General features: G+C 68.4%; 210 protein-coding genes, 2 tRNA genes and 1 riboswitch (1 of these 213 running past the window's edge). Of the genes, 126 read left to right on the top strand and 86 right to left on the bottom strand.

All coding sequences use genetic code 11. The annotated features are described in order from the left end of the window. From ILP86_RS06155 to ILP86_RS06195, 9 genes are all read left to right on the top strand, one after another. Positions 1 to 777, top strand: the 3' portion of a protein-coding gene (locus tag ILP86_RS06155) for a CPBP family intramembrane glutamic endopeptidase (protein ID WP_193761613.1). Its footprint begins 174 nt before the window's first position; the window shows 777 of its 951 coding nt (coding positions 175-951); its start codon lies beyond the left edge, outside the window; it ends in the stop codon at positions 775 to 777. Between the two features lie 31 nt (positions 778 to 808). Beyond that, positions 809 to 1,468 (top strand): O-methyltransferase, encoded by a 660-nt coding sequence (locus ILP86_RS06160; protein WP_193761614.1) that lies wholly within the window; start codon positions 809 to 811, stop codon positions 1,466 to 1,468. Positions 1,469 to 1,565: 97 nt separating this feature from the next. Next, entirely contained in the window at positions 1,566 to 2,846 is a 1,281-nt protein-coding gene (eno, locus tag ILP86_RS06165) for a phosphopyruvate hydratase (RefSeq protein WP_046749639.1), read from the top strand. Between the two features lie 73 nt (positions 2,847 to 2,919). Next, a complete protein-coding gene (locus tag ILP86_RS19905) occupies positions 2,920 to 3,501 on the top strand; it encodes a septum formation initiator family protein (RefSeq protein ID WP_308431892.1) in 582 nt (193 codons plus the stop codon). 47 nt (positions 3,502 to 3,548) lie between these two features. Next, positions 3,549 to 4,091, top strand: coding sequence for a DUF501 domain-containing protein (locus ILP86_RS06175; RefSeq protein WP_058632524.1), 543 nt, complete (start codon positions 3,549 to 3,551; stop codon positions 4,089 to 4,091). Further along, positions 4,088 to 5,152: a S8 family serine peptidase gene (locus ILP86_RS06180; RefSeq protein WP_374706390.1), complete on the top strand. Its 1,065-nt coding sequence runs from the start codon at positions 4,088 to 4,090 to the stop codon at positions 5,150 to 5,152. The genes ILP86_RS06175 and ILP86_RS06180 overlap by 4 nt, the downstream gene beginning before the upstream one ends. A gap of 268 nt (positions 5,153 to 5,420) precedes the next feature. Further along, positions 5,421 to 6,947: an FAD-dependent oxidoreductase gene (locus ILP86_RS06185; protein WP_193762000.1), complete on the top strand. Its 1,527-nt coding sequence runs from the start codon at positions 5,421 to 5,423 to the stop codon at positions 6,945 to 6,947. A gap of 291 nt (positions 6,948 to 7,238) precedes the next feature. Beyond that, a complete protein-coding gene (locus ILP86_RS06190; RefSeq protein ID WP_193761616.1) occupies positions 7,239 to 8,093 on the top strand; it encodes a cation-transporting ATPase in 855 nt (284 codons plus the stop codon). A 6-nt stretch (positions 8,094 to 8,099) separates the two neighbouring features. Then, entirely contained in the window at positions 8,100 to 8,765 is a 666-nt protein-coding gene (locus ILP86_RS06195) for a DedA family protein (RefSeq protein ID WP_046749635.1), read from the top strand. Positions 8,766 to 8,775: 10 nt separating this feature from the next. Here the strand turns inward: ILP86_RS06195 and ILP86_RS06200 are convergent. Further along, a tRNA-Leu gene (locus tag ILP86_RS06200) sits at positions 8,776 to 8,848 on the bottom strand. Positions 8,849 to 8,933: 85 nt separating this feature from the next. On the opposite strand from ILP86_RS06200, the gene ILP86_RS06205 reads away from it, so the two are divergent. The 3 genes from ILP86_RS06205 (at position 8,934) to ILP86_RS06215 (ending at position 12,146) form a co-directional block, all read left to right on the top strand. Next, positions 8,934 to 10,181, top strand: coding sequence for an alanine racemase (locus ILP86_RS06205; RefSeq protein ID WP_193761617.1), 1,248 nt, complete (start codon positions 8,934 to 8,936; stop codon positions 10,179 to 10,181). Then, positions 10,178 to 11,491 (top strand): D-arabinono-1,4-lactone oxidase, encoded by a 1,314-nt coding sequence (locus ILP86_RS06210; RefSeq protein WP_193761618.1) that lies wholly within the window; start codon positions 10,178 to 10,180, stop codon positions 11,489 to 11,491. Before ILP86_RS06205 ends, ILP86_RS06210 begins: the two co-directional genes overlap by 4 nt. 88 nt (positions 11,492 to 11,579) lie before the next feature. Then, on the top strand, positions 11,580 to 12,146 hold the full coding sequence (locus ILP86_RS06215) for a LemA family protein (RefSeq protein WP_046749632.1): 567 nt from the start codon (positions 11,580 to 11,582) through the stop codon (positions 12,144 to 12,146). 39 nt (positions 12,147 to 12,185) lie between these two features. On the opposite strand, the gene ILP86_RS06220 is transcribed toward ILP86_RS06215, so the two are convergent. Together ILP86_RS06220 and ILP86_RS06225 are read right to left on the bottom strand one after the other, a co-directional pair. Beyond that, positions 12,186 to 13,115: a hypothetical protein gene (locus ILP86_RS06220; protein WP_193761619.1), complete on the bottom strand. Its 930-nt coding sequence runs from the start codon at positions 13,113 to 13,115 to the stop codon at positions 12,186 to 12,188. Then, a complete protein-coding gene (locus ILP86_RS06225) occupies positions 13,112 to 14,377 on the bottom strand; it encodes a winged helix-turn-helix domain-containing protein (RefSeq protein WP_046749630.1) in 1,266 nt (421 codons plus the stop codon). The genes ILP86_RS06220 and ILP86_RS06225 overlap by 4 nt, the downstream gene beginning before the upstream one ends. 87 nt (positions 14,378 to 14,464) lie before the next feature. Between ILP86_RS06225 and ILP86_RS06230 the strand changes: the two genes are divergently transcribed. Continuing rightward, entirely contained in the window at positions 14,465 to 15,661 is a 1,197-nt protein-coding gene (locus ILP86_RS06230; protein ID WP_046749629.1) for an AI-2E family transporter, read from the top strand. Further along, a complete protein-coding gene (gene ilvA, locus ILP86_RS06235; protein WP_046749628.1) occupies positions 15,658 to 16,887 on the top strand; it encodes a threonine ammonia-lyase in 1,230 nt (409 codons plus the stop codon). The genes ILP86_RS06230 and ilvA overlap by 4 nt, the downstream gene beginning before the upstream one ends. A 70-nt stretch (positions 16,888 to 16,957) precedes the next feature. Here the strand turns inward: ilvA and greA are convergent, their stop codons facing one another. After that, positions 16,958 to 17,446 carry a transcription elongation factor GreA gene (gene greA, locus ILP86_RS06240; RefSeq protein ID WP_045262727.1) on the bottom strand — a complete coding sequence of 163 codons (489 nt, stop codon included), beginning with the start codon at positions 17,444 to 17,446 and terminating at the stop codon, positions 16,958 to 16,960. A gap of 97 nt (positions 17,447 to 17,543) precedes the next feature. Next, on the bottom strand, positions 17,544 to 17,930 hold the full coding sequence (locus tag ILP86_RS06245) for a DUF4307 domain-containing protein (RefSeq protein ID WP_046749627.1): 387 nt from the start codon (positions 17,928 to 17,930) through the stop codon (positions 17,544 to 17,546). Between the two features lie 67 nt (positions 17,931 to 17,997). On the opposite strand from ILP86_RS06245, the gene ILP86_RS06250 reads away from it, so the two are divergent. After that, positions 17,998 to 18,291 (top strand): hypothetical protein, encoded by a 294-nt coding sequence (locus tag ILP86_RS06250; RefSeq protein ID WP_193761620.1) that lies wholly within the window; start codon positions 17,998 to 18,000, stop codon positions 18,289 to 18,291. 7 nt (positions 18,292 to 18,298) lie between these two features. Here the strand turns inward: ILP86_RS06250 and ILP86_RS06255 are convergent, their stop codons facing one another. Continuing rightward, positions 18,299 to 19,030: a hemolysin III family protein gene (locus ILP86_RS06255; protein WP_113681659.1), complete on the bottom strand. Its 732-nt coding sequence runs from the start codon at positions 19,028 to 19,030 to the stop codon at positions 18,299 to 18,301. 97 nt (positions 19,031 to 19,127) lie between these two features. On the opposite strand from ILP86_RS06255, the gene ILP86_RS06260 reads away from it, so the two are divergent. The 4 genes from ILP86_RS06260 (at position 19,128) to ILP86_RS06275 (ending at position 23,732) form a co-directional block, all read left to right on the top strand. Continuing rightward, on the top strand, positions 19,128 to 19,907 hold the full coding sequence (locus ILP86_RS06260; RefSeq protein ID WP_046749846.1) for an isoprenyl transferase: 780 nt from the start codon (positions 19,128 to 19,130) through the stop codon (positions 19,905 to 19,907). 41 nt (positions 19,908 to 19,948) lie between these two features. Further along, positions 19,949 to 21,079, top strand: a complete 1,131-nt coding sequence (locus ILP86_RS06265) for an aminotransferase class V-fold PLP-dependent enzyme (protein WP_193761621.1) — start codon at positions 19,949 to 19,951, stop codon at positions 21,077 to 21,079. Positions 21,080 to 21,237: 158 nt separating this feature from the next. Continuing rightward, positions 21,238 to 22,620: a PhoH family protein gene (locus ILP86_RS06270; RefSeq protein ID WP_046749845.1), complete on the top strand. Its 1,383-nt coding sequence runs from the start codon at positions 21,238 to 21,240 to the stop codon at positions 22,618 to 22,620. Positions 22,621 to 23,129: 509 nt separating this feature from the next. Further along, entirely contained in the window at positions 23,130 to 23,732 is a 603-nt protein-coding gene (locus ILP86_RS06275) for an endonuclease domain-containing protein (protein WP_052748833.1), read from the top strand. 169 nt (positions 23,733 to 23,901) lie between these two features. On the opposite strand, the gene ILP86_RS06280 is transcribed toward ILP86_RS06275, so the two are convergent. From ILP86_RS06280 to xseA, 5 genes are read right to left on the bottom strand one after another with little or no spacing between them, the layout of a single operon-like run. Further along, a complete protein-coding gene (locus ILP86_RS06280) occupies positions 23,902 to 25,296 on the bottom strand; it encodes an aspartate ammonia-lyase (RefSeq protein WP_046749623.1) in 1,395 nt (464 codons plus the stop codon). Next, positions 25,293 to 25,979, bottom strand: coding sequence for a carbonic anhydrase (locus ILP86_RS06285; RefSeq protein WP_141369185.1), 687 nt, complete (start codon positions 25,977 to 25,979; stop codon positions 25,293 to 25,295). The genes ILP86_RS06280 and ILP86_RS06285 overlap by 4 nt, the downstream gene beginning before the upstream one ends. Further along, a complete protein-coding gene (locus tag ILP86_RS06290) occupies positions 25,976 to 26,620 on the bottom strand; it encodes a DUF4245 family protein (RefSeq protein WP_193761622.1) in 645 nt (214 codons plus the stop codon). The genes ILP86_RS06285 and ILP86_RS06290 overlap by 4 nt, the downstream gene beginning before the upstream one ends. Next, a complete protein-coding gene (locus ILP86_RS06295) occupies positions 26,617 to 26,856 on the bottom strand; it encodes an exodeoxyribonuclease VII small subunit (protein WP_046749620.1) in 240 nt (79 codons plus the stop codon). Before ILP86_RS06295 ends, ILP86_RS06290 begins: the two co-directional genes overlap by 4 nt. A 36-nt stretch (positions 26,857 to 26,892) precedes the next feature. Next, positions 26,893 to 28,170: an exodeoxyribonuclease VII large subunit gene (gene xseA / locus ILP86_RS06300; RefSeq protein WP_193761623.1), complete on the bottom strand. Its 1,278-nt coding sequence runs from the start codon at positions 28,168 to 28,170 to the stop codon at positions 26,893 to 26,895. A gap of 93 nt (positions 28,171 to 28,263) precedes the next feature. Between xseA and ILP86_RS06305 the strand changes: the two genes are divergently transcribed. The 3 genes from ILP86_RS06305 (at position 28,264) to ILP86_RS06315 (ending at position 30,900) form a co-directional block, all read left to right on the top strand. Further along, on the top strand, positions 28,264 to 29,316 hold the full coding sequence (locus ILP86_RS06305) for a 4-hydroxy-3-methylbut-2-enyl diphosphate reductase (RefSeq protein ID WP_374168981.1): 1,053 nt from the start codon (positions 28,264 to 28,266) through the stop codon (positions 29,314 to 29,316). A 2-nt stretch (positions 29,317 to 29,318) separates the two neighbouring features. Further along, complete coding sequence (locus ILP86_RS06310; protein ID WP_046749617.1) at positions 29,319 to 30,110, top strand: IclR family transcriptional regulator; 792 nt, start codon at positions 29,319 to 29,321, stop codon at positions 30,108 to 30,110. A 235-nt stretch (positions 30,111 to 30,345) separates the two neighbouring features. After that, positions 30,346 to 30,900 (top strand): DUF6264 family protein, encoded by a 555-nt coding sequence (locus tag ILP86_RS06315; RefSeq protein WP_061015435.1) that lies wholly within the window; start codon positions 30,346 to 30,348, stop codon positions 30,898 to 30,900. A gap of 93 nt (positions 30,901 to 30,993) precedes the next feature. Here the strand turns inward: ILP86_RS06315 and fbaA are convergent, their stop codons facing one another. Next, the gene (gene fbaA, locus ILP86_RS06320) at positions 30,994 to 32,022 is read right to left on the bottom strand and encodes a class II fructose-bisphosphate aldolase (RefSeq protein ID WP_046749615.1); all 1,029 of its coding nucleotides are present in this window, start codon (positions 32,020 to 32,022) and stop codon (positions 30,994 to 30,996) included. Between the two features lie 185 nt (positions 32,023 to 32,207). On the opposite strand from fbaA, the gene glpX reads away from it, so the two are divergent. Next, complete coding sequence (gene glpX / locus ILP86_RS06325) at positions 32,208 to 33,194, top strand: class II fructose-bisphosphatase (protein WP_045262743.1); 987 nt, start codon at positions 32,208 to 32,210, stop codon at positions 33,192 to 33,194. Between the two features lie 180 nt (positions 33,195 to 33,374). Then, positions 33,375 to 33,659 (top strand): hypothetical protein, encoded by a 285-nt coding sequence (locus ILP86_RS06330; protein ID WP_046749613.1) that lies wholly within the window; start codon positions 33,375 to 33,377, stop codon positions 33,657 to 33,659. 32 nt (positions 33,660 to 33,691) lie between these two features. On the opposite strand, the gene ILP86_RS06335 is transcribed toward ILP86_RS06330, so the two are convergent. Together ILP86_RS06335 and ILP86_RS06340 are read right to left on the bottom strand one after the other, a co-directional pair. Beyond that, on the bottom strand, positions 33,692 to 34,981 hold the full coding sequence (locus ILP86_RS06335) for a DNA recombination protein RmuC (protein ID WP_193761624.1): 1,290 nt from the start codon (positions 34,979 to 34,981) through the stop codon (positions 33,692 to 33,694). Positions 34,982 to 35,047: 66 nt separating this feature from the next. Continuing rightward, on the bottom strand, positions 35,048 to 35,650 hold the full coding sequence (locus ILP86_RS06340) for a 3'-5' exonuclease (RefSeq protein ID WP_193761625.1): 603 nt from the start codon (positions 35,648 to 35,650) through the stop codon (positions 35,048 to 35,050). A 59-nt stretch (positions 35,651 to 35,709) separates the two neighbouring features. Here ILP86_RS06340 and ILP86_RS06345 point away from each other — a divergent pair, with 59 nt between their 5' ends. From ILP86_RS06345 to ILP86_RS06370, 6 genes are all read left to right on the top strand, one after another. Beyond that, a complete protein-coding gene (locus ILP86_RS06345; RefSeq protein WP_193761626.1) occupies positions 35,710 to 36,450 on the top strand; it encodes a class I SAM-dependent methyltransferase in 741 nt (246 codons plus the stop codon). A gap of 172 nt (positions 36,451 to 36,622) precedes the next feature. Then, positions 36,623 to 37,696 (top strand): redox-regulated ATPase YchF, encoded by a 1,074-nt coding sequence (gene ychF / locus ILP86_RS06350; RefSeq protein ID WP_058631893.1) that lies wholly within the window; start codon positions 36,623 to 36,625, stop codon positions 37,694 to 37,696. A 100-nt stretch (positions 37,697 to 37,796) separates the two neighbouring features. Further along, entirely contained in the window at positions 37,797 to 38,816 is a 1,020-nt protein-coding gene (locus ILP86_RS06355) for a hypothetical protein (RefSeq protein WP_193761627.1), read from the top strand. A 40-nt stretch (positions 38,817 to 38,856) separates the two neighbouring features. Continuing rightward, positions 38,857 to 40,518, top strand: a complete 1,662-nt coding sequence (locus ILP86_RS06360) for an ABC-F family ATP-binding cassette domain-containing protein (RefSeq protein ID WP_193761628.1) — start codon at positions 38,857 to 38,859, stop codon at positions 40,516 to 40,518. After that, on the top strand, positions 40,515 to 41,069 hold the full coding sequence (locus ILP86_RS06365; protein ID WP_193761629.1) for a GNAT family N-acetyltransferase: 555 nt from the start codon (positions 40,515 to 40,517) through the stop codon (positions 41,067 to 41,069). The genes ILP86_RS06360 and ILP86_RS06365 overlap by 4 nt, the downstream gene beginning before the upstream one ends. 158 nt (positions 41,070 to 41,227) lie before the next feature. After that, entirely contained in the window at positions 41,228 to 41,803 is a 576-nt protein-coding gene (locus ILP86_RS06370; RefSeq protein WP_193761630.1) for an alpha/beta fold hydrolase, read from the top strand. A 13-nt stretch (positions 41,804 to 41,816) separates the two neighbouring features. On the opposite strand, the gene ILP86_RS06375 is transcribed toward ILP86_RS06370, so the two are convergent. The 4 genes from ILP86_RS06375 to ILP86_RS06390 all read right to left on the bottom strand — a co-directional run bounded on the left by ILP86_RS06375 (position 41,817) and on the right by ILP86_RS06390 (position 43,874). Next, positions 41,817 to 42,161 carry a LysR family transcriptional regulator gene (locus ILP86_RS06375; RefSeq protein ID WP_046749603.1) on the bottom strand — a complete coding sequence of 115 codons (345 nt, stop codon included), beginning with the start codon at positions 42,159 to 42,161 and terminating at the stop codon, positions 41,817 to 41,819. A gap of 59 nt (positions 42,162 to 42,220) precedes the next feature. After that, a complete protein-coding gene (locus tag ILP86_RS06380) occupies positions 42,221 to 42,886 on the bottom strand; it encodes a hypothetical protein (protein ID WP_193761631.1) in 666 nt (221 codons plus the stop codon). A gap of 122 nt (positions 42,887 to 43,008) precedes the next feature. After that, the gene (locus tag ILP86_RS06385) at positions 43,009 to 43,308 is read right to left on the bottom strand and encodes a Fe-S cluster assembly protein HesB (RefSeq protein WP_045262755.1); all 300 of its coding nucleotides are present in this window, start codon (positions 43,306 to 43,308) and stop codon (positions 43,009 to 43,011) included. 107 nt (positions 43,309 to 43,415) lie between these two features. Further along, complete coding sequence (locus ILP86_RS06390) at positions 43,416 to 43,874, bottom strand: GNAT family N-acetyltransferase (protein WP_061015145.1); 459 nt, start codon at positions 43,872 to 43,874, stop codon at positions 43,416 to 43,418. Between the two features lie 154 nt (positions 43,875 to 44,028). On the opposite strand from ILP86_RS06390, the gene ILP86_RS06395 reads away from it, so the two are divergent. Then, on the top strand, positions 44,029 to 44,574 hold the full coding sequence (locus ILP86_RS06395) for a Dps family protein (RefSeq protein WP_046749600.1): 546 nt from the start codon (positions 44,029 to 44,031) through the stop codon (positions 44,572 to 44,574). 30 nt (positions 44,575 to 44,604) lie between these two features. On the opposite strand, the gene ILP86_RS06400 is transcribed toward ILP86_RS06395, so the two are convergent. Continuing rightward, positions 44,605 to 45,132, bottom strand: coding sequence for a DUF6328 family protein (locus ILP86_RS06400; protein WP_046749599.1), 528 nt, complete (start codon positions 45,130 to 45,132; stop codon positions 44,605 to 44,607). A 69-nt stretch (positions 45,133 to 45,201) separates the two neighbouring features. On the opposite strand from ILP86_RS06400, the gene ILP86_RS06405 reads away from it, so the two are divergent. Further along, on the top strand, positions 45,202 to 45,405 hold the full coding sequence (locus tag ILP86_RS06405) for a hypothetical protein (protein WP_193761632.1): 204 nt from the start codon (positions 45,202 to 45,204) through the stop codon (positions 45,403 to 45,405). Positions 45,406 to 45,407: 2 nt separating this feature from the next. Here ILP86_RS06405 and ILP86_RS06410 read toward each other — a convergent pair whose 3' ends face one another. Beyond that, positions 45,408 to 46,019, bottom strand: a complete 612-nt coding sequence (locus tag ILP86_RS06410) for a 1-acyl-sn-glycerol-3-phosphate acyltransferase (RefSeq protein WP_058631898.1) — start codon at positions 46,017 to 46,019, stop codon at positions 45,408 to 45,410. A gap of 95 nt (positions 46,020 to 46,114) precedes the next feature. On the opposite strand from ILP86_RS06410, the gene ILP86_RS06415 reads away from it, so the two are divergent. Further along, positions 46,115 to 46,261, top strand: a complete 147-nt coding sequence (locus ILP86_RS06415; RefSeq protein ID WP_170224175.1) for a hypothetical protein — start codon at positions 46,115 to 46,117, stop codon at positions 46,259 to 46,261. A gap of 34 nt (positions 46,262 to 46,295) precedes the next feature. Here the strand turns inward: ILP86_RS06415 and ILP86_RS06420 are convergent, their stop codons facing one another. Further along, entirely contained in the window at positions 46,296 to 47,774 is a 1,479-nt protein-coding gene (locus ILP86_RS06420; protein WP_193761633.1) for an MDR family MFS transporter, read from the bottom strand. A gap of 164 nt (positions 47,775 to 47,938) precedes the next feature. Here ILP86_RS06420 and ILP86_RS06425 point away from each other — a divergent pair, with 164 nt between their 5' ends. Next, entirely contained in the window at positions 47,939 to 49,996 is a 2,058-nt protein-coding gene (locus ILP86_RS06425; protein WP_193762001.1) for an ABC transporter ATP-binding protein, read from the top strand. Positions 49,997 to 50,023: 27 nt separating this feature from the next. Here the strand turns inward: ILP86_RS06425 and ILP86_RS06430 are convergent, their stop codons facing one another. From ILP86_RS06430 to ILP86_RS06460, 7 genes are read right to left on the bottom strand one after another with little or no spacing between them, the layout of a single operon-like run. Next, positions 50,024 to 50,797: an SDR family NAD(P)-dependent oxidoreductase gene (locus ILP86_RS06430; RefSeq protein WP_179515904.1), complete on the bottom strand. Its 774-nt coding sequence runs from the start codon at positions 50,795 to 50,797 to the stop codon at positions 50,024 to 50,026. A 25-nt stretch (positions 50,798 to 50,822) separates the two neighbouring features. Then, on the bottom strand, positions 50,823 to 51,770 hold the full coding sequence (locus tag ILP86_RS06435; RefSeq protein ID WP_193761634.1) for a glycosyltransferase family 2 protein: 948 nt from the start codon (positions 51,768 to 51,770) through the stop codon (positions 50,823 to 50,825). A 22-nt stretch (positions 51,771 to 51,792) separates the two neighbouring features. Beyond that, positions 51,793 to 52,929: a cysteine desulfurase family protein gene (locus ILP86_RS06440; RefSeq protein WP_193761635.1), complete on the bottom strand. Its 1,137-nt coding sequence runs from the start codon at positions 52,927 to 52,929 to the stop codon at positions 51,793 to 51,795. Between the two features lie 5 nt (positions 52,930 to 52,934). Beyond that, entirely contained in the window at positions 52,935 to 53,786 is an 852-nt protein-coding gene (gene nadC, locus ILP86_RS06445) for a carboxylating nicotinate-nucleotide diphosphorylase (RefSeq protein WP_193761636.1), read from the bottom strand. Then, positions 53,786 to 55,309, bottom strand: coding sequence for an L-aspartate oxidase (nadB, locus tag ILP86_RS06450; protein ID WP_193761637.1), 1,524 nt, complete (start codon positions 55,307 to 55,309; stop codon positions 53,786 to 53,788). The genes nadC and nadB overlap by 1 nt, the downstream gene beginning before the upstream one ends. Then, positions 55,306 to 56,643: a quinolinate synthase NadA gene (nadA, locus tag ILP86_RS06455; protein ID WP_193761638.1), complete on the bottom strand. Its 1,338-nt coding sequence runs from the start codon at positions 56,641 to 56,643 to the stop codon at positions 55,306 to 55,308. The genes nadB and nadA overlap by 4 nt, the downstream gene beginning before the upstream one ends. Continuing rightward, positions 56,640 to 57,356 (bottom strand): NUDIX domain-containing protein, encoded by a 717-nt coding sequence (locus tag ILP86_RS06460; protein WP_193761639.1) that lies wholly within the window; start codon positions 57,354 to 57,356, stop codon positions 56,640 to 56,642. The genes nadA and ILP86_RS06460 overlap by 4 nt, the downstream gene beginning before the upstream one ends. A gap of 268 nt (positions 57,357 to 57,624) precedes the next feature. Between ILP86_RS06460 and ILP86_RS06465 the strand changes: the two genes are divergently transcribed. The 13 genes from ILP86_RS06465 (at position 57,625) to ILP86_RS06525 (ending at position 74,026) form a co-directional block, all read left to right on the top strand. After that, positions 57,625 to 59,313, top strand: a complete 1,689-nt coding sequence (locus tag ILP86_RS06465) for an ABC transporter substrate-binding protein (protein ID WP_046749589.1) — start codon at positions 57,625 to 57,627, stop codon at positions 59,311 to 59,313. Positions 59,314 to 59,355: 42 nt separating this feature from the next. Continuing rightward, entirely contained in the window at positions 59,356 to 60,351 is a 996-nt protein-coding gene (locus ILP86_RS06470; protein WP_058631908.1) for an ABC transporter permease, read from the top strand. Beyond that, complete coding sequence (locus ILP86_RS06475; RefSeq protein ID WP_058631909.1) at positions 60,344 to 61,324, top strand: ABC transporter permease; 981 nt, start codon at positions 60,344 to 60,346, stop codon at positions 61,322 to 61,324. Before ILP86_RS06470 ends, ILP86_RS06475 begins: the two co-directional genes overlap by 8 nt. Further along, positions 61,321 to 62,172 carry an ABC transporter ATP-binding protein gene (locus ILP86_RS06480; RefSeq protein WP_193761640.1) on the top strand — a complete coding sequence of 284 codons (852 nt, stop codon included), beginning with the start codon at positions 61,321 to 61,323 and terminating at the stop codon, positions 62,170 to 62,172. The genes ILP86_RS06475 and ILP86_RS06480 overlap by 4 nt, the downstream gene beginning before the upstream one ends. Next, positions 62,169 to 63,041 (top strand): ABC transporter ATP-binding protein, encoded by an 873-nt coding sequence (locus ILP86_RS06485; protein WP_193761641.1) that lies wholly within the window; start codon positions 62,169 to 62,171, stop codon positions 63,039 to 63,041. Before ILP86_RS06480 ends, ILP86_RS06485 begins: the two co-directional genes overlap by 4 nt. 188 nt (positions 63,042 to 63,229) lie before the next feature. Beyond that, positions 63,230 to 63,324: riboswitch (glycine riboswitch) on the top strand. A gap of 154 nt (positions 63,325 to 63,478) precedes the next feature. Further along, positions 63,479 to 64,681, top strand: coding sequence for a glycine cleavage system aminomethyltransferase GcvT (locus tag ILP86_RS06490; protein WP_193761642.1), 1,203 nt, complete (start codon positions 63,479 to 63,481; stop codon positions 64,679 to 64,681). Then, positions 64,678 to 65,055: a glycine cleavage system protein GcvH gene (gcvH, locus tag ILP86_RS06495; RefSeq protein WP_046749583.1), complete on the top strand. Its 378-nt coding sequence runs from the start codon at positions 64,678 to 64,680 to the stop codon at positions 65,053 to 65,055. The genes ILP86_RS06490 and gcvH overlap by 4 nt, the downstream gene beginning before the upstream one ends. 61 nt (positions 65,056 to 65,116) lie before the next feature. Further along, complete coding sequence (gene gcvP, locus ILP86_RS06500) at positions 65,117 to 67,969, top strand: aminomethyl-transferring glycine dehydrogenase (RefSeq protein ID WP_227751087.1); 2,853 nt, start codon at positions 65,117 to 65,119, stop codon at positions 67,967 to 67,969. 228 nt (positions 67,970 to 68,197) lie between these two features. Next, the gene (locus tag ILP86_RS06505) at positions 68,198 to 69,841 is read left to right on the top strand and encodes an ABC transporter substrate-binding protein (protein WP_046749582.1); all 1,644 of its coding nucleotides are present in this window, start codon (positions 68,198 to 68,200) and stop codon (positions 69,839 to 69,841) included. A gap of 94 nt (positions 69,842 to 69,935) precedes the next feature. Further along, positions 69,936 to 70,865, top strand: a complete 930-nt coding sequence (locus ILP86_RS06510) for an ABC transporter permease (protein WP_193761644.1) — start codon at positions 69,936 to 69,938, stop codon at positions 70,863 to 70,865. Then, the gene (locus ILP86_RS06515; protein ID WP_046749580.1) at positions 70,855 to 71,796 is read left to right on the top strand and encodes an ABC transporter permease; all 942 of its coding nucleotides are present in this window, start codon (positions 70,855 to 70,857) and stop codon (positions 71,794 to 71,796) included. Before ILP86_RS06510 ends, ILP86_RS06515 begins: the two co-directional genes overlap by 11 nt. Continuing rightward, complete coding sequence (locus tag ILP86_RS06520) at positions 71,793 to 73,457, top strand: ABC transporter ATP-binding protein (RefSeq protein WP_046749579.1); 1,665 nt, start codon at positions 71,793 to 71,795, stop codon at positions 73,455 to 73,457. Before ILP86_RS06515 ends, ILP86_RS06520 begins: the two co-directional genes overlap by 4 nt. Positions 73,458 to 73,465: 8 nt before the next feature. After that, positions 73,466 to 74,026 (top strand): PH domain-containing protein, encoded by a 561-nt coding sequence (locus ILP86_RS06525; protein WP_193761645.1) that lies wholly within the window; start codon positions 73,466 to 73,468, stop codon positions 74,024 to 74,026. Between the two features lie 82 nt (positions 74,027 to 74,108). Here ILP86_RS06525 and ILP86_RS06530 read toward each other — a convergent pair whose 3' ends face one another. The 3 genes from ILP86_RS06530 to ILP86_RS06540 form a co-directional block, all read right to left on the bottom strand. Further along, a complete protein-coding gene (locus ILP86_RS06530; RefSeq protein WP_046749578.1) occupies positions 74,109 to 74,327 on the bottom strand; it encodes a hypothetical protein in 219 nt (72 codons plus the stop codon). Positions 74,328 to 74,452: 125 nt separating this feature from the next. After that, positions 74,453 to 74,665 carry a hypothetical protein gene (locus ILP86_RS06535; protein WP_046749577.1) on the bottom strand — a complete coding sequence of 71 codons (213 nt, stop codon included), beginning with the start codon at positions 74,663 to 74,665 and terminating at the stop codon, positions 74,453 to 74,455. 88 nt (positions 74,666 to 74,753) lie between these two features. Beyond that, positions 74,754 to 75,560 (bottom strand): CPBP family intramembrane glutamic endopeptidase, encoded by an 807-nt coding sequence (locus ILP86_RS06540; protein ID WP_193761646.1) that lies wholly within the window; start codon positions 75,558 to 75,560, stop codon positions 74,754 to 74,756. Between the two features lie 102 nt (positions 75,561 to 75,662). On the opposite strand from ILP86_RS06540, the gene typA reads away from it, so the two are divergent. The 4 genes from typA to ILP86_RS06560 all read left to right on the top strand — a co-directional run bounded on the left by typA (position 75,663) and on the right by ILP86_RS06560 (position 81,442). Then, complete coding sequence (typA, locus tag ILP86_RS06545) at positions 75,663 to 77,576, top strand: translational GTPase TypA (RefSeq protein WP_046749575.1); 1,914 nt, start codon at positions 75,663 to 75,665, stop codon at positions 77,574 to 77,576. A 196-nt stretch (positions 77,577 to 77,772) separates the two neighbouring features. Beyond that, positions 77,773 to 78,669 carry a hypothetical protein gene (locus tag ILP86_RS06550; protein ID WP_052748831.1) on the top strand — a complete coding sequence of 299 codons (897 nt, stop codon included), beginning with the start codon at positions 77,773 to 77,775 and terminating at the stop codon, positions 78,667 to 78,669. A gap of 98 nt (positions 78,670 to 78,767) precedes the next feature. Continuing rightward, positions 78,768 to 79,814 carry a glutaminase A gene (glsA, locus tag ILP86_RS06555; RefSeq protein WP_193761647.1) on the top strand — a complete coding sequence of 349 codons (1,047 nt, stop codon included), beginning with the start codon at positions 78,768 to 78,770 and terminating at the stop codon, positions 79,812 to 79,814. Continuing rightward, positions 79,811 to 81,442, top strand: coding sequence for an MFS transporter (locus ILP86_RS06560; RefSeq protein ID WP_058633177.1), 1,632 nt, complete (start codon positions 79,811 to 79,813; stop codon positions 81,440 to 81,442). The genes glsA and ILP86_RS06560 overlap by 4 nt, the downstream gene beginning before the upstream one ends. 3 nt (positions 81,443 to 81,445) lie before the next feature. On the opposite strand, the gene ILP86_RS06565 is transcribed toward ILP86_RS06560, so the two are convergent. Beyond that, positions 81,446 to 81,994 carry a helix-turn-helix domain-containing protein gene (locus ILP86_RS06565; protein WP_046749572.1) on the bottom strand — a complete coding sequence of 183 codons (549 nt, stop codon included), beginning with the start codon at positions 81,992 to 81,994 and terminating at the stop codon, positions 81,446 to 81,448. Positions 81,995 to 82,098: 104 nt separating this feature from the next. Here ILP86_RS06565 and ILP86_RS06570 point away from each other — a divergent pair, with 104 nt between their 5' ends. From ILP86_RS06570 to ILP86_RS06595, 6 genes are all read left to right on the top strand, one after another. Continuing rightward, positions 82,099 to 82,821, top strand: a complete 723-nt coding sequence (locus ILP86_RS06570; RefSeq protein ID WP_179515911.1) for an AzlC family ABC transporter permease — start codon at positions 82,099 to 82,101, stop codon at positions 82,819 to 82,821. Next, entirely contained in the window at positions 82,818 to 83,132 is a 315-nt protein-coding gene (locus tag ILP86_RS06575; RefSeq protein WP_046749570.1) for an AzlD domain-containing protein, read from the top strand. Before ILP86_RS06570 ends, ILP86_RS06575 begins: the two co-directional genes overlap by 4 nt. 49 nt (positions 83,133 to 83,181) lie before the next feature. Further along, positions 83,182 to 83,592, top strand: a complete 411-nt coding sequence (locus tag ILP86_RS06580; RefSeq protein ID WP_046749569.1) for a hypothetical protein — start codon at positions 83,182 to 83,184, stop codon at positions 83,590 to 83,592. Positions 83,593 to 83,601: 9 nt separating this feature from the next. Continuing rightward, on the top strand, positions 83,602 to 83,922 hold the full coding sequence (fdxA, locus tag ILP86_RS06585) for a ferredoxin (protein ID WP_045263079.1): 321 nt from the start codon (positions 83,602 to 83,604) through the stop codon (positions 83,920 to 83,922). Positions 83,923 to 83,933: 11 nt separating this feature from the next. Next, positions 83,934 to 85,046 (top strand): succinyldiaminopimelate transaminase, encoded by a 1,113-nt coding sequence (gene dapC / locus ILP86_RS06590; protein WP_193761648.1) that lies wholly within the window; start codon positions 83,934 to 83,936, stop codon positions 85,044 to 85,046. 191 nt (positions 85,047 to 85,237) lie between these two features. Then, on the top strand, positions 85,238 to 86,527 hold the full coding sequence (locus tag ILP86_RS06595) for a citrate synthase (RefSeq protein ID WP_179515913.1): 1,290 nt from the start codon (positions 85,238 to 85,240) through the stop codon (positions 86,525 to 86,527). 69 nt (positions 86,528 to 86,596) lie between these two features. On the opposite strand, the gene ILP86_RS06600 is transcribed toward ILP86_RS06595, so the two are convergent. Both ILP86_RS06600 and dapD read right to left on the bottom strand, forming a co-directional pair. Further along, the gene (locus ILP86_RS06600) at positions 86,597 to 87,973 is read right to left on the bottom strand and encodes a DEAD/DEAH box helicase (protein WP_179515914.1); all 1,377 of its coding nucleotides are present in this window, start codon (positions 87,971 to 87,973) and stop codon (positions 86,597 to 86,599) included. 288 nt (positions 87,974 to 88,261) lie between these two features. Next, on the bottom strand, positions 88,262 to 89,209 hold the full coding sequence (gene dapD / locus ILP86_RS06605) for a 2,3,4,5-tetrahydropyridine-2,6-dicarboxylate N-succinyltransferase (protein ID WP_058633172.1): 948 nt from the start codon (positions 89,207 to 89,209) through the stop codon (positions 88,262 to 88,264). 64 nt (positions 89,210 to 89,273) lie between these two features. Here dapD and dapE point away from each other — a divergent pair, with 64 nt between their 5' ends. The 3 genes from dapE (at position 89,274) to ILP86_RS06620 (ending at position 91,814) form a co-directional block, all read left to right on the top strand. After that, positions 89,274 to 90,347: a succinyl-diaminopimelate desuccinylase gene (dapE, locus tag ILP86_RS06610; protein ID WP_046749565.1), complete on the top strand. Its 1,074-nt coding sequence runs from the start codon at positions 89,274 to 89,276 to the stop codon at positions 90,345 to 90,347. Further along, positions 90,329 to 91,546, top strand: coding sequence for a hypothetical protein (locus ILP86_RS06615; protein ID WP_193761649.1), 1,218 nt, complete (start codon positions 90,329 to 90,331; stop codon positions 91,544 to 91,546). The genes dapE and ILP86_RS06615 overlap by 19 nt, the downstream gene beginning before the upstream one ends. Before the next feature lie 94 nt (positions 91,547 to 91,640). After that, complete coding sequence (locus ILP86_RS06620) at positions 91,641 to 91,814, top strand: DUF3117 domain-containing protein (RefSeq protein ID WP_071328210.1); 174 nt, start codon at positions 91,641 to 91,643, stop codon at positions 91,812 to 91,814. A gap of 117 nt (positions 91,815 to 91,931) precedes the next feature. Here ILP86_RS06620 and ILP86_RS06625 read toward each other — a convergent pair whose 3' ends face one another. Beyond that, on the bottom strand, positions 91,932 to 92,570 hold the full coding sequence (locus tag ILP86_RS06625; RefSeq protein ID WP_046749563.1) for an O-methyltransferase: 639 nt from the start codon (positions 92,568 to 92,570) through the stop codon (positions 91,932 to 91,934). An 89-nt stretch (positions 92,571 to 92,659) separates the two neighbouring features. Between ILP86_RS06625 and ILP86_RS06630 the strand changes: the two genes are divergently transcribed. Beyond that, positions 92,660 to 93,049: a twin-arginine translocase TatA/TatE family subunit gene (locus ILP86_RS06630; protein ID WP_193761650.1), complete on the top strand. Its 390-nt coding sequence runs from the start codon at positions 92,660 to 92,662 to the stop codon at positions 93,047 to 93,049. 34 nt (positions 93,050 to 93,083) lie between these two features. Here ILP86_RS06630 and ILP86_RS06635 read toward each other — a convergent pair whose 3' ends face one another. From ILP86_RS06635 to ILP86_RS06650, 4 genes are read right to left on the bottom strand one after another with little or no spacing between them, the layout of a single operon-like run. Continuing rightward, positions 93,084 to 93,578 carry a YcxB family protein gene (locus ILP86_RS06635; RefSeq protein ID WP_046749561.1) on the bottom strand — a complete coding sequence of 165 codons (495 nt, stop codon included), beginning with the start codon at positions 93,576 to 93,578 and terminating at the stop codon, positions 93,084 to 93,086. A 19-nt stretch (positions 93,579 to 93,597) separates the two neighbouring features. After that, positions 93,598 to 94,719 carry an Mrp/NBP35 family ATP-binding protein gene (locus ILP86_RS06640; RefSeq protein ID WP_193761651.1) on the bottom strand — a complete coding sequence of 374 codons (1,122 nt, stop codon included), beginning with the start codon at positions 94,717 to 94,719 and terminating at the stop codon, positions 93,598 to 93,600. Further along, on the bottom strand, positions 94,716 to 95,228 hold the full coding sequence (locus tag ILP86_RS06645; protein WP_045263089.1) for a DUF1003 domain-containing protein: 513 nt from the start codon (positions 95,226 to 95,228) through the stop codon (positions 94,716 to 94,718). Before ILP86_RS06645 ends, ILP86_RS06640 begins: the two co-directional genes overlap by 4 nt. Continuing rightward, the gene (locus ILP86_RS06650) at positions 95,228 to 96,496 is read right to left on the bottom strand and encodes a magnesium transporter MgtE N-terminal domain-containing protein (RefSeq protein ID WP_046749559.1); all 1,269 of its coding nucleotides are present in this window, start codon (positions 96,494 to 96,496) and stop codon (positions 95,228 to 95,230) included. The genes ILP86_RS06645 and ILP86_RS06650 overlap by 1 nt, the downstream gene beginning before the upstream one ends. 85 nt (positions 96,497 to 96,581) lie before the next feature. On the opposite strand from ILP86_RS06650, the gene ILP86_RS06655 reads away from it, so the two are divergent. Beyond that, positions 96,582 to 97,289 carry a general stress protein gene (locus ILP86_RS06655; protein WP_193761652.1) on the top strand — a complete coding sequence of 236 codons (708 nt, stop codon included), beginning with the start codon at positions 96,582 to 96,584 and terminating at the stop codon, positions 97,287 to 97,289. Between the two features lie 25 nt (positions 97,290 to 97,314). Continuing rightward, entirely contained in the window at positions 97,315 to 97,977 is a 663-nt protein-coding gene (locus ILP86_RS06660) for an alpha/beta family hydrolase (protein WP_058631851.1), read from the top strand. A 6-nt stretch (positions 97,978 to 97,983) separates the two neighbouring features. Here the strand turns inward: ILP86_RS06660 and ILP86_RS06665 are convergent, their stop codons facing one another. Genes ILP86_RS06665 through ILP86_RS06675 form a run of 3 tightly spaced genes read right to left on the bottom strand, consistent with a single transcriptional unit; the run spans position 97,984 to position 101,382 of the window. Further along, positions 97,984 to 98,892, bottom strand: a complete 909-nt coding sequence (locus tag ILP86_RS06665) for a phosphotransferase (RefSeq protein WP_061018130.1) — start codon at positions 98,890 to 98,892, stop codon at positions 97,984 to 97,986. A gap of 9 nt (positions 98,893 to 98,901) precedes the next feature. Next, the gene (locus tag ILP86_RS06670) at positions 98,902 to 100,323 is read right to left on the bottom strand and encodes an aminopeptidase P family protein (RefSeq protein ID WP_193761653.1); all 1,422 of its coding nucleotides are present in this window, start codon (positions 100,321 to 100,323) and stop codon (positions 98,902 to 98,904) included. Positions 100,324 to 100,359: 36 nt separating this feature from the next. Then, a complete protein-coding gene (locus ILP86_RS06675) occupies positions 100,360 to 101,382 on the bottom strand; it encodes an endonuclease/exonuclease/phosphatase family protein (protein ID WP_046749554.1) in 1,023 nt (340 codons plus the stop codon). A 119-nt stretch (positions 101,383 to 101,501) separates the two neighbouring features. Here ILP86_RS06675 and ILP86_RS06680 point away from each other — a divergent pair, with 119 nt between their 5' ends. Continuing rightward, positions 101,502 to 102,374, top strand: coding sequence for a PHP domain-containing protein (locus ILP86_RS06680; protein ID WP_113680308.1), 873 nt, complete (start codon positions 101,502 to 101,504; stop codon positions 102,372 to 102,374). A gap of 63 nt (positions 102,375 to 102,437) precedes the next feature. Further along, complete coding sequence (locus tag ILP86_RS06685) at positions 102,438 to 103,352, top strand: DUF817 domain-containing protein (RefSeq protein WP_193761654.1); 915 nt, start codon at positions 102,438 to 102,440, stop codon at positions 103,350 to 103,352. Positions 103,353 to 103,428: 76 nt separating this feature from the next. Here the strand turns inward: ILP86_RS06685 and ILP86_RS06690 are convergent, their stop codons facing one another. Further along, a complete protein-coding gene (locus ILP86_RS06690) occupies positions 103,429 to 104,949 on the bottom strand; it encodes a DEAD/DEAH box helicase (RefSeq protein ID WP_058631852.1) in 1,521 nt (506 codons plus the stop codon). Positions 104,950 to 105,145: 196 nt separating this feature from the next. Between ILP86_RS06690 and ILP86_RS06695 the strand changes: the two genes are divergently transcribed. Beyond that, a complete protein-coding gene (locus ILP86_RS06695) occupies positions 105,146 to 105,859 on the top strand; it encodes a ferritin-like fold-containing protein (protein WP_058631835.1) in 714 nt (237 codons plus the stop codon). A gap of 36 nt (positions 105,860 to 105,895) precedes the next feature. Here the strand turns inward: ILP86_RS06695 and ILP86_RS06700 are convergent, their stop codons facing one another. Further along, a complete protein-coding gene (locus ILP86_RS06700; RefSeq protein ID WP_046749550.1) occupies positions 105,896 to 106,183 on the bottom strand; it encodes a hypothetical protein in 288 nt (95 codons plus the stop codon). Between the two features lie 7 nt (positions 106,184 to 106,190). Then, positions 106,191 to 106,415: a DUF3107 domain-containing protein gene (locus ILP86_RS06705; protein WP_045263100.1), complete on the bottom strand. Its 225-nt coding sequence runs from the start codon at positions 106,413 to 106,415 to the stop codon at positions 106,191 to 106,193. A 172-nt stretch (positions 106,416 to 106,587) separates the two neighbouring features. On the opposite strand from ILP86_RS06705, the gene ILP86_RS06710 reads away from it, so the two are divergent. Then, the gene (locus ILP86_RS06710; protein ID WP_193761655.1) at positions 106,588 to 109,815 is read left to right on the top strand and encodes an ATP-dependent DNA helicase; all 3,228 of its coding nucleotides are present in this window, start codon (positions 106,588 to 106,590) and stop codon (positions 109,813 to 109,815) included. Continuing rightward, the gene (locus tag ILP86_RS06715; RefSeq protein ID WP_308431894.1) at positions 109,812 to 113,336 is read left to right on the top strand and encodes an ATP-dependent DNA helicase; all 3,525 of its coding nucleotides are present in this window, start codon (positions 109,812 to 109,814) and stop codon (positions 113,334 to 113,336) included. Before ILP86_RS06710 ends, ILP86_RS06715 begins: the two co-directional genes overlap by 4 nt. Here the strand turns inward: ILP86_RS06715 and ILP86_RS06720 are convergent. Beyond that, positions 113,282 to 114,658 carry a hypothetical protein gene (locus ILP86_RS06720; RefSeq protein WP_227750924.1) on the bottom strand — a complete coding sequence of 459 codons (1,377 nt, stop codon included), beginning with the start codon at positions 114,656 to 114,658 and terminating at the stop codon, positions 113,282 to 113,284. The two genes, ILP86_RS06715 and ILP86_RS06720, sit on opposite strands and share 55 nt — an antisense overlap. Before the next feature lie 64 nt (positions 114,659 to 114,722). Between ILP86_RS06720 and nudC the strand changes: the two genes are divergently transcribed. Both nudC and ILP86_RS06730 read left to right on the top strand, forming a co-directional pair. Beyond that, the gene (gene nudC / locus ILP86_RS06725; protein WP_061016601.1) at positions 114,723 to 115,604 is read left to right on the top strand and encodes an NAD(+) diphosphatase; all 882 of its coding nucleotides are present in this window, start codon (positions 114,723 to 114,725) and stop codon (positions 115,602 to 115,604) included. Further along, on the top strand, positions 115,601 to 117,322 hold the full coding sequence (locus tag ILP86_RS06730) for an ATP-dependent helicase (RefSeq protein ID WP_046749546.1): 1,722 nt from the start codon (positions 115,601 to 115,603) through the stop codon (positions 117,320 to 117,322). The genes nudC and ILP86_RS06730 overlap by 4 nt, the downstream gene beginning before the upstream one ends. Before the next feature lie 834 nt (positions 117,323 to 118,156). Here the strand turns inward: ILP86_RS06730 and ILP86_RS06735 are convergent. Then, positions 118,157 to 119,566, bottom strand: coding sequence for a zinc-dependent metalloprotease (locus tag ILP86_RS06735; RefSeq protein WP_193761656.1), 1,410 nt, complete (start codon positions 119,564 to 119,566; stop codon positions 118,157 to 118,159). A 118-nt stretch (positions 119,567 to 119,684) separates the two neighbouring features. Between ILP86_RS06735 and ILP86_RS06740 the strand changes: the two genes are divergently transcribed. From ILP86_RS06740 to ILP86_RS06750, 3 genes are all read left to right on the top strand, one after another. After that, on the top strand, positions 119,685 to 120,776 hold the full coding sequence (locus tag ILP86_RS06740) for a PDZ domain-containing protein (protein ID WP_082108744.1): 1,092 nt from the start codon (positions 119,685 to 119,687) through the stop codon (positions 120,774 to 120,776). 86 nt (positions 120,777 to 120,862) lie between these two features. Further along, positions 120,863 to 123,769 (top strand): UPF0182 family protein, encoded by a 2,907-nt coding sequence (locus ILP86_RS06745; RefSeq protein WP_046749543.1) that lies wholly within the window; start codon positions 120,863 to 120,865, stop codon positions 123,767 to 123,769. Position 123,770: 1 nt separating this feature from the next. Next, entirely contained in the window at positions 123,771 to 124,115 is a 345-nt protein-coding gene (locus ILP86_RS06750; RefSeq protein ID WP_193762003.1) for a heat-shock protein HtpX, read from the top strand. A gap of 647 nt (positions 124,116 to 124,762) precedes the next feature. Here the strand turns inward: ILP86_RS06750 and ILP86_RS06755 are convergent. The 3 genes from ILP86_RS06755 to ILP86_RS06765 form a co-directional block, all read right to left on the bottom strand. Then, on the bottom strand, positions 124,763 to 125,857 hold the full coding sequence (locus ILP86_RS06755; protein WP_061015794.1) for an acyl-CoA desaturase: 1,095 nt from the start codon (positions 125,855 to 125,857) through the stop codon (positions 124,763 to 124,765). Between the two features lie 25 nt (positions 125,858 to 125,882). Further along, positions 125,883 to 126,314 (bottom strand): hypothetical protein, encoded by a 432-nt coding sequence (locus tag ILP86_RS06760; protein WP_227750925.1) that lies wholly within the window; start codon positions 126,312 to 126,314, stop codon positions 125,883 to 125,885. A 728-nt stretch (positions 126,315 to 127,042) separates the two neighbouring features. Then, a tRNA-Met gene (locus ILP86_RS06765) sits at positions 127,043 to 127,116 on the bottom strand. Positions 127,117 to 127,211: 95 nt separating this feature from the next. Between ILP86_RS06765 and ILP86_RS06770 the strand changes: the two genes are divergently transcribed. Then, positions 127,212 to 128,027, top strand: coding sequence for a carbon-nitrogen hydrolase family protein (locus tag ILP86_RS06770; RefSeq protein WP_193761657.1), 816 nt, complete (start codon positions 127,212 to 127,214; stop codon positions 128,025 to 128,027). Here the strand turns inward: ILP86_RS06770 and ILP86_RS06775 are convergent. Then, a complete protein-coding gene (locus ILP86_RS06775) occupies positions 128,024 to 129,229 on the bottom strand; it encodes an aminotransferase class I/II-fold pyridoxal phosphate-dependent enzyme (RefSeq protein WP_193761658.1) in 1,206 nt (401 codons plus the stop codon). The two genes, ILP86_RS06770 and ILP86_RS06775, sit on opposite strands and share 4 nt — an antisense overlap. A 98-nt stretch (positions 129,230 to 129,327) precedes the next feature. On the opposite strand from ILP86_RS06775, the gene ILP86_RS06780 reads away from it, so the two are divergent. Genes ILP86_RS06780 through ILP86_RS06790 form a run of 3 tightly spaced genes read left to right on the top strand, consistent with a single transcriptional unit; the run spans position 129,328 to position 133,680 of the window. Next, positions 129,328 to 130,944, top strand: a complete 1,617-nt coding sequence (locus ILP86_RS06780) for a S1C family serine protease (RefSeq protein WP_227750926.1) — start codon at positions 129,328 to 129,330, stop codon at positions 130,942 to 130,944. 49 nt (positions 130,945 to 130,993) lie between these two features. Next, positions 130,994 to 132,247, top strand: a complete 1,254-nt coding sequence (locus tag ILP86_RS06785; RefSeq protein ID WP_061015802.1) for a CDP-glycerol glycerophosphotransferase family protein — start codon at positions 130,994 to 130,996, stop codon at positions 132,245 to 132,247. Then, positions 132,244 to 133,680 (top strand): CDP-glycerol glycerophosphotransferase family protein, encoded by a 1,437-nt coding sequence (locus ILP86_RS06790; RefSeq protein ID WP_058631843.1) that lies wholly within the window; start codon positions 132,244 to 132,246, stop codon positions 133,678 to 133,680. The genes ILP86_RS06785 and ILP86_RS06790 overlap by 4 nt, the downstream gene beginning before the upstream one ends. A 36-nt stretch (positions 133,681 to 133,716) precedes the next feature. Here the strand turns inward: ILP86_RS06790 and ILP86_RS06795 are convergent, their stop codons facing one another. After that, a complete protein-coding gene (locus ILP86_RS06795) occupies positions 133,717 to 134,790 on the bottom strand; it encodes a glycosyltransferase family 2 protein (protein WP_258546206.1) in 1,074 nt (357 codons plus the stop codon). Positions 134,791 to 134,912: 122 nt separating this feature from the next. Between ILP86_RS06795 and ILP86_RS06800 the strand changes: the two genes are divergently transcribed. From ILP86_RS06800 to ILP86_RS06825, 6 genes are all read left to right on the top strand, one after another. Then, a complete protein-coding gene (locus tag ILP86_RS06800; RefSeq protein ID WP_058631844.1) occupies positions 134,913 to 136,196 on the top strand; it encodes a CDP-glycerol glycerophosphotransferase family protein in 1,284 nt (427 codons plus the stop codon). A 2-nt stretch (positions 136,197 to 136,198) separates the two neighbouring features. After that, positions 136,199 to 136,969 carry a biotin--[acetyl-CoA-carboxylase] ligase gene (locus ILP86_RS06805; RefSeq protein WP_113680204.1) on the top strand — a complete coding sequence of 257 codons (771 nt, stop codon included), beginning with the start codon at positions 136,199 to 136,201 and terminating at the stop codon, positions 136,967 to 136,969. 86 nt (positions 136,970 to 137,055) lie between these two features. Continuing rightward, positions 137,056 to 137,559: a PH domain-containing protein gene (locus ILP86_RS06810; RefSeq protein ID WP_046749535.1), complete on the top strand. Its 504-nt coding sequence runs from the start codon at positions 137,056 to 137,058 to the stop codon at positions 137,557 to 137,559. 133 nt (positions 137,560 to 137,692) lie between these two features. Beyond that, positions 137,693 to 138,817: a 5-(carboxyamino)imidazole ribonucleotide synthase gene (locus ILP86_RS06815; RefSeq protein WP_113680203.1), complete on the top strand. Its 1,125-nt coding sequence runs from the start codon at positions 137,693 to 137,695 to the stop codon at positions 138,815 to 138,817. A 140-nt stretch (positions 138,818 to 138,957) separates the two neighbouring features. Next, on the top strand, positions 138,958 to 139,425 hold the full coding sequence (gene purE, locus ILP86_RS06820) for a 5-(carboxyamino)imidazole ribonucleotide mutase (protein ID WP_046749831.1): 468 nt from the start codon (positions 138,958 to 138,960) through the stop codon (positions 139,423 to 139,425). After that, on the top strand, positions 139,422 to 140,876 hold the full coding sequence (locus ILP86_RS06825) for an LCP family protein (RefSeq protein WP_061018856.1): 1,455 nt from the start codon (positions 139,422 to 139,424) through the stop codon (positions 140,874 to 140,876). The genes purE and ILP86_RS06825 overlap by 4 nt, the downstream gene beginning before the upstream one ends. Positions 140,877 to 141,115: 239 nt before the next feature. Here ILP86_RS06825 and ILP86_RS06830 read toward each other — a convergent pair whose 3' ends face one another. After that, complete coding sequence (locus ILP86_RS06830) at positions 141,116 to 141,700, bottom strand: hypothetical protein (RefSeq protein WP_193761660.1); 585 nt, start codon at positions 141,698 to 141,700, stop codon at positions 141,116 to 141,118. A gap of 143 nt (positions 141,701 to 141,843) precedes the next feature. Further along, a complete protein-coding gene (locus ILP86_RS06835; protein WP_193761661.1) occupies positions 141,844 to 143,607 on the bottom strand; it encodes a DUF4012 domain-containing protein in 1,764 nt (587 codons plus the stop codon). A gap of 122 nt (positions 143,608 to 143,729) precedes the next feature. Between ILP86_RS06835 and ILP86_RS06840 the strand changes: the two genes are divergently transcribed. Next, entirely contained in the window at positions 143,730 to 144,803 is a 1,074-nt protein-coding gene (locus tag ILP86_RS06840; RefSeq protein WP_193761662.1) for a glycosyltransferase, read from the top strand. Position 144,804: 1 nt separating this feature from the next. Here ILP86_RS06840 and ILP86_RS06845 read toward each other — a convergent pair whose 3' ends face one another. Further along, on the bottom strand, positions 144,805 to 145,554 hold the full coding sequence (locus ILP86_RS06845; protein ID WP_193761663.1) for an ABC transporter ATP-binding protein: 750 nt from the start codon (positions 145,552 to 145,554) through the stop codon (positions 144,805 to 144,807). Next, positions 145,538 to 146,407, bottom strand: coding sequence for an ABC transporter permease (locus ILP86_RS06850; RefSeq protein WP_113680200.1), 870 nt, complete (start codon positions 146,405 to 146,407; stop codon positions 145,538 to 145,540). The genes ILP86_RS06845 and ILP86_RS06850 overlap by 17 nt, the downstream gene beginning before the upstream one ends. A gap of 275 nt (positions 146,408 to 146,682) precedes the next feature. On the opposite strand from ILP86_RS06850, the gene ILP86_RS06855 reads away from it, so the two are divergent. From ILP86_RS06855 to ILP86_RS06865, 3 genes are read left to right on the top strand one after another with little or no spacing between them, the layout of a single operon-like run. Further along, entirely contained in the window at positions 146,683 to 148,293 is a 1,611-nt protein-coding gene (locus tag ILP86_RS06855) for a glycosyltransferase (protein WP_193761664.1), read from the top strand. Further along, on the top strand, positions 148,290 to 149,189 hold the full coding sequence (locus ILP86_RS06860; RefSeq protein ID WP_230977845.1) for a glycosyltransferase family 2 protein: 900 nt from the start codon (positions 148,290 to 148,292) through the stop codon (positions 149,187 to 149,189). The genes ILP86_RS06855 and ILP86_RS06860 overlap by 4 nt, the downstream gene beginning before the upstream one ends. Beyond that, positions 149,186 to 151,111 carry a DUF6541 family protein gene (locus ILP86_RS06865; protein WP_179515923.1) on the top strand — a complete coding sequence of 642 codons (1,926 nt, stop codon included), beginning with the start codon at positions 149,186 to 149,188 and terminating at the stop codon, positions 151,109 to 151,111. The genes ILP86_RS06860 and ILP86_RS06865 overlap by 4 nt, the downstream gene beginning before the upstream one ends. Here the strand turns inward: ILP86_RS06865 and ILP86_RS06870 are convergent. Next, positions 151,095 to 152,345: a glycosyltransferase gene (locus ILP86_RS06870; protein ID WP_113680197.1), complete on the bottom strand. Its 1,251-nt coding sequence runs from the start codon at positions 152,343 to 152,345 to the stop codon at positions 151,095 to 151,097. The genes ILP86_RS06865 and ILP86_RS06870 overlap by 17 nt on opposite strands. Positions 152,346 to 152,399: 54 nt before the next feature. On the opposite strand from ILP86_RS06870, the gene ILP86_RS06875 reads away from it, so the two are divergent. Together ILP86_RS06875 and ILP86_RS06880 are read left to right on the top strand one after the other, a co-directional pair. After that, positions 152,400 to 153,248: a glycosyltransferase family 2 protein gene (locus tag ILP86_RS06875; protein WP_193761665.1), complete on the top strand. Its 849-nt coding sequence runs from the start codon at positions 152,400 to 152,402 to the stop codon at positions 153,246 to 153,248. After that, positions 153,241 to 154,164, top strand: a complete 924-nt coding sequence (locus ILP86_RS06880; RefSeq protein ID WP_218867326.1) for a glycosyltransferase family 2 protein — start codon at positions 153,241 to 153,243, stop codon at positions 154,162 to 154,164. Before ILP86_RS06875 ends, ILP86_RS06880 begins: the two co-directional genes overlap by 8 nt. A 3-nt stretch (positions 154,165 to 154,167) precedes the next feature. Here ILP86_RS06880 and ILP86_RS06885 read toward each other — a convergent pair whose 3' ends face one another. From ILP86_RS06885 to ILP86_RS06895, 3 genes are read right to left on the bottom strand one after another with little or no spacing between them, the layout of a single operon-like run. Continuing rightward, entirely contained in the window at positions 154,168 to 154,560 is a 393-nt protein-coding gene (locus tag ILP86_RS06885) for a DUF2304 domain-containing protein (RefSeq protein WP_061015322.1), read from the bottom strand. A gap of 11 nt (positions 154,561 to 154,571) precedes the next feature. Further along, complete coding sequence (locus ILP86_RS06890) at positions 154,572 to 155,309, bottom strand: glycosyltransferase family 2 protein (protein WP_058632609.1); 738 nt, start codon at positions 155,307 to 155,309, stop codon at positions 154,572 to 154,574. Positions 155,310 to 155,346: 37 nt separating this feature from the next. After that, the gene (locus ILP86_RS06895; protein WP_179515924.1) at positions 155,347 to 157,416 is read right to left on the bottom strand and encodes a hypothetical protein; all 2,070 of its coding nucleotides are present in this window, start codon (positions 157,414 to 157,416) and stop codon (positions 155,347 to 155,349) included. A gap of 103 nt (positions 157,417 to 157,519) precedes the next feature. Between ILP86_RS06895 and rfbA the strand changes: the two genes are divergently transcribed. The 10 genes from rfbA to ILP86_RS06945 all read left to right on the top strand — a co-directional run bounded on the left by rfbA (position 157,520) and on the right by ILP86_RS06945 (position 170,222). Then, positions 157,520 to 158,389 (top strand): glucose-1-phosphate thymidylyltransferase RfbA, encoded by an 870-nt coding sequence (gene rfbA / locus ILP86_RS06900; RefSeq protein WP_058632643.1) that lies wholly within the window; start codon positions 157,520 to 157,522, stop codon positions 158,387 to 158,389. Further along, the gene (rfbB, locus tag ILP86_RS06905; RefSeq protein WP_141370958.1) at positions 158,389 to 159,387 is read left to right on the top strand and encodes a dTDP-glucose 4,6-dehydratase; all 999 of its coding nucleotides are present in this window, start codon (positions 158,389 to 158,391) and stop codon (positions 159,385 to 159,387) included. Before rfbA ends, rfbB begins: the two co-directional genes overlap by 1 nt. A gap of 5 nt (positions 159,388 to 159,392) precedes the next feature. Then, positions 159,393 to 160,808 (top strand): bifunctional dTDP-4-dehydrorhamnose 3,5-epimerase family protein/NAD(P)-dependent oxidoreductase, encoded by a 1,416-nt coding sequence (locus tag ILP86_RS06910; protein ID WP_230977849.1) that lies wholly within the window; start codon positions 159,393 to 159,395, stop codon positions 160,806 to 160,808. Beyond that, positions 160,805 to 162,949, top strand: a complete 2,145-nt coding sequence (locus tag ILP86_RS06915; RefSeq protein WP_193761666.1) for an acyltransferase family protein — start codon at positions 160,805 to 160,807, stop codon at positions 162,947 to 162,949. The genes ILP86_RS06910 and ILP86_RS06915 overlap by 4 nt, the downstream gene beginning before the upstream one ends. 134 nt (positions 162,950 to 163,083) lie before the next feature. Beyond that, complete coding sequence (locus ILP86_RS06920) at positions 163,084 to 163,977, top strand: glycosyltransferase (RefSeq protein ID WP_170224315.1); 894 nt, start codon at positions 163,084 to 163,086, stop codon at positions 163,975 to 163,977. Continuing rightward, positions 163,974 to 165,239 (top strand): lipopolysaccharide biosynthesis protein, encoded by a 1,266-nt coding sequence (locus tag ILP86_RS06925; protein WP_179515926.1) that lies wholly within the window; start codon positions 163,974 to 163,976, stop codon positions 165,237 to 165,239. Before ILP86_RS06920 ends, ILP86_RS06925 begins: the two co-directional genes overlap by 4 nt. 102 nt (positions 165,240 to 165,341) lie before the next feature. Further along, a complete protein-coding gene (locus ILP86_RS06930; protein ID WP_193761667.1) occupies positions 165,342 to 167,426 on the top strand; it encodes an acyltransferase family protein in 2,085 nt (694 codons plus the stop codon). Positions 167,427 to 167,519: 93 nt separating this feature from the next. After that, the gene (gene glf, locus ILP86_RS06935; protein ID WP_193761668.1) at positions 167,520 to 168,656 is read left to right on the top strand and encodes a UDP-galactopyranose mutase; all 1,137 of its coding nucleotides are present in this window, start codon (positions 167,520 to 167,522) and stop codon (positions 168,654 to 168,656) included. A gap of 10 nt (positions 168,657 to 168,666) precedes the next feature. Beyond that, positions 168,667 to 169,485, top strand: coding sequence for an ABC transporter permease (locus ILP86_RS06940; protein WP_046749515.1), 819 nt, complete (start codon positions 168,667 to 168,669; stop codon positions 169,483 to 169,485). Then, a complete protein-coding gene (locus tag ILP86_RS06945; protein WP_046749514.1) occupies positions 169,485 to 170,222 on the top strand; it encodes an ABC transporter ATP-binding protein in 738 nt (245 codons plus the stop codon). The genes ILP86_RS06940 and ILP86_RS06945 overlap by 1 nt, the downstream gene beginning before the upstream one ends. Before the next feature lie 19 nt (positions 170,223 to 170,241). Here the strand turns inward: ILP86_RS06945 and ILP86_RS06950 are convergent, their stop codons facing one another. From ILP86_RS06950 to pseB, 3 genes are read right to left on the bottom strand one after another with little or no spacing between them, the layout of a single operon-like run. Further along, positions 170,242 to 170,973 carry a cytidylyltransferase domain-containing protein gene (locus ILP86_RS06950; RefSeq protein WP_193761669.1) on the bottom strand — a complete coding sequence of 244 codons (732 nt, stop codon included), beginning with the start codon at positions 170,971 to 170,973 and terminating at the stop codon, positions 170,242 to 170,244. Further along, positions 170,970 to 172,094, bottom strand: coding sequence for a UDP-4-amino-4,6-dideoxy-N-acetyl-beta-L-altrosamine transaminase (pseC, locus tag ILP86_RS06955; protein ID WP_193761670.1), 1,125 nt, complete (start codon positions 172,092 to 172,094; stop codon positions 170,970 to 170,972). Before pseC ends, ILP86_RS06950 begins: the two co-directional genes overlap by 4 nt. Before the next feature lie 2 nt (positions 172,095 to 172,096). Then, positions 172,097 to 173,086 (bottom strand): UDP-N-acetylglucosamine 4,6-dehydratase (inverting), encoded by a 990-nt coding sequence (gene pseB, locus ILP86_RS06960; RefSeq protein ID WP_193761671.1) that lies wholly within the window; start codon positions 173,084 to 173,086, stop codon positions 172,097 to 172,099. 111 nt (positions 173,087 to 173,197) lie between these two features. Here pseB and ILP86_RS06965 point away from each other — a divergent pair, with 111 nt between their 5' ends. Beyond that, positions 173,198 to 174,691 (top strand): bifunctional UDP-2,4-diacetamido-2,4,6-trideoxy-beta-L-altropyranose hydrolase/GNAT family N-acetyltransferase, encoded by a 1,494-nt coding sequence (locus ILP86_RS06965; RefSeq protein WP_193761672.1) that lies wholly within the window; start codon positions 173,198 to 173,200, stop codon positions 174,689 to 174,691. Here ILP86_RS06965 and pseI read toward each other — a convergent pair whose 3' ends face one another. Further along, complete coding sequence (gene pseI, locus ILP86_RS06970) at positions 174,692 to 175,753, bottom strand: pseudaminic acid synthase (protein WP_061015098.1); 1,062 nt, start codon at positions 175,751 to 175,753, stop codon at positions 174,692 to 174,694. It lies immediately after the preceding gene. 130 nt (positions 175,754 to 175,883) lie between these two features. Here pseI and ILP86_RS06975 point away from each other — a divergent pair, with 130 nt between their 5' ends. Then, positions 175,884 to 176,582, top strand: coding sequence for a hypothetical protein (locus ILP86_RS06975; RefSeq protein ID WP_197429132.1), 699 nt, complete (start codon positions 175,884 to 175,886; stop codon positions 176,580 to 176,582). A gap of 46 nt (positions 176,583 to 176,628) precedes the next feature. Then, on the top strand, positions 176,629 to 176,994 hold the full coding sequence (locus tag ILP86_RS06980) for a hypothetical protein (RefSeq protein WP_058632624.1): 366 nt from the start codon (positions 176,629 to 176,631) through the stop codon (positions 176,992 to 176,994). An 18-nt stretch (positions 176,995 to 177,012) separates the two neighbouring features. Here ILP86_RS06980 and ILP86_RS06985 read toward each other — a convergent pair whose 3' ends face one another. The 3 genes from ILP86_RS06985 to ILP86_RS06995 are packed head-to-tail and all read right to left on the bottom strand — an operon-like array spanning position 177,013 to position 180,465. After that, a complete protein-coding gene (locus ILP86_RS06985; RefSeq protein WP_058632625.1) occupies positions 177,013 to 177,603 on the bottom strand; it encodes a hypothetical protein in 591 nt (196 codons plus the stop codon). 4 nt (positions 177,604 to 177,607) lie between these two features. After that, positions 177,608 to 178,570 (bottom strand): glycosyltransferase family 2 protein, encoded by a 963-nt coding sequence (locus ILP86_RS06990; protein WP_193761673.1) that lies wholly within the window; start codon positions 178,568 to 178,570, stop codon positions 177,608 to 177,610. Further along, positions 178,567 to 180,465, bottom strand: a complete 1,899-nt coding sequence (locus tag ILP86_RS06995) for a glycosyltransferase (protein WP_193761674.1) — start codon at positions 180,463 to 180,465, stop codon at positions 178,567 to 178,569. The genes ILP86_RS06990 and ILP86_RS06995 overlap by 4 nt, the downstream gene beginning before the upstream one ends. A 151-nt stretch (positions 180,466 to 180,616) precedes the next feature. On the opposite strand from ILP86_RS06995, the gene galE reads away from it, so the two are divergent. Beyond that, complete coding sequence (galE, locus tag ILP86_RS07000; protein WP_058632628.1) at positions 180,617 to 181,606, top strand: UDP-glucose 4-epimerase GalE; 990 nt, start codon at positions 180,617 to 180,619, stop codon at positions 181,604 to 181,606. A 13-nt stretch (positions 181,607 to 181,619) separates the two neighbouring features. On the opposite strand, the gene ILP86_RS07005 is transcribed toward galE, so the two are convergent. Together ILP86_RS07005 and ILP86_RS07010 are read right to left on the bottom strand one after the other, a co-directional pair. Further along, the gene (locus ILP86_RS07005; RefSeq protein WP_061015095.1) at positions 181,620 to 182,918 is read right to left on the bottom strand and encodes an O-antigen ligase; all 1,299 of its coding nucleotides are present in this window, start codon (positions 182,916 to 182,918) and stop codon (positions 181,620 to 181,622) included. Next, positions 182,915 to 184,330, bottom strand: a complete 1,416-nt coding sequence (locus ILP86_RS07010; RefSeq protein WP_193761675.1) for an O-antigen ligase — start codon at positions 184,328 to 184,330, stop codon at positions 182,915 to 182,917. Before ILP86_RS07010 ends, ILP86_RS07005 begins: the two co-directional genes overlap by 4 nt. A 69-nt stretch (positions 184,331 to 184,399) precedes the next feature. On the opposite strand from ILP86_RS07010, the gene manA reads away from it, so the two are divergent. The 4 genes from manA (at position 184,400) to ILP86_RS07030 (ending at position 190,516) form a co-directional block, all read left to right on the top strand. After that, positions 184,400 to 185,530, top strand: a complete 1,131-nt coding sequence (gene manA, locus ILP86_RS07015; RefSeq protein WP_113680186.1) for a mannose-6-phosphate isomerase, class I — start codon at positions 184,400 to 184,402, stop codon at positions 185,528 to 185,530. A gap of 162 nt (positions 185,531 to 185,692) precedes the next feature. Beyond that, the gene (locus ILP86_RS07020) at positions 185,693 to 186,013 is read left to right on the top strand and encodes a WhiB family transcriptional regulator (RefSeq protein WP_082682698.1); all 321 of its coding nucleotides are present in this window, start codon (positions 185,693 to 185,695) and stop codon (positions 186,011 to 186,013) included. A gap of 106 nt (positions 186,014 to 186,119) precedes the next feature. Then, positions 186,120 to 189,134, top strand: a complete 3,015-nt coding sequence (locus ILP86_RS07025) for a glycosyltransferase (RefSeq protein WP_193761676.1) — start codon at positions 186,120 to 186,122, stop codon at positions 189,132 to 189,134. Continuing rightward, a complete protein-coding gene (locus tag ILP86_RS07030; RefSeq protein WP_193761677.1) occupies positions 189,131 to 190,516 on the top strand; it encodes a DUF5719 family protein in 1,386 nt (461 codons plus the stop codon). The genes ILP86_RS07025 and ILP86_RS07030 overlap by 4 nt, the downstream gene beginning before the upstream one ends. A gap of 60 nt (positions 190,517 to 190,576) precedes the next feature. Here the strand turns inward: ILP86_RS07030 and ILP86_RS07035 are convergent, their stop codons facing one another. Then, positions 190,577 to 191,005 (bottom strand): hypothetical protein, encoded by a 429-nt coding sequence (locus tag ILP86_RS07035; RefSeq protein ID WP_227750927.1) that lies wholly within the window; start codon positions 191,003 to 191,005, stop codon positions 190,577 to 190,579. 77 nt (positions 191,006 to 191,082) lie between these two features. On the opposite strand from ILP86_RS07035, the gene ILP86_RS07040 reads away from it, so the two are divergent. From ILP86_RS07040 to ILP86_RS07055, 4 genes are all read left to right on the top strand, one after another. Beyond that, on the top strand, positions 191,083 to 191,289 hold the full coding sequence (locus tag ILP86_RS07040; protein WP_021199833.1) for a DUF3499 family protein: 207 nt from the start codon (positions 191,083 to 191,085) through the stop codon (positions 191,287 to 191,289). Between the two features lie 100 nt (positions 191,290 to 191,389). After that, complete coding sequence (locus ILP86_RS07045) at positions 191,390 to 192,316, top strand: efflux RND transporter periplasmic adaptor subunit (RefSeq protein ID WP_061017858.1); 927 nt, start codon at positions 191,390 to 191,392, stop codon at positions 192,314 to 192,316. Then, the gene (locus tag ILP86_RS07050; RefSeq protein ID WP_197077719.1) at positions 192,292 to 193,065 is read left to right on the top strand and encodes an ABC transporter ATP-binding protein; all 774 of its coding nucleotides are present in this window, start codon (positions 192,292 to 192,294) and stop codon (positions 193,063 to 193,065) included. Before ILP86_RS07045 ends, ILP86_RS07050 begins: the two co-directional genes overlap by 25 nt. Beyond that, a complete protein-coding gene (locus ILP86_RS07055; protein WP_046749498.1) occupies positions 193,062 to 194,276 on the top strand; it encodes an ABC transporter permease in 1,215 nt (404 codons plus the stop codon). The genes ILP86_RS07050 and ILP86_RS07055 overlap by 4 nt, the downstream gene beginning before the upstream one ends. Positions 194,277 to 194,320: 44 nt before the next feature. On the opposite strand, the gene ILP86_RS07060 is transcribed toward ILP86_RS07055, so the two are convergent. Continuing rightward, positions 194,321 to 195,130, bottom strand: a complete 810-nt coding sequence (locus ILP86_RS07060) for an RDD family protein (RefSeq protein ID WP_193761678.1) — start codon at positions 195,128 to 195,130, stop codon at positions 194,321 to 194,323. Positions 195,131 to 195,146: 16 nt separating this feature from the next. Between ILP86_RS07060 and ILP86_RS07065 the strand changes: the two genes are divergently transcribed. Then, complete coding sequence (locus ILP86_RS07065; RefSeq protein WP_046749496.1) at positions 195,147 to 196,139, top strand: stage II sporulation protein M; 993 nt, start codon at positions 195,147 to 195,149, stop codon at positions 196,137 to 196,139. 38 nt (positions 196,140 to 196,177) lie between these two features. Here ILP86_RS07065 and ILP86_RS07070 read toward each other — a convergent pair whose 3' ends face one another. Genes ILP86_RS07070 through ILP86_RS07090 form a run of 5 tightly spaced genes read right to left on the bottom strand, consistent with a single transcriptional unit; the run spans position 196,178 to position 201,673 of the window. Next, on the bottom strand, positions 196,178 to 197,485 hold the full coding sequence (locus tag ILP86_RS07070) for a DUF58 domain-containing protein (protein WP_141370920.1): 1,308 nt from the start codon (positions 197,483 to 197,485) through the stop codon (positions 196,178 to 196,180). After that, positions 197,486 to 198,409, bottom strand: a complete 924-nt coding sequence (locus tag ILP86_RS07075) for a MoxR family ATPase (protein ID WP_218867656.1) — start codon at positions 198,407 to 198,409, stop codon at positions 197,486 to 197,488. A 44-nt stretch (positions 198,410 to 198,453) separates the two neighbouring features. After that, complete coding sequence (locus ILP86_RS07080; protein WP_193761679.1) at positions 198,454 to 199,695, bottom strand: DUF4350 domain-containing protein; 1,242 nt, start codon at positions 199,693 to 199,695, stop codon at positions 198,454 to 198,456. Next, positions 199,692 to 200,333 (bottom strand): DUF4129 domain-containing protein, encoded by a 642-nt coding sequence (locus tag ILP86_RS07085; RefSeq protein WP_058632639.1) that lies wholly within the window; start codon positions 200,331 to 200,333, stop codon positions 199,692 to 199,694. Before ILP86_RS07085 ends, ILP86_RS07080 begins: the two co-directional genes overlap by 4 nt. Further along, entirely contained in the window at positions 200,330 to 201,673 is a 1,344-nt protein-coding gene (locus ILP86_RS07090) for a glycerophosphoryl diester phosphodiesterase membrane domain-containing protein (RefSeq protein WP_193761680.1), read from the bottom strand. The genes ILP86_RS07085 and ILP86_RS07090 overlap by 4 nt, the downstream gene beginning before the upstream one ends. Positions 201,674 to 201,771: 98 nt before the next feature. Here ILP86_RS07090 and mtrA point away from each other — a divergent pair, with 98 nt between their 5' ends. From mtrA to hpf, 5 genes are all read left to right on the top strand, one after another. Next, positions 201,772 to 202,452, top strand: a complete 681-nt coding sequence (mtrA, locus tag ILP86_RS07095; protein ID WP_046749491.1) for an MtrAB system response regulator MtrA — start codon at positions 201,772 to 201,774, stop codon at positions 202,450 to 202,452. A 7-nt stretch (positions 202,453 to 202,459) separates the two neighbouring features. Then, positions 202,460 to 204,139, top strand: coding sequence for an MtrAB system histidine kinase MtrB (gene mtrB / locus ILP86_RS07100; RefSeq protein WP_058632640.1), 1,680 nt, complete (start codon positions 202,460 to 202,462; stop codon positions 204,137 to 204,139). Next, entirely contained in the window at positions 204,136 to 205,854 is a 1,719-nt protein-coding gene (locus ILP86_RS07105) for an LpqB family beta-propeller domain-containing protein (RefSeq protein ID WP_230977853.1), read from the top strand. The genes mtrB and ILP86_RS07105 overlap by 4 nt, the downstream gene beginning before the upstream one ends. A 91-nt stretch (positions 205,855 to 205,945) precedes the next feature. Further along, positions 205,946 to 206,593 (top strand): ComF family protein, encoded by a 648-nt coding sequence (locus tag ILP86_RS07110; protein ID WP_193761681.1) that lies wholly within the window; start codon positions 205,946 to 205,948, stop codon positions 206,591 to 206,593. A 132-nt stretch (positions 206,594 to 206,725) separates the two neighbouring features. After that, positions 206,726 to 207,382, top strand: a complete 657-nt coding sequence (gene hpf, locus ILP86_RS07115) for a ribosome hibernation-promoting factor, HPF/YfiA family (protein ID WP_046749488.1) — start codon at positions 206,726 to 206,728, stop codon at positions 207,380 to 207,382. 81 nt (positions 207,383 to 207,463) lie between these two features. Here hpf and ILP86_RS07120 read toward each other — a convergent pair whose 3' ends face one another. Beyond that, complete coding sequence (locus tag ILP86_RS07120) at positions 207,464 to 208,789, bottom strand: hypothetical protein (RefSeq protein WP_046749487.1); 1,326 nt, start codon at positions 208,787 to 208,789, stop codon at positions 207,464 to 207,466. Positions 208,790 to 208,890: 101 nt separating this feature from the next. Then, the gene (locus ILP86_RS07125) at positions 208,891 to 209,511 is read right to left on the bottom strand and encodes a PadR family transcriptional regulator (RefSeq protein WP_058633164.1); all 621 of its coding nucleotides are present in this window, start codon (positions 209,509 to 209,511) and stop codon (positions 208,891 to 208,893) included. A gap of 188 nt (positions 209,512 to 209,699) precedes the next feature. On the opposite strand from ILP86_RS07125, the gene secA reads away from it, so the two are divergent. Further along, a complete protein-coding gene (gene secA / locus ILP86_RS07130; RefSeq protein WP_113680691.1) occupies positions 209,700 to 212,501 on the top strand; it encodes a preprotein translocase subunit SecA in 2,802 nt (933 codons plus the stop codon). Positions 212,502 to 212,566: 65 nt separating this feature from the next. Further along, positions 212,567 to 213,793 carry a pyridoxal phosphate-dependent aminotransferase gene (locus tag ILP86_RS07135; RefSeq protein WP_061015948.1) on the top strand — a complete coding sequence of 409 codons (1,227 nt, stop codon included), beginning with the start codon at positions 212,567 to 212,569 and terminating at the stop codon, positions 213,791 to 213,793. Here ILP86_RS07135 and ILP86_RS07140 read toward each other — a convergent pair. Together ILP86_RS07140 and ILP86_RS07145 are read right to left on the bottom strand one after the other, a co-directional pair. Further along, positions 213,717 to 214,952: a P-loop NTPase gene (locus ILP86_RS07140; protein ID WP_181800679.1), complete on the bottom strand. Its 1,236-nt coding sequence runs from the start codon at positions 214,950 to 214,952 to the stop codon at positions 213,717 to 213,719. The genes ILP86_RS07135 and ILP86_RS07140 overlap by 77 nt on opposite strands. Then, positions 214,949 to 215,569 carry an SAF domain-containing protein gene (locus tag ILP86_RS07145; RefSeq protein ID WP_127012345.1) on the bottom strand — a complete coding sequence of 207 codons (621 nt, stop codon included), beginning with the start codon at positions 215,567 to 215,569 and terminating at the stop codon, positions 214,949 to 214,951. Before ILP86_RS07145 ends, ILP86_RS07140 begins: the two co-directional genes overlap by 4 nt. A 97-nt stretch (positions 215,570 to 215,666) precedes the next feature. Between ILP86_RS07145 and ILP86_RS07150 the strand changes: the two genes are divergently transcribed. Further along, positions 215,667 to 215,945: a helix-turn-helix domain-containing protein gene (locus tag ILP86_RS07150; protein ID WP_046749818.1), complete on the top strand. Its 279-nt coding sequence runs from the start codon at positions 215,667 to 215,669 to the stop codon at positions 215,943 to 215,945. Here the strand turns inward: ILP86_RS07150 and ILP86_RS07155 are convergent. Next, the gene (locus ILP86_RS07155) at positions 215,933 to 216,544 is read right to left on the bottom strand and encodes a hypothetical protein (protein WP_193761682.1); all 612 of its coding nucleotides are present in this window, start codon (positions 216,542 to 216,544) and stop codon (positions 215,933 to 215,935) included. The genes ILP86_RS07150 and ILP86_RS07155 overlap by 13 nt on opposite strands. A gap of 130 nt (positions 216,545 to 216,674) precedes the next feature. Here ILP86_RS07155 and ILP86_RS07160 point away from each other — a divergent pair, with 130 nt between their 5' ends. After that, positions 216,675 to 217,061, top strand: a complete 387-nt coding sequence (locus ILP86_RS07160) for an Rv3235 family protein (protein WP_045262053.1) — start codon at positions 216,675 to 216,677, stop codon at positions 217,059 to 217,061. A gap of 24 nt (positions 217,062 to 217,085) precedes the next feature. After that, a complete protein-coding gene (locus ILP86_RS07165) occupies positions 217,086 to 218,570 on the top strand; it encodes a sensor histidine kinase (RefSeq protein ID WP_046749481.1) in 1,485 nt (494 codons plus the stop codon). 63 nt (positions 218,571 to 218,633) lie between these two features. Here ILP86_RS07165 and ILP86_RS07170 read toward each other — a convergent pair whose 3' ends face one another. Then, positions 218,634 to 218,882, bottom strand: a complete 249-nt coding sequence (locus ILP86_RS07170) for a WhiB family transcriptional regulator (RefSeq protein WP_017203224.1) — start codon at positions 218,880 to 218,882, stop codon at positions 218,634 to 218,636. A 230-nt stretch (positions 218,883 to 219,112) separates the two neighbouring features. On the opposite strand from ILP86_RS07170, the gene ILP86_RS07175 reads away from it, so the two are divergent. Further along, the gene (locus ILP86_RS07175; RefSeq protein ID WP_231589744.1) at positions 219,113 to 219,499 is read left to right on the top strand and encodes a hypothetical protein; all 387 of its coding nucleotides are present in this window, start codon (positions 219,113 to 219,115) and stop codon (positions 219,497 to 219,499) included. Between the two features lie 48 nt (positions 219,500 to 219,547). On the opposite strand, the gene bcp is transcribed toward ILP86_RS07175, so the two are convergent. The 3 genes from bcp to aroA are packed head-to-tail and all read right to left on the bottom strand — an operon-like array spanning position 219,548 to position 222,420. Beyond that, positions 219,548 to 220,021: a thioredoxin-dependent thiol peroxidase gene (gene bcp / locus ILP86_RS07180; RefSeq protein ID WP_058633158.1), complete on the bottom strand. Its 474-nt coding sequence runs from the start codon at positions 220,019 to 220,021 to the stop codon at positions 219,548 to 219,550. 9 nt (positions 220,022 to 220,030) lie between these two features. After that, complete coding sequence (rsgA, locus tag ILP86_RS07185) at positions 220,031 to 221,101, bottom strand: ribosome small subunit-dependent GTPase A (RefSeq protein WP_046749478.1); 1,071 nt, start codon at positions 221,099 to 221,101, stop codon at positions 220,031 to 220,033. Positions 221,102 to 221,103: 2 nt separating this feature from the next. After that, positions 221,104 to 222,420: a 3-phosphoshikimate 1-carboxyvinyltransferase gene (gene aroA, locus ILP86_RS07190; protein WP_058633157.1), complete on the bottom strand. Its 1,317-nt coding sequence runs from the start codon at positions 222,418 to 222,420 to the stop codon at positions 221,104 to 221,106. Between the two features lie 72 nt (positions 222,421 to 222,492). Here aroA and ILP86_RS07195 point away from each other — a divergent pair, with 72 nt between their 5' ends. The 3 genes from ILP86_RS07195 to ILP86_RS07205 are packed head-to-tail and all read left to right on the top strand — an operon-like array spanning position 222,493 to position 224,738. Beyond that, on the top strand, positions 222,493 to 223,155 hold the full coding sequence (locus ILP86_RS07195; RefSeq protein WP_046749476.1) for a sigma-70 family RNA polymerase sigma factor: 663 nt from the start codon (positions 222,493 to 222,495) through the stop codon (positions 223,153 to 223,155). Then, entirely contained in the window at positions 223,152 to 223,397 is a 246-nt protein-coding gene (locus ILP86_RS07200; RefSeq protein WP_046749475.1) for a zf-HC2 domain-containing protein, read from the top strand. Before ILP86_RS07195 ends, ILP86_RS07200 begins: the two co-directional genes overlap by 4 nt. A 33-nt stretch (positions 223,398 to 223,430) precedes the next feature. Beyond that, positions 223,431 to 224,738, top strand: a complete 1,308-nt coding sequence (locus ILP86_RS07205; protein WP_058633156.1) for a GNAT family N-acetyltransferase — start codon at positions 223,431 to 223,433, stop codon at positions 224,736 to 224,738. 57 nt (positions 224,739 to 224,795) lie between these two features. On the opposite strand, the gene ILP86_RS07210 is transcribed toward ILP86_RS07205, so the two are convergent. Beyond that, on the bottom strand, positions 224,796 to 228,482 hold the full coding sequence (locus tag ILP86_RS07210) for a multifunctional oxoglutarate decarboxylase/oxoglutarate dehydrogenase thiamine pyrophosphate-binding subunit/dihydrolipoyllysine-residue succinyltransferase subunit (protein WP_046749473.1): 3,687 nt from the start codon (positions 228,480 to 228,482) through the stop codon (positions 224,796 to 224,798). Positions 228,483 to 228,618: the final 136 nt, after the last annotated feature.

Here is a 228,618-nt window from a genome sequence, read left to right on the forward strand (position 1 = left end):
GCCGCGCTGGTGGTGACGTTCCTGATGCGCGTCCCCGAGCCAGGGCGGCGCGCCCGCTTCCTCGGACTGTGGCCATTGCGCCCCGCGAAACGCGTGATCTGGCTCATGGTGGCTGGCTGGCTCGCGCCGCCGCTCCTGGTGGCACTGGGCATCCTGTTGTCCGCGGCTCTCGGCTTCGTGCAGCTCGACCTGACGTTCGCGGCCTTCGCCGCAGAGCTGGAGAAGGCCGTCCCGGCCGGTACGCCGCTTCCTCCCGTCCAGGTCATCGTGTTCGCGCAGCTGGCGATGATCCCGGTCGGCGGGCTGTTCAACAGTCTCTTCGCATTCGGAGAGGAGCTCGGGTGGCGGGGCTGGCTGCTGCCGGCACTGCGCCCGCTCGGGACCTGGCCTGCGCTGATCCTCAGTGGCGTGATCTGGGGCGTCTGGCACAGTCCGATCATCCTGCTCGGCTACAACTTCGGGCGCACTGACATCACCGGGGTGCTGTTCATGGTCGGCGGATGCGTGGCCTGGGGCATCCTGCTCGGCTGGCTGCGTCTGCGGTCGGCCTCCGTCTGGCCGGCCGTGATCGCGCACGGCTCGTTGAACGCGGCTGCGGGGATGGTCATGATCTTCGCCGCTGCGCAGCCGGACCTCGCTCTCGCAGGTCCCCTGGGGGTCGCCAGCTGGGTGGTGATCGCCGCGGTCGTGCTCGTGCTCGTGTCGACCGGCCAGTTCCGACGGCAGCCCGAGCTCGCTGACGCGCCCGGTCGTCTGCTCTCCACGCCGCGCCCTTGACGGAGGGCAGCGGCGGGGGTTGGCTGAGGCCATGGAATCCACCCCCGCCGCCTGGTCCGATGCCGACTCCTACCTCGCCGATCTGCTCGTCGGTCCCGACCCCGACCTGGAGTCGGCGCTCGCCGCCCAGCGTGACGCGGGCATGCCCGAGATCGAGGTCGCTCCGGTGGCAGGCAAGCTCCTGCATCTGCTGGCCCGGATCAGCGGCGCGCGCAGGGTGCTCGAGATCGGCACCCTCGGCGGGTACTCCACGATCTGGCTCGCCCGTGCCGTCGGCTCCGATGGACGCGTCGTGACGGTCGAGGCGGAGGCGGCCAACGCGGCGGTCGCACGCGCCAGCATCGACGCCGCGGGCGTCGGAGACCGCGTTGACATCCGGGTGGGCAGGGGAGCGGACGTGCTTCCGACCCTGGTCGGCGGATTCGACCTGGTGTTCATCGACGCCGACAAGGAGTCCAACACGATCTACCTCGACTGGGCGGCGAAGCTCGGTCATCCCGGCACCGTCATCGTTCTCGACAACATCGGGCGCGAGGGCGAGATCGTCCGTGACGACTCCGACGACCCCAAGGTCGTCGGCACGCGCGAAGGTCTGCGCATGCTGGGGGAGGACCCGCGCTTCGATGCCACGGCACTGCAGACCGTGGGAGCCAAGGGATGGGACGGCTTCGCGATCGCGGTCGTCGTCTGACGGGCGGGTCCTCGGAGCCGTCGGGAGGCCGGGCTAGACTGGGCGCGGATCGACGACGCTCCACACAACGTTTTCCCCCTGAGCAAGGAGCACATCAGTGGCACTGATCGAGGCTGTAGGCGCACGCGAGATTCTCGACTCGCGCGGAAACCCGACCGTCGAGGTGGAGGTCCTCCTCGACGACGGCATCGTGCAGCGGGCGGCCGTGCCGTCCGGTGCATCCACCGGCGCGTTCGAGGCGTACGAGCTCCGCGACGGCGACAAGAGCCGCTACGGCGGCAAGGGCGTGCTCAAGGCCGTCGAGGCCATCATCGACGAGCTCGGACCGGCGATCGAAGGCGTCGAGGCCAGCGAGCAGCGCATCGTCGACGAGATCCTCATCGAGGTCGACGGCACCGAGAACAAGAAGCGCGTCGGCGCCAACGCCATCCTCGGCGTGAGCCTCGCGGTCGCGAAGGCCGCGGCCGACTCGGCCGACCTTCCGCTGTTCCGCTACCTGGGCGGTCCGAACGCCCACGTGCTCCCCGTTCCGCTGTTCAACGTCATCAACGGTGGCGAGCATGCAGACAACGGCATCGACATGCAGGAGTTCTTCCTCGCGCCGATCGGTGCCGAGACATACTCCGAGGCACTGCGCTGGGGCGTGGAGACCTACCACGTGCTGCGCGCCGAGCTGAAGGCCGCGGGCTACGCGACCGGCCTCGGCGACGAGGGCGGCTTCGCCCCCGACCTGCCCAGCAACCGCGAGGGTCTCGACTTCCTGGTGAAGGCGATCGAGAAGGCCGGCTTCACGCCGGGCACCGACATCGCGCTCGGCCTCGACGTCGCCGCCACCGAGTTCTTCAAGGACGGCGTCTACCGCCTCGACAACAAGGACTGGGACGCCGCCGCTCTCACCGAGTACTACGTCGGACTCGTCAACGACTTCCCGATCGTCACGATCGAAGACGCTCTGGCAGAGGACGACTGGGACAACTGGAAGCACCTGACCGAGGCGCTCGGCTCGAAGGTGCAGCTGGTCGGCGACGACCTGTTCGTCACCAACCCGCAGCGTCTCGCCGACGGCATCAAGCGCGGTGTCGCTAACTCGCTGCTCGTGAAGGTCAACCAGATCGGCACGCTCACCGAGACGTTCGACGCGGTCAGCCTCGCACAGCGCTCGGGCTACACCGCGATGCTGTCGCACCGTTCGGGTGAGACCGAGGACACCACGATCGCCGACCTGGTCGTCGCGACCAACGCCGGTCAGATCAAGGCCGGCGCGCCCGCTCGCAGCGAGCGCGTCGCGAAGTACAACCAGCTGCTGCGCATCGAGGAGGAGCTGGGCGACGCCGCGGTCTTCGCCGGCCGTTCCGCGTTCCCGCGCTACCAGGCCTGAGCGCACACACGCACGCAGAGCCGCCCGCGGGCGGTGAACACCGCCGCTGATGCGGCACGACGAAGGAGGAGCCGTGGCACGACGACCGGCTCCTCCTTCGCCGTCTCCGGGAGCGCACACGCCGAAACCCGCGGCGAAAGGCAAGGGCAGGGCGACGCCGAAGGCCCGCGCGGCGGCGCCGTCGACCGCGCGCGCGGCGGCGGGGAACCGAGGCGGAGCCCCCCGCGTCGATGTGCGCGAGTGGGCTTCCGGCATCCGCCTCTCCGCCTTCTCCGTCATCATGCTCTCGCTGGTGGTGCTCGGTGCGTGGGTGCTGGTGCCGACGCTCGGGACCTTCATCGACCAGCGCCAGAAGATCGCAGCCCTCGAGGCCTCCGTGCAGGTGAGCGAAGATCAGATCGCGGCGCTCGAAGCCGAACGCGAGCGCTGGAACGACCCCGCGTACATCACGACGCAGGCCCGCGAGCGCCTCTATTACGTGAAACCAGGCGAGGTCGTCTACCTGATCGACAACGACCTCGATCCTGCTGCACTCCCGCGGGAGCAGGAGCCGGTGAGCGACACGCTCGTCGAGAAGCCGACGGACTGGATGCCGCAGCTGCTGCGCACCCTCGTGTCGTCCGGGCTCAGCGACACCGCCGCCGTCACTCGCTGAGCATCCGCTCCGAGCATCTTCCCCGCAGCCTCCCCTACGCTGGTGGGGTGACCACGCCGCCCTTCCCCGCCCCCACGCCCGCCGAACTCGCCGTCGTATCGGCCCAGCTCGGCCGTTCCGCCCGGGGCGTGGTGGGTATCGCGGCCCGTTGCGTCTGCGGCAACCCGACGGTGGTCGCCACGACGCCGCGCCTGCCGGACGGCACACCGTTCCCCACGTTCTACTACCTCACGCACCCCGCGGCGACGGCGGCGATGTCGACGCTGGAAGCCACCCAGGTGATGCCCGAGCTCGCCGCACTCATCGCCGAGGACGAGGACATGGCTGCGGCTTATCTCGCAGCCCACGAGGCCTACCTGGCGGATCGGGCCGAGTTCGGCGAGGTCCCCGAGATCGACGGCATCTCCGCGGGTGGCATGCCCACGCGCGTCAAGTGCCTGCACGCCCTGGCCGGGCATGCCCTGGCCGCCGGTCCTGGAGTGAACCCGATCGGCGACGCGGCGCTCGCGCGTTCCTCCTGGTCGCCCGCCGTCTGCCGCTGCGAAGACCCCGGCGCTGCCACCCGTGACGCGGCGGCCTCCACGGCATGACCGTGCGCCGGACGCTGCGCAGCGCTGCCGCCATCGTGGTGGTCGCAGCGTCCGTGCTGCTCATCGGGGCCACGGCCACTCCGCCACCGGTCCCGGACGACCCAGCCGACCCGGTCCGGGCCTCGGAGTACTGGCTCGACGGCGCGCGTATCCGCGAAGCCTGGCAGACCACACGTGGCGAGGGCGTGACGATCGCCGTGATCGACACGGGTATCGCCAAGGTGCCCTCCGTCTTCGGCGACGCCGTGGTCGGCGGAACCGACGTATCGGGAACCGGAACGCCGGATGGCCGCACCCCTCTGGGTGCCGTCGACGGCAATCACGGATCCTGGGTGGCGTCGCTCGCGGCCGGACGAGGCGCTCCCGACGGCACTGGGATGATCGGCGTCGCTCCGGAGGCGAACCTGCTCTCGATCTCCGTCGGATTCGGCGCCGCCGCGGCCGTGCCGTTCACGGAGCAGGTCGCGAAGGGCATGAAGTGGGCTGTCGACAACGGCGCCGACATCATCAACCTCTCCTTCACCACGAACACGCTCGATTGGGATGAGAGCTGGGATGAGGCATTCCTCTACGCGTTCCAGCACGACGTCGTGGTGGTCGTCGCGGCGGGGAACAGGGGAAGCGGCACGAACATCATCGGTGCTCCCGCGACCATCCCCGGGGTGCTGACGGTCGGCGGCGTCGACCAGACCGGCACGGCCAGCATCGAGGCCTCGACACAGGGCATCACGATCGGCATCTCCGCGCCCAGCGAAGGACTCATCGGAGTCTCCGCCGACGGGACCGTCACGCCGTGGCGCGGCACGAGCGGCGCAGCCCCGATCGTCGCAGGGGTCGCTGCCCTGATCCGCTCGGCGCACCCCGAGATCAAGGCGATCGACGTGATCAACCGCATCATCAAGACCGCCATCCCCGTCCCCGACGCGGTCAAACCGCAGGACCCGCTGTACGGGTATGGGCTGGTCGACGCCGCTGCGGCGATCTCCGCGAACCTTCCGGCGGTGAGCGAGAACCCGATGGGGGATCTCGCCGAGTGGATCCGCGTCTTCCGCCGTGCATAGACGGAGCCCGAGACGGCCGCGCCCGTCACGCCGGTAGACATCCCGCCTCTGCCGGCGGCCGACGCACCCACCGATCCCGGCTCACCGCTGCTTCCCAGCGCGGATTCATTGCGCTACGGTACCCTGCCGCTCATTGCGCTCACAGTCCCTGGTATCCTGATAGCGCTTGGCGTCACCGCTGCTGCCCGGCGCATCCGATCGGCGCGCATTTCCGTACGCCACACCCCCGACTCCGAGGAGTAGTTCTTCTGTGCCTCAGAACAGCACTGTGCCCAAGATCCTGATCGTCGGCGGAGGGTACGCGGGTTTCTACACCGCGTGGAAGCTCGAGAAGCACCTGCGCAAGGGCGAAGCCGACGTGACCATGGTCGACCCGCTGCCGTACATGACGTACCAGCCGTTCCTCCCCGAGGTCGCCGCGGGCTCCATCGAGGCCCGTCACTCGGTGGTCGCGCACCGCCGTCACCTCAAGCGCACCAACGTGCTCACCGCCAAGGTGACCAACATCAACCACGCCCAGAAGGTCGCGACCATCACGCCGCCGCTGGGAGAGCCGTACGAGTTCGCATACGACCAGATCGTCGTCACGGCGGGCGCCGTCTCGCGCACCTTCCCGATCCCCGGCATCGCCGACAACGCGATCGGACTGAAGACGATCGAAGAGGCCGTCGCGATCCGCGACAAGGTCATGTCGAACTTCGACAAGGCCGCCTCGCTCCCCGCCGGTCCCGAGCGCGACCGTCTGTTGACCGTCGTGGTCGTCGGTGGTGGCTTCGCCGGCATCGAGGTGTTCGCCGAACTCCGTTCGCTGGCGTCCGCGCTGGTCGGCAAGTACCCGCAGATCAGCTTCGAGGACACGCACTTCCACCTCATCGAGGCGATGGGCCGCATCATGCCCGAGGTCTCGCTGCAGACGAGCGAGTGGGTGCTCAAGGACCTGGCCAAGCGCGGCGCGAACGTGCACCTCGACACGCAGCTCACCAGTGCGGTCGACGGTAACGTCGAGCTCTCCACCGGCGAGGTCATCCCGACCGACGTCATCGTGTGGACAGCCGGCGTCATGGCCAACCCGACCGTCGTGCGCGGCGGAGATCTGCCGGTCGAGGAGCGCGGTCGCATCCAGACCCGCGCCGATCTGCGCGTCGGCACACCCGAGGCCTTCGTCGAGGGTGCATGGGCAGCCGGAGACGTCTCCGCTGTCCCCGATCTCTCGGGTGGTGGCGTCGGAGGCTTCTGCGTGCCGAACGCCCAGCACGCGGTCCGCCAGGCGAAGCTCCTCGCGAAGAACCTCGTGGCCGTGCTCCGGGGCGAGAAGCCCAAGGACTACTTCCACAAGAACCTCGGCGCTGTCGCAGGTCTCGGCCTGTACAACGGCGTCTTCCAGTCCGGCAAGATCGCGCTCAAGGGCTTCATCGCCTGGCTCGCGCACCGCGGTTACCACGGTCTCGCGATGCCGACGTGGGAGCGCAAGTGGCGCGTGCTGTGGGGCTGGTGGAACAACCTCTGGCTCGGCCGCGATCTCGTGAACCTCGAGACGGTGCAGAACCCGCGCTACGTCTTCGAGGAGTTCGCCGCGCGTCCGCGCCCGGCCGCTCCCGCTGCGCCCGTGGCTGATGCTCCGGCGAAGGCCGCCCCGGCGGAGAAGGCCGCCCCGGCGGAGAAGGCCGCTCCGGCGGAGAAGGCCGCTCCGGCGGAAAAGAAGCCCGCCGCGAAGAAGCCTGCTGCCAAGAAGCCGGCTGCGAAGAAGCCCGTCGCGGAGAAGACTCCCGAGACGGCGGAAGCAGCGGCGAAGTAACACCTTCCGCACGACGACGATCGGCCCCGAGCGCACTGCGCCGGGGTCGATCGTCGTCGTGGCGGGTCGTTCCGAGGCGACGCATAGGTGCGGTCGGTATCGTCTCGCGGGCAAGGGGAGTACTCCCGAATGCGGCGAAGTCGTCATTACGAGCACGAGATCGTGCTCCGGCCCGCCGGCCCGTGAGGGTGGAGGAGACCTTGGCACCCGCATCGCGGGCTGCTGAGTGAACCCTGCCGTCGTCCCGACGTCGTGGATCCCCGGTGGTCCGCACCACGAAAGGGACCACTCATGGGAAAGCTCTCCCGATTGATCGGAATGGCCTCCGAAGCGCTGGAGAAGAATGCCTCCTCAGGGCGCAACGGCCACTCGGCCGGCGGATCGCGCTCGCACGACGAATCCCGGTCGACGGATTGGAGCGGGATGCTGCGCGGCGCCGTCGACGCCGTGCGCGGGCAGGGGGATGCCGGACGGACTTCGCTGCCCGGTCCCGCAGCCGGTGCCCCGTACACGCCGCCGGCTGCCGGTGACCCGTACACGCCGCCCGCGGCTGGTGCCTCGCGCGCGTCGCAGTCCGTGACCGATGCCGATCGGGCGGCCATCGCCCGCTACGACTACCTTCTGCAGACGGCCGATCCGCAGCGTGTCGAGCAGATCCACCGCGAGGCGTTCGCGCGACTTTCGCCGGAGCAGCGTGCGCTCGTCGAGGCTCGAATGCGACAGGAACTTGCGCCAGGAGAGCGCCCGCGCTCCTCATCAGCCGACGACCTCGCCAGAGCGGCGGGTCGTGCAGAGGCCATGAACCCCGGACGGATGCGCGGACTGCTCTCGCGCGTGCGGGGCGCAGGCGTCGGTGGCGCTGCCGTCGCCGCAGGGGGCGCGGCCGTCGGTCTTCTCGGCGTCGTGGCCGGAGGTGCGGTGGTCAGCACCGTGGCCGGGCCTCTGTTGGAGCAGGCGGCGAACATCGGCGTCGACTTCGGAGCGCTCGCAGAGGGCGTCGACATCGAGTCGCTCGCCGGCGGCGCAGGCGAGCTGCTGGGGGCCGCCGGCGAGACGGTATCCGGGGTCGGAGAGGCAGCGAGTGGATGGGGCGAGCAGCTCGGCGATCTCGGCCTCCCCGGCATCGGCGACATCTTCGGGCGCTGACCCCGCATGGTTCCCACTGCTGCCGCCGAACACGGCTTCACCGGCCTCACCGGATTCGCCGCCGACGTCCTCACAGCCCTCGGAGACGTCGGCGTCGGCGTGCTCGTCTTTCTCGAGGTGCTCGTGCCGCCGATCCCGAGCGAGGTCATCCTGCCATTTGCGGGATACCTGAGCCAGAGCGGCTCCCTGAATCTCGGGTGGCTGATCTTCTGGAGCACCTTGGCGTCGTGGCTGGGGGCGCTGCTGCTGTACTGGCTCGGTGCGGCGATCGGCATGGACCGGGCGGTGCGGATGCTCGCTGCCACGAAACTGGTGAGTCGCTCCGACCTCGAACGTGGATCCGAGTGGTTCGTGCGCAGTGGCGGCTGGACCGTCCTGGTCGGACGGATGGTTCCCGGTGTCCGCAGCCTCATCTCGATCCCCGCCGGCGCGTCGCGGATGAACCTCGTGACCTTCAGCGTCTACACGATCATCGGGAGCGGACTGTGGAACGCTCTTCTCCTCGGGGTCGGAGCGGCGTTGGGCACCCAGCACGAGCAGCTGGAGCAGTACCTCGGCTATCTCGACTACGCCGTCTACTCCGCCATCGCGATAGCTCTCGTCGTCCTGATCGTGCGCCGGATACGGGAGGCAGCGGGTGAGCGGAAGGCGGTCGCGCAGGGGGAGGACTGAGCGTCGGCGGTGCCCCCGCTGGGACTCGAACCCAGACTGAAGCGATTTTAAGTCGCCTGCCTCTGCCATTGGGCTACGGGGGCCTCCCGGTCAGCCTATCGCCGCGCTCGACTGCGACGCCGTGCCGTCAGGGGTGAACCGGAGTCCGCGAGGCCTTAGGGTGGGGGAGTGCTCGACCTCATCGATGAACTGAGCCCCGTCCACGGTGCCTCCGCGGTCGCCCCTGAGTGGGAGGACCCGGCCCGTTACTGGCCGCGCCTGTCCGCGGCGACAGGACACCTCCCGGCACCGGTGGCGATGATCGACCGCGAGGCGCTCCGCTACAACGCGATGGACCTTCTGGTGCGGGCCGGTGGACTCCCGATCCGCGTCGCCTCGAAGTCCGTGCGGGTGCGCTCCGTGCTCGACGCCGTGCTGAAGCTGCCGGGGTTCCGCGGCATCCTCGCCTTCACGCTCGAAGAGGCGCTCTGGCTCGCCGAGACCCACGACGACATCATGCTGGGCTACCCGACCGTGGACCGCGCGGGACTGGCGCGGCTCTTCGCCGACGAGCAGGCCGCGCGGCGTATCACGCTGATGGTCGACGACCTCGTGCACCTCGATCTGATCGACAGCGTCGCGGGTCCCCGGTCGCGCCCCGAGCTCCGCGTCGCCATCGACGTGGATGCCTCCTGGCGGTCCTCGATCCTCGGCCACATCGGAGTGCGCCGCTCTGCTCTGTTCAGCGCGGGCGAGGTCGCCGCCTTCGCCCGAAAGGTGGTCGCCCGCCCCGGGTTCCGCCTCGTCGGATTGCAGATGTACGACGCGCAGATCGCCGGTCAGGGCGACGACGCCGGTCCCGATGCGCCGCTCATCCGCATGGTGCAGGCGCGCTCGCGCAACGAGCTGCGTGAGCGTCGAGCCGAGATCGTCGCCGCAGTCGGGTCCGTGGCACCCCTGGAGATCCTCAACGGCGGGGGAACGGGCTCGCTCGAGTTCACGGGCAGCGACGAGTCCCTCACCGAGGCGAGCGCGGGCAGCGGGCTGCTCGGCGGACACCTCTTCGACGGCTACCGGTCGTTCCGTCCCGCGCCCGCCTCCGCATTCGCGTTCGATGTGGTGCGCCGCCCCGCCGCCGACATCGCTACGGTGCTCGGAGGCGGGTGGATCGCCTCCGGCCCCGCTGTGGCTTCCCGGCAGCCGCGTGCTGTGTGGCCCGAGGGGCTCCACACCCTCTCCCGCGAAGCCGCCGGTGAGGTGCAGACGCCGCTGCAGGGGCCGGCGGCCGCGTCGCTCGGCGTGGGAGACCGTGTCTGGTTCCGCCATGCCAAGAGCGGTGAACCGGCAGAGCGCATCGAGAGCTATCACCTGATCTCGGGCGACGAGATCGTCGACGAGCTGCCGACATACCGCGGCGAGGGAAAGGCCTTCCTGTGACGAGAATCGGCGGCACCTGGCAGAACTGGGGTCGCTCGGCATCCGTGCGTCCGGTGCGCGTGGAGCGGCCGCGCAGCCCGGAGGGCGTCCAGCGCGCGGTGATCGCCGCGGTCAAGCACGGACTGCCCGTGAAGGCGGTGGGGGCCGGTCACAGCTTCACCGGCATCGCCATCGCTCCTGGTGTGCTGCTCGAGCTCGACGACCTGCAGGGCCTCGTCTCCGCCGACGCCGAGACCGGCCGGGTGACTCTGCTCGCCGGAACGCGGCTGCACCGCATCCCCGGGCTCCTGGCGCCGCACGGGCTCGCGATGGAGAACCTCGGCGACATCGATCGCCAGTCCATCGCCGGAGCGATCTCCACAGGCACCCACGGCACGGGGGCCGGATACGGCGGCCTCGCCACCCAGGTCGTCGGCGTCACGATGGTCACGGCCGCTGGCGAGTTCCTGCGGATCGACGAGGAGCACGAGAGCGAGCTCCTGCCTGCGGTGGCACTGGGACTCGGCGCCCTCGGCATCATCGTCGAGGTGACGCTGCAATGCGTACCCGCGTTCGTGATGCACGCCATCGACGAGCCGGTCGCCCTGGACGAAGTGCTCGCCACCCTCGACGAGCGCGTCGCCTCATCCGACCACTTCGAGTTCTACTGGTTCCCGCACACCGACGTCGCCCTGACGAAGCGCCAGGCGCGTCTCCCGGAAGCGACGGTCCGCAAGCCGCTCCCTGTGGTCGGGCGATGGATCGACGAGACGGTGCTCTCGAACGGCGTCTACCGCGTCGTGTGCGCAGCCGGCCAGGTCGTCCCGGCGATCACGCCATCGTTCAGCCGGCTCGCGGTCAAGCTCACCGGCGATCGCGAGTACACCGAGCTGTCGCACCGCGTGCTCATCCAGAGCCGGACCGTGCGCTTCCGGGAGATGGAGTATGCGATCCCGGCCGAGAACGTCGTGGCGGCGTTCCAGGCAGTCAGGGCTCTCATCGACCGGCGCGGGTGGCGGATCGAGTTCCCGATCGAAGTGCGTTTCGCCGCAGCCGACGATCGCTGGCTCTCCACCGCTCACGGGCGCGACAGTGCGTACATCGCCGTGCATCGATACTGGCGAGCCGACCCCACGGAGTACTTCGGAGCGGTGGAGGAGATCATGCACGGGTTCGGCGGACGTCCGCACTGGGGCAAGCTCCACACGCTGACCGCGGAGACGCTCCGGGAGCGGTATCCGCGCTTCGACGACTTCATCGCACTGCGCGACCGGCTCGACCCGGAACGTCGGTTCGGCAACCGCTATCTCGAACGGGTGCTCGGCAGCTGAACCGACGGCGGCGGACGCCGCGTACGCCCAGTCCACGTGCAGGCTGCGCGTCTAGGATGAGAGAAACACGAGGAAGGGTGGGCCTCTGATGGAATGGCTCGTGCCGGTACTGATCGTTGTCGGAGTGATCCTGCTCGTCGGCATCTATCTGTGGGCCACGTACAACTCGCTGGTGCAGCTGAATGTGCGCGTCGACGAGGCGTGGAGCGGCATCACCGTGCAGCTCAAGCGACGAGCCGACCTCATCCCCAACCTCATCGAGACGGTGAAGGGCTACGCCTCGCACGAGAAGGCGGTCTTCGAGAACGTCACCCGTGCGCGTGCCGAGACGCTGTCGGCGGGAGGGCCCGGAGAAGCCGGTATCGCCGAGGGGCACCTGCAGCAGGCTCTGCGCAGCCTGTTCGCGGTCGCTGAGGCGTATCCGCAGCTGCAGGCGAGCACCAACTTCCTCCAGGTGCAGCAGGCCCTGGTCGACACCGAGGACAAGATCCAGGCGGCGCGCCGGTTCTACAACGGCGGCGTGCGCGAGCTCAACACCAAGATCAAGGTCTTCCCCAACAACCTGTTCGCCAAGGGGCTGGGGTTCACCGAGCGCGAGTTCTTCGAGGTCGCCGACAGCAGCGCCATCTCGGAGCCTCCGCGCGTGCAGTTCTGACGCGTGCACTTCTGACGCACGGTTCGGCGACGGCGTTCGTCACCACGGTGAGAGCACGAGGTCGTCGGCGGTGAAGGACACGTCGCCGCGAAGCGTCCAGGAGTCCGTGCGGTACGTCGTCGTCAGTCCGGCGCCGTCTGCGCCGGTCCCCGTCACGGTGACGACCAGCACCCCGCCGTCCGCGGTGAAGCCTGCCGGGGTGAGAGTGACGGCGGGAGCCTCCTCGACCCGGTAGCGGAACCCGTCGACATCACGGAACTCCGTTCCCCAGGGGATGCGCAGTCCGCAACCGTCCGGCGTGTCGGTCCCGGGGACGGTGCACGCTTCGACGATGTCGTCCACGTGGTCTTGGGCGACCGCCGTCGCCTCCGGGCGCAGCGTGGCATCGACCACGGTCGTGACCTCGACGGCAGGCATGACCGTCACAGCGCTCTCGCCTTCGAGCAGCGTCGCCGGCATCGCAGAGACCGTGTACAGCGCGGGGAGGAGAGCGACCGCTTCGCCCGTGGGGACAGCGGTGGTGCCGATCGCGACGGAAGCACCGATGGTCGAGTCGAGGGTCACCCTGCCGAGCCCCGAGGAGTCGACACGCCAGCGGCCGTCGACCATGTCGAGCGCGAGCACTGCGTCGTGGGCATCTCCATCGAGCTCGAACGACACCTCCACCGCCGCCGACGTGCTGCCGTTGCTGTGTCGCACGCGCGTGACCTCGGCGTCTCGCACCAGCGCGCTCGCGGCGTCGAAGGCGTCGAGTGCGGCCTCCGTGACCACGATCCCGGTGGCCCGCACGGTATCGGCATCGCCGGACTCCAGGGCTTGCAGGTACTCGAGTGCCGCTTCCTCCGGGGTGGTCGACCGCGCGGAGGATTGCCAGTTCCACACCCCTGCGGCGAGGAGGACGACGACGACCGCGGCGCCGCTGATCACCCAGCGCCGCCGCACTCTGCTCCGGCGGGACTCCTTGTTCATGCGGGACTCTCTCGGGGATGCAGATGGCGGCGCACGGCCGGACCTGTTCCCGTGCCCGCGGCCAGGGCGGTGTGAAGCGCCGCCGTGGCGTCACCCCAACCGGACACCGAGATGTGCTCCAGGCCCTGCCAGGCGGCGGCGAGTGCGAGTTCCCGGGCGATCGGCTCCGCGTCGCCGGGACGCGCCTGCGGCTCCCACCACGCGGATTGCACCTGCAGAGTCGATGTGGTCCGATCGGCCTTGAGGTCCACCCGTGCGACGATGCGGTCGCCGACGAGCACAGGCAGGGAGTAGTAGCCGAATCGCCGCTTCTCGGCCGGCACGTAGATCTCGATGCGATAGTCGAGGTCGAATGCACGGAGGGCCCGGTCCCGGAACCACACCACAGGGTCGAACGGCGTCAGGATCGCCGCCGTATCCACTCTGCGCGGCAGCACCGCATCCTGATGCCGCCAGGCGGGGAGCGGGCGCCCGCCACGTTCCCAACCCCGCACCTTCACCGGGATCAGCTCGCCCGAATCCACGAGCTGGGCGATCGAGCGGGCGACTGCGGCGCGGTCGCGAATGCGGTAGTAGTCGGCGAGATCCGACTGTGTGGCGACGCCACTCGATCGCGCCGCGCGCCGGCTCAGCTCGAGGATGGCCTCGGCGCGGGACACCTCCCGTGAGCGGATGGTGTCGGGAATGACATGCTCCGCCAGCGCGTACGTGCGCTCGAATCCGCGACGCCCGCTGATCGCGACGTCACCGGTGCGCCACAGGTGCTCGAGCGCGAGTTTCACATCGTCCCAGTCCCACCAGGTGCCGCGCTCCCGCGGTGCGTCTTCGCGGAGGTCGGCCGGTCGCAGCGGGCCGCGCGCACGCAGCTCGTCCGTCACCCACTGCACGGTGCGGGCGTTGCTGCTCATCCACGAGTCCTCGCCCGCCCAGCGTCGGCGGAAGTCGTCCATGCGGAAGCGCCACAACGGCCAGTCCTCGACAGGGATGAAAGTGGCCTCGTGGGCGAGGTACTCGACGTAGTGCGTCGTGCGGGAGAGGAAGATGCGGTCGAGCAGCGCGGGGTCGTACGCGCCGAGCCGTGAGAACAGCGGGAGGTAGTGCGATCGCGCGAACACGTTCACGGAGTCGATCTGCAGGACTCCGAGCCGGTCCATGACCCGGTGCACGTGCCGCCCCGCGACCGTCGCCGGTCGTGCTCGGGTGAATCCCTGAGCGGCCAGCGCGATGCGACGTGCCTGGGTCGAGCTGAGGGTGTCTGTCACCTCGCCAGGGTAGCGCCGCGCGCCGACATCGCTCCGCGCTCGGAAAGATGCGTTCGAGGGCATACGGCATGACCTTAGACTTGGGCGATGAGCGACGACCAGCGACCCCGGCTGCGTGATCTCTTCCGTCCGCGCCCGGTCTCCACCGACCGCACCGTGACGACCGAGGCCGACGAGACCGTGCCCCTGCCGTTGCGGATCACCGCGAGCTACGCCTGGCGGCTGCTGATCATCGCCGCTGCGATCGGCGTCTTCATCTGGCTCGTGATGCTGCTCAAGCTCCTGGTCATCCCCCTCATGGTCGGCATCCTCATCACGGCGCTGCTGTGGCCCGCGTTCTCGTGGATGCTGCGACGCGGCCTCCCGCGATGGCTGGCGATCGCCATCTCGCTCATCGGGACGGCCGCCATCGTGACCGGGCTGATGTGGCTCGTCGTCTGGCAGGTGCGCGCACAGCTTCCCGACGTGCAGGAGCGGTCGACCGAGGCGTTCGATCAGTTCCAGGTGTGGCTGCACGACGGGCCGCTGAATCTCTCGGACACCCAGATCGCCGACTACCTCCAGCAGGGTCTCGACCTCATCAGCGAACAGGCACAGGTGCTCTGGACGGGCGCACTCGCGATCGGCACCACCGTCGGTCACGTCGCCACGGGCGCCCTGCTCGCACTCTTCATCCTCATCTGCCTGCTGGCCGATGGAGCCGGGATCTGGCGCTGGACCCTCAAGATCTTCCCGCGTCGCGCCCGTCCGGCCGTCGACGGCGCCGCCCGCAACGGTTGGACGACGATCGTCAACTACGCGCGCACGCAGCTTTTCGTGGCCACCATCGATGCGATCGGCATCGGCCTCGGCGCCTTCCTGCTGCAGGTTCCGCTCGCGCTCCCTGTGGCGGTTCTCGTGTTCCTGGGCTCCTTCATCCCGATCGTCGGTGCCGTGGTGACCGGCGCGGTCGCCGTCTTCCTCGCCCTCGTCTACAACGGGCCGTGGATCGCTCTGTGGATGCTCGTCGTGGTGCTGGCGGTCCAGCAGATCGAGGGACACATCCTGCAGCCGATCATGATGGGTTCCGCGGTCAAGGTGCACCCGCTCGCCGTCGTGCTCGTCGTGGCCGGAGGAGCGATGATCGCCGGAATCCCCGGCGCCCTGTTCGCGGTCCCGTTGGCGGCGTTCGTCAACGTCGCCGCCGTGACCATCAGCTCGGGTTCCTGGCGCACCGGCGTCGGACCGAGCGGAGATCTGATCTGGAGCACAGTTCCGCGCGAGCGGAGACGGAGGAATCGATGAGCGCAGTCCCCAGCCTGACCGAGTTCGAGCACGCCGCTCAGAGTCTGGCTGAGGTGATCTCGCACACGCCATCGCTGCCGTCGCGGGCCCTCTCCGACATCCTCGGGGCACCCGTCCTGCTCAAGATGGAGAATCTCCAGCGCACGGGCTCGTTCAAGATCCGCGGGGCGGCCTACCGGCTGTCCAAGCTGAGCGCCGAGGAGCGCGCCAGGGGAGTGGTCGCGGCCTCCGCCGGCAACCATGCCCAGGGGGTTGCCCTCGCCGCCCAAGCGCTCGGGATCCCCGCGACGATCTTCATGCCCCTGGGTGTGCCGGTGCCGAAGCTGCTCGCCACTCGCGGCTACGGAGCGGAAGTGGTGCTGGAGGGGGAGACGGTGGCGACATCGCTGCGTCTCGCCGCCGAGTTCTCCGAGCGCACCGGCGCGGTGCTGATCCACCCGTTCGATCACCGCGACGTCGTGATCGGGCAGGGCACGCTCGGGCTCGAGCTCCTGGAGGATGCGCCCGAGGTCGACACCGTCGTGCTCGGCATCGGCGGTGGAGGTCTCATCGCCGGGGTCGCCGCAGCTGTCAAGGCCCGTGCCGCCGAGCTCGGACGCTCGGTCAGGATCATCGGCGTGCAGGCGGAGAACGCCGCCGCCGTGCCGCCATCGCTCGAGGCGGGAGAGCCCGTCGACATCGTGACGAGGCCGACCATCGCCGACGGCATCCTGGTCGCGCGCCCCGGTGCGATCCCGTTCGACATCATCAAGGACCTCGTCGACGAGGTGGTCACGGTCTCCGACGATGATCTGGCGCGAGCCATCCTCATCCTCCTCGAGCAGGCGAAGGTCGTGGTCGAGCCCGCGGGCGCCGCGGGCGTCGCAGCCATCCTCGCCGGCAAGGTCACCGCGACGGGGACCACCATGGCCGTGCTGTCAGGTGGGAACATCGACCCGCTCCTGCTGCAGCGGGTCGTCTCGCACGGACTCGCCGCGTCCGGTCGATACCTCACGATCCGCATCCCGCTGCCCGACCGGCCCGGCCAGCTCGCCCGCGTGTCCGAGCTGATCGCGGAGGCCGGAGCGAACGTGATCGAGGCCATGCACACACGTCACGGACACGGGCTGCAGATCAGCGAGGTGATCCTCGAACTCAGCGTCGAGACCCGCGGTCCCGAGCACTCCGAGCACACGCTCGACACTCTGCGTCTGGCCGGCTTCGAGCCGATCCTCGTCCCGGATTGAGCACGACCGATCGCGCATACGGAAGCGCCCCCTCGTCCGAGCGGAGGAGGGGGCGCTTCCGTATGGCGTCTCAGCCGGTGTAGGTCTCGACGTTCACGATCTCGACGCTGATGTCGCGACCGTTGGGAGCCTCGTAGGACGACTTCTCGCCGACCTTGAGGCCGAGGATGGCCTGGCCGAGGGGGCTGGCCTCGCTGTACACGTCGAGGTCGCTGCCTGCGGCGATCTCGCGGCTGCCGAGGAGGAAGACCTCTTCGCCGCCGGCGACGAGGGCCGTGACGACGGTTCCGGGCTCGACGATCCCGCGGCTGGCGGGAGCCTCGCCCACCTTGGCGGTCTTGAGCAGACCCTCCAGAGTGCGGATGCGGGCCTCCTGCTTGCCCTGCTCGTCCTTCGCGGCGTGGTACCCGCCGTTCTCCTTGAGGTCGCCCTCTTCGCGGGCCGCCTCGATGCGCTTGGCGATCTCGTCGCGGCCGACAGTGGACAGGTGCTCCAGCTCGGCGACGAGCCGGTCGTACGCTTCCTGCGTGAGGAAGGGAACCTGAGCATCGGTGGACATGACGAAGCTCCTTCTTTCGGGATCCCTCCGGCATGCTGCGGGGGATATGCCAAGACGCCCCGGCACGGTGCCGGGGCGTCGTCTGTCTGGCACGAGTCTAGGCGACCCAGCAGGCGTTCACCAAACCTGTCGTGGCTTCCGCGACGGTCGGGATGGTGACCGAACGCGCCTGCGAGTGGCTGTCTCCTGCCTCGATCTCGACGATCTTCCAGCCGACGACGCCGAACTCCTCGTCCAGCGCTTCGACGGCGCACACGACGTTCTTGCCCTGCACTCCGGTGACCTGGAAGGTGATGTTCACCGAGTGCTCGTCGACGAGTTCGAAGCCCAGATCGTCGGCGTCGACGGACGCCATCGACTGAGCGACGGTCATCCAGCCGAACGCGCCGAGCAGGATCACGGCGACCGCGCCGCCGACGATCCAGGGCGTGCGCCGCCGTCGGGTTCGGCCATAGCGTTCGTCGAGGTCTCGTGCGGTCGTCACAGGGGAGTCTTCCGGTCGTTAGGCTGGTGTTACCAGGTTATGCGACCTGCGTACGAAAGGCCGATTCATGTTCTCTCTGTCCGAGACCCCGATGCCGACGCCGAGCATGACCGTCGATCCGGTGTCGGTCACCCCGGGGTTCGTGGGCTTCGCCGCGATCGTCGTGGTCGTGATCGCGGTCATCCTCTTGATCTGGGACATGAACCGTCGCATCCGCCGTGTCCGCTACCGCGAAGAGGTGCGCGACGAGCTGGATGCCGAAGAGGCGGCGCGTCACGCCGACGGCAAGGCCGCCCCCGGTGCGGAGCCGTCGACCTCGGACCGGCCCGACGCTCCCGAAGACGACTCGCCCACGCGCTGACCGTGCGTCACGGCGCACCCAGCGAGGGAGAAAGCGGCGCCAGCGCGATCAGCAGGCACGCCGTCCAGTGGCACAGGAACGCGAGAACCGTGCACACGTGGAAGATCTCGTGGAACCCGAAATGGCCCGGCCAGGGGTTCGGCTTCTTGAGCGCGTAGACGATCGCGCCGCCCGTGTAGAGCAGACCGCCGACGATCACCAGCACCATCATCGCGGCGTTCGCGTTCATCAGATCGACGATGTACATCACGGCGGCCCAGCCCAGCAGCAGGTAGAGGGCCACGTAGAGCCAACGCGGCGCATTGATCCAGAAGACGCGGAAGAGGATGCCGACGAGGGTGCCGCCCCACACCAGGCAGAGCAGCAGGATGCCCTTCTGCGGTGGCAGCGCCAGCACGGCCAGAGGCGTATAGGTACCGGCGATGAGCAGCAGGATGTTGGCGTGGTCGATGCGCTTGAGCATCACCTTCACCTTCGGACTCCAGTCGATGCGGTGGTAGAGCGCGGAGTTGCCGAAGAGGAGCAGCGACGTGAGCATGAACACAGCGGAGGCCCACTTCGCCGCGGCTCCCTCGGCCACGACGATCAGGACGATTCCGGCGACCACGGCGACCGGGAAGGTGCCGGCGTGGATCCACCCTCGCCAGGTCGGTTTCACGTCGGTGGCCGCATCCGCGGCGGCTGCGTCCAGAAGGGGCAGCTGAGGGACGTCGGGACCGGAGTGCTCGGGAGTGCTCACGTGCTCACTCTAGGCGGCCCCGCATACCGCTCACGGCACATATATCCAGCGTTCCCACACGGTGCGGACGGCCGCGGCACGGTAGCGTAGGTGGGTGATTCCACGCGAGAGCCCGGTGCGCGGGCCGCTGTACCGGCTCTACACGAGTCGGCTGCGTCGTCACCTCGATCCGGCTCGTGTGCCGCACCACGTCGCGATGATGATCGACGGCAATCGCCGTTGGGCCCGTCAGCTCGGGTTGGACACGCCCGCGGAGGGACACCGGGCGGGTGCGGCGAAGATGCGCGAGTTCCTGGAGTGGTGCGACGAGCTCGGTGTGCGGGTCGTCTCGCTCTACCTCCTCTCGAGCGACAATCTGAGGAAGCGGGATTCCGCGGAGCTCGCCGACCTCATCGAGATCATCGCGGAGCTGGCGGAGGCGCTGTCCCTGGAGGGGAACTGGCGGGTGAAGCACGTCGGCCGCTCCGACATCCTCCCCGCCGAGCTCGCGCGAGTGCTCTCCGACGCGGAGCAGCGCACGAAGGATCACACCGGGCTGCACGTGAACCTCGCGGTCGGGTACGGCGGGCGCAACGAGATCGTCGATGCGGTACGGAGCATCATCGCGAAGCACGAGGCGTCAGGCGGCACGCTCGAAGACCTCGCAGCCCACCTCACGCCCGAGATGATCGGCGAGCACCTGTACACCGGGGGACAGCCCGACCCCGATCTCGTGATCCGCACCAGTGGAGAGCAGCGGCTGAGCGATTTCCTCCTCTGGCAGAGTGCGCACAGCGAGTTCTACTTCGTGGAGGCGCTGGGGCCGGACCTCCGCCAGGTCGACTTCCTGCGTGCGATCCGGGACTATGCCGATCGGGACAGGCGCTTCGGGCGCTGACGCGGCGACGGGTCCGAGCGGAGCCGTGCCACAATGACGCAGTGAGCACTTTCCAGGACTATGTCGACTCCTTCGACAACGAGTCCGGCTACTTGAACTGGGCCGCCTTCGGGCCGCTGTCGCCGTCCGTCCGGGAAGAGGTCTTCGCCGATGCCGACCTGCTGGCAAGCGGACGGCCCTCCTCACTCGCTCTCGTCGGAGAGCGCATCGGCCAGGCACAGGAACTCGTCGCCGAGCTGCTGGACGCCGATGCGGCCGACGTCACGCTGCAGCCGTCTTCGACGCACGGGCTCATGCACGCGCTGTTCGGTCTCACCGGGGGAGTGATCGCGAGCACCGCCGAGTTCCCGAGCGTGAGCCTGACGGTGGAGCGCGCGTCGACGGCATCGCAGTGCGCCGTCACGCCGCGCTGGATCACGCCCGGTGACGGCCGCGTGACCCCTGATGCGGTGACCGATGCCCTCGACGACGATGTCGTCGCACTCGCTGTGAGCCACGTCGACTTCCGCACCGGCTTCCGCACCGATCTCGCCGCTCTCCGCGAGGCGATCGGTCCCGATCGGCTGCTCATCGTCGATGCCGTCCAGTCGTTCGGGGTGATCGACGTCGACTACTCTGCGGCGGATGTGGTGGTAGGGCACGGCTACAAGTGGTTGCGCGCCGGCCGCGGCAGTGCGTTCGGGTGGTTCTCCCCGCGCGCACGGGAGCGCATCGCCCCGGTGCTGTCCGGGATCACCGGTACGACGTCTCCCGGTCTGTTCGTCGACGAGCTGCCGGCACCCGCTCCGTCCGCGCGCGCCTTCACCGTCAGTCAGCCGGACACGCTCGCGGCAGGGCGACTCGCCATCGGGGTGCGGGACGTGCGCGACGCCGGCGTCGCCGCCATCGAGGCACGGTTGGTCGAGAACGTCGACACCGTGATCGAGATCGCTGACCGTCACGGCATCGAGGTGAGGTCCCCGCGTGAGCGCCATCAGCGTGCCGGCATCGTGTCTCTCGCTCCGGCGGAACCCGGGCGCCTGGCCGCCGCGCTCGCGAACGCCGGGATCGTCGTGACGGCGCGGGGTGCGGCGGTGCGCATCGCTCCCCACGCAGGTACGGATGCCGCGAGCTTCGAGCTCCTCGACGACACCCTGCGTGCGTTCGGCAACGAGACGTTCATCAGCGCGTAACGAATCGCTGGCGTGTCGAGTTCGGGTTAATCGTCCGCACAGTCGTACGTTCTAGGCATCGGGCAAGGCGCCCGGTCGGGTCGGCCTCAGGTTGACGACTCGTGACCCCCTGGTCGACTCGTTCGAACTACCGGGATTCCCCGGGTCGGGAGTGGGTCGTGACCACACGTACAGCGCAGCAGGCCACCAGCACCGCGCAGCAGTCCACCCGTAAGACGACGAGACGAGCATCCTCCGCCGATCCGGATCAGGATCTGCGCACGTATGTCCTCGACACGTCCGTGCTGCTGAGCGATCCGCAGGCGTTCTTCCGGTTCGCCGAGCACTCGGTCGTCCTCCCCGTCGTCGTGATCACGGAGCTGGAGGGCAAACGCCACGACCCGGAGATCGGCTACTTCGCGCGACAGGCCCTTCGCCACCTCGACGATCTGCGCATCGAGCACGGGCGTCTCGACTTCCCCGTCGAGGTCGGCGAGGGCGGGACCCTCCGGGTCGAACTCGCGAACACCGACTCCTCGGTGCTTCCCGCGGGCATCCGCCTCAGCGACAACGACACCCGGATCCTCTCCGTCGCCATGCATCTCGCACAGGACGGCCAGGACGTCACGATCGTGTCGAAGGACCTGCCGATGCGCGTCAAGGCCGCCTCCCTCGGTCTGCGCGCCGAGGAGTACCTCGCCGAGCAGGCGGTGGACTCGGGGTGGACCGGGATCTCGACGCTCGACCTCTCCGGTGACGACATCAGCGACCTGTACGAGAGCGAGGTCGGCATCAGCGAGCAGGCTCGGGGGCTCCCGGTGAACACCGGCCTGATCATCCACTCCGAGCGCGGGTCGGCGCTCGGTCGCGTCACGGGAGACGGCGAGTACCGGCTCGTGCGCGGCGACCGCGACATCTTCGGCATGCACGGCCGCTCCGCGGAGCAGCGCATAGCGATCGATCTGCTCCTCGACCAGGAGGTGGGCATCGTCTCGCTCGGCGGGCGTGCGGGCACCGGCAAGTCGGCGCTCGCGCTGTGCGCAGGACTCGAAGCGGTGCTCGAGCGGCAGCAGCAGAAGAAGATCATCGTGTTCCGGCCCCTGTTCGCAGTCGGTGGGCAGGAGCTCGGCTACCTCCCGGGCGACCAGGGCGAGAAGATGGGGCCCTGGGGTCAGGCGGTGTTCGACACGCTGGGTTCGGTGGTGTCGGGCAACGTCATCGAGGAGGTCGTCGAGCGCGGACTGCTCGAGGTGCTCCCGCTCACCCACATTCGCGGAAGGTCCCTGCACGACGCGTTCGTGATCGTCGACGAGGCCCAGTCGCTCGAGAGGAACGTGCTCCTGACGGTGCTGAGCCGCATGGGACAGAACTCGCGCGTCATCCTCACCCATGACGTCGGTCAGCGTGACAACCTCCGCGTGGGTCGTCATGACGGCATCGCCAGCGTGATCGAGACCCTGAAGGGACATGATCTCTTCGGACACGTGACCCTGACGCGGTCGGAGCGTTCGGCCATCGCAGCCCTCGTCACCGAGCTCCTGGAGGGTGGAGAGCTCAGCTGACGACGGAAACAGCGGATGCCGCGAGGGCTCGGTCCTCGCGGCATCCGCTTCTTGGTCTCGGTGCAGCCCCCGATCGCATAAACCCCGTCCGCGTGCATGAACCCCGTCCGCTTGCATGATGATTCGCCGTTCTTGGTCATGCGATCGTCGGATGGTCATGCGCGTGAGAGGGGGGGGGGGAGCAGGTCAGTCGGACTGCACAGCGGCCTGTTCTGCGCTCGTGTTCACCGATGGCGTGAAGGTGGGCCGGCCGAGCGGGCGTGGGCCCCCAGAATCGAACGATGATCGACGTCAATATGCTCCTCGGACGCTTGGGAGGGGTCGCACGCGGCACCCGGCTTCAGGGCTTCGGATGCTCACGCTCACGGCTGGGAGCGGAGTGCAGGGCCGGTCGTATCGTCCGAGTGCGTTCTGGTGTGTTCGCATCTCGAGGAGCCGCGACCGAAGTGGTCACAGCAGCGGCCCACGGGGGAGCCCTCACTTGCGGGAGCGCCTTGAGGATTCGAGAGGTGTGGACGCTGGAGGTTCCCGCTGAGGTGCATGTCTGGATGGGGCTCGGCGGGCGACGGCATCATCCGAAGCAGTGCGGCTGCGTCGCTCACTTCACCCGCGGACGCATGGATGTCGGCATCGCGCCGATAGAGGTCGCGCTGACACACGCATACGCCTGTTACGGGGAGGAGTTCTTCTTCGCCGCGTACGAGTCGGCCTGGAACAAGCGGATGCTGACTGCTGCGGCGCGTGCGCACGTCCGCTCCGCCCTTCCTGCGACGGCGCGCTGGCTCGTCGACCTCGCACGTCCGGACGCGGAGAGCGGCTTGGAATCCCTGGTGCGGCTGCGGCTCCATCTGATCGGAGTGGCTGTGCGCACCCAGGTGACCGTCGGCGGGGTCGGGCGGGTCGACTTCGTGATCGAGGGCCGCGTCATCCTCGAGGCCGACGGTCGCGACAACCACGAGGATGCTGCGAAACGGCATCGCGATCTCATGCGAGACGCAGTCGCATCCGACCTCGGCTTCGAGACGCTCCGTTTCGACTACTCGATGATCGTGTACTCGTGGGACGTGGTCGCAGCAGCGATTCTGGCTGCGCTCGCTCGGGCTCGTGCGTGAACTGGTGCACCTGCATGAGGCGATGCCGGATGCAGGTGCCGTCCCGCCGAACGCTCATGCAATCGTCGGCTGGTCATGCGTCTGTGCTGGGAACCCGAGACGCGGCGCCCGGAGACAGAGGATGCCGCGAGGATCGAGTCCTCGCGGCATCCGCTTCGACGTGGGCGGGTCAGCCCGCGTGCGTCATCGACAGCAGGTCGAGCTTCTCGTCCAGCTGCTCGAGGGTGAGCTCGCCGCGCTCGACGTAGCCGAGGTCGATCACGGCGTCGCGCACCGTGATGCCCTTGGCGACCGAGTGCTTGGCGATCTTCGCCGCCGCCTCGTAGCCGATCAGCTTGTTCAGCGGCGTCACGATCGACGGGCTCATGCCCGCGAAGGCCGCCGCCCGCTCGACGTTCGCCTGCAGACCGTCGATCGTCTTGTCGGCGAGCACGCGCGAGGCGTTCGACAGCAGACGGATCGACTCGAGCACCGCGGTGCCCATGACCGGGATGGCGACGTTCAGCTCGAAGGAACCGGATGCGCCGGCCCACGCGACGGTGGCGTCGTTGCCGATCACGCGCGCGCACACCATGAGCACGGCCTCGGGCACGACGGGGTTGACCTTGCCCGGCATGATCGAGGATCCGGGCTGCAGGTCGGGGATGTGCAGCTCGCCGAGGCCCGTGTTGGGGCCCGACCCCATCCAGCGCAGGTCGTTGTTGATCTTGGTCAGCGACACCGCGATGGTGCGGAGAGCGCCGGAGGCCTCGACCAGACCGTCGCGGTTCGCCTGTGCCTCGAAATGGTCCTTGGCTTCGGTGATGGGCAGCTCGGTCTCGGCCGCGAGCAGCGCGATGACCTTCTGCGGGAAGCCCAGCGGCGTGTTGATGCCCGTGCCGACGGCGGTGCCGCCCAGGGGGACCTCGGCCACGCGGGGGAGAGCCGACTGCACGCGCTCGATGCCCAGACGGATCTGACGCGCGTAGCCGCCGAACTCCTGTCCAAGGGTGACGGGCGTCGCGTCCATGAGGTGCGTGCGGCCGGACTTGACCGCGTCCTTCCACAGCTCCGCCTTCGCCTCGAGAGCGACGGCGAGGTGGTCGAGTGCGGGGATGAGCGTGTCGATGAGTGCCTGGGTGACCGCGATGTGCACCGAGGTCGGGAACACGTCGTTCGACGACTGCGAGGCGTTGACGTGGTCGTTGGGGTGCACGGTCGAACCGAGGATGCGCGTGGCGAGCGTTGCCAGCACCTCGTTCATGTTCATGTTCGACGAGGTGCCGGAGCCGGTCTGGTAGGTGTCGACCGGGAACTCACCGTCGTGCGCGCCGGAAGCGACCTGGTCGGCGGCCTGGGCGATGGCGTCGGCGATGGCGCCGTCGAGGGTGCCGAGCTCCTTGTTGGCGAGTGCGGCGGCCTTCTTGATGCGAGCGAGGGCGGCGATCTGCGTCGACTCCAGCCCCTTGCCCGAGATCGGGAAGTTCTCCACGGCGCGCTGCGTCTGAGCGCCGTAGAGCGCATTCACGGGCACCCGCACCTCGCCCATGGTGTCGTGCTCGATGCGGTAGTCCTGCTCGGTCATTCCGAACCCTCCTTGGTTGCGGGGTCGATCCCCTGGATGTCGTCGTCGGTGTCGATGCCGACCGTGATCACGGGCACGGCGGTGCCCTCGGCCAGACGGTAGTTGGCGCCGACGATGCCGAGGCGACCAGCCGCGACGGCATCGCTGATGATCTCGGACGACTGCAGCAGATCGTTCACCGTGTTGCGCAGGTGCTCGATGCCGACCAGTTCCGAGTCGATCTCGGCGACGGTGGTGCCCCCGCTCTCCGCCAGCACCTTGCGCGCGGCCGGCACGATCGGGGCGATCAGCTTCCAGATGTGCGGCGGCAGCGGAGCGGCATCGATCGCCGTGCCGTCGATGGCGGCGCGCACCGCACCGCACGAGTCGTGCGCCAGCACCACGATCAGAGGAACCTCGAGAACGGCGACGGCGTATTCCAGGCTCGCGACGATCGATTCTCCGATGACCTGCCCGGCGTTGCGCACCACGAACAGGTCGCCGAGTCCGAGGTCGAAGATGATCTCGGCGGCCAGGCGGGAGTCGGAGCATCCGAAGAGCGTGGCGACCGGGTGCTGCGCCGCGGTCAGGTCCTTGCGGCGAGCGACGTCCTGATTCGGGTGGCGAGGCTCGTCCTGCACGAAACGGCGGTTGCCGTCCTGCATCTGCGTCCAGGCGGCGGCGGGGGTGAGGGGGTGGGTCATCGGGTCTCCGAGATGGTGCGGATCTGCGGGATGAGGCTCTCGGCGAGTTCGGCCGTGGAATCGGCCGACCGTGAGCCGTAGAGCAGGATGTAGTCGGCGCCGGCCTGCGTGCCGATGGCGTAGGTGACGTTGGCGTTCGACTCCGCGCTACCCGGCTTGTAGACGTCCCAGTCGAGCCCGCCGATGCGCACCGTGTCGGTCGGCGCGATGCCGTTCAAGCGCTGCGGAGCCCAGGACGAATCCGCGTCGAAGGCCTGGTCCACCTTGATGAACCCGCGCTCCTTGTCCGACTTGGGGGCGAGCGTGACCTCCCAGACGACGGTCGCGCCACCCTGCATCTCGGCCCCGTTCGCGCGCCAGAAGTCGCCGAGTTCCGGGATGAGGACGGGGCGGTCCATCGAGGACTCCACCCCCTCGGCCACCGCGGCGACGTCGAGGGGCTTCTGCTCGACGGGTGCGCCGCGGGGAACCGCGAAGATGATGACGGCGACCACGGCGAGTGTCACGAGAAGCGCTGCGACCAGGTTCCGCACCGTCTGGCTCGATCGGTACGCCTTGCTCGACGCCGCCTTCCTGGCGGCGGTCTCGTCGGGTGTCTCCGGACGGCCGAGCTCGGCGATGATGGGGGGCTGCTTGCTCATGACTCTCCGGCGTCGTCGGCATCGGAAGCCGCGGCACGAGCAGCGTCAAGACGCCGCTTCGCTCCCAGCAGCCACTCCTCGCAGCGTGCGGCCAGCGCCTCTCCGCGCTCCCACAGCGCGAGCGAATGCTCGAGTGTGGGGGAGCCCTGCTCGAGCTCTGCGACCACCTTGACGAGTTCGTCACGGGCCGCCTCGAACGACAGCGTGTCCACGGGGGTGTCGTTCAGGGCGCTCACTCCTCCATCTTACGTCGATCGATGCCGACGCTCTGCTCAGTCCCCTTCGGGGATCTCGCCCTCGGAGCGGGCTGCCAGCGATCCACGATCCAGCGTGATCGTGAGGCCGCTCCCGGCGGGAGCGTCGGTGGCATCGCGGAGGATCACACCACCGTCGAGGCGGGCGATCGCGTAGCCGCGAGCCAGGGTCGCCGCGGGGGAGAGGGCTCGCAGGGATGCGCGGAGTTCTCCCGTGCGGCGCCCGGCGTCGTCGAGCTGTCGGTTCACGGCGTCCCGTCCACGCCCGAGCAGCAGCCACGTCTCCTGGGCGCGGGCATCGATGATCGGTGCGGGCGAGCGCAGCACCGGTCGCGAGCGCAGCTGCTCCAGCTGGGCGATGTCGTGCGTGAGGCGCTGGGTGAGCCGTGAGGTCGCTCGCGACCGCAGCTGCGCGATGAGGGCTCGCTGCTCTCCCACGTCGGGCACGACGCGCTTCGCGGCATCGGTCGGCGTCGAGGCGCGGAGATCGGCGACGTCATCGAGAAGCGGGTGGTCGTTCTCGTGCCCGATCGCGCTCACCACGGGCGTCGATGCCGCGGCGACCGCACGCACGAGTCTCTCGTCGCTGAAGCCCAACAGCGTCTGCGGGTCGCCGCCGCCGCGGGCGATGATGATCACGTCGACCTCGGGATCAGCGTCGAGCCGAGCGAGCGCGGCGAGGGTGTCCGGGACACAGCGGTCCCCCTGCACGGCGGCGTACTCGGTGCGGAAGCGCACCTGCGGCCAGCGCAGCTCGGCGTTGCGATGCACATCCTTCTCGGCGTCCGAGCGCTCGCCCGTGATGAGGCCGATCACGTGCGGGAGGAAGGGGAGGCGCTTCTTGCGCGAAGGATCGAAGAGCCCCTCCTGCCGCAACTGCACGCGGAGCTTCTCGAGGCGTTCCAGCTGATCGCCGAGCCCGACGTGCTTCATCGCGGAGACGGCGAAGCTGAAGTCGCCCGCCTTGACGAAGTAGTCGGCCTTGACCGCGGCGACCACATGGTCGCCGACGCCGATGTCGGACGGGATGCGCGCACGCACGCTCGACCACACGCGGATGGAGATCTGCGCGTCGGACCTGGTGTCCTTCAGGCGCGCGAACACGTTGCCGGCTCGCACGTTCCACGAGGTGATCTCGCCTTCGACCCAGACCGTGTTCCACCGCGCGATGAAGTCGCGGATCGTCGCGTTGAGGCGGGTGACGGAGGTGGGGGCGTCTGCGGTGGAATCGCGGGGTGCGACCGAGTCGGCCGGCGGCGTCTCGCCCTGGCCCGTCGTCGCTTCGAAGACTGTCATCCGCTCCCGTTCCCTGCCCTCGAACCTCCCCGGCCGTGCACAGCTGCGCGACGGTAGAATTCAAGGGTGACTTCGACTGCCGTTCATCTCCCCGTGCCCCGCCTCCCACGAGTGCGTGCGGCGGCCGGGCGGCTTCAGGATAACCCGGTGGCCGGACACAAGCGTGTTCTGCTCGCCGCCCCGCGCGGTTACTGTGCGGGTGTCGACCGCGCGGTCGTCGCGGTGGAGAAGGCTCTCGAACGCTACGGCGCCCCCGTCTACGTGCGCAAGCAGATCGTGCACAACATCCACGTCGTCACCGAGCTCGAGGAGAAGGGTGCGATCTTCGTCGAAGAGGTCGACGAGGTCCCCGAGGGTGCGCACATCGTCTTCAGCGCCCATGGCGTCTCACCCGCGGTCGTGAACGCGGCCTCCGATCGGGGACTCCACGCGATCGATGCCACCTGTCCTCTGGTCACCAAGGTGCACCGCGAGGCCGTGCGCTTCGCGCGCGACGACTTCGAGATCCTGCTCATCGGTCACGACGGGCACGAAGAGGTGGAGGGCACGGCTGGAGAGGCGCCGGACCACGTGACCGTCGTGAACTCTCCCGAAGAAGCCGACACCGTCGTGGTGAAGGATCCGAACAAGGTCGTCTGGCTGTCGCAGACCACGCTGTCGGTGGACGAGACGATGGAGACGGTCAACCGGTTGCGCACGCGATTCCCCGAACTGCAGAATCCGCCGTCGGACGACATCTGCTACGCAACGCAGAACCGTCAGGTCGCGATCAAGAAGGTCGCCGCCGGGGCAGACCTCGTGATCGTGGTCGGCTCGTCGAACTCGTCCAACAGCGTGCGTCTGGTCGAGGTCGCCCTCGAGTACGGAGCGAAGGCCGCTTACCGCGTCGACTATGCCGAGGAAATCCAGCAGGAGTGGCTCGACGGCGTCGAGACGGTCGGTGTGACCAGCGGCGCATCCGTGCCCGAGGTTCTGGTCCGCGAGGTGCTCGATGCGATCGGCGACGCCGGCTACCGCGATGTCGAAGAGGTGAAGACCGCTGAGGAGGATCTGATGTTCTCCCTGCCCAAGGAACTGCGTCAGGACGCTGCCGGTCAGCGGGACGCCCGGGCTCTCGGCGGTCGTGCATCCGGAGGAGGCGCGTAGCGTTGAGCGCCGCGGAGGCGGAGCCCACCCTCATCGGGTCGGTGCAACGCGCTCTGCGACTGGTCGACATCGTCGCGAACTCCCCGCGCCCGCTTCCGCCGAAGATGCTCGCGGCGATCACCGGACTGACGCCGGGGACGACCTACAACCTGGTGCGCACGCTCGTGCATGAGGGGTATCTGTCGTCGGAGCCGGACGGCGTGGTGCTCGGCAGTCGGTTTCCGTCGTTCCAGCAGCAGATCGGCTCCAGGGGCGTGTTCCTCGCTCGAGTGCGCGCGGCGCTGCGCGAGGTGACCGAGGAGGTGGGAGCCACGGCCTACCTGTCGCGCTTCGACGACGGGGAGATGCATCTGGTCGACATCGTCGACGCGGTCCGGAACCCTCGGATCGAGCTCTGGGTGGGGCTGCAGTCCAGCGCCCACGCGACTGCGCTGGGCAAGCAGATCCTCGCCGACCTCTCGGAGGAGGATCGCCTCGACTACCTGTCCCGCCATCGGCTGCCCGAGCTCACCCCGCGCACGATCACCGATCGCAGGACATTGCTCACACAGCTGGAGCGCTCGCCGGGGTGGGCTGTCGACCACGAGGAGTACGCCATCGGTGCGACCTGCCTCGCTGTGCCCGTCATCGCCCCTGGCGTCACCGCGTCGCTCGCGATCTCGCTGAACGCCGAGCGCGATGTGGTCGACAGGGAGCTGGTGTCGAAGCTGCAGGTCGCCGCGAGGCGCCTCTCGCTGCAACTCGGCGCGGATGCTCTGGACAGCGGGTCATCCGACGAGGATTTCACTATCTGAAGTCAGACCCCTGGCGCGGCGGCATGCGTTTTCCTACTATGGGGGGAGTAGCGGCATACAAGAGCGCTACCGACCGCCTCGAGCGTCCCCAGCGCTGGCGGTCGACCTGGATGAGAAGCGTCCCCAGCGCTTCACGTCCGCGGCCCCGAGAAGTCCCCACTTCTCCGGGGCCGCTATCGTTTTCGGCACGCAGTTGCTGGGAGGCGGCATGAGGCTATGCCGTTAGCATGGCGAGATGAGCGATCAGCGGCCCCAGTACGGAGAACTCGCGACCCCGGAGGAGCAGCGACGGGCCGCGGGTCTGCCTCCGATCGATGAGCCTGTGATCGCTCCAGCCGCTGCAGCGTCACCACCGCCGGCCGTGCCGGGAGCGGTCGCGGCGTCGAGCCCCTCGGGCGGTTCCCCCGCGAAGCGGGCGCACCCGCTCGATCGTTTCGCCACGATCGCCATGCTGGCGTACGGACTGATCAATGTCGTCGTCACCGGGCTGTCGTACCTGGACCTGCCGAGCGTCATGAACCAGACGATGAAGATCATCGGCATCGAAGGCGAGTTCACGAACTTCGCGTCCGCGAGGACCTGGGGCACGATCGCCGCGATCCTGCTCGCCGTCGGGTGGTCGGTCACCGCCGCGCTCTCGATCCGTCGCCTCCGCCGTGGACGTGTGACGTGGTGGGTTCCGATCGTCGGGGCCATCGTGACCATGGGTGTGGTGTCGGTTTGCATCGCCGTGCCGATGATGGGCGATCCGGCGTTCATCGCGCACCTCGAGCAGATGACGCGTCCCTGAGGACGTTCCGTGAGGTCTGCGCGGGCGCAGCTCCCACGGAGAACGAGAAGGGGCCCGGCAGGATGCCGGGCCCCTTCTGTGTCTCGCGACCGATCAGCTCTTGGACTGGCCGTACGAGCCGAGCTGGCGGGTCGACTCGACCACCCGGGCGGCCATGGCCGACTCGGCGATCTTGCCCCAGGCACGCGGGTCGTACTGCTTCTTGTTGCCGACCTCGCCGTCGACCTTCAGCACGCCGTCGTAGTTCTTGAACATGTAGTCGGCGATGGCACGCGTGTAGGCGTACTGGGTGTCGGTGTCGATGTTCATCTTGATGACGCCGTTGGCGACCGCGAGGGCGATCTCCTCATCGGTCGAGCCCGAGCCACCGTGGAACACGAGGTCGAGCGGCTTGGGGCCGGTGTTGTACTTCGCGGCGACCTCCGCCTGGATCTCGCCGAGCAGCTCGGGACGCAGCTTCACTCCACCGGGCTTGTAGACACCGTGGACGTTGCCGAAGGTGAGGGCCGCGATGTAACGCCCCTGCTCACCGAGACCCAGCGCCTGCACGGCCTGGTCGACGTCGGCGAAGGTCGTGTAGAGAGCTTCGTTCGACCCCTCATGCTGTACGCCGTCCTCCTCGCCGCCGACGACGCCGATCTCGACCTCGAGGATGGCGTTGATGGCCTTCATGCGGGGGAGCAGATCCTTCGCGATCTCGATGTTCTCCGCGAGGGGAACAGCGGAGCCGTCCCACATGTGGGACTGGAAGATCGGGTTGCGACCGGCCTTGACCTCTTCCTCCGAAGCGGCGATCAGCGGCTCGACGAAGCCCGCGAGTGCGTCCTTGGGGCAGTGGTCGGTGTGCAGGGCGACGGTGATCGGGTAGTTCTTGGCGACCTCGGTGGCGAAGCGCGCGAATGCGAGAGCGCCCGTGGCGCGAGCCTTCACCGTGTGGCCGGCGAAGTAGTCGGCGCCACCGGTGGTGACCTGGATGATGCCGTCGGAGCCGGCCTCGGTCAGGCCCTGAAGGACGGAGTTGATCGTCTGCGAGCTGGAGACGTTGAATGCGGGGTACGCGAAGCCGCCGGCCTTCGCGCGGTCGAGCATTTCGGCGTACTGATCCGGGGTGGCGACGGGCATGAGAACTCCTGCGATAGGGGAAGCCGGGACAGCTGCCACTCTATCGGGGCGCACGCGCCGATAGAGCAGTCGCGGCCGGGGGCGAGCACGTCCGCTTCTGCGTAGCTGTTAAGAACAGCGATTCCTTCGGCGGATCGTGCCCGAAAAGCGGCGGATTCGGAGCGCACGATGGCTAGGCTGACCGCATGGTGAGTCTTACTGCTGATCTGAGCCCGCTTCGTCCCGACCGCAACCTGGCGATGGAGTTGGTGCGATCGACGGAGGCTGCGGCCATCCGCGCTGTGCCGTTCATCGGTCGCGGTGCGAAGGAAGCTGCGGACGGCGCGGCTGTCGACGCCATGCGGGCCTTCCTCGGCACGGTCGACTTCCAGGGACGGGTCGTCATCGGTGAGGGCGAGAAGGACAACGCCCCGATGCTCTTCAACGGCGAGATCGTCGGAACCGGCCGAGGGCCGCTGTGCGACATCGCTGTCGACCCCATCGACGGGACCTCACTGACCGCTGCCGGTCGACAGAACGCCCTGTCGGTGATCGCCGTCTCGGACCGCGGCACCATGCTCGACGCCTCGAGCGTCTTCTATATGGACAAGCTCGTGACGGGCCCCGCCGGCGTCGGTGTCGTCGACATCCGTCTGCCCATCGGGGAGAACATCCGCAAGCTCGCCGGCGCTCTCGACAAGCCCGTCGACGAGATCGTCGTCTCGGTGCTGAACCGTCCGCGTCATGAGCAGCTCATCCAGGAGATCCGCGATGCCGGCGCCGGCACCCGTCTGATGAGTGACGGAGACGTCGCCGGCGGCATCAATGCGGCACGCCACGACGCCCGCACCGACATGTGCGTCGGCATCGGAGGCAGCCCCGAGGGCATAGTCACGGCTTGTGCGATCAAGGCGCTCGGCGGCCACATCCAGGGTCGGCTCTGGCCGCGTGACGACGACGAGCGCCAGCGCGGCATCGACGCGGGGCTCGACATGGACAAGGTGTACGAGGCCGACGATCTGGTGCAGGGCAACAACACGATCTTCGTCGCGACCGGTGTCACCGATGGCCAGCTCGTCGCGGGTGTCCGGCGCGAGCGCGGTTATGTGTACACCGAGAGCGTCGTGCTCAGAGGCGCCTCGGGGACGCTCCGTCGCATCGCGTCCGAGCACCTCGTCTCGAAGTGGCTCTGACGCTTCTCGTGTTCGCCGTCGTGTGATCGTCGGCGCTGAGGCCGTCGGCATCGTTATCGAGCCGGTATCGCCTCACACCCCGACGATCCACGGTTCGCCGGGCCCCCGTGTCACAATTGTCACTGGGTTTGTCGCCGTCGACGGAGCCGCCAGGCACCGCAGGCACAGGAGGGCGAACAGATGACAACGCAGCACACGAGCGGCTCGAAAGCCGCCGCGACCAGGATCGTCACGACGAACACAGGGCGCATCCTCCGGGTGAGCGCGGACGCGGAATCCGCTCCGAAGCCCCCGACCGTGGCCCCCGTCGCACCGGCAGTAGACCCGGCCCGACGTGCGGATGTTCTCTTCCGCGTCCGGCGCGATGAGGGGCACGAGCTCAGCGCATGGTGGATGATCGGCGCGTTCCTGGCAACCAGCGGTCTGGTGATCCTGCTGCTCAGCGGCGTTCCCGGTATCGCCTGATCACGGCGCCCTCTTGCTCGGTGAGCGCTGGATCAGCGTTCTTCTTCGAGTCTGATCCGCACGTCGCCCACGTCTGCGCGGAGCCCCGACTCGTCGCGCGCCGCGTCAGCCACCGCGTCGCCTGACTCCGGTTCGTGGGTGCTCTCCTCAGAGGCGATCAGCTCCGGTGCCGTGAATCGTCTGGCCGCCCCTGTCGTCACCGCGGGGGCTGTCGAGAGCGCCGACGCGTCGACCCCGGGGAATTGGCGAGCGGTCACGAGCACGCGTGTCTCGAGCGAACCGGCGAACCGGTTGTAGCTGTCGACGGTGCGCTCCAGGGCGCGGCGCAGATCGTCGGCGTGTCCGGCCAGGGTTCCCAGCCGGTCGTACAGCTGAGTGCCGAGCGCGAGCAATGTGCGAGCCTCGGTCGAGACCTCCTGCTGTGTCCAGGTGAACGCCACGGTCTTGAGCACGGCCCAGAGGTTGACGGGGGAGGCGAGCGCGACTCGTCGGCCGAATGCGTAGTCGAGCAGCGTCGGGTCTTCGTCGATCGCGGCGGCCAGCAGCGATTCGCTCGGCAGGAAGCAGATCACGAACTCCGGGCTCGCATCGAGCCCCGCCCAATAGGCCTTCTTCGCCAGGGCGTCGATGTGTGCTCGGACTGCTTTCACGTGCTTCTGCATCAATGCTCGACGCCGAGGCTCCTGGGCGTCGCCGCCCGGAAGCGCAGATGCCTCGAGGTACGCGTCGAGCGGCACTTTGGCGTCGACCGCGATCGAGCTCCCACCCGCGAGCCGGATCACCATGTCGGGACGGCCCTGGCCCCGGTCGCTGGAGATCGTCGCCTGCAGGTCGAAGTCGATGTGTCGGGTGAGGCCTGCGGCTTCGACGACACGGCGGAGCTGCGTCTCGCCCCACACGCCTCTCGTGGCGCTGGAGCGCAGAGCTCCCGCGAGGGACTCGGTGGTCGCCCGGAGCGCTTCATCGGACTCCTGTGCTCGGCGCAGCTGCTCCTCGAGCGTGCCGAATTGAGCGTGCCTCTCCCGCTCGATCGCGGTGACCTTGGTCTGCATCTGCTGCAGACTCTCACGCACGGGGGCGAGCGCGGTGAGCACCGCATTCTGCTGCTGCACCCGCTGCGCCTCGGCGCGCTGCTCGTTTCGCGCGTGCTCGACGGCATCGCGGTACAGGTCGTATTGACGGTCTCGGTCGTCGCGCGCAGCGGCCAGCTCGGCCTGAGCGCGCGCGAGATCGGCGGCGCCTCGGCCGGCGCGCAGGAACCAGCCGACGGCGATGCCCGCAGCGAGTGCGACGAGCAGGAGAACGACAGCCAGAGCATCCATGTGTTCATGATGGGGCCGGCCTCCGACATTCGGAGGTCGCCGCGCACGGAGCGGTCGAGGTGCGGGTCAGGCGACCGCGCGCTCCAGTGCGGGTGCGACAGGAGCAACCGGAGCGGTGACCCGCAGACTCAGCGCGTCGGCGAGAGCGAAGACGTCGCCTGCACCGGCTCTGTAGGCGGCGTCGATCACGATCTGGGCACACGCACGGGCATCGGCCAGGGCATCGTGGTGCGAGAACTCCTCGAACCCCGCGGCAGCAGCGGCGACCGGCAGCCGGTACGAGTCGAGCGTGTAGGTCTTGCGGGCGACCTGCAGGCTGCACAGCGACCGGTAGGGCGGGCACAGCTGGCCCGTGGCCTCAGACGCGCGGCGCAGCACATTGAGGTCGAAGCCGGCGTTGTGCGCGACCAGCACATCGGCACCCGCGAAGGTGCACAGGCGGTCGAACTGGTCGACCCAGGTCGCGGCCGACAGCACGTCCTCCGGCTGGATGCCATGGATGCGCACGTTCCACTCCTGGAACTCGTCATGGCCAGGCGGCGGCTGGATCAGCCAACCGGTGGTGGCGACGACCTGGCCGTCGCGGACGCGGACCAGTCCGACCGAGCACGCAGAGGCCGGGCTGGAGTTCGCGGTCTCGAAGTCGATCGCAGTGAAGTCCAGTGGCACATCCCCACCTTCCCCCGGTCCCTCGAAGACGTCTCGGAGACTCGCCGTATGCTGGCGACATGGCTGAGGACATGGCGACGTCGTTCGGAGCGCAGGCGGGAAACTACGAGGTCGGTCGACCTGATTATCCTTTCGAGGCCGTGGCATGGATGCTGGAGCGCATGCCGCACGGCTCACGTCGGATCGCCGATGTCGGTGCCGGCACAGGAAAGCTCACCAGGGTTCTCGCGGAGGCGCCGGACGCCGAGGTCGTCGCCGTCGATCCCGACCCCGTGATGCTCGCGACGCTCCGCGGTGCGGTGCCCGGCGTGCCGACGTTCCAGGGATCGGCCGAGCAGCTGCCGCTTCCGGACGCGAGTGTCGATGCCGTCGTGCTGGGGCAGGCATGGCACTGGGTCGATCCGGTGGCCGGCTCAACCGAGATCGGGCGCGCCGTGCGCGGCGGGGGAGTGCTCGGCCTCATCTGGAACATCCGCGACGACCGTGTCGACTGGGTGCGCAGGCTCACCGAGATCATGCACGGCAGCCACGCCGAGAACATGCTCGCCGAGGGGGACCCGACTGTCTCCGCGCCGTTCAGCGGACTCGAGCGGGAGCGCTGGGAATGGGCCCGCCCCGTGACGCGCGACGTGCTGCACCGGATGGCGGCGTCACGCAGCTACATCATCACCGCTTCGGACGAGGAGAAGGCACGCATCGCGCGCGAGCTCGACGCGCTCTTCGACGAGCTCGACCTGCACGGGGACGCCACGATCGACCTTCCGTACGTCACACGGGCGTATCGGGCCGTTCGCGACTGAGGTCCGTTGCGCGGCTCTGCGGCTCGGGCCGCTGCGCCGCGTCAGGCGTTCGCGCCGGATCAGGCCGAACGGCCCGGCGTCTGCCTGATCTCGCGCGTTCGCCTGATCTCGCGCCTCGCTCGCACAGCATCCCGCAGGATCGTGCGTCTTCAGCCAGGTAGACTCGTGCCCCGTGGCTCTCACTATCGGTATCGTCGGCCTGCCCAACGTCGGCAAGTCCACCCTCTTCAACGCACTCACCAAGAACGACGTGCTCGCGGCGAACTACCCGTTCGCGACGATCGAGCCGAACGTCGGCGTGGTGAACCTGCCCGATCCTCGCCTCGACAAGCTCGCGGAGATCTTCGGCAGCGAGCGCATCCTGCCCGCAGCGGTGTCGTTCGTCGACATCGCCGGCATCGTGCGCGGGGCGAGCGAGGGTGAGGGTCTGGGCAACAAGTTCCTCGCGAACATCCGTGAGGCCGACGCCATCGCTCAGGTCGTGCGCGGTTTCGCCGACGACGATGTCGTCCACGTCGACGGCACGGTTAACCCTGCATCCGACATGGAGACCATCAACGCGGAACTCATGCTCGCCGACCTCGAGACCGTCGACAAGGCGATCGCGCGGTACGAGAAGGAAGTGCGCGGCAAGAAGATCGAGCCCATCGTGCTCGAGACCGCGAACGCGGCGAAGGATGCTCTCGAGCGGGGTGTGCTGCTCTCGGTCGCCGGCATCGACCTGACGCCGATCCGGGAGCTGGGTCTGCTCACCGCGAAGCCCGTCATCTTCGTCTTCAACGTCGACGAGTCCGTGCTGACCGACGACGCGCGCAAGGCGGAGCTCGCCGCCCTCGTCGCCCCGGCGAAGGCCATCTTCCTCGACGCGAAGATCGAGTCCGAGCTCATCGACCTCGACCCGGAAGACGCAGCCGAGCTCCTCGCCTCGACCGGCCAGGACGAGTCCGGTCTCGACCAGCTCGCCCGCATCGGCTTCGACACGCTCGGCCTGCAGACGTACCTGACCGCCGGTCCGAAGGAAGCCCGCGCCTGGACCATCCCCAAGGGATCGAAGGCGCCACAGGCTGCGGGCGTCATCCACACCGACTTCGAGAAGGGCTTCATCAAGGCCGAGATCGTCTCGTTCGACGATCTGGTCGAGACGGGCTCCGTCGTCGAGGCCCGCGCCAAGGGCAAGGCCCGCCTCGAGGGCAAGGACTACGTCATGCAGGACGGCGACGTCGTGGAGTTCCGCTTCAACAACTGAGTTCGGCGGGGAAGCTCCGGACACCTGTCACTGCGCACGCGAATCCGTGCTCGTCCGCACCGTCACGATAGCGTCGTGGACGAGGACGAGAGGACGACAGATGCCCACGTACCAGTACTTTCCCGCCCGATACGAGGGCCCCATCAGGATCCTCCTCCTGGATGCGAACGTGACGGCGCACCTGGATACCATCGCGCGTAAGGGCACGGAGTACGCCGACGGAGTGGTGAATCGACGCATGGCGGATCTTGTCCGCCGTCTCGATGCTGACGCACGGGTCCTGCCCGGCCTCGGTGCAGGCGAGGGGGTCATGCGGCGGGCGGGACTGCAAGACGTGTCGAACTACCGGCGCCGGAGCGAGAACGCGCAGGAGCTGCTCGCCGGTGACCGCTCGCGGATCACAGCGTGGCTCGAAGGTGAGGCTCTACCCGACCCTCGTGTTCCCGGGGACGCTGAACATCCGAGCGAGATAGGCACAGAGGAGTTCGAGATCGTTCGAGAGAACCTCCTCATTCCGTCCTACGCCGTGATGCTGAAGGCATATCAGTTGTACTTGCAGGGGAGGAGTCCCGAGTCCGGGTTCCGTGTCCTCGCCGGGTTCGCCGAGGAGCTGTTCGCCCGTGGCTCACGCGAGGTGTTGCTGGGCGCGCTGCTGCTGGCAGGCAATCACACGGGGCGTGAGATGGCGTTGAACATCATGAAGCTGCGCGAGCAGAAGGACCTCGCCTCAACGCTCGACGCACTGTGGAACACGAGCTTTGACCTGACGCATTCGCGAGTCGCGACGATGCCCTCTCTCCCCGAGTTCCGCGGCGCGTTCGAGGTTCCATGCGTCTTCGTCACTGATGACCGGCACCTGGGAAGGTTCCTGCAGATCCTCCAGCCGGCGGGGGCGATGTCCATGAAACGTGGCGGTGGCATCACCGGCGATCACGCCTATCTCAAGCGTGTCCTGCAGGACGGCATGCTTGCGAAGGTCGTCGAGATCGTCGAAGCAGGCAACGATCGGGCGTTGAACGAGACGACCGACGTCGAGGATATGGCGCACATTCGCCGCTACCGAGCGCGCGCGTATGCCGATCAGTTGGAGGAATGGCTCGCCGAGCGTCTCGACGGCTGACGCGTCCGTGCACCACCCGCACGAGTGACAGGATTGACGGATGACCGCAACTCTCGTGGCACAAGGGGTGGCCGGCGGCTACGGCCACCGCACCCTCTTCGACTCGCTCGATCTGACCGTCGCGGCAGGCGACGTGGTCGGCCTCGTCGGGGTCAACGGGGCAGGGAAATCGACCCTCCTGAAGCTGCTGGCCGGCGTCGATGAACCGCAGGCCGGGACGATCCGTCTCTCACCTTCAGATGCCTTCGTCGGCTGGCTTCCGCAGGAGCACGAGCGCGTCCCCGGCGAGAGTGTCGCCGAGTACATCGGTCGCCGTACGGGATGCGCAGCGGCGACCAGGGACATGGATGCCGCTGCCGCCGCTCTCGGCGACCCGAACCTCGCGCCTCCGGGCACGGACCCCGCTGACACCTACTCGGTCGCGCTGGATCGCTGGCTGGCGAGCGGTGCCGCCGACCTCGACGAGCGGCTTCCGGCGGTGCTCGCCGAGCTCGGACTCGACCTCGGCGATGATCGCGCCGACACGATGATGACGTCGCTGTCGGGTGGGCAGGCTGCGAGGGTCGGACTCGCCGCACTGCTGCTCTCGCGCTTCGACATCGCGCTGTTGGACGAGCCGACGAACGACCTCGACCTCGACGGCATCGAGCGACTCGAAGCGTTCGTGCAGGGGCTCCGTGGCGGTGCCGTGGTGGTCAGCCATGACCGCGAGTTCCTGGCGCGGTGTGTGACCCGTGTGCTGGAACTCGACCTGGCGCAGGGCAGCAACAGGGTCTTCGGGGGCGGGTATGACTCGTACCTGGAGGAGCGGGCCACGCTCCGTCGACACGCGCGCGAGAAGTACGACGAGTTCGCCGACAAGAAGGCCGACCTCGTCTCCCGTGCGCGGACTCAACGCGAGTGGTCGAGCCAAGGTGTGCGCAATGCGATGAAGAAGGCGCCGGACAACGACAAGATCAAGCGCAAAGCCTCGGCCGAGTCGAGCGAGAAGCAGGCGCAGAAGGTGCGCCAGATGGAGAGCCGGATCGCCAGGCTCGAAGAAGTCGACGAGCCGCGCAAGGAGTGGCAGCTCGAGTTCACGATCGGCTCGGCGCCGCGCTCCAGCTCCGTCGTCGCGACGCTGAGTTCCGCAGTGTTCCGACAGGGGACGTTCCAACTCGGCCCGGTGTCGCTGCAGGTCAACGCGGAGGAGCGGATCGGCATCACCGGCCCCAACGGTGCGGGCAAGTCGACGCTTCTTCGCGGGCTGCTCGGACGTCAGCTTCCCGACGAGGGGACGGCGAGCCTCGGCGCGAGCGTGCAGATCGGTGAGATCGACCAAGCCCGTGCGCAACTGACCGGCTCGCAACCGCTCGCGACGGCGTTCGAGGCTCTGGTCCCCGAGATGGCTTCGGGCGAGATCCGCACCCTCCTTGCGAAGTTCGGGCTCAAGGCCGACCACGTCACCCGTGCGGTCGACGAACTCTCGCCCGGAGAGCGCACCCGCGCAGGACTCGCGCTGCTCCAGGCCCGTGGCATCAACCTCCTCGTCCTGGATGAGCCGACGAACCACCTCGACCTGCCCGCGATCGAGCAGCTCGAACAGGCCCTCGAGTCGTATGAAGGAACCCTGCTGCTCGTGACCCACGACCGGCGGATGCTCGCGACCGTGAAGACCGACCGCCACTGGAGAGTGGAGGCGGGGCAGGTGGTCGAGGCGTGACGACCTTCGTCATCGAGACCGTCCCCCATGAGCGTCTGACCGAGGATGACGTGGCGCGGCTGCGGGAACTGTTCGACGTGGAATATCTCGCGCAGTTCGGCGAGTGGGACCCCGATCAGCCCTACGGCTACGCGCCCCATGACCTGCACGTCATCGCTCGACTCGGGCACGACGTGGTGGGCCACGTCGGCTGGGCGCGGCGGACGATCGGCGTCGGCACCGCAGAGGTCGTGATCGCGGGTGTCGGCGGAGTCCTCATCTCTCCGCGTGCGCGGGGCGAAGGGGCGGGTGCGAGACTCATGGCGGCCGCGACCGCGTCGATGATCGAGGCCGGTGGTATCGAGTTCGGCTACCTGGGGTGCCGTGAGGACGTCGTCCCCTTCTACGCGTCGTGCGGGTGGCAGCGGGTCACGGCAGCCGAGAAATCGATCGATCGCGCCGGGTGCCCGGTCACGCAGCCGCCGGGTCCGCCGATTCTGCTGCTCCCGGTCGAGGCTCCGCTGGATTCGTGGCCGGCAGGTGCCATCGATCTCCGCGGGCGCGCCTGGTGATCATCTGACCGAGTGCGCTCGAAGGTGTCGTCGTCTCGCTGACCGCCAGGTCGGGATACGCTGGAGCACGGCGGCTCCGGTCGCGGTCCGGTCGCTGGTGTCCGCCGTGGCGTTCCGCCTGAGTACCTGACCCTGACGGCACGAGGAGATTGACGCCGATGACCGAGACCCAGATCTTCGAGCCCGACGGCCGCGCCATCCCCTTCGTCGACGAGGGAGACGGACCCGTCAAGCTGGTCCTGATCCAGGAGCGCGACGTGGCGGCGGATGTGCTCGGCGTCGTCGCGCACTACCTCGCTGAGGAGGCGGGCTTCCACGTGCTGCGGATCGGCCACCGTGCCGAGGGCAAGCACGACGAGGTGACGCTGGCTGCGCGGGTTGACGACGCGCTCGCCGTGATCGACCACGTGGGCCTCGGCGACACCTGGATCGGCGGACACGGCTTCGGCGGGACGGTGGCGCGTGCTTTCGCCGTCGCCCACGCCGACCGCGTGAACGGACTGGCCCTGTTGGCCGTCGAAGACGACGCGACGCCGCTCGCGCCGGTGATGCCCGTCCTCATCATCCAGGGCAGCAAGGACATCGAGACGCCTCCGGCGAACGGCGAGCAGCTGCAGTCCACGGCGCCCGAGCGCGCGAGCGTGAAGACCATCGAAGGCGGCGACCACATGTTCCCGATGACCTTCCCCATCGAGACGGCCGTCGTGATCGAGGAGTACCTCGACTGGGACTGAGCGACCCGTTCGCCTACCGGCCCTGCCGCTTCTTGTAGGGCTTCGGCTGGCCCTTCACCGCGGGAGCACGCCCCTTGCCCTTCGACGCCTTGGCCTTGCCTCCGGCAGGGGCAGGGGCGCTGCGAACGGGCTCCGGCGCAGCCGCGACCTCGGCACGCGCCTCCACGAGGAGCAGCTCACCCACGGAAGTGAGCCGCGTCGGACCTTCGCGGTGCACGATGGGGTGGCCCACCTCGGCTTCGAGCTTGTCGATCGAGGTGTAGAGCGAAGCCAGCGGAATCCCGAGTTTGTCCGCCGCGCGCGGAAAATGGAGTTCATCCGCCAGGACGACGAAGCGGCGGAGCAGGGAGATCTTCACGGGAGCCTTTCGATGATCCGCACGGGCTTGCGGACTGCTTCCAGCGTACGTGGTGTCTTTCAGAGGTCGCTGTAGTCGTTCGCGGGAACCTGGATCTGATTCACCGTGTCGCCGTCGAACCAGAAGAGCGTGTAGACGATGCCGGTGGAGCCAGGGTGGCTGAGCGACTCGGTCCCTGGCGCTTCGCGTCCTCCCAGGCCGAGGAACTCGGCGGTGGCGGGGTCCTCGGCATCGTCGAGCGCCCAGGCGCCCGCATCGAGCAGCTCGGCACGCGTGGATCCGACGGAGAGGCCCTCTTCGGTGGTGATCGGAACACCGCCGACCGATGCTCCGGTGATCGCCACAGAGGCCGGACCTTCGTGCTCAGTGTCGGTGAACACCCGCAAGCCGTCCCATATGTAGTTCACGAACGAGAAGTCGTAACCCGGGAAGGTCTCCACTTTCTCCGGCTCCGGGAGCTCTCTCGTCGTCTCTTCCAACAGGTCGAGCACCGCCTCGGTGTCGTCGAGCGCGGCGTCGCGGGTGCCCGTCTCGTCGGTGACGGCGATGCCGTCGAGGGACACGACGATCCGTGGCTCCACCGTGGGGGTCGGACTAGGGGTCGGCGACGAGGGTGCAGAACTGGGCACGGTGGTGGGCTCGGCTGCGGGGCGAGCTGATGTGCAGCCGGCGAGAAGGAGAGCCGCGCCGGCGAGAGCCAGTGCAGGCAGAAGAGAACGTCGCATGGTCTCACGGTATCGATGCGGGGCCACGACGCAGCAGCGGGCAGGCCGACGGGGTCGAATCGTGATATTCCGGACAGACGGATGCCGCGACCGATTCGGCCGCGGCATCCGGAATCCTTCGGTCAGGCGACCTGTGGGGTGACGGCGAAGGACACGGAGCCTTCGTCGTCCACGCCGGCATCGAGGATCTTGTCGTCGAGAGCGGCGACTGCCGACTCATCGAGGAAGAGCCGGGTGCCGGCCACTTCCACGACCTGGTCCTGCGGCTCCGGGTCGGCGGCGACGAGCACGGCGAGGCGCGCACCGCCCTCGGCGTTCTGAGGCTCTGTCGAGTGGATGCGGAGCCCGGCATCCGGGGCGTCGGTCTGACGGCTCACCAGAGTCGTCACGATGGCGGAGGCGTTGTCGGTGAGGGTGAGCACGAGACTCTCCTTCCGGTTGGGGCATGTCACGGTCGCGACATGTCCGGGCTACGATGCCGAACCTCGGTGAGTGTCTCAACCCCCTTGCGGGGATTCGGAGGAGGCTCTTACCCTGCTCGCAGGTTCTTGCGCAGAAACACCTGCGCGGTGCCGTCGCCGTCAGGTACACGCTCGTGCTCCTCATACCCGCACGACTCGTAGAGGCGGATGTTCGCTTCGCTCAGACTGCCCGTGAACAGCTCGGCCACATCCGCGTTCGACGCCTTCTCGGCGCTCTCGAGAAGGAGGCGGCCGATTCCCTCGCCCTGCATGTCCGGTGCGATCGCGATCCTGCCGATCAGCAACAGCCCGTCCTGCTCCACGTACCGGATCGCGCCGACGAGCCGCCCGTCGATGCGTGCTGTCAGCCCGGATTCGGAGCGGAGTTCCGCTTCCAGCTCGGTGAGCGTCTGCGTCAGCGGTGGCATGTCGACGCTCCCGTAGATCGCCGCTTCCGACACGAAGGCCGCCCTCTGCACGGTCAGCACCTCGCCGGCGTCGCGGTCGCTGATGGGAGATATGACCACCTCACCCGGTGCGGCGTGCTGGTCGGGGCGGTGCTCTTCGTTCACGATGTCTGCGTCACTCACCCGAATCACATTCCGGGGTGGGCGCCCGCGGTGTCAACCCCCTCGCCGTGGAGGATCGCCAAGGCTAGCGTCGCGATCAGGAGGTCACACCATGGCTGAAACCACAACCACCAAGAAGACCGGCGGCTCGACGAAGGGCGCGGTCAAGACGACCAGGCAGCAGAACGCGGAGAAAGGCTTCACCGCCTCGACCACGCTCGCGAAGAACCTGCAGGCGGTGCTGGTCGACCTGCTCGATCTCGCGATCCAGGGCAAGCAGGCCCACTGGAACGTCGTGGGACGCAACTTCCGCGATACGCACCGGCAGCTCGACGAGATCATCGACGACGCTCGCACCTTCAGCGACACGATCGCCGAGCGCATGCGTGCCCTGCACGCTGTGCCGGACGGGCGCAGTGCCACCATCGCGAAGACCTCTTCGCTTCCCGAGTTCCCGGCGGGAGAGGTGTCCACCACCGAGACGATCGACCTGGTCACCGAGCGCCTGGAGGCGGCCGTGGCCACCGCTCGCGACGTGCACGATGCCGTCGACGAGGAGGATCCGACCTCGGCGGACCTGCTGCACGCGATCATCGAGCGGCTCGAGCAGTTCGCCTGGATGGTCAGCGCGGAGAACCGCAGCCCCGCGGGACGCTGAACGTCCTCTCACCCGCGGACCACGCCCTCTTCATTCGGGTCCTGCTCCGCGGGTGAGAGGCCTTCCGCGCATGACTCGGGGCAGAGCGAGCCATAGGGCTCCGATCAGGACGAGCGCCGCGAAGAGAGCGATGACACCCGCCGTCCGATTCACCGTGAAGTCGACGATCAGCGTGGTCACCCCGACGGTCAACGCACCGATCACGACCAGATCGATACGCACGATCCGGGCGGCGATGCGGACGAGATCGGGCTTGCGACGACGTCCGAACAGCGCCCTGTGCATTCCGACCGGCGCGAGGGCCAAGATGGTCGCCACAGCTGCGAGAGCGACGAGGACGACATACAGGTCACGCTGGAGCTCGTCCATGTCGGTGAACCGCGGCTGGAAGGCGACAGCCAAAAGGAAGCCGGTGAGGATCTGGGTGCCGGTCTGCATGACCCGCAACTCCTGCAGCAACTCGTCCCAGTTGCGATCCGCCCGCTCGTTGGCGGTCTCGTCGCGTCCGTCGACACGGTCGTCGCGCTCGTGTTCTCCACGCGATGGGTCTGATGTCATGGTCTCAGTGTGGATTTCCCGACCTGGCGCTGTCCAGCCGCTTGCGTCCCCCGAACGAAGGAGTGCAAGATGACGCTCCCACCGATCCGCGACTGGTGGCCTGAGCTCTCGCAGGACGGGCGCCGCGCCGTGCTGAACAGCGACACCTCTCATCTGGACGATGCCGTGCGCGAGGAGATCCGGGTGATCACCGGCGCCGTGGTCGGGATGGTGGAGTCCCTCAGCGAATCAGACCTCGCCTACGCGCGAAAGCACAGCGAGGCCGAGGAGTGAGGTCACGGCGCCGGCGCGTCCTGAGGAGACTCGGGTTCGGTGGTCGTGGGGAGTTCCTCGCGCAGCCGCGGCTCGGTACGTCGGTCGGGCCGCACGCCCGCCTTGTCGGCGTAGAACGCGCGGATCCGGTCCATGTCGGCTGCGACGTCTCCGGTGAGATCGATCGTCGGTCCGAGGCCGGTGGTCATGGTCGTCCGATCCACGAAACCGAGAGTGACCGGCATGCCCGTCTCTCGTGCGATCCGGTAGAAACCCGACTTCCAGTACTCGTTGCCCCCGCGTGTTCCGTCGGGGGTGACCACCAGTCCGAAGACGGTGCCGTCGTGCACCTGGCCCACGACATCCTTCACCACGCGCGCCGGGTCGGTGCGGTCGACGGGGATACCGCCGAGACGCCGCATAATCGGACCCCGCCAACCACGGAAGAGGCTCTTCTTCCCGAGCCAGTGCACGCTGATGTCGAGCTTCCACGCGATGGCGAGCATCAGCACGAAGTCCCAGTTCGAGGTGTGGGGTGCTCCCACGAGCACCGTCGGACGCGTCGGCGCCGACTCGCTCACGAGCTTCCATCTGCTGAACGCCCAGAACACGCGGGCGAGGAGTCGTTTGAGCATGGCTCAACCGTAGGGGAGAACGGCTGTCGATCTGCTGTCGACGTGCTACGGGCGCCTTCGGTGCCACTCCCTCCAGGCAGGCGTACGATCGAGGGATGAAGAAAACGCAGCAGGACTCCGTGCAGCAGGACGCGCCCGTCGGGCTGCAGCCGCTCCTGGATTCCCTGAACCTGCTCGAGGGGGAAGCGGCCGGCTATTGCAGCAATGGCGTCTGCCACTTCCCCGCCCCGAAGAGCGAGTAAGCAGCAGACGCCATCTCAGGCCGTCCCGGCGCGGTCAGTGCCCGCCGTGGAACCCTTCGCCCGCATCGTCTGCAGGCTTGCGGACGAACGGGCTGAGCGCCACAGTCGCCAGCGAGATGATCGCCGCGATCAGGAATGCCATGCGTGCGCCGGGAGCGCCGGCGACCGCAGTCGTCAGGCCCTCCTGCTCGCCCGCGTGCAGGATCGACGAGTAGGTCACGAGGAGCAGTGCGACACCTGCCGCGCCACCGACCTGCTGCAGTGTGTTCAGCACGGCCGAACCGTGCGAGTACAGCGACCGCGGGAGCGAACCCAGCGATGCCGAGAACAGCGGTGTGAACGACATCGCGAGACCGACGGACATGACAGCCTGCACGATGATGAGCACCCACCACACGGTGTGCTCACCGACGGTCGAGTAGAAGAACAGCGACGCCGACACCATGATCGTGCCGGGGATGAGCAGCGGGCGGGTGCCGCGCGCATCGTAGACACGGCCCATGATCGGTCCGAGCAGGCCCATCAGCAGCGAACCGGGGAGCAGGATCAGGCCGGACTGGAGCGGGTTGAGCCCCGCCACGTTCTGCAGGTACTGCGGGAGCAGGGTCAGCGTGCCGAACATCGACAGCGCCAGGATGGACATGATGATCACGGACAGCGTGAAGTTGCTCGAGCGGAACACGCGCAGGTCGAGCAGTGCGTCGTCGATGCGCTGCAGCACGAGCTGACGCCACACGAAGAGCCCCAGTGAGACGGCGCCGACCACCAGGGAGATGATCCCTGCGGTCTCGCCGGATCCGCCCTCGCCGCCGAACTGGCTGAGACCGAACACGATCCCGCCGAACCCGAGAGCCGCGAGCGGGATCGAGAGCACGTCGAGCGGCACGGACCGCGTCTCACCCAGGTTCGTCATCCACTTCACACCCATGAAGAGGGCGACGAGCGAGATGGGGAGGATGATGCCGAAGAGCGCGCGCCAGCTGGCGAGCTCGAGCACGGCTCCGGCGAGGGTCGGGCCGATCGCGGGAGCGAGCGAGATGACGAGACCGACGCGACCCATCATGCGACCGCGGGACTGCGGCGGCACGACGTTCATGATCGTGGTCATCAGCAGCGGCATCATGATGCCGGTACCTGCGGCCTGGATGACACGGCCGACGAGCAGCACGGCGAAGCCGGGGGCGACGAGAGCGACGAGCGTGCCGAGGGAGAACGCGATCATCGCGGCGATGAAGACCTGGCGCGTCGTGAACCGCTGCAGGATGAACCCGGTCGTGGGGATGACCACGGCCATGGTGAGCATGAAGGCGCTCGTGAGCCACTGGCCGAGCTCGGGCGGGATGCCGAGATCGGTGTTCAGATGGGGGATCGCGATCCCCATCGTGGTCTCGTTGAGGATGGCGACGAAGGCGGCGACGAGCAGCAGCCAGATCACCCGCATGTCCTTGCGGGGGATCTCGCCCCCTGCCGCGGCGGGAGTCGTCGAGATGGAGCCGGTATCGACGGCAGACATGGGCGGCCTCCAGGGCGAAGAAGAAATGGATATCGCGAGAGTTCGCAAGAGTCATTCAGCGTAACGGCAGCCGCGGACATTTCATTCCGTATTCACAGATATCCGCTGAAGGCGGATCCACGCGGCCCGATGTCCGCGCGCGTGGGTACGCTGGCGCAATGAGCATGGGCGGCGGCATGGGCGGTGGCCCGCGGGGAGGTGGCTTCCGCGGAGTCGATGAAGACGCGCAGCGGAAGTTGAACGCCGAGGCGCCGCGGATCAACGGTCTCGGGGCGCGGGTGGTCTCCCTGTTCCGCCCCTATCGCTGGCGCATCCTCTTCACGGGCATCCTGGTCGTGCTGGGCGCCGCGATCGCGGTCATCCCGCCGCTGATCGTGCAGCGCATCTTCGACGACGCGCTGTTCCCGGTGGACGGCGGAAGCCCGCACCTCGAACTGCTGGCCTGGCTCGTCACCGCTATGGTCGCGCTGTTCCTGGTCTCCGCGGGGCTGGGGGTGGCGCAGACCTGGCTCACCTCGACCGTCGGCAACAGCGTCACCGGCGATCTGCGCGTGAAGCTCTTCGAGCATCTGCAGGCGATGGAGCTCGGATTCTTCACGCGCACCAAGACGGGCGTCATCCAGTCGAGGCTGCAGAACGACGTGGGTGGCGTGTCCGGCGTGCTGACCAACACCGTCACCAGCATCCTCGGCAACGTCGTGACCGTGATCGCCTCGCTCGTCGCGATGATCCTGATCGACTGGCGGCTGACGCTCATCGCCGTCGTCATGATGCCGTTCCTGATCGTCGTGCAGCGCAAGGTGGGGCAGGTGCGCGCCAGGATCGCGGGGGAGACGCAGGAGTCGCTGTCCGAGCTCACCTCGATCACCCAGGAGACCCTGAGCGTGTCGGGCATGCTGCTGTCGAAGGCGTTCAACCGGCAGCGCACCGAGTCGGAGCGGTACCAGGCGGAGAACCGCAACCAGGTCGTGCTCCAGGTGCGGCGTGCGATGAGCGGCCAGGGGTTCTTCGCCGTCGTGCAGGTGATCATGGCGAGTGTGCCCGCCGTGATCTATCTCGTCTCCGGCTATCTGATCGCCGGCGGGACCGGAGCCATCACCGCGGGAACCGTCGTCGCCTTCACCACCGTGCAGGCGCGGCTGCTCATGCCGTTGATGGGCCTCATGAGGGTCTCGCTCGATCTGCAGACCTCGTCCGCGCTGTTCGCGCGCATCTTCGAGTACCTCGACCTCGTGCCGGAGATCCAGGACGCCCCCGACGCGATCACCGTCGATCAGGCTCCTGGACCCCGCGGGCGCATCGAGTTCGACGAGGTCGTGTTCCGCTACCCCGATGCCTCGGCTGACGCCAGGCCGACTCTCGACGGTGTGTCGTTCACGGCGGAACCGGGTCAGCACGTCGCGTTCGTCGGCCCGTCGGGCGCGGGCAAGACCACGATCCTGTACCTGGCGCCGCGGTTGTACGAGGCGAAGGGAGGGGCCGTGATGTTCGCGGGCGCCGACGTGCGCACCCTCACGCAGGAGTCGATCACCGACAACGTGGGCATCGTGTCCCAGGAGACCTACCTGTTCCACGCGACCATCCGTGACAACCTCCGCTATGCGAAGCCCGATGCCACCGAGGAAGAGCTGATCGCGGCGTGCACGGCCGCCAACATCCACCACATCATCGCCGGCTTCGAGCAGGGGTACGACACCGTGGTGGGCGAGCGCGGGTATCGGCTCTCCGGCGGGGAGAAGCAGCGCATCGCGATCGCCCGCGTGCTGTTGAAGGACCCGCCGGTGCTACTCCTCGACGAGGCGACCTCGGCGCTCGACACGGTGTCGGAGCGCGTGGTGCAGGAAGCGCTCGACGAGGCCGCGAAGGGGCGCACGACGCTCTCCATCGCCCACCGGCTCTCGACCGTGATGGGCGCGGACGTGATCCACGTGCTCGAAGCGGGGCGCATCATCGAGTCCGGCACTCACTCCGAGCTGCTGGCGCTCGGTGGACTCTATGCCGAACTCGCGGCTGAGCAGGTGGCGGCGTCGCGGGTGCTCGACACCGAGGCAGCGGTCGAGGAGGCGGTGACGGGCGGCGCTTCGGCTCCTCTCGCTGAGCGCCGCGCCGACAGAGCACCTGCCGATTCCGCTGGCGAAGACGCCGTCGCGACCATCACCGCCGCTGTGCCGCTGCTGGCCGAGCCGAGACCCGACGAGCGGGTCTACCCGCCGGGGCCCTGAGCAGTCTCAGGTCAGTGCAGTCTCAGGTCAGTGCACCGACAGCCCGCCGTCGACGAACAGCGAGTGACCGGTGACGTAGCCCGATCCTGCCCCGGCCAGGAACACCGCCGCACCCGCGAAGTCGCTCGGCAGACCGTTGCGTCCGATCATCGTGCGGGCCGCGAGCTCGGCGACCTTCTCTGGGTCCTGTTGCAGGCGGGCGTTCAACGGCGTGAGCACGAACCCCGGCACCAGCGTGTTGCTCGTGACGCCCGTCCCGCCCCAGGCCTCGGCCTCCGAGCGCATGAGCGACTCCACGGCACCCTTCGACGCACCGTACACACCGCTGCCCACGAAGGCCCGGTGCGCCTGCTGGGAGCTGATGTGGATGAGGCGGCCGTATCCGCGTGCGGCCATGCCCTTCGCGAACTGCTGGCCGAGCAGGAACGGTGCGAGCGCGTTGACCGTCATCGTGGCGTCCCAGTCTTCTTCGGTGATGTCGGGGAAGGGCGGCCGGATGTTGATGCCTGCCGAGTTGACGAGGATGTCCGGTTCCCCGAAGGGCTCGACAGCCGCTGCGGCGACGGCGTGGATTCCGTGCCTCGTGCTGAGATCGCCGACGACACCGGTCGCCCGGCAGCCGAGCGCACGCAGCTCATCGACGGTCTCGCGGATGCGTTCCTCACCGCGGGCGACCACGACCGTGGCCGCGCCGGCACGAGCGAGCGCGGTGGCGATCCCTCGACCGATGCCGGAGCTGCCGCCCGTCACGACAGCGGTGCGTCCCTCGAGGGAGAACAGCGAAGAGAGGTAGTCGTTCATGTGTCCGCCGATCGGTGGTCCGCCCTCACCAGGCGAGAGCCGCGGCGAGGGAGGGGTCTGGAGTGGCATCGGCGAACTCGGGGAGTGCCCGGAGCTCGGCGATGAAGGCGTCGACCTCGGCGGCGTATGCCGGGTCGGTGTGCTGCTCCGCGATGTCGAGGAGGGAGGGGATGTCCATGGCGAGGATCAGCTCGATCCGCGCTACGACCGAGGCACGTGCGCCGGCGTCGTGCAGCACGCGGATGCCGCCGCGCAGAGCTGCCAGGTAGTCGCGCACTACGGGGAGCCGACCTTTGCCCTGGGTGATCGAGGTGCCGTCGGCGCGGAGACGCCAGTGCACGACCACATCCGGGATGACGTCGAACGCCCGTGCGCGGGTGTACATCTGCTGGGCGACGATCTGGTCCTCGTAGGCGACGCCCTCCGGGAAGCGGAGATCCTGCCAGAAAGGAGTGCGACTCAGCTTCGACCAGGCGACGATGTTCGACACCGCCCGGGGATGTGCGGTGAGCGTGGTGCCCAGCCTCTCCGGGGAGGTGGCCGCGGATACCCAGGGCTGCACGCGACCGGCGAGGTACGCATCTCCCTGAGGGCGTGCGCGCACGTAGGCTCCGGCGACGAAATCGCTTCCGGTCCGTTCGAGTGTGTGCGTCATCCGGGCGAGGGCGTCCGGCCGCAGTTCGTCGTCGCCGTCGAGGAAGCCGAGGTAGGGGGTGTCCACCAGGGCGAGACCGGCATTGCGGGCGGCGCCGAGGCCACGGGAGGCGTCATGGCGGATCGTCGTGAAACGTCGGTCAGCGGAGGCCGCGTCATCGAAGATCGCGCCCGTCTCGTCGGTCGAACCGTCGTCGATCAGGATCGCCCGCCAGCGGGGTTCGGTCTGTGCGCGGAGCGAGTCGAGCGCAGCGGGGGCGAAGGCGGCGATGTCGCGTCCGGGGACGATCAGCGTCACGATCGGGGCGGAGGCAGTCACGTGCCGAGTCTATGGCCGGGCATCAGCCCCGGGCCGCGCGCACGGATTCCGCGACGAGCGCCGCCAGGCGCTCGGGAGCGTCCGTGGCCAGCTCCTCGCGACCGAACGTGAAGCGCACCGACGTCTGTGCGACCTCGGGGGCGATTCCGCAGGCGAGCAGCACGTGCGAGGGGTCGTCGCTGCCCGCCGCGCACGCCGATCCGCTCGAGGAGATCACTCCGCGGCGCTCGAGCTCGAGCAGCACGGCCTCCCCGCTGGTGCCGGCGAACGTGAAGCTCGCGGTGCCGGGCAGACGATGTACCGGGTCGCCGGTGAGTGCTGCTGCAGGCACGGCGGCGAGTACCAGGGCGGCGAAGCGTAGGCTCGTGGCGGCGACCCGCGCCGCCACGAGTTCTCGCTCCCGCTCGGCGAGTTCCAGGGCCGTCGCCAACGCCACCGCTCCCGCGACGTTCTCGGTGCCGGATCGTCGACCGCGTTCCTGACCGCCGCCGTGCAGCAGGGGCTCCACGGGAACGCGTCCGCGGACCGCGAGCGCACCGATACCCTTGGGGGCACCCAGCTTGTGACCAGCGATCGACAACGCATCGGCACCGAGATCCCGCAGGGGAAGCCACCCGGCCGACTGCACGGCATCGAGGTGCAGGGGGACCTTCACCGCGCTCGTGACGGCTGCCAGGGCTGTGACGTCCTGCACCGTCCCGATCTCGTTGTTCGCGTGACCGAACGACACCAGCGACGTGTCTTCCCTGATGGCCGCGGTCAGCGCATCCGGGGCGATACGCCCTCGGGAGTCCACCGGGATCATCGTCACCTCGACGCCGTGGAAGCGTCGGAGATACCCGGCGGACTCGAGGATCGACTCGTGTTCGATGGGGGAGATGACCAGGTGGCGCCGTCCCGCCTCCAGAGCGGCGAGCGCGATGCCCTTGACCGCGAGGTTGTTCGCCTCTGTTCCTCCTGCGGTGAACACGACGTCGTTCGTCCGCATCCCCAGCACGCGCGCCACCCGTGCCCTGGCGCCGTCGAGGGCGCTCTGCGCGGCCTCGCCCGCCGTATGGTGACTCGACGGATTGCCGAACACCCCGGCGAGGAAGGGACGCATCGCTTCGAGCACTTCCGGACGCACCGGTGAGGTCGCCGCGTGATCGAGGTAGAGCATGACCGTCAGTCGATCCGCAGATCCAGGCCGAGATCGAGGGCGCGGGCGGAATGCGTCAGAGCTCCGACCGAGATCACGTCGACGCCGGTGAGTGCGATCTCGCCGACCGTGTCGAGGGTGACACCGCCCGAGGCTTCGACGATGGCTCGACCGCCGATGAGGGCCACGCCCCGCTCCAGGTCGTCCAGCGAGAAGTTGTCGAGCAGCACGGTGTCCGCTCCACCGTCCAGGACGGCGTCGATCTGGTCGAGACGGTCGACCTCGACGACGACGTGGGTCGTATGGGGGAGCCGGGACAGGGCCGCGCGCAGGGCGGCCGCGAGGTCGAGGCCCGAGCGTTTCAGCACCGCGAGGTGGTTGTCCTTCGCCATCACCGCGTCGGACAGGGAGTGCCGGTGATTGCGGCCGCCGCCCGACTCGACGGCGTGACGCTCGAAGGCGCGCAGACCGGGAGTGGTCTTGCGGGTGTCGGCGATCCGCGTCTCGGTGCTGTCGACGGCCGCCACGTAGGCGGCGGTGAGCGTGGCGATGCCGCTCATCCGCTGCGTGAAGTTCAAGGCGACGCGCTCCGCGGTCAGTACGCTGCGCGCCGCACCGGATACCGAGGCGAGGACGTCTCCTGCAACGAACTCGTCACCGTCGCCGACGTGCAGATCCACCTGGACGGACGGATCAGTGAGACGGAAGGCGGCGGCGAAGACCTCGCCTCCGCTGAAGACCCCGGCTTCTCGTGCGACGAGATCGGCCGTGGCCGTGGCCTCGGCGGGCAGCAGCGTCGTGCTCGTGAGGTCGCCCCACGGAGCGTCTTCCTCCAGTGCGGCGCCGACGACGCGGTGCAGAGTGGCGGGGGTCAGCATCAGACGGTCTCCAGGATCGATGAGGATGTGGGGGATGAAGGAGGGGCACCTGTCGCATCCGTGTCGACACGATGATGTGCTCCGACGGAAACGGTGCGCTTCAGAGCCGCCGCCGTCGTCGCCTGCGCGAGGAGCAGCAGGTTCGCATCCTCGTGCTCCGTCACGGTCGTGGGCGTGGTGGGGACGCCGGCCCATCCCTGCAGCACTCCGAGCGCCCGGGTGAGGCCCTCGCCCGTGCGCAGCAGGCCCACTTCGTCCCACATCAGCCGCTGCAGTGCGGAGCGGGTGAACCCCGGTTCGGGGTCAGCGAGGTTCGCGTCGAGGCTCACCTCGGGAGGGGTGTGCTCCTGTTCCGGAAGAGGCCAGGGCACCGTGAGCGCTGCCGCCGCGCGAGCCCCGAAGACCGCGCCCTCGAGCAGGGAGTTCGATGCCAGCCGGTTGGCCCCGTGCACGCCAGTGCGGGCGACCTCTCCTACGGCGAAGAGCCCTGGCACCGTGGTGCGTCCGTCGAGGTCGGTGACCACGCCGCCCATCAGGTAATGCGCCGCCGGGGTCACGGGTAGGGGGCTCTTCGCCCAGTCGAAGCCACGCTCTCTCGTGACACGGTCGATGGTCGGGAAGCGGAGCGCGAGCGTGCGGGCTCCGAGCATCGTGGCGTCGAGCCTGACGGGCGCAGCCTGAGCCGCGGCACGCCGTGCGATCGCTCGCGACACCACGTCCCGCGGCGCGAGCTCACCGTCGGGGTGGCTGTCGAACACGAACCGGCGGCCACGGTCGTCCACCAGAACCGCGCCCTCACCGCGCACCGCCTCGGAGATCAGGAACGCCGGGCCGGAGGCGAGGACGGTGGGATGGAACTGGACGAATTCCAGATCGGCGACCGCTGCACCTGCGCGAAGCGCGGCGGCGATGCCGTCACCCGTCGTTCCTCCGGGGTTGGTGGTGTGGGCGTAGAGCTGGCCGGCACCGCCGGTGGCGAGGATCACGGCGTCGGCCTGGAGGGTCGAGAGCACACCGTCGCGACGGATTCGGATACCCCGAACGACACCGTCGCGCTTCACGAGGTCGACCAGGAAAGCGCCGGTGAGAACAGGGATGCGCGCGCGACGTGCGCATTCGACGAGGGCCGCGGAGATCGCCGCCCCGGTGGCATCGCCGCCCGCATGCGCGATGCGGGCGTGGCTGTGCGCCGCCTCGCGTCCGAGTCGCAGTGAACCGTCGTCGTCGCGGTCGAAGCCGACACCCCGTGCGATCAGCTCGGCGATCCGCTCCGCGCCGTCGGCGACCAGCACACTCACCGCGTCCGGATCGGACAGCCCGGCGCCGGCGATCTGCGTGTCGGCGGCATGCGACGACGGGGAGTCGCCCGGGCCGTACGCTCCGGCGACACCCCCCTGAGCGAACCCGGTGCAGCCGTCGCCGAGGTCACCCTTGGTGACGATCGTCACGTCGTGACCCGACTCGTGCGCGTGCAGCGCCGCGGTGAGCCCCGCGATGCCCGACCCGACGATGATGACCTTCATCGTGTGCCCGCGACCGCCGGGGGCTTCGCCGCGAGCATCCGTTCCAGCGCCACCCGAGCGGGGGCGGCGACGTCGTCGGACACGGTGATGCGGTTCGGCGTGCGACCGGCCACCAGCTCCTCCAGCACCCACGCGAGGTAGCCGGGGTGGATGCGGTACATCGTCGAGCACGGGCACACCACGGGGTCGAGGCAGAAGATCTCGTGCTGCGGATACTGCGCAGCAAGTCGACGGACGAGGTTGATCTCGGTGCCGATCGCGAAGGTGGTCGGTTCGGTCGCCGTGTCGATCGCCCGGCGGATGTACTCGGTCGACCCTGCTTCGTCGGCGGCGTCGACGACCTCCATCGGACATTCGGGGTGCACGATCACGCGGACACCGGGGTGATCGGTGCGCGCTTGGTCGATCTGGTCGACCGTGAAGCGTCGGTGCACGGAGCAGAACCCGTGCCACAGGATGACACGCGAGTCGAGCAACTGCTCGGCGGACGAGCCGCCCAGCGCTCGCCGCGGGTTCCACATGGGCATCTGATCGAGCGGCACTCCCATGGCCTTGGCGGTGTTGCGGCCCAGGTGCTGGTCGGGGAAGAACAGGACCCGCCGCCCCCGCTCGAATGCCCACTCCAGCACGGTCCGCGCATTCGACGACGTGCACACGATCCCGCCGTGTCGCCCGACGAAGCCTTTGATCGCCGCCGAGGAGTTCATGTACGTCACGGGGATCACGGGCACGCGGCCGTCGGCGTCTGCGGCCGCGAGGTCTCCGAAGACGTCCTCGAGCTGCTCCCAGCACTCCTCGACCTGGTCGATGTCGGCCATGTCGGCCATCGAGCACCCCGCGGCGAGATTGGGGAGGATCACCGCCTGATCGGGTTGCGAGAGCAGATCGGCGGTCTCGGCCATGAAGTGCACGCCGCAGAACACGATCGCCTCGGCATCGGCTCTGCCCTTCGCCGCCGTCGCCAGCTGGAACGAGTCCCCGACGTAGTCCGCGTGCTGCACGACCTCTTCGCGCTGATAGAAGTGCCCGAGGATCAGCACCCGGTCGCCGAGCGTGGCCTTCGCCGCCCGGATCCTCCCGTCGAGTTCCTCTTCCGAAGCCTCGCGGTACTCGGAAGGCAGCTCGCCCTGTCGCGGGGCTCCGGTCGGAATGACATCGCCCATCGAGGAGCCGGGGCCGTACCCCGGTCGTGCGTCGAAGTCCCACGGGCCGGCGGCGAGGTCGGTGGCGCACGTGGCGTCCGTGGACGCGCCGGTGACGATCGCCTGGATCGCATGGTCGACGGAGGGATCCAGCGGCGGTACGGCGGGAGCGGGGACGAAGGTGATGCTCATCGGATGCTCGTTTCCTCGGGTCGGAGCGGGCCGCGATCGGCGAGCTCGATGTCGGTGTTGTCGCGATACAGACGTGCGGGCCGGTGGCTTCCGGTGCGGAACCGGTCGGTCGGGAGCAGATTGCCCGCCGCCTCCACCTGGCGACGGAAGTTGGCGGGGTCGAGGGCGCGTCCGAGGATCGATTCATAGGCTTCGCGCAACTCGGCGAGCGTGAACTCGGCGGGGAGGAACCCCTGTGCGACTCGGCTGTACCCCACCTTGTTGCGCAGTCGCCACAGCGCGTACTCGACGATCCGGTCATGGTCGAACGCGAGGTCCGGCAGCTCCTCGACGTCGAACCAGCGGACGTTCTCGGGATAGTGCCCGGCTGCGCGATGTGCGGCGCTCTGCGCGGTCACGTCGTCCTGCCGCAACAGGGCCCAGTACACGATGGAGACGACCCGCGTGGGGGAGCGGTCGACCGCTCCGAAGGCATACAGCTGCTCGAGGTAGCTGGGGGCGAGTCCCGTTGTCTCGGCGAGGGTGCGGGCCGCGGCATCGACGGGAGACTCCGTCGAGGTGAGCCAACCTCCGGGGAGTGCCCACTGGCCGGCGAAGGGCTCGCGCGTGCGCAGCACGAGGGGCAGGGAGAGCACCGCCCGTCCGTCGTCGGTCCTCCGCAGCGTCAGGATCACCGTCGAGACGGCGACTCGGATGGCACCGCTTTGAGTCATTCGCACCTTAACCTCCGATGTCGATCTTAGTGTCATCGAGACTCTTAGTGGTCCTCTGTGACGAGGATTCGGGCTGAGTCCGAAACGTTATCTGGGGAGCGCGAGGAGGCTTGTCCACGAGGACGGGGTTTGTTAGGTTACTGTCCTAACAAACCCCTTCGGGAGCGGCCGCCGGTCGTCTCCCCGGGCCCGCGAACCCCACCTCCGGGGTTCTGCTCCATCCGGAGCGATCCCTCCTGCAGTGCAGCACCGAGAGGAAACAAGAGAAATGATCCGTAACGGAAGGCGCAAGATCGCGCTCACCGCGATTGCCGGTGCATCCGTCCTCGCCCTGGGCCTCACCGCCTGTGGCGGCGGCAGCGACAGTGGCAACGCCGATGGCGACAAGGCCCTGCGTGTCTGGGCCGGCAGCCAGACCCCCATCGCCGCGAACTACAACCCGTTCGCTCCGACCGTGCTCCACGGCGCGCTCGGGCCGATCTACGAGCCGCTGTTCTTCTACAACAAGACCGCGGACTCCGAGCCGGTCGGCCTGATCGGCGACTCGTTCGAGTACAACGAGGACGGCACGGTGATCACGGTCACCATCAAGCCCGACCTCAAGTGGAGCGACGGTGAGCCCCTGACCGCCAAGGACGTCGCGTTCTCGTTCAATTACGAGGCCAACAACCCCGAGGGCAACGGTCTGATCTCCGCCGAGGCCACGGACGACACCACCGCCGTGCTGACGTACTCGTCTGCCCAGTACACGACCGAGTTCCAGCGGATGGGGTCGAGCTACATCCTCCCCGAGCACGTCTGGAAGGACGTCAAAGACTTCGCCAACTTCACGAACGAAGAGCCCGTCGGATCCGGCCCCTACGTGGTCGACAAGACCACGAGCGAGTCCTACACCCTCGTCGCGAACAAGAACTACCGCGATGCCGACAAGCTCGGCGTCAAGAAGGTCCAGTACATCGCGGTCGACAACAACCAGACGGCACAGGACCTGCTCGCCGCCGGCAAGCTCGACTGGACCGGCATGTTCATCCCCAACCCGGATGACGTGACCGGCAACGGCAAGATCGACTGGATCAACACCCCGCAGGACCCGACGGTGCTCTACACCTGCTCGAACGCCGAGCTCGGCTGCACCGGCCCGCAGACGGACGTCGCGGTGCGTCAGGCACTCAACGTGGCGATCGACCGCGGCATCATCAAGGACAAGGCATTCGTCGGCCTCACGGGCGACATCTCGCCGGCTTTCACGCTGCTGCCGCGCGACGAGAAGTGGCTCGCCGACCCGGCCAACGAGGTCAGCCCGCAGGAGGCCAACGCCGCCGAGGCCGGTTCGATCCTCGAGGCCGCCGGTTACACCAAGGGTTCGAGCGGCATCTACGAGAAGGGCGGGGTTCCGCTCGAGCTCACGCTCACCTCGGTCGACGGCTGGACCGACTACAACGACGCCGCGAAGCTGATCGCCGAGCAGGCCGAGGCCGCAGGCATCAAGATCACGGCATCGACGGTGCAGTGGCAGGAGTTCTCCGATTCCCGTCAGGGTGGCGAGTTCCAGCTCATCATGGGTGGTGTGATCGGCACGTCCGTCGCCGACCCGTTCCAGATCTACCGCGACTGGTTCGGCGGCACGGCCGTCGAGTCGACGACCCCGGTCGGCACCGAGATCCCCGCAGGACGCTGGAACTTCAGCCGCTACAGCAACCCGGTCGTCGACACGGCGATCCAGTCGGCGATCAGCACGAACGACGAGGCGACGAAGAAGGAGCTGTACGCCACGATCCAGACCGAGATCGTGCGTGACCTGCCCTACATCCCGCTCGTCATCAACGCGACGCAGACCTTCTACAACACGAAGGACTACACGGGCTGGCCGACGGAGGAAGACCTCTACGCCTTCCCGCCGTCCTGGGGTGCGATTGCGGCAGGCTACGTCCTGACGCAGCTGCAGCCGGTCAAGTAACACGAGAGGAGTCGGGGAAGAAGGAAGTCAGGAAACAGTGACATGAAGTTCTATGCACGAAGAATCGGGTTCTACGCGTTCACGCTCTGGGCCGCGATATCCATCAACTTCTTTCTTCCCCGGCTCATGCCGGGAAACCCCGCCGACATCATGATCGCCAAGATGCAGCGGGCGGGCGGCGACGTCTCAGAGACGACCATCCGCAATATCAGGCTCCTGCTCGGCGGCGACGACTCGTCGCTGTGGGATCAGTACCTCGCGTACTGGGGGCGGATGTTCCAGGGCGACCTCGGCGTCTCGGTGACGAAGTTCCCCACCCCGGTGACGGAGCTCATCGCCGGTGCTCTTCCCTGGACGCTCATCCTCGTCGGCACCGCGACGGTCATCTCCTTCGTCCTCGGCGTCGTGCTCGGGGCCTGGGCCGGCTGGAAGCGCGGCACCTGGGTCGACCACCTGATCCCGGCAACGACCGTGCTGCAGTCGATCCCGTACTTCTGGATGGCGCTGATCCTGGTGGCGGTGTTCGCGGTCGGCCTCGGCTGGTTCCCCATCTTCGGCGGCTACGACGTGTTCGACTTCCCCGACGGCCCCGAGCCGACGTGGGCCTTCTTCAGCGACGCCGTCGCCCACGCCATCCTTCCCGCCGTCACCATCGTGATCAGCTCGGTCGGCGGCTGGATGTTCGGCATGCGCAACATGATGGTCTCGACGCTCGCCGAGGACTATGTGCTCACGGCCGAGGCCAAGGGCCTGCGCCCGCGCCGGGTGCTCACCACCTACGCTGCCCGCAACGCCGCGATCCCCTCGATCGCCGGCTTCTCGATCACGCTCGGTTTCGTCGTGGCCGGCTCCATCGTCATGGAGCAGGTGTTCACCTACCCCGGCATCGGCAAGCTGATGTTCCAGGCCGTGACCAACAACGACTACGCGCTGATGCAGGGGCTGTTCCTCGTCATCACGCTCACGGTGCTCGCCGCCAACTTCATCATGGACCTCGTCTATGGCTTCATCGACCCGAGGGCTCGCCAGAATGTCTGACACGAAGAACCCGCTCCTCACGGAGGAGCCACCCACCGTCGCCCCTGAGGGCACCGTCGCTCTCGCCACACAGCGTCAGGAACGAAAGCGTCGCCGCATCCTGCCCAGCACCTCGCCGAAGTTCATCGTGGGCGTGTGCATCGTGCTGGCGATCGTGCTGTTCGCGATCATCGCGCCGATCTTCTCCCAGAACCCGCGGAGCACGGCCAACCCAGCGCTTCAGCCGCCGTCGGCCGAGCACTGGCTCGGCACGACCAAGCTCGGCAACGACATGTTCGCCCAGCTCGCGACCGGTGCCCAGGGCTCGCTGCTCATCGGCGTGACGGCCGGCAGCATCGCGATCGTCCTCTCCCTCCTGTTCGGTGTGCTCGCCGGCTACCTGGGTGGGTGGCGTGAAGACGGCCTCGCCCTGCTCACGAACGTCATGATCGTGATCCCCGGACTGCCGCTGGTGATGGTCATCGCCTCGTTCGTCCCGCAGCGCAGCTGGCAGCTCGTCGCCTTCGTGCTCGGCATCACCTCCTGGGCCGGGGCGGCGTACGTGCTCCGGCTGCAGACGCGCTCGCTCCGCACACGCGACTACGTCTACGCCTCGAAGGTCGCGGGCGAGCGGTCGTTCCGCGTCATCCTCGTCGAGATCATGCCGAACCTGCTGCCGCTGCTGGCGGCCCAGTTCCTCTTCGCGATCATCTTCGCGATCCTCGGCGAGGCCGGCCTGTCGTACCTCGGCCTCGGACCCAACTCGTCGATCACCTGGGGATCGATCCTCAACGACGCCCAGTCGGGGCAGGCGCTCGGACGTGGGGCCTGGTGGTGGTTCGTCCCGCCGGGACTCATGATCGCGCTCCTCGGCGCCGGCCTGTCGCTGATCAACTTCGCCATCGACGAGGTCATCAACCCGAAGCTGCGCAATGCACCCGAAGCCGCGCGCCGCGTGCGCAAGGCCGCCAAGACCAAGGGGGTCACCGCATGAGCGAGCCTGTGCTGACGGCGCGGAATGTGTCGATCGAGTATGAGGTGGATCCGCCGGTGAAGGCCGTGCGAAACGTCTCGCTGACGTTGAACCGTGGGGAGATCCTGGGCCTGGCCGGGGAGTCGGGGTGTGGGAAGACGACTCTCGCGTACGGCATGAACCGGTTGTTGAAGGCGCCGGCGTTGATGACGGGCGGAGAGATCGTGTTCCATGACCGGGACGGTCATGACATCGACATCGTGGGTTTGGATGGGGAGGGTCTTCGGGCGTTCCGGTGGGACAAGATCTCGATGGTGTTCCAGGGCGCGATGAACTCGTTGAATCCGGTGATCAGTGTGAGGGCGCAGATCTTCGACATCTTCGACACGCATCGTCCTGGGATGAGTAAGAAGGCGAAGACGGCGCGGGCGGAGGAGCTGCTCACGTTGGTGGGGGTGGATCCGTCCCGGTTGTCGAGTTTCCCGCATGAGTTGTCCGGGGGTATGCGTCAGCGGATGATGATCGCGATGGCTCTGGCGTTGGATCCGCAGGTGATGATCATGGATGAGCCGACGACGGCGTTGGATGTGGTCGTGCAGCGCGGCATCATCCGGGAGATCATGCGGTTGCGGGAGAAGCTCGGGTTCGCGGTGATCTTCATCACGCATGATCTGCCGATGTTGATCGAGATCAGCGACCGGATCGCGATCATGTTGCAGGGGCAGATCGTGGAGGAGGGGACGGCGGAGGAGATCTACCGTTCCCCGCAGCATGAGTACACGCGACGGTTGTTGTCGAGTTTCCCGTCGTTGAAGGGTGAGCGGGGCGATTTCGTGCGTACCGGTGTGAGCCAGAAGGGCGTCCGATGACCACCCATACGAATAGCACCGGGACGACGGTGCCGGGGACGGCGACGTTGGAGGCGCGGAACCTCGTCAAGGACTTCCACCTGCGTTCCGGGTTCAGGACGAGCATCCTGCATGCGGTGAAGGATGTGTCGTTCACGATCGAGGCCGGGAAGACGCTCGCTCTGGTGGGGGAGTCGGGGTCGGGGAAGTCGACGATCGCGCGGATGCTGATGAAGTTGGAGACCCCCACCAGTGGGGAGATCCTCCTCGACGGGAAACCGTCCGGGACTCGGGGGCGGGCGTTGGAGGCGTATCGCGCGGATGTGCAGATGGTGTTCCAGGACCCGTTCGCGTCGTTGAACCCGTTCCACACGATCGTGCATCACTTGGAGCGGCCGATCCGCCTGCATCACCCGCAGCTCTCCAGTGCGCAGGTGCGTGCCAGGGCGGTGGAGTTGTTGGAGCGGGTGCGGCTCAGCCCGGGGGAGAGCTTTGCGGAGCGTCGCCCGCATGAGCTGTCGGGTGGGCAGCGGCAGCGCGTCGCGATCGCACGGACACTGGCCCCGGGGGCGCGGTTCATCGTCGCCGACGAACCGGTGAGCATGTTGGACGTGTCGATCCGGCTGGGCGTGTTGAACCTGCTCGCGGATCTGCAGCGGGAGGAGAACCTCGGGGTGCTGTACATCACGCACGACCTCGCGACCGCCCGGCATTTCTCCGATGAGATCATGGTGCTCTACAAGGGCGATGTCGTCGAGCGGGGCCCCGCGGACGAAGTCATCCTCAACCCGCAGCACGAGTACACCAAGACTCTCCTCGGAGCCGCGCCCGAGCCCGACAACCTCGGCCGCCTCCGCGACGAGGTCCGAACCGAACTCGGCATCAGCTGATAGCCGCACAGCACCCCGCTTCCGAATCGCGCTTTCGAATCGCGCTTTCGAATCGCGCTTTCGAATCGCGCGAATGGTCCCTTCCGAGTCCAGGATGGGACCATTCGCGCGATTCGAACGCGCGTCGAGCGAATCCGGCACCGACGGGCCGACCGGCTAGACTGAACCCACAACTGAAGACAGGCCGAATGACCCACGCGGGAGAGCCCCGGCGAACGCAGCCGGGCACCGAAGGAGCAAGCCTCCCCGCCAATCTCTCAGGTACGCGTACCGCGCGGTTCCGGCCACTCTGAAAAGCGATCCGTCTCATGTGCGGATCCGCCGACGGTGAAAACCCCGCCTCCGTGCACGGGTGAAGCTCTCAGGCCCATGACAGAGGGGGAGTTCCGAGGAACGGCGATGCCGCCGTTCCGCCCGACACAGCCCGGGAGAACTCCATGTCCGACCCCCGCTACACCCCGCTGCGCGAACGCCATGAGGCACTCGGCGCGTCTTTCACCGACTTCGGTGGCTGGCAGATGCCGGTGCGTTACACCTCCGACCTCGCCGAGCACCACGCCGTGCGCCAGAACGCGGGGATCTTCGACATCTCGCACATGGCCGAGTTCCTCGTCACGGGCGAGAAGGCGGCCGAGTTCCTCGACTTCGCGCTCGCAGGTCGCATCTCCGCCATGACGGTCGGCAAGGCGAAGTACTCGCTGATGCTGAATGAGAACGGCGGAATCGTCGACGATGTCATCGCGTATCGGCTCGCGGAGGACCGCTACCTCGTCATCGCCAACGCCGGCAACCGTGGCTTCGTGGACTCGGGATTCGCCAAGCGCGTGCGGGACTTTCCGTCGCTCGTCGAGCGGGCGCTTCCGCCGCTGGCTCCGGGGGAGGACCGCACCTTCGCCGGATTCCTGGGCGACCGCGGTGTCGATGTGGAGGATGTGTCCGACCTGTTCGCGCTGCTCGCCGTGCAGGGACCGGCCGCCGAGGCGATTCTCGCTGCGACGCCGGGCATCGACGGGCTGAGCACGCCCTGGGCGGAGCAGAAGTACTACGCCTGGGCGGACGCGCGCTTCCGCGGGGAGCCTCTGCTCATCGCACGCACGGGCTACACCGGGGAGGACGGCTTCGAGCTGCTGGTTCCTGCCGGCGACGCCGCAGCCCTGTGGGACGCTCTGCTGGCTGCCGGCGAACCGCATAATCTCGTTCCTGCGGGCCTCGCCGCCCGGGACACGTTGCGTCTGGAGGCCGGGATGCCTCTCTACGGCCACGAGCTCAGCACCGACACCCGCCCCTCGCAGGCCGGACTCGGCCGTGTCGTCGTGATGGCGAAGGAGCACTTCGTCGGCAAGGAGGCGCTCTCGTCCTTCGAGGACTCGACAGAGGCATCGGAAGCGCCGGTCCTGGTCGGCCTCGTCGCCGAGGGCAAGCGGGCAGGACGCGCCGGATACGCCGTCGTCGACGAAGACGGATCCGTGCTCGGAGAGATCACGAGTGGCGCTCTCAGCCCGACTCTCGGCCACCCGATCGCGATGGCCTACGTGACCCCATCTTCCGCGGAAGAGGGAACCGCAGTATTCCTTGACGTGCGGGGAACCAAGATCCCCGCGACCGTGACCGCCCTGCCTTTCTATCGGAGGACCAAATGACCGACCTCGCCGCACTCCACTACACCGAAGAGCACGAGTGGATCGCCGCCGACGGCGACACCGTGACCATCGGCATCACCGACTACGCCGCCGAGAAGCTGGGAGACGTCGTGTTCGTCGAGCTCCCCGCCGTCGGCACCGAGGTGACCGCAGGTGCGGTCGTCGGCGAGATCGAGTCGACGAAGTCGGTCGGCGAACTCTACGCGCCGGTCTCGGGAACCGTCGTCGAGATCAACGACGCGGCCGTCGACGATCCGTCGCTGGTGAACGCCGCGCCCTTCGAGGGCGGCTGGTTGCTCAAGGTCTCCGTCGCAGCCGGTGCGCTGGACGGACTGCTCGACCGCGACGCGTACGTCGCACTCACGGAGGGCTGATTCACCAGTGGTCACTTTCGCCGATCGTCACATCGGACCCACGGATGCCGCGCAGCGCACGATGCTCGCGGCCCTGGGTCTCGACACCCCAGGGGCCGATGGCGCGCTGAGCCCGGTCGATGCGCTCATGCGCCAGGCCGTGCCCGCGTCGATCTACACCGGGCCGTCGTCCGACTCCTCGGACGCGCCTTCGCGCATCCCCTCTGCCGCGAGCGAGACCGAGGCTCTCGCCGAGCTGCGGGTGCTCGCCTCGCGCAACACCGTGAACCGACCGATGATCGGCCTGGGGTACTACGGCACCATCACGCCGCAGGTGATCCAGCGGAACGTGCTGGAGAACCCGTCGTGGTACACGGCCTACACGCCGTACCAGCCGGAGATCTCCCAGGGGCGTCTGGAAGCGCTCATCAACTTCCAGACCATGGTCGCCGAACTCACCGGGCTCACGACGGCCAATGCGTCCATGCTCGACGAGTCGACCGCGGTGGTCGAGGCGATGCTGCTCTCGCGGCGCGCATCGAAGTCGGCGTCGACCGTGTTCGCGGTCGACGCGGATGCGCTCCCGCAGACCAAGGCGATGCTCGCCACGCGCGCGGAGGCTCTCGGTATCGACATCGTCACGGTCGATTTCGCCGCGGGCGAGGAGCTGCCCGCCGACCTGTTCGGTGTCTTCGTGCAGTACCCCGGCGCATCCGGTCGCGTCTGGGATCCGTCGGCCGTGTTCGACGCCGCGCACCTCTCCGGCGCTCTCGCGGTCGCGGCCGCCGATCTGCTCGCTCTCACCCTCATCGCCTCTCCCGGCTCACTAGGCGCCGACGTGGCAGTCGGCACGACCCAGCGCTTCGGCGTGCCGATGGGCTTCGGCGGTCCGCACGCCGGCTACATGGCCGTCCGCTCCGGCCTCGAGCGTCAGCTCCCCGGTCGCCTCGTCGGAGTGTCGGTCGATGCCGACGGCAAGCCCGCGTATCGTCTCTCGCTGCAGACGCGCGAGCAGCACATCCGCCGCGAGAAGGCCACGTCGAACATCTGCACCGCCCAGGTGCTGCTCGCCGTCATGGCGTCGATGTACGCCGTGTACCACGGTCCGGACGGGCTGCGGGAGATCGCGACCCAGACCACGGCGAAGGCGGCGCTGCTGCGTGACTGGCTGACCGAGGCAGGGGTGGAGGTCGTGCACGCGGACTTCTTCGACACCCTGCAGGTGCGCGTGCCCGGTCGTGCGGCGGAGTTCGCCGCTCGGGCCCATGACGATCACGGGATCCTGCTGCACGTCGCCGACGCCGACACGGTCGGCATCGCCGTCGACGAGACCACGACCCTCGGCGAGCTGCACCACGTCACGGCTGTCTTCGGCGGCAAGAACGACCGCGCGTTCGGCATGTTCGGCGGGGACAAGCTGCGGGGGCTCCCGGAAGACCTGCTCCGTCAGGACGAGTACCTCACGCACCCGGTGTTCCACTCGCACCGCTCGGAGACCGCCATGATGCGGTACCTGAAGAGTCTCTCCGACCGAGACTACGCACTCGATCGCGGCATGATCCCGCTGGGCTCGTGCACCATGAAGCTCAACGCCGCCACCGAGATGGCTGCCATCACCTGGCCCGAGTTCGCCGGCATCCACCCGTTCGCCCCGGCGTCCGATGTGCAGGGCTACCTCGAGCTCATCGACCAGCTCGAGGGCTGGCTCGCCGAGGTCACCGGTTATGACGCGGTCTCGCTGCAGCCGAACGCCGGTTCGCAGGGTGAGCTCGCGGGTCTCCTGGCCATCCGCGGGTACCACCACGCGAACGGCGACACCCACCGCACCGTGTGCCTCATCCCCTCGTCGGCCCATGGCACGAATGCGGCATCGGCCGTGCTCGCGGGCATGAAGGTCGTCGTGGTCGCGACGGACGAGCTCGGCAACGTCGACCTCGACGACCTGCGCGCGAAGATCGCCCAGCACGCCGACGACCTCTCGGCCCTGATGATCACCTATCCCTCGACGCACGGTGTGTACGAGGAGCAGGTCGTCGAGATCACGGCCGCCGTGCACGACGCAGGCGGACAGGTGTACGTCGACGGGGCCAACCTCAACGCGCTGCTCGGTTACGCGCGCTTCGGTGACCTCGGCGGCGACGTCTCGCACCTCAACCTGCACAAGACCTTCGCCATCCCGCATGGTGGGGGAGGTCCTGGCATCGGTCCGGTGGCGGCGAAGTCGCACCTCGCCCCGTACCTTCCCTCGCACCCGCTCGCGCAGCGCGCCGAGCACTTCGGCGGCTACACGTTCGATGGCGGTGTGATCTCGGCCGCTCCTTACGGTTCCGCGGGGATCCTGCCGATCTCGTGGGCGTACGTCCGCATGATGGGTGCCGACGGTCTTCGTCGTGCCACGGCGGCAGCCGTGCTCTCCGCCAACTACATGGCCGAGCGTCTGGGCGGCCACTTCCCGGTGCTCTACACGGGGGAGAACGGTCGCGTCGCGCACGAGTGCATCCTCGATCTGCGTCCGCTCAAGGAGGCGACCGGAATCACCGTCGACGACGTGGCCAAGCGCCTCATCGACTACGGCTTCCACGCTCCGACCATGTCGTTCCCCGTCGCGGGCACGCTCATGGTCGAGCCGACGGAGTCGGAGGACCTCGATGAGATCGAGCGCTTCATCGAGGCCATGATCATGATCAAGGCCGAGGCGGAAGCCGTGGCGGCGGGGCGCTGGCCCGCGGACGACAATCCGCTGGTGCATGCACCGCACACCGCGGTATCCCTCATCGCGGGGGAGTGGGAGCACCCCTACACGCGGGAGGAAGCCGCCTACCCCGTCCATGCGCTCGTCGCCGGCAAGTACTGGCCGCCCGTGCGTCGCATCGACCAGGCGTACGGCGACCGGAACCTCGTGTGCGCCTGCCCGCCGGTGGAGGCCTTCGCCTGAGCCGGTGCGCATCTGAGCAGACGGTGTCGCGCTTCCGTGCGGAAGCGCGACACCGTCCTGTGTTTCCCGGTGTTTCCAGGTGTTTCGCGGGTGTTACGGATGGTCACCACTCAGTAACAGTTCGTTAGCTGAAGGCGGCGGGGGGCCAAGCGGCGGGTTACGCTCAGGTATCCCTGCGTGCTCGATGGTGAGCGCGCAGACTCAGCACTGTCCACAGGAGGACGAAAAGTGAAACGAAACAGGATTGCCCTCGCGGGCAGCGCTCTGCTCGTGGTCGGCGCCCTGGCGCTGGCCGGTTGCGCAGGCGGGAACGACTCCGGCGATGAGGGCTCCAAGGGCTCGGCGTCGGCGATCATCTCGGCGAACGGAGGCGAGCCGGAGAACGCGCTGATCCCGACCAACACCAACGAGGTCAACGGCGGCAAGATTCTCGACTCCGTCTTCGCAGGTCTCGCCTTCTACGACGGCGACGGTGCTCTCGTCAACGACATGGCCGAGTCGATCACGGTCGACGCGCCGAACAAGGTCACGGTCAAGCTGAAGGAGGGCAACAAGTTCACCAACGGTGAAGACGTCGTCGCCCACAACTTCATCGACGCGTGGAACTACGGTGCGCAGCTCTCCAACGCGCAACTGAACCAGTCCTGGTTCGCCGACATCGTCGGCTTCAACCCCGACGCAGACTCCGAGCTCACCGGTCTCACCGAGGTCGATGACCAGACCTTCACGATCGACCTGAGCAGTGACGTCGCCTCCGACTTCGTGACCCGCCTCGGCTACTCGGCGTTCTACCCGCTGCCCGATGTCGCCTTCGAGGACATGGACGCCTTCGGCGAGAACCCGATCGGCAACGGCCCGTACATGCTCGCCAAGGAGGGAGCATGGCAGCACGACGTCCAGATCGACCTCGTCAAGAACGATGACTACAAGGGTGAGCGCGTCGCTCAGAACGGCGGCCTGACGCTGAAGTTCTACACGGCTCCCGAGGGCGCGTACGCCGACCTGCTCGGCGGCAACATCGACGTCATCGACCAGATCCCCGAGGCTTCCCTCGCGGTCTTCGAGGACGAGCTCGGCGAGCGGGCGACCAACCAGCCCGCGGCCATCTTCCAGTCGTTCACCATCGGTGGGCAGCTCCCGCACTTCTCGGGCGAAGAGGGCACCCTGCGCCGCCAGGCCATCTCGCTGGCGATCAACCGCGACGAGATCACGAGCAAGATCTTCGCCGACACCCGCACCCCGGCGAGCGACTTCACGACGCCCGTCATCGACGGCTGGAGCGACAGCGTTCCCGGTTCCGACGTCCTGAAGTACGACCCGGAGAAGGCCAAGGAGCTGTGGGCGAAGGCTGACGCCATCTCCCCGTGGTCCGGCACCTTCCAGATCGCGTACAACTCCGATGGTGGACACCAGGTGTGGGTCGATGCGGTCTCGAACTCGCTGAAGAACACGCTCGGCATCGAGGCGTCGGGCGCACCGTACGTCGACCTCGCCACGCTCCGCGCAGCGGTCAACGCGCGTGACGACGCGGGCAAGCGCACGATCCAGACGGCGAACCGTTCCGGATGGCAGGGCGACTACCCCGCCGTCTACAACTTCCTGCAGCCGCTCTACGGCACGGGTGCATCGTCGAACGACGGTGACTACTCGAACCCCGAGGTGGACTCTCTGCTCGCAGAGGGTGCAGCGGCCACGAGCGCGGACGACGCGAACGCGGCTTACGAGAAGGTCCAGGAGATCCTCTTCAACGACCTCCCGGTCATCCCGCTCTGGTACCAGAACTCGATCGGTGGCTTCGGCGACTCGGTCGACAACGTCACCGTCGGCTGGAACTCGGTTCCGCTCTACTACGAGATCACCAAGGCCGAGTAGGCCCTTGGAGTGAACGGCAGCGAGGCGGTGGCGGCGACGTCACCGCCTCGCGTCGTGCACTCCGGCTGACTCCGACTCCACGAAAGGAGCAAGGATGCTCGCCTACACCCTGCGGCGACTTCTTCAGCTGATCCCGGTCTTCTTCGGTGCGACGCTTCTCATCTACGCGCTCGTCTTCCTGATGCCGGGTGACCCGATCGCGGCGCTCTTCGGTGACAAACCGCCGAGCCCGCAGCTGCTCGCCACGATCCGAGCGCAGTACCACCTGGACGACCCGTTCCTCGTCCAGTACTTCTACTACATCACCGGCGTCTTCAAGGGCGACATGGGAACGACGTTCTCCGGTGAGTCCGTGAGCACCGTGCTGGCACGCACGCTCCCCATCACGGGGCGTCTGGCCATCATGGCGATCGCGATCGAGTTCACGCTCGCGATCATCATCGGAACGCTCTCCGCGCTCCGCAAGGGCAAGCTGTTCGACCACGCCTCGCTGATCGTCTCGCTCATCTTCCTGTCGATGCCGATCTTCGTCGTCGCCTTCCTCGCGCAGTACTTTCTCGCGATCAAACTGGGCTGGTTCCGTCCGACCGTCGGTGGCCAGAACGACTGGGGTGATCTGTGGCTTCCCGCCATCGTGCTGGGGCTGAGCCTGTATGCGACCAGCATGCGGCTGATGCGCGGCTCTGTGCTCGACACCCTCAACCAGGACTGGGTGCGCACGGCGTACGGCAAGGGGCTGTCGCGTAATCGCGTGATCCCCGTGCACGTGCTGCGCAACTCCCTGATCCCGGTGATCACCAACTCGGCGACGAACTTCGGTGTGCTCCTCGTCGGAGCGACCGTGACGGAGTACATCTTCAACATTCCCGGCGTGGGGCAGACCCTGTTCCAGGCGACGTTGAGGCACGAAGGACCGACGATCGTCTCCTTCGTGACGGTGTTCGTCATCATCTACGTTCTCGTCAACCTGCTCGTGGACCTGCTCTACGGGCTGCTCGACCCGAGGATCCGCTATGTCAAGTGACCGTCCCTCCCATTACGTCGCACCGGTGGTGGCCGAACAGCCGCCGACGGATGCCATCAACGTCAAAGGCAAGCCTGCGAGTCTCTGGCGGGACGCGTGGACCGATCTACGCCGTCGCCCGTCGTTCTGGATCTCGCTCGGCATCGTCGCGCTCATCCTGCTGATGGCCCTGTGGCCGACGCTCTTCACGCAGACGCCTCCGAACAACCAGTGTGAGCTCGGGAACTCCAATGCGGGACCGGCCGCCGGCCACCCCCTGGGCTACACGTTCCAGGGCTGCGACATCTGGTCGCGCATCGTCTGGGGCTCGCGCACATCGATCAGCGTCGGCCTGCTGGCGACGATCATCAGCTCGACTCTCGGTCTGATCATGGGTGCCTTCGCCGGCTACTACGGAGGATGGCTCGATGCCGTGCTCTCCCGCGTCGGCGACATCTTCTTCTCGATCCCCTACATCCTCGCGGCGGTCGTCGTGATGACGGTGTTCGCGCAGTACCGCAACGTCTTCACCCTCGCCCTCGCGATCGGTGGGTTCGCCTGGGCCGCGACGGCGCGTGTCGTCAGGGCGGAAGTGCTCAGAGTGAAACAAGCGGACTTCGTGATGGCGTCGGCCGCGCTGGGGAAGGGGCGTTTCGGCACCCTGCTGTCCCACGTGATCCCGAACGCGTTCGCTCCGCTGCTCGTGCTGGCGACCCTGGCACTGGCCGGCGGTATCGTCGCGGAGGCGACCCTGAGCTTCCTCGGTGTCGGTCTCGGAAGCGACGTCATGTCCTGGGGCAACGACATCAGCCAGGCACAGCGCTCGCTGCGTGTCGCGCCGATGGCACTGATCTATCCGTCGATCGCGCTCACCATCACGGTGCTCGCGTTCATCCTCCTGGGCGAGCTCATCCGAGACGCCCTCGACCCGAGGGCGAGGGCACGCCGATGAGTGAAGCAACGACTCCGCTGCTGAGCGTCCGCGATCTCACGGTCGCGTTCGACACGCAGAACGGCACACGACAGGTCCTGCATGGCATCAGCTTCGATGTCATGGCAGGGGAGACGGTCGCGATCGTCGGCGAGTCCGGTTCGGGCAAGTCGACGGCGGCGACGTCCATCATCAAACTGCTGGCCGGCACCGGAAAGGTCACCGGCGGGAGCATCACCCTGGACGGCGAGGAGCTCACGCACCTCTCCGAGCGGGAGATGGAGCGCATCCGCGGCAAGGCGATCGGCTACGTGCCGCAGGACCCGATGTCGAACCTCAACCCCGTCTGGAGCATCGGCTTCCAGGTCGAGGAGGCGGTCCGTGCCAACGGCCTCGCCCAGGGACGCGCGGCGGTCCGGGCTCGGGCGATCGAGGTGCTCCAGCAGGCGGGGCTCGCTGACGCGGCCAAGCGACTGCGTCAGTTCCCTCACCAGTTCTCGGGCGGTATGCGCCAGCGAGCGCTCATCGGGATCGGATTGGCCGCGGACCCCCGGCTTCTGATCGCGGACGAGCCCACCTCGGCCCTCGACGTCACGGTGCAGCGCGTCATCCTCGACCACATGGCGAGCCTGACCCGCGACCGCGGAACCTCGATGCTGCTGATCACGCACGACCTCGGTCTCGCTGCCGAGCGCGCGGAGCGCCTGATCGTGATGCAGAACGGGACGATCGTGGAGTCGGGACCGAGCCGGGAGATCCTGCAGAACCCGCAGCATCCGTACACCAAGCGCCTTGTCGCCGCCGCGCCCAGCGTGGCATCCCAGCGCATCCAGGCTGTGGTCGAGGACCGCGGTGTGGAGACGCTCGAGGATCTCGCCGCCATCCCTCCCACGGTGCGCGTGGCCGGCCTCACCAAGGACTACCGCATCCGACAGGGCGGTTTCCGCAGCGAGATGTTCCGCGCCGTAGACGACGTGTCGTTCGAGATCCCGCGCGGGAAGACGCTGGCTCTCGTCGGCGAGTCGGGCTCGGGCAAGTCGACCGTCGCCAAGATGGTCCTCAAGCTGGAGGACCCGACGTCGGGGACGATCGAGATCGACGGCATGGACGTGTCCGGGTTCTCCCGCGCACAGTCCTTCGGTCTGCGTCGGCGCATGCAGCCGGTGTTCCAGGACCCGTACGGTTCTCTGGATCCATTGCGCAATCTCGAGAACACCATCGCCGAACCGCTCGAGATCCACGGTGTGGGCGACCGCACTTCGCGTCGCGAGCGCGTGCGTGAGCTTCTGGATCAGGTGTCTTTGCCGCAGGATCTGGCGACCCGCTACCCGAGCGAGCTGTCGGGTGGACAGCGCCAGCGGGTCGCGATCGCGCGTGCTCTGGCGCTCAAGCCGGACATCGTGGTGCTCGACGAGGCGGTCTCCGCTCTGGACGTGCTCGTCCAGGCGCAGATCCTCAGGCTGCTGGCCGACCTGCAGACGGAGCTGGGCCTCACCTACCTGTTCATCACGCACGACCTCGCGGTGGTGCGTGTCTCGAGCGATCTGGTCTGCGTCATGGAGCGCGGCCGGATCGTCGAGCAGGGCACGGTCGATGAGACCTTCGCGAACCCGAAGCAGGAGTACACGAGCCGTCTGCTCGAAGCGATCCCCGGTGCGTCCATCCCTCTGGGTGGCCTCTGATCGTGGCGATGCCGAACTCTCCCGAGGACGGGCGGACCTTCCGCTCGTCCTCGGGCACGGTCGTCATGGTCGTGAGCCTCGCTCTGGCGGTGTTCCTGCTCGGCGACGCCGTCGTGCGCGGAGGCTGGGGGCAGACGCTGCTCCTCGCACCGTGGGTGCTTCTCGGCCTGTGGATCATCTACGAGATCAGCTTCGTGTCGATGGTCCGCATCAGCGACGACGGGGCACTCGTCCAGAACATGCTGCGGCGCACCGAGTTCGGTTGGCACCGGGTCCGTGAAATCGACCTGCAGTGGCAGCTGCGGTTCTCGCTCGACGATGACACGGAGCTCACCTGTTGGGGTGGACCGGCGCACGCGCGTCCGAGACGAAGCAAGATGCGCGACGAGGAAGTGCAGGTCTCCGCGTCGTTGCGCGGCCTGACGGACATCCGCGACCGCTGGCAGGCTGCTGCGGGTCACGCGGCGAGTGCGCCGATCCGTCGCTCCTGGGACGCCAGGGCGCTGTCAGCGCTCGGGATCATCATCGTGTGGGCGGTCGTCGCCGTGATGATCGCCTCCGCAGGCTGAGATACTTCCCACTTCCCCGCACACGTGCCCCCTGCCGTCTCACGAGGACAGGGGGCACGTTGCAATACGGTTCGGGGCCGGTTCAGGAGTAGGAGAACCAGTACCCCGGCTGGCCGCTGCGGTGCACGCAGGAGCCGACGCTGTAGCCCTCCTGCATGAAGATCCGTCGTTCGGCCTGGCAATAGGACAGATCGGTGAACGGGCCGAACCAGCTGGCGGCCTGCGCTGCAGCGGCCCCGCCGAACACCATTCCCGTGACGAGGACGATGCCTGCGGCCGTTGCGGACAGTTTCTTCTTCATTCGAATCCCCCCGGATTGTCGTACCCACGTCGTCGTGGGTGCCCCGAGCCTAGGGGCGAGGTCCGACGGGTGTCAACGGATCGAGGCGACGGGCTGATGCCCGCCGCCTCGATCCTCGATGATGCTCAGTACGTCTGGAAGTACCAGCCTCCGGTGCCGGGGATGCAGGGGGCGGCCTTCCCCCCGCCCCTGACATAGTCGGTGCGATCGGCGTTACACTGCGCCGCCGACGAGTAGGGCCCGAAAACACTTGCCGATGCGGGCGCGACGCTGAGCAGCGTGATCCCTGCTGCGATGGCGATCGCGGCCCCCGCCTTGGTCATCCTGTTCATCTTCATGAGACTTCCCTCCGTTTTCCGTCGTTGGAAGCCTTCAGGCTAGAGCACTCCGTCAGCGAAGGGGGAGAGCCATCCCACCCGTCGTCACTCAGCCGGGGAGACCGAACAGCTCAGGCCACATCGCCGCGGCCCAGGGATACCCCACGAAGGCGGCCGCGTCGATCAGGAAGTGCGCGACGAGGAAGGGCATCAGCCGCCCGCTGCGGTGATAGAGCCAGCCGAAGAGCAGCCCCATCGCGAGGTTGCCGACGAACGCCGGGTATCCCTGGTACAGGTGGTAGCTCGCCCGCAGGACCGACGTGGAGATGATGATCGTCCACGGACTCCACCCGAGTTGTCGCAGCCGTGTGAAGAGGTATCCGAGCACCACGAACTCCTCCTGCAGGGAAGCGCGGGCCGCCGCGAGCAGGAGAACCGGGACGGTCCACCAATACGCGTCTATCCCGGCAGGATCGATGGCCACGGTCAGTCCGAGCGCCCGGCCGGCGAGATAGAGACCGAGGCCGGGGATGCCGATCGCGAGCACGAGCAGGATGCCGCGGCCTGCATCCTTCGCGACACCGGTGCCATCCAGCCCCAGTCGCGCCAGATGCGGGCGTCGCGACTGCCACAGCAGGAAGCACACCAGCACGACGGGGACGAGCGAGAACCCGATCGCGAGCACCTGGTAGATGAGGTCGAAGATCTCCCTGTCGCTCCGAGACGGGTTGAGCTTCGCCACTTGATCGGCGATCGGCACGTCGTCCGTGAGGCGGTATGCGAGCTGGACTACCGCGTAGACCGCCGACTGGCCGAGACCCAGCGCCAGGACGATCGCGATCTCCCACCACAGTCGAGCACGGGAGGGGGCGGGGGAGAGGTCGGGGAGGTCCCACGGAGCCTGCGGTCGGGTCACGATCTCGATGCTACGACCTGCTTTTCAGGAACCGGCCGCGAGCTTGCGTTATCCTGGAACGTCGGCTTCCCGGCGAAACCCCACATCTTTTAGGACACCTGCATGGCGCACGCCCTCCGTTCTGACCTCCGCAACGTCGCAATCGTGGCGCACGTCGACCACGGCAAGACCACTCTCGTCGACGCCATGCTGCGTCAGACGGGTTCCTTCGGCGAACACGCTCACGTCGATGAGCGCGCCATGGACTCGAACGACCTGGAACGTGAGAAGGGCATCACGATCCTCGCCAAGAACACGGCGATCACCTACAAGGGCAAGCACGCCGGCGGCAAGGAGATCACGATCAACGTGATCGACACCCCCGGCCACGCCGACTTCGGTGGCGAGGTCGAGCGCGGCCTGTCGATGGTCGACGGCGTCGTGCTGCTCGTCGACGCCAGCGAGGGTCCGCTGCCGCAGACCCGCTTCGTGCTGCGCAAGGCTCTCGAGGCCAAGCTGCCCGTCATCCTCCTGGTCAACAAGACCGACCGTCCTGACGCGCGCATCGCCGAGGTCGAGGAAGAGGCGCACGACCTGCTGCTGGGTCTCGCCTCCGACCTGGTCGACGACGTGCCCGACCTCGACGTCGACGCTCTTCTCGACGTGCCGGTGGTCTACGCCTCCGGTCGTGCCGGCGCCGCCTCGCAGAACCGTCCCGCCGACGGCACGCTTCCGGACAACGACGACCTCGAGCCGCTCTTCGAAGCCATCCTCGAGCACGTGCCGGCGCCGGAGTACGACGACGAGCACCCGCTGCAGGCCTGGGTCACGAACCTCGACTCCAGCCCGTTCCTCGGCCGTCTCGCCCTGCTCCGCATCTTCAACGGCACCCTCAAGAAGGGGCAGACCGTCGCCTGGGTGCGCGCTGACGGCACGCACCAGAACGCGCGTGTCACCGAGCTCCTGAAGACGCGTGCACTCGAGCGCTACCCTGCCGAGTCCGCAGGCCCCGGTGACATCGTCGCTATCGCCGGCTTCGAGAACATCACGATCGGCGAGACCATCGCCGACCCCGAGGACGTCCGTCCGCTTCCGGCCATCACGGTCGACGACCCCGCCATCTCCATGACGATCGGCACCAACACCTCGCCGCTCATGGGCAAGGTCAAGGGGCACAAGCTCACGGCTCGCATGGTCAAGGACCGTCTCGACAAGGAGCTCATCGGCAACGTCTCGCTCAAGGTCGTCGACATCGGCCGTCCGGACGCGTGGGAGGTGCAGGGCCGAGGCGAGCTCGCTCTCGCCATCCTCGTCGAGAACATGCGTCGCGAGGGCTTCGAGCTCACCGTCGGCAAGCCGCAGGTGGTCACGAAGAAGATCGACGGCAAGACCTACGAGCCGTTCGAGCACCTCACGATCGACACTCCGGAAGAGCACCTCGGCGCGATCACTCAGCTGCTCGCGAACCGCAAGGGTCGCATGGAGAACATGACCAACCACGGCACCGGCTGGGTGCGCATGGAGTTCATCGTCCCGTCGCGCGGCCTCATCGGCTTCCGCAGCGAGTTCCTGACCACGACCCGCGGCACCGGTATCGCGAATGCGATCTCGCACGGCTACGAGCCGTGGGCCGGCTCCATCACGACGCGTCAGAACGGCTCGATCGTCGCTGACCGTCAGGGTGTCGTCACCCCGTTCGCGATGATCGCTCTGCAGGAGCGCATGTCGTTCTTCGTGCAGCCCACGCAGGAGGTCTACGAGGGCATGGTCATCGGCGAGAACTCGCGCGCTGACGACATGGACGTGAACATCACCAAGGAGAAGAAGCTCACCAACATGCGTGCAGCGAGCTCCGACACCTTCGAGTCGATGACGCCTCCGCGCCAGCTGACGCTGGAGGAGAGCCTCGAGTTCGCCCGCGACGACGAGTGCGTCGAGGTGACCCCCGAGGTCGTGCGCATCCGCAAGGTGAACCTCGACGCGAACACGCGTGCACGCGAGACCGCGCGCCTGAAGCGCCAGGACGCGAGCGTCTGAGAACAGCCTCGGACACGCTCCGAGTGAGAGGGCCCCGTGCCGCCGAAAGGCGTGCACGGGGCCCTCTTCTCATGTAAATCCCAGGTGAGGGATTGTTTTCGTTCAGGTTCATCGTTCAGAGTGGTTCACTTGCGCCTGGGACGAGCTCCCGATGAGTCTCCTTAAAGGGCGTACGACAACCCGAAAGTCGAACCCAATGCTTCAGAAGACCCGTGCGCTTCGGCGCGCCTCCGCGGCGGCATCAGCCCGTAACGCGGCCCACCGTCCCATGACCATCCTCGGCGTCGCATCGGCGACGCTGGTCGGCATCACGCTGAGCGTCGGTCTGGCCTCCACCCCCGCGGTGGGAGCCATGAGCCCTGCTGCGGCCGTCACCGCACCCGCACTGGCGGGCGCTCAGCCGCTGGCAGAGATCGCGGAGGACGCCTCCGCCACTCTGGCACAGGCGAAGGACGCGGTCACCGCAGCCGAGACCCTGAGCGCTGAGGTCGCCGCCGCCGGCCTCGATGTGGGAGCAGTGACTTCCGTCGACACCTCCGATCTCGAAAGCGACATCGAGAAGCTCGATGACACCGAGGTGACGCCGGTGCTGCTCGTAGGCGTCCTCGCCGACAAGGCGCAGGATGAGACCGCGAGCGTGGTCGCCGACACCGCGGAGCTGCGCGGGGCGCTGACCGCCGCCCAGCAGAAGCAGGCCGAGGAGGAGGCAGCGCGGGTCGCAGCGGAGCAGGCGGCGGCCCAGGCCGCCGCGGAACAGCAGGCCGCAGCCGCGCTGGCTGCAGCGAACACTCCCGAGGGGGCGAAGGCGGCCGCACAGCAGATCATGTCGAGCACGTACGGATGGGGCGGTGACCAGTTCTCCTGCCTGAACTCCCTGTGGAACAAGGAGTCCGGCTGGAACTACAAGGCGTACAACCCCAGCGGTGCCACCGGCATCCCGCAGGCGCTCCCCGGAAGCAAGATGGCCTCCGCCGGCTCCGACTGGCAGACGAACGCGGCCACGCAGGTCGCGTGGGGTCTCGGGTACATCTCGTCGGTGTACGGCACTCCCTGCAGCGCATGGTCGCACTCCCAGGCGATGAACTGGTACTGATCCGCTCCGCAACGCTGCACATGCTCTAGGTGAAGGCGGTCGTCGAGCGCTACGGTGACTCTGACGGCTGGGGGACGTCACGGATCCGAGGAGGAGATGTGCTCGACCCCGCAGCATGGCACGGCGTCCCGCAGGAGGCGTCCACCGGCGCGCTGCCGGGGTGGGACCGCGTCGAGGAGGTGGTGCGCGATGCTCACGCCCGCTACGCCGACGAGCGCCGCGGGAGCGTCGCGGACTACATCCCGGTGCTCGCGGAGGTCGATCCGGAGCTGTTCGGTCTGGCGGTGATCGAGGTCGGCGGCGGACTGCACGACGCCGGAGATGCGTTGCATCCGTTCTCGATCCAGTCCATCTCGAAGATGTTCGTGTACGCCCTGGCCATCCAGGAGCACGGCCATGAGCGCGTGCGCGAAGTCGTCGGGGTGAACAACACCGGCCTGGCCTTCAACTCCGTGATGGCGCTGGAGCTCAACGACGGCCACCCGATGAACCCCATGGTCAACGCGGGGGCGATCGCCACGACAGCGCTCATGCCCGGTGCGACACCCGTGGAGCAGTGGGAGCGGATGCGGGAGGGGCTCTCGGCGTTCGCCGGCCGCCCGCTGAGCCTCGACGGCGTCGTGTACGCCTCGGAGGCCGCGACCAACGACCGCAACCGTGCTCTCGGACGCCTGCTGCGCAGCTACGGGCGACTCGCGGGTGACCCGGACGAGGTGGTCGATGTGTACACGCGCCAGTGCGCGCTCGGGGTCACGGCTCACGACCTCGCGGTCATGGGCGCCACACTCGCCGACGGGGGAGTGAACCCCGTCACGGGCGAGCGGATCGTCTCGGCGGACGTGTGCCGCGACACGCTCGCGGTCGTCGCATCGACGGGCCTCTACGAACGCTCCGGCGACTGGCTGTTCGAGATCGGACTCCCCGCGAAGTCCGGAGTCGCGGGAGGCATCGTCGCCATCGCGCCGGGAAAGGGCGCTGTCGCGGGGTTCTCTCCTCGACTCGACGAGGCGGGCAACTCCGTCCGCTCGCAGATGGCCATCGGCTACCTGTCGCGGGCGCTCGGGCTGAACCTGTTCGCCTCGTCGGCCGTCCCCCATCCTGCGTCTTCTCCCGCCTCGCCCTCCGCACCCCTGGAGCTGTCATGACCCAGATCCCCGCACCGCAGACTCCGATCAAGACCTCGTGGCTGCCGATGGTCAGCCTCTTCCTCGCGCAGGTGCTGATGTCGTTCAACGTCGCCGCGCTGCCGATCTCGCTCGGGGGCATGGTGAGCGAGTTCGGAGTGCCGCCGACGGTCGCGAGCACGACCATCGTCATGTACGGCCTCGCCGTCGCGGCGCTCGTGATGACCGGCGCGAAGCTCGGGCAGCGGATCGGCTGGGTCGTGATCTTCCGGATCGTGATCGCGTTGTTCGCCGGTTCGTCGATCATGATGATCCTCGCTCCCACCGTGTGGTGGGCCATCGCGGGGCAGGCCGTGGCCGGGGCGGCTGCCGCGATCATCGTGCCGTCGATCGTCGCTCTCATCGCCGAGAACTACCGGGGGCCTCAGCAGGCGACCGCCATCGGCGCCATCGGTTCGGCGCGCGCGATCTCGGGCGTCAGCGCCTTCCTGATCGGAGGGACGCTGGGCACGTTGGTGGGCTGGCGACCGATGTTCTTCATCGTGCTCGGCATCGCCGTGGTGGTGTTCGCCCTGAGCTTCACCCTGCGGGGGGATCGCGGCGACGCGTCGATCCGCATCGACCTCGTCGCCTCGTTGCTCATCGGCGCGGCGATCGTGCTGCTGACCCTCGGGTTCAACAACCTGAACTCGTGGGGTGCCGTGGCGGCGACGGCCGATGCCCCCTTCGCGGTGCTCGGCCTCTCGCCGGCCCCCGTGTTCATCGTGGTCGGCCTCGTGCTCGGCCAGGCGTTCTTCCTGTGGACGAGGAAGCGGATGGCGGAGGGAAAGGTGCCCCTGATCGACCTGAGCGTCCTCGGATCCTCTCGCGAGCGCGCCGCCGTGTACGCGATGTTCATCGTGGTGGCGCTGGAAGCGTGCGTGAACTTCACGATCCCGCTCTACATCCAGATCGTGCAGGGGAGGACGCCGTTCGACACCTCGATGGCCATGATGCCGTTCAACTTGACGGTCTTCGTCACCGCCACCCTCGTGGTGCGGCTGTACAAGCGGTTCCCACCGCGCACGATCGGCGTCGTCGGGTTCATCCTCACCACGGCGGCCCTGGTGTGGCTGTCGTTCGTGGTCAACAACAACTGGGAGACGATCCCGACGATCCTGGGCCTGATCGTCTTCGGCATCGGGCAGGGGGCGCTGGTGACCCTGGTGTTCAACGTGTTGGTGACGGCGGCTCCGGCCGAGCTCGCGGGGGATGTGGGGTCGCTGCGAGGCACCACGCAGAACCTCGCTTCGGCGGTGGGCACCGCGCTGGCCGGAGCGCTGCTGGTGTCCCTCCTCGGCCTCAGCGTCGGTCGTGCGGTCGTCGAGCATCCCGAGCTGCCGCCGTCCCTCGTCGCCCAGGTCGACATGGACAACATCAACTTCATCAGCAACGACGATCTGCGCGCCGCGCTCGAGGCGACGGACGCGACGCCCGAGCAGATCGACGCCGCGGTGGTGGTGAACGAGGAGTCGCGCCTGGGCACTCTCAAGCTCGGACTCCTTCTGCTGGCGGGGATCAGCGCGCTCGCGATCCTTCCGGCTTCCCGGCTACCGCAGTATCGGCCGCACGAAATCCCCGATCCGTCGCCGGTCTCGGGAGGGGAGTGAGGCTCAGCGCAGCTCCGAGATGAGCACGGCTCTGGTGCCCGCCACGGTCGCCTCGAAGACATGGGGCGCATCGCCGGCGTAGGTCAGGTAGTCGCCGGGGTCTAGGAGGACGGGATTCTCCGCCGGGCCGATGCGCGCCTGGCCGGCCATCAGGACCACGTGCTCGATCGTCCCGGGGTGATGGGGATCCGACCGGCGTGCGTCGCCCGGCTCGGCCTGGATCAGGTAGACGTCGCGGCGTGCGCCGGGCGGGCTCGCAGACAGCAGGGTCGCGCTGTAGGCGGCAGCGGAGGACGGCACCCCGGACAAATCGTCTGCGCGGATCAGCTTCGGTGCGTTGGACTGCTGGTCGACGAGCACGGCGAACGGCACCCCCAGTGCGACGCCGAGGGCCCACAGCGTCTCGACGCTGGGGTTGCCCGAGCCGCTCTCGAGCTGGGACACCGTCGCCTTGGAGACCCCGGCCCGTCGAGCGAGTTCGGACACCGACAGGCTCGCCGCCTCACGTTCCCGGCGCAGGGTGCGGGCGATGCGCGTACGAAGTTCCTCCATACGTTCATCATGTCAAACGATCGTTCGCTTGACTATGCCGCAGAACGTGTTCAGAATTATGACCATGTGTTCACTGAAGCGAACGGCAGCTCTTGGGCGGCGCGATGACCGCGGAGCGTGAGGTCTGGCGTGAGGCACTCGGCGTGGTGCTGGCGACCAGTGCGTACGGGGTCTCTTTCGGCGCGCTCGCCGTGGCGTCGGGGCTCGACGTCTGGCAGACCTGTGTGCTGAGTCTGCTGATGTTCACCGGGGGGTCCCAGTTCGCCTTCGTCGGCGTCTTCACCGCTGGGGGATTGTCGGCACTGCCTTCCGCGATCGCCTCGGCTGCGCTCCTCGGTGTCCGCAACGTCGCCTACGCCATGCGGATGTCACCCATCATCGGGGGCGGACCGGCTCGCAAGGCCGCAGCTGCGCACTTCACGATCGACGAGTCGACGGCCGTGGCGATCTCGCAGGGTGATCCTCGGCTGCGGCGGGTCGGCTTCTGGGTGACCGGGATCGGCATCTTCGTCGGGTGGAACATCACCACCCTCGTCGGGGCGCTCGTGGGCGACGTGCTCGGCGACCCCAGGACATGGGGACTGGATGCGGCCGCAGCCGCGGCGTTCCTCGCTCTCCTCTGGCCTCGGCTCCGGCAGCGGCAGGCCGTCGCGGTCGGCGTCGCAGCGGCTGTCGTCGCCGCGGCCTTCACGCCGTTCCTGATGCCGGGCCTTCCGGTTCTGGTGGCTGCGGTCGTCGCGATCGCCGTCGGCTGGTTCGACTGGTGGGGTCGTCCCGCGGCCTCGACCGACGGTGGAGCGGACCGGGGTGCGGGGGCGGCCTCGTGACCGTGTGGAGTGCGATCCTCCTCGCCGCCCTGATCTGCCTCGCCCTCAAGGCGGCCGGATACCTGGTGCCCCCTCGGGTGCTGGAGGCGCCGCGCACCGCCCGCATCTCCGATCTGCTGACAGTGGGTCTGCTCGCGGCTCTCGTGGCCGTGCAGACCCTCGGCGACGGTCAGGCGATCACGGTCGATGCTCGCGTGCCCGCGCTGCTGGTCGCCGGCGGCCTCCTGTGGCTGCGGCAGTCCTTCCTCGTGGTCGTCGTCGCGGCGGCGGCGGTCGCAGCCCTGTTGCGTCTGTTCGGGATCGCCGCATGACCCACCTCCCCGATCCCGTCCGGCGGGGGCTCGTCGGTAAGATCGACAGGTGCGCGTGAGCTGGGTGTCGAGAGTGTTGTCGTGGATCGCTGCCGCCCTCGTCGGCGGTGTCTACGGCGTCGCCGGCACTATCAGTCACAGTGTGATGTGGGGCCCCATCCCCATCGGCATGATCATCGCGGCCATCGCGTGCGCTGCCATCCTCATCGCCGTCCGAACCCTCACGCATGACAGGGGCGCCGCTGTCGCGGCCGGACTCGGGATGATCGGCATGCTGGTGCTGATCTCCGGGGAGGGGCCGGGCGGATCCGTCGTCGTGCCCGCCTCGTTCCTCGGGCAGATCTGGACCTATCTGGTCGCCGGAATCGTCCTGCTCGTCGTCGCCTGGCCCTCCGTCCGACGCCTCCCGGTGCGCACAGAGGCGCCTGCCGCGCAGGAACCCGAGCCGCGCGAGTCGTAGACTGAGGGGGTGACGTATGTGATCGCCCTCCCGTGCGTCGATGTCAAGGATCGCGCCTGCATCGACGAGTGCCCCGTTGACTGCATCTACGAGGGCGAACGCTCGCTCTACATCCACCCGGACGAATGCGTGGACTGCGGCGCCTGCGAGCCCGTGTGTCCCGTCGAGGCGATCTACTACGAAGACGACCTGCCCGATGAGTGGCAGGACTACTACAAGGCCAACGTCGAGTTCTTCGACGAGATCGGGTCGCCCGGTGGCGCCGCCAAGGTGGGTGTCTACTCGTTCGATCACCCGATCGTCGCGGCTCTGCCGCCTCAGGGCGAGTAGGCGCTGGCTCCGTGAGCGTCCGCGATCTCGCCGACTATCCGTGGGATGCCGTCGTCCCGTTCCGTGAGCGCGCGCAGCAGCACCCGGACAGACTGATCGACCTCTCGGTCGGTTCTCCGGTCGACCCCACCCCCGACATCATCCGCCGCGCCCTGGCCGAGGCCACGGATGCGCATGCCTATCCGCAGACGGTGGGCACGCCCACCCTGCGGGAGGCGATCGTCGAGTGGTACGCCCGGCGCAGGGGAGTGCCCGACCTCCGGGTCGACAACGTGCTCCCGACGATCGGATCCAAGGAACTCGTCGCGCTGCTGCCCACACTGCTCGGCCTGGGGGCCGGAGACATCGTCGTCCACCCGCGCGTGGCCTACCCGACCTATGAGGTCGGCGCCCGCGTCGCTGGAGCGACGCCCCTTCCCGCGGACGATCCCGCCGACTGGCCGGAGGGCACCAAGCTCATCTGGATCAACACCCCGGGCAACCCGGACGGACGCACCTGGACCGTCGATGAGCTCGCCGCTGCCGTGCGTCGTGCTCGTGAGCTCGGTGCCGTGCTCGCGAGCGACGAGTGCTATGCCGAGCTGGGCTGGGACGGCGTCTGGGCGACCGAGTCGATCCCGTCGGTCCTCGACCCGCGGGTGACGGGCGGAAGTCGTGCGAACCTGCTCAGTGTCTACTCGCTGAGCAAGCAGTCGAACCTCGCCGGCTACCGTGCGGCGTTCGTGGCCGGGTGCGCTCGTGTCGTCGGCGAGCTTCTCACTGCCCGCAAGCATCTCGGGCTGATGCCCCCGGCACCGGTGCAGCACGCGATGGCGGTGGCGCTCGCGGACGACGAGCACGTCGCCGTCCAGAAGGCTCTCTACCGCACCCGCCGCGATGCCCTGCGTCCCGCGCTGGAGGTCGCAGGCTTCCGCATCGACGGTTCGGAGGCCGGGCTGTACCTCTGGGCGACCGAGGGGCGGGACTCCTGGGAATCGATGGGACGGCTGGCCGATCTGGGCATCCTCGCCGGTCCGGGTCCGTTCTACGGCGGTGAATCCGGGCAGCATGTCCGCCTGGCCCTCACCGCATCGACGGCTCATGTGGCCGAGGCCGCGCGCCGTCTCACTGTGGCCGATATGTAGATTCCCTCCTCGGAGGGGGCGTCCCTTTGGCGGATGTCACAGTAGGCCTGTGCGACTACTAGGCTGTAAAGGCGATTCGGTCGTGACCCGACCTGGCGCCTGAGCGCCGTGAGATCGCCAGTTCAGGCTTGATCAAGATCTTGTTCGAACCCACCGCGACGAGCGGGGGCGGACACTACGAGGAGGTCCGCGTGAGTGCAGCGGCAGACCAGACGGCGAAGCTGACGATCGGCGACACGACCGCTGAATTCCCGGTGCTGCGCGGCACGGCGGGGCACGACAGCATCGATTTCTCGACGTTGACGCGGCAGACGGGCTACACCGGCCTGGACTACGGTTTCGTCAACACGGCGTCGACGAAGTCGGAGATCACGTACATCGACGGCGACAAGGGCATCCTGCGGTACCGCGGATATCCGATCGAGCAGCTCGCGGGTTCGACGAGCTACCTCGAGGTCGCATGGCTCCTCATCTACGGCGACCTGCCCTCCGCCTCCGAGCTGGCGGAGTTCGACGAGAAGATCCGCCGGCACACCCTCCTGCACGAAGACCTCAAGCGCTTCTTCTCGGCGCTTCCGCACACGGCGCACCCGATGTCGGTGCTGTCCTCGGCGGTCGCGGCGCTCTCGACCTACTACGAGGGTCAGACCGACCCGCACAACCCGGAGCACGTCGAGCTGAACATGGTGCGCATGCTCGCGAAGCTCCCCGTGATCGCGGCCTACGCGCACAAGAAGAGCGTCGGCCAGGCCTTCCTGTACCCCGACAACTCCCTGAGCTTCGTGGACAACTTCCTGAAGCTCAACTTCGGCGTTCACAGCGAGGAGTACGAGGTCAACCCGGTGATGTCGAAGGCTCTCGAGCTGCTCCTCATCCTGCACGAAGACCACGAGCAGAACGCGTCGACGTCCACGGTCCGCCTGGTCGGTTCGACCGGAGCCAACCAGTTCGCATCCGTGTCCGCCGGTATCCAGGCTCTCTCCGGTCCGCTCCACGGCGGGGCGAACGAGGCCGTGCTGACCATGCTCGGTCAGATCCGCGACTCCGGGCAGAGCGTCTCGCGCTTCGTCGAGCGGGTGAAGAACAAGGAAGAGGGCGTGAAGCTGATGGGCTTCGGGCACCGGGTCTACAAGAACTACGACCCCCGTGCCAAGCTCGTCAAGGACGCGGCCGACGAGGTGCTCTCGTCGCTGGGCGTCACCGATCCGCTCCTCGACCTCGCCAAGGAGCTCGAAGAGCTGGCGCTGGCCGACGACTACTTCCGGGAGCGTCGCCTGTACCCGAACGTCGACTTCTACACCGGCGTCATCTACAAGGCGATGGGCTTCCCCACGCGCATGTTCACCGTTCTGTTCGCGATCGGTCGTCTGCCCGGTTGGTTGGCCCAGTGGCGCGAGCTGCAGCTCGACCCCCAGACGAAGATCGGTCGTCCGCAGCAGCTGTACACAGGATCGCCGGAACGTCAGTTCCCCACGCGCTGAGCGCGTGACGAGAAAGCGCCCCTCCCGCCGTAGCGGAAGGGGCGCTTTCTTCTTCGCCGTGCAGCGGGGTCAGCGACCCTGCGAGCCGCGACCGCCCTGGCGGGACTGACCGCTCTGCGTGGAGTACCCGCCACCCTGGCCTGCGCCGGGACGGGGGCGACGACGGCGACGCGACGGCGGGTTGGCCGCGCTGTTCCTCTCGCCGCCGGCCGGACGCTGCTTCGAGGACTGACGCTGCTGCTGCTGCGGTGCCTGCACCGGTGCCGGGCGCACGTGCGGCGCGCGCTCGGGGACGAGCTCGGCGACCGCAGCGGCGGTGACGTCCTCGAGCGGCGCCGTGATGGCGGCCTTGCGCAGAAGATCCTTGACGTCGCGGCGCTGCTCAGGGAGCACGACCGTGACGACGGTTCCGGCAGCACCGGCGCGGGCTGTGCGGCCGGAACGGTGCAGGTATGCCTTGTGCTCGACCGGCGGGTCGACGTGGACGACGAGGTCGACGTTGTCGACGTGGACGCCGCGCGCGGCGACGTCGGTCGCGACGAGCACCCGCACGCCGCCGTCCTCAGGGGCGGTCGAGAACGCACCGAGGTTGCGCTCGCGCGCGTTCTGCGAGAGGTTGCCGTGCAGGTCGACGGCGGGGATCCCCGCGGCGGTGAGCTGCTTCGCCAGCTTCTTCGCCTGGTGCTTGGTGCGCGTGAAGAGGATGCGCCGACCGGTGCCGGAGGCGAGCTCGCGCACGAGAACGGTCTTGTTGTCGGTGGAGTCGACGACCAGCACGCGGTGCGTCATCTCGCCGACGGGAACGCTCTCCTCATCGACCTCGTGGCTGACCGCGTTCGAGAGGAAGCGGCGCGCCAGGGTGTCGATACCGCGGTCCAGCGTCGCGCTGAACAGCAGGCGCTGTCCGCCGGCAGGCGTGGCCGTGAGGATGCGGGTGACGCCGGGGAGGAAGCCGAGGTCGGCCATGTGGTCGGCTTCGTCGAGCACGGTGACCTCGATCGCGCTGAGACGGAGGACCTGCTGCTTCATGAGGTCTTCCAGGCGGCCGGGGCAGGCCACGACGATGTCGACACCGCCGCGCAGTGCCTGCTCCTGCGGGCGCTGGCTGACGCCGCCGAAGACGGTCGTGACGCGAAGGCCGGCGGCCTCGGCGAGAGGAGTGATCGTCGCGGCGATCTGAGTCGCGAGCTCACGGGTGGGGGCGAGGACGAGACCACGCGGCAGGCCGGCGCGGCGCTGACCGCCGGAGGCGGCGAGGCGGGCGACGAGGGGGAGCGCGAAGGCGATGGTTTTGCCGCTGCCGGTGCGTCCGCGACCCAGGAGGTCGCGTCCGGCGAGAGAGTCGGGCAGCGTGTCGCGCTGGATGGCGAACGCCTCGGTCTTACCCGAGTCGGCGAGAACGGCGGCGAGCTCGGCGGGAACGCCGAGTTCAAGGAAAGTAGACATGCAGAAACTCCGTCAGCGCACGAATGAACGGCGCGAGATAGGGGGTGAGGTGGGCGACGGCGCGGAATCGCGCATCGGTTCGCCGTTCGAAAGGCCAGCTCGTGCTGGTGGTGGGAGCGGTTCCGCTCGCTTCGGTCCTCGGAGACCCCGTGACGACGACGATGTTGGGTACCGGCGGTACACGCAACGGAGTCAGTCTACCAGTGCATGCATGAGCTCGGCTGCATGTCGGCTCCTGCGCGGGTCGCCGAGGCCACCTGCGCGCACTGACACCCGCCGCCCGGGGTCTCAGGCGTGCAGGGCCTCGTTCAGCGTCACCCCGACGCCGGCGCGGCGGACGGCCTCGACGGCACCGCTGAGCGAGTTGCGGCGGAACAGCAGTCCGTCCTGACCGGAGAGCTCTCCGCCCTTCACCGTCCTCCGCCCGCCATCGGCGGTCACGGGGCCGTCGACCAGGACGATCTTCGTGCCGGCCGTCACATAGAGGCCTGCTTCGACGACGCAGTCGTCACCGAGGGAGATGCCGATGCCGGCGTTGGCGCCCAGCAGCGTGCGCGCGCCGATCGCGACGCGGTGCGTCCCTCCGCCCGAGAGCGTGCCCATGATGGAGGCGCCCCCGCCGATGTCGCTGCCGTCGCCGACGACGACCCCCTGGGAGATGCGGCCCTCCACCATCGACGCGCCGAGCGTTCCGGCGTTGAAGTTGACGAAACCCTCGTGCATGACAGTGGTGCCGGGGGAGAGGTATGCGCCGAGGCGCACGCGGGAAGCATCCGCGATGCGGACACCGGTCGGCTGCACGTAGTCCGTGAGACGGGGGAACTTGTCCAGACCCTGGACCTGGATGCCCGACCGCTGGAGGAGCGGACGCAGGCGGGCGGCGTCCGAGGGCAGGACGGGTCCCGCGTTGGTCCAGGCGACGTTCGGGAGATGAGCGAAGACGCCGTCGAGGTTCACATCGTTGGGGCGCACCACCAGGTGGGAGAGCGCGTGCAGACGAAGATAGGCGTCCGCGGTCGAAGCCGGTGCGGCGTCGAGGTCGATCTGCAGCTGCACGACTTCCACCGTGACGTTGCGTCGCTGGTCGGCTCCGGTGAGATCCGCGAGCGCGGTGACGGCGGCCTCATCCGCCTCCGCGGTTCCGGTCCGCACCTCGGGGTACCACGCATCCAGGACGGTGCCGTCTCCGGCGATCGTGGTCAGTCCGATACCCCATACCGTGCGCGCGTCGCTCATCCCTCCACGCTATCGCGCCCGCAGCGCGGTGACTGCACGCATGACGGGTAAGTAGTCTTGACCCATGGTGCTCGATCTGACCGCGTCCTCCGTCGACCTCACCCGTGCGATCTGCGATATCCCCAGCGTCTCCGGAGACGAGAAGACGCTCGCCGACGCCATCGAGGCGGCCGTCACGCCGCTGGGGCACCTGCAGGTCTTCCGCCACGGCAACACCGTCATCGCGCGCACGGATCTCGGTCGCGCGCAGCGCGTCGCGATCGCCGGGCACATCGACACGGTGCCCATCAATGCCAACCTCCCCACCCGCGACATCGAGATCGACGGTGTGCCGTACCTCTGGGGTCGTGGGACCGTCGACATGAAGGCAGGGACCGCGGTGCAGCTGAAGCTCGCTGCGGAGCTGGTCGAACCCGCGATCGACATCACCTGGATGTGGTACGACAACGAGGAGGTCGAGGCGTCGAAGAACGGCCTCGGGCTGCTCGCCGCCGTCCGCCCCGACCTGTTCGAGGCCGACTTCGCGATCCTCGGTGAGCCCTCCAACGGCGAGGTCGAGGGCGGATGCAACGGCACGATGCGGGCGATCGTGCGCACGTCGGGCGTCCGGGCGCACAGCGCGAGGGCATGGATCGGGGAGAACGCGATCCATCGTGCCGCGCCGATCCTCACCCGGCTCGCCGAGTACCGGGCCAGGGAGGTGCCGGTCGAGGGGCTGCTGTACCGCGAGAGTCTGAGCGCCGTGCGCATCGCCGGTGGCGTCGCGGGGAACGTCATCCCCGATGCCTGCGAGGTCGAGGTCAACTACCGCTTCGCGCCGAGCAAGTCCGCCGCGGAGGCCGAGACACATCTGCGCGGAGTCCTCGCGGGGTTCGACGTCGAGATCACCGACGCCGCCGAGGGTGCGCGTCCCGGCCTCGACGCGGAGATCGCGAAGCAGTTCGTCGCCGCCGTCGGCGCGGAGCCGCGGCCGAAGTACGGCTGGACGGATGTCGCCCGCTTCTCCGCTCTGGGGATCCCCGCCGTCAACTACGGTCCCGGCGACCCACACCTGGCCCACCACGATGAGGAGCGCGTGCCGCTCGCGCAGATCGACGCCGTGGAGCGGGGCCTGCGCGCATGGCTCACCTCGCACTGAGCGCAGCGCGCCGTTGGGCGAAGGCGCCGATCGCGCTGCGCGTCGCGCTGATCTACCTCGGGGCGCGGGTCGTGACGACGGTGCTCCTCATCATCGCCGCATCGCTGTCGACCTCCTCCTCGCGCTTCGGCGCCGGGGCGGGCCTGATCGATTTCGTGCTCGGCTGGGACGCGCAGTGGTACTGGCTCGTCGCCGAGAACGGGTACCCGACAGAGCTGCCGCTCACGGATGCGGGCGACGTCGCCGAGAATGCCTGGGCCTTCATGCCGGTGTTCGCATATGCGGCCAAGGGGATCGGTCTCGTGCTCGGTTCCTGGGGAGCAGGCGCCCTCCTCCTCTCTCTCGGGGCCGGATACCTGGCGTGCCTCGTGCTGCACCGGCTGCTGCGCGAGCGCATCGGTGATTCCGCTGCGCTGTGGGCAGTGGTGTTCTTCGCGGTCGGCCCGATCGCGGCGATGTTCCAGGTGGGATACGCCGAGACGCTGTTCCTCCTGCTGCTCTTCCTCGCCCTCGACATGACGGCGCGGCGGAAGTACGCCTGGCTGTATCTGCTCATCCCGGCGATGGCCTTCACCCGCCCCGGCGTCCTCGCCTTCGCGCTCTATCTCGGATTACACGGGGTGGTGCGCTGGGTCCGTCGCCGCGACGATCCGTTGGCGGGGAGGGAAATCGCACACATCCTCGCGCTCGGGACGCTCGCGACCGTCTGCGGATTCGCCTGGCAGGTGATCGCCGGCATCGCGACAGGGGACGCGGGGGCGTATCTCGCGACCGAGCTCGCCTGGCGTCAGCACTGGATCACCGGCGGCGTCGAAGGGTTCATCCCTTTCGAGGGGTGGATCCAGGCGTCGCAGTTCTGGTTCGGTCTCTGGGGCTTGCCGCAGTGGTGGGGGCCCATCGCCCTGGTGCTCATCGTGGCAGGTGCCGCCGCAGTGCTCCTGCTCTCACCGCAGGTACGGGCGCTCGGCGTCGATCTTCGCCTCTGGAGCGCGAGCTATCTGCTCTACCTGCTCGCCGTCTTCTTCCCCCAGTCGAGCACCTTCCGCCTGCTGCTCCCGCTCAGTCCGTTGTGGGGCGCGGTCGCCGTGCCGCGGTCTCGGCTCTGGCGTCTCGGCGTCCTGGCGGCATGTCTGGTCGGTCAATGGGTCTGGATATATCACGTGTATGGGCTCGGGAACACGTTCTGGCAGGTCCCGTGACCGTGGAGCTCGACCCAATTGTTGCTCCGTGACCTCCAGGTCCCGGTGACACCCGATAAACTCATCCCATACCACCGGAGGAAAGGGAGCCACGATGGCAGCGATGAAGCCGAGGACCGGAGACGGGCCTATGGAAGCCGTGAAGGAAGGACGACTCATCATCGTGCGCGTTCCACTCGAAGGCGGCGGCCGCCTGGTCGTCTCCGTGAACGACGCCGAGGCCAAGGAGCTTCACGACGTGCTTGGCGCCGTCGTGGCACCGGCCTGATCGACCAGGGATCCGCGTCAGCGGATCCGAAAGGGCGGTGGTTCCTCGGAACCACCGCCCTTCTTCCTGGGTCGGCACCTGCGTGGTCGGCGCCGCCTCCATCGGGAATCCGTGCGATCAGCCGCGCTCTGCGAGGCTGATCAGCTGCAGCAGGCCTTCGCCCGCGGGGGAGAGCGTCGCGAGCACGGCCGAAGACTCCTGCGTCTCCTGCACGAGGGATCGGTAGGCGGCCGTGACCTCGTCGCGCTGCACCGGGTCGGCGACGCGGCCGCCCGCCAGGACACGCGGCACGAGCACGAGGCCACCGGTGCGTGCGAGACGCAGACCGTGCTCGACGTACTCGATGACGTGCTCGGGGTCGGCGTCGACCAGCACGATGTCGTAGGAGTTCTCGTTCATGCGCGGGAGCACGTCGATCGCACGCCCCGTGATAAAACGTGCTCTCGTGGAGGGGATCTTCGCGTCGGAGAAGGCCTGCCGCGCGGCGGCGAGGTGCTCCGGTTCGTTGTCGATCGAGGTGAGCACGGCCTGGGGCGCGCCGCGGAGCAGCCAGAGTCCGGAGACACCGGCACCCGTGCCGATCTCGACGATCGACCTGGCGCCGGTCGCGGCGGCGAGCACAGCGATCTGAGAGCCGACGGACGCGCTGACGGGCATGGCCCCGAGCTCGAGCGCGTGCGCACGGGCGCGAGCGATGGCGTCGGGTTCCACGATGGACTCGCGCAGAAAACGCGCGTTCGCGTCATGCTCGCTCATGGCCTGTATCTCCCTGCCTGCCTGTGATCTTCTCCAGCGTATTCGGTCCGCGAGTGCGGGGACCGCAGGCGCGGCGGTAGCCTGTAGAGATGACGTTCGGGCTCACCTTCGAGAAGCTGTTGCTGATCGGCCTCATCGCGGTTCTGATCATCGGCCCCGAGCGTCTCCCGCGCGCAGCGGAGAGCTTCTCCCGCATGGTCCGCAAGGCCGGCGAGTACCTTCGTGCGACCAAGTCGAGGGTGCGCGAGGAGATGGGCCCCGAGATCGACGACGTCGACTGGCGCAAGCTCGATCCCCGCCAGTACGACCCGCGTCGGATCATCCGCGATGCCCTCATGGAAGAGCCGCAGCCGGCGACCCCGATGCAGGCCACAGCGACGATCGTGGAGCCGGTCGCAGGCTCCATCGCCCCCACGCGCGCGGTCCCGCAGGAGTTCAGCGCGACCAACCGCCCGCCGTTCGATCCCGAGGCGACCTGACCAGGTCGCGACGTCAGGGGTCCGCGGGAGAGGGCTAGGAGATCCGGGAGCGGAGAGCGGCGATGTCGTCGTCCGTCAGCAGCTCGCGGGGTATCGCGGTCGCGGCCGAGGTGTCGCGCAGCTTCAACAGCACCGCGTCCCTTCCCACGTGCATCCTCTGGAACGTGCGGTACGCGATGTCGGAGCGACGTCGCCCGCTTCCCATCTGCAGACCCTCGTCTTCCAGTGACACCCACACGCGTGTCCCGACGGGCATCGCGATCCGCACGGCGGTGCGCGCCCCCGACACCGACATGAACACGGCGAAACCTGCGAGCGCGACGATGAGCACGGGCATCCAGCCTGCCCCGTAAGGTCCCTCTTCCCCCGGAGCCACCGGCGCGGTGAGGTTGACGACGCTGAAGACGAGCGCCGCCGCGAGTGCGACCCACATGACGATGGCCGCAGGACGGGTCAGCGAGTAGATCGCGGCGTCGCGTGCCATCCGTCGCAGCAGGCTCTCGTCGACGGTCAGGGAACGTGCAGGCATCCGAGCATCCTCCCAATCCCTAGCGGATCGACATGGGCAGGGATCGGCCGGAGAGACCCCTGCCCCGGTGCGCGAGCGCGCTCGCGAGGCCGCGGATGGTCACGGCTGCGGCATCGTCCGTGTCGTCGGAGACGATCGGCCGTCCGGTGTCTCCGCCTTCGCGCAGGGCGGGGCTCAGCGGGATGGATGCCAGCAGCGGGACCGCGGCTTCCGGTTCGGAGAGTGCTTCGGCGACGGCCGCGCCGCCTCCGGAGCCGAACAGGTCGACGACAGTGCCGTCGGGGAGGGTGTACGCCGCCATGTTCTCGATGACGCCGATGACGCGCTGGCCCGTCTGCCGGGCGACGAGTCCGCTGCGGATGGCGACGTCGGCGGCGGCGGTCTGCGGCGTCGTGACCACGAGCACCTCCGCATGGGGGAGGAGCTGGCCGATCGAGATGGCGATGTCGCCCGTTCCCGGTGGCATGTCGATCAGCAGCACATCGAGGTCGCCGAAGAACACGTCGGTGAGGAACTGCGACACCGTGCGGTGCAGCATCGGACCGCGCCACGCGACGACGGATTCGCCGTCGCGGAGGAACATCCCGATGGAGATCGTCTTCACGCCGTGTGCGACAGGGGGGAGCATGAGGTCGTCGATGCGCGTCGGCTGCGTGCCTGCCGGGATGCCGAGCAGGCCAGGGATCGAGAAGCCGTGCACATCGGCGTCGACGAGCCCGACGGAGAGACCCTGCGCGGCGAGGGCGACCGCGAGGTTGGCCGTGACCGTCGACTTGCCCACGCCGCCCTTGCCGCTGGAGACGAGGATCACGCGGGTGAGGGAGTCGGGGCCGAACGGCATGTGCCGTGCCGGCCTGCCCGCGCGGAGCTTCTCCGTGAGCGCCTTCCGCTCGGTCGGAGTCATCACGCCGACCTCGACCTCGACCTCGGCGACACCGGGAACGGACGCTGCAGCCTCGCGCACATCCGTCTCGATCCTGGCAGCGGCGGGGCAGCCCACGATCGTCAGGACGATGCCGACGTGTGCGCGATCACCCTCCACCGAGATGTCGCGGACCATGTCGAGATCGCCGATGGGACGACGCAGCTCGGGATCCGTCACAGCGGCGACGGCGGATCGGACGCGCTCCACCGCCGTCACGATGCGGAGCCGGATCGGGTCTTCTCAGGAGACTCTTCGAGCTCGGCGAGAAGAGCCTTGAGCTCCTGACGGAGCACGTCGCGCGTCACGACCTGCGAATTGCGCTCCTCGAGCGACATCCGTAACGCCACGATCTCGCGGGCGAGGTACTCGGTGTCGGCGAGGTTGCGCTCTGCACGCTGGCGGTCCTGTTCGATCTGCACCCTGTCGCGGTCGTCCTGACGGTTCTGCGCGAGCAGGATGAGGGGTGCCGCATAGGAGGCCTGCAGCGAGAGCATGAGCGTCAGAGCCGTGAACCCGAGCGCGGCGTCGTCGAAGCGCAACTCGTCCGGCATCAGGGTGTTCCACACGATCCACAGCACGCAGAACAGGGTGAGGATCAGGAGGAACGCCGGCGTCCCCATCGCCCGCGCGACCCACTCCGTGAAACGGCCGAAGCGGTCGCGTGAGGTCGCCCTGGGGCGTGTGGTCGTGCGCCCTGGCGCGTCGAGGCGGGGGGAGCGGGGCATCAGCGCACCTCCTTCGCCGGAGCGGCGGCGTCGTCATTGTCGTGCGAGCGCCAGTCGTCGGGCAGCAGGTAGTCGAGCACGTCGTCGATGCTGATCGCTCCGACCAGGCGGTGCGCCGCGTCGATCACCGGGAGCGACACCAGGTCGTAGCTGGCCAGGAGGCGTGCCACCTCGGCGGCGGAGGCGGTGACGGGCACGGGTTCGAGACTGTCGTCGAGGATCGCGCCGAGCCGTTCATGCGGCGGGTAGCGCAGCATCCGCTGGAAGTGCACGAGCCCCAGCAGGCGCCCCGTCGGCGTCTCGAACGGGGGGAGCGTCACGAACACCGCGGCGGCCAGGGCCGGATGCAGCTCGTGGCGGCGGATCAGCGCGAGCGCTTCGGCCACGGTGGCATCGGCGGACAGGATGATCGGTTCCGGGGTCATCAGACCGCCGGCCGTGTCCGGGCCGTAGCGCAGCAGCATCCTGACGTCTTCGGCCTCCTCCGGCTCCATGAGCTCGAGGAGCTGCTCCAGACGGTCCGGTGCCAGCTGCGCGAGGAGGTCGGCCGCGTCGTCCGGCTCCATCTGGTCGAGGATGTCGGCCGCGCGCTCGTCTCCCAGGCGATCGAGGATGTGCACCTGCTCGTCTTCGGGCATCTCCTCGAGGGCATCCGCGAGGCGGTCGTCGGAGAGCTCCTCCGCGACCTCGATCATGCGCTGCTGCGGGAGATCGAGGAGGGTGTTGGCGAGGTCGGCCGCATGCAGCTCGGAGTACGAGGCGACGAGCTGCTCCGCCGACTGCGACTCGCCGGGAGCGCGCTGCTCCGTCACCTCGCTCCAGGCGGCGAAGGTCGTCGGGCCCTTCGCGAAGGGAGAAGCGCTGGTCTTGGGTCGGCGGAGGAACAGCTGGCTGATCGCCCACTCGCCGAGCCGGTTGGGCTCGATCGCGATGTCCTCGATCACGGCGGTGCCGCTGCCGTCGACGAAGCTCACCCGTCGCCCGAGCATCTCCGCCAGCACGCGGACCTCACCGGCGCGGGGGGAGAAGCGGCGCACGTTGATCAGGCCCGTGGTGATCACCTGGCCGGAGCGGATCGAGGTGACGCGTCCGATCGAGAGGAACACGTGTCGTCGCCCCGGGATCTCCACGACCAGGCCGATGACGCGGGGTGCCGCGGTACTTCGATACACGACGACGACATCCCGGACCTTGCCGAGCCGGTCGCCGACGGGATCGAAGACGGCGCACCCGGCGAGGCGCGCGGCGAATACCCGTTGTGTGCTCACCTCTCCAGAGTAGTCGGCGGCTCAGGTCTCCGGCGGGATGGCCGCGCCTCGGGCCGTCCATCGGTGCGCGTGGAAGAATAGCCGGATGAGCATGCTGAACCGGCCCGCGAGCGGCACAGACACCGGCGAGATCGTCGCGTCGATGCGCGACTACGAGAGCGCGCAGAAGACGGTCTCGAAGCTGATCGCAGGGGAGGTGCCCGCGCGCGACATCGCCATCGTCGGACAGAGCGTGCGCACGGTCGAGCGCGTGACCGGCAAGCTCGGCTATGCCGCCGCAGCGCGCTCCGGCGCGATCAACGGCGTGCTGATCGGTCTCTTCCTCGCCGCGATCCTCGTGCTGGGCAACCCCGAGGTGCCGATCCAGCTCTTCCTGGGCTTCGTGCTCATCGGCGTCGCGGTCGGAATGCTCCTGAGCCTCATCACCTATGCGATCGTGCGTCGTCGCCGAGACTTCGCCAGTGTCACGCAGTTCGCCGCCGATCACTACGAGGTCACGGTGCTCTCCTCCTCGCTGGGCAAGGCCCGTCAGGTGCTCGGGGCCAACAAGGTCGCACCGGTGCGTCCCCCCGTCAACCTCGATGAACCGCCCCGCTACGGCGAGCGGATCACTCCTGGGGCGACGGTGCCGGAAGCCACGCCGGCGCCCGAGCCCGCCCCTGCGCCCGAGGAACCCGTCATCCCGCCGCGCCCGGCAGATCCGGTGGCGGAGCCGGTGGAGCCGGAGCACACTCCCGATCCCGCTCCCGATCCCCGCCCGGACTCCGACGGAGTCCAGGGCGAGCGGGCATGACGTCGGTGCCGGTTTCCGCCGCCTGATGGTCGAGATCCAGGTCGAGCTGCCGACCGGACCCGCGGCGGTGTCCGCCGACTGGGCCCCCGGCGACAACGGCGCGACGGTGATCGTCGCGCACGGCGCCGGGACGGGCAAGGACCATCCGTTCTTGACGGGCTACGTCGATGCGCTGAGCGAGAGCGGCTTCTCGACTCTGCGGTTCAACTTCCCCTACGTCGAGCAGGGACGACGCATGCCCGGTCCCGCCCCGCATGCGATCGCCACCTGGAACGCCGTCGTGGCCTTCGCCCGCTCGGCCGACCCCGCGGCGACCGTCTGGGCGACGGGGAAGTCGTACGGCGGGCGGATGGCGTCGATGGCAGTCGCAGAAGGGCTGCGTGTCGACGGGCTCGCCTACCTCGGCTACCCGCTTCATCCGCCGGGGCGGCCCGAGAAGCCACGCATCGAGCATCTGCCGGACATCACGGTGCCGCAGCTCTTCGTCGAGGGGACCAACGATCCGTTCATCCAGCCCCTCTCGCAGTTCGAGGAAGCGGTCGCGAGCTGTCGGGATGCGCGCGTCGTCTGGGTCGATGGCGGCGGGCACACCTTCGAGGTCAAGGGGCGGAAGCGCCCGGCGGAGCAGATCGGAGCGTCACTCGCGCCGATCGTCGCGGAGTTCGTCCGCGCTCGCCGGTCCGGCTGAGAGCGGTCAGTCGATGAGCGCGGAGAGACCTGCATCGGCCAGCAGACGTCGCACCGTCGAGATGCCCAGTGCGCTCATGATCGGGTTCGAGGCCTCGTAGTACCAGCCGAGCCCGAGCGCCTGCTGGAGCGCCCATGCCGCGCCCCGGTGCCATTCGACGTCGTCCGCGCCGACGTCGTCACGGAGGATGCGCCGTGTCGGCGCGTCGAAGAGATGCCAGGCCGCGACGAGGTCGAGGGCAGGATCGGCGGGTCCGAAGCTTCCGCCGTCGAGCACGCCGGCCAGTCGCGTCTCATCCGCACGCTCGGCGACCAGGAGATTGAACGGGGTGAGGTCTCTGTGGCTCATCACCTCCGCGATGGGAGACGGGAGCTCCCGCAGCACGGCCCAGAGCCTCTCGGCGCGTGGCGCATCGAACAGGTGCGCGCTCCTGGCGAGGCAGTGCGCGACCCACTCGTCGTGATCGCCGAGGCGACCGCCGCGACCGTTGCCGTCGAAGGTGCGTCCGCGGAGGTCGACGGCGCGCAGTGCCAGGATCAGCGAGGCCAGGTCGCGCGCCAACGCCGGGGCGGCGGCGGAGCGCGCAGGGTCCGCCGTCTCGCCCTCGACCCAGGTCTGCATCGCCCAGGCCGAGGGGAACTCCGGCGACGGCGCGGCGATCCCGTACGGTCGCGGCGCGGGGTAGGGACTGGCGGCGGCGAACTCGTCGAGAGCGGCGGCCTCGCCCGCGAGCTCGGTCTCCGTGGCCCCGAGTAGCGGGAACCGGGCGACGTGTTCCCCGCCCACGCGGATGATCCTGTTCACGGTCCCCGTGAGAGGCACGGGTCGCACCGGCTCTCCGCGCAGTTCGGGGAACCGCCGGGCGATCAGGCGTGCCGCCGCCGCCGCGTCGAGCGCGAGTTCCCCTTCATGCATCCGCCGAGGTCAGCTCTGCAGGCGTGCGATCCACGCCTCGACCTCGTCGGCCGTGCGCGGGATGCCGGCCGAGAGGTTCACCGGACCGTCCTCGGTCATCACGATGTCGTCCTCGATGCGCACGCCGATGCCGCGGAGCTCGGCGGGCACGGTGAGATCGTCGATCTGGAAGTACAGCCCCGGCTCGATCGTGAACACCATGCCCGGTGCGAGGATGCCGTCGTAGTACATCTCGCGGCGGGCCTGCGCGCAATCGTGCACGTCGATTCCGAGGTGGTGCGAGGTGCCGTGCACCATGTAGCGCCGGTGCTGACCGCCCTTGTCGTCGTCCAGAGCCTCTTCCGCTGTGACGGGGAGCAGACCCCACTCGGCCGTGCGCTCGGCGATGACCTTCATCGCGGCACCGTGCACATCGCGGAAGCGCACCCCGACCTTGGCAGCGGCGAACGCGGCATCCGCTGCTTCGCGGACCGTCTCGTAGACGCGGCGCTGCACCTCGGTGAACGTGCCGGAGACCGGCAGGGTGCGGGTGATGTCGGCGGTATACAGGCTGTCCGCCTCGACGCCGGCGTCCACCAGGATCAGATCACCGGGAACCACGGTCCCGTCGTTGCGGGTCCAGTGGAGGTAGCAGGCGTGCGGCCCCGATGCGGCGATCGTGTCGTACCCCTCGCCGTTCCCGTCCTCGCGTGCGCGGCGGTGGAAGACACCCTCCACGACGCGTTCGCCGCGGGCGTGCGCCGTCGCAGCGGGGAGCTCACGGATGATGTCGTCGAAGCCGTTCGCCGTGATCTCGACCGCGCGGCGCATCTCTGCGATCTCGAACTCGTCCTTGATGAGACGCAGCTCGGAGACGAAACGGGTGAGCGCCTCGTCCTCGTCGAGCACGAGCTCGCCCTCGACCGCCTCGAGCTCGTCGAGGTGCGCCGTCGTGATCTGGAGGTCGGCGGCGACGCCGGCGAGGGAGGGTCGCGGTCCGATCCAGAACTCGCCGACCGTCGCGTCGGCGTAGAACTCCGTGGTGGTGCGGTCGGCACGCTCGCGGAAGAAGAGCGTGATGTCGTGACCGTTCTCGGTCGGCGCGAAGACGAGGACGGAGTCGGGCTCGGCGTCGGAAGCCCACCCCGTCAGGTGCGCGAAGGCGGAATGCGCCCGGAAGACGTAGTCGGTGTCGTTGCTGCGCTGCTTGAGCGAGCCTGCCGGGATCACCAGACGCTTGCCGGGGAACGCGGCGGAGACGGCGGCGCGGCGGATGGCTGCGTATGAGGCCTGCGCACGCGGGGCAGGGAGCGTCTCCGGACGCTCGGCCCAGCCGGTGGAGATGGTGTCGAGGAAGCCCTGCGGGAACGGCTGCTTGCGGTTCGTCGTGCCGTTCTCGGCAGACGCTTCGACGGTGGGCTCTGCGATCGTGTCGCGCTCTCCTGTGCTCATCCCTCCAGTCTGTCACCTGGTGGGCCGGCGTGGGACTCAGCCGGCGGGCTCGAGCTGCACGACGAGGGCGCGGTGGTCGCTTCCGCCGGCATCGTCGAGCACGACGGAACCGCTCGGCGACCAGTTCTGCGACGCCATCACATGATCGATGGGTGCACCGGCGAGGGCGGGCAGCGAGCTCGGCCACGTGCCCGTGAGTCCGTTCCCGGTGCGGGCGGCCACATCGCGGCAGTATCCGATGTCTCCGCCCTCAACTCCGAGCGGAGCCATGTGATCGACGGTGGCGTTGAAGTCGCCGGCGAGGATGAAGTCACCCTGCGGGCACTGATCGGCGATCCACTGCAGATCGCTCCGCCACTGCTGCATCTCCTCCATACGCGGGGCCACCGCGTGCACCGCGACGATCGTGGGGCCGGTCCCATCGGTCGGCATGAGCACGACGCTGGGAACGGAGCCGGTGTTGCTCGTGCCGTCCTTGGCCGATTCGATCACGGAATACTCGCCGAGGTCCGGAGCGACGAGCACGGTGGTGTGCCAGGACTGCGGGCCGTCCTGCACATCCGGCCGGAACTGCACGTGATGCACCCACATCGGATGTCCCTGCTCGCGCAGCATGATGGCGATGCGCTCGCCGACGGCCTCGGTCGTCTCAGGGAGCGCGACGATGTCGGCTCCCTGATCGAGGATCCGCTGCGCGATCACCTCCGCGGAGACGGCCTCGCCCGCGGTGTTCCAGGTGAGCACGCGCACACTGCCGTCGGTCTTCTCCGGGAGCGCGGATGATCCGAAGCCGCGCACGGCTCCGATGGCCGCGGTCGCACCCGCGCCGAGCAGCGCCACGATGAGGATCGATGCGGCGAACCCCCTCAGTGGGCGGGCGAACAGGAGGAGGAGCGCCAGGGCCGCGACGACGAGGAATCCGCCGAGTACGAGACCGCGCGCCGATACCAGCTGCGCGAACGGGTACGTCTGTTCGAGACGGAAGAACTGCGGCCACACCACGATCGCCGTCGCGATCGCGAGAAGCACGGTGAAGAGGATCCCCAGGAGACGAAACATCCCCTCCAGCCTAGGAGCGCCGCCTGGGAAGTCCCTGCCTCGACATCCGTGCCGAGCCTGAGCGGGATGGGGCGCGCCTGAGCGGGCCTGGGGCCGCGGATGCTCGGTACGCTCGGAGGATGGCCACTTCGTCCCCCGGGTTCGCCGGTCCCGCCGACCTGCACCTGCACTCCAACCATTCCGATGGCACGGAGTCGCCGGCCCAGGTGGTGGCCCAGGCGCATGCGCACGGGGTGCGTACTCTGGCGCTGACCGATCACGACCGCACCACGGGGTGGAGCGAGGCCGGAGATGCGGCTGTCGAGCTCGGTATGACGTTCATCCCGGGGATGGAGCTCTCCGCGAAGCACGAGTGGCGGAGCGTCCACGTGCTCGGGTACCTCTTCGACCCGGAGGACGAGGCGCTGCGTGCGGAGACCGATCGCATCCGCGGCGATCGGATCGGCCGGGCCGAGCGCATCGTGCGCAACATCGGGCGGGACTACGACCTGCAGTGGGACGACGTGGTCGCGCAGACAACGCGGGATGCCACCGTGGGCCGCCCGCACATCGCCGACGCCCTCATCGCGCGCGGCATCGTGCGGGACCGGACGGAGGCCTTCGACGGCATCCTGCACCCTCGCGAGGGCTACTACGAGCCGCACTACGCGCCCGATCCGCTGACGGCGGTGCGTCTGATCACGGACGCGGGGGGAGTGGCGATCATCGCCCACCCCGTGACGGCGGGTCGCGACCGCATGATGCCCGTGCCGTTCATCGAGCGACTCATCGCCGCGGGGCTCGGCGGATTCGAGGTCGAGCATCGGGAGAACACGGAGTCGGGCAAGCGGGTGCTGCGTGAGATCGCCGCGAAGCACGACCTCATCGTCACCGGATCGAGCGACTATCACGGCACCGGCAAACCGAACCGCCCTGGCGAGAACACGACCTCCGAGGAGATGGTGTCCAGGCTCATAGCACGAGGCACCGGCATCGCCCCGCGTTTTCCCTGACCCTCGGCGTTCTGTCGGCGACTTCCCTGCGGGCTGTCGAACCGGACCGATACCGTCCGAGGCATGCAGCGAGCGACTTCCCTGGAGCGGCGCGTCGACGCGTGGGCTCACCGGCTCCTCCGTGACGCCCCGTCGAACGGTGTCCGCGCCGGCCTCATCGAGTTCTCGGTGTTCGTGGTCAAGCAGGCGTGGGCGTGCATCTTCGGTGGAGCGCTCCTGGTCCTCATCGTCGCCGCGCGCCTGTGGTATCCCGACGACGCGGCGCTGGCCCGCAACGACGCGCTGACGATCGCTGCGGTGCTGATCCAGATCGCGATGCTCGTCTTCCGCTTGGAGAGCGGCCGTGAGCTGTGGGTCATCGTCCTGTTCCACATCATCGGCACCGTGATGGAGCTGTTCAAGACCGATGTGGGTTCGTGGGCGTATGCCGCGGACGGGATCCTCCGAATAGGCGGGGTCCCGCTGTTCAGCGGCTTCATGTACGCGGCGGTCGGGTCGTACATGGTCCGCGTCTACCGGCTGTTCGATCTCGGGTTCACGCGGTATCCGCGACGCTGGATGACGGCGATCCTCGCCGGGGCGATCTACGTCAACTTCTTCACGCACCACTGGTGGTGGGATGCGCGGTGGGTGCTGCTCGTCGGAGTGGTGCTGCTGTGGCTGCCGACCGTGATGCACGCGCGCGTCTGGCGGCGTACGATCCGCCTTCCCCTGCTGGCCGTCTTCGCGGGTGTGGCGGTGTTCATCTATCTCGCCGAGAACATCGGCACCTGGGCGGGCGCGTGGGCCTATCCGGATCAGGCCGGAGGGTGGCAACCGGTCTCGCTGAGCAAGCTGAGCTCGTGGTTCCTGCTGATGATCATCTCGGTCGTCCTGGTGGCCTGGGTGTATCCGCCGCAGGTTCCCGGAGCGCTGTTGCGTACGACGGGGAGCGGAACCGCCAGGAGAGTGCAAGGGGGCGGCGAGGGTCGCGCCTGACGTCGTCGCCCGTGCATGCGAGAGGGCGCATGGTTCGGGGGACTTCCCGACCCATGCGCCCTCTCGGTGTGACGACTCAGGCTCCCGCGACGGGAGCGGCCCCTGCTCCGGAGCCCCCGCGGCGACGGCGGCGACGGCGTGCGGGGGCCGGCTTGCCGTCGTGGTGCTCCTTACCAGCGCCATCGTGGGTCCCTGCGCCCTCGGCTCCGCGATCGGACGATGGCGCGGTCTCTCCCTCGCCGCTGGACGACGACGCGGCGCCCTCGGCGAACGTCGAGCCCACGGGCGTCGAGCTGTTGCGGCGACGCCGGCGACGACGGGTACCGCTCTCGTCGGTGCCCTCCGCCGCGGCATCGGTCGCCCGCTCGGGGCGACGGCTGCGCTCGGTCTTGACGGACTCCGTCTTGGGTGCCGACACCAGGCGGCCCTTCGTGCCCTGGGGGATGTCGAGGTCCTCGTACAGGTGCGGGCTCGACGAGTAGGTCTCGATGGGCTCGGGCTGACCGAACTCGAGGGCCCGGTTGATGAGCGCCCACTTGTGCAGGTCTTCCCAGTCGACGAAGGTGACCGCGATCCCGGTCTTGCCCGCGCGGCCGGTACGGCCGGCGCGGTGCAGGTACGTCTTGTCCTCGTCCGGAATGGTGTGGTTGATCACATGGGTGACGTCGTCGACGTCGATGCCTCGAGCAGCGACATCGGTCGCGACGAGCACGTCCTTCTTCCCCGCCTTGAAGGCGGCCATCGAACGCTCACGCTGGTCCTGGCCCATGTCTCCGTGCACGCCGCCGACGTTGAAACCGCGGTCGCTCAGCTCGTCGACGAGCCGCTGCGCCGCACGCTTGGTGCGGGTGAAGATCACGGTCTTGCCGCGCCCCTCCGCCTGCAGGATGCGGGCGATGACCTCGTCCTTGTCCATGGAGTGAGCGCGGTACACGAGGTGCTTGATGTTGGCCTGCGTGAGGCCCTCATCGGGGTCGTTGGCGCGGATGTGGATCGGGTTCGACATGAAGCGACGCGCGAGGGCGACGATCGGACCGGGCATGGTCGCGGAGAACAGCTGCGTGTGGCGGACGGCCGGCACCTTCTGGAAGATCTTCTCGATGTCGGCGAGGAAGCCGAGGTCGAGCATCTTGTCGGCCTCATCGAGCACGACCTCGGTCGCGTTCGAGAGGTCGAGCAGGCGCTGGCCGGCGAGGTCGATCAGTCGGCCGGGGGTGCCGACCACGATCTGCGCTCCCGCCTTCAGCTGGTCGATCTGGCCCTCATAGGCCTTTCCGCCGTAGATGGCGACGACGCTGGTGGAGCGGTTGCTGGTGAGCAGGTCGATGTCCTCGTACACCTGCACCGCGAGCTCACGGGTCGGCACCACGATGAGCGCCTTGACGCCGTGCTCCGGGTCCTTGCCGAGACGCTGGACGACCGGGATGCCGAAACCGAAGGTCTTGCCGGTTCCCGTCTTGGCCTGACCGATGATGTCCTGGCCGGGAAGGCCGAGGGGGATGGTCTGCTCCTGGATGGGGAACGCGTCCACGATGCCCTTGGCGGCGAGTGCGTCGACGATGTCCTGATCGATGCCGAGATCGGCGAAAGTTGTCACTTTGTTCAGATTGCCTGTCCGGCGACCCTGCGGGATCGCCACGTTCACGGATCCACGCCGTCTCTTGTGCCACAGGCGCGGGGCCCCGCTCCGACGGCGGGGACACGCCCAGCCTACCCGAGGGGTGCCGCAGGCCGGGAAGAGGGCTTCCGCACGAGTATTGTGAACGTCGTGGTGGACTCGGGAGGACGACCTCGTGGTTAAGTGGTTCTGGCAGCGCGATGCGGCGCCGCGACGCACCCTCGCCTTGCGCGGCAGGGGAGAGCAGGGAGATGCGACGCGCATCGACTTCGCCGAGCTCGCCCCCGAGCTGAACCGCTTCCTCGGACAGGCCGCCTATCTGCAGCTGGGCTACTTCGAGACGCTGACGCGTCTCATCCGTGCCACACCCGAGCTCTCCGAGAAGGAGTCGCTCTCGCGCGCAGCCGGAGCCGCGCTCACCAAGCACCGCGGGATCGTGGAGCTCATCGCGGAGCGGGGGGACGACCCGACGCAGCTGATGCTGCCGTTCCGGGAGAACCTCGATGCGTTCCGTCGGAAGACCATCGGCGCCCGCCCTCGCGAGACGCTGCTCGCCGTCTACATCACCGCAGGGATGTTGGACGACTTCTACCTCGCGCTCGCCTCCAGCTACGGGGAGACCGGGCACCGCGTGGCGCAGATCCTGCGCGAGGACGATGCCAGGCACGAGATCGTCGCCATCGTGCAGGAGACCATCGAGAGCGATGAGGAGTGGCGGTCGCTGCTGTCGATGTGGGCCCGCCGTCTCGTCGGCGACACCATCCTCGTCTGCCGCTCGGCGCTGCGGCCGGAGCGTCTCGACGTCGACGAGGAGCGGATCGAGCCGGTGTACACCGAGCTCATGGGCGCTCACGCACGGCGCATGGACGCCATGGGACTCGCGTCCTGACCCGACATCGGGCCCCGCGCGGTCGGTTCGAGGCGGTCAGATTCCCAGTGCGACTCGCTTCTGGGCGTCGGCGCGCTTGCGCATCCCGGTGATCGCCACGGTCGCCAGTGCGGCGACGATGGGGGCTCCGAGGACGCTCGCGAGCCACAGCCAGATGCTGTCCTCGCCCACGCCCGCCCACTGCAGCGCGGTGTACAGGACCGCAGCCACCGCGGTCGCGATGGCGGGGGTCAGAGCGACACCGCGCAGCTCACGACCGCCGATCAGGAAATGTGCGGCGATCCCGAGAGCGCACGCGCCGATGAGTGCGAGGAGGATGTACATCGTCGGGTCAGGCGACGAAGCCGACGCGGCGGGATTCCTCGGTTCCCAGCTCGATGTACGCGAGGTTCGCGGTCGGGACGATGTAGGAGTTGCCCTTCACGTCGGCGAAGCTCACGTGCGACGCGCTCTGCTCGAGGGCGGTGGCGACCTGGGTGCGCACCTCTTCGGCGCTTGCGCCGGTGTCGAAGCTCAGTTCACGGCCGGTGTTGATGATGCCGATGCGGATTTCCACGCGTGCTCCTTGAAGTTCGGGGACTGCGCCAACTCTACCCCGGGAGTACAGGCCGGGATCGGCCGTCGCGGCCTGTTTCGCCGTGAGCGCACAGGGGGAAGGCACCATGGCTGCGGGCGGCCTCAGGCGGGTGGGGACGGTGATGTCCGCGCGTCCGGATAGCGTTGATGTCATGACACCGGATTCCGCTCAGCGTGCTGTGATCGCCGCGGAGTCGCACGCGTCCGGTGTCATCATCGGCGCACCGGGAACGGGGAAGACCCGCACCCTCATCGACCGCGTCGTCCACCTTCTCGATGCAGACGCCCTGCGCCCCGAAGAGGTGCTCGCCCTCACCCCGAACCGTCAGGCGGCGACGGCGCTGCGCGACCGGATCGGAGTCAGGATCGGGCAGGCCACGCCGGGTCCGCTCGCGAGATCGCTCGGCTCGTTCGCCTTCCAGCTCGTGCGGGGGGCGATGGTGAAGGAGGGGTCCGAGCCGCCGGCGCTGTTGACGGGCGCGGATCAGGACCGCATCATCGCCGAGCTCCTCGCCGGTGACGCGGAGGACATGCGCATCCCGTGGCCGGAGAGCCTGAGCGCGTCGGTTCGGGCGTCGAAGGGATTCCGCTCCGAGCTGCGCGCTTTCCTCGCCGAGTGCACCGAGCTCGGGGTGGACGCTGCGGAGCTTCGTGCATCGGGCAACGCCGTGTGGGCGGCGACGGCGGAGTTCCTCGAGGAGTACCGAGCCGTGCTCGACGCCCTCAGATCCGCACATCGCGATGCCGCCGACCTGCTCAGCGAGGCGAGCGCCATCCTGCACGCGGCCGATCCGGCGACTCTCGGCCCGTTGGCACCGCTGCGCGTGGTGCTCATCGACGACGCTCAAGAGCTCACCCGCGGCGGTATATCGGTCGTGAAGGCCCTGCGGAGTCGGGGGATCGCCGTGCTGGCGTTCGGCGATCCGGATATCTCTTCCGGCTCCTTCCGCGGAGCCAGCCCCGAGCTGTTCGCGCAGCTCGCCGGGGTGCTGGGGGATGTGCACGTGCTCGATGGCCCCCATCGTCAACGTCCGGCGCTCACGGCGCTCACCCGCACGGTGACGCAGGCGATCGGAGTGTCGGGGCGGGTCGAGCATCGGCGGGCGCCTGTGCCGGCGACGGCCGATGACGTCGACGCCGGAGTCTCCACGTTCATCGCACCGTCTCCCTACGAAGAGCTCGATCGCATCGCCGGTGTCATGCGCGAATGGCACCTCTCCGAAGGGATCCGGTGGGATCGGATGGCGGTCATCGCCCACGACACCCGGCAGGTGACCACGCTCGAGACCGAGCTCGCCGCCAGGGAGATCCCGACGCGCGCAGCCGGTGTGCAGCGCCCGCTCGGCAGCGAGGGGATCGTGCGCGACATCGTCGGCATCGTTCGTCTGGCTCTCACGCCCGTCGAAGAGCGCACCTCGACCGCGCTCGAGGAGGCGCTGCGCACCCCGTTCGGGGGGATGGACGCCATCGGGCTGCGGCGCCTGCGCGCCCGGCTCCGACACGTCGAGCTCGAGCAGGGCGGCTCCACCCCCGCGCGGGAGCTGCTGCGGCAGGCGATGGCGAATCCTGCCCACCTCACTCTCATCGACGCTCCGGAGTCGCGCACTGCGGAGAGGTTCGCCGAGACCATCCAGGCTCTCGCCAGCGGTGCGGATGCCGGCGAGACGATCCACGACCTGCTCTGGCGGGTGTGGGACCAGGCCCGAGCCGTCGACGGGCGTCGACTTCAGGTCGCCTGGCGCGAGATCTCGCTGCTGCCGACGGGGGCGGAGACCGCGCGTTCGCTCGACGCGCTCGTGTCGCTGTTCGACGCGGCCAAGCGCTTCGTCGAACGCACCCCCAACGAGAGGCCGGAGGTGTTCGTACGGGACATCCTCGACAGCGAAGTTCCCGAGGACTCGCTGTCGACTCCCGATCGGCCGGGAAAGGTCACGCTGCTGACCCCTGCGACGGCGCTCGGCACCGAGTTCGATGCGGTCGTCGTCGCCGGCGTGCAGGACGGCATCTGGCCGAATGTGCGCCTTCGCGGTGGACTGCTGCAGACGTGGCGTCTGCCCGACGCGATCCAGGCCGTCCGCACGGGGATGGCGATCGAGCCGCCGGGCGTCCTCGACCGGCGACGGGCTGCGCTCCACGACGAGTTGCGTCTGTTCGTCCGTGCCGTGTCACGTGCGCGCGATCGGCTCCTGATCACTGCGGTGGACGACGACGATCTGACTCCCAGTCCGTTCTTCGGCTTCCTGCCCGCTCCCGAGCCGCCTGAGCGGCATGCCTCGGCGGAGCATCCGCTCACCCTGCGAGGCCTGGTCGCACGGCACCGACGCGCCCTCACCACGACATCCGCCGAACCCGTGCGGCGAGTCGCCGCTGCGCAGCTCGCCGTCCTCGCCCGCGAGGGGGTCCCGGGTGCGGACCCCGCCGAATGGTACGGAGTGACGCCCGTCTCCACCGATGCGCCGCTGCGCGACCTCGCGGTCACGGGTGCGCGGGTCTCGCCCTCGAAGATGGAGTCCTACGAGGAGTGCGGTCTCAACTGGGTCGTCTCGGCACTCGGCGGCGACACCGTGATGCCGCCGACGGCGGGCATAGGCACGATCGTGCACGAGGCGATGGAGCGGGTTCCCGACGGAGACCTGGAGCAGATGCGGGCGATCGTGGCCGAGCAGTGGCCGGAGCTCGACTTCGAGACCGAATGGATCGGACGCAAGGAGCGACGCCGTGCCGATCTGCTCGTCGACAGGCTGCACGCCTACCTGGGCGACGTCCGTCGGGAAGGCGGAAGGGTGATCGGCAGCGAGGTCGAGTTCCGCTTCGCCGTCGACGTGGCGGGGGCGAGCGACGAGGATGAGGATGTCGTGCCGACCGTGCATGCGGTGGGGGAGAGCAGGGCGAATCAGGCGATCATCCACGGCTACATCGACCGGGTGGAGGCCTACCCCGCCGGCGCGGGTGAGCATGCGGCGGCGCGAGGCCGCGGATGGCAGCCCATGTCGGGCGGTCCGGAGGGCCCGACGGTCGTCGTCGATCTGAAGACGGGCAAGAACGATCCGGAATCCGACTCCGGCGTGCTCGAGCATGCGCAGCTGGCCGCCTATCAGATCGCGGTGCAGCAGGGACTCGTCGAGGGGGCGCCGCCGGCTTCACTCGCCGGAGCGCGGCTCGTGATCGTCTCGAAGACCCTCGCGAAGAGCGACTACCGCATCGCCCATCAGCACACGCTCGACGACGAGTCGCGCTCGGCCTTCCTGATGCGCGTATCGGATGCGGCGCGTGGCATGTCGGCTTCGAGCTTCACAGCGCAGGTCGAATCGCACTGTGCCGACACCCAGCGTCGGGTGCATCCCTGCCGTATTCACACGGTGCCGGCGGTGAGCTCGTGACGGGGGAGAACGGCGCATGGTGGAGCGTCGGCGCCTCGATCTCCGCGACCGACATCGCCGCCGCGCTGGGCCAACCTTCGCCGACCCCCGCCCAACAGCGTGTGATCGAGGCGCCCCCGGAACCTGCGCTCGTGGTCGCGGGTGCCGGCAGCGGGAAGACCGAGACGATGTCGGGGCGCGTCGTGTGGCTCGTCGCCAACGGGCACGTGCGCCGCGACGAGATCCTCGGCCTCACCTTCACGCGCAAGGCTGCGGGTGAGCTCGCGGAGCGGATCGGCCATCGGCTCGCGGTCATCGACGAGTACGGTCGTCGTGGACTCCTGCCCCATCTCCCGGCGATCGTGGCGGACGGATCACTGCGCAGGGTGGAGGAGGCGGCGCCCGGCCGCCAGCGCGAGGTGGTCCGTGCACACGTGCTCGACGAGCTCGCCGCCCAGCGCGGGACCGGGTGGGACCCGGTGATCCCTCGGGCGGCGGAGGACCTGATGATCCGGCCTCGGGTCTCGACCTACAACGCCTTCGCGGACGGCATCGTCCGCGAGCACGCTGCACGCATCGGGCGAGACCCCGACGTGGCGATGCTCAGCCAGGCGGCCTCCTGGATGCTCGCGCGCGAGGTCGTGCTGCGTAGCGATCTCCCTGAGCTGGAGAACATCGACTTCGCGCTCGGCACGGTCATCGATGCGGTGCAGCGGCTCGCCGGAGACGCCCTCGACCACCGTGTGGACCTGGATCTCGCCGAGCGCATCGCCCGGGAGCAGGCCCTCGCCTTCGAGCCCTATCGGAGCAACGGCGATGTCGAGAAGGCGGCCGTGAACCTGCTCAGTCTTCCGACGCTGTCGAGCCTGGTGCGCGACTACATCGCGGAGAAGCATCGTCGCGGCGTGCTCGACTTCGCCGATCAGGTCGGCGGCGCGTACGACATCGTCGAGTCGGCGCCCGATGTGCGCGCCGAGCTCCGCGAGCAGCATCGCGTGGTGCTGCTCGACGAGTATCAGGACACGTCGGTCATCCAGACCCGCTTCCTCGCGGAGCTCTTCCGTGACTCGGCGGTGATGGCCGTGGGCGACCCGCACCAGTCGATCTACGGCTGGCGAGGGGCGAGCGCCGACAATCTCTACGCGTTCTCCGGCACGTTCTCGAGCACGGGCGCAGCGCATACCTACAGCCTCATGACCAGCTGGCGCAACGACCGCCGTATCCTCGGGATCGCGAACCGGGTGCTCGAGCCGCTCCAGCGGCCCGGGCTCGACGTGCCCCCGCTCGAACCCCGTCCTGGGGCGGGAGAGGGCACCGTGACCGTGGAGTACCCCTTCACGGTCGACGAGGAGGCAGCAGCCGTGGCGGAGTGGTTCTCCGAGCGTCGAGCGGCACACGATGCCCGCGACACGGCAGCGGCACACGCGACGAAGCCGCACACCGGCGCGATCCTGTTCCGCTCGAAGCGGCACATGCAGACGTTCGCGGCTGCGCTTGCAGCCCGGGGGATCCCGCATCGGATCCTCGGTCTCGGCGGACTGCTGGCGACGCCGGAGGTCGTCGACGTCGTCTCGACGCTCCGCGTGGTGCACGACCCCACGGCGGGATCGGCGCTCATCCGACTGCTCACCGGGCCGCGATTCGGCGTGGGGGTGGCCGACATGGCGGCGCTCTACGACCTCGGGCGCACGCTCTCGGAGCGTGACCCCGCGATGGCTCCGCTGCCTGAGGAGATCCGTTCGCGGCTGCGCGGGTCGCGGGGCGCCGACGAGGCGGTGTCGATCATCGACGCCGTCGACGTGGTCAGGGCCGTGCACGACGACTACAGACTGCTCGAAGCGATCACCCCGGACGGGCGGGCACGCGTGCGCGCCGCGGGCGAGATGCTGGAGCGTCTGCGACGAGCGTCCTCGCAGCCGATCCCGGAGCTGATCCGCCTGATCGAGCTCGAACTGCGGCTGGACATCGAGTTGGCGGCGAACGAGACCAGAGGGCCTGCCCGGATCGCCGCGACGCAGCTGCGCGCGTTCGCCGACGAGGTCAGGGCCTTCCTCGCCGCCGACGACCGGGGGAGCATCGGCAGTCTGCTGGCCTGGCTCGACAAGGCGGAGGGCACGGACGAGCTCATGCCTCGGCCGGAGCCGCCGGAACCCGGCGTCGTGCAGCTGCTGACGATCCACGGCTCGAAGGGCCTGGAGTGGGATGCCGTCGCCGTCGTCCGACTCGTGGTCGACGAGCTTCCGAGCCGTGTCTCCGACACCTCAGGGTGGTTCGGGTTCGGCGTCGTCCCCTTCGCTCTGCGCGGCGACCGAGATGCGCTACCCCGCTTCGAGTGGGACCCCGTCGGGGCGATGGGCGACGAGACCGACCCCGTCAAGCGTCAGAAGCTCGCGCAGGCATCGCTCTCCGGCGGCGCGACCAAGGCGAATCCGCAGGGAGGCGCGATCAAGCGCTTCAAAGACGCGTACCGGGCGTATCAGCAGCAGGAAGAGCGACGTCTGGCGTATGTCGCGGTCACCCGTGCGCGGACCGATCTGCTCTTGAGCGGCTCCCACTGGGCGGGGCAGAAGTCCCCGCGCACGCCGAGTCCCTATCTGCTCGAAGCCATCGAGGCGCAGGGGTTCGAGGTAATCGACCAGGTCGATCTGGACGACAATCCGTACGAGGGCCCCGGTTCCACGCTCCGCTGGCCCCTCGACCCGCTGGGCGCTCGGCGGGGTGTCGTGTCCGCGGCGGCAGCGGCTGTCGAAGAGGCCACGCTCCGGGGAACGGCAGAACCCTCGATCGAGCTCGCTCGTCTGCTCGCCGAGCGTGCGGCCAGACAGCGCGGTGCCGATGCGGAAGCGCCGACGCGCGTGCCGGCCTCGAGGTTCAAGGACTACGTCACCGACTTCTCCGGAACCCTGTCGTCGATCGTCAGACCCATGCCGGAGCGGCCCTACCGGCAGACCCGCCTCGGCACGCTGTTCCACGCCTGGGTGGAGCAGCGGTCCGAGCTGGTGGGTGTCGGCAGCCGCGTGGATGAGGCTCTCTGGGAGCTCGATGAGGAGGAGGCGCCGATCGAGGCCGAGCACCTGACGAGTGCGTCGGGGGAGGGGCGCGGAACCACCGCCGACGCCGCCGACCTCGCCGTGCTGCAGGCGACGTTCGAGCGCAGCGAGTGGGGAGGGTTGCAGCCCATCGCGATCGAGATCGAGATCGACTTCGTACTCGGTGCAGGCCTCTCCTCGGACGAGACTGCGGGCGGTCACATCGTCATCTGCAAGCTCGATGCCGTGTACCGGCGCGCCGACCGCGGCGGCCGCGTCGAGATCGTCGACTGGAAGACCGGCAAGGCCCCGCGCACCGCCGCCGAGCGGGAGGAGCGCATGCTGCAGCTCGCGCTCTACCGTCTCGCGTACCACCGCAGATTCGACGTACCGCTGGAGGAGATCGATGTCGCGCTGTACTACGTGGCCGACGACCTGATCATCCGGGGCGATCGGATCTACTCGGAGGAGGAGCTCTTCCAGCGCTGGAGTGCCGCTCGCGCGGCGCGCTGAGCCTCCTCGGAGTCGTCCTCGTCGTACGCGGTCTCCGCGTGCGACACGGAAGCGCCGTGCCTGTCCGCGGCATCGGTGCTGTGGCTGCCGGCGAAGATGCTCCGAGCCTCGGAGAGGTCCTCGGTCTCGAGATCGAGCATCCCGGCGCGGTGGGAGCTGTCGTCCCGCTCCTGTCCTTGGCCGTCGGCACCGCTGCGAAGCGGTTCGACGACATCGGTGGACGTCGCGTCGGTCGCGCCCTCCTCCGATTCGGCCGGAACGTCGATCCACAGCTCCTCGGGGTTGTAGGCGTCGGTCTGCATCGACGTGTCGACCTCGGTCACGGCGTCTCGGGGCACGCGGTCGAGTGCGTCCATGGCAGAGTCGACTCCGGCGCTGCGGGCATCGATCACGCTCAGGTCATCGGTACGCAGACCCTCGGCGAGAGCCTCGAGCAGCGCGGCCGCGTCGTCGACGATATCCGGTCGATGCATGGCGTCGCCGTGCACGAGCCACCGTGCGAACTCGAGCTCGGCGAGCAGACGAGCACGCACTTCGAGGCCGGCGTCCGGTGCGCGGTCGAGTGCGCCGGAGTACGCGGCGTGGACATCGTCGGACGCCTCGGGTGCCGCGGAGAGCCACGACAGATCGACCGCAGGATCACCGATCGACAGTCCATGCCAACCCAGGAGCCCGATGACTTCGGGGCCGCGTTCGGGGTCGTCCTCGAACAGGAAGGACGTCGACTGCAAGCCGCCGAGCACGACGGTGGACTCGAAGCGCCACAGGTCGTCGTCGGCGACGGCGTCGCGCCATCGCACGGTGAGACGCGCGGGAACCCTCCCCGTCGATGCGGCCGTATCGATCAGGCGATCCAGCTCGGCGCGGCTTTCCTCGGCCGTGCGTGTGGCCAGTCCCGCCCCGCGGACCACCGAGGTGGGCATGCTGTGCACCGCGGCGATCGCTGACCCCATCGACGGGGCAGCGCCGCGCCCCGCCGGCACGTGGGCCGCGTCGATCTGGAACCCGGGCAGCAGCTCGGTGACGAGCGCGCGTCCCTCGCCGAGTCGGGTCTCCCCGATGTAGGCCGGCACCCGGAACGGCAGCATCGCTCGAGCGCCGTCGGTGAGAGCACGAAGCGCGATCGCCTCGGCGGCGAGTTCGCGCGCCGTCTCGTCGTCGTCTGCGACGCGGATCGCGAGCTCACGGCCATCGGCCAGGGTGGCGATGGCCGAGTCGAACCGGCCCTCGCCGTCCGCGCTCAGACCACGGGCACCCGTGACCTCCGCCCCGGGCAGTGCGGCGGTCACTGCCGCGGCTAGAGTGAAAGGAGAGCGTCCCATGCCCCCAGGTTAGGTCGGCTCAGGGGCGGTCCCGCCTCCGCCACGCCCGTGAAAGAGGGAGTCGATGACCATTCAGCGCCCGTCCCTCGACCGTGCGGCCGAACTCCGCGAAGAACCGGATGTGCTCGCCCGTCTCCGCGACGACCCGGCGACGCGCGTCATCGTGGTCCGTGAAGGTCGTGTCAGAGTCGTCGACTCCGCACTCGTGCGCGTCGCACCCGATGCCGTCGTGGAGGCGAGCTGGGCGCTTCTGGGGCGCGATCTCGACGGCACCCTGCTGCTCCTCGCGGCCGCCCCGCCGGAGAACGATGCTCTCGACACGGCGCCGGACGAGATCTGGCTGGGACTGCGCGATCTGGGTGGTCGCATCGACGGCCAGGAATCCGAGCTGCTCATCAGCGCGATCGCGCTTGCCGGCTGGCTTCAGGACGCGGCGTTCTGCCCCACGTGCGGAGGGGAGACCGAGCTCCGACAGGCGGGCTGGTCCCGGCGCTGTCTCGTCTGCGGACGGCAGCACTTCCCCCGCACCGACCCCGCCGTGATCGTCGCCGTCGAGAGCAGGGACGGCCAGCGCCTGCTGCTGGGCGCCAACGCGAACTGGGGCGGGCGGATGTTCTCCTGTTTCGCGGGGTTCACGGAAGCGGGGGAGTCCCTCGAATCCACCGCCTACCGTGAGATCGAGGAGGAGTCGGGTGTGCGTCTGTCCGCCCTCCGATACGTCTCCTCGCAGCCCTGGCCGTTCCCGCGGTCGCTCATGGTCGGCTTCCGCGCCGTCGTCGACGACGAGACGACCGCGCGCGCCGACGGCGAGGAGATCATCGAGGTCCGCTGGTTCACACGTGCCGAGATCGGATCCGCGCTCGCCGGAGACGGACCGGTCGGGCTTCCAGGACCGGCATCGATCGCTCGGGCGCTGATCGTCGACTGGTACGAGGACAAGGCGTGAGCGCACTCGATGCCCTCGATGAGCGGCAGCGGGCGGCGGCATCCGTGCTGCGAGGTCCCGTCGTCGTGCTCGCGGGAGCCGGAACAGGCAAGACCAGGGTGATCACCCACCGCATCGCCCACGGTGTCGACACGGGGGCCTACTCGCCGTCGCGTGTGATGGCCGTGACCTTCACGGCGAAGGCTGCGGGGGAGCTCCGCGGACGGCTGCGCGCGCTCGGCGTCGAGGGCGTCGCCGCTCGCACCTTCCACGCGACGGCACTCGCGCAGCTGAACTTCTTCTGGCCCACTCTGGCCGGCTCGCCCGCGCCGTCGATCATCGACAACAAGGTGCGGATGCTCGGGCAGGCTGCCGATGCGATCCGCCTCCGGCCCAGCACCGCGACGCTGCGGGACATCGCCTCGGAGATCGAGTGGCGCAAGGTCTCGATGCTCTCGATCGACCAGTACGCCGCGCTGGGTCGGCCGGTCTCCGGGGTCGACGCGACGCAGCTGGTCGAGCTGATGCGCGGGTACGAGGCGCTCAAGGACGACCGCCGTCAGCTCGACTTCGAAGACGTGCTCCTGGCCTGTGCCGGCATGCTCGAGGCCGAGCCGCGCGTGGCCGCGTCCGTCCATGAGCAGTACCGTCACTTCACGGTCGACGAGTTCCAGGACGTGTCTCCGTTGCAGAACCGTCTGCTCGAGCTGTGGCTCGGGGACCGGCACGACATCTGCGTCGTGGGTGACGCCAGCCAGACGATCTACTCGTTCGCCGGGGCCGAGCAGCGGTTCCTCCTCGAGTTCGAGCGCCGTCACCCCGACGCCACGGTGGTGCGACTGGAGACCAACTACCGCTCGCAGCCGCCGATCCTCACCGCGGCGAATGCGCTGATGCGGGGTCGTCCCGGCGCGCTCGAACTCGTACCGGCGCGCGAGCAGTTCACTGCGGACGCACCCACGATCACCGCGTACGACACCGAGGGCGAGGAGGCTGCGGGGATCGCCGCCGGCATCTCCGCCCGTATCGAAGCCGGCACCTCTCCCGACGAGATCGCAGTGCTCTATCGCGCTCATGCCCAGTCCGCCGTGCTGCAGCAGGCGCTCGCCGCCGAGGGCATCGCGACCACGGTCCTCGGGGGGACGAGGTTCTTCTCGATGCCGGAGGTCCGCCAGGCGATCCTCGCCCTTCGCGCTGCGGCCGTCGCCCCGACCGAGCAGGGTTTCCTCGCCGGAGTGGAGCGCGTGCTCCGCGAGCTCGGACTCACGGAACAGCCGCCCGCTGCCGGAGGAGCGCAACGGGACGGGTGGGAGGCCCGGCGAGCGATTCTGCGGCTCGCGGAAGAAGCCGGTCCCGACTCGGACCTGCGCAGTTTCAGCGACGCCCTGATGGCGCGGGCGAAGGATCAGCACGAGCCGACGATGCGCACGGTCACCCTGTCGACTCTGCACGCGGCCAAGGGCCTGGAGTGGCCGCACGTCTACCTGGCCGGGTGGGCGGAGGGGTCGCTGCCCATCTCCTACGCGACGACGTTCGAGGCCGTCGACGAGGAGCGCCGCCTGGCGTACGTCGGTGTCACGCGCGCCGCGCGGACGCTGGCGCTGTCATGGTCGAGATCGGCGGGTCGGGGAGAGCGCGCACCGTCTCGGTTCCTCGCCGAGATGGGAACCACGGGCCGCGGCACCGGCATTCTTCGTGAAACGTCACCGAACGCCACGCGAGCGAGCCGCCAGCGCTGACCCGCACCGTGCGTCCGATGGCCGTGGCGTCGTCGGCGAGAAGCACAGCCGCGAGTCGCCCGGCCTCGGCGACCTGCGCAGCCCTGATCGGACCGGAGTCTCGGCCGATCATCTGTGCGTGCAGCAGCGGCCAGGCCGGCTCGAGGTCTCGGGCATGGGCGTCGCGACATGCGAGGCACGCCGATGCGCCGGGAACCACGAGCGGCCCGACGGTGACCCTGCCCGGCTCGAACGACACGGGCAGGTGCGCGGTGTCCTCGCGCAGAAAGCGGGCGAACTGCAGCGCGGCGGTCGCTCCGTTCACGAGCACGACACCGACACCGGGTCGCCGACCGATCTCGACCAGGGTGATTCCTTCGTCCGTCAGCGCTTCCCGCATGCGATACTCGCCGCGGCCGTCCGAGAGGCCGATGCTCTCCACCCAGGCCGATCGGGCGGGCGCGGGGTCGTCGACCAGGAGCGCGTCGAGTCGAGCGAGAAGCATCCGTGCCGCCTCCCGCGGTGCGCCGGCCGCATGGGCGATCACGTCGAAGGAGCCGCGGCGGAACCCGGAGCGCAGCCGGCTGAGCAACCGCTCCACCCAGGGCTCCGCGGCGTCGAAGCGGGGACCGTCATCGTCGCCGAGCTGGAGCGTGCGCTCATCTCGCCAGAGCAGCGGAGAGCCCGGGTCCAGGCGGGTGAGGAGCGGAGGAGTCAACGGCATCTCTCCGATTGTGGAGAGGAACCGGGCGGTGCGGGGCCGTCTGCGGGCATCGGTGGAGAACTCCTCCGTATCCGCCAGACGGGGGAGGACGGGTGCGGTCGAGGGAGCTCCCTCGGCCGCACCCGTCGTGCTCAGACCGGTCGGTCGCCCTCCGGCGCTGCGTCGTCGTCTCCGTCCGAATCCGCGGAGTTCTGGTCCGCGGGCCTGTCCTGCGAGAAGTCGTCGCCGTCGAGCAGGCGGGCCAGTGCTTCATCGAACTCGTCGGCGACGGGCTGCTCGCCGCGCTCTGCGGCCTGGAGGCGAGCCACGAGCCCGCCCGGGTCGTCGATGTCTTCGGCGGTCGGCATGAGGTCCGGGTAGTCCCACAGCGAGTCGCGGCCGCTGATGCCGACAGCATCCGTCACCGCCTGCCACATCGCGGATGCCTCGCGCATCCGACGGGGGCGGAGCTTGAGCCCGACCAGCGCGCCGAGCGCGTCCTCGGCCGGTCCGCCCACGGCACGACGGCGTCGAGCGGCCTCCGCGATACGGGCGCCGTCCGGCAGACGGGAGGTCGCCTCGGCGGTCACCACGTCCACCCAGCCGTCGATCGTCGCGATGAGGTTCTCGAGACGGGTCAGGGCTTCGCGCTGCGCCTCGCTCTGCACGGGGAGGAGCGCGCCGCCCTCGATGGCCGCGCGAAGCTCTTCGGGATCGGAGGGGTCGAGGCGACTGGCCACGTCTTCCAGAGCGTCGACGTCCACGGTGACTCCCCGTGCGAAGTCGGTGATCTGCGCCATCACGTGCAGGTGCAGCCACTTCGCGTGCCGGTAGAGCCGCGCGTAGGCGAGTTCGCGGGTGGCGAGGTACAGCGCGATCTGGTCTTCCGGGATCTCGAGCCCCTCCCCGAACGCCGTGAGGTTCTGCGGGATGATGGCCGCGGTCCCCGCAGGGAGCACGGGGATTCCCACGTCGCCACCGGAGACGACCTCGAGCGAGAGGTTTCCCAGAACCTGCCCGAACTGCGCGGCGAACACCGAGCCGCCCAGGCCCCGCATGAGCTTCCCCGCTCCCTGCACGACGCCGCGCATGTCCTCGGGCACCTGCGTGTCCAACGCCGAGGTCAGGGCGTCGGCGATGCTCGTCGACACCGGGTCGGCGATCTCCTTCCACACCGGGAGCGTCTTCTCGACCCACTCGCCCCTGGTCATCGCCGTCGGAGCCTCGGAGAGCTCGGAGATCGTCGTCGCCTCGCCGAGCCACAGGTTCGCGAGCGCGAAGGAATCGGCGAGCGAGGTGCGGGAACCGTCGGTCACTCCCTGCCCGTCGCGATTGGCGATGAACAGGGCCTGGCGCAGGGCGTTCTCCCACGGATCACCGCCGAAGGCGCCCTGGAGCTGCGACATGATGGTCTGCATCATCGCCGGGTCGAGGGTGAATCCGTCCATCCCCTCGAACGCGCCCCTGAGCGCTTCGGGGTCGATGTCCCCGCCGCCCTGGTTCGAGAGCATCTTCCGCAGGAACTCCTGGAAGTCCTCGGGTGTCGGGTCGTTGTCTGCCATGTCACTCGCCCTCTCAGCAGTTCTGTTGCCGTGGCATCTACGCTAGTCACAGGTTTCTGCGCGCGAACCCGATGCGGGCAGATCGGTGTACGCCGCTCGCGAACGACGGAGGAATGCAGTGGATCGAACGCGGTCTGGGAAGCTCGGACTCGGAGTCTGGGCGCTGATCGTCGCGCTCCTCGCGCTGGTCCTGCTCACCTTCCTTCCGTCGCCCTATGTGATCCAGCGGCCGGGGCCGGTGTACGACACGCTCGGCACCGCGAAGGGCGCGGACGGCGAGCAGGTGCCGCTCATCAGCGTCGAAGGCGCGGAGACGTTCGAGACCGCCGGCACCCTCGATCTGACCACGGTGCAGGTCGTCGGCAACCGTGAGCGGACTCCGAGCTGGTTCGAGCTCGCTCTGGCCTGGATGGACTCGTCGAAGGCGGTCGTCCCGCTCGATTCCGTGTTCCCCCAGGGCGTGACCACCGAACAGCGCGATGAGCGCAACGCCACACTGATGGTCGACTCCCAGCACGAGGCGACGGCGGCAGCGCTGAACGAGCTCGGCTATGACACCGGCGCGCAGGTCGTGGTGGTCGATGCCGTCGCGGACTCGCCGGCCGACGGCGTCCTGGAAGCCGACGACGTGATCACCGCGATCGACGGCACGGCCCTCACCTCGGCCACCCAGCTGAGAGAGGCGATCCAGGCGGCGGGAGGAGCCCCGGTGCAGCTCACCGTGGTGCGCGACGGCGCCGAGCAGACCGTCGAGGTCACCCCGGAGGAGCACACCGAGGGGGACAAGACCGCCTGGCTCATCGGCATCACCCTCCGCACCGACTACGACTTCGAGATCGACGTGACGATCCAGCTCGACAACGTCGGCGGGCCGAGCGCCGGGATGATGTTCGCACTCGGCATCATCGACACGCTCACCGAGGGCGAACTCAACGGCGGCAAGGACATCGCCGGTACCGGAACGATCGACGCGGCCGGCACCGTCGGCCCGATCGGCGGCATCCGGCAGAAGCTCTACGGCGCCAGAGATGCCGGAGCGGAGTACTTCCTCGCGCCGGCCGACAACTGCGACGAGGTCGTGGGTCATGTGCCCGACGGGCTTCAGGTGATCCGCACCGCGACCCTCGACGAGTCGCTGGCCGCCCTGCAGGTGATCGCCGACGACGGAGACGTCGCTGCGCTCCCGACGTGCGACGTCGCCGACCGGTGAGCGCGGAAGCTGCTGCGACCACGCCGTGACCGCCCCGTGACCGGGATGACAGCCTGCGCACAGTGAGCGATGCCTAGGATGGAGGGGTGACCTCCTCGCCCTCAGCTCCGAATCCGGCCACGCCTCGAACGTCCCGACGTATCCTCGGCATCTCACTGGTGATCATCGCCGCACTGATCGCGGTCTTCTTCGTGTTCGCCTCCCTCTACACGGAATTCCTCTGGTTCGACCAGGTGGGCTTCACCGGCGTCCTCACGACGCAGTGGATCGCCACGGCGGTGATGTTCGTGGTCGGCTTCCTCGGGATGGCCGTGCCGCTGTTCGTCGTCATCCAGCTCGCCTACCGGCTCCGTCCCGTGTACGTCCGGCTCAGTTCGCAGCTGGATCGCTACCAGGAGGTCATCGAACCGCTCCGTCGCCTGGCGATGTGGGGCATGCCGATCTTCTTCGGTCTCTTCGCCGGTTTCGCTGCCGCCGGGCAGTGGAAGACGGTCTGGCTCTGGGCCAACGGTGTGGCGACGTCCGACGTCGACCCCCAGTTCGGCATCGACACCGGCTTCTACATGTTCGCGATGCCGTTCTACTCGATCCTGCTCGCGTTCGTCTCCGCGGTGCTCCTGCTCTCGCTGCTGGTGACCGCGCTGGTGTCGTACCTGTACGGCTCTGTGCGCATCGGCCAGGGCGAGCTGCGCATCTCGAAGCCCGCCCGCATCCAGCTCGCGGTGATCGCCGGCCTCTACCTGCTCGTGCAGGCCGCCAGCCTCTGGCTCGACCAGTACAAGACCCTCGTCGAGCCCGACGACCGCATCACCGGTGCGGCCTACACGGGCGTCAACGCGACGATCCCCGGTCTCGCGATCCTCGCCATCATCGCCGCCGTCGTGGCGATACTCTTCTTCGTCACCGCCGTCATCGGGCGCTGGCGCTTCCCGCTGGCGGCGACCGCCCTGCTGATCGTGGCATCGCTCGTCGTGGGCATCGGTTACCCCTGGGTCGTCACCACGTTCCAGGTGAAGCCGAACCAGAACGCCTACCAGGCCGAGTACTACCAGCGGAACATCGACGGCACCAAGGAGGCGTACGGGGTGGCAGACCTCGAGACCACGCCGTTCGCCGCCAAGACGGACGCCGAGGCCGGCCAGCTGCGCGCAGACGCCGAGACCACCGCTTCGACGCGCATCATGGACCCGAAGGTGATCCCGCCGACGGTGCGTCAGCTCGAGCAGTACCGCGGCTATTACCAGTTCCAGACCACGATGGACGTGGACCGCTACGAGATCGACGGCAAGATGCAGGACACCGTGGTGTCTGTGCGCGACCTCGACATGTCGGGCCTCGGCGACGGCGACAACTGGAACAACCGTGTCGCGGTGTACACGCACGGCTACGGTCTCGTGGCCGCCGCGGGCAACCAGCGCACCACCGACGGCGAGCCCGTGTTCCTCGAGCGCGGCATCCCGACCTCGGGCTTCCTGTCCGACCGCGAGAACTTCGAACCGCGTGTGTACTTCGGCGAGAACTCGCCCGAGTACTCGATCGTCGGCGCCCCCAAGGGCTCCGAGCCCGCGGAGATCGACTACCCGCGCGGCAAGGACGGCTCGAGCGAGACGAAGACCACGTTCGAGGGCGACGGCGGTCCGAAGATCGGCGACACCTTCACGAAGCTGCTCTACGCGCTGAAGTTCCAGTCCGAGCAGATCCTGTTCTCGAACCTCGTCAACGAGGACTCGCAGATCCTCTACGACCGCGACCCCAAGACGCGCGTCCAGAAGGTCGCGCCGTACCTCGAGCTCGACAGCGACCCGTACCCGAGCGTGGTGGACGGCCGTATCGTCTGGATCGTCGACGGCTACACGACCAGCCAGACCTACCCGTACTCGACGAGCGTGAGCCTGTCGGACGCGATCGCCGACTCCAACATCCCGTCGCCGACGCTCGCCATCGACGACATCAACTACATCCGCAACTCGGTCAAGGCGACCGTGGACGCGTATGACGGTTCGGTGACGCTGTACGCGTGGGACGACGAGGACCCGGTGCTGAAGACCTGGCAGAAGGTCTACCCGTCGACGCTGAAGCCGATCAGCGAGATGTCCGGTGAGCTCATGAGTCACGTGCGCTACCCGACCGACCTGTTCAAGGTGCAGCGCGACATCCTCGGCGTCTACCACGTCGACAAGGCCGGATCGTTCGCTCAGCAGGACAACCGCTGGCAGACGCCGAACGATCCGCGCAGCGAGTCGATGTTGCAGCCGCCGTACTACCTGACCATGCAGATGCCGGGTCAGGACGCCCCGAGATTCTCGATGTTCTCCACGTTCATCCCGAACTCGCAGGGCGCGGGAGGAAGCCGTGACGTGCTCATGGGCTACCTCGCGGTGGATTCCGATGCGGGGTCGGAGAAGGGCGTGAAGGCGGACGGCTACGGCCAGCTGCGCATGCTCGAGATCGACACCGACACCACGGTCCCCGGTCCCGGCCAGGTGCAGAACACGTACAACTCCGACACGTCGGTGGTCCCCCAGCTCAACCTGCTCCAGCAGGGGGAGTCGGAGGTCATCTACGGAAACCTGTTGACGCTGCCCGTCGGTGGCGGTCTGCTCTACGTGCAGCCCGTCTATGTACAGTCGTCCGAGGGAACCCAGCTGCCGCGACTGCAGAAGGTGCTCGTGGCGTTCGGTGATCGCGTCGCGTTCGAGAACACGCTCACGGAAGCGCTCGACACGCTGTTCGGCGGTGATTCCGGTGCGACCGGCGGTGACGACACGGTGGAGCCGGATCCGAACGCCGAGGTCCCGGACACCGGAGAGGTCCCCACGGAGCCCTCGCAGCCCACGGACGCCCAGGCGGACGCACTGGCGGCCGCTCAGGCGGCCCTGGTCGACCGCGAGACCGCGCTCAAAGCGGGTGACCTCGCGAAGTTCGCCGAGGCCGACGAGCGCCTCACTGCCGCGGTCCAGAAGCTGATCGAGCTGGACTCCGCGGGCAACTGACCTGCGGCAACGATTCGAATGGGCGTCCCTCGGGGCGCCCATTCGTGTCTCGACCCCCGCCGGGTCCATGCCGGCCGATCAGATCAATCCGATCGCGGTGGACGCCATGGCCGAGCTCGGTATCGACATCACGGCGGAGGCGCCGAAGGTGCTCACCACCGAAGCCATCCAGGCGTCGGACGTCGTGATCACGATGGGATGCGGAGATGCCTGCCCCCTCTTCCCAGGGAAGCGCTACGAGGACTGGAAGCGCGATGACCCCGCAGGCCAGGGCATCGAAGCGGTCCGTCCCATCCGCGACGGCATCCGCACCCGGATCGACCGCCTGGTGGCCGAACTCCTCTGACTCGCTGCCCGCTGCCCGCTGCCCGCTGCGGCTGATGCGGTTCAGGATGAACAGAGAAAGCGAAAGGCTCTCTGAACTGGATTTCTCCGAGTCGGAGGGGCTGTCGTTTGTTGCGGGGCCAGGATTTGGACCTGCGACCTCCGGGAGCTAGGCGCCCCTACTACAAAGCTTGTGCTGGTTTGCGCAATCTTTGGCTGACCGGGTCTCTCCGTGGGGTCATCCAATCAGCGCAAATCACCGCGAATCAGGCATTGCGTCCGATTTCTGTCGAGCGAATGTGTCGAGCTTTCGCCCTCGCGCGTCAGCGGCGTCCCCTGGGCCCTCTGCCGGCACTCGCGCCTCGATCACGGAGAACTGCGGGCTATCGAGCAGCCGCCACCCATCAGACACCTCGCCCCAGACATGGCGCTCAGCGTTGGTGATGTCGACAGGTTCCGCATCCGTCGATCTTCTCAGACGCGCGGAACGCGCTTGGCTAGGACCTAACTCATACTGGCGCACGATTCGACTGGAGCTGAACATATCTTCAGTTGTCCGGTGTTCCGGGGATGGCTGGAGCGCACGCACGGCCTGAAATCGATACTTCGCCATTCAAAACCTCCCCGGGAGCGCGAGGCCGCTGTTGTCGATGGCGTCGATGATGTGGTCTACGCGCCGATGGCAGTCCGCGTCTGGATGAGCGGGCAGGTGAAGACGTCGCGTTCTCCTAGTCCGACACGGTTGATGTAGCGGACCACGATTCTGTAGGACGTGAGCAGTCCGACCTGAGCGTACGGCACCCCGTTGTCGTGACAGTACGCGGCGACGATGGGGGCCGCGCGACGCAGATGCGGGCGCGGCATCGAGGGAAAGAGGTGGTGTTCGATCTGATAGTTCAGGCCCCCCATGAGCACGTCTAGGGCACGGCTTCCGTGAACGTTGCGGCTCATCATCACTTGGCGGCGGAGGAAGTCCAGTTTCATGTCGCGCGGCACGATGGGCATGCCCTTGTGGTTCGGCGCGAACGAGATGCCCATGTAGAACCCGAACAACCCCAGCTGGACAGCAAGGAACACGAACGCTATCCCTGGGGAGAGCACCACGAACACCAGCAGCAAGTACCCTCCGATCCGGACTGTCAGGAAGAGGATCTCCGCCCACCGCCGCGGAAGCTTGCCAGCCGAGAGAACGCGCCGAACGCCCGACGCATGCAACGACAGCCCCTCAAGCAGCAGGATCGGAAAGAAGAGCAGGCCTTGATGCCCGCGCAACCATCGCAACACGGGACTGCGGTGCCTCGCCGTAGTCTCCGGCGTGACGGCGATCACGGGCAGTTCGATATCCGGATCAGCATCGAGCTTGTTCGGGTTGGCGTGGTGGCGAGTGTGTTTGTGCTGCCACCACCCGTAGCTCATGCCCACGAGCAGGTCCCCGAGGACGATGCTCACCCAATCGTTCCACTTCCCTGAAGAGAAGATCTGCCGGTGCGCGGCATCATGCCCCAAGAACGCGATCTGAGTGAACACGACCGCCAGTGCCGCCGCGGTGACCAGCTGCCACCACGACTCACCGATCCACACAAACGCTGCGAGGCACGCCGCGACGACCACCGGAGCTGCGATCAGCTTCGTCCAGTAGTACCCATAGCGGCGTCGTAGGAGACCTCGGTCCCGGACTTGCTGTGCGAGATCTGTAAACGGGCTCGCGACCCGTTGCCCCGCGTCCGAACGGTCGCGGGGATACGTGCTGCGGACGGTAGTCATGATGACCTCCAGGCGGATGTGTCCGCTAGCTGCGGGCGGCGCCGCCCTCGCTGATCCAATCATCTGCACGCGCTGAGGTATCGCCATCCGCGTTCGGGGTGCTGGAGGAGAAAGTGACCGACTCCGCCAACGCCGCAACGGCGGCAGCGCGTGCCTGCTCCCGCTCGGATGCATCGTTGAGCCTCGCGGACGCGACCTCGCGCTCGGCGCGAATCGCTGCAGTCATCTCCGACAGGTGTTCGGCGATGACCTGTGCGAGGCCGTCACGGAGCTCTTCCAGGTTCGTGTTGTAAATCTCGAGGCGTCGATCCGAGACGTGCAACTCGACGGTGGGATACCCCTTCGTCGACAAGTAATCGCGGGTGGTGCCGTCATGGATCGCGGTGACTTCGTCGCGATCTGCCTGGCGGGTGAACACCGCTTCCACGGTGTAACGGTCGGGCGCTTCGTCGGTCATCAGCTTCGCCGGCAGAGATCCGACGAGCACCGTCCCCAGCCCGAGTGGGGAATCGTTCTTCAGTTGTGTACTCATTTGCCGACGGTACGCTCTCAAGCTGTACGCGCTCACAGGTACGTTTCTCCGGCCACCCCGAGGTGCCACCTCGAAGGGTCTCGCACCGCAGGCACACGCTACGGTGCGACCCAAGTCCCCTGCAGTAGTTGGAAGGCGTTGATCACGGGGGGTGTAGCGGGGGTATCGCGGGTGTACGGTTCGGACTAGAGCGCGGCCCGAACTTCTGGGGAGTTTGGAGGCGTCGTTCTGGTCGGCGGGGCTCTTACTAGCAGTGCGATGGAGCTCTCCTCGTGAGGGCCCTTCCGCTGTTTGCAAACCCTGTTCTCGCAAGGTGCGTCCGCCGCTCAGGGGACCCCAGACCCGCGACGGGCGCACCGCCTGAGGTCGGCCAGCAGCTATACAACGTTCCGTCGAGTCGCCGTGTCGCGCGTTCACGGAAGCATGTGACTATCTCAGCCAGAATCGTTTGAAGATGACTCTCGCCCTGCACGATGCGTTGGATCGGGAACATCACGGAGTGGAGGAGCCTGCTGATCTCGCTGTGCTGCACTTCGCTGCTGTCCACCCGGACCGTGAGCCGATGGCTGCATATTCTCGACCGAATCTGTCGAGTCGTGCGCGATTAAAAAGGTGAAGGCCCCGAGATCGTAGTGATCTCGGGGCCTATCTTGTTGCGGGGACAGGATTTGAACCTGCGACCTCCGGGTTATGAGCCCGGCGAGCTACCGAACTGCTCCACCCCGCGGCACAAGAAGAAACTTATCACGGATTCCGGGGTCGGTCTAATCGAGGGGCCCTCCGGACGGGGCCCCGGGCGTGTCGATGCGCGAGGATGGAGACATGTCCGAGACCGCAGCCGTCCCCGTCGCCGTGTGCCAGTTCGCGCCGACCGCATCCCGAGCCGACAATCGTGAACGGATAGCCGAGCTGACATCAGCTGCGGCTGCGCGCGGCGCGAAGCTGATCGTGTTCCCGGAGTACTCCAGCTACTTCGTGGACCCGATGAACGAGAGCCTGGTGGCGAACGCGGAAGAACTCGACGGGGAGTTCGTCTCGACGCTGACGGCGCTGGCGGGGGAGTACGCGGTCGTGATCGTCGCCGGCCTCGCCGAACGGGCATCCGACGAGCGGCGGGTCCGGAACACGGTCGTGGCGGTGCGAGGCGACGGCGTGCTCGCGGTGTACCGCAAGCAGCACCTCTACGACGCGTTCGGGCAGACGGAGTCCGATTGGGTCGAGCCCGGCGAGGTGGGAGTCGCGGCCACCTTCGACCTGGGCGGTCTGCGGTTCGGGCTCATGACCTGCTACGACCTCCGATTCCCGGAGGTCGCCCGCTCTCTCGTCGACGCGGAGGCCGACGTCCTGGTCGTGCCGGCGGAGTGGGTGAGAGGTCCGCTCAAGGAGCACCACTGGACGACACTGCTCGCCGCGCGCGCGATCGAGAACACCGTGTACGTGCTCGCGGCCGACCATCCGACGCCTATCGGTGTCGGGCACTCGCAGATCGTCGACCCCCAGGGCGTCGTGCTCGCCGGAGTGGGCACCGGACCGGGGATCGCGGTCGCCGCCGTGGAGCGGGACATGATCGAGCGCGTCCGCGTGACCAACCCCTCGCTGCGGGCACGACGGTATGTCGTCGAGCCCGTGCGGGCCTAGCGGCCGGACAGAGCGGCGAGGCGGGTCGCCGCCTCCTCGAGCACCTCGACGCGCTTGCAGGCGGCGAATCGCACCAGACCCGAGTACTCGCTCCTGTGTGCAGCGGAGACGAACGCCGTGAGCGGGATCGCCACGACACCGGCGCGCTCCGGCAGGGCCCGGCAGAATGCAGCGGCGTCTCCTCCGCCCAGGCCGGTCGCGTCGGCGACGGTGAAGTAGCCGCCCTGCGGGGCGTGCACGGTGAAGCCCGCCGCGCGCAGACCATCGCCGAGGATCCCGTGTTTGCGTGCAAGCAACGCTGCGGAGTCGGCGAAGTACGCGTCGTCCATCCGCAACCCCACCGCGACGGCGGGCTGGAAGGGCGAGCCGTTCACATACGTCAGATACTGCTTCACGGTCAGTACTGCGGTGATCAGGGCGGAAGGCCCGTGCACCCACCCGATCTTCCATCCCGTCGCGGAGAAGGTCTTCCCGGCGGACGAGATCGTGAGCGTGCGGTCGGCGGCTCCGGGAAGGGTGGCGATCGGCGTGTGCGGGGCATGGAACGCCAGATGCTCGTACACCTCGTCTGTGACGATGATCGCATCGTGCTTCTCAGCGAGGCGCACCACCTCCTCGAGCACATCGCGCCCGAAGACCGCGCCCGTCGGGTTGTGCGGGTCGTTGACGAGGATGATCCTGGTGCGGTCGTTCACGGTCGCGGCGAGGCGCTCGAGGTCGGGCTGGAAGTCCGGAGCCCGCAACGGCACCGTGCGAAGGGCTGCCCCTGCGAGGGCCACAGCGGCCGCGTATGAGTCGTAGTAGGGCTCGAACACGACCACCTCGTCCTCGGGGCCGTCGATGAGCGCCAGGAGGGTCGCGGTGAGAGCCTCGGTCGCCCCTGCGGTCACGATCACCTCGGTGGCCGGATCGACCGAGAGCCCGTAGAAGCGCTGCTGATGCGCGCTGACGGCTTCGAGGAGATCAGGGATGCCGCGACCGGGCGGATACTGATTCGCTCCGCTCGCGATGGCCGCTCGTGCGGCCTCCAGAACCTCGGCGGGACCGTCCTCGTCGGGGAAGCCCTGCCCGAGATTGATGGCACCGGTTCTGGCCGCTGCCGCCGACATCTCTGCGAAGATGGTGGGCGCGACGGTTCCGTCCGCAGCGAGCAGACCTGCACCCGCTGCCGTGCGCCGCCATGCGCCGGGAATGACACTCATGAAGAACAGGCTAAGGCCATAGCTGAAACTCATCCTCGACATAAGGAACGCACAGATACAGGCGTCATTCTGAAATGGTCGTCGAAGGAGCACACACCATGAACGAAGACAACCCCCAGGACCAGTCGGTACCCGCGTCGAACGACGCCGTGCCGTCCACCGAGGCCGCAGAGGTCGCCGCACAGCCGGTGACGAACGCCGCCGCTGACTCGACCGCGCCCTCCGTCGCGACGCCATCCGTGCCGTCGGCGCCTGTCGCTCCGGCCGCTGCCGCGCCGACACAGGGCCACGAGATGCCGTCGTCCTTCACTTCGCAGGCCCCGGCCGCGCCCGTGATCGCCCCGGTTCCGCACGGCTACGCGGCACCGGCCGCCGGCGCACCGGGAACGGCCACTGCGCAGGGAGCCGCGTTCGGCATCCCCACCGCGACCGCGCACACGCAGCCCACCCAGCCTCTCGGCGACGGCGCTCCGTACGGCGCCCACGGCGACGGGACGAAGACCAAGGAGCAGAAGCCTCGTGGCGGCGCAAAGTTCGCCGCCTTCATCGTGGCCGCAGCCCTGGTCGGCGGAGTCGCCGGGTTCGGCGGAGGGGCGCTGCTCAACGGCATCCAGGACCGCCCGTCGTCGGGCACGGCCACAGGGCCGCAGACCGTGACGGTGAACAACCCCGGATCCGTCAACGAGACGACCGCCGTCGCCACGGCAGCCCTTCCCTCCGTCGTGACCATCGAGGTCGCCGGCTCCGACCAGGCGGGCAGCGGGTCCGGCGTCATCATCAGCGACGACGGATACGTGCTCACCAACACGCACGTCGTGACGCTGGGCGGCGCGGTCGCCGATCCGACGATCCGCGTGACGACGTCGGACGGGCGCATCTTCGAGGCGACCGTGGTCGGGACCGACCCGATCTACGACCTCGCCGTGATCAAGTTGAAGGATGCCAAGGGGCTCACCCCGATGGAGTTCGCCGACTCCTCGAAGCTCAACGTCGGAGACACGGCCGTCGCGCTGGGCGCGCCGCTGGGACTGGCGAACTCCGTCACGACCGGCATCGTGAGCGCCCTGAACCGGAGCATCCAGATCGCCTCCTCCGCGCTGCCCGACTCCTCGTCGCAGGATGCGCCGGATCAGCAGCAGACGCCCGATCAGGGGCAGGGACAGGGACCGTTCCAGTTCGACATCCCGGGCAGCGGCACGCCGCAGACCTCCGACTCCATCTCGATCGCGGTGATCCAGACGGACGCGGCGATCAACCACGGCAACTCCGGTGGTGCTCTGGTGAACAGCAAGGGCGAGCTGATCGGCATCAACGTGGCGATCGCGAGTTCGGGAAGCTCCGAGGAGTCGGGCTCGATCGGCATCGGCTTCGCCATCCCGTCGAACATCGCCAAGCGCGTCTCGGACGAGATCATCGCCGACGGGGTCGCGACGCACGGTCTGCTGGGCGCCTCCGTGCAGGACGCCTCGAGCGTGCAGGGAGCGACCGTCTCCGGGGCCTACATCGCCAAGGCGAACGAGGGCGGCGCAGCGGCGGCCGCCGGCATCAAGGAGGGTGACGTGGTCACCGAGTTCAACGGTGTCCCCATCACCAGTGCGAGCGATCTCACCGCCCAGGTCCGTGCGGCTGCGGCCGGCAGCGATGCCAAGGTCACGTACGTGCGCGGAGGCAAGGACTACGACGTCGACGTGACGCTCGGCGAACTCGCCGGCTGAGTACGCCTCACACACAGAGAAGGACGCCACCCCGCGATAGGCTCGCGGAGTGGCGTCCTTCTCTTTCGGCACCGGCAATGCGGCCAAGCTGCTCCGGATCCCGCTGTATGCCGTCGGACGCATCGGCACGCTCGTGCTGCCGCGTGGACGGCGCTGGGTCTTCGGCTGTGGAGCCGGGGTCGGTGACGGCGCTCTCGCGCTGCAGCGCCACGCAGCGCGGCTCGGCCACGACACGGTATGGCTCACGTCGTCGGAGCGCGAGGACCACGACGCTGCCGCACTCGGCATCCGCTTCGTCCGCAAGAGCGGGTTGCGAGGCTGGTGGGCGACAGCGCGGGCGGGCGTGCTCGTCGTGACCCACGGACTGGGCGACGTGAACCGCTACGCGAACGGGGGCGGGTTCGTCGTCCAGCTCTGGCACGGGATCCCGTTGAAGCGGATCGGGCTGGACTCCCGGGCGACGACGGAGGTCCCCGCCGTCCCCGGAGCGGCGCTGCTGAGTCGCGCGGTCGGTGTCCTGTACCGTGCGGCCGCCCAGCGCATCCGCGTGCTCCCTGCGGCCTCGCATCGCGCGAGAGGGCGCCTGGAGTCGGCGTTCGGCCTCGGCGACGAGCGCGTCGTCGTCACGGGGGAGCCTCGCGTCGACGTGCTCTCCTCCGGACCGGCGGATGAGGTGAGGTCGCGCGCGTCCGCCCTGCTCTGTCGAGTCGCGGGCGACGTCTCCGAGACCTCGCGCACCATCCTGTACGCGCCGACCTGGCGCGACGGCGCCGCCGACCCCGCGGTCCCCACCGGCGAGGAGTGGATCCGCATCCTGCGTGTGCTCGAGCAACACGACGCCGTGTTGTTCGTGCGCTCCCATCCGCTGGGCGAGGGCGGGTATGCGCCGCCGCTTCCGAGCAGGCGGGTGCGCGCGCTCGGCTCCTCTCTGCTGGCGGACGTGACCCCCGTGCTTCCCGCGGTCGACGTGCTCATCACCGACTACTCCTCGCTCGCGTACGACGTCGGTCTGCTGCGGATGCCCGTGCTCTTCCTGGCTCCTGATGCGGAGGAGTACGGCCGCACCCGCGGGTTCTACGGCCGGTTCGAGGACGTCGCGGGGCCCGATGCGGCCTCCGACTGGACGCAGTTGCTGATGCAGCTCGACGCGCTCCTCGGCGATGATGCCGTGCGTGACGCGGCGTCCGAGCGTTCCGCTACGCTCAGCGCGGAGATGCATGCATATCGGGACGGACGGAACACCGAGCGTGTGTACCAGGTCATCCGCGCGCGGGGGATACCCGCGCCGAAGGGAGCAGTATGACAACGGCCCGCATCGATGACGCGGCGGAGGCCCTGATCATCGAAGGGACCGGTCAGCGACCGGAAGCGGCAGAGCTGGTGGGTCCGCGAGCGCAGGTCGATGCCCGCCTCACCGGCGGAGGGAGGACCTGGAAGGCGACCTTCCCTCTGCAGGCGTCGCGGTGGGGTGGCCCGTCCCTCCCGCTGCCGACCGGAGCATACGAGCTGCGCATCCCCGGCGTCGATCTGGATGAGCTGCAGCTGCCGTCCACGGTGCTCACCGGGGTCCGCGTCGCCGTGAACGCGGGCACCGTCCGCATCGCCGCTCCGATCGACCCGGTCTACGAGACCGCGGAAGGCCGCTCGACCCTGGAGGAGCGTTACGTCGCGCAGGCGGGCGGAACCGAGAACGCGGTGTTCTTCGAGAGCTTCTACGGCCGCAGCGTCGGCTGCAACCCGCGGGCCATCGATCGCGAACTCGCGGCGCGTGCTCCAGAGGTGCGCCGGTACTGGAGCGTCGTCGACCTCTCCGTCGAGGTCCCGGAAGGAGCGATCGCCGTCGTCGAGGGCAGTCCGCAGTGGTGGCACGCTCGCGGGGCGGCCCGGCTGCTCGTGGTGAACGACTGGCTGCGCCGACGTTTCGCACGCAAGCCGGGACAGAAGGTGCTCCAGACATGGCACGGCACGCCGCTCAAGCGACTGGCCCTGCACCGCCCCGGCTTCGACCCGCGGCGCATGGCCGCCGTCGTGAAGGAGTCACGACGTTGGGACGTCCTGCTGGCGCAGAACACCTATTCCGAACGCATCCTCCGCAAGGCCTACGCCTTCTTCGGACGCCCGATCTGGGTGGAGGGCTACCCGCGGAACGACGCGCTCACCACGGGGGATCCCGTCGCGGTCCGCGCATCGTTGGGTATCGGGGCGGATGAGCGCGTGCTCCTCTACGCGCCGACGTGGCGGGACGACCGCGCGGAGATGGTGGACTTCATCGACGCTGAGCTGCTGGCGCGCGAGGCCGACGCCGTTGTCCTCGTCCGCGGGCACTCGCGCACCCTGGAGCAGGGGCGGGACCGCGCAGGTGCGCGTGTCATCGACGTGACCGGGTACCCGGAGACCGCGCGGCTGCTCCTCGCCGCCGACGCACTGATCACCGACTACTCCTCTGTCATGTTCGACTTCAGCGTGACCGGCAAGCCCATGTACTTCCTGGTTCCCGATATCGATCACTACCGCGGACAGCTGCGGGGCTTCTACTTCGATCTCGCCGAGAGGGCACCAGGGCCGCTCGTGCGCACGCAGGAGGAGCTCACCGCCGCTCTCGCCGATTCAGGGCACGAGGCCGTCTACGCGGCGCGGTACGCCGCCTGGCGGAGGCAGTTCAACTCGCGCGACGACGGTCACGCCGCCGAGCGCGTGGTCGACCGGATCCTCGATCTGGGGTTCGTCACGCGCTGATAGCGCCGGTGGTGTGGGCTGGTGTCTGCCGCCGGCTCAGGGAAGAGGCGTGTTGCGGGTGCCGAGACGCGAGGCATCCACGGTGTCGCGGGCGCCGCGCAGGACCCCGCCGAGGAAGCCCAGTCCCCACGAGACGTGCATGGTCGGGAGCACCAGGATCGTCCAGAGTCGTTGGCGGAAGCCGCCGCCGCCTGGTGCGAGAGCGACCCCGAGGACGAGAAGAAGGTACAGCGCGAGCGGTCCGTAGACGAGGATCGACGCGACGAGGGAGGCTGCTCCGGCGAGCACCCCCGTCACCTGCAGCACAGCGAGGACGACCGCGAGAGCGATGACCACGACCAGCGCCGGGGGAGCGAAGTAGCGGATTCCGTTGCTCCTGCCGAATCGGCGTACGAGCTCACCCCTCCAGGCGCCTGTCGCCCGGAACTGTCGAGCCAGGCGCAGCCAGCTCTCCCGCGGCCAGTAGGTCACAGAGAGGGCGGGGTCGAACCACACGCGGTGTCCGGCCTGACGGATCCTCAGGTTGAGTTCCCAGTCCTCGCCTCGTCGGATCGACTCGTCGAACAGGCCGACCTCGTCGAGCACCTCGCGTCGCATCACACCGAGGTAGGCCGACTGCGCCTCACCTTCGTGCGCGCTCCCGTGGTAGGCGCCGCCGCCGAGTCCGACCGGGGAGTTGTAGAGCCGCGCGACCGCCTTCTGGAACGGGGTGCGCCCTTCGGCGTGCATCACCCCGCCGACATTCGCCGACCCGGTCCGCTCCAGGGTCTCCATCGCGCGGGCGGCGTAGCCGGGGGAGAGCTCGGAGTGCGCGTCGACGCGCACGATCGTGTCATAGCGACTCGCGAGGATGGCGGCGTTCAGGCCCACCGGGATGTGCGCGGCGGGGTTTTCGACCAACCGGATCCGGTCATCTGCTTCGGCGAGTCGGCGTGCGAGCTCTGTGGTGCCGTCCGTCGACGGTCCCAGCGCGAGCACCAGCTCCGTCGGCGCATCGACGTCCTGCGCGAGCACCGAGGCGATCGCATGCTCGAGGTAGGCGCGCTCGTTGAGCACCGGCATCACGAAGGACACCCCGGAAGGGGGAGCGGGGAATTCGGATGCGGACACATGACGATCATGGCACGGCGCCGACGGACGTTCCCTGAGGGGCGCGGGAACGGCGCTCCTCGGTCAGCTGGACGCGGCGACCTACGCCGGTGGGCACGATCAGGACGAACTATCCTGGAGGGATGGGTGCACTGTCTGACGCGAAGAAGGCATACCGTCTGCTGAAGCGGGCGCTCGCGTCACGCTCGGCGGTGCAGCGCGTGCGGCGGCACCTCGCGGAGCAGGAACCGCTTCCCGCCGGTCACTTCAAGGTCGCGGTCTACTTCGCCGACGGCGCCGTGAACATGTACCAGATGCGCCAGTGGTACCGCCCGCTCATCGAGCTCTCGAAGCGCTGGCCCGTCGTGGTGCTCTCCCGGCAGGCGACCGGGGCCGAGAAGCTGCTCGAGGAGGACTCGCCACCGGTGGCGTTCGTGCCGACAGTGCGTGATCTGGAGCGCTTCATCGCGACGCAGGACATCCGTGTCGTGCTCTACGTGAACCAGAACACCCGCAACTTCCAGATGTTCCGCTACGGACGGCGCTGGCACGTCTTCATCAATCACGGCGAGTCCGACAAGATGTACATGACGACGAACCAGTACAAGGCGTACGACTATGCCTTCGTCGCCGGTCAGGCTGCGCGGGATCGGCTCTCACGCACACTGTGGGATTACGACGTCGACCGCCGCACGATCGAGATCGGCCGTCCGCAGGCGGATCACTACTCCGGGACCCTTCCCTACACGCCGGACGAGCGCACCGTCGTGCTATACGCCCCCACGTGGGAGGGCGATCGTCCCAGTGCCCACTACGGCTCCATCGCCTCGCACGGCGAGAGCCTCGTGAACCGATTGCTGGCGACCGGCGCGCACCGCGTGATCTACCGTCCCCACCCGCGCAGCGGGGTGGTCGACGAGGAGTACGGTGCGGCGCATCGGCGCATCGTGGCGGCCATCGAGGCTGCGAACGCCGCCGACGCTACCGCTCATCACGTCTACGACGCGGCCCCCGAACTCGGCTGGCAGCTCACGGCCGCCGATGTCGCGATCGTCGACATCTCCGCCATGGTCTACGACAGGCTCGCGGCGGGGAAGCCCCTCATGATCACCCGGCCGGCCGACGAGCAGGCGTCGATCGACACGCAGGGCTACCTGTCGGACTGCGAGTGGCTCACCGTCGAGGGCGCCGACGATATCGTGGCGGAGGTCGAGAGGGTCCGGGCCGACGAGGCGGCGATCGCCCGACTCCGGATGTGGGTGCAGCACTACTTCGGCGACACCACGCAGGGGGTGGCGACGGCGAAGTTCCATGCCGCTGTCGAACGCCTGATGCAGGAGTGGGAGCACTGGCATTCCCGCGAGGTCGGGAGCGTCCGTGACGACGAGGACGATGACGACGAAGAAGCCGAAGACGAGGACGCCTGAGCATGCGGTTCCCGCTGTCGAGCGCGATCGTGCCCCGCTTCGTGCAGGTGGATCACACCGGTTCCACGAACGCCGACCTGCGGGCGCACGCTGCTGAGGTCGAGGGGTGGCCGCACCTGGCGACTCTGGTGACCCGCGATCAGCGTGCCGGACGTGGCCGTCTCGACCGCACCTGGGTCGCTCCAGCCGGCTCGGCGCTCGCCGTCTCGGTGCTGTTGCGGACACTGCCGGCGGAGCCCACGGCACGCGGGTGGATTCCACTCGCCGCCGGCGCCGCGATGGTGAAGGCGATCGACGCGCAGCTTCCCGGTCACGACGTCTCCATGAAGTGGCCGAACGATGTGCTCGTCGACGCGCACAAGATCTGCGGCATCCTCGCGGAGGCGACCGCGGACGCGGTGGTGGTGGGTGCCGGGGTCAACACGGAGATGACACGCGAGCAGCTTCCTCTGCCCACCGCGACGTCGTTCGCCGCGCTGGGCGCTGCCGTGGACGAGGACCTGCTGCTGTCGGTGTACCTGGAGACGCTCGACCGCCATCTGGTCGCGCTCACCGCTTCGGAGGACGCGGTCGCGAGCGGTCTGCACGGTGTCGTCTCGGCGCTGTGCGCGACCATCGGACAGGCGGTGCGGGTGTCGATGCCTGCCGGAGCGGTACTGGAGGGCGTGGCGTCGTCGATCGACGCGGAAGGCCGTCTTCTCGTCGTGTCGGACGGCCGGGAACATGCTGTCTCGGCCGGTGACGTCGTGCACGTGCGGCCTGCCGGAAGCTGACACGCCGTCGCACAGACGGCTTTGTCGCAGATCACAGGCACAATGGTGGGGTGACCCAGCCTGTGACGCTCGGTGGACGGCCTCTGATGCCGCCGCCCGGAACGCCTTCGGAGGAGTTGCTGATCGCGCGCTTCCGGAGCCACGCGCGGCGTCTGTTCTGGTCTGCCGTCGTGCTCATCGCGGCGTTCGGGGCTACGGGCTACTTCTTCGGCAACCTGCCGGAGGGGTTCGAGGACTGGATGCTCCTCGCCGCCGCCGGGGCGTTGGTGCTCTTCGCCGTCGTGCTGCCGTTCATCATCTGGTACTCCCGGACCACCACGGTCACCACCAGACGGGTCATCGCTCGTCAGGGGCTCGGAGCCCGGAGTCGTCATGAGATGTCCCATGCGCGCGGCTACACCATCGCCGTGCGTCGCGGTCCGCTGCAGCGCCTGTGGGGCTCGGGAACCATCATCCTCTCGAACGGTGTCGATGCTCCCCTCCGACTGCCCAACGTCCCCAACGTGACCCTCGTGCACGAGACGCTCGCAGACCAGATCGAGGTCGGGCAGATCCTCGCCCATCGCGACGCACAGGCCGTCGGCGACTGAACTGCGAGTCGACCGCGGCGGGTGCACCGTACAGGTGCACGGTAGAGCTGCACCATCGCGCCGCCATATCCGCAACCTGTCGTGCGCGCCATGATCGGTGAGCGAGAATGGGAAGGACGAATGGAGGCGGCACATGGCGCTGCGTGTGGGCGTGATCGGCGGAGGACAGCTGGCACGGATGATGATCGCTCCGGCGGTCGAGCTCGGACTCGATCTGCGAGTGCTCGCCGAGGATGAGGGGATGTCCGCCGGGCTCGCGGCCACGGCCGTCGGCGACTATCGCGATCTGGAGACCGTGCGCGCATTCGCGGCCGATGTCGACGTCGTCACCTTCGACCACGAGCACGTTCCGCAGGATGTCCTTCGTCAGCTGGTCGACGGCGGTGTGGTCGTCCACCCCGGACCGGACGCGCTGCAGTACGCCCAGGACAAGATCGTGATGCGCAGGCGCCTCGCGGAACTCGGAGTGCCTCAGCCCGAATGGGCTGTGGTGCGCACGGAGCCCGAACTCCAAGCCTTCCTGGACGAGCACGGAGGCGCCGGTGTGGTGAAGACGCCACGCGGCGGGTACGACGGCAAGGGTGTGCGCGTCGTGCGTGCGGCAGCGGAGGCGCAGGACTGGCTGGTGGCGCTCGCCGAAGGTGACGCGCTCCTCGTCGAGGAACTCGTCCCGTTCGTGCGTGAGCTCGCGCAGCAGGTCGCGCGTCGCGCCGGTGGCGAGATGGTCGCGTATCCGGTGGTCGAGACGGTGCAGCGTGATGGCGTGTGCGCCGAGGTCATCGCTCCCGCTCCCGCTGCGACGGAACGACTCGCGGAGGTCGCCGAGGGGATCGGCCGCGCCATCGCCGAGGGGCTGGGGGTGACCGGGATGCTCGCGGTCGAACTGTTCGAGACCGAGGACGAGCGAATCCTCGTGAACGAGCTCGCGATGCGTCCGCACAACAGCGGGCACTGGAGCCAGGACGGTGCCGTCACCGGCCAGTTCGAACAGCACCTGCGCGCAGTCGCCGACCTTCCGCTCGGCAGCACTGCACCGCGGGCGCCCTGGTCCGTCATGGTGAACATCCTCGGGGGACCGGCTGAGGGCACCATCGAGGAGCGGTTCGGTGCGGCGATGGCTGAGCACCCGCAGGCGAAGATCCACACGTACGGGAAGGCTCCGAGGCCCGGCCGCAAGGTCGGTCACGTGAACGTCGCTGATGCGGACCTCGACGATGCGGTCTACGTCGCGCGAGCCGTCGCCGCCCACTTCGACTGATCAGCGACCGGCAGGGCCGACTCCCGGAAACATGCGGGATCAGAGGTGTGCCGTTCGGGGAATCTCACAGCACCAGACCGTACCCTGATCTGGTGACTGAGCCACTGCACTCCTCCGCCGCACCTCTCGTCGGCGTCGTGATGGGATCCGACTCCGACTGGCGCGTGATGAGCGACGCATCTCAGGCCCTCACGGACTTCGGAGTACCGCACGAGGTCGAGGTGGTGTCGGCGCACCGGACCCCCGACAAGCTCATGTCGTACGCGCGCGACGCACGCTCCCGCGGCATCCGCGTCATCATCGCCGGTGCCGGGGGAGCTGCTCACCTTCCCGGGATGCTCGCTTCGATGACGCCGCTACCCGTGGTGGGAGTGCCGGTGCCGCTCGCCTTCCTCGACGGCATGGACTCGCTCCTGTCCATCGTGCAGATGCCCGCAGGCATCCCGGTGGCGACGGTGTCCATCGGCGGAGCCCGCAACGCCGGTCTGCTCGCCGCACGCATCCTCGGGACCTCGGATGTCGCGCTCGCGGATCGCGTCGAGCAGTATGCCCGCGACCTCGAGGCGCAGGTCGAGGAGAAGAACGAACGGTTGAAGGGCTCGCTGTGACCCTTGCGCCTCCGCGCGCATCACAGCGCCCGCTCATCGAGACCCGGCCGCTACGGCACCCGGACTCCGCCGACCCCGGCGTGATGACCAAGCGCGGCTGGTGGCTGCTCGTGATGAACCTCCTGGTGCCGGGCTCGGCGCAGGTCGTCGCGGGCAATCGGCGACTCGGTCGATTCGGGCTCGGCGCCACCCTGCTCGCCTGGTTCCTCGCGATCGTCACGGTGGCGCTCGCCCTGTTCGCCCGTCCCGTCCTGCTGTGGCTCACGATCGGTGGGGGATTCTTCTCCACCGTGGTCCTGACACTCGTGCAGGCGCTGCTCGTCGGCTACGTCGTGCTCTGGGCGGTGCTGACGTTCGACACGTTGCGCATGGTGAGGCTCGTCAAGCTGCCCACCCTGTCCCGGCTCGCCATCCCGGTCGTCGCGCTGGTCCTCCTGGGACTCGTGGGCGGCGGGGCAGCTTATGCGGCCACGGCCGTGGGGTCCGTCCGCAACACCATCGGATCGATCTTCGGTCAGAGCGGCCCCAGCGTCGCGCCCAGCGACGGCTATTACAACATCCTCCTCCTCGGAGCGGACAGCGGCGACGGCCGTGACTCGATGCGCTTCGACAGCATCTCTGTGGTCTCGGTGAATGCCGACACCGGTGCCGTGACGATCACCGGCATCCCGCGAGAACTCCCGAACGCGCCGTTCAGCGACGGCAGCCCGATGCAGGAGCTGTATCCCGACGGTTTCGAGGGGCATGGCTCCTCGACCTGCGGTTGGAACGGGTGGATGAACCACGTACGCAACGCCGCAGAGGTCTGCCGGGAGGACGGCGGCAAGGGGCTCTACCCCGACGCCGTCGCCAAAGGCTCGGAACCGGGCATCGAGGCCACCAAGGACGCCGCAGAGGGAGTCCTCGGGATCGAGATCCCGTACTACGTGTTCGTCGACATGCACGGGTTCGCTGAGCTCGTCGACGCGCTGGGTGGGGTCGAGATCAACGTCACGGAGCGCCTGCCCAAGGGCGGTCCGCCCGAGGGGTGGACGGGCAGCGATGTGAACGAGTGGGCCATCGGGTGGATCGAGCCCGGCAAGCAGCGCATGGATGGCGACACGGCGCAGTGGTACGCCCGCTCGCGGTACACCACCAGCGACTGGGATCGGATGAAGCGTCAGCGGGAACTGCAGGCGGCCATTCTCGCGCAGTTCACCCCGCAGACGGTGCTCACACGTTTCAACGAAGTGGCGGCGGCGGGTACGGCGTTGATCAGCACCGACCTTCCCTCCGACAAGCTGCCCGAGTTCTTCGACCTGATGCTGAAGGCGAAGGAGCAGCCGGTCACCACGATCGAGCTCACGCCCGATTCGGGCGTCGACGAGCACCAGCCGGATTACGCGTTCATCCGCGACATGATCCAGCAGAAGCTGCACCCCCCGACGGCGACGCCGACGCCCGAGCCCTGATCGAGAGTCCCGGGCGAGGCGTGCTGGACTTCCCACGACGGCCAGGGCGAAGCCGTGTACCCGGGCACCGTCGGCACCGGCGCTCCTGAGCGCACGCGCGACAAAGCCCACGGCCACCTCCCGGAGGAGGACAGCCGTGGGCTTCCGGCGATTTTCCGCCGGATGCACCAGACGACGGTGATCGGAGGGGGAGGGATCACCGTCGTCCAGTCGACCACCGCACGAGGCGGCAGCCGGACCTAGGCGCGCTTGCGGCGCGAGGCTCCCACTGCGACGAGGGCTCCGCCGGCCACCAGAGCTGCTGCTCCGCCGCCGAGGATCCACGGCGACACGTCTCCACCGGTCAGGGCCAGCTCGATGCCGCCCCCGGTGAGGGGAAGCTCGGAGCCCGCAGCCGCGACGCCGGGATCGTGGTCGCAGCTGGCCGCGGCATCGTGTCCGTGCGACACGGTGATGGTCGTGGTGTACGAGCGCGAGCCGTTGAAGGCGACCGCGTAGGAGCCTTCGCCGTCGGACGGCGGGCGGAACGTGAGCGTCATGCTCCCGTCAGCGGCAGCGGTGTTGCCCGAGATCGCCGCCTTCGCGGCGTTGTAGCCGGACACCGCCACGTTGACGTTCTCGGACGGAACGAAGTAGCCGGGACCGAACACGATCGTCGACGCTTCGCAGATGTCGATGATGGGGTCGCCGACCTTGGCGCCGGGAGGCGTCGGATAGGAATCGGACGACGCGACAGGTGCAGTCGGCGCAGCGGTGGCCACGGTTGGCGCGACGAAGACGAGCGCGCCGGCGGCAAGGCTGATGGCAGCCAGTTTCTTCAGCATGATTTCTCCCCAGAATTTCACGCGGAATCGCCTTTGGACACACCCCTGCATCCAACTGCGTGGCGTCTTCCTGCCCCCACGGCAGGATGACAGACGCCAGATATTCCCCAGTGAGTCGACGATACCCTATCGGGCGGCGAAAGTCACGAAGCGCATTGCAGCGGTTCCCGTGTCGTCTCTGGGGTGTCGATGAGGGGGGTGTGCAGCACCTCGGTGAGTCTCTGCCCTGCACCCGTGCCCTGGAACTCGACGGTGATCGTCGTCGACTCGCCAGGCGCGAGTGACACCTCGTGCTGAACCGCCGAGCGGTCGCCGATCATCGCGGTCTGAACGCCCTCTTCCGCTCCGTCACGATCGATGTGCGAAGGCGTCGCTCCTTCCGGGCCGTACACGGCGATCAGGGTCCGCACGGTGCCGGCGGGCACCCCGTAGAAGCCGTCGGCCGTGACGTAGGTGGGCAGCGAGGTGGCGGCGTCGGCGGGCGCGGTGTTGGTCCACGTCACGCGCACCTGGGTCGTCGGCTGGCCCTGGCAGGTGCCGACCGACGTCGAGAGGGACGCCCTGGTGTAGTAGTCCATCTTCCCGCCGGTCGTGTCGTTCATCAGCACGCCGACGTAGGTCGCATCGCCGGTGTCCGCGGGGATCGTGCCGCCGAGGTCGGAGTCGGCGAGCACGGCCTCCTCATCTTCGTGAGCACTCCAGATGCGGATGCGTCCTTCCGCCGCGGAGTCCGCGAGTGCTCCCAGCAGAGCTCGTGGCTCTGCGCCGGAGAGCGCAGCGCCGAACAACGCCCCTGCGGCCTGCGCGAAGATCTCATCCTGCACCGCGGGGTCGGGGACCGCGGCGTAGATCTGCGAGAGAAGGATGTCGGTGACGTTGTCGGAGCTCGCGGTGAAAGGTCCGAACGTGAGGTCGCCGGTGGCAGCGAGCAGGTGCTTCGCCACGACCGCGTCGACGGCGACGACACCGTCGACGGTTCCGCCGAATCGGCCCTGCCACCGGGTGGCGATCGCGGCACCTGCTTCGCGGAAGTCCGGGATGCTCGTGATGTTCTGCAGATAGCGACCTGGACGGTCCTCGAACAGGGCGGTCGTCGAGTCGCTGAGCGGCAGGGCCGTGTCGAGCGGGGGGAAGTCGCGAGTCGACGCCTGAGTCTGGAGGGTGATCCTTCCGTTCTCGGCGTGCAGCAGCGCGATCGCCCCGATGATTCCCCCCGAGGAGCGCAGTTCCGCATTGTTCTGCATCGCGAGCACGTAGGTACGAGGGCCTTCGCCGCCGAGCATGGTCGGCAGCAGCACGGCAGCACCGTGCAGCGAGCCGACCACCGTCGCGGCTTCGGTGACGGAGGAACGCATCGTGCGGATGGCATCGGCGAGCGGGGGGAGCGTCGCATCGGCGTCGATGCGACGTGCCTGCTGCTGCGCGGCCGTGAGCGCGGTCTCGGCGGTTCCCAGGGGGCCTGCGATCTCTGCGAACGGTGCGAGGTCGATGGAGCCGCCGGTGAAGCCGAGGCTCGCCAGATCGAAGTCCGCCGCCACGTCGAGGAGCGGCGTCAGCGCGTCGGATGACACGTCGTCGGCGATCTCGGCGATGTCGCTGACGGCACTGAAGTTGGGGCCGACCCATGGCAGTGCTCCGAACGCGTGCCAGACCGGGTCGGAGGTGAGGTCGTGCGCGGAGTCCGCATTGTGCGCGATGCTCCTGGCGAGGGGCTTGGCTGCGTCGAGGTCACCGGCCGCGATCGCCGCCTTCAGCTGCGCGCTGCCTTTGGCCACCTGCTGAAGATCGCTCACCGCGCCGAACCCTCGGATGGCGACCCAGCCGATCGCGACGACCAGAAGGGACAGCAGAACGCCGACGGTCCACCCGATCCATCGGCGTCGGACGGGAAGTCGACCATCGCTCACTCGAGCATTCAAGCACGAACCTCTGCTGCCGTGGTGGGCGGAAACTGTGCGAACGCTGACATTCGCGCGTCTCCGGCTGTGTGCTCCGCGGGGGAGAGGTATGGCGAGGATAGCCTGGGGCCATGGGTGCTCGGCTACGCGTTGTTCTGGATCAGCTCGCGAGCGTCGTCGATCCCGACCACGCCGAGGCAGCGGTCGGGCTGGTCGGCGGTCTGGTCGCCACGGCGCCGTCGGGATGCGCGGTCGATGCGATCGTCCCCGCAGGTGCTTCCGTGCCGGTGGCGGGGGTCGCCGACGTGCGCACGCTCGCCATGGGGCGGCGTGAGCTCGCCGCGGCCTGGCAGCTCGGCATCGCCCCCGGTGTCGGCGGAGGGCTCATCCACTCGCCGACCCTGATGGCACCGCTCGTCCGACACGACCGGCTTCACGACAACGATCAGACGACCGTCACGGTGTGGGATCTGCGTGCCTGGGACGCTCCGGAGCAGTTGTCCAAGGGGGCCGTCGCGTGGCAGCGCGGCATGCTCAGGCGTGCCGTGAGACACGCCGACGCCGTGGTGGTGCCCTCTCATGCCGTCGCCGAGAGACTCGCCGAGCTCGCGAAGCTCGGCGACCGCATCCGCGTGATCGCAGGTGCACCGCCGCAGGGTTTCGGCGGTGCCGGCGAGGGAGCCGCTCCCCGCGGTTTACTGTCGCCTACCGGCGGGTATCTGGTGCTCACAGGGTCTGTCGCCGAAGCGGCGGAAGGCTTCCGCGGAGCGGTGGCGGCCGGTCTCGATGCCATCGTCATCGATGCACCGGAGGGATCCGAGCCCCGCTACGTGGAGGCGGCCTCCGCGTCGGGACTCCCGGAGCGCCGCGTGCATGTGCGAGGCGCCCTCTCGGCCGAAGACCGTGCTGGTGTCCTCGAGGGTGCCTCTGCGTATGTGGCCGCCGACGCCACGGCAGGGTGGCCCTGGCGTGCCGTGGAGGCGATGACGCTGGGACTGCCGGTCGTCGCCGTCGACAGCGGTTCGCATCGTGATGTCATCTCTGACGGCGGGCGGATCGTCCCCGTCGATGCGATCGCGGAGGCGGTCGAGGATGCGGCAGGCGGATCCGCCGAACGCCTCAAGGTGCTCGCGTCCGATCGGTCGCGAGCCTTCTCCTGGGCGAGTTCAGCCGAACGCCTCTGGGGACTGCACGCGGACCTCTGAATCAGGCTCGCATCAGTTCGACGGCGTCCTTGCTCGGACCGTCGAAGTGCACCTTCCCGCCCTTGAGCAGGATGCCGCGCTCGCAGAGATTCGACACCATGTTGAGGTCGTGGCTCACGACGACGAGGGTCTTCCCCTGCGCGTGCAGCTCTCGGACGCGGGCGAGGCACTTCTTCTGGAAAGGCTCGTCGCCCACCGAGAGGATCTCGTCGATGAGGAGCACATCCATCTCGGTGTGGATCGCCACGGAGAAGGCCAGGCGCAGGAACATCCCGGAGGAGTAGTGCTTGACCTCGGTGTCGATGAACTTCTCGATCTCGCTGAAGGCGACGATCTCGTCGTAGCGAGCCTCGGTCTCCTTCTTGCTCATGCCGAGAATCGCGGCATTCAGGAAGACGTTCTCCCTGCCGGATAGATCGGGGTGGAAGCCGGCGCCGACCTCGATGAGTCCGGCCACTCGACCACGCGTGAGGGCGGTGCCCGTGTCGGGCTCGAGCACTCCGGAGATCAGCTTGAGCATGGTCGACTTGCCGGAGCCGTTGAATCCGAGGAGCGCGACCGACTCGCCCTCGCCGATCTCGAACGACACTCCGTCGAGGGCGTGGAAGTTCGTCGTGAGCGGCTTACGGCGGATGGCAGCGAGGGCTGTCTCCTTGATCGAATGCGTGTGACGAAGCTTGAAGGTCTTGTGCACGTCGTCGATCACGACGCGGGGCAGCGTCTGCGTCAGGGGCTCAGAGATCTTGGGCAAAACGGCCCTCCAGTCGGCGGAAGACGAGCTGGCCGATGACCAGCGCGGCGAGAGACGTCACGAGGGCGATCAGCCCGTACATCCAGAGGTCGGGGAGAGGGGAGGCGTTGTCGGGGCCGAGGGGGAACCAGATGCCGTAGTGGAACAGCTCGACGGCCGCCGTGATCGGGTTCAGTCGGTAGAGAACGAAGAGCCACTCCGGTGCGACACGGGCCACCTGCGTCCACTCGTACATGACGGGCGACGCCCAGATCGCGACCATGACGATGATCTCGACGAAGCTCTGCGCGTCGCGGAACGTGACGTTGATCGCGCCGAAGAACAGCCCGAGACCACTCGCCAGCACGGCGATGATCACCAGCGAGAGCACGATCGCGGCCACCGACGCCAGGGAAGGCGCCCACCCGAAGAAGAGGGAGATCCCCACGACGACGATGATCTGCGGAACCGTGTTGACGGCGGCGATCATCATGCTCGCGATGGGGAACATCTCACGGGGCAGATAGATCTTCTTGATGAGCGCCGCATTGTCGACGAGGGAGCGCGTGCCGTTCGAGAAGGCCTCGTTGAAGAAGGTGACGACCGTGATCCCCGACAGCAGATAGATCGGGAAGAACTCGACTCGATCGTTCAGACCGAGGAAGACGCCGATGGCGACGAAGAAGACGACGAACTGGACGAGCGGCTTCACGTACGACCAGAGCCAGCCGAAGATGGAGCCCCGGTACCTGATCTGCACTTCCTTCCGCACGATGAGCGAGAGGAGATAGCGCTGTCGGAAGACTTCGAGAAGTCCTCGATTCGCGCCGGGGGTCGTCAACCTCTGCGCCTCGAGCGTGCGAGCCTGTTGCACCGCGGATCCACCTTCCGTATGCGCCGACCGTCTCGCGCGCACCGGAGACAATCATACGAGTGACTCTGGGCGCTACCTGGCAACCAGGAGGGACCGGATGCCCGCCGTGGTGGCACAGCCGAGACCCAGGGTGACGCCTGGTGTCGCTGATAGGCTCGCCGAGGTCTGTGCGTCCGTCGATCCGAAAGCAACAGGTACTCGTGACACTTCTCCAAGCTCTCGATCAACCCGCCCTCTTTCGCTTCTCGGACGAGCGGACGGGAACGGAATTCTCCTTGCGGGAGCGTCGTCTGCTGGTGGGGGCGCTGAACTTCCACGCCCTGATGGCGCCGGAGCGGGAACTCCGCGTGCATCTCTACGACGGCACGCGTGAGACGCCGCCGCGGCTCACGGATGACAGCACCTTCGACGGCATGTCGCGGTTCAACAGGCATCGTCTGACGACTTTCGATGTCGTCAGCACGGTCGCACCGGAGAACCGCACGATTCTCCCTTCCGAGGCCGTGTCCGCCGCACTCACGGCTTCGCACACACGGCACCTGCACGTCTCGGCCGACGTGGTGTTGGAGTCCGATCCCTATCAGATGCCGCGCCAGGACCTTATCGGCCGTGTCGCACGGCAGGTGAAGGCCCGGGCGCCCCTCTTCTACGACGACCTCCGCGATCTGTCGCTTCTCCGGTTCCGTCGCCAGCTGCACACGCCGGTGCAGCGCCGTCAGTACGCATCGGAGTTCCGTCCGGGCGAACTCCATGAGGACGACGTCATCGTCCCTGCCGCGCAGACGCCCGCCGGCGCGCAGAAGGCCGTGATCATCGGTCTGCACTGGTTCCAGCTCGGAGGGGCAGAGCTCTGGGCCTTCGAAACCGTCCGACTCGTGCGCGAGGCCGGCTTCCTGCCCATCGTCCTGACGAACCGTGACTCCCATCAGCCGTGGATCACGAGGCCGGAACTCGACGGCGCGCTGCTCATCCCGTTCTCCGAGCCCACGGTCGAATCGCAGACTCCCGGTATCGAGCCGCTGCTGCGAGCTCTGCTGCGCACGTTCGACGTGCGCGGCGTCGTGATCCACCACAACCAGTGGCTGTATGACCGCATCGCGTGGATCGTCGCCTCCCGGCCGGGCATCCCGATCATCGACAGCACTCACATCGTCGAGTACCGAGGGGGCGGATATCCGCTCAGCAGCGCGATCGCGGCCGAGTCCCTGACGAAGCACCATGTCATATCTCCCAGCCTCGCGCGCTGGATGACCGAGGTGCAGGGCATCCCCTCCGAGAAGGTCGTGATGGCTCCGCTGGGCGGACTCACGGTCAAGCCGAAGGATGCCGTCTTCCGGTCCAGGGCTGAGGGGGAGACCTTCACCATCGCTTTCGTCGGCCGGCTGGCAAGACAGAAGGCACCGGAGGTCTTCGTCGCGATGGCCGCTCGCCTCAAGCGCCAGGGCTATTCGGTGCGGTACATCCTTCACGGCGACGGCGAGCTCGCCGGGTGGGTGGACGACATCATCGCCGCAGCGGACATGACCGATGACATCGTCCGTCGCACCTCTCTGACGCCGGTCTCCGAGACGCTCGACGAAGCGCACGTCCTCGTGGTCTCGTCCCACAACGAGGGGCTCACGCTGACGACGCTGGAGGCGATCGCGCACGGTGTGCCCGTCGTCTCGACAGATGTCGGCGCTCAGCGCGACATCATCCCCGCTCCCGCTCTCGTGCCACGTTTCGCACACCGTGCGGCACGGCGACTCGCAGATGCCGTCGCGCCGCTCATCGGCGACGAGAAGGCCAGGGAGTCGCTCTGGCGCAAGGAGCGCAAGGCGGAGAAGAAGCTGCTGTCGCAGCCGTCCGCGAGTTCATGGTTCAAGGAAGAGGTGAGCTCGTGGTGAGCGTCGCAGCGGTGGTCGTCACATTCAATCGGCTGGAGAAGCTCAAGACGGTCCTCGCCTCCATCGCCGCGCAGACGCACCCGGTGGAGACGCTGTTCGTGATCGACAACGCCTCGACCGACGGTACCGCTGAGTACCTGGCGGGCCTCGAGCTCCCGGTGCCCGTCGAGGTCGTCACCATGGCGACCAACTCGGGAGGAGCCGGTGGATTCACCGAGGGTATGCGCCGGGGGTACGCTTCCGGTGCCGATCACGTCTGGATCATGGACGACGACTGCTACCCGAAGCCGGATGCGCTCGCCGCATTGATCGCAGGATTCGATGGTGCCGTGTCGGAGCTCGGCCCCGACGTGCCGTTCGCCTGCTCGGTCGTGGAGTTCACGGACGGCAGCATCTGCGAGATGAACAATCCCGTTCCGACGTGGGACTGGGGACGGCTCCTGGTCAAGGGCCAGCAGAACGTGATGGTCACCGCGTGCTCGTTCGTCTCCGTGCTGATCCCGCGGTGGGCGATCGCCGAATACGGCTTCCCTTACGCGGAGTACTTCATCTGGTTCGACGACCGTGAGTACACGTTGCGTCTGACCGCCCGCTGCCCCGGAGTGCAGGTGCTCGACAGCTCGGTGATCCATGACATGGGCGACAACCGCGGCGTGAACTTCGCGATGGTCGACCGGAAGAGCCTGTGGAAGTTCGCCTACGGCGTGCGCAACGAAGCGTCGTGGCAGCTGCACCACCGCGGACTCCTGCATTTCCTCGAGTTCGGCGCCCGGCTGTTCGTCAGCCTGCACCGCGGAAAGGTCTCCCTCGACCTTCGCGCTCGCCTCCTCGGCAAGTGGCTGCAGGGGATCACCTTCAACCCCAAGGTGCGGTATCCCGAGGCGGAAGACGCGTGAGCTGGCTGGGGGCGGCGCCTGTCATCCTCATCTCGGTAGCCCTTCTCTTCCTCCCCGGATACCTCGTCGCCAGGGCTCTCTCGCTGCGAGGGCTCTGGGCGTGGGGCGTCGCCGCTCCGGCGTCGGTGAGCGTCATCGTGCTCGCGTCGCTGGGGTCAGGCCTGCTCGGTATCCCGTGGTCGGTGCTCCCGGTGCTCGTCACCGCACTCGGCCTGGCGATCGTCGCGTACCTCGTCGCCCGATTCACCCGCGCCCGTGGGTCGGTGGGCAAGGTCTCGCGCCGCACGGCCATGATCGCGGCGTCGTTCGTGGTCGCGGCGATCCTGTTCGGACTTCAGATCGCGCTCGTGGTGGGCGCACCGGAGAACATCTCCCAGACGTTCGACAACGTCTTCCACCTGAATGCCGTCCGGTACATCCTCGACACTGAGAACGCCTCTCCGATGAGCGTGGGCGGCATGACGAGTGCACCAGGAGCGTCGGCGTTCTATCCGGCAGCCTGGCACTCGATCGTCGCGCTCGTCGTCCAGCTCACCGGCACGACCATCATGGTCGCCACGAACGCGGTGACGATCGCGACCGCCGCCGTGGTGTGGCCCGCCACGGTCGCGCTCCTCACGGTGGTGCTCTTCGGGAGGCGACTGACGATCGTCGTCGGCGCAGTCCTGCTGAGCGGGCTCCTCCCGGCGTTCCCGCTGCTGATGCTCGATTACGGTGTGCTCTATCCCTACCTGCTCGGCGTGAGTCTCGTGCCGGCGGCGCTCGCTGCCGTCATCCAGCTCGTGCGGCTCCACGGCGATGATGATCGGATTCCGGACGCCGTACTCGTCCTGCTCGTGCTCGGACTGATCCCCGGTATCGCCGTCGCGCACCCTGGGGCGCTCGTCGCGCTGATCATCCTCTCCATGATCGCGGTCTCCCTCGCCTTCATCGGATTCCTCCGCACCCGTCCGGAGCGTCGCCGGGTGATCATCACCTCGATCGGGTTCGGCGTGCTCGCTCTCGTGAGCTTCATCGCGTGGCGTGTGCTGCGTCCGCCGCTCGAAGCGCGCGGCTGGCCGACAGAGCAGACCATCAGCCAGGCGCTCGGTCAGGCACTCACCCTCTCCCCGCGCTACCAGCTGATCCCTCTGCTGATGGCGGTGCTGTTCGTCGTCGGCGTGGTCGTCGTCGCGAAGCGTCGGCAACGCGCGGACGTCGTCGCCCTCGCCCTCATGCTCGCCGTCACCGTGCTCTTCGTGGTCGCCAGCGCGATGCCGTTCCAGCCGTTGCGCGACCTCATGACGGCGGCCTGGTACAACAACGCTCCGCGCCTGGCGGCGCTTCTGCCCATCATGGCGGTACCGCTCGCGGCGGTCGGGGCTGCATGGGTGCTGGCCTGGGTGCGTCTGAAAGTGGGAGCCCCGTCTGTGCGGCGGTCCGTCGTCGTCGGGATGTCCGTGGGGGCCGTGGTGCTCCTCGCCGGCCAGGCGCTGGCGATGGCGCAGGCGATGACCGCCGCTGCCGTGGCATACCGATACACCGAGACATCGCCTCTCATCTCGACGGATGAGCGCGCTCTGCTGGAGCGGCTTCCCGATGAGGTGCCCGACGACGCGCTCATCATCGGCTCCCCGTGGACAGGGACCGGGATGGCTTACGCCTATGCCGACCGCGAGGTCGTCATGCCGCACATCCTGATGGGGATGAGCCCCGACGAGCAGGAGATCATGGACGAGCTCTCCCGGCGCGGATCGGAAGCGCAGGTCTGCGACGCGGTCGAGCGGTCAGGGGTCGACTATGTGCTCGACTTCGGCTCGCAGGAGATCCACGGCGACGAGCATCGTTATCGTGGTCTCGAGCGACTCGGGCGATCCGATCTGGTCACCGAGATCGACGCCGAAGGTGACGCCGTCCTCTACCAGATCACCGGCTGCGACTGACGTCCCCCTGCGGCTGAGCGTCCAGAAGCGCGGCGTAGACACCTCTGAGCCTGTCGCGGAACGCGTCGAGACCGTACACGGACACGGCCCAGGCCCTGGCCGCGATCGCCGTGTCCTCGCCGGCTCCCCGCAGCGCACTGATCACGGCGTCTGCGAAGGCGTCGGGATCGTCGACGACCGCGTGGAGGAGGTCTGCCCCCTCGATTCCCTCCGCACCGACGGAAGTCGTCACAGCCGGGATGCCCCACATCATCGCGTCGATCGTCTTGAACTTCACTCCGGCGCCGTTGAGCAGCGGCACGACGCAGACATCGGCATCGGAATACACGTCGTCGAAGGAATCGACGGCTCCGGTCACCTCGACTCCATCGGAGCGGGACGCTGCCGCGCGAAGTGCCGCGCTCGGATTCGCCCCGACGATCCGGAAGCGGGCATCGGGTAGCGTCTCGGATACACGCGGCCAGACGGCGGACAGGAACCAGCGCGCAGCTTCGTCGTTGTCCGGCCTGTTCATCGCGCCGGTGAAGACGACCGTCGTGTTCCGGCGACCCCGCTGACGAGCGGGAGGCACGGGGAAACCGGGATGGACCACCACCGGCGCGGACGAGGGCGAGAGCTCGCGGACCAGGGCGGCGTCCTTCTCGCTGAACGTGATCACGGCATCCACGTCGTCGAACGAGCGACGCTCACGGCGCCTGCTCGCCCGAGCGGCGGCCGAGAACGCCATCTTCTTCAGCGGGTTCGTCGCCTGCTCGGCTGCGCGGTCCCAGCGCTGCGTGATGACATCGTGAGCGATGATGACGGTCTTCGCTCCGGGAGCCAGACGGCGCACGGTGCGGGTGAGGCTCGACATCTCCGACCACTGGTACTCGACGATGTCTGCTGCGGACAGGACCACACGCGAAGGCGCGTCGTTCGCCAGCGCACGGCGGAACCACGGGTGCGCGCTGCTTCCCGTGACGACGGACTGAAGATCGGCGAGGGGCTTGCCGGCGTCCGTCGACAGGAGGCTCCTGCTCTGCAACAGCCGGTAGTCCAGGTCGGGCTCGGTCGCGGACGCATCGCGGTTCAGGCGTGTCGATGGGGCGACGACGTGGATCGTGAACATGTCGCGGAGCGCTCGATAGTGCTGCAGTGCGTATTGGCCTCCCGCATGACGGATACCCTCGAAGGGCAGGTACTTCGAGACGCTGACCAGGGATGGGCGAGCGGGCGGATCGGACGGTCTGGACATGTTAGCTAGCCTAGGCGTCGTTGCCTTCAGGCGACTGAAGGAGGAATCACGCCAATGAGCGACTATGCCGCGCTGGTCATCGGATATCGACGCCCAGACCTGGTCAGGGACGTGCTCGCGCGCTTGGACTCTCAGGAGGCGCCGTGCGCTCAGGTCATCATCGTGGACAACGGCGGCGATCTGCCTGATGACGTGCTGACGGATGTGAACGGGAGACCACCTGTGATGATCCGACGGGGTGACAACCCCGGGTACGGGGCAGCCGTCAACCTGGCTCTCGACGTGTGTGAGCAGCGAGGGATCGAGAATCTGCTCGTGCTGACGCATGATGCCTGGTTCGAGGAGGACCTCAGCGCGCGTATGCTCGATGCCCTCGATCGTCTTCCGGACGTGGGCGCGGTCGCGCCGACCCTGTACTGGGTGTCCAGGCCCGATGTCGTGTTCTCCGCGGGTGGAGTCCTCACCAAGGGCGGGCGTGCCTATCACCATGTGACCGCCCCCGCCTCCGGATCCCGCGATGTCGACTGGGTCGACGGTGCGGTCGTGATGTACCGCACCCGTGCGCTCCGCGAGATCGGCGGCATGGAGGAGATGTACTTCCTGTACTTCGAGGATGTCGATACGGGGTGGGCGCTCAGAAGGCACGGCTGGCGGACCGTGGTGCTCGATGTGCGCGCCGCGCAGGAGCCCGGAGCCCATCCGCTGCGACTCGGGGTCCGGAACATGGCGCTGTTCGCGCGCAAGGCCGGGCTCGGCAGGGTGCGCAGCTCGCTCGCGCTCGGTCGTCGGGCGGCGGAGGAGCTCATCGTCGGATGGCGCAGGACAGGACGGGTGCCGGTGGGGGATGCCTTGGCCGGTTGGCGAGATGCCAGGGCCGGCCGCACCGGGAAGATCGATGACTGAGCCCGGCCGTGTGACGATCGACGTCATGCTGCCCTACTACAGTCACCCGGATTCGGCGTGGGAGGCGATCCGGTCGGTCCTCGAGCAGACGAGCGACTCCTGGCGGCTCGTCTGTGTCGACGACGCGTACCCCGGTGATCCGATCCGAGAGCGTCTCGAAGCGCTCGGCGACCCGCGAGTGGTGTACGTCAGGAACGAGCAGAACCTCGGGTTGGCGAAGAACTTCAACCGCTGTCTCGATCTGGTCGAAGCGCCCTACTTCGTGATGATGGGGGATGACGACCGGATGCATCCGGACTACATCGGCGTGATGTCACGGCTCATCGCCGACAATCCCGGGGTGGACGTGTTCCAGCCGGGAGTGAGCGTCATCGATGAGTCGGGCCGACACGTTCTGCCCCTTGCGGATCGCGTGAAGCGCTGGGTACGGCCGCGGGTGGGGGAGGGCGGCCGGATCCTCGACGCTCGGCACATGGCGGAGAGCCTGATCCGAGCGGACTGGGCGTACTTCCCGTCGATCGTCTGGAAGAGCGAGGTGGCGCGCGCCCACGGTTTCGATGATCACTGGGCGGTCGCGCTCGATCTCGGGCTTCTCCTGGACATCGCACTGGACGGCGGGTCGATGCTGGTGACCGACGACGTGGTCTTCGACTATCGCAGGCACATGAGCTCCGTGTCGTCGGTCACGGCCGCGTCGGGCAGCCGCTTCGAGCAGGAAGCCGCGTTCTTCGACGAGTACGCCGCGCGGATGAAGGCCAACGGCTGGGCGCGGGCGGCCAGGATCGGTCGGCGACGGTGCATCTCCCGACTCAACGCCGCGAGCGAGATGGTCGCTGCGCTCGCAGGTGGAGACCTCGCTCGGGCTCGACGCCTGTTCCTGGCCGCGGTCAGGCCCAGCGGCGCAGTGAGGCGCTGACGGTCAGCTTCGCGGACCGCCGTCGAGCTCCTCCAGTCGAGCTTCGAGCGCGCTCAACCGATGCTGGACCTCGATGATGTGCGTCTCGGCGAGACCCGCCTCCTCGGCGAGGACTCTGATCTCCTCCTCCGATGTCGACAGCTCCCACGAGAGATGGAGGGCGACACCGAGCAGGAGCAGGATGGCGAGCAGGAAGAAGAGGTTCGCAGGCAGCTCGACTCCGAGCACCCCCGTGAGCCAGAAGAGCAACTGCGGGAACACCGATGCGACGAGGGCGGCGACGCCGATCAGGAGCCACAGCACCGCGTACTTCTCGCGGAGGCGCCGTGTCAACAGCATCCAGAGGATGAACGACAGCAGAGCGATGGACAGCACGAGTGCGCCGAGAACAACCATGGGGTGCCTTCCTACGCTGACACGACGGGGGACGGGGCGGAGGAGCGTCGGATCGGACGTCGGACGATGGCCAAGGTCAGGGCGAAGACCGATCGCAGCAGGTAGACGGATGCCGAGAGCGGCCCCTGGCTGGGCTTTCCGTGCAGGCGCGGACGCATCGCGACCGGAACCTGGGTGACCGTCAGCCCTGCGTGCACTGCTGCGACGAGGGAGTCGAGCGTGTCGCCGAGGTACTCCGCGGGGTAGTAGGTGATGTACTGGGCGATCGCCCGGCGGTTGGCTGCGCGGAAGCCGCTCGTCACGTCGGTCAGCGTGGCGCCGGAGACGCGGGACACCGTCCGTGCGAGCACGCGCATCGCCCACCGGCGAGGACCCCGGGCGACGTAGTCGCCGACCTCGGCGAATCGCGCGCCGATGGAGATGTCGGCGTGCTCGAGCCCTGCGAGCACGCGATCGATGTCCTGCGGGTTGTGCTGGCCGTCGGCATCGACCTGGATGACGCGGCTGTAGCCGTGACGCGCGGCGTACAGGAACCCCGCACGCATCGCGCCGCCGACGCCCAGGTTGAACGGCAGCCGCACCACGCGTGCACCCGCGGCATCGGCGACCGCGCCCGTCGCGTCGGTGGACCCGTCATCGATGACCAGCACGTCGTACGTGGGGCATGCAGCGGTGATCTCGCGGACCGTCGTCGGGATGTTCTGCGCTTCGTTCCAGGCGGGGACGATGATCAGCGTGGTTTCTGGCATGATGTCTGAGCCTACCAAGCCGACCCTGACGGCGACCCTAGGCGGTCGGAGCGCCGACAGGCATCACCGGCGCGAGTCTGGCCGGGATGGTCGCGATCGTCGGCGCCTTTCCGCCGCCGATCCTCAGCAGGGCCTCGTAGGTCGTGATGTGCGAGAGCTGCGAGCCGTTCCACCGGAAGACCCTGCCGTCGCCGGCGAACTGCACGACGGTTCCCGAGGGGATCATCGGCTTGGTGACGCCGAGCACGCCCACGGTGGCGTCCTTCCACCCGACCAGGCGGATGGTGCCTCCCGAGAGGGTGACCAGGTCCGAGTACGACGAGACGTACTGCAGCTGGCCGTCGAGCAGACGGTACACCTCGCCCCGTTCGTCGGTGCGGATGAAGAACGGCTGGGCGGTCGGCGTGTTGTTCGGGGTGAACGCGGCGCAGTCCGCGGCCGTGAGGGCCGTGGTGGTGAATCGTGTCGCCGGGATGTTGCCGGAGATCCGCTGCAGGCCGGCGCTCGAGATGACATACGGCGCCGCGTCGCACGTGACGAACGGAGACAGCGTCGTGGCCGCGGGGGCGTAACCGGTGAGCGCCCCGGACGGGAGCACGGTGACCGCGGTCGACGTGCCGAACGCCGCGCCGAGTTCGAGGCTGGGGGTGTGGATGAGCGTCGTGCCCGCTGTCGCGAGGTACACGGCCGGCTTGTCGACCTCGCGCACCATCGACCGCGGCATGAGGACAACGCGCCCCTGCGGGAACTTCGCCGCCGCGCTCGGATCCATCGAGGCCACGTAGCCGAGCTTGCCCCCGGAGAGGTATCGCCAGGTCTCGACGCTGGGGACATATCTCTTCTGTCCGTTGTCGAGCGAGTAGATCTGGGTGTCGACGCCGACGTGGAAGAGGCTCCCGACATCCTCGCCGCGGGGGAACGCGTCGATGATCGCGGGCGCGAGATTCACGTAGGAATTGAAGGCGTAGCCGAAATCGAGGATCTGCTTCTCGCTGCCGAACCGGTGGCGGGTGCCGTCGGGATCGATCAGATAGAGGATCCCCTCACGGGCGTCGTGCACGTAGCGGGAGATCTGCGAACCCAGGGGGATGGTCTTGAGGTAGGAGGCCGGTACCTGGCTCACGGCACCGAGCTTCGCGGAGAACGCTCGCAGGTCCTCAGCCGTCTTGATGTGGAAGCGGTATCCGCCGGACAGCAGATACACCTCGGGGCCGTCGCCGCGCACGATCACGGAGGTGACGCGCTGCGTGCTGCCGAACCAGTCGGTGAAGTACTGGTAGAAGTTCCGGTTGCCGTAGGCAGAGCATCCGTCTCCCTCTCCGTAGCCGGCGTTGAGCGCGGCGCGGTTCGGCTGGTACGGCGTGTAGTAGTACAGCGCTGCCGTCGCGGTGTTCTCGATGTACACCGGTGCGGAACCGCAGTTCCGCTTGGGCTCCGGGTGGTACAGGATGTTCCACGTGCGGCCGGGAGCGTAGTAGGTGAACCAGCGGCCCTCGGCATAGATCTTCATCTGCCTGGCCGCGCCGTAGACCTGGTAGAAGAACCCGGAGTACGCGGGGTCACATCCTGCGGTGTCGGGGCAGCCCTGACCCATCGCGATGTTGAAGCGGCCCGCCGGTGGGTAGCTGTCGGTGACCAGCCCCTGCTCCTTCTGCAGCATCACGATGAGCACCTGCGGGTTGATGCCGCACGACTTGGAGACCTTGTCGATGATGGTCGCCGCCGATTCGTTGCCGGCACCGGCGTAGCCGTTGCAGTAGGCGTCGGCGGGACGGGTCGGGGTGTTCTGCCGGTAGTCCTTGAGGCAGACGTAGCCCGCGCGGCAGCTGGAGACCTTGCTCCGCAGGAATGAGTCGATCTGCCCGGCATTCATCGTCACGGCGTTGAAGAACACCGCGTCGGCGATGATGTTCCCCGGGCGGAACAGGGACAGGTCCGCGGTCTTGACGATGTCGGTCGCTTCGGGTGCGGATGCCGCGGCGCCGGCGGCGGGATCACCCCCTCCGGCAGCGGTCGCAGGGCTCGCGAGAAGCAGGGAGGCAGCAAAGACGACTGCGGCTGTACTCGCGATGAGGGCGCGCAGGCGTGGGGAAACTGAGCTGGTCACTTGCCTAGTGTGACGGAAAGATACAGATGATGCCACTGTGATTGAAGTGGCGCAAGCGAATCCTCCCACCGCGCTCCCCGCCGGGATGTGGCACGATATGGGGGTGAAAGGCATTATTCTCGCTGGCGGCTCCGGAACTCGACTGCACCCGATCACGATCGGAATCTCGAAGCAGCTGATCCCGGTGTACGACAAGCCGATGGTCTACTACCCGCTGTCCACTCTGATGCTCGCGGGTATCAAGGACATCCTGATCATCACGACACCGCACGATGCGGAGCAGTTCGAGCGTCTCCTCGGGGACGGCTCGCAGTTCGGCGTCAACCTGACATTCGCGCAGCAGCCCTCTCCGGACGGGCTGGCCCAGGCTTTCGTGATCGGTGCCGACTTCATCGGCGATGACAAGGTCGCGCTGGTCCTCGGAGACAATCTCCTCTACGGTCCTGGTCTCGGCACGCAGCTCAAGCGGTACACCGATGTCGAGGGCGGCGCGGTGTTCGCGTACTGGGTGGCGGAGCCGAACGCCTACGGCGTCGTGGAGTTCGACGCCGACGGTCGTGCGGTCTCCCTGGAGGAGAAGCCGGCGCAGCCGAAGAGCAACTACGCCGTACCCGGCCTCTATTTCTACGACAACGACGTCGTCGAGATCGCCCGCTCGCTCGAACCCAGCCCACGCGGGGAGTACGAGATCACCGACGTCAACCGTGCCTACCTCGAGCGCGGCGCGCTCCAGGTCGAGGTCCTGCCCCGCGGCACCGCATGGTTGGACACCGGCACGTTCGACCAGATGTCCGACGCCGGCGACTACGTGCGCACCATGGAGCGTCGCACCGGGCTCCGCATCGGTGTGCCGGAGGAGGTCGCGTGGCGTCAGGGCTTCCTCGACGACGACGAACTCCGCGAGCGCGCCGAGAAGCTCGTCAAGTCCGGTTACGGCACTTACCTCCTCGAGACCCTGGAAAGAGGTCGTTGATGTCGAACATCCTCGTCACCGGCGGTGCCGGTTTCATCGGCTCCAACTTCGTGCACTACGCCGTCGAGAACACCGACCACACGGTCACGGTGCTCGACGCGCTCACCTACGCGGGCAACCGCGCCTCGCTCGAGGGTCTGCCCGAGGACCGTGTGCGTTTCGTGCACGGCGACATCACCGACGCCGAGCTGGTGGACACGCTCACCGCCGACGCCGATGCCGTGGTGCATTACGCCGCGGAGTCCCACAACGACAACTCGCTGCACAGCCCGCGTCCGTTCCTGGACACCAACATCATCGGCACGTACACGCTCCTGGAAGCCGCGCGCCGGCACGAGACGCGCTTCCACCACATCTCGACCGACGAGGTGTACGGCGACCTCGAGCTCGACGATCCGGAGCGATTCACAGAGCAGACGCCGTACAACCCGTCTTCGCCGTATTCGTCGACGAAGGCCGGGAGCGACCTGCTGGTCCGGGCGTGGGTCCGCTCCTTCGGCGTCCAGGCGACGATCTCGAACTGCTCGAACAACTACGGCCCGTACCAGCACGTCGAGAAGTTCATCCCGCGACAGATCACGAACGTGATCCGCGGCATCCGTCCGAAGCTCTACGGCGCCGGCGAGAACGTGCGCGACTGGATCCACGCGAACGACCATTCGTCTGCGGTGCTCACCATCCTCGAGAAGGGGCGGATCGGCGAGACGTACCTCATCGGGGCCGACGGCGAGCGCAACAACAAGGAGGTCGTCGAGCTCATCCTCGAGGAGATGGGTCAGCCGCGCGACGCCTACGACCACGTCACCGACCGTGCCGGCCACGACCTGCGGTACGCGATCGACTCGACGAAGCTGCGCACCGAGCTGGGCTGGTCTCCGGAGTATGCCGACTTCGAATCCGGTCTCGCGGCGACCATCCAGTGGTACCGCGACAACGAGGCATGGTGGGCGCCGTCGAAGGACTCCACCGAGGCCTTCTACGCGACGAAGGGACAGTAGACGTCGTGAGCGACATCGAGTTCGGCAAGAAGCTCGGTCGGGCGGAGACCGGGATCCCCGGGCTGGTGATCTTCGACCTGCCAGTGCACGGTGATTCGCGCGGGTGGTTCAAGGAGAACTGGCAGCGCGAGAAGATGACAGCGCTCGGCCTGCCCGATTTCGGGCCGGTGCAGAACAACGTGTCCTTCAACGATGCCGTGGGCACCACGCGGGGCATCCACGCCGAGCCGTGGGACAAGTGGGTCTCGGTCGCCACGGGGCGGATCTTCGGCGCGTGGGTCGACCTGCGCGAGGGGCCGACTTTCGGTGCGGTCTTCACGGCCGAGCTCGACCCGTCCAGGGCGATCTTCGTTCCGCGCGGCGTCGGGAACTCGTACCAGACACTCGAGCCCGACACGGCGTACACCTACCTGGTGAACGATCACTGGTCGCCCGACGCGTCATACTCCTTCCTCAATCTCGCCGACGAGACCGCCGCGATCGCGTGGCCGATCCCGCTCTCGGAGGCCGAGGTCTCGGAGAAGGACCTCGCACACCCCCGCCTGGCGGACGTGTCGCCCATCGCTCCGCGTCGCACGCTCGTGATCGGCGCATCCGGTCAGCTCGGCTCGGCGCTGCGCGAGGAGTTCGACGGTGTGGAGAACGTCGAGTGGACGACGCGCGCCGAGATCGACCTCGGCGCGGCCGACCTGGGATCAGCGCGCCGGTGGCGCGACTACGACACCATCATCAACGCCGCCGCGTACACCGCGGTCGACCGTGCCGAGACCACGGAAGGACGCCGGGACGCGTGGGCGGTCAACGCCGCGGGACCCGCGGCGTTGGCTCGCATCGCCGCGGAGTACGGCATCACGCTCGTGCATGTCTCGAGCGACTACGTCTTCGACGGGTGGGGGGAGCGCCCGTACCGTGAAGACGATGCCGTCTGCCCGCTCGGCGTCTACGGACAGTCGAAGGCAGCGGGTGACATCGCCGTGGCCACGGCTCCGCTGCACTACATCATCCGGACATCCTGGGTGATCGGTGCAGGCAACAACTTCGTGAGGACGATGGCCTCGCTCGCCGAGAAGGGCATCGATCCGACCGTCGTCGACGACCAGCACGGTCGGCTGACCTTCGCCTCGCAGATCGCCGAGCTGATCCGCCACCTGCTCGCCGTGCGCCCCGCGCCCGGCGTGTACAACCTGACGTCGGCAGGCGACGCGGTGACCTGGGCGGACGTCGCGCGGCGTGTGTACCAGCTGACGGGCCACGACCCGTCCCGCGTCACGGGTGTCTCCACGGAGCAGTACTTCGCTTCGGCATCCGGTCCGATCGCTCCTCGGCCGCGCAACAGCGAACTCGATCTGACGCGTGTGCGTGCGGCCGGCTTCGACCCTCGCACGGGCGACGATCTGCTGCAGGAGTATCTCGGTTCGTGAGCGCTCCGCTGCCCACGGCGGCACCGCCGTCGGCCGCCCCTCGTGAGCGTGTGTTCCGCACCGACATCCAGGCTCTGCGTGCAGTCGCCATCGGGCTCGTCGTCCTGAACCACCTCTGGCCGACGCGCATCACCGGCGGCTATGTCGGCGTCGATGTCTTCTTCGTGATCTCGGGGTTCCTCATCACCGGGCACCTCGTGGGGGAGATGACACGGACCGGCGGGGTGCGGCTCGGCGCCTTCTATGCTCGCCGCATCCGCCGCCTGCTCCCGGCGGCGTTCGTCGTGCTCGCCGTCTCCCTCGTGCTGCTGATCGCGTTCCTCCCCTATCCTCGGTGGGCGCGCAACGCCTGGGAGATCGCCGCGAGCGCCGGTTACGTCGAGAACTGGTATCTCGCGGCGATGTCGGTGAACTACTCGGCACTCAACGACGCGGCGAGCATGGTGCAGCATTATTGGTCGCTCTCGGTCGAGGAGCAGTTCTACATCGTGTGGCCCCTGCTGCTGCTCGCGGCCCTGGCCGCCTCGGCGCGCCTCGGCCGAAGGTCTTCTCGGCCAGGGGGTGGCGAGCGGAGCGCCTCGAGAGCGCTGCTGCTCGTCGTCGCGACTGTCGGCGTGCTTTCGCTGGGCGCGAGCATCGTTTACACGATCCTCGCCCCGTCCCAGGCATACTTCGCGACCTTCACCCGGGGCTGGGAGTTCGCGGTCGGCGGCGCCGTCGCGCTGCTCGGTGCACGACTGCGGCTCCCGCGTATCGTCGCCCAGATCGTGAGCATCCTCGGCTTCGTGCTGATCGCCTTCTCGGCGTTCGCGTACGACCACACGACGTCCTTCCCCGGGTACGCGGCCCTGGTTCCCGTGCTGGGCACCGCTGCCGTCATCGTCGCGGGCACGTCGTACTCGCGGCTCTGGCACGCGAGAGTGACGGCGTTGCCACCCGTCCAGTGGGTCGGAGGGATCTCGTACTCGCTCTACCTCTGGCACTGGCCGCTGATCGTCGCCGCTCCGTTCGTGATCGGCGCGGAAGCCAGCACGCTCTCCAAAGTGGGCGTCCTCGCGATCTCGATCGTCCTCGCGGCCCTCACGAAGACCTTCGTCGAGGACAGGGGGCAGAAGTGGCGCTACTGGCGCACGTCGACCCGCAGAGCAGTCGGTCTCATGCTGGTCGGCATGGTCGTGATCGGCGCCCTCGTCGCCGGCGTGCTCGCCTGGTACCAGACGCGCGTGGATGCCGACCGACCTCCGGTCGAGGTCGTCGCATCGTCGTGCGAGGGTCCGCTGGCGATGGCCCCTGGGGCGGACTGCGCTGACGCGTTCGGTCCGGCGGAGTACTCGGTGATGACCTCGAAGAACGAGTACTTCTTCACGCCGCCGGAATGTGGGACGTTCCTGCCGATCCTCACATACGGAGAGAAGCAGACGACGTTGGAGTGCGACTTCTCGGGAGGCGCTTCCGACCCGAAGCAGGTCTGGCTGGTCGGCGACTCGCACGCACAGCAGTGGCAGGGGGCCATCTTCGACATCGCCAGGGAGAACAACTGGATCGTCACGACGAGCTATCTCGGCGGGTGTCCGGTGGCCGATGTCGACTTCCTCGGGTTCCGCGGTCCGTGGGGGCAGGCGGAAGCCGATCGATGCAACACCTGGTCGGACGACCTCGCCGCGACGATCCGCACGGCGAAGCCTGATCTGGTGGTCACCGCGATGGCGGCACGACAGGATCTGGTGGACGACGGCAGCGGAGCGTCCGCTTTCGAGCAGATGAGTGCGGGCCTGATCGACTATTGGACGGCGTGGGCCGACGAGGGGATCGACGTCCTGGCGATCGCGGATCCGCCGTACAACGGGGAGGTGCGCGGCGTGGACTGCGTGCTGCTGAACTCCACGGACCCTGTGGCCTGCGCGCGTCCCCGGGCGGACGCGCAGCCGGCAGACCCCGTCCTGATGGCCGGCGCCGCTGAGCGCTCGGACTCGATCACGGTGCTGGATCTGACGGATCGCTTCTGCGATGCGGAGCGATGCTATGCCGTGATCGGCGGTGTCCCCGTCTACTACGACGCCGATCACCTGAACCTGGAATACGTGCGGATGCTCGTTCCCGAGATCTCGGCGACGATCGGGAAGATCCTGTCCGATGGATGAGGACCCGGACTCGACAGAGGGATGAGGCCCCCGCTGGGCGAGCCGTCCAGCCGACCTCGGTAGGATCGTCTGGCCCGTTGCCGGCGGATGTCTCCGCTGGTCCGGTTCACCCGCCACCCCTACAGGAGCACTTGATGCCGCATCGCATAGTCGCCGTGATCCCGGTGTTCCGTGCACCCGAGAGTCTGCCGAGCACGATCGAGTCGATCCTGCGGCAGGTCGATTCCGTCGTGGTCGTCGATGACGGCTCCCGATCCGTCGACACCATCACGTTCCCGGAGCGGACCGAGGTCATCTCCGCCGAGGAGAACCGCGGTATCGCGACCGCTTTGAACACGGCGATCAGCCGGGCGCGCGAGATCGGGGCGACGCACATCCTCACGCTCGACCAGGACTCCGCTCTGGCCGACGGGCATGTCGAGCGTCTGTTGACCCGCATCGACGCAGCAGAGGCGCAGGGCGTGAACGTCGCGGCCGCCGTGCCTGGCGTCGTCGGAGGAGCGCCGGTGCTGAACGACCCGACCGGTGGCCCGTTCGATCCGATCCAATCCGGGCAACTGCTCCCGGTCGGTGCGTTCGAGGCGATCGGCGAGTTCCGCACGGACCTGTTTATCGACGCGGTCGACTCCGAGTTCACCGTGCGCGCACGCGAGGCCGGTTACCGGTTCCTCGTCGATGAGGGACTCGCGATGGAGCACGCTCTGGGGGAGGCTGTGCCGCTCTCGGTGTTCGGACGGCCGCTGGTCATCCTCGGAAAGCAGCGGCACGTGCTGTACCACGCTCCGTGGCGGACCTACTACATGGTGCGCAACAGCGTGTGGCTGTCGCGGCAGTACGGCGCGGACCACCGGGGGTGGATGAGGCGTCGCAATCGCAAGATGGCGGAGATGGTGCTGTGGGGGAGCGTCCTCGCCCCGGACCGGGTCGCGCAGCTGCGCGCCGTCCGTGCCGGCTGGCGTGATGGCAGGCGCGGCACGCTCGGTCGCATCCGGCCCGACGTGCTCGGTCGGCTCGGTCGGCGAGCGTGAGCCGGCTGGGAGCGCTGCTTCGACACGACCTGCTGCGCCGGAGCGCGCTGTTCTCGGTCTCGATCGTCGCGTCCACGGTGGTGGGCATCGTCTCGATCCCGCTGCTGATCAGCACGATCGGCACCGACGAGTGGGCGCGTCTGTTCGTGCTCCAGATCATCGGCCAGTTCGCATCGATCTTCGTCGCGTTTGGGTGGGGTGCGACGGGCCCCAGCACCGTTTCCGCGCTCCCCGCGAGCAGCCGACGGCAGTTCCTCGCCGATTCGGTCGTCGCCCGAGTGCTCCTGTTCCTCATCGTCGGTCCGCTCGCCGTGATCCTGGGCATCGTGCTCGGCGCGGATCCGCTCGCGGCCGTGCTCGCCACGATCGCCTATGCCATCCCCGGAATCGGGGCCGCGTGGTACTTCATCGGGACCAACAGGCCCGTGGCGATGCTCGTGTTCGACGCGCTGCCTGCCGTCCTGGGACAGGTCGCCGCGCTGGTCGCCGTGGTGATCGCGCCGACGTTGACCTCCTACCTCTACTGCGTCGCGTTCGCGACCGTCGCAGGCGTCGTCGGCGGTCTTCTCTTCGCACTGCGCAAGCGCGACGGAGTGCGCCTCCACCGCACGAGGGTGAAGGAGCTCGGATCGACGATGCGCGCACAGATCCCCGGGCTCGCGACGGTGCTCTTCGGCAACCTCTCGACCATGCTCCCGGTGCTCCTCGTCGACGTCTACATGAAGCCCGTCCTGCCCATCTTCGCCGCCGTCGACAAGCTGTACCGGTACGGCGTGCTCGTGCTCGCCCCCATCCTCCAGGCCGTGCAGGGGTGGGTGCCGGAAGCAGGACCGGAGCAGACCCGTCTGCGCGCAAGGGGCTCGCTGTGGGTGGGCCTGGCCGTGGGGCTGTTCGGCGGCGCATGCTTCGCGTTCCTGGCAACCCCGATCTCCATCCCCTTGACGGTGGGGAAGGCCGTCATCCCGTTCGAGATCGCGCTCATCGCGGGGATCGGCTTCGCGGGGGAGTGCGTCGCGCAGATCGTGGGTCTCGCCGGGCTCGTCGCCCTCCACAAGGAGAGAGAGCTCGCGAAGTCATCGGTCGTCGCCGCCGTCATCAGCCTCCCGCTCATGATTCCTGCCGTGCTGCTGTGGGGTCTCATCGGGATCGTCGGTGTGATCGCGGCATCCGCCGTGCTCGTCGCGACCTATCGCACGACCGTGCTGCTGCGAGCGAGCAGCGCCCGCCACCTCGCCTCGGAGACACCGCCGACCGATCATTGAGGACGTCGCGACCACTCTCCGTCGTCGCGACGTTAGGCTGGGTGCGGCTACGGTCTCCCCGAACAGACCGCGGCGCCCGTTCGCCGGCATGGCCGCTCCGCTATGAAACAGACGTTCCTCGCGCCGTCCCCGGGTGCTCCTCACGCCTCGGGGGGAGTGCCCTCGCACCGCGCCGACATCGACGGCCTCCGCGCCCTGGCGATCCTGCTCGTCGTCGTCTATCACGTGTGGCTCGGACGGGTCTCCGGCGGCGTCGACGTGTTCCTCATGGTCTCCGCGTTCTTCCTCACCGGGTCGTTCGCCCGGAGGATGCAGGAGGGGCGACCGCTGCAGCTCGGGTCGTTCTGGATCCGACGGTTCCTGCGCTTGGTCCCCGCCGCCGCTGTCACGATCGCGGGGGTGCTCGCCGTGGCCTTCCTCGCGTTCCCGCGGACCGAGTGGCCACGGGTGTGGAGCGAGGCATGGTCGAGCCTGTTCTACGTCGAGAACTGGACCCTCGCCTTCTCCGAGGTGGACTACTACGCGCGTTCTTCGCAGACCCCGAGCGTGTTCCAGCACTTCTGGTCCCTGTCGGTGCAGGGGCAGGTCTTCCTGCTGTGGCCGTTGCTCCTCGCCGGGGTGTGGCTGGTTCTCAGAACGCGTCGCCACCTGATCGTTCCCGCGCTGTTCGCCGTGTTCGGCACCATCTTCGTCGTGTCCCTGGTGTTCTCCATCATGGAGACGAACAGTGCTCAGGACTTCGCCTACTTCGACACCCGCACCCGGCTGTGGGAGTTCGCCGCCGGCTCTCTGGTCGCCTTGGCGCTGCCCGCTCTACGCGGTCCGATCCGCGGCGCCGCAACGCTCGGCTGGATCGGTGTGCTCGGGATCGCCGTCTGCGGCATCGTCATCGATGTGCAGGGAGGGTTCCCCGGCTATCTCGCGCTGTGGCCGATCCTCTGCGCAGCGCTCGTGATCATCGCCGGTCGGGACGGGGCTCGCGGCGGACCGACGGCGTTCCTCGCATCGCGTCCTCTCCGGTACGTGTCGCGCGACGCCTACGCGCTCTACCTGGTCCACTGGCCCGTTCTGGTGATCTGGATGGTCTTCTCCGGTCGATCCGAACCGGGGATGCTGGCGGGCCTCGGCATCATCGGGCTGTCCTTCGTCCTCGCGAGGCTGCTCTCCCGTTTCGTCGAGCAGCCTGTCCGGGAGGCGAAGGCGCTCAAAGGGTCGAAGAAGCTCGGGATCGGGGTGCTCGTCGCGGCCGTGCTGGTCGTCGCGGTACCGCTCGGCGCGTGGCAGGGCACCATCGTGCAGCGCACCGACGCGATCCAGGCGAGTGCCTCCCAGGGGTACCCGGGCGCGGCCCAGATCGATTCGCCCATCGATCTCGCGGGCATCGACCTGCCGTTGATCCCCGACCCCACGGCCCTTGATGCGGAGTGGGTCTATCTCGGGCAGGAGTGCACCGGCGACCTCGTCGCCCTCGAACCGGCCCTGGAAGACTCGTGCACGCAGACCGTGCGAGCCGCCGACCCAGGGACTCGGCGGGTCCTCGTGATGGGAGACTCGCATGCCCAGCAGCTGATGTCGCCGCTGCGGGTCTCCGCGGAGGGTCAGGACTGGGAGCTGATCGCTCTGCTCAGGGGCGGATGCTCGATCGCGATCGGCGCACCCTCCACCTCCACCGACACGGCTCCTTCCTCGGAGACCGCCTCTGATGCCGCGTCCTGCGAGGAATGGAGATCAGCGGCGATCGACTACGCCCTTCGCGTGCAGCCCGAGGCGGTCTACCTCGTCGTCACACGTGCCAGCCCGGCATCACCGGAGGTCTTGGTGGACGGGATCGAGGACATCGTGTCGCTGTTGCTCGACCGCGGTATCCAGGTGATCGCCGTACGTGACAATCCGCGGTTCGACTTCGACATGTACGGCTGCGTCTACGAGGCCGACGAGATGTGCGATGTTCCGGAGATCGGGTTCGAGGAGGGGGTCTCCCTGGATGCGCTCGCTGAGCGCGAGGGGATCACCGCCGTCGATTTCCGACCGTGGATGTGCCCGGACTCCATCTGCCTCGGCGTGATCGGGAACGTCGCCGTGTACATCGACGACAACCACGTCTCCGACACGTACGGGCGCACACTCGCCCCGATGCTGCAGGCGATGCTGGATGAGGGCGAGGTGCTTCCGCCGACGGGTGGCTGACAGGGTTCCCCTGGTGAGCCCCGGTAGAGTGGAGAACCTGTGTGGCGCGCGTTCTCGTGCGCATCGGAGCCTCATCGGGCAGAAAGCAGCAACATGGATCTCCTCGTCGTCGGATCGGGCTTCTTCGGCCTCACCATCGCAGAGCGCGCCGCAAACGCCGGCCGCAAGGTCACGGTCATCGACCGTCGTCACCACATCGGCGGCAACGCCTACAGCGAGGCCGAGCCGCAGACCGGTATCGAGGTGCACCGCTACGGCGCCCACCTCTTCCACACGTCGAACGCCACGGTGTGGGAGTACGTCAACCGATTCACGAGCTTCACCAACTACGTCCACCGCGTCTACACCACGCACAAGGGCGTGGTCTTCCCGATGCCGGTGAACCTGGGCACGATCAACCAGTTCTTCCAGGCGGCGTACACGCCGGACCAGGCTCGGGCTCTCGTCAGGGAGCAGGCGGGGGAGTTCGACGTGAAGTCGGCGACGAACTTCGAGGAGAAGGGCATCGCTCTTGTCGGGCGTCCGCTGTTCGAGGCGTTCTTCCGCGACTACACCGCCAAGCAGTGGCAGACGGATCCGCACAAGCTCTCCGGCGACATCATCAGCCGTCTGCCCGTGCGCTACACCTACGACAACCGCTACTTCAACGACACCTGGGAAGGTCTCCCCACCGACGGCTACACCGCCTGGATCGAGCGGATGGCCGACCACCCGAACATCGAGGTCAAGCTGGGCGTCGACTACTTCGACGACTCGCAGCCGCTGCACAAGAAGGCCACGGTCGGTCAGCTGCCGGTCGTGTACACCGGGCCGGTCGACCGCTACTTCGACTACGCGGAGGGTGCGCTCAGCTGGCGCACGCTCGACTTCGAGCAGGAAGTGCTCAGCGTCGGGGACTTCCAGGGCACCAGCGTCATGAACTACCCGGACATGGATGTGCCCTACACGCGCATCCACGAGTTCAAGCACTTCCACCCCGAGCGCAAGGACGTCTACGCGCAGGACAAGACGGTCATCATGCGGGAGTTCTCGCGATTCGCCGAGCGCGACGATGAGCCGTACTACCCGGTGAACACCCCGAGCGACCGTGACGGCCTGCTGGCCTACCGCGAGTTGACCAAGGGCGAGACCGACGTGCACTTCGGCGGCCGTCTCGGCACGTACCAGTACCTCGACATGCACATGGCCATCGGCTCTGCGCTGTCGATGTGGAACAACGAGCTCGCCTAGACTCGGCACTGTGAGTCACGCTGCTGTCGGGGCGCCGGGGACGCCGCGGCGATACCTTCACTCGCTGTGGCTGCTCTCGGCCCGAGACCTGAAGGTCCGCTATTCGACGAGCATCCTCGGCTACCTGTGGTCCGTGCTCGATCCGCTCGTCATGAGTGTGATCTACTGGTTCGTCTTCACGCAGGTGTTCAAGCGGGACGTCGGGGAAGAGCCGTACATCATCTTCCTCATCAGCGCGCTGCTGCCCTGGGTGTGGTTCAACAGTTCGGTCTCCGACTTCACGAAGGCCTTCAAGAAGGACTCGCGGTTGGTGCGTTCGACGGCCATCCCTCGATCGATCTGGGTGAACCGGATCGTGCTGAGCAAGGGCATCGAGTTCCTCTTCTCGCTGCCGGTCCTCGTGCTGTTCATCGTCGTGAACCTTCTGGTCGAAGCCGATCCGAACCGGACGGTGCAGATCGGGTGGGGCGTCCTCTGGCTTCCCCTGGCCGTCGTGCTGCAGACCATCCTCCTCATCGGGCTCGGCCTGCTGGTGGCGCCCCTGTGCGTGCTCTTCGTCGACCTGGAGCGCACGACGGCGTTGATCCTGCGGGCGATGTTCTACGCGACGCCGATCATCTACAACGTGACCGATCTGCCGGGGATCTTCCAGACCCTCGGAGCCTTCAACCCGCTGGCCGGCATCTTCATGCTCTACCGGATGCCGTTCTTCCCCGACCAGTGGAACACGTTCACGCTGACGATCAGCATCGCGATGAGCCTGCTGATCCTCGCGCTGGGGATCTGGGCCTTCCGCAAGCTCGAGCGACCCGTGCTGAAGGAGCTGTGATGGCGACCGCGATCGAAGTCAGCAGCCTCGGAGTGCGTTTCCGTCGCAACCGACGCGGGTCCCGCAGTTTCAAGGATCTGTTCGGCGGCGCCTCCCGCCGCTCCCGACCCGGAGAGTTCTGGGCGCTTCGGGACGTGTCCTTCTCGGTCCGATCCGGAGAATCGATCGGTGTGGTGGGCCGGAACGGTCAGGGGAAATCGACGCTCCTCCGGCTCGTGGCGAAGGTGCTCCTTCCGGACGAAGGCACGGTGACCGTCAACGGCGGAGTCGCACCGCTCATCGAGATCACCGGTGGATTCGTCGGCGACCTCACGGTGCGGGAGAACGTCCGACTCACCGCTGGTCTGCATGGGATGTCCCGCGAGGAGGTGTCGCGGCGCTACGACGGCATCATCGAGTTCGCAGAGCTCGCCGGCTTCGAGGACACCCCCTACAAGCACCTGTCGAACGGCATGAAGGTGCGGCTGGCCTTCGCGGTCGTGTCGCAGCTCGACGAGCCGATCCTCCTCGTCGACGAGGTGCTCGCGGTGGGGGACAAGGCGTTCCGCGAGAAGTGTTATCGACGCATCGACGAGCTGCTCGCCGATGGGCGCACGCTCTTCTTCGTCAGCCACAACGAACGCGACCTGCGCCGTTTCTGCACGCGTGGCCTCTACCTCGACAAGGGCGCTCTGGTCCTCGACGCGCCGATCGCCGAGGTCCTCGACCGTTACAACGAGGACTACAACGCGCGCTGACGCACGTCGGCTCGGGAAGTCACTCCCCGAGCTTCTTCTGCTCCACGTCCGCGTTCAGGGCCACCAGCTCGGGGTGGGCTTCGAGGACCTCGATGATCTCGTCGGCGCTGAGGTCAGCCGCGCCGTAGGTCTCGACGAGGGCGCGGATGACCGCGAGGTCCTCCGGGGTGTCGACGGTGACGCGGAAGCGCGACGCGTCGCGCGTGCCGGTGATGGCGTGCAGGCGCGTATCGGCTCCCCGGCCGCTGTAGAGGAACGGGGTGACGTGCTCGCGATCGGCGGGAAGGGATGCCCGTGCGTCCGCTTCGAGAAGCGCAGCGGCGGAGAACACCTCGAAATCGAAGCCACGGGGATAGGTCCGCTCGAGCACGTTGGACACGTGTGCGGTGGGGTCCGCGAGTTCGGCGAACCGCTCGACGCCCCGCCTGACGAGCGCGGGGTCGATGAGGGGGCAGTCCGACGTGACGCGCACGACCACGTCGAGCCCGGCATCGCGCGCGGCGCCTGCGAACCGTCCCAGCACGTCGGTCTCGCTGCCACGGAAGACGCGCGCTCCTCGGGACACCGCGAGCGCCGCGATCGGATCGTCGCTCGCATTCGTCGTCGTGGCGACGACCAGTGGCAGGTCGAGCTTCTGCAGCCTGTCGATGTGATGGTCGAGCAGGGTGCGTCCGCCCGCGGCGAGCAGGACCTTGCCGGGGAGCCGGGTGCTGGTCATCCGCGCCTGCGTGATGATCCCGACTCGTGTCACCGCAGCGCCTCCGCGAGGGCGTCGACGACCTGGTCGACCTGCGAATCGGTCAGCTCAGGGTGGATCGGAAGCGACAGCTCCTCGCGGTAGAAGGCCTCCGCGTTCGGGCACATCCCTCGCCGGTAGCCCGCGTCGGCGTACACCGGATGCCAGTAGACGGGCATGTAGTTGACCTGGACACCGACGCCGAGTTCCCGCATCCGATCGAAGACCTCACGACGTCGCCCGTCGAGGATGCGCACGGGGTAGAGGTGACGCATCGCGTCGACGTTCTCGCGCTGGACCGGGCGGCGCACGCCGTCGAGATCGGCCAGTGCGTCGTCGTAGCGCCGCGTGATCTCCGCGCGCCGACGTTTGAACGCGTCGAGTCTGGAGAGCTGGGACAGGCCGAGCGCGCAGGCGATGTCGGTGAGTCGGTAGTTCACGCCGAACTCGTGCACCTCCTGATGCCAGGCACCCTCGCCGGGCACCTGGAAGCGCGAGGCATCCCGCACGAGACCGATGTTGTGGAACTCGTGCGCACGCTGTGCCAGCTCGGGATCCTTGGCGACGAGCGCTCCGCCCTCGCCGGTGGTGAGGTTCTTCGTCGGGAAGAACGACAGCGTCGTGATGTCGGCGAGATCGCCCACCGGCCGGCCGTTGTAGGTGCTGCCGATGGAGTGCGCGGCATCGTCGAGGACGAGGGCTCCGTAGCGCGCCGCCGTCGCCGTGAGCCGGTCGTAGTCGGCGGGGTGACCGGCGTAGTCGACGGCGGCGATGATCCGGGTGCGGTCGTCGATGAGGGCATCCACCGCGTCCGGGTCGATGAGGGCGGTGTCCTCCTCCACGTCGGCGAAGACGATCCGTGCACCGCGCATGGACGCGGTCGACGTCGTCGCGATGAAGGTCATGGGCGTGGAGATGACGACGTCGCCCTCGGAGATCCCTGCTGCCGCATACGCCATGTGCAGCGCCGCCGTGCCCGAGGTGGCCGTCACCGCGCGATGTCCGCCGGTGAGCTCGCTGATCTTCGACTCGAAGGCGGAGACGAGGGGTCCGGTGGTGAGCCAGTCGCCGCGGAGGACGTCGACGACGGCCTGGATGTCATCTTCGGAGATGGACTGTCTCCCGTACGGCAGCATCCTCAGATACCCGCTTCGATGATGGCCGCGATCTCGGCCTGCGAGTACCACCGGTCGTTGCTGTCGGATCGGTAGGCGAAGCCTTCGGGCACCGGAACGGCATCCTTCGGGACGCGATAGCCCCACGATGCGAGGTCGGGTTGGATGATGAAGTACTTGCCGTCGGCGACCACCACGGCACGACGGCCTTCCTCGGGGCTGATCATCTCCTCGTGCAGCTTCTCGCCGGGGCGCAGGCCCACGTCGACGAGGTCTGCACCGGGCACGACGGCGTGCGCGAGGTCGGTCACCTTCATCGACGGGATGCGGGGGACCAGCAGCTCACCGCCCTGCATGAGCTCGAAGGTGTCGACGACCATCTCGACGGCCTGCGGCAGCGTGATGAAGAATCGCGTGCAGCGCAGGTCGGTGATCGGCAGCGGCTTGCCTTCGGCTCCGAGCCTCTCGAAGAACGGGATGACCGAGCCGCGCGAGCCCATGACGTTCCCGTACCGCACCACGGCGAAGCGCGTGTCGTAGGCGGCCGCGTAGTGGTTCCCGGTGATGAAGAGCTTGTCGGCTGTGAGCTTGGTGGCGCCGTACAGGTTGATGGGGCTGGAGGCCTTGTCCGTCGACAGAGCGACGACCCGCTTCACGCTCGCATCGATCGACGCCTCGATCACGTTCTGGCTGCCGAGCACGTTGGTCTTGACGAACTCGAACGGGTTGTACTCTGCGGTGTCGACCTGCTTGAGCGCGGCTGCGTGCACCACGTAGTCGACTCCGTGCAGGGCGCGGACGAGGCGCCGCTCGTCGCGGATGTCGCCGATGAACCAGCGCAGCCGGGGGTCGTCGCCGAACTGCTGCCGCACCTCGTACTGCTTCAGCTCGTCACGGGAGAAGACGACGAGACGTCGCGGATCGAGGTGCGTCAGCGCATGGCGGATGAACGCCTTGCCGAACGATCCTGTGCCGCCTGTGATGAGGATGCTCGAGCCCTCGAGAACCGACACTCTGTCTCCCTCAGCGTCGTGGAATGGTGCGGATTCCCGGGTTGAATCACGCCCGGCCTATCCTATCGGGTGGGTACGGGCGTGCCTGCGGACGGTGATGAAGGGCGAACGATGAGTCGACGACGAGCCCTCCTCCATTGCAATGCCGGGGTCGAGCACGGCATGGGGCACCTCATGCGCACGCTCGCGATCGCCGCCGTCGCCAGGGAACGCGGATGGTCGGTGTCGCTCATCGGCGACATCGACGAGGCCGGGTCGGCCGCCGCGCACCGCATCGAGCCCGACCTGCCCGTCCGGTCCATCCGCGCGGCAGAGTCTCCCGAAGCGCTGGTCACAGCGGCAGGAGAGGCGGACGTCCTGCACCTCGACGCGTACACGGACGTGCCCGACGTTCGCGGCTTCGGGGCTCTGGTGAGCAACATGCAGGACGGCCCCTACGGCGTGAGGGCGGCCGATCTCTCGATCGACGCGAACCTCGGAGCAGAGGCGACGTTCGCCCGTCCTGACCTCACCCGCCACCCTTTGGCCGGTCTCGATGTCGCGGTGGTACGCGAGCAGGTGCTCCGTCAGCGCGCCGCATCGCACCGGCCAGGCGCAGTGCCCCGCGTGCTCGTCGTCATGGGCGGCTCCGACCCCCGGGGACTCACGGCCCGCGTCGTGCGGGCGCTCGACCGTGTGCCCGCGCCGCTTCGCGTCACGGTGGTCGATCCGCGCGGCCGGGAGGAGGTGCGGGAGGCTGTCACCGCATCTGTCCATGACATGCAGGTGCGCGGTTTCGTCGATGATCTGCCTGCCCTGGCGCGTGAGCATGATCTCGCGGTGACGGCGGCCGGGACATCCGTGTGGGACTTCGCGTGCATGGGCGTTCCGATGGCCGTCCTGTGCGCGGTCGACAATCAGCGTCCGGGCTACACGCACGTCGTGAGGCGGGGGCTCGCGGTGGGACTCGGTGTTCCGCCCCATGCCGATCTGGAGGCACGGGTCGTCGAGCTGGGTGCTCTTCTGCGTGACGGCGACGCGCTGGCGGCGCAGTCAGCCGCGCTTCGGGACACGGTCGACGGGCTCGGGACATGGCGGATCGTCGCATCCTGGGAGCAACTCGTCGATGCAGGGCCCGACGAGCCCCGTCCCTCGCCTCCGATCGGCGTGCGCCCGGCGACGCGAGACGACGCCAGGGTGCTCTACGACTGGCGCAACGACGAGTCCACTCGAGCGCACTCCCGGTCGGGCGAACCTCTCAAGTGGAGTTCGCACCTCTCGTGGCTCGACCGCACCCTCGCCGATCCGGACCGGCGGCTCCTGGTCGTAGAGTCGGAAGGACGACCGGTGGCCTCGACGCGGTGGGATCGGCGTTCCCCGACAGACTGGGAGGCGTCGATCACGATGGCCCCGGAACAGCGCGGACGTGGTCTCGCCGGCGCTGTGCTCGCCGCCTCGGAAGAGGCACTGATCGTGGATGCGCCGAGTCGCCTCCTCGCGACCGTTCACACCGCGAACACGGCCTCTTCGAAGCTGTTCCGGCGGGCGGGGTACCTGCCGCACCACCCCGCCGACGTCGCCGGCTTCGCCACCTTCGCGAAGTGGCGTCTCTCGCCGGCTGGCTGACTAGAGCAGGTCCCAGGACAGCGGGGTGCCTCGGTCCGCATCACGAGTGAAACGGCGCCCTTCGACCAGCCCGTAGGCCTCCGGCGCCAGACCGCCGGCGGGGCGGATCGAGCGGACGTTCGCCGCGCTGACGACGTCGCCGGCGCGCACATCCGCTGTCACATACAGGGACCGACGGAGTGCGAGGACGGTCTGCTCCTGCGGGGTGGGACCGAAGGCGGTTCCGCTTCCTGCGGCGATCCGTGCCTGCTCCGACGCGCTGACCAGCGAGGCGAACTCGGCTGGGCTCAGGGAGAAGTCGGCGTCCACGCCTCCGTCGCCCCGGTCGAGGGTGACATGCTTCTCGATCACCACGGCCCCGAGAGCGGCCGCCGCCACGGCGACCCCGATGCCGAGGGTGTGGTCGGAGAGTCCGATGGGCACGTCGAAGGCCTCGCGCAGCGTCCGGATGTTGCCCAGCCGCGCCTCTTCGGGGATGGCCGGGTAAGCCGCGGTGCAGGCGAGCAGCACCAGCTGCGTGTTGCCGGAGTCGCGGATGGCCGTGACCGCGGCGTCGATCTCGGAGAGCGTGGCCATCCCCGTCGAAACGATCATGGGCTTCCCCGTGCGAGCGACCTCGCGGAGGAGGGGAAGGTCGACGATCTCCGCGGACGCCGTCTTGTAGAGCTCGACGCCGAGACCCTCGAGGAACTCGACGGAAGTCGGATCGAACGGCGTGGAGAAGGGGATCAGGCCGTGTGCGGCGGCGCGCTCGAAGATGGGCGCGTGCCACTCCCAGGGCGTGTGCGCCTCCTGGTACAACGAGTACAGATTGCGTCCACCCCAGAGATCGTGGTCGCCCTTCACGCGGAACTCGGGGCGGTCGGAGTCGATCGTGAGCGTGTCGGCGGTGTAGGTCTGGATCTTGAGGGCATTCGCCCCGGTCGATGCCACGGCATCCACGATCGCGAGCGCTCGTTCGAGATCTCCGTTGTGGTTGCCCGACATCTCGGCGATCGTGAACACGGGGGAACCGGTGCCGATCTTCGCCGAGGAGAGATCGATGGTCTGCGCAGAAGTCACGCCGACAACTCTAGACGGGGGAGTTCCTCGAAGACGCGACCTGCCTTGCTCGGGGAGGTGCGCTCCGGCCCCGCGGACCCCAGGACCGTAATTCCGGATGAGCCGGAATATTGCCCTAAGCTGTGGGTCTATGGGGCGTGTGACGGAGCTCGTCGGGGACGAGCGTGCGACGACTGGCGAGGAAGCCTTCTACGACCGGCTTCGACCGCTGGTGGAGTCGTTCGGCCGCCCCGAGGGGATCCGCCGGGTCGCGGTGGTGGGAAATCAGCCTCTGGACGAGTCTCCGGAACGTGCGGAGCGGATCGACTCCGCAGACCTCGTCATCCGCGTCAACGGCTTCCGCATGGATGACATCGACGGGCCTGCCACCGTCGGGAGGCGCGTCGACGTCGTGGTCTTCAACCGTGGGGTGCGACCGACCCCGTGGTTCTTCTCGGATTACACCGACCGTCTCTACCTCATGATCGAACCGGGGCGGCTGCTGTGGGAGAACCCGAAGACCCCCGACTTCTGGCCGCCGGACCTGGGCATCGTGACGATGCCGAACCGTGAGGTGATCCTCCCGCTCGGCGAGGCGATGGGAGTGGATCCGCACGAGGGCGGCCAATGGGCGACCACGGGAACGGTGATGCTCTGGATCGCGACCAGGCTGTTCCCTGATGTCGAGATGGACGTCACCGGTTTCTCCTTCGTGGATGCGCCGGATCAGACCGCCTGGAACCACGCTTACGGAGACCCGTCAGCTGTCGGCGCCGAACACCGCATCGACCTCGAATCCATGCTCTTGCGCGAGTGGATCGACTCCGGGCGTATCTCCTATCACCGCTGATCTCCAGACCCGACCATCACCAATCACCCGAATGATTGAGGACTGAATGCTGAACCGAATCCGTCGACGGATCGACGCTGCCGTCGTGCGCCGCGTTGATGCCAGAGTGGACGCACGCCTCGAAGAGGCCTTCGCGAACCTCGAGGGCGCCCGCGCCGACTACGAGGCTCGCTTGGCCGGCAACCAAGCGGACTTCTCCTACATCCGCTCCGAGTTCGATCGCATCGCCCCGCAGGTCGCTGCGTTGGAGCAGCGCTTCGAGTGGCTGCGTCATCAGCTCGACCTCACGAACGAGGATCCGGAGAGCGACCTCGTACGGGCGAGAGCCGAACACGAGCGTGCCCGTATCCGGCTCGAGCTCGCTTCGCACTATGAGGAGCGTCTCCGTCGTCTCGAGTCGCCCGCTCGATAGCCGCGGGCGACTCGGGCGCTAGAGGCCGGCGAGGCTGCGCAGCTGGTCGACGCTGACGCGTGCGGCGTCGACGGCCTGACCGACGTTCGATCCGGAGGACACGGCGGAGCGCAGCGCGCTCAGTCGGCTCGAGTACTCGCTCGTCGTCGTGTTCCAGTCCTCGGCGATCGACGAAGGCGGCAGCGCCTCCGACAGGCGCTGTGCGTCTCCCTGCATCGTGTCCAGGACGGAATTGACGTCTCCATCGCCTTCGGACACGATGTCCAGCCCGACCAGCGCCGATTCCAGCCAGACGCCGACGCGGTCGCGGAACGCGGGAAGAGACGGGTCCTCCACGGGTGGGGGAGTGTCGACCGGAGCCGTAGGGTCGGGGGATGCGGATGGAACCGCGGACGGCGTCTGCGTCGGCGTCGGGGTCGTCGTCGCCGTAGGAGACGCCGACGCACCCGGCGCCGGTGACCCGCCCCTGGGGAGGAGGAAGAACAGCAGCGCGGCGACGACGAGCAGGGCGAGGACGGAGAGTCCGACGATCAACCAGACTCGTCCGCGATTGCGGGGCTTGGGTTCGATGGGGGCCCAACGGAGCTCGGGCTGCGGTTCGTCGGTCATGCCCTCATCCTTCCAGCGGAGCCATCGGCTGCCAGGACCGATCACGGGCGAGTCTGCCGCCTTCTCTCAGGCCTCGGAACAGGTTGCTGGTGCCGCGGACCGTCCTCTCCACGAACACCAGTCGGATGAGCTCCTTCGCGAAGGTCATCGCCGTCCCCAGCCCGAACAGCACCGGGTTGTAGACGCCGTGCACGCGGTAGTAATTCTTGATGTAGGCGCGATTGCGCATGATGTAGAAGCGGTAGGCGTTGCTCGACGCGTTCATGTGCCGGATGCCCATGTCCCACTGCTTGATCTCGCGGGTGCGGCGCAGCACGAACTCGTCCACGATCACCGCGGTCGTCTTGCGGGACGCGAGCCACCCGTACATCTGGTCGTCCCAGTAGATGAAGAAACGAGGGTCTGGCAGGCCGATCTGCGCGACGACGGAACGGTGGATGAACATGCCCTCGAAGCAGCCGCTGTTCATCTCCTTGTAGCCGGACGTGTCGAAACCGGACGGCGCGAACGGGATCGGGATGCCCATGCGCTCGGCGATGCGGTACTGCCAGTAGAACTCGCTGCCGTCGTAGTCGTAGCGGCGCCCCTGGATGCTCTTGAACCGCGGAGCCCAGAAGCCCATCCTGGCCAGGCCGTCCGGAAGGACCTCGACGTCGTCGTCCATCATCCAGATCCATTCGGCGCCGAGGTCGTATGCGGTGCGCATCCCCTCGCTGAAGCCGCCTGATCCGCCCGTGTTGGTGTCGAGACGGCGGTACACGATCTCGGTACCGATGCTGTCACGGAACGACTCGACCACGTCCGTGGTGTCGTCCACCGACGCGTTGTCGATGATCACGATACGACCAGGCTTCGGGTCCATCGCGGTGATGCTCGTGAGCAGTCCGGTGAGAAGGTGCGAGCGGTTGTAGGTGACGATGACGATCGTCGCCGTGGTCGGGTCGAATGCAGCGGGTGCCGCGGTCATGCCTTCTCCTTGAGGATCTGCTGCCAGGACGTGGAGGAGACGAGCTCGGGGAGCGCGTCACGATAGTGCTTCTGCAGTTCGGGCCAACGGCGGCGCAGCTCGGCGTGCAGCCGGAGGGAGTCGCGCAGCATCCGGCGGTGCGTGCGCCTGTCACGGACATAGTGGAGCTTTCCGGCGGAATCCGCGGTCTCGACGAGCGCGCTGTCGACGCTTCCCAGCCGCCACCAGACGGCGTCCTTCTTCCGGAACTCCGTCTCGGGCGCCGCGACGTTCTCCGGAGCAGGACGGTGGAACCAGTTCGAGACCAGCGTGGAGAGGGTCAGCCACCGCAGCTTCATCCCCTCCGGACTCATCGGTTCCTGCAGGTACCGGCGTCGTCCCATCCGCGGGCGCCCGAGGTTCGACGTGTCGTGGTGCACGACCGTCTCCGGGAAGTCGGACGCGATCGCCCGGGCTGCGGGCATCGCTGTCGCGAGGCTCTCTCGCAGATGACGCGGCCCGGCCAGGACGTCCCGCAGTGCCTTCGCGCGAAGGGCCACGGGGTAGTACTGCATCATCATGAGGTGTTTGAGGTCGACGCGACGGCTGTGCACCAGGAGCCGTCCGCTGCGGGGGGCGTTCGAGTGCAGGAGCGCGGCGACGATCCGATTTCGGGCATGGAAGTACGCCTGCCAGTCGATCATGTCGTCCTTGTGCACCCATGACACGTGCCACAGGGCGACGCCGGGAAGGGATACGGTGCGGAAACCGGCCTCGCCCGCGCGCAGACAGAACTCGGCATCGTCCCACTTGATGAACGCCGGTAGGGCGAGTCCGACTTCGCGGATCACCTCGAGCGGGATGAGGCACATCCACCACCCGTTGTAATCGGCCTCCATGCGTGCGTGCAGGAAGGGGGAATCCCGCAGGCTCGCCGTCGCGAAGTCGTGGGGCATCCGCTCCGGATTGGTGTCGCCCCAGGCGAAGGCCGGCTCGTCGACGACCTCAGCCCAGCCGTGCAGTGTGCAGCGTGCCATCAGGTCGAACATGTGGCCACCGACGATGGTGGGCTCGCTCGTGTAGCGGGCGAACACGATCGAGCGACGGAGGGCCTCAGGCTCGAGTCGCACATCATCGTCGAGCAGCTGCACGAACTCGCTCTCCGGACGCAGGAGCGATTCCTGCATGGCCCGAGCGAATCCACCGGATCCGCCGAGGTTGTCCTGCCGGATCACGCGAAGCGTGTCGCCGAGGAGGGCGGAGATGGCTTCGTATCCATCCTGCTCGGCGACCAAGCGGGTGCCTTGGTCGACGAGGAAGATACGGTCGACCAGCGACAGCACATCGGGGGACGATGCCAGCGTCCGCAGCGTTTCGATGCAGTAATCCGGCTTGTCGAACGTCGTGATGCCGAGTGAGGCCTTCCCGGTTCGGACCGGCTCGTGCTCCGTCTCCCAGCGCGCACCGTTCAGGACGACGGGCTCCTCATCCGCGACGACATCGAACCAGATCCAGCCGCCGTCGTCGTGGCGGCCGAGATCGAGATCGAAGGTCGTCGTGGCGTCTCCCACGACGGAGCGCGCCTCGATCCGGCGGGACTCGCCCTGCGCATCCGAACGATGCAGCAGCACGGTGCCCGATCCGGTGGAGCGCACGGTGAGACGCACGTCCCGCACGCCCGTCCAGTGGCGCCAGTATGCGGCGGGGAAGGCGTTGAAATAGGTGCTGAAAGACCACGTGCTCTTCGCCGGGACCCGCGCACTGGAGCGGTCGAGGATGCCCTCGACCGGTGTGATCGCCGCACGCGCCGCGCGTTCGTCCTCGGTGTCAGGTCGATGCTCGGCGTCCACGTAGAGCGGGAACACATCGGGGTCGTCGCCACCGGGGAAGACGACGTTCTGCAGGACGTATGCCACGGGTTGGTTTCTCCGATGTTGGTGTCACAGGCGGTTGTCGTGGGGACAGCGGCCGGACTCGACGAGCAGAGAGTAGCCTACCGTCCGCTCCCTTCGGATCAGCGGAGAGGCTCACCTCGGTGGCGAAGGGGCGACGGTTAGACTGGCTGCGATGAAGGTACTGATCACCGGCGGCGCCGGATACATCGGATCCACGGTCGCCACCGCGTGCATCGAGGCGGGCATCGACGTGGTCATCCTCGACGACCTCTCCAAGGGGCTCCGAGCCTTCTGCGAGGGTCGCGCGTTCTACGAGGGCGACATCGCCGACCAGGTGGTCCTGGAACGTCTGCTCGCCGATCACCCCGACATCGATGCGGTCATCCACTGCGCTGCACGTATCGTCGTGCCCGAGTCGGTCACGGATCCCCTCGGCTACTACGAGACCAACGTGGGAAAGACGATCGTGCTGCTCCAGCATCTGCGTGACGCGGGGATCCCCCGCATCGTGTTCAGCTCTTCCGCTGCCGTCTACGAGGGGGAGAGCGGTGCGGGGGTCGATGAGGACGCTCCGCTGGCTCCCTCGAGTCCCTATGCCACGACGAAGGCGATGGTCGAGCAGATCCTCGAGGATGCGGCCTCCAACGGCGACTTCCGTGCGATCGCTCTCCGCTACTTCAACCCCATCGGCGCCGATCCGCAGATGCGCACCGGGCTGCAGAACCCTCTGCCTTCGCATGCTCTCGGGAAGATCATGCAGTCCCATGCCGCCGCCGAGGCCTTCTCGATCACCGGAACCGACTGGCCGACCAGGGACGGATCCGGGCTGCGAGACTACATCCACGTCTGGGACCTCGCGCTCGCGCACGTGGCGGCCGTCGAGCGATTCGACGAGGTCGCGACGGCGGACGACCCCTATCGGGTGATCAACATCGGCACCGGGGAGGGCGTGACCGTCCGCGAGCTGGTGGCGGCCTTCGAGCGGGTCACGGGTGAGGCTCTCGCCGTCGTCGAGACCGCGCGGCGTCCCGGCGATCAGGCCGGCGCGTTCGCGATCGTCGATCGTGCGGCTGAGGTGCTGGACTGGCGTGCCGAGCGCTCGGTGGACGACGGGGTCCGCGACGCTATCACCTGGGCGGAGAAGCTGCCCTCCATCCGCTGACGGCGCCCCTCGGCTACTCCTGAGGGCGGAGCGTCGGTATGGCTCCCGTGTGTGCTGCATCGATGTTCTCGCGCCAGGAACGCGACTGGCCTGCACGCAGGGCGCACAGCACGAGCATGAACCATCCGGCGCCGACGAGCGTGAAGCTCTCGAACATGGAGTCGACCGCCAGCGTCACCAGCATGATCGGCGTCCAGGCGTACACGACGGAGCGGCGCGTGCTCGCTACGAGCCAGGAGCGGATGAGAGCGACGCCACCCAGCAGGAGGAAGAGCACCAGCCCCGCGGCGCCGAGCTGGAGCAGCACGTCGAAGAAGGCGTTCAGCGCGCTCTGATGGCGGTCGTCGAGTTGGAAGTTGATATAGGTGAACGGGTACTCGCCCCGTGCCCAGTCGCCGAACCATCCCCATCCCTGGACCGGTTTCACGGCCACGAAATCGAGGATCGTGTTCCAGAGCGAGCCGCGGATCGAGAAGTCGGAGCCCGCATCGAGCACGGCGATGATCTGATGGCGCAGCGCGAACGCCGCCGCAAGGGCGAGGGTGACGACGACGCCGAGCGTCCACTGCACGATCGTGCGCCGGTCGGCCGGGGTGTGGCGGACGATCGTGAGGGCGATCGTGACGACGCCGACGGCACCGGCGAGCACGAGGACCGTCGGGGAGGAGGACAGCACCGCCAGGAAGCTCGCGAGAGCGATCGACGCCACGGCGAGCGGGGCTTTCACGGACTGCGTGCGCCACTCGATCACGAAGGTGATCAGCGCGATCACCGCGATGAATCCGAGCATGTTGCGGCTGCCGAAGAGGCCCTGGATCGGGCCGCCGACGGCGAGATTCCCCTGGATCCCGAGGAAGGTGAAAGGCAGATCGAGCAGCACGCCGGACAGGATCTCCACTGCGAGGGACGCGGCCAGGAGCACCCGGAGCGTGTCGCCGATCGCGCGCACCGTCTGGAGCGTGTCGCGGACGTGGCCGATCGTGATGGCGAGGAACGCGAAGCCGAAGAGCGACATCCACCCGAAGATCGTGTCGGACTTGTCTGTGGTCCAGAAGACGCTCACCAGCGCCCAGGCGAGGAAGGCGAGCAATGACGACGGCGCGATGCGCAGCAGCGACAGCTCGTCGCGACGTATCCAGAGGATGGCCGCGCCCAGCAGGCAGAGCGCGGCGATGATCGTCGCCAGCGTTGTCGCCGACGTCATCTGCTGGATGGCATAGGAACCGAACACGGCAGCCAGCGCTGCGAGCGTGAAGGCGCGTGCCAGCTCCACGGAGCCGAGCAGCCGCACGATCGGGCGTGCCGGCGTCACGGCACCCGCCGCTGCCGAGTGCCGCGTTCGAACAGTAGGTCGCGCTCGCCGACGCCGACCAGGGGCACCGACTTGAGCTTGAACGACAGCAGCACGAGCAGCATCCAGCCCCACAGCATGATGGGCGTCGACTCGGTCAAGCCCTGCACGAGCAGGACCACCGTGAACAGACTGGGCAGCAGGGTCAACGGCGAGAACGGACGTGCATCATCGAGGTCCCAGCGGGGACGATCGACCGCGAAGAACCAGGAGCGCCACAGCAGCGTGCCGTAGGCGACCGCCATCAGCACCACTCCCACCACACCGAGCTGGAGCAGGACGTCGAGCCACATGTTGTGCGCGTGGAACACGGTGATCCCGTGATCGGTGATCCACCGGTCGAAGGCGGGATCATCGGGGATCCACGGGCTCGAGAACCCGTTGCCGACGATCGGGTGCTCGGCCGCCCGCTCCAGCACCTTGGTCCAGATCTTCTCGGATCGTCCGGTGAGGTCGCTGCTGCGACCGAGAAGCCCCAGCAGTGGCTCGCGCAGCAGCCAGATCCCCAGCGCGGCGACCGCCGCGCCGCCGATCGAGACCACGTAGATGCGGGTGCGCGCTCCCGGAGTGCGGGCCCGCCGCATCAGCAGCGCGACAGCGAGCACGACGGCGACCGCCGCCGCGCACACGAGGGCTGTCGCCGATGCGGTCCGGAACAGGAAGTACGTGGCGAGAAGCATCCACAGGGCCAACGTGGTGCGCCAGCGCGCCTTGGCTGCGAACAGCACTCCGAAGGTGATGATCGCGAAGAGCGAGATGATCGCGAGCAGATTCGCGTTCCCGACGATGCCCTGGATCCTGCCGCCGTCGAACAGGTTGTCGCGGACCCAGTACCACTGCGGATCGATCTTGCCGTCAGGGAGGGTGAGGAAGTTGGGCAGCAGCGGCCCGTGCAGCACCAGCGAGACCCAGAGCTCGATCGCCAGCGAGAGGCCGAGGATCCATTTGAATGCCGACGAGAGGGCACGGACGATCTCGTGCCAGGTGAGCACGTGGGCCAGGAAGAGCGCGTTCACCGTGACGGCGGCGAGAAGGATCCAGGTGACGACTGTGGGACCGCGCCACTGCGACCAGGCGACGGAGACGAGCGCGAAGGCGGTGTAGCCGAGGGCTGTCCAGGGCAGGCGCCGCCAGCGGAACGGCTGGGGGCGATTGCGGGCGAGCATCGGAATGCCGATGCCGAGAGTCGTGAGCGTGAAGACGGCGAGCGTCACGGCGGCCCCGTCCCGCCCGAGCAGGTTGTAGACCGCGGAGTGGGCGAAGGTCACGAAGAGCACGAGGATCGCATACCCGCGCAGCAGCAGATGCCCCGTCGACTCGCGCTCCGGCGCGGTGGGCGGGGCAGACACCGGATGCTTCGTGTGCTGGGCCATCGCGTTCAGGCTACCGCGCCGTGCTCCGGGCGTCGCTGAACGCCGCAGCACCGCTCTACGCTGGGGTGCATGCTGCTGCGCCTCTCGAACACGCCCCGTGACTACGCCTGGGGATCGGACTCGCTTCTCGCCGGACTCGAGGGGCGTACGCCCACTGGTGCGCCGGAGGCCGAGGTGTGGTTCGGGGACCATCCCGGCGACCCCGCCGACGTCGCGGGCGGCGGCACACTCGACCAGATCACCGGGGGCACGCTCCCGTACCTGCTCAAGCTGCTCGCCGCGGGGAGCCCGCTCTCGATCCAGGTGCACCCGACGATCGATCAGGCCAAGGCAGGATGGGAGCGCGAGAGCGGTCTCGCCGCGGACGACCCTCGGCGCAACTATCGCGACGCCAACCACAAGCCGGAACTCCTCGTCGCACTCAGCGAGCGCTTCGAGTCCCTGAGCGGACTGCGTCCCGTTCCCCGGACGCTCGCGTTGCTCGGCGCTCTCGAGGACAGCCACGGCGTCCAGGAGCTCCGGACGCGCCTGAGCGCGGAAGGCGACGTCCTGCGCGACGTGATCGCCTGGCTGCTCGGTGGCGGTGCACGCGCTGAGGTCGACGACATCATCGCCGCGGTCGTCGCTGCCTCCACCCGCGAAGACGCAGGGGAGTGGAGCACGACTCTGCAGGCGATAGCGAGCGTGGCGCAGACGTACCCTGGCGACCCCGGCGTCGTGGTGGCGCTGCTCATGAACCACGTCGTCCTCGAGCGGGGCGAGGGGATCTTCCTCCGTGCCGGCCTCCTCCATGCCTACCTCTCCGGTCTCGGCGTGGAGATCATGGCGGCGAGCGACAACGTGCTCCGCGGCGGACTCACTCCCAAGCGCATCGACGTCCCCGAGCTTCTCGCGATCCTCGACACCTCCCCCGGAGAAGTGCCGGTGCTGCGGGCGCGGGCTGAGGGTCCCGTCACGCCGTATCCCGTTCCGGTGCCCGACTTCGCCCTCGAACGGGTCGTCGTCGACGGCGACCCGCTCACGATCGGGCTCTCCGGGCCCACGATGGTCCTCGCGACGGCCGGTGAGGTGACGGTGACCTCTTCACAGGGCGAGGCGCTCACACTCGCGGTCGGGACCGTCGCCTTCGCGGACTCCGCCGAGGAGGGGATCACCCTCTCGGGTGCTGGTGAGGCGTTCGTTGCCGGACCCGGACGCTGACACGGGCTCATCGGACGCGATCCGACACGCCGGTGACAGGTCAAGAACCTTAAAGAGCTCCTTGAGGGTTTACGATCCGCGACTTGACCGGAGCGAATGACACGGGTGTAATTAGTCATGCGCACGGCCCGCCGGGGGGCGGAGACAGGGTTGGAGATCGAGATGACGGGATACCGTTCAGACGTACCGGAGAACTGGTTCGTCGATCCGATCAACCTCGGTGTTCCCGGGGTTCGACGCGCGGACACTGCAGAGGACGACAATGCCCTCGCCTGGCAGAGCGACGCGCTCTGCTCGCAGACGGACCCCGAGGCGTTCTTCCCTGAGAAGGGCGGCTCGACCAGGGACGCCAAGCGGATCTGCACCTCGTGCGACGTCCGTGGCGAATGCCTCGAATACGCTCTCAACAACGACGAGCGATTCGGCATCTGGGGCGGGCTCTCCGAGCGCGAGCGTCGCAAGCTCAAGCGCCGCGCCAGCTGAGTGGTCCATCGCTCCCGGAGCGAGAACCGCAGGGATGCATGGCTTCGCGGGCGCGCCGCGTCCAGTACGCAGACGTTGGGGGTCGCGCGCATAGGCTGACGACGTCATGCCAGCCCGAGTTCACGCCATCATCGTCGCGCGCACTGGATCGTCCTCCCGAGCGCAACTGCTCCGCACTCTCGACGCCCTCCGCGCTCAGACCACTCCCGCCGCCGCTGTAACGCTCGTCGTGTGCGGCGACGCATCGTCAGTGCGCGAGAGCGAGGCCGTCGCGAGCACCGTCGAGGGGATCATCGAGGCGCGCGCCACCACCTCCTTCGCCGAGGCCGTCGAGCTCGCGAGGCCCCGAGTCGCGGAAGGCTCGGCGATCTGGCTGCTCGCTCAGGACACCACGCCACACCCGCGGGCACTCGAGCGCCTGAGCGGGATGCTGGAGCGCTCGCCCTCCGCCGCGATCATCGCTCCCAAGCTCGTGGCCTCGGACAACGACCGCGAGATCGTATCGCTCGGCGTCAGCATGACCGCTCTCGGACGCTCGGTCGAACTCGCGGCCGGTGAACTCGACCAGGGACAGCACGACCGCTCGGACGACGCACTCGGTGCGGACGTGCGAGGTCTCCTCATCCGTGGCGAGGTCCGCGATGCCCTGCGGCCGGATCCCGCGCTCGCCGGCGCAGACGAGGGCCTCGACCTCGGAGTCCGCGCGCGCTTGGGCGGAGGGCGCGTCGTGCTCGCTCCAGGCGCGCGCGTCTCCGTGTCCCCCGATGGTCCTGCCGCGCTGCCGTCCGGCCGATTCCGGCGCGCCTTCGTCACCCGGCTGGCCCAGCTCCATCGGCGCCTGGCTTATGCGCCTGCCGCAGCCGTACCTCTGCACTGGCTCAGCCTGCTGCCCCTCGCGCTGTGGCGCTCGATCACCGATCTCGTCGCGAAGCGCCCGGAAGCCGTGCTTCCCGAATGGGGTGCCGCGCTCACGGCGATGTCTCGGTTCGGCGCCGTCGTGCGCTCGCGCGCAGCGATTCGTGCGTTCCGCACCTCCAGCTGGGCCAGCATCGCGCCGCTGCGAGTGACGTCTTCGGAGTTGCGGCGACGGCTGGACGACGGCCACGGGAGCGAGGGCGGTGCGGTCAGCGAACTGCGCTTCTTCTCGGGGGGCGGCGCCTGGGCCGTGCTCGCAGCGCTGGTGGTCAGCATCGCCTCCTTCACGAGCCTGCTGGCATGGCCGACGCTGGGGGGAGGGGCACTGCTGCCCCTGCGACAGACCGTGGGTGCGCTGTGGAGCGACGCCGCGTGGGGGATGCGGGACGTCGCCCTCGACCTGGTCGGCCCTGCCGACCCCTTCGCGTCGGTCGTGGCGGTGCTGGGCTCGCTCTGGCCGGCCGGCCCCTCGTTCTCGGTGGTTCTGCTGTGGATCCTCGCGCTCCCGCTCGCCGTGCTCGCCGGCTGGTTCGCCGCGACGCGGGTGACCGACCGTGAGGGCCTGCGCATCTTCGCGGGAGTCGCGTGGGCTCTCGCCCCGACCTTCCTCACCGCGCTCGTCGACGGGCGCCCGACTGCGGTCCTGGTACACCTCCTGCTCCCGTGGTTCTTCCACAGCGCGGTGGTCGCGCATCGCTCCTGGGGCGCCGCGGGAAGCGCCTCGCTGCTCCTCGCCGCGGTCGTCGCCTGCGCTCCCTCGCTCGCCCCCGCCCTCGCACTGCTGTGGGTCGTCGCACTCGGCATCGTGCTGGGAACCGCGCAGTTCCGCGGCGCGGGCCGGTTGCTGTGGCTGCCGGTGCCCACGATCGTCCTCTTCGCGCCGCTCGTGTTCTGGCAGCTCGCACACGGCACGCCGTTGGCACTGCTGGCCGATCCCGGATTCATCTGGGCGGGCCCGCAGGTCGCCGCCGACGCCGCAGGGCGTCTCGCGCTCGCCGGCGGCTTCCCGACGCCGGCGCTGGCCGGATGGATGGAGATCGTCCCGCCGTCGATCGCCGTATGGGCTCCGTTGCTCTGCGCCCCCATCGCCGTGCTCGCGCTCGGAGCAGCGGTCGCGCCGCGCTGGCGTGCGGGGATCACCCTGCTCGTCGTCGCTGCATCCGGGCTCGCGACGGCCTTCCTCGCTGTCGGCGTCACCGTGAGCTTCGCGCAGGGAACTCCGGTCGCGATCTGGCCAGGGGCAGGGCTCAGCCTGGCCTGGATCGGCGTGGTCGGTGCCGCGGTCGTCACCTTGGACACCGCTCTCACCATGCCGCGGCTGCGGGTCTCCGCCGCGGTGGTCGCAGCGGCGGCACTGGCAGCATGCGCGGTGCCCGCGCTCAGTGCGCAGCACACCGACCGTTCGGTCCTGACCAACGGGCCGGATTCGACGCTGCCGGCATACGTGGCAGCACAGGCGGCCGGTGATCGCTCGATCGCCACTCTCGTGCTGACCCCCCAGAACGACGGCGGCCTCGCCGCTGAGGTGACGTGGGGCGCGAGCGAGACCCTCGGTTCGCAGTCGACCTTGACCTCCACCGCCGTCGAGCCACAGGGCGCCGACATCTCGACGCTGGCCGTGGACCTCCTCTCCGCGCGCGACTTCGACGCGCCGGGTGCCCTCGCGGAGACGGGGATCAGCTACGTGCTCGTCGCCCAGGTCCAGGGAGAGGGCGACAAAGCGAGGGCTCTGCGCACCGAGGCCGTCGCAGCGATCGACCAGCGTGCCGGCCTGGTGCACGCGGGGACCACCGACCGTGGAGTGCTCTGGCGGCTGGAGGCCGAACCTGCCGAGCAGCCCTCCCTCACCTCCGCCCAGCAGGGCACGGCACGACTCGTGATCACCCTGCAGCTGCTGGCGGTGTTCGCCGCCCTCCTGCTGTCGATCCCGACGAGGGCATCGCGCCGCGCCGCACGCTCCCGCTCCCGGATCGTCGGTCGTGTGCCGGACGAGCCGATCGTCCTGCCGAGGCACAGGGAGGACGCTGACCTCATCGACGAAGCTCCGGTGGGGACGATCGAGGACCCGCAGGACGAGCCCGCACTGAACGAGGATGCCCTCGCGCCGATCGCCCAGCCGACCAGCGACGAGCCGTCTTCGTCTGGCACAGAAGCGTCGACGGACCGCGGTGAACGACGCCCGACCTCTACCGAGGAGGACCGATGAGCAGTGGCAACCGCGCATTCCGAGTCGCCGCGACCGGTGCCAGGGTCATCACGGGCGTGGCGGTCATCGCCGCGTGCGTGATCGGTGTCGCGACGGCGGTGCACGCCCCGTGGCCTGTCGTCGCGCACGATCCGGCACAGGTCGAGGTCACACCGGTCCCCGGTGACAGCATCCTCGTCTGCAACGGTGACCTCCGTGCACTCGGGCGCGACGCCGCGGCCCCGCTGGACATGCTCCCCGCAGCCTCCCCGTCCCTGACGACAGGAGGTACCGCGGGAGCTCCGGAAGCGGATCGGCTCGCGGTGACGGATCTGCCGGAGGCCGAGGGACCGGAACGGCTCACAGGGCGGGTCGACGGGCGCACGGCACCGCTGATCGCCGGAGCGGAGTCGATCACGATCGCGGCCGACGACCTCGCGGGATACGCCGCCCTGCCGTGTGGTCAGCCGCGATTGGAGTCGTGGCTCGTCGGAGGAAGCATCGACACCGGGACGGAGGACATCGTGACGCTGACGAATGCGGCCGATGTCCCGTCCACGGTCACGCTGTCGGTGTACGGACCCGCGCGGAGCACGCGGACGGTGATCGTCCCCGCGCGCTCGCAGACGGCCCTTCCCCTCACCTCATTCACCACCGGCAACGACGTGCCCGTGGTGAAGGTGAGCGCGGTGGGAGCCCCGGTGCGCGCAGCCCTCCAGTCATCGCTGGTGCGGGTTCTCGATCCCGCGGGCATCGACCTGCAGGACTCGGTCTCCGGGGCGCAGCAGAGGCTCGTGTTCACCGGGGTGGAGGCGTTCCCGGCCAGCGGCGACGACTCCGAGATGACTGTTCTTCGCGTTCTGTCGCCGGGCGTCGGCGCTCGCGTCCAGGTCAAGGTCCACGCCGAGGGGGAGGCGGGTCTGGCCGATGAGTTCACCGTCCCGCTCGAAGCCGATCTCCCGTCCCAGGTGTCCCTGTCCGGTCTCGAGCCGGGTCGGTACACGGTCGAGGTGGAAGCGGACGTGCCGCTCATCGCCGCCGTCCGACAGCAGGACGGATTCGGGCTCGACTCGGACTTCGCCTGGGTGATGCCGGCTCCTGAGGTCGATGTCGATGTGGTGTTCGCCGTGCCGTCCGGTCCGGCGGCCAGACTGCAGCTCGCCAACACATCCGACGCTGACGCCACCGTCACACTCGAACCCGTGGACGGGGGGCAAGCGCAGGAGATCGTCGTCCCGGCAGGCGAGACCGCCGGGGTCGCCGTCGCGGGGCGTACGACCTATCGGATGCAGACGACGGCGCCCGTGCACGCTGCGGTGGCGCTCACGGCTCCCGGCGCCATCGCGGTGATGCCCATCCAGACGAGCGCCGGCGGAGAAAAGCCGATCACGGTCTATCCCTGAGCGGCGCACCGCGTTCGGGCCGACATGCCGGCAACGACTGTCGTGGCGTCAGTCGTGGTGTCAGTGGTCGTGGCCGAGGTCCCACGGCTCGCGGCCGACGTACTCGGCCGCTGCCCGGAAGACCGCGCTCTCGATGGCCATGCGCCGGTGCGCGGCATCGTCGTGCCCAGGGGGCAGGAGCCGTTCGATGGGGAGTCGGAACAGCACGATGCGCCGGTTCTCGCGGTCGAGATACCACCGGGGCACTTCGTCGGTCGCGTCGAACCCCGGGATCGCGCCGATCTCGAACCGGACGTCCTGCAGTTCGGGCCAGGTACCGCGGAGGAACTCGACGGCCGTGCCGACCGTGAGGTCGAACCGGTCGATGCGTCCGTCGAGAGGAGCCAACGGCGGACGCACGACCTCGCTGCGGCCCAGGCGACCATGTCGCCCATGCCGCGCACCGCGCCGAGGAGCGGCGGTGGCGGGGGTGGCGCGTCGACGAGGCATGACGAAAGTCTAGGCGGTGGCGGCTCGCCCGGCGCGGCATCCGTCGCCGCGTCGGAGTGCGCCGTACGCTGGCGGAGATGGACGGACGACTGTGCTCGAAGGTCGGCTGCGCGCGAGAGGCCGTGGCCACCCTCACCTACGACTACGGCGATCAGATGGCGGCCCTCGGCCCGCTCGGCGCTGCGAACGATCCTCAGGCGCATGATCTGTGCTCGCCCCACGCCGACCGGCTCTCGGTGCCCGCCGGGTGGCTCGTCGTCCGTCACGAAGCACTGCGCGCCTGACACCGGTGGATCGACACGCGGTCACAGCCGAGCGCTGAATTCCGAAGTCTGGATACGCTGACCGCAGGCGTGCCAGGGCGGCGCGGCCGGAAAGGCACTCGTGATCGTCTGGCGTCGCTGGATCTTCCCCCTGCTTCTCGTCGTGGTCTTCGGCGCGTGCGCCGCGGCTCTCGTCAAGATCGCGTTCTTCCCCGACCGCGCGGAGAGCGTCGTCAGTCCGGAGGCCGGGATCACGGATCCCGTCGTGGCTGTCGAGCGCGGTTCGGTCGTGAACGCGCTGAGCCTGAGCGGGAACGTGGCGCGCGACGACGACTTCGCCGTCCGGGGTGAGCTCAACGGCACCGTCCTCGCCGTGCACGTGGGGGAGGGGGCGACCGTGACCGCGGGGCAGAAGCTGTACACCGTGCGTCAGGAGGAGCCGCGCAAGGACATCGACGTTCTCGCGCCCGAAGCCGGCGACGTGTCGGAGTTCGCCGTCGTCAAGGGCCAGGCCACCACGGTCGGCACCGAGACGTACAAGCTCACGCCAGCGCGCTACCACCTGCTCGCCACCGTCGACCCCGTGCAGCTGTACCGGCTCGTCAATGCTCCCACCGAGGCCACGGTCACCATCACGGGCGGCCCTGCCCCGTTCGCGTGCACCGGTGTGGGAGTCCAGGTGACGGCGGAGGGCACCGCGAATGTGCGCTGCGCGATCCCGGTCGACCAGACGGTCTTCGCAGGTCTCCCCGCGAAGATCGACCTCGCTCTCGGCCAGGTGGATGACGCGCTGGTGATCCCGGTCACCGCCGTCCAGGGCGGTGCGGGGTCGGGGAAGGTCTGGGTCGACGCCGGTGACGGCTCCGACCCCGAGGAGCGGGCGGTGACTCTCGGCGTCAACGACGGCGTCATGGTCGAGGTGACGGAGGGTCTGGCGGAGGGCGACAGCATCCGTCAGTTCGTGCCCGGCTTCGTCGCGCCGGTCGAGGAGTTCTGCTACGAGGTCTCCCCGGGAGTGGAGCAGTGCGACACCGGGACCAGCTGGTGAGCCTGGTCGCGCTCGACGACGTCTCCAAGAGCGTCCTGCTCGCCGACGACTCGCGCCTGGAGATCCTTCGGGGCGTCACCCTCGAGGTCGGAGCGGGGGACCACGTCTCCATCGTGGGCCGCTCGGGGTCGGGGAAATCGACGCTGCTCAACATCCTGGGGATGTTGGATGCGCCCACCTCCGGCTCCGTCGCGTTCGAAGGTCGGGAGGTGCGCCGGATGCGCTCCGGTCGCCTCGACCGCCTTCGCGGCGACAACGTCGGCTTCGTGTTCCAGCAGTTCAACCTTCTGCCGGGGCGTACGGCGATCGACAACGTGATGATGCCGCTCGGCCACGCGAAGGGGCGGATGTTCTGGAACCGTCGCCAGATCGCGGCCGACATGCTCGAGCGCGTCGGGCTGGGGCATCGCGTCGACCAGATCGCCGACAAGCTCTCCGGCGGTGAGCAGCAGCGTGTCGCCATCGCGCGGGCTCTCGTCCGCAGACCGGTCCTGATCCTCGCGGACGAGCCGACCGGAGCCCTCGATATCGACACCGGGGCATCGGTCATGTCGCTGCTCGACGAAGTGGCGACGGAGACCGACGCGGCACTGGTCACCATCACGCACGATCTCCATGTCGCTGCGCGGGCGCGTCGCCACTACCGACTCGACGCCGGACGCCTGGAGATCGCCGACCTCAGCCGCGCCTTCGAGGCGTCGACCCTCGCCGCCCCCGTGCCCTCCGCCGCACCGGAGGTGGTCGCATGACCGGTTTCCTCGGCGCCCTCTCCGACGCCTGGGCCGAGATCCGTGTGCACAAACTGCGCGTGCTGCTCAGCCTCATCGGGATCGCCGTGTCCGTGGGCGCGCTCACCGCGGTCGTCGCGATCTCCGAGTACCAGCGACAGTTCCAAGCCGAGCAGTCCGACCGGTGGGGCGGACGAGCGGCCACCGTCGTCGTCGCGGTCAACAGCGACGACGGCACGCCCGTCGACGCCGACGAGTTCGATGCCCGCTTCGACCGCGTGTCCGAGCGCTTCGGGTTCAGCCACACGGCGCGCATCTCCCAGGGCGTGATGCTCGACGTCCAGCTCCCCGACGGGATCGTGCAGGTTCCGGCCCGCGTCATGGATCCCGCGTTCTCGCAGATCCATCGCGAGCGCCTCCTGGAAGGGCGGTGGTTCCTCGATTCCGACAGCGAGGCGATGGCCCCGCCCGTCGTCATCACGGAGCCCCTGTGGGACCGGCTGGGGCGTGTGCCGTTGTCGCAGCACCCGACCGTGACGCTCGGCGGCCCGGCCGGCGGGACGTACCAGGTGATCGGCATCACTCCGCGCCAGGGCATGGGCGACGAGGAGATGCGCGTCGATGTGCTGTACGACTCCTACCGTGCCCGCGTGGATGCGCTCCCGACCGATGCGTGGACGCAGTACGAGATCTGGATGGGGACCGGCCAGGTGGATCGGATCGCCCCGGTGCTCGCGATGGACCTGAGGGCGGGGCTGCCCGAGGGCCAGACGGTGTCGGTGAGCAGGTCCGACTGGGCTGCGCAGCCGGGGGCTCTGGATGCGCAGGCGACGTTCGAGATGGTCACCGGTGGTATCGCGGCCCTGATCCTCGCCCTCGGGGCGCTCAGCCTGATCAACATCCAGCTCGTGGCGATGCGTCAACGCGTTCGGGAGATCGGGGTCAGGCGCGCTTTCGGTGCCAGCTCGGGGCGGGTCTTCTTCGCGGTGTTCCTGGAGAGCCTCGTGGCTACCACGGTCGCGGGAGTGATCGGGATCGCGATCGTCGTCGCGGTGCTGCGCTCGGAGTGGATCATCACGTCGATGTTCTACGGGATCCAGGACATCCCGCCGTTCCCGATGCGCGCGGCGCTCATCGGCCTCCTCGCGTCGGTCATCGTCGGTGCGGTGTCCGGGTTCATCCCCGCGCTGGTCGCTCTCCGTGTCAAGGTGATCGACGCGATCCGCTTCTGACGCACGAGTGAAGGTGCGGAGGACGCCGCGGTGACCGGCGCCGTTCAGACGCCGACGCGCCGCCCGGTGAGCCGTTCGGCGCGACGGTCGGAGTTCTCCAGTGCCCGGCGTTCGCGTTCCCGGCGCAGGACGGTGATACCGATCAGCGCCTGCTCCGGCGGAGCCGGAGGCAGCGGCGAGACGAAGGGAGTCGCCTCGGTCAGCAGATCGAGCGCGACACGTGCCCGTGCCGCAGGAATCATGCGGGGGGCGCTCTGCAGGAACTGGGAGATGCGCCGCGCGAGCCGGTCGGGGAGCCGAGCGACGTCGGCGATCTGGGCCCAGCCGCCCAACGACGGAGGAAGCACGGGTACGTGCGACACGAGAGCGGGGGTGCGCACGCGCTGACTGTAGGTGCCGGCGACCAGGTCGCCCAGGCGCTGCGACCGCGCGTTGAACGCGCCGGTGAGCACCGCCACACCGCCGAAGGTCATGTAGATCTCCAGCACGCCGAGGAGGGCGCGGATGAAGGCGTGTCGGAACCCCGCGGCGCCTCCGTCCACGCGCACGATGCGCCCGCCGACCGCGAGCTTGCCGAGGCTGCGTCCCTTCAGGGCGACCTCCATCGTGATCGGCAGCACCACGAAGCTCACCACGAAGGCCGAGACCACGGCGATCCGATCCGTCGTCTCGTCGAGCACGCCGGCGTCGAGCAGCCAGATGCGCAGGAAGATCCACAGGAGGAACACGGCGTATCCGAGGAGCATGTCGATCGCGGCGCCGAGCGCTCGGAGCAGGAAGCCGATGGGCTGCACGTCGATCGCCACGGCCTCGCCGGAGAGCACCTCGTCTGCAGCATCGATCGGGGTGGACATGAGTACAGTAAATCAGGTGGATGCCGATGCGCTGACAGATGCACGCCGCGCCGAATGGGAGCGGCTGGACCAACTCAGTCGCGCCCGTCTCGACGGGGACGGGGTCGACGAGCTCATCGTCCGATACCGCGCCGCCTCCGCCGACCTGGCTGAGCTCAAGACCTCGGTCGGCGATTCGCCGCAGGGTGCCTACCTGTCGACCATCCTGGTCCGTGCACGCCTGCGTCTGACCGGTGCATCGGACAGCATCCTCACGCAGACCGGACGCTTCTTCCGTCTGCAGCTTCCCGCTGCGCTGTATCGCCTGCGTTGGACGACCCTGGTCATCGCGATCTCCTTCATCGCGGTCGCTGTCGGCACCGCGGCCTGGATCGCGAGCGATCCCGCGCTCGTGGCGACTCTGGGCTCGCCGTCCGCACTCGAGCAGTATGCGGACGAGAGCTTCACGGGCTACTACACCGAGAACCCCGCTGCCGTGTTCATGGGCATGGTCTGGACGAACAACGCCTGGATCGCGATGCAGTGCGTGCTCTTCGGCGTCACGGGGATCTGGCCGGTCTACATGCTCGTGCAGAACGCGATGGGTCTCGGGACCACCGGCGCGGTGATGGCCGTCCACGACAAGGCCGACCTGATGGTGCTGTACATTCTTCCGCACGGGATGCTCGAGATGACCTGTATCTTCGTGGCGGCCGCCGCGGGTCTGCACGTGTTCTGGGCCTGGGTGGCGCCGGGGCGACGTACGCGAGGTGAAGCGCTCGCCGAGCAGGGCCGAGCGCTCGCGACCGTGGCGATCGGTCTGGTCTTCGCCCTGTTCCTCGCGGGGCTCGTCGAAGGTTTCGTCACCGGTTGGGCACTGCCGTGGCCGGTCAAGATCGGTATCGGAGGCGCGGCACTCGCCGTGTTCCTGATCTACATGCTCGTCATCGGCGGGCGCGCGCACCGCCAGGGTGAGACGGGAGACCTCGTCGAGTACGAAGCGGGTACGCCGCGTCTGGTGGCGGGCTGACAGACGGTGAGCTGCCACATCTCATCGTGGGCGGGGGTTCAGAGCCGACCAGCCGCTTTCAGCTCCAGATAGCGGTCGGCGATCCGGGGAGGAAGCTCCTCCGGATCGGCGGCGATCGCCTCTCCGCCCGCCCTGCGGATCGCATCGGCGACGTTCTCCGCATCGCGGAGGGTCCTCTCGGCCGCTGCTGCGAGGTACACGTCCTCCCGGGAGTCGCGTCGGCGCGCGAGCGCGGAGATGCCGTCATCGGTCACGGAGCCGACCAGCACGGTGGTCGCGCGTGACGCGTTCGGGAAGGCGCCGAGGAATCCGCGCGCCGACTCGGCGGCATCCTGCGCGGTCAGAGCCACGATGAGCGAGGGGCGTGTGGTGAGCGTGCGGACGGCGGTGAACGCGCCGTGCCAGTCCGTGTCGACCAGCCGAGCGTGCACCGGAGCCATGGCGTCGGTGAGTGCCGGCAGCAGCGCGGCGCCGTCGACGCCCGTCACCCGCGCGCGGACCACCCTGTCGTACATCAGGAGGTGCACATGATCGCCCGCGCGGGAGGCGAGTGCCGCCAGCAGCAGCGCGGCCTCCAGTGAGGCATCCACGCGGGTGCCGTCCCCGACACGTGCGGCAGCCGTGCGTCCCGTGTCGATGATGATGACGACGTGGCGATCCCGCTCCGGCCGCCAGGTCCGCAGCATGGTGGTCCCGGCGCGAGCCGTCGCCCTCCAATCGATCGAACGCACGTCGTCTCCGCGCACGTACTCCCGCAAGGAGTCGAACTCGGTGCCCTGACCGCGCACCTGGATGCTCGTGTTGCCGTCCAGCTCGCGCAGCCGGGCGAGTCGCGACGGAAGATGCTTGCGGGAGGAGAACGCCGGGAGCACTCTGATCGCCCCGCGGACGACGTGCCGGGCCTGTCGACCGGCGATGCCGAGGGGCCCGCGCGAACGCAGCATCACGAACTCGCTCACGAGTTCTCCGCGGCGGCGGGGGAGGAGCGGAATGGCGACCCGGCCGCGTTCGCCAGGAGCGATGTGCAGACGCTGCCGGTCGAGCGGAGCGCCCGCTGTCGGCTGCCATGCGTCGCGGAGCGTCGCGTTCAGTGCCCTGCTGCCGTGGTTGTGCACCGCGACGCTCACCGGGACCGGCTCGCCGAGCCGCGCGCGTGCGGGCAGCCGGCGGCTCACGGTGACGGAGCGAGGACTCGCGGCGAGGGCGACGTCGACGGCGACGAGCAGCAGGCACAGAGCGATCCAGGCACCGAGCACCGCGTACGCCGGATAGCCCGCGAGCCCGGCGATGACGAGCGGGACGATACCGACGGCGATGGCGACGGCGAGGCGACCGGTGATGAACACCTAGATCGGCACCCTGGTCTGCTGCACCACCGAGGTCAGCACCGCATCGGCGGATACGCCTTCCATCTGCGCATCGGGGCGCAGCTGGAGACGATGGCGCCACACCGGGACCAGCATCGTCTGCACATGATCGGGCGTGACCGCCGAAGACGCGTTGAGCCAGGCCCAGGCCTTCGCTGCGGCGAGCAGTCCGGTGGAGGCGCGGGGGCTGGCACCGAGCTCGACCGAGGGCGACTGGCGGGTCGCTCGGGCGAGATCGACGACGTAGCCGAGGACGTCGTCGGTCACCTCGACCGCGGCAGCAGCGTGCTGCGCCGCTCGGATCTCCTCGGCGGTGACCACCGCCTCCACTCCGGTGAGCTCTCTGGGGGAGAAGCCCGAGGCGTGCCGACGCAGCACCGAGACCTCCGCGTCGCGCTCCGGCATCCCGACGACGAGCTTCATCAGGAAGCGATCCAGCTGTGCTTCCGGCAGCGAGTAGGTGCCCTCGTGCTCGATCGGGTTCTGGGTCGCTGCGACGAGGAACGGGTCGGGGAGGGGGCGACTGACCCCGTCCGCCGACACCTGGCGCTCCTCCATGGCTTCGAGGAGTGCAGCCTGGGTCTTCGGCGGCGTGCGGTTGATCTCGTCCGCCAGCAGGATGTTGGTGAACACGGGACCGGCTCGGAAGTCGAACTCGCCGGTACGTGCGTCGTAGACGAGGGAGCCGGTCACGTCGCCGGGCATCAGGTCCGGAGTGAACTGCACGCGCTTGGTGTCGAGGCCGAGTGCCCGCGCGAAGGAGCGCACGACCAGCGTCTTCGCGACACCGGGCACACCCTCGAGCAGCACATGTCCTCGAGCGAGCAAGGAGACGAGCAAACCGGTGACGGTGCCGGCCTGGCCGACCACGGCCTTGTCGACTTCCGTGCGCACCCGGTGCATGGCCTGACGTAGCGTGGCGTCATCGGTGGGATGGTTCTCAGCGGTCACGTGTTTCCCTCTGCTTCTCGGGGATGGGCGGTCGTGTCGGTGCGGGCGGTCTCGTCTACCGCCGTCTCGAGCTGGTCGAGGCGTCTGGCGAGTTCGATCAGGGCGGCGTCGTCCTCGGGCGGGGGCCCGGCCAGCAGTGCCTGGAGCGTGCCGCGCGGGACCCGCAGCCGATCCGATGCCGCGTCGGCGACCTCATCCGCGTCGGCGTGGACGGCGAGTCCGAGCCGACGGGCGAGACGTCGCCGAGTGCCGTCGCGGAGCGCCTGCGCGGCGTGTGCGGAGTCCGCGGCTCTGGCCGTGAGACGTGCGCGTCCCTGCATCGTCTCCGAGGCTCGCACGGTGACCGGCAGCGTCTCGGCGACGAGGGGACCGAACCGCTGGCCGCGCCAGATCGCCGTCGCGACCCCCACCGCGATCAGCAGCAGGATGGTGGGCGTCACCCACGGGGGCGTGAGGCTGCCCAGCGTGTCGACCGGCTCGGCTTCGATGTCGGAGTCCGCGAAGCTGGGGACATACCAGACGACGCGGTCGGTCTGACCGAGCAGGGCGAGTCCGAGGGCCGCATTCCCGTTCTCGGCGAGGTAGGCGTTGCCGAAGAGCCTCGATCCCTCCACCACGGTGCGCTGAGGACTGGTGCGACGATCGACGAGGACGGCTGCGCCCTCGGAATCCCCGAAGCAGGCCTGCACGCCGTCTGCGGCGGCGAAGAGACGGTCGGCGCGGATCGTGCCGACCTTCGCGAACTCCGCGACATCGCACTCCGCGCTCACGGCCGACGATGTGCCCGGCGCGTTGTCGCCGATGCGGAGCTCGTTCAGCAGATGGGTGCTCGTGGACAGGAACACCACGCGCTCCGCGGGTTCGGTGAGCGTCGCGAGTGCTTCGTCGGTGAGCGTGTAGGGGTTGGCCATGACCAGTGTGGTGTCGGCGTCGATCGCCGCGCGGGCCTCGACCCGTGACCGATGGACGTCGACCTCGACGCCCTGATCGCGCAGGATGTTCGCGAGCGCGAGCGCGCCGGCATCGTCGCGGGCCTCGGGGTCGAGGGCGCCGCGCGCACCGGGTGCCGTCGCGGCTACGCGAAGACCCACCACCGTGACGATCAGCACGAGCGCCGCGACGATGGCCCAGCCGATGATGGACTTCGCGCGACTCGGGCGGCGTTCGGCGGTGGAGAGCGGTTCGGCGTCGGAGGCGGCGGGGAGCAGGGGCGTGCGCTCGCTGTCTGTGATGCTCACGCCGGCACCACTTCCAGGCGGCGTCCGCGGATCCGATCGTCGGTGTCGACGAGATCCCGATACGCCTCCGCCGTCGCGTGATGTCCGAGATAGCGGACATCGTCGAAGGTGAGGGCGGCGCGTCGCATCGCCTCGGCCTCATCCGAGAACACCGTGCTGGCCTCGCGGGCGATCCCCTGCGCGGTCGCGCCGGGTGCCGGATCGATCAGATCGCGTTCCCGCAGGCTGCGGGCGATGGCGCGATAGCGCAGGACGGTCGCGGAGTCCCAGTCGCCTTCGCGTGCGGCGCGCTCGGCATCCGATCTCAGCTGTGCTGCGGTGCGGTCGTCCGCCGCACCGAGGAGGTCTCCGTGCGCCCGCCTGATCGACCTCGAACTGCGCGGCCGTCCCCAGATGATGAGGGCGGCGATCAGAGCAGCCGCGATGATGACGCTGACGATGATGAGAGCGGACGGACCGACGTTCGCGCCGTTGTCCGAGCTGAACAGATCGGCGAGGAAGCGGCCGATGTCGCGGGCCACCAGATCGAACCAGGTGGGCTTCGCGTCCGCGTAGCGCGGGTTGGAGAGCTCTTCCTCCGCCCAGCGTCGAGCCTCGTCGCCATCGGGCACGAAGAGATCGTCGAAGCGTCGGATCATGCGGCGCCGTCGGAGCCGGGTGCTGTCCAGCCGCTGTCGGCCGGAGCGTCTCCGGGGGCGGGCACCGCGGGTGGCGGCGGCGGCGGGAATGCTCCTGCCGCCGGCTGCATCGGCTGCATCGGCTGCATCGGCTGCGTCGGGTGTGCCGGCTGCGTCGGGTATCCCTGCGCCGGGTACGGAGGCGTCGGAGAGGGCGTCGCCGGAGACGGAGGGTATGCGTATCCCTGGGACATCATCACGTGTTCCGGAACCTGGCGGGGCGGAGGAGCCGATGTCACCGCGCGTGAGGGATCGACGCGGAACGGATCCTCCTGCTGCTCATCGGTCCATCCGAGGTCGCGGCGCTCCACATAGGCGATCAACGTCTGATCCAGGCCCTCGTAGCGCATCCGGCAGTCCAGGTAGACGAGCGCGGCTCCGGTGCTCTGCACCACGAGCGTGATCGCCTGGATGACCAGGAGCAGGATCTGGGGAGCGATCAGGGTCACGACGAATGCCACGACAGCGCTCGGATCCGCTGCGCCGGTGGGGGCGACGACGGAGCCGAGGAGCGATCCCAGCAACGTCGCCGGCACGCTCACCACCTGTGCCGCGATGCCCATGATCGCGCTGATCAGGAATGTCACGCCGAACGCGACCCAGAACCGCCCGCGGGTGAGCCGCCAGGAGCGGACGAAGGCGTCACGGAAACGGGCACGCTCCAGGACCAGGATCGACGGCACGAGCAGCAGCTTCGTGGTGAGCCACACCGCGAGGGGGATGCAGGCGAGCACGATCAGGATCACCACGAGCACGACGACGCCGACCATCTCCATGCTCCCCCCGAGGCCTCCGGCGACGAAGCCCGCGATGATGACGGCGGCGATGATGAAGAGACCGAACACGGCGGCGACCGAGAGAGAGGCGAAACCGGCGAGTCTCCAGAAGGCGGGCGCCATCCGCCGCCACAGCATCCGCAGCGTGGCCTTCACACCGATCGCGGCGTACCCGATCTCCGCGGCGACGACCCCCTGCATCATGGCCGTGAAGGCGATCGAGGCGACACCGACGGCCAGTCCGGCGATGACGTTCACCGCGATGGTGCCCGCCATCACCGCCTCGAAGTCCGGAGAAGAGGGGGAGACGGTCTCCAGGCGGCTGAACGTGGTGAAGAGGACCACGCCCATCACCACAGCGGTGACGACGACCACGATGAGCTGGACGACGACGGCGAACCCGAAGAGCACCTTGGGGTTGTGTCGCAGTGCCGCGAAGGCCTTCCCCAGCAGCATCCCGAACGACAGCGGGTGAAGAGGGATGATGCCCTTCTTCGGGGCAGGCGTCCACGTCTGTCCGGTCACAGGCACTCCCTCTCCATCGTGCGCCTCCATCGTGTCATATCCCCTGCACGGAGCGCAGACCTGGGATCGCTGGGACTCGGTGCCATAAGGTAACTCTTATGACCTCACGTATTCTCGTGGTCGACGACGACACAGCGCTCGCCGAGATGATCGGGATCGTGCTTCGGACCGAAGGCTTCGAGCCGGTTTTCTGCGCCGACGGCGCGCGCGCCGTCGATGAGTGGCGAGCCCAGCGGCCCGATCTCGTGCTGCTCGATCTGATGCTTCCCGGCATGGACGGGATCGAGATCTGCACGCGCATCCGTGCGGAGTCCGGCGTGCCGATCATCATGCTCACCGCTCGCAGCGACACGGCCGACGTCGTCCGAGGACTGGAGGTCGGTGCGGACGACTACATGGTCAAGCCGTTCAACCCGAAGGAACTCGTCGCGCGCATCCGCACCCGTCTCCGTCCGACGCCGCAGACCACCAGCGAGCAGCTTCGCGTCGGTGATCTCACCGTCGACGTCGATGCGCACGAGGTCCGTCGCGGCTCCGAGCCGATCGCGCTCACACCGCTGGAGTTCCAGCTTCTCGTCGCGCTCGCTTCCAAGCCGCAGCAGGTGTTCTCCCGGGAGATGCTCCTGGAGCAGGTGTGGGGGTACCACTACAAGGCCGACACCCGGCTGGTGAACGTCCATGTCCAGCGCCTGCGCGCCAAGGTCGAGCTCGACCCCGACAACCCGAAGATCGTCATGACGGTGCGTGGAGTGGGCTATCGCGCCGGGAGCGTCGGCTAGGCGCACGATGGCCGCGACGACAGCGACCACCACGACGGTCGCTGTCCTGCGCGACTGGCGCGGTTGGCCGACGATGCTCGGGGTCCTGTGGCGCCGCTCGCTGCGTTTCCGTACGCTCTCGATCACACTGCTGGCGACCTCGCTCGCGATCTTCATCACGTGCGTCACGATGGCGCTGGTGATCCAGAACGATCTCTTCATCTCGCGCAAGGACGTCGCGCTCGAGGATTCCCGCCGCGCGGTCGACCAGGCCCAGGGGATCCTGGATGTGGCGGAGGTGGGCGACGACTCCGCGGCTCTCACCGAACTGTGGAACAGTGTGCAGTCGAATCTCACCCGCACGTCGAGCACGGATCAGCTCGCCGGTTTCAAGGTCGACGATGCCAAGGGCGTGCGGCTGAACGGGTTCGAGGCCGGACTGAGCCGGAGTCTGCTGAGCCCCGAGCTCCAGGCGCGTGTCATCGAGTTCGACGACCGTCAGGCCTGGCAGTCGGTGGCTCTGCCGGCCGCCGACGGTGGCGAAGTGCCGGGCATCATCGTCGGGCAGCAGCTGCAGGTCCCGGAGGCAGGGGCTTTCGCGATCTACTTCGCCTACGACCTCGGCGATGCCGACCAGACCCTCGTCTTCGTGCAGCGGACGCTGTGGATCGCGGGAATCGGCTTGGTGGCGATCGTCGCCGCCATCTCCTGGATCGTCCTCCGTGCCGTGTCGACCCCGATCGTGCAGGCGGCCGAGACGAGTGCGCGGTTGGCGGCAGGTGATCTCGGTGTGCGTCTCGAGGTACACGGGGAGGACGAGCTCGCCACGCTCGGGCGCTCGTTCAACGCGATGGCCGACAGCATCGAATCCCAGATCAAGGAGCTCGGCGAACTCTCGATGGTGCAGCAGCGATTCGTGTCCGATGTCTCTCATGAGCTGCGCACGCCGCTGACCACGATCCGTCTCGCCGCCGACATGCTCAATGATCAGCGCGAGGAGTTCGACCCCACCACCGCCCGCACGGCCGAACTGCTGCACGCCCAGGTGCAGCGCTTCGAGACGCTGCTGTCCGACCTTCTCGAGATCAGTCGGTACGACGCGGGATCGGTGCAGCTGGAACTGGAGGCGACGAGCCTCACCCACCTCGCCGAGGACATCATCGAGCAGATGCGTCCTCTCGCCGAGGGGCACGGCACCGAGCTGAGGCTCGTGGCGCCTGGGGGATATTCCCCGGTGGACATGGACCCGCGGCGCGTGCGGCGTGTCCTGCGCAACCTGATCGGAAACGCGATCGAGCACGGAGAAGGTCGTCCGGTGGTCGTCACCATCGACAGCAATCAGCACGCGGTGGCCGCCGGAGTGCGGGATTTCGGGCTCGGGATGGATCCGGCGGATGCGGAGCGGGTGTTCGACCGGTTCTGGCGTGCCGACCCCTCACGCCAGCGGACGATCGGAGGCACGGGGCTGGGGCTCTCCATCGCCCTGGGAGATGCGACGCTGCACGGCGGCACGCTCGATGTGTGGTCGGAGCTGGGCGTCGGCACCAACTTCGTCCTGACGATTCCTCGACACGAGGGGGTCCTGGACGGTCCGAGCCCCATCCCCGTGGAGCCGCAGGAGCCGTTCGCGGAGATCGGGGACGCGACCCAGCCGATCTCGCTGACCGATGCGCCGGCCGGCATGTTCGATGAGGAGGATCGGCCGTGACCGAGCACCGAGGTAAGCGAAGGCTGCGGGGACTCGCGCTGGTGCTCGTCGCCCTGCTGCTTCCCGCCTGCGCCGGGTTGCCGACCAGCGGCGACGTCGCCGTCGGCCTCAAGCTCGGCGAATCCCCACAGGACATCGACATCCTTCCCGTGGCCTCCGGGCCGATCACGGGCGCAGGGCCGGAGGAGATCGTCGACGGCTTCCTCGAAGCCGGCATCACGACCACCGACAACTGGGACACCGCGCGCGACTTCCTCGCGCCATCGCTGCAGCGGAGCTGGAGCCCCTCCGCCGGCGTGTCGATCGACATCGGCCCCGACACCAGGACCGTCACGTCCTCGGTCCCGGATGACGAGGTCGAGGACGCGGACACGGCGGAGGTCCAGGTGACCCTGGACCTCGTCGCGAGTGTCGACGACTCCGGCGGATACGCCGAGGCCGTCGGCTCGTCCGCGGTGGCGTTCACCGTGCAGCGCATGGAGAACGGCGAATGGCGCATCACGCAGGCGCCCGACGGCGTCGTGATCGACGAGACGCGATTCACGAAGGTCTTCGAGGGGTATCCGCTGCAGTACTTCGACCTCGGCTGGTCGCGCCTGGTGCCCGACATGCGCTGGTTCCCGCGGCGGCAGAGCCCCGCGACGACGGTGACACGGGCGCTCATCGGCGGTGCCCCCAGCGAATGGCTCGACCCGGCAGTGCAGAACGCCTTCCCCGCCGACGTGCAGCTGGCGCAGGATGCGGTGCCGATCGTCGGACAGGTGGCTGACGTCGCGCTCACGCGCCCGGCCAGCGGACTGGATGCCACGACGCTGTCGCGCATGCGCACGCAGCTCCAGGCTACCCTCAGGGCCTCCGGCGTCGCCGTCACGCAGGTGCGATTCACGGTGGACGGGAGAGACCTGGACGCGGGGCAGGCCGAGGTCAAGGAGCCCTCCACCGAGATCGGCACACTCGTGCTGCAGAACGGCGCGTTCGGGCGCATCGTCGGGGACGAGATCTCGCCGCTCGACGGGATCAGCGCGGAGATCACATCGATCCCGCAGCCGATCGTCTCGATCGATGTGGCCGCCGACGACACCCACGCCGCCACGAGACTCGCCGACCAGCACGTCTACCTCGTCGGCGCGGGGAGCCTCGACGAGCTCGACGCCCGCCCCGGGCTCATCAATCCCTCGCTCGATCCCTACGGCTACACCTGGTCGGTGCCCACGGGTTCCCCCGCGTCCCTGCAGGCGTCGGGAAGCGACGCCGTAGCCCATCCGATCGCGAAGGCGTGGCCGAGCGCGTCGGGGATCTCGCATCTGAGGGTCTCGGCGGATGGCGCGAGGGTGGCAGCCGTCGTGACTGTCGGCAAGCAGATGTGGGTCGTCGTCGCGGCGGTCGTCCGGGACTCGGCCGGTGTTCCGATCGAACTCGGAGAGGTCAAGCAGCTGACGCAGCTCGCCGACCCGGCGACAGGCCTGGTGTGGCTCGGACTCGACCGGGTGGGGGTGCTCGCCGATCCGAGCAGCCCGCGACTGATCACCCAGATGGTCGGGGGGCCGGGGGCGACGGAGGCCGCACCGAACAATGCCGTCTCGATCGCCGGGGCGCGCACGGCGTCCGGTGTGCGCATCCTCGGGGCGAACGGTGAGCTGTTCGCCCACGCGGGGTCGGCATGGCGGGAAGTCGCCTCCGGCGTCGCGGTGCTCGCCACGCGCGTCGGGGAGTGACTCTCCCTGCACGCGAGAGCGATGTGCTGCTCTTCGCCCGCACATCCTGAGATCCTGGGAGGGGCAGACTGCCAGACCGCAGAATCGTCGGATGTGGACGAAGACTCACCTCCTGGATCTGGGCACCGAGATCGCAGCCTTCCTCCTCGCCGCGACCTGCGCGGGGTGCGACGAGCCCGGCACCCTGTTGTGCGGCCGATGCCGGCAGGCGCTGCAACCGGACCCGCAGCGGCTCGCGACGCCGCAGGGGCTTCCCGTGACGGCCGCGCTCTCCTTCGAAGGGGTGGCGGCGCTGTGCATCCGTCGTCTGAAGGGGAAGGGCGAGACGCTCCTGGCGCGCCCACTCGGCGCGGCGCTGGCGTCCGTGCTCAACTCGACGGAGAGTGCGAGCAGGTGGATCGTGCCGGTGCCGACGTCGCGAAGCGCCTTCCGGCGCCGGGGATACCGTGTCCCCGACCTCCTGATCCGGAGGGCGAACGCCGAACCGCAGAGGCTCCTCAGCGTCGTGGGCGGCACCTCGGACCAGCGCGGGCTGGGCGCGCGGGCGCGTGCGACGAACGTGAGCGGCGCGATGCGCGTGCGTCGGGCAGGCGAAGGCACCGAGGTCGTGATCGTGGACGACGTCGTCACGACAGGGGCGACCTTCGACGAGGCGACACGGGCGCTGACCGCGGCGGGCTTCCACGTCTCGGCAGCGGTCGCGCTGGCCGCCACGCCGCGCCGTGACGGATTCGGATGAACCTCATCGGGAACGCATCGGCGACACAGGGGGAAGACCCCGTGACATCCGCCGACGGGCGGACTACGGTGGGGGGACACAAGGCGACCACGGTCCGCCCTTGGCCGGGAGGACCGGGACAAGGAGGCAGCAATGGAAACAAGCATCGTTGGCGTCGGAGTGGGTATCACCGATCGCTTCCGAACCGTTGTCGAAGAGAAGATCGCCAAGATCCAGATGCTCGCGTCCCGTGCGCAGCGACTGGATGTGAAGGTCACCCACCGTGTGTATCGCAACGGTCGCATCCCCGACGAGACCGTCGAGCTCACGCTGATCGGAAAGGGCCCCGTCGTCCGCGCAGAGGCGACGGACGGCGACAAGTTCGTGGCGCTCGACCTCGCCGTGGACAAGATGTCCGAGCAGCTGCGTCGCGCGAAGGAGAAGCGGGTCGACGGACGACAGCACCCGCGCGGCGCCCACTTTGAGAAGGGGAGCGGGGTGCTGGAGGGCATCGACGTCCAGCCGGCATCCGCTGACGTCCTCCGTGCGGTCGCGACCGGCAGCGTGCCGGTGCAGCAGGCGGAGGAGGACGAGTACTCGCCCGTCGTCATCCGCACGAAGAGCTTCGATGCCGAGTGGATGACCGTCGAGGAAGCCGTCGACAGGATGGAACTGGTCGGACACGACTTCTTCCTGTTCGTCGATGTCCGCACCGACCACCCGAGTGTCGTCTATCGACGCAAGGGCTGGGACTACGGAGTGATCGCGTTGAGCACCCAGGCTCCGCCGTCCGAGGCGCTCGCTTCCTGATCCGGAATCGCAGAATCGCAGAACGGCCCGGTCCCGCAGGGGACCGGGCCGTTCTGGTGTGCGAAAGCCGAGAAGGGCGCGTCAGTCGAAGATGCCGTCGAGCAGGCTGCCGATCACGAGCCCGCCGAGGATGCCGGAGGCGAGGTCTCCGCCTCCGCCTCCTCGTCGTCCGCCGCCGCCCCAGCCGCCACCGCCGCCCCAGTCCTGATCCTGCGGACGGGAGGAGTCGATGTCGCGCTGCGCGAGCTGCAGTGCTTCGGAAGCCAGATGAGCCACGCGGCGCGCCTGGACGAGCGCGGCTTCGCGGGTGTCCTCTGCGGGCAGCAGGTCCGAGAGGTCGACCCGCAGCCGCTCCGCCTCCGCGAGTCGGGTTCGGGCATCCGCGCCGATCCACCCCCGATGGCCGGAGATGAGGCCTCGCGCGACGCCCAGCTGGCGGTCGGCGTCGTCGATGGCATGCTGCACCTGAGCGAGGCTCGGCAGCGGGTTCTCCGCCCTGTGACGGGCCTTGGCGATCGCCTCGTCGAGCGCGGAGTTGGCGTCACGCAGCTGGGACAGCTCGGCGAAGGGGTCGTTCGGCTGCCCAGAGGGTGTGAGCGCGGCCAACGCTCTCTGGAGGGCGGTGACGGCGTCGGCGACGGCCGGGACGTTCGGTGCTGTTCGCGCCGCGATGAGATCGCCGCGCGAGTCGGCGACGACCTCGGCGAGGGTGGATTCCGCGCGAAGTGCCTCGATCTCGAAGTCCTCCACGGCGTCGAGCAGGGCGGAGGCACGGCGGGTGGCCTCGGTCGCCGTCTCGAGCGCCACGTTGGCTTCCTCGTTCTGCTTCGCGGCCCGACGGCGCTCCGACACGTCGGCGCTGTGGGTCGCGAAGCTGATGAGCTGCTCCGCTTCGGCGGCACTCGCGGTGATCTGATGCATGGCGGAGTCCGCATACCGCGACGAGAGGCGGGAGATGGCTTCGCTGGTCTGCGGGATGCGAGCACTCAGCGCCGCCGCGTCTGCCCGCACCTGGGCGATGATCTCGGGTGCGCGGCGTACCTTGGCGACCGACTCGGCGAGCACGGAGGTCTTCTCGTCGAGAAGGTCCTGCGCCCAGTCGCAGAGCTGGAGGATGCGCGCGTTGCGTGTGCGCAGCTCTTCGTCGGTGTCGGGGATCTCGTCGTGGTTCAGCTGGTGGAGCTGGAACGCTTCCCGCAGATGGGTGCGTACAGCCGCGAGCGCCCTGCGCAGATCGGCTGTGAGCGACTCGCCGAGTTCGGCCTCCGCGAAGGCGAGCTCATCGGAGGTCGTGCGGATCCGCTCGTCTGCGCTGACCAGGGCCTGCTCAGCACGGCGCGCGAGATCGGCGTCCTGAGCGGCGAGTTCTTCCTGTTCGCGTTTGCGTCTGCCCCAAAATCCAGCCATGACCCGATCCTAGTTTCCCGGGGGCCAGCGGTGGCTGAGCATCCGCTCGGGGCGAACGCGGAACCGGTCCGCGTGAGCGAGCCGGGCGACATCGGGCCGGGTCAGGACGCCGCGATCGCGTCGGCCGTCGCCGTCTCGGCCTTCGTCGGGCGTCCCCGCTTCGGGCGATCGGCGGTGAGCTCGAGTGTCATCGCGTGGCGAGGGTGGGCACCCAGACGCTGTGCGGCATGGTCCAGCCATCGGATCTCGGCCTCGGCGGCGAAGATCATCGAGTCGGCGACGAGCGACCACGCGAGTCCCTCAGGGGCGTCGACGTCCCGATGTGCGCGTCGCTGCCTCTGCAGCGCCTCCAGCTGTCGGAGCGATGCGGATCGCTGGGACTGGATCGCGGCTGCGGGGTCGACGCCGGGCAACGTGGCGGCGACCGCGACCTTGATGGCGAGTTCGTCTCTGGTGCCCTGGGGGCGCATGACGGGGGAGGAGAGCCAGCGGTCGACCTCCGTCCGTCCGGCGTCGGTGATCTGCCAGTACACATGGCCCCGGTCGTCTGCCTCTCCGCGCGAGACCAGGCCGTCGCGTTCGAGACGTTCGAGCGTGTTGTAGATCTGCCCGACGTTCAGCGGCCAGATGGAACCGGTCCGGCGGTCGAACTCATGGCGGAGCTGATAGCCGTAGCACGGCCCCTGCGCGAGGATCGCGAGCAGACTCTGGCGTACTGACATCGTTCGTCTCCTGTGGCCGTCCGGGAATGCGATACCGAGTATATGGTCGGCTCGCGAACGTCCGATTCGACGCGCGGGACGGCTATGCAGGCGACGTGCAGGTCACAGCCCGGTAACATGGCGAAGTATGCCTGGCGTCGGGTTCACCGACGACCGGCGGTTCACCCACCGACAGGGAGATGACATCCGTGGCCAATCCTCTTGAGAAGCTCCTGCGTGCGGGCGAAGGGCGGGTCATCCGCCGCCTGAATCAGGTCGTCAAGGCAGTGGGTGCACTGGAAGAGGACATCTCCAAGCTCACCGACGACGAGCTGCGCAACGAGACCACCGAGCTGCGCGCGCGCTTCGAGAAGGGCGAGACGCTCGACCAGTTGATGCCGGAGGCCTTCGCCGCCGTGCGCGAGGCCGCCAAGCGCACCCTCGGCATGCGCGCATACGACGTGCAGATCATGGGTGGGGCCGCCCTTCATCTCGGGAACATCGCCGAGATGAAGACCGGTGAGGGCAAGACCCTCGTCGCGACGCTGCCCGCGTACCTGAATGCGATCGCCGGCAAGGGCGTTCACGTCATCACGGTCAACGACTTCCTCGCCAGCTACCAGGCCGAGCTCATGGGGCGCGTGTTCCGCGCGCTCGGCATGACCACCGGCATCATCGTGTCCGGTCAGACTCCGGCAGTGCGCCGCGAGCAGTATGCCGCCGACATCACCTACGGCACGAACAACGAGTTCGGCTTCGACTACCTGCGCGACAACATGGCCTGGCGCAAGGAGGATCTCGTCCAGCGCGAGCACTTCTTCGCGATCGTCGACGAGGTCGACTCGATCCTCATCGACGAGGCGCGCACCCCGCTCATCATCTCCGGCCCGTCATCGGGCGAGGCGAACCGGTGGTTCGCCGAGTTCGCGAAGATCGCCCGCACCCTCGAGGTCGGCGAGGACTACGAGGTCGACGAGAAGAAGCGCACGGTCGGCGTCCTCGAGCCCGGCATCGAGAAGGTCGAGGACTACCTCGGCATCGACAACCTCTACGAGTCCGCGAACACGCCGTTGATCTCGTTCCTGAACAACTCGATCAAGGCGCTGGCGCTCTTCAAGAAGGACACCGACTACGTCGTCATGAACGACGAGGTCATGATCGTCGACGAGCACACCGGCCGCATCCTGGTCGGTCGCCGCTACAACGAGGGCATCCACCAGGCGATCGAGGCGAAGGAGGGGGTGCCGGTCAAGGCCGAGAACCAGACACTCGCGACCGTCACACTGCAGAACTACTTCCGTCTCTACGACAAGCTCGCCGGCATGACCGGTACGGCCGAGACAGAGGCCGCCGAGTTCATGTCGACTTACAAGCTCGGCGTCATCCCGATCCCGACGAACAAACCGATGATCCGCAAGGATCAGTCCGACCTCGTCTACAAGAACGAGACAGCGAAGTTCGCGCAGGTGGTGGAGGACATCGCCGAACGGCACGCCGAAGGCCAGCCGGTGCTGGTCGGAACGGTGAGCGTCGAGAAGAGCGAGTACCTTTCGCGTCTGCTCGCCAAGAAGGGCATCAAGCACGAGGTCCTCAACGCGAAGAACCACGCGCGCGAGGCCGAGATCGTCGCGCGCGCCGGTCGCCTCGGTGCCGTCACGGTCGCCACGAACATGGCAGGACGAGGAACCGACATCATGCTCGGTGGAAACGCCGAGTTCCTCGCGGTCCAGGAGCTCAAGGGCAAGGGGCTCGACCCCGTGGAGACGCCCGAGGAGTACGAGGTCGCCTGGGACGAGACGTACGAAGCGATGAAGGCCGTCGTCGCCGAGGAGGCCGAGAAGGTCATCGAGGCCGGTGGCCTCTACGTGCTCGGCACGGAGCGCCACGAGTCCCGCCGTATCGACAACCAGCTCCGCGGTCGCTCCGGACGTCAGGGCGACCCGGGCGAGAGCCGCTTCTACCTGAGCCTCACCGACGACCTGATGCGTCTGTTCCAGTCGGGCGCTGCCGAGGCGATCCTCGCCAGGACCAACTTCCCCGACGACGTGCCGATCGAGTCCGGTCTCGTGTCGCGCGCGATCCGCAGCGCTCAGTCGCAGGTCGAGTCCCGCAACGCGGAGATGCGCAAGAACGTCCTCAAGTACGACGACGTCCTGAACCGTCAGCGCGAGGCCATCTACGCCGACCGCCGTCAGATCCTCCAGGGCGACGACATCGCCGACCGGGTGCAGCACTTCATCGAGGACGCCATCAGCGGTGTCGTCCGCGACCACACCGGCGAGGGCCACAACGAGAGCTGGGACTTCGACGCGCTCTGGACCGAGCTCAAGACCCTCTACCCCGTGGGGGTGACGATCGATGAGGTCGTCGCCGAGGCTGCCGACCGCAAGGGCGGTATCGACGCCGACGGCCTGACCCGCGAGCTGCTCTCCGATGCCAAGATCGCGTACGAAGCGCGTGAAGAGGCCCTCGGTGAAGCGGCGACGCGTGAGCTGGAGCGTCGCGTCGTGTTGCAGGTGCTCGATCGCCGCTGGCGCGACCACCTCTACGAGATGGACTACCTCAAGGACGGCATCGGTCTGCGGGCCATGGCCCAGCGCGATCCGCTCATCGAGTACCAGCGCGAGGGCTACGCCATGTTCCAGTCGATGATGGGACAGATCAAGGAGGAGTCGGTCGGCTACCTCTACAACCTCGAAGTCGAGGTGCGTCGTGCCGGCGACTCCCAGACGGCGGAGGTCGAAGCCAAGGGGCTCGCCACCGATGGGGGAGAGCAGCGTCTCGAGTACTCGGCGGCCAACGATGCGGGCGAGGTCGAGGTCCGCAACGACCGCGGCCAGGTCCAGCAGGCGGCGACGGATCGCGTACGCCAGGCCGCTGCCCGCGCTCAGGCTCCGCAGAGCGAGCCGGAGGAGGCGCCGAGAGGAGCCTTCGGCCAGCGCACCGATGCAGCGGCTCCGGCCGCAGGCAACCGCGAGCAGCGTCGGGCCCAGGGCAAGAAGAAGAAGTAGGGCGTGCGCAGAGGAGGGCCAGTCCGCGTGGATTGGCCCTCCTTTCGTCGCTGTAGGCTTGGCCGATGACCCCAACGCGCAACTTCGACCAGTCGTCGAAGCTCAAGAACGTCCTGTACGAGATTCGCGGAAACGCCCTCGTCGAGGCGGCGCGGCTGGAGGCGGAGGGCCACAAGATCCTCAAGCTCAACACCGGCAACCCGGCGATCTTCGGCTTCGACGCCCCGCACCAGATCGTGCGCGACATGCTGGCGGCGCTGCCGACCGCACACGGATACAGCGACAGCAAGGGCATCATCTCGGCCCGACGTGCCGTGGTGAGCCGATACGAGGAGATCGAGGGCTTCCCCCGGTTCGACCCCGATGACGTGTACCTCGGAAACGGTGTGTCCGAGCTCATCACCATGACGATGCAGGCGTTGCTGGACGAAGGCGACGAGGTCCTCATCCCGGCGCCGGACTACCCCCTCTGGACGGCGATGACCAGTCTCGCTGGCGGCACACCGGTGCATTACCTCTGCGACGAGGAAGATGAGTGGCAGCCCGACCTCGAAGACATCCGCTCGAAGATCACACCGCGGACCAAGGCTCTCGTCATCATCAACCCGAACAACCCCACCGGCGTCGTGTATTCGCGCCAGATCCTGGAGGGGCTGGTGCAGATCGCCAGGGAGCACGAGCTGCTGCTGCTCTCCGACGAGATCTACGACCGGATCCTGTTCGACGGAGCGGTGCACATCCCCACGGCCACGCTCGCTCCCGACCTGCTGTGCCTGACCTTCAACGGCCTCTCCAAGACCTATCGGGTCGCGGGATACCGGTCGGGCTGGATGGTCATCACAGGGCCGCAGGATCACGCGAAGGGCTTCCTGGAGGGCATCACGCTGCTCGCGTCCACGCGACTCTGCCCCAATGTGCCGGCGCAGCACGCCGTGCAGGCGGCGCTCTCCGGAGTGCAGTCGATCGAGGCGCTCATCGCGCCGACGGGGCGTCTTCATGAACAGCGGGACATCGCGTGGGAGGGGCTCGAGTCGATCCCCGGAGTGTCGTGCGTCAAGCCCCAGGGTGCGCTGTACGCGTTCCCTCGACTCGACCCGAACGTGCACGAGATCAGGGACGACGCCCGTCTGGTGTACGACCTGCTGGTCTCGGAGCACATCCTGCTGGTCCAGGGCACCGGATTCAACTGGGCGACCCCCGACCACCTCCGACTGGTCACGCTCCCCGAACCCCGAGTGCTGAGCGAAGCCGTCGAACGATTGGGGAACTTCCTCTCGAGCTACCGGCAGTAGCCGTCGCCGGCGGGGAGAGGGATGCCGCCAGTCTCCGCACGGCGGCGGCGAACGGCGAGCGGGGCGCGACATCGGTCATCGGCCGGGCGTGCAGCAGAGCCGCATCCGCCGCTCGCAGGTCGAAGGGGAGGAAGAAGATGTCGGTGATGCCGGCGAACCTCTCCAGGGTGCGTCGCACCTGCCCGCGCGCATCGATCCCGAGGGGGCCGGGGCGCACCTGATTCACCACGACGATGACGGGCGTGGGGGAGGTGAGGCGGCGAAGCTCGGCATGATCGCGGATGAACCTGCTGATACCGAGCGGGTCGGCCGATGCGATCGCCACGATCAGATCCGCCTCCTGCAGCGCCGCCGTGGTCGCCGCGTGACGTCGTGGTCCGGCAAGGTCGTACGTGACTTCGTCGTCGGCGTCGAACGCACCGGCGACGTCCACCACTGTCTCGTCGATCCACCCGCGACAGGTGCCGAGCGCGGCGACGAGGCGCGCGGATGACAGCTCTGGCCAACGGCTGGGGCGGTTGATCCCCGGCAGCACTTCGATCTCACCCGCGCTCGTCGTCACCGTCGTCGCCAGTCGCGTCAGCTCCGCCGGATCGAGCGCGCCGCGCTCGGCCCTCCGGCAGGCGGCGGCGATGCCGGGAGCGTCGTCGCCGAGACCGAGGAGCATCGCGAGCGAAGGAGCGACGGTATCCGCGTCGACCAGGGCGGTGCGGCGTCCGGTGCGGGAGAGCTCCACGGCCAGCTGGATCGACAGGGTCGACCGCCCCGGCGCCCCATGTGGTCCCCAGACGGCGACGATACGAGGGGGGAGCTGGGCCTCTGGTGGCGGTGGCGTGTCCGTCTCGGCCAGCAGCGCGGCTGCGATCTCCCACCCCGCCGCGTCAGGTCGCAGCGCTGTGGAGAGGCCGAGACGGCCCAGCAGTCGGCTGTCCTCGGCGCCGAGAGCCAGGATACGGACTCCGGCACGGTCGCACAGTGCGATCAGGTCCGCATTCAGGATCGATCGAGTGGCGGGGACGATGATCGCTTCCACCCCGTCCGGGATCTCTGCGAGTGGGGCGGCGGGGACGGTCGCGATGACATCGACGCCTTCGAGGGCGAGTTCCGCTGCCAGCTCATCCGCCCGTGGCTGCGGGATGGCCACGACGACGCCCGTCACGATCCCGCCCCGACCGGCACCACCGAGAGCGCGGAGCCTCCCGTGATCGCCGCGAGCACGTCGGCGACATCGGCGCGGTCGATCACGACCTCGAGCCGGGTTCCGGCCTCGGCGAGCACCCCCTCGGGTTCGAGCACGTCGCGGACGATCACGTCTGCGACCAGGATGCGCGGGACATCGTACGAGCGCCCTTCATCCACCGGCGGTGCCTGCCAGATCTCGACGACTGTTCCCGCGGCGACGCCTTCCGGGATTCCCGTCGTGCTCTGGATGACCACCGTCGTCGATCGGCTGTCCTCCGCATCGGTCAGCGCCGAGACGGGGACGAGTTCGCCGCCGTCGAGGGTGCGGGTCGCCACGCTGTCCGCAAGGAGGTCGTCGGGCCCGAGGTATCCCTCACCGGCAGCGCCGAGTCGCACGTCGACGACCTGGAAATCCGCGGCGGTCACGGGCTGGCCCTGCGTGATCGTCCGGGTGGTCTGGAGAACGGGTACCGCATCGTCGGCGGCGGAGACGATGAGCCAGACCCCGCCGATCGACAGGGCGACCAGGGCGATGCCGATCAGGAATCGCACGTCGCCCCAGAAGGCGCGACGGGGAGGAGAGAGGGAAGCCATGGCGATATCGTCACAGAATCGGCTTCGGCGCTTCGCGAGTTATCCACAGCGAAGGATCCGGCGGCACCTGCGGGAGCGCCTGGGAGAGAATGGGCACATGGCTGCCACCCCCGTTCGCGCACCGCGTTATCTCGCGCCGGCGCAGGTGGCGGAGCTGCTGAGCATCGGCGTCGACGAGGTGGTCACCCTCGTGCAGGAGGGGAGACTGAGGGGCGCTCGGCTCGGTTCGCCGCCTCGGTGGCGAGTGGAGGAGTCCAGCCTCGACGGCTATCTGTCCGAGGAATCGGAGATCGCCCGCCGGATGGCGCTGTGGCGACAGTCTCAGACCGCGAGTTTCCCCGAGGTCTGGGGAACGTCCGCCGCTCAGGGCATCTGACCGCTCGAAGCCCGCAGCGCGACGAGTGAAGAGAACGGGACGACGCGGAACGCCTGCACCGCCGCGGCCGATCGCGCTTCGCCGGGATCGTGCACGGCCAGATCCAGATGGTCGGCGGCCGCACGATCGATGGTTCCGTGGAGGTCGTCACCGACGAGCGTGGTGATACGCACCGGCACACGACGCCGGGCGAGATCGCGCAGCACGAAGCCGAGCGTCATCCGTTCCCGCAGTGGCACGTCGGCGGCCGTGGGCTCATCGAGACTCGCGAGGATCATCCCGTGATCCAGCGTGATCCCCGCGACCGCGAGGAGGGGGAGGATCGATGTGCCGGAAGCGGGGCTGCCGCCGCCGGTTCCTCTCGTCCTCACGGCTATCCAGTCCGCTCCGAGGGTCTGCAGCGAGACGGGGATCCGTCGCCCGCTCATGAGGTCGATGGTGGCCTCGGCGCCGCCGCCGCACAGTGCACGCAGGCGATGGCGCAGATCCAGCCGCGCGATCCGCAGCCGCTCCGACTCGGCATCGAGCACCGCACGCTCCGCCTCCCATTCCGAGGCGAGCTGGCCCTCGAGGTCTTCGAACAGTCGGTCCCAGTGCATTCGACAGAGCGTAGGCGACCGGGATACGGGGCATACGAGTTATCCACATTCTTCGTCGATCCCGGCCCTGTCGAGATGCACGCGCTGCTGTACTGGCTCATTCGCAGACCGTCCCGATCGAGAGTCCGTCATGATGCCGCACGAGTACTTCGCACCCCAGCCGACGTCGACCAGCGAGCTTCCCGATCCTGTACCCCTTCTGCGCAGCCTCACACACGGCGTCCTCGAGGTCCTCGCCGGGGTCAGGGAGGTCGACCAGCTCGCCCGATGGCTCAGCGAAGACGCGTTCCGGAGCCTGGTGACCCGCGCGAACCTGTCCGCCAGGGCACGCAGCGCGCGCGGGGTGGTGCCCGCGCGGCCGACGTTCGAGATCAGGGCGCTGAGGGTCACAGAACCTCTCGACGGGGTGATCGAGGCCGTCGTCGTGGTGGCGGGGCCCGGCCGCACCCGGGCGGTCGCCGTCCGGCTGGAGGGAATCGATCGTCGGTGGCGCGCTACTTCGCTGGCGATTCTCTGAGGCATCTGACCGTAGGCTGGTCAGGTGTCAACCCTCAGTGATCTCGCCCATGCCCAGGGGCGCCTGAACGACAGCGATGTCGAATGGCTCCACCGACTCGCCGGCGACGGTCAGCTTCTCGCAGACCTCGCCTCTGCCGACATCGTGATCTGGATCCAGACCGAGGACGGGTCGTTCATCGCCGTCGCGCATGCCCGGCCCAGCGGTGCGGCCACGCTCTTCTATCGCGACATCGTGGGAGAGCGGGTGCGGCCCCAGTGGCGCACCCAGGTGCAGGGGGCATTCGAGTCCGCCGAGATCGTCGATTCCTCCTCGCCCGATTGGTTCGAGGAGACACCGACGAGGGTGCGAGCGGTGCCGATCGTCACCGTGAAGCGCGGAGCTGACGCCCAGTCCACTGTGATCGGGGTCGTCACCCGCCACACGAACCTCGGCGAGGTGCGCACGCCCTCGCGACAGCAGATCACGTTCGACGAGTGCGCGAACGATCTGTTCCGCATGATCGCCGACGGCAGCTTCCCTGACCTGACGGCCCCCACCTCGCCCCGCCGAGGAGCCCCTCGCGCCTCCGACGGCCTCATCCGCATCGATGTCGACGGGATCACGACCTTCGCCAGCCCGAACGCGCTCTCCGCATTCAACCGGATGGGCTTCGACGATGAGCTCGAGGGGGAATCGCTGGCCGAGGTCACCACCCGACTCGTCCCGCCCTCCCGCCAGGTCGACGAGTCGCTGCCCGTGGTCGTCACGGGGCGCGCTCCGTGGCGCACGGACATCGAGGCCCGCGGCGTGACGGTATCCCTGCGCGCCATCCCCCTCAAGGACCATGGCACGCGCATCGGCGCCATCGTGCTGTGCCGTGATGTGTCGGAGCTCCGTCATCAGGAGCAGGAGCTCATCACGAAGGACGCCACGATCCGCGAGATCCATCACCGGGTCAAGAACAATCTGCAGACGGTGGCCTCGCTCCTGCGCATCCAGGCTCGCCGCACGCACTCCGACGAGGCACGCGACGCCTTGACGCAGGCCATGCGCCGCGTGGACGCGATCGCCGTGGTGCACGACACCCTCGCTCAGGGCCTCACCCAGAAGGTCGATTTCGACGAGGTCTTCCACCGTGTGCTCAAGCTCGTCGCCGAGGTCGCCTCCGCGCCGAACACCCGGGCACGGACCCAGTCGACCGGGCGGTTCGGAGTCCTGCCGAGCGAGTACGCGACCCCGCTCGCGCTCGCACTGACGGAGGTCGTCACGAACGCGGTCGAGCATGGGCTCGCCGGCCAGGAGGGTGTCGTGACGATCGACGCGAAGCGCACAGAGGACAACCTCCGTGTCACGGTGCGCGACACCGGCCTCGGTCTGCCGGAAGGGCGGATCGGTCAGGGGCTCGGCACGCAGATCATCCGCACCCTGATCCAGGGCGAGCTCGGCGGCACCATCGAGTGGCACGGGAGCGACGGCGACGGCACCGAGGTGGTCATCGACATCCCGCTGCGCTGGCTGGAACGCTGAGCGCAGCAGGGTCCGGACAGACGGAAGCGGCCTGAGAGTCGATCTCAGGCCGCTTCCGGAAGTTCAGGAGGCGCGGCGTGCGCGGGCGGCGCGACGCTTGAGAGCGCGGCGCTCGTCCTCGGAGAGGCCGCCCCAGACGCCGGAGTCCTGGCTGGTCTCCAGGGCGTACTGCAAGCAGATCTCGGTGACCGTGCAGGTGGCGCAGACGGTCTTCGCCTTCTCGATCTGATCGACGGCCGGGCCGGTGTTCCCCACGGGGAAGAAAAGCTCGGGGTCGACAGTCAGGCAGGCGGCCTTATCGCGCCAGTCCATGGGGGCTCCTCGGTGTGGATTTCATGAGATGTCGCGATGCGACCTCTCGGATTCGGGTAGTAGTTCGGGTTCCGCTACCCTGTTGAGATGCGGACGGAATGCCCGCGAATTGTGATGCGAGCGTGAACGCTCGCCCCACGCCGCTGTGGGAGCACATGACTTTCTCTATTCTGTTACATGAAAACCGTGAAATCAAGGGTTTTCTCCTCATTCGATCCATGGGAGACACCGTGCGCGCACCCGGAATCGCCCTCGCGGCAGCAGCCGTCCTCGCTCTCGAGGCAGTGGCGCTCCTGGTCTTCGCGGTGATCGAACTCGCCGGCCTCGGTGCGGGTGACGCGGCCTCTCTCCCGACCGCCCTCGCGCTCATCGTGCTCACGCTGATCGGTGCCGCAGCCCTCGTCGCCTTCGCGGTGGGCACGCGCTCCGGGAAGTCCTGGGCGCGCTCAGGGGGAGTGGTCTTCCAGGTGCTCGCCGTGGCGCTCGCGTTGGCTTCTCTCACGCTGCAGCCGATCTCCTGGCCGTTCACACTCGGAGTCGGGCTCCCCGGCCTGGTCGGCTTCGCGCTGCTGATCACGAGCGCCCGTCGCGAAGGGCCGCAGCGCGCGGCGGAGTGACCTCCGGAGCTCGGATCTCCGAGGCTCGGGAGGTGCCTACGGGGCAGGTCAGGCGTCGATGCCGAGCTGTTTGCGCAGACGCGCGACGTGGCCGGTGGCCTTGACGTTGTACTGCGCGAGCACGATCGTGCCGTCCTCGTCGAGGACGAAGGTCGAGCGGATGACGCCTTCGACGAGCTTGCCGTAGTTCATCTTCTCTCCCCACGCACCGTACGCGGAGTGGACCGCGTGATCGGGGTCGCTGAGGAGCGGGAAGGTGAGGGCGTCGCGCTCGCGGAACTTCGTCAGCGTCGCGGGGTCGTCACGCGAGATGCCGACCACGCGGTAGCCGGCACCCTGGAGGGACGAGATGCTGTCGCGGAAGTCGCAGGCCTCGGTGGTGCATCCGGGGGTCATCGCCGCCGGGTAGAAGTACAGCACGGTCTTCTGGCCGCGCAGATCCTCGAGGCGGACGGTGTTCCCGTCCTGGTCGAGGAGTGAGAAGTCGGGGGCGGCGGTTCCTGGTTCGAGGCGCTGGGTCACGCCTCCAGCCTAACGCCCGGGCGTCTGCTCCGCCTTGTCTGCGAACGTCTGCAGCAGCCGCTGCAGAGAGTCGAGTCGCGCACGACCGGTCTCTCCCAGCTCGCCTCGTTCCGCCGCCTCGATGAGCGCGCAGTCGGGGGCATCGGCCAGATGGGTGCAGCCGCGGGGGCAGTCCTCGGCGATCGTCGCGAGCTCGGTGAAGGCCGCGAGGATGTTGGCCGGATCGACATGGCCGAGTCCGAACGAGCGCACCCCAGGGGTGTCGATCACCCAGCCGGTGCCACCCGCTCCCTGGTAACGCAGGGACACGGTCGACGACGACGTGTGGCGTCCGCGTCCTGTCACCTGATTCACGTGTCCCGTGGCGCGCAGCGCTGTGGGGACGAGTGCATTGACGAGTGTCGACTTGCCGACTCCGGAGTGTCCGACGAACACCGTGGAGTGACCGATGAGAGCCTCGCCGATCTCCTCGACGGGCATCTCGTCCTGGGAACTCGTGAAGACCCGAAGGTCCAGCCCCTCGAAATGCGTGAGGAACTCGGTCGGGTCGGCGATGTCGGTCTTCGTGACGACGAGAAGGGGGCGGATGCCGGCGTCGAGTGCTGCCACGAGATAGCGATCGACCAGGCGCGCACGGGGTTCGGGGTCGGCGGCCGCGACGACGATGAGCATCTGGTCCGCGTTGGCGACGATCACCCGCTCGACCTGGTCCGTGTCGTCCGCGCTGCGTCGGAGAAGCGAGGTCCGCTCCACGATGCCGACGATACGGGCGAGGGTGCCATCGTCTCCTGAGGTGTCGCCGACCACTCGGGCCTGGTCGCCCGTGACGATGGGTGTTCGGCGCAGCTCGCGCGCACGTGTGGTGGTGATCGTGCGCTCCTCCGCCGTGTCCTCCCCGAGCAGGACGGAGTAGCGACCCCGATCCACACCGAGCACTCGCCCCACCTGCGCGTCCTCGTGCGCGGGACGGCGCTTCGTGCGCGGCCGGTTGGCTTTGGGGTTCGGGCGGGTGCGGATGCTGCTCTCGTCGAAGTCCTCGAAGTCGTCTTCGAGGTCGTCGGCGTCGTCGAGCCAGCTCACCGTCAGCCCCGCAGCATCCGCTCCCAGAGCATCGTGAACTCCGGGAGGGTCTTCGCAGTGGTGCCGATGTCGTCGATCTCCACATCGGGGACACGGAGACCGATGAGCGCGCCGGTCGTTGCCATGCGGTGGTCGTGGTGCGCAGCCCAGCGTCCGCCGTGCAGCGGGCGCGGGATGATGCGGAGTCCGTCCGGCAGTTCCTCGGCCTCGCCGCCGAGGGCACGCAGGTTCCCGATCAGCGCGGCGATTCGATCGGTCTCGTGCAGACGGATGTGCCCGATGCCGCGGATCGTCGTCGGGGAGTCCGCGAAGGCGGCGAGGCCGACCAGTGTCGGGGTGAGCTCGCTCGCCGCCGAGAGATCGAGGTCGAGACCGCGGATGCCGGAGCCCGCGCGCACCGTGAGCGTTCCGCCGTGCCGCCCGACGTGAGCTCCGGTCGCCTGGAGGATCTCCGGCAGGAGGGCGCCCGGTTGGGTGGAGTGCGGAGGCCAGCCCGTGATCGACACGGATCCACCGGTGACGAGCGCGGCGGCGAGGAACGGTGCGGCGTTCGAGAGATCGGGTTCGATCGCGATCTCCTTGGCGCGGGGGACGCCCGCCTCGACAAGCCATTCGCCGACGGCTGGGCGCTCGATGCGGATGCCTCGGCGGCTGAGTGCCTCGATGGTCATGTCGATGTGCGGAAGGCTCGGCAGGTGCTCGCCGGTGTGGACGAGGTGCAGTCCCACATCGAAACGCGGAGCGGCGAGGAGGAGCCCGGAGACGAACTGGCTCGATGCGGAGGCATCGATCTCGACGCGACCCCCGCGGATGCGCCCGTGGCCGCGGATCGTGAACGGAAGAGCCCAGGTGCCCTCGTCGTCGATGTCGACTCCGAGGTCGCGCAGCGCGCTGATGAGGCCCCCCATCGGCCGATGGAGGGCGGTCTCGTGCGCGGTGAGATGCACGTCGTTCTCGGCGAGTCCGGCCAGCGGAGCGATGAAGCGCATGACGGTGCCGGCCTGCCCGCAGTCGATCGTGGTGCCGCCGTCGAGTCTCGCAGGGGTGACGATGAGGTCGGGCCCGAACTCATGACCGGCATCCACCTCCTCGATGCCCACCCCGAGGGCACGCAGCGCGTCGACCATGCGCGCGGAGTCGTCGGAGTGCAGAGGGGCGATCAGGCGGCCTGGACCGTCGGCGATCGCGGCGATGATCAACTCGCGGTTCGTCAGCGACTTCGAACCGGGGATCGTGAGCTCGGCGTGCACGGGCACGTCGGTCGAGGGCGCGGTGTAGGCGCCCTGCACGCGGGAGGGGGAATACCTGTTGGCGCTCATCGGTTCTCACCTTAGTAAACGCAGGGAGCTTCGTCGCGAACGACAGGCTCCCACCCCACCGAAGGAGCGAGTATGACGGCGACGTTGGAGCGCGAGGTGATCGACCTCAGCGGCCTAGACTGGCCGGTGATGGATGACACCGCAACCGCAGACACCGTCGGCGACCCTCGGCGCGAGTTCGAAGAGCAGGCGCTCCCGTTCATGGACCAGCTCTACGCCGCCGCGATGCGTATGACGCGCAATCCCGCCGACGCCGCAGACCTCGTGCAGGAGACCTTCGTCAAGGCCTATGGGTCCTGGGCGACGTTCTCGCAGGGTACGAACCTCAAGGCGTGGCTCTACCGGATCCTCACGAACACCTACATCAACATCTACCGCAAGCGTCAGCGGGAGCCGTTCCAGGGCACGATCGACGAGCTCGAAGACTGGCAGCTGGGCGGAGCGGAGTCGACGACGGCGTCGCACAGCCGGTCGGCCGAGGCGGAGGCCATCGACCGGATGCCCGCCTCCGTCGTCAAGGACGCGCTGCAGGCCGTGCCGGAGGACTTCCGTCTCGCGGTCTATCTCGCGGATGTCGAGGGTTTCGCGTATCAGGAGATCGCCGACATCATGAAGACCCCCATCGGCACCGTCATGAGCCGTCTGCACCGTGGCAGGCGGATGCTGCGGGAGCTGCTGGCAGATTACGCCGCTGAGCGGGGCATCGCCGCGGCCGAGACGAGGAGCAAGAAATGAGTGACTGCGGCTGCGACAAAGCCCGTCAGGATCTGGAGGAGTACCTCCGCAACGAGGTGTGCAAGACCGAGCACACCGAGATCCGCGAGCATCTGGAGAACTGCCCGTCCTGTCGGGATGAGGCTCTCGTCGCCACCACCCTCACCGATGTGATCGCGCGGGCCTGCAAGGAGACCGCACCCGAGGAGCTGCGCGACCAGGTGTTCGCCCGGCTGCGGGCAGTGCAGGCAGCCCAGCACTGACTCCGGGTCGGAGGGCGTCGGTAGTGTGGGTGGATGACCTCCATCGATGCGAGAGACGTACCCGCTGACACCACCTCGAGGGAACGACTGGCCGGAGCCGGTCTCGACTATCGCGTCGTCGATCTGAGCGACGACCCGAAGGCATCGGCATTCGAGCGCGCGGTCGACCGCGGGTTCCTCGGGCCTGAGCCGAGCACCGAGATGATCGCCCAGGTGCGCAAGACCTTCGCCGAACGGCGGAACGTCGGGGTGTACGAGCAGGGCGCCGTCGATGCCGACCTTCCCGTCGCGACCATCAACGGCTGGGTGACGCCGCTCACCGTTCCCGGTGGGCGTGAGATCGACATGTGGGCCATCAGCGTGGTGACGGTGTCGGCGACGCATCGCCGCCGCGGGATAGCCAGGGCGCTTCTCGAAGGAGAGCTTCGCGCTGCGGCAGCCTCCGGTGTGCCCATCGCGGGCCTCACGGTGTCGGAGGCGACGATCTACGGTCGCTACGGCTTCGGCTCCGCGATCCCCGTCGCGCGTCACACGGTCGACACCCGCCGCGCCGGCTGGAGCGGCCCGACCCCGCTCGGCACCCTCGAGTACGTCGACCGGGAGACCCTCGCTGCAGACCTCGGCACGGTCCACGAACGCGCACGGGGGAGGGCTGCGGGGCAGATCCCGGGCTGGCAAGGTCGATGGGAGGGGTACGCGGGCGTGTCTCCCACCCCGGACCGCGACCAGGCACGTGGGGTGCGCTATCGCGACGAGGACGGCGTGCTGCGCGGCGTCATGGCCTACACCGTCGGTGAGGCCGCCGGCACCTTCCGGTTCCGGATGGACGTGCGCCTGCTGGTCGCCGAGACGATGGACGCGCGCACGGCGCTCTGGCGCTTCGCCCTGCAGCACGATCTCGTCGACGAGGTGGTCGCCGACCTCCGCCCGGTCGACGACCCGCTGCCATGGCTCGTGCACGACACCCGCGGCGTGAAGCAGGAGGTGCACGACCACGGCTGGCTGCGCGTGCTCGACATCCCTGCCGCGCTGACCGCCCGTCGATACTCGGCGCCGATCGACACCGTCATCCGCGTGGAAGACTCCCTCGGCTTCGCGAACGGCGACTGGCGCCTGCACGTGGACGACTCCGGCGTCGCGACCGTCGATCCGGTGACCGACTCCGCGACAGACGTCGATGTCACGCTCGATGTCTCCGCGCTCTCCGCCCTGTATGCGGGAGGGGTCCGCGCTGCGACGCTGCACGGTGCCGGCCGCATCGCCGCCGATGCCGCTGCGGTCGAGGCCCTCGACCGAGCCTTCATCACCTTCCCCGCGCCGTCTCTCGACATCTGGTATTGAGTCCGCACGAGAAGGGGCGCCGCGACCTGAGTCGCGGCGCCCCTTTCGTGCAGACGATCAGCCGAGTGTGACGGCTGCCTGGATCAGCGCAGCCTGCTCTGCCGCGTGGACCTTCGAGGATCCCGTCGCCGGCGAGGCCGAAGCCGGGCGCGAGACCGGACGGAACGAACGGTCTCCCGGCACGTCGGCGAAGGCGAGCGCGAGGAAGGGCCATGCGCCCTGGTTCTCCGGCTCCTCCTGCACCCACACCAGCTCGGCGTTCGGGTAGGAATCGGTGATGGCCTTGAGGCCGTCGATCGGAGTCGGGTACAGCTGCTCGAGCCGGACCAGAGCCACCGCGGGGTTCGGGTTCTTCTCGAGCTCGGCCCGCAGGTCCCAGTGCACCTTGCCCGAGTGCACCAGCACGCGCTTGACGGCGGCGCGGTCGAGACCGCGGTCGTCGTCGAGCACAGGTTCGAACCGGCCCTGGGTGAAGGCCTCGACCGGGCTGGTCGCTCCACGCAGACGCAGCATGGCCTTCGGGGTGAACACGATCAACGGCTTGCGCGGACGGGCATAGGCCTGGCGGCGCAGCAGGTGGAAGTACGAGGCCGGAGTCGACGGGCGCGAAACGATCATGTTGTCCTGCGCGCACATCTGCAGGAACCGCTCGATGCGCGCAGAGGAGTGATCCGGTCCCTGACCCTCGTAGCCGTGGGGGAGGAGCAGGGTCACACTGGACTGCTGCCCCCACTTCTGCTCGGCCGCCGAGATGTACTCGTCGATGACGGACTGAGCGCCGTTGACGAAGTCACCGAACTGCGCCTCCCAGAGCACGAGCGCCTCGGGGGCCTCGACCGAGTAGCCGTACTCGAAGCCGAGAGCCGCGTACTCGCTCAGCAGCGAGTCGTAGACGAAGAAGCGTCCCTGGGCGTCGGAGAGGTTCGACAGGGGCAGCCATTCCTGACCGTTCGCGCGGTCGTGCAGGGTCGCGTGCCGCTGCACGAACGTGCCGCGCCGCGCATCCTGCCCGGCCAGACGAACCGGGGTGCCCTCCACGAGGAGCGAGCCGAAGGCGAGCAGCTCGCCGAAGCCCCAGTCGATGGCGCCGTTGCGGCTCATGTCGAGGCGCTTCTCGAGCAGCTGCTGGATCTTCGGGTGCACCGTGAAGCCCTCTGGCTTGTTCACGAAGGCATCGCCGATCATCTGGATGACCTCGCTCGGCACGCCGGTGACCTCCGGTGCGCCGACCTGGTCCTCGACGGGCGGCGTCTCCGGCGCGACGGGGAGGGCACCGGTCTCGGCCGCGTGCGTCTCGGCGAAGGCGATCTCCAGTCGGTTCTGGAAGTCGGCCTTGGCCTCGTCGTACTCCTGCTCGGTGATGTCACCTCGGCCGACGAGCGACTCGGTGTAGAGCCGCCGGACGGAGCGCTTCGCCTGGATGAGGTCGGTCATCAGCGGCTGCGTCATCGAGGGGTCGTCTCCCTCGTTGTGGCCGCGCCGGCGGTAGCAGACCAGGTCGATCACGACATCGCGGTGGAAGCGCTCGCGGTACTCGAAGGCGAGCTGCGCGACGTGGATGACCGCCTCCGGGTCGTCGCCGTTCACGTGGAAGACGGGGGCCTGGATGGTCTTGGCCACGTCGGTCGAGTAGATCGAGGTGCGGCCGTCGTTCGGGGTGGTGGTGAAACCGACCTGGTTGTTCACCACCACGTGGATCGTGCCACCCGTGCGGTAGCCGCGCAGCTGCGACATCTGCAGGGTCTCGACCACGACACCCTGCCCGGCGAACGCGGCGTCGCCGTGCACGAGGATGGGCAGCCACGCGAACGTGCCGATGGGCTTGCGGTCCTGCTTGGCGCGGACGATGCCCTCCAGCACGCCGTCGACCGTCTCGAGGTGCGAGGGGTTGGCGGCGAGGTAGACGGGGAGCTCCGACTTGTCATCGGCGACGAAGGTGCCCTCGGTCCCGAGGTGGTACTTCACGTCACCGGATCCGCGCTGGTTGCCCGGCGTCTGCGTGCCCTCGAACTCACGGAAGACCTGACCATAGGTCTTTCCGGCGATGTTGGTGAGCACGTTCAGGCGGCCGCGGTGGGCCATGCCGATCGCAGCCCCTTCGAGGCCTGCCGTGGCCGCGCCCTGCAGGATCTCGTCGAGCAGCGGGATCAGCGACTCGCCGCCCTCGAGGGAGAAGCGCTTCTGGCCGACGAACTTGGTCTGCAGGAAGGTCTCGAACGCCTCGGCCTCGTTGAGCTTGCGGAGGACCCGCAGCTGCTCGTCGTGGCCGGGCTTCTGGTACTTGACCTCGACCTTCTCCTGGAACCAGCGGCGCTGCTCCGGGTCCTGGATGTGCATGTACTCGATGCCGAGCGTGCGGCAGTACGAGTCGCGCAGCACGCCGAGGATGTCGCGGAGCTTCGCGATGCGTCGTCCGCCGAAACCGCCGGTGACGAACTCGCGGTCGAGGTCCCAGAAGGTGAGGCCGTGGCTCTCGATCTCCAGGTCCGGGTGCGAACGCTGCACGTACTCGAGCGGGTCGATGTCGGCCATCAGGTGACCGCGCACACGGAACGAGTTGATGAGCTCCTGCACGCGGGACTGCTTGTCGACGCGCTCGGCGAGATCGACCGCGATGTCGGGGTTCCACCGGATCGGTGCGTAGGGGATGCGGAGCGCCGCGAAGATGTCGTCGTAGAAGCCGCGCTGGCCGATGAGCAGCTCGTGCACCTTCTTCAGGAACTCGCCGGAGCCGGCTCCCTGGATGACACGGTGGTCGTAGGTGCTCGTGAGCGTGATCGTCTTGCCGATCGCCAGCTCGTTGAGCGTCTTCTCGCTCGCGCCCTGGAACTCGGCCGGGTACTCGAGGGCGCCGGCGCCGATGATGCAGCCCTGGCCCTTCATGAGACGCGGCACCGAGTGCACGGTTCCGATTCCGCCGGGGTTGGTGAGCGACACCGTGGTGCCCTGGAAGTCGGCGGCGGTCAGCTTGTTGCCTCGTGCACGCGTGACCAGGTCTTCGTACGCGGAGAGGTACTCGGTGAAGGTCAGGGTGTCGGCGCGCTTGATGCTGGGCACCATGAGGGCGCGCGTGCCGTCGGGCTTGGGCAGGTCGATCGCGATGCCCAGGTTGACGTGCGCCGGTGCGACCACCGAGGGCTTGCCGTCGACCTCTGCGTAGAACACGTTCTGGCTGCGGAACTCGTCGAGGGTGCGGATGAGCGCCCAGCCGATGAGGTGCGTGAAGCTGACCTTGCCGCCGCGGGTGCGAGCCATGTGGTTGTTGATGACGATGCGGTTGTCGATCATCAGCTTCGCGGGCACGGTGCGCACGCTCGTGGCGGTCGGCACGGTGAGCGACTCGTCCATGTTCGCCGCGAGGGTCTTCGGCAGACCGCGCAGCGGTGTGACCTTGTCCTCTTCGGCGGGAGCGGGAGCCTCCTTGGACTCCGACTTCGCGGCGGGCTTCGGGGCCTGGGCGGGGATGGGGGCGGCCGCGGCGGGCTTGGCGGTGGTGCGCGCGACGGGCTGGGAGCCGATCACGGGGATCGGTGCCGTCACGGGGTGTGCAGCCTGGGCCGGTGCGTCGGACGCTGCGGCGGGAGCAGCGGACGCCGTCTCGGAGTGGTACTTCTCCAGGATGGGCCACCACTCCTTGTCGACGGAGTCGCGGTTCACCTTGAACTGCTCGTAGAGCTCTTCAACGAGCCAGGAATTGGCTCCGAACCCCCCGTCGCCGTTGACGCCGGTCACCTGGTTCGACACTCTCGATCGCCCTCTTTCATCGCTGAAGCTCTCTGGTGCGGACGTCGACGCAGGATGCGTTCGGGCCCGCACACTCTCGACCAACAAGCCTAACGTGTTTCCCTTGGGGAATCGTCGAAGCCGAGCGCCCACCGCG

It is taken from the genome of Microbacterium sp. R1, from assembly GCF_015159725.1.
Lineage (GTDB): Bacteria > Actinomycetota > Actinomycetes > Actinomycetales > Microbacteriaceae > Microbacterium > Microbacterium oxydans.

Bases quoted from the DNA above. Each gene is read 5' to 3' on its own strand.
- ILP86_RS06490 (WP_193761642.1), top strand. From the start codon at position 63,479: ATGTCCGACCCCCGCTACACCCCGCTGCGCGAACGCCATGAGGCACTC.
- ILP86_RS06430 (WP_179515904.1), bottom strand. From the start codon at position 50,797: ATGAACGACTACCTCTCTTCGCTGTTCTCCCTCGAGGGACGCACCGCT.
- ILP86_RS06480 (WP_193761640.1), top strand. From the start codon at position 61,321: ATGAGCGAGCCTGTGCTGACGGCGCGGAATGTGTCGATCGAGTATGAG.
- ILP86_RS06600 (WP_179515914.1), bottom strand. From the start codon at position 87,973: ATGTCTACTTTCCTTGAACTCGGCGTTCCCGCCGAGCTCGCCGCCGTT.
- purE (WP_046749831.1), top strand. From the start codon at position 138,958: ATGGGATCCGACTCCGACTGGCGCGTGATGAGCGACGCATCTCAGGCC.
- ILP86_RS06530 (WP_046749578.1), bottom strand. From the start codon at position 74,327: ATGAAGAAGAAACTGTCCGCAACGGCCGCAGGCATCGTCCTCGTCACG.
- ILP86_RS06735 (WP_193761656.1), bottom strand. From the start codon at position 119,566: ATGGCAGACAACGACCCGACACCCGAGGACTTCCAGGAGTTCCTGCGG.
- ILP86_RS07170 (WP_017203224.1), bottom strand. From the start codon at position 218,882: ATGGACTGGCGCGATAAGGCCGCCTGCCTGACTGTCGACCCCGAGCTT.
- ILP86_RS06990 (WP_193761673.1), bottom strand. From the start codon at position 178,570: ATGACCGCGGCACCCGCTGCATTCGACCCGACCACGGCGACGATCGTC.
- ILP86_RS06665 (WP_061018130.1), bottom strand. From the start codon at position 98,892: ATGCATGAAGGGGAACTCGCGCTCGACGCGGCGGCGGCGGCACGCCTG.
- ILP86_RS07205 (WP_058633156.1), top strand. From the start codon at position 223,431: ATGACCTCCATCGATGCGAGAGACGTACCCGCTGACACCACCTCGAGG.
- ILP86_RS06415 (WP_170224175.1), top strand. From the start codon at position 46,115: ATGAAGAAAACGCAGCAGGACTCCGTGCAGCAGGACGCGCCCGTCGGG.
- ILP86_RS07110 (WP_193761681.1), top strand. From the start codon at position 205,946: ATGTGGACGAAGACTCACCTCCTGGATCTGGGCACCGAGATCGCAGCC.
- ILP86_RS06720 (WP_227750924.1), bottom strand. From the start codon at position 114,658: ATGGGACGCTCTCCTTTCACTCTAGCCGCGGCAGTGACCGCCGCACTG.
- ILP86_RS06335 (WP_193761624.1), bottom strand. From the start codon at position 34,981: ATGGATGCTCTGGCTGTCGTTCTCCTGCTCGTCGCACTCGCTGCGGGC.
- ILP86_RS06980 (WP_058632624.1), top strand. From the start codon at position 176,629: ATGCTGAACCGAATCCGTCGACGGATCGACGCTGCCGTCGTGCGCCGC.
- ILP86_RS06565 (WP_046749572.1), bottom strand. From the start codon at position 81,994: ATGGAGGAACTTCGTACGCGCATCGCCCGCACCCTGCGCCGGGAACGT.
- ILP86_RS06195 (WP_046749635.1), top strand. From the start codon at position 8,100: ATGGTTCCCACTGCTGCCGCCGAACACGGCTTCACCGGCCTCACCGGA.
- ILP86_RS07040 (WP_021199833.1), top strand. From the start codon at position 191,083: ATGGACGGACGACTGTGCTCGAAGGTCGGCTGCGCGCGAGAGGCCGTG.
- ILP86_RS06355 (WP_193761627.1), top strand. From the start codon at position 37,797: ATGCCCACGTACCAGTACTTTCCCGCCCGATACGAGGGCCCCATCAGG.
- ILP86_RS07160 (WP_045262053.1), top strand. From the start codon at position 216,675: ATGATGCCGCACGAGTACTTCGCACCCCAGCCGACGTCGACCAGCGAG.
- mtrB (WP_058632640.1), top strand. From the start codon at position 202,460: ATGGCCGCGACGACAGCGACCACCACGACGGTCGCTGTCCTGCGCGAC.
- ILP86_RS06760 (WP_227750925.1), bottom strand. From the start codon at position 126,314: ATGACCGACGAAGCGCCCGACCGTTACACCGTGGAAGCGGTGTTCACC.
- ILP86_RS06975 (WP_197429132.1), top strand. From the start codon at position 175,884: ATGGGGCGTGTGACGGAGCTCGTCGGGGACGAGCGTGCGACGACTGGC.
- nudC (WP_061016601.1), top strand. From the start codon at position 114,723: ATGACCATTCAGCGCCCGTCCCTCGACCGTGCGGCCGAACTCCGCGAA.
- ILP86_RS06880 (WP_218867326.1), top strand. From the start codon at position 153,241: ATGACTGAGCCCGGCCGTGTGACGATCGACGTCATGCTGCCCTACTAC.
- ILP86_RS06920 (WP_170224315.1), top strand. From the start codon at position 163,084: ATGCCGCATCGCATAGTCGCCGTGATCCCGGTGTTCCGTGCACCCGAG.
- ILP86_RS06660 (WP_058631851.1), top strand. From the start codon at position 97,315: ATGGTCGAGATCCAGGTCGAGCTGCCGACCGGACCCGCGGCGGTGTCC.
- ILP86_RS07145 (WP_127012345.1), bottom strand. From the start codon at position 215,569: ATGGCTTCCCTCTCTCCTCCCCGTCGCGCCTTCTGGGGCGACGTGCGA.
- ILP86_RS06620 (WP_071328210.1), top strand. From the start codon at position 91,641: ATGGCAGCGATGAAGCCGAGGACCGGAGACGGGCCTATGGAAGCCGTG.
- mtrA (WP_046749491.1), top strand. From the start codon at position 201,772: ATGACCTCACGTATTCTCGTGGTCGACGACGACACAGCGCTCGCCGAG.
- ILP86_RS07200 (WP_046749475.1), top strand. From the start codon at position 223,152: ATGAGTGACTGCGGCTGCGACAAAGCCCGTCAGGATCTGGAGGAGTAC.
- manA (WP_113680186.1), top strand. From the start codon at position 184,400: ATGCTGCTGCGCCTCTCGAACACGCCCCGTGACTACGCCTGGGGATCG.
- greA (WP_045262727.1), bottom strand. From the start codon at position 17,446: ATGTCCACCGATGCTCAGGTTCCCTTCCTCACGCAGGAAGCGTACGAC.
- ILP86_RS06965 (WP_193761672.1), top strand. From the start codon at position 173,198: ATGAGTCGACGACGAGCCCTCCTCCATTGCAATGCCGGGGTCGAGCAC.
- fbaA (WP_046749615.1), bottom strand. From the start codon at position 32,022: ATGCCCGTCGCCACCCCGGATCAGTACGCCGAAATGCTCGACCGCGCG.
- gcvH (WP_046749583.1), top strand. From the start codon at position 64,678: ATGACCGACCTCGCCGCACTCCACTACACCGAAGAGCACGAGTGGATC.
- ILP86_RS06465 (WP_046749589.1), top strand. From the start codon at position 57,625: ATGATCCGTAACGGAAGGCGCAAGATCGCGCTCACCGCGATTGCCGGT.
- ILP86_RS07060 (WP_193761678.1), bottom strand. From the start codon at position 195,130: ATGTCCACCCCGATCGATGCTGCAGACGAGGTGCTCTCCGGCGAGGCC.
- ILP86_RS06180 (WP_374706390.1), top strand. From the start codon at position 4,088: ATGACCGTGCGCCGGACGCTGCGCAGCGCTGCCGCCATCGTGGTGGTC.
- ILP86_RS06470 (WP_058631908.1), top strand. From the start codon at position 59,356: ATGAAGTTCTATGCACGAAGAATCGGGTTCTACGCGTTCACGCTCTGG.
- ILP86_RS06420 (WP_193761633.1), bottom strand. From the start codon at position 47,774: ATGTCTGCCGTCGATACCGGCTCCATCTCGACGACTCCCGCCGCGGCA.
- ILP86_RS06810 (WP_046749535.1), top strand. From the start codon at position 137,056: ATGCCGCCGCCCGGAACGCCTTCGGAGGAGTTGCTGATCGCGCGCTTC.
- ILP86_RS06775 (WP_193761658.1), bottom strand. From the start codon at position 129,229: ATGAGTGTCATTCCCGGCGCATGGCGGCGCACGGCAGCGGGTGCAGGT.
- ILP86_RS06410 (WP_058631898.1), bottom strand. From the start codon at position 46,019: ATGCTCAAACGACTCCTCGCCCGCGTGTTCTGGGCGTTCAGCAGATGG.
- ILP86_RS07195 (WP_046749476.1), top strand. From the start codon at position 222,493: ATGACGGCGACGTTGGAGCGCGAGGTGATCGACCTCAGCGGCCTAGAC.
- dapE (WP_046749565.1), top strand. From the start codon at position 89,274: ATGGTGCTCGATCTGACCGCGTCCTCCGTCGACCTCACCCGTGCGATC.
- ILP86_RS07155 (WP_193761682.1), bottom strand. From the start codon at position 216,544: ATGCACTGGGACCGACTGTTCGAAGACCTCGAGGGCCAGCTCGCCTCG.
- ILP86_RS06755 (WP_061015794.1), bottom strand. From the start codon at position 125,857: ATGACTACCGTCCGCAGCACGTATCCCCGCGACCGTTCGGACGCGGGG.
- ILP86_RS06440 (WP_193761635.1), bottom strand. From the start codon at position 52,929: ATGCTCTACCTCGATCACGCGGCGACCTCACCGGTGCGTCCGGAAGTG.
- ILP86_RS07075 (WP_218867656.1), bottom strand. From the start codon at position 198,409: ATGCACCGGGTGCGCACGGAAGTCGACAAGGCCGTGGTCGGCCAGGCC.
- glpX (WP_045262743.1), top strand. From the start codon at position 32,208: ATGGTGAGTCTTACTGCTGATCTGAGCCCGCTTCGTCCCGACCGCAAC.
- ILP86_RS07020 (WP_082682698.1), top strand. From the start codon at position 185,693: ATGACGGGATACCGTTCAGACGTACCGGAGAACTGGTTCGTCGATCCG.
- ILP86_RS06190 (WP_193761616.1), top strand. From the start codon at position 7,239: ATGGGAAAGCTCTCCCGATTGATCGGAATGGCCTCCGAAGCGCTGGAG.
- ILP86_RS06400 (WP_046749599.1), bottom strand. From the start codon at position 45,132: ATGACATCAGACCCATCGCGTGGAGAACACGAGCGCGACGACCGTGTC.
- ILP86_RS07085 (WP_058632639.1), bottom strand. From the start codon at position 200,333: ATGATCCGACGCTTCGACGATCTCTTCGTGCCCGATGGCGACGAGGCT.
- ILP86_RS06525 (WP_193761645.1), top strand. From the start codon at position 73,466: ATGCCGAACTCTCCCGAGGACGGGCGGACCTTCCGCTCGTCCTCGGGC.
- ILP86_RS06160 (WP_193761614.1), top strand. From the start codon at position 809: ATGGAATCCACCCCCGCCGCCTGGTCCGATGCCGACTCCTACCTCGCC.
- rfbB (WP_141370958.1), top strand. From the start codon at position 158,389: ATGTCGAACATCCTCGTCACCGGCGGTGCCGGTTTCATCGGCTCCAAC.
- ILP86_RS06875 (WP_193761665.1), top strand. From the start codon at position 152,400: ATGAGCGACTATGCCGCGCTGGTCATCGGATATCGACGCCCAGACCTG.
- ILP86_RS06280 (WP_046749623.1), bottom strand. From the start codon at position 25,296: ATGACCGAGCAGGACTACCGCATCGAGCACGACACCATGGGCGAGGTG.
- aroA (WP_058633157.1), bottom strand. From the start codon at position 222,420: ATGAGCGCCAACAGGTATTCCCCCTCCCGCGTGCAGGGCGCCTACACC.
- nadA (WP_193761638.1), bottom strand. From the start codon at position 56,643: ATGAGCATCACCTTCGTCCCCGCTCCCGCCGTACCGCCGCTGGATCCC.
- ILP86_RS06360 (WP_193761628.1), top strand. From the start codon at position 38,857: ATGACCGCAACTCTCGTGGCACAAGGGGTGGCCGGCGGCTACGGCCAC.
- ILP86_RS06330 (WP_046749613.1), top strand. From the start codon at position 33,375: ATGACAACGCAGCACACGAGCGGCTCGAAAGCCGCCGCGACCAGGATC.
- typA (WP_046749575.1), top strand. From the start codon at position 75,663: ATGGCGCACGCCCTCCGTTCTGACCTCCGCAACGTCGCAATCGTGGCG.
- ILP86_RS06840 (WP_193761662.1), top strand. From the start codon at position 143,730: ATGGGTGCTCGGCTACGCGTTGTTCTGGATCAGCTCGCGAGCGTCGTC.
- ILP86_RS06515 (WP_046749580.1), top strand. From the start codon at position 70,855: ATGTCAAGTGACCGTCCCTCCCATTACGTCGCACCGGTGGTGGCCGAA.
- ILP86_RS06680 (WP_113680308.1), top strand. From the start codon at position 101,502: ATGGCCACTTCGTCCCCCGGGTTCGCCGGTCCCGCCGACCTGCACCTG.
- ILP86_RS06395 (WP_046749600.1), top strand. From the start codon at position 44,029: ATGGCTGAAACCACAACCACCAAGAAGACCGGCGGCTCGACGAAGGGC.
- glf (WP_193761668.1), top strand. From the start codon at position 167,520: ATGGATCTCCTCGTCGTCGGATCGGGCTTCTTCGGCCTCACCATCGCA.
- dapD (WP_058633172.1), bottom strand. From the start codon at position 89,209: ATGAGCGACGCGCGCACGGTATGGGGTATCGGACTGACCACGATCGCC.
- ILP86_RS06220 (WP_193761619.1), bottom strand. From the start codon at position 13,115: ATGAACAAGGAGTCCCGCCGGAGCAGAGTGCGGCGGCGCTGGGTGATC.
- pseC (WP_193761670.1), bottom strand. From the start codon at position 172,094: ATGCTGCCGTACGGGAGACAGTCCATCTCCGAAGATGACATCCAGGCC.
- ILP86_RS07135 (WP_061015948.1), top strand. From the start codon at position 212,567: ATGACCCCAACGCGCAACTTCGACCAGTCGTCGAAGCTCAAGAACGTC.
- ILP86_RS06805 (WP_113680204.1), top strand. From the start codon at position 136,199: ATGCGGTTCCCGCTGTCGAGCGCGATCGTGCCCCGCTTCGTGCAGGTG.
- ILP86_RS06485 (WP_193761641.1), top strand. From the start codon at position 62,169: ATGACCACCCATACGAATAGCACCGGGACGACGGTGCCGGGGACGGCG.
- ILP86_RS07055 (WP_046749498.1), top strand. From the start codon at position 193,062: ATGACCGGTTTCCTCGGCGCCCTCTCCGACGCCTGGGCCGAGATCCGT.
- ILP86_RS06675 (WP_046749554.1), bottom strand. From the start codon at position 101,382: ATGTTTCGTCTCCTGGGGATCCTCTTCACCGTGCTTCTCGCGATCGCG.
- ILP86_RS06885 (WP_061015322.1), bottom strand. From the start codon at position 154,560: ATGGTTGTTCTCGGCGCACTCGTGCTGTCCATCGCTCTGCTGTCGTTC.
- ILP86_RS06460 (WP_193761639.1), bottom strand. From the start codon at position 57,356: ATGACTCAAAGCGGTGCCATCCGAGTCGCCGTCTCGACGGTGATCCTG.
- nadB (WP_193761637.1), bottom strand. From the start codon at position 55,309: ATGAAGGTCATCATCGTCGGGTCGGGCATCGCGGGGCTCACCGCGGCG.
- ILP86_RS06645 (WP_045263089.1), bottom strand. From the start codon at position 95,228: ATGCCCCGCTCCCCCCGCCTCGACGCGCCAGGGCGCACGACCACACGC.
- ILP86_RS06670 (WP_193761653.1), bottom strand. From the start codon at position 100,323: ATGAGCACAGGAGAGCGCGACACGATCGCAGAGCCCACCGTCGAAGCG.
- ILP86_RS06945 (WP_046749514.1), top strand. From the start codon at position 169,485: ATGGCGACCGCGATCGAAGTCAGCAGCCTCGGAGTGCGTTTCCGTCGC.
- ILP86_RS06710 (WP_193761655.1), top strand. From the start codon at position 106,588: ATGACACCGGATTCCGCTCAGCGTGCTGTGATCGCCGCGGAGTCGCAC.
- ILP86_RS06405 (WP_193761632.1), top strand. From the start codon at position 45,202: ATGACGCTCCCACCGATCCGCGACTGGTGGCCTGAGCTCTCGCAGGAC.
- ILP86_RS06535 (WP_046749577.1), bottom strand. From the start codon at position 74,665: ATGAAGATGAACAGGATGACCAAGGCGGGGGCCGCGATCGCCATCGCA.
- ILP86_RS06985 (WP_058632625.1), bottom strand. From the start codon at position 177,603: ATGACCGACGAACCGCAGCCCGAGCTCCGTTGGGCCCCCATCGAACCC.
- ILP86_RS06830 (WP_193761660.1), bottom strand. From the start codon at position 141,700: ATGCTGAAGAAACTGGCTGCCATCAGCCTTGCCGCCGGCGCGCTCGTC.
- nadC (WP_193761636.1), bottom strand. From the start codon at position 53,786: ATGCTGACCCCCGCCACTCTGCACCGCGTCGTCGGCGCCGCACTGGAG.
- ILP86_RS06930 (WP_193761667.1), top strand. From the start codon at position 165,342: ATGAAACAGACGTTCCTCGCGCCGTCCCCGGGTGCTCCTCACGCCTCG.
- ILP86_RS06890 (WP_058632609.1), bottom strand. From the start codon at position 155,309: ATGCCAGAAACCACGCTGATCATCGTCCCCGCCTGGAACGAAGCGCAG.
- ILP86_RS06510 (WP_193761644.1), top strand. From the start codon at position 69,936: ATGCTCGCCTACACCCTGCGGCGACTTCTTCAGCTGATCCCGGTCTTC.
- ILP86_RS07035 (WP_227750927.1), bottom strand. From the start codon at position 191,005: ATGCCTCGTCGACGCGCCACCCCCGCCACCGCCGCTCCTCGGCGCGGT.
- ILP86_RS06370 (WP_193761630.1), top strand. From the start codon at position 41,228: ATGACCGAGACCCAGATCTTCGAGCCCGACGGCCGCGCCATCCCCTTC.
- ILP86_RS06250 (WP_193761620.1), top strand. From the start codon at position 17,998: ATGTTCTCTCTGTCCGAGACCCCGATGCCGACGCCGAGCATGACCGTC.
- ILP86_RS06800 (WP_058631844.1), top strand. From the start codon at position 134,913: ATGGGTGCACTGTCTGACGCGAAGAAGGCATACCGTCTGCTGAAGCGG.
- ILP86_RS06630 (WP_193761650.1), top strand. From the start codon at position 92,660: ATGACGTTCGGGCTCACCTTCGAGAAGCTGTTGCTGATCGGCCTCATC.
- hpf (WP_046749488.1), top strand. From the start codon at position 206,726: ATGGAAACAAGCATCGTTGGCGTCGGAGTGGGTATCACCGATCGCTTC.
- ILP86_RS07120 (WP_046749487.1), bottom strand. From the start codon at position 208,789: ATGGCTGGATTTTGGGGCAGACGCAAACGCGAACAGGAAGAACTCGCC.
- ILP86_RS06655 (WP_193761652.1), top strand. From the start codon at position 96,582: ATGAGCATGCTGAACCGGCCCGCGAGCGGCACAGACACCGGCGAGATC.
- ILP86_RS07125 (WP_058633164.1), bottom strand. From the start codon at position 209,511: ATGTCAGTACGCCAGAGTCTGCTCGCGATCCTCGCGCAGGGGCCGTGC.
- ILP86_RS06870 (WP_113680197.1), bottom strand. From the start codon at position 152,345: ATGTCCAGACCGTCCGATCCGCCCGCTCGCCCATCCCTGGTCAGCGTC.
- ILP86_RS06625 (WP_046749563.1), bottom strand. From the start codon at position 92,570: ATGAGCGAGCATGACGCGAACGCGCGTTTTCTGCGCGAGTCCATCGTG.
- ILP86_RS06700 (WP_046749550.1), bottom strand. From the start codon at position 106,183: ATGTACATCCTCCTCGCACTCATCGGCGCGTGCGCTCTCGGGATCGCC.
- ILP86_RS06635 (WP_046749561.1), bottom strand. From the start codon at position 93,578: ATGCCTGCACGTTCCCTGACCGTCGACGAGAGCCTGCTGCGACGGATG.
- ILP86_RS06815 (WP_113680203.1), top strand. From the start codon at position 137,693: ATGGCGCTGCGTGTGGGCGTGATCGGCGGAGGACAGCTGGCACGGATG.
- galE (WP_058632628.1), top strand. From the start codon at position 180,617: ATGAAGGTACTGATCACCGGCGGCGCCGGATACATCGGATCCACGGTC.
- ILP86_RS06560 (WP_058633177.1), top strand. From the start codon at position 79,811: ATGACCCAGATCCCCGCACCGCAGACTCCGATCAAGACCTCGTGGCTG.
- ILP86_RS06550 (WP_052748831.1), top strand. From the start codon at position 77,773: ATGCTTCAGAAGACCCGTGCGCTTCGGCGCGCCTCCGCGGCGGCATCA.
- ILP86_RS06770 (WP_193761657.1), top strand. From the start codon at position 127,212: ATGTCCGAGACCGCAGCCGTCCCCGTCGCCGTGTGCCAGTTCGCGCCG.
- ILP86_RS06215 (WP_046749632.1), top strand. From the start codon at position 11,580: ATGGAATGGCTCGTGCCGGTACTGATCGTTGTCGGAGTGATCCTGCTC.
- ILP86_RS06345 (WP_193761626.1), top strand. From the start codon at position 35,710: ATGGCTGAGGACATGGCGACGTCGTTCGGAGCGCAGGCGGGAAACTAC.
- ILP86_RS07030 (WP_193761677.1), top strand. From the start codon at position 189,131: ATGAGCAGTGGCAACCGCGCATTCCGAGTCGCCGCGACCGGTGCCAGG.
- ILP86_RS06520 (WP_046749579.1), top strand. From the start codon at position 71,793: ATGAGTGAAGCAACGACTCCGCTGCTGAGCGTCCGCGATCTCACGGTC.
- ILP86_RS06425 (WP_193762001.1), top strand. From the start codon at position 47,939: ATGGGCGGCGGCATGGGCGGTGGCCCGCGGGGAGGTGGCTTCCGCGGA.
- ILP86_RS06290 (WP_193761622.1), bottom strand. From the start codon at position 26,620: ATGAGCAAGCAGCCCCCCATCATCGCCGAGCTCGGCCGTCCGGAGACA.
- ILP86_RS07010 (WP_193761675.1), bottom strand. From the start codon at position 184,330: ATGGCCCAGCACACGAAGCATCCGGTGTCTGCCCCGCCCACCGCGCCG.
- gcvP (WP_227751087.1), top strand. From the start codon at position 65,117: ATGCTCGCGGCCCTGGGTCTCGACACCCCAGGGGCCGATGGCGCGCTG.
- ILP86_RS06615 (WP_193761649.1), top strand. From the start codon at position 90,329: ATGGCTCACCTCGCACTGAGCGCAGCGCGCCGTTGGGCGAAGGCGCCG.
- xseA (WP_193761623.1), bottom strand. From the start codon at position 28,170: ATGACAGTCTTCGAAGCGACGACGGGCCAGGGCGAGACGCCGCCGGCC.
- ILP86_RS06475 (WP_058631909.1), top strand. From the start codon at position 60,344: ATGTCTGACACGAAGAACCCGCTCCTCACGGAGGAGCCACCCACCGTC.
- ILP86_RS06285 (WP_141369185.1), bottom strand. From the start codon at position 25,979: ATGACCCACCCCCTCACCCCCGCCGCCGCCTGGACGCAGATGCAGGAC.
- ILP86_RS07150 (WP_046749818.1), top strand. From the start codon at position 215,667: ATGGCTGCCACCCCCGTTCGCGCACCGCGTTATCTCGCGCCGGCGCAG.
- ILP86_RS06315 (WP_061015435.1), top strand. From the start codon at position 30,346: ATGAGCGATCAGCGGCCCCAGTACGGAGAACTCGCGACCCCGGAGGAG.
- ILP86_RS06780 (WP_227750926.1), top strand. From the start codon at position 129,328: ATGAACGAAGACAACCCCCAGGACCAGTCGGTACCCGCGTCGAACGAC.
- ilvA (WP_046749628.1), top strand. From the start codon at position 15,658: ATGAGCGCAGTCCCCAGCCTGACCGAGTTCGAGCACGCCGCTCAGAGT.
- ILP86_RS06570 (WP_179515911.1), top strand. From the start codon at position 82,099: ATGACCGCGGAGCGTGAGGTCTGGCGTGAGGCACTCGGCGTGGTGCTG.
- ILP86_RS06790 (WP_058631843.1), top strand. From the start codon at position 132,244: ATGACAACGGCCCGCATCGATGACGCGGCGGAGGCCCTGATCATCGAA.
- ILP86_RS06380 (WP_193761631.1), bottom strand. From the start codon at position 42,886: ATGCGACGTTCTCTTCTGCCTGCACTGGCTCTCGCCGGCGCGGCTCTC.
- ILP86_RS06230 (WP_046749629.1), top strand. From the start codon at position 14,465: ATGAGCGACGACCAGCGACCCCGGCTGCGTGATCTCTTCCGTCCGCGC.
- ILP86_RS07025 (WP_193761676.1), top strand. From the start codon at position 186,120: ATGCCAGCCCGAGTTCACGCCATCATCGTCGCGCGCACTGGATCGTCC.
- ILP86_RS06685 (WP_193761654.1), top strand. From the start codon at position 102,438: ATGCAGCGAGCGACTTCCCTGGAGCGGCGCGTCGACGCGTGGGCTCAC.